Origin of the sequence: Ectopseudomonas chengduensis, assembly GCF_900102635.1 — a bacterium.
In the GTDB taxonomy this organism is placed as follows: Bacteria; Pseudomonadota; Gammaproteobacteria; order Pseudomonadales; family Pseudomonadaceae; genus Aquipseudomonas; species Aquipseudomonas chengduensis.
Window position 1 is genome coordinate 1 of the sequence record NZ_FMZQ01000010.1, and the last position, 209,329, is coordinate 209,329.

Consider the following 209,329-nt stretch of genomic DNA (forward strand, 5'->3'; position numbering starts at 1 on the left):
GGATGAAGTGCAGGTCGCTTTCGTCGTACTGCACGCAGTAGTCGCGTTCGGGATAGATATAACCGAGCTGGAATTGATAGGCGTCGCTCTGGATGCCATGGTCTTCGAGGACCTGGCTTATGATCTGTGGCACCGTCAGGTGCTGGAAGATGCGCTGGTTGTAGCGGTGAGCCAGGTAGGCGAGTTGCGGCCGCAGGCTGATGCGGTAGCGGGTCAGGCGTTTGCCGGAGTCGCCTTGCGTGATGGCGTAGACCACGCCATGCACGCCTTTACCGGAGGGGCCGAAGGCCAGGTAGGCGGTCTGATTGATCAGCGCGTCGAGGTCGAGACTGGCGTTCTGGCTGATCAGTTCGATATCGAAGCGGTAGGGCTTGTTAAGCGTTTCGCGCCCCTCGAAGCTCAAAACCTGCAGGTCATTTTCGACCGCGGCAATGGTGAGGGTGATATGCGCCTGGTTGGCATCCAGCATGCCGTGGCCTCCATCCGTGAGTTGGGCGAGGCCTGAAGGGTGCCGGACAGCGCGCGTCGGTTCAATGATGGCATTCCCATACCATGCGCCGGTTCAAGAAAATACCGGTTACGATCCCTTCGGTCTCCAGCGATTGAGCAGCAGTGCGTTGCTCACCACGCTGACGCTGGATAGCGCCATGGCGGCGCCGGCGAACATCGGGTTGAGCAGGCCAGCGGCGGCAAGCGGGATGCCGATCAGGTTGTAGATGAAGGCCCAGAACAGGTTCTGGCGGATCTTGGCGTAGGTGCGCCGGCTGATCTCCAGCGCGGCCGGCACCAGACGCGGGTCGCCGCGCATCAGGGTTATGCCGGCCGCGTGCATGGCGGCATCGGTGCCGCCGCCCATGGCGATGCCGACGTCCGCAGCGGCCAGCGCCGGTGCGTCATTGATGCCGTCGCCGACCATGGCGACGGTGCCGTGCTGGCGCAGTTCACCGATCAGTCGCGCCTTGTCCGCCGGCAATACCTGGGCGTGGGGTTCGTCGATGCCCAGAACGCTGGCCACCGCCGCCACGCTGCCCTGGTTGTCGCCGCTGATCAGGTGACTGGTGATGCCTTGTGCACGCAGTTCGGCGATGGCGTCGGTGGCGCCGTCCTTGAGCTGATCACCGAACGCCAGCAGGCCAAGCAGGCGAGGGGCGTTGCCGGTTTCGATCAGCCAGGACAGGGTACGGCCCTCGGCCTCCCAGGTGCGGGCGGATTCGGCCAGCTCCCCCGCCTGTAATTGGTTTTCCTCCAGCAGGCGGCTGCTGCCCAGTTGCAGGCTGCGGCCCTCGACATCGCCAGCGATGCCACGACCGGCCAGCGCGCGGCTGTCGCTCAGCGCCGGCAGCGTGATGTGCTGTTCGGCGCAGCGCTGCAGCACGGCCTTGGCCAGCGGGTGCTCGCTGCCCTGTTGCAGACCGCCAGCCAGGCGCAGCAGTTCGTCCTCGCCGGCTTCGCTCAGGCCGATATGGACGATGCGCGGCTTGCCTTCGGTGAGGGTGCCGGTCTTGTCGAAGGCGATGTGCTGCACGGCGTGCGCCACTTCCAGCGCTTCGGCGTCCTTGATCAGGATGCCATGACGCGCGGCGACTCCAGTGCCGGCCATGATCGCGGTCGGCGTGGCCAGGCCCAGCGCGCAGGGGCAGGCGATCACCAGTACGGCGACGGCGTTGAGCAGGGCGTTTTCCAGTGATGCGCCGAACGCCAGCCAGCCCAGCAGAGTGGTGAGGGCGATCAGTAGCACCGCCGGGACGAATACCTGGCTGACCTTGTCTACCAGCTTCTGGATCGGCGCCTTGGCAGCCTGGGCGTCTTCGACCAGGCGGATGATCCGTGACAGCACGGTTTCGGCGCCAAGGGCCGTGGTTTCCACCAGCAGACGGCCTTCGCCGTTGATGGCGCCGGCCGTGACCTTGTCGCCCGGCTGCTTGGCCACCGGCAGGCTTTCACCGCTGATTAGCGCCTCGTCCGCATGGCTGTGGCCTTCCAGCACCTGGCCGTCGACCGGGAAGCGTTCGCCGGGCTTGACCAGAATCCGGTCACCCAGTGCCAGCGCGTCGATGCCGACACGTTCCTCACGTCCATCGATCAGGCGCACCGCATGATCCGGGCGCAATGCCTGCAAGGCGCGAATGGCACTGGCGGTCTGGCGCTTGGCGCGGCTTTCCAGATATTTGCCGAGCAGGATCAGGCTGATGATCACCGCCGAGGCCTCGAAGTACAGATGCGGCATCTGCCCGGCTGGCGTCACGGCCCACTGGTACAGGCTCAGGCCGTAACCGGCGCTGGTGCCGATGGCCACCAGTTGATCCATGTTGCCGGCACGAGCCTTCAGAGCTTGCCAGGCAGCGCGATAAAAGCGTGCGCCGAAGATGAACTGCACCGGTGTGGCGAGCAGGAATTGCGCCCAGGCCGGCAGCATCCAGTGCAGGCCGAAGGGCTCGACCAGCATCGGCAGCACCAGCGGCAGGGTCAGGGCGATGGCCGCCAGCAAAGTCAGGCGTTCCCGCTGCAAACGGCGTTGCGCCTGATCCGCGGCCGGGCGGTCGTCCAGCAGGCTGGCCTTGTAACCGGCGGCGGCCACCGCCTTCAGCGCCTGTTGCGGGTCGAAACCGGCGAGTACCTGCAGGCGCGCCTTCTCATCGGCGAGATTGACGGCGACCTGGCTGATGCCTGGCAGTTTGCTCAGGGCGCGTTCGATACGACCGACGCAGCTGGCGCAGGTCATGCCTTCGATGCCCAACTCCAGCGGCTGGCTGGGCACTGCATAACCTGCGTCGATGATGGTGGTGATCAGCTGCGGCAGGCTATCGGCAGGTGCTTCGATGCGCGCCTGCTCGCTGGCCAGGTTGACGCTGACACTGCTTACTTGCGGCAGCTTGCGCAGCGCGCGCTCGACACGACCGGCGCAACTGGCGCAGGTCATGCCCTGGATAGGCAGGTCGAAGGTGGTCATGGTTCGGCTCCCTGTAGCTTGATGGCTACAGGATCAACCTTGACCCCATGGCAAGGTCAAGCCTTCAGTTCAGTGTGGGCGCGGCATGCAGTCGCAGGCCATCGCTGCCCATGGCGATGCGGTAGCGGCGCACTTCGCCGGCCTGTAGTTCCAGTGACTGACCGGCGAGCTGGTTGATACCGTCCTGACAGGGACCGGTGCCGGTCAGGCCAAGGCGCAGTGAGACGCGGCCAGGTGGCAGGTTGAAGGACACCGACTGGCCCTGGTGCAGGCGGGCGGCCATCTGGTCATGCAGATACAGCGCGACCTCGCAGGTGGTGGCCACTTCAAGGCGTTCGCGCGAGACGATCAGCACTGCGTAGCCTTCGCCCTGACTTGTCGAGGGCAGCGGTGCCAGTGGTTCGGCCTGAGCCAGAGGTGCCAGCAGCAGGGCAAGGGCGGAGCAGAGCAGGCGCATGGCAAGGGTCCTCATGCAGAAAACGGCGCGGGTGACATGAAGCAAGTGCTTGACCTTGCCATCGTGGCAAGGTCGAGACTACACCCATCGACCACTGATTCAAGGAGTCAGCAATGAAGCAATTCAAGGTTGGCGGAATGTCCTGCGGTCATTGCGTGCGGGCTGTCACCCAGGCGATCCAGGCGCTGGAGCAGACGGCCAGAGTCGAGGTCGATCTGGCTGCGGGCCTGGTGCGGGTCGAGGGTAGCCTGGATGCCTCACAGATACAGGCCGCCATTCGCGAAGAGGGCTACGAGGTTGCCCCCGCTTAGAGCTCGGGCCTGCTAAGGCCACTGCCGCAGCAGGCCGCGAAAGCAGCTGTCGATCATCGCCGGGGTATCGGTCTGGGCGTCAAACAGATTGGGATCGCGCAGCCAGTCACTGAACAGGCCGACGAGTAGCGCGTGCAGCGTGCGCGAGGCCAGGCGTGGGGTGATGCCTGGCTGCAGGTATGGTTGCACGGTCGACAGGGCGAACTGCTGTTCGCACAGGTCGATGAACTGATTGACGAAGGTCTCGTGACGCTCCTCGGCCTCGCGCAGCTCTTCGGTGAACTCGCAGCGCCGCAGCAGCACGGTGAGGATGCGCCGGCGTTGCTCGTCGAGCACCAGATTGGCCATGGCCTCTATGCACAGATCGCGCAGCAGCTGCAGCGATGACAGGCCATCGACCGCCGCCAGTTGCTGGGCCAGCGGCTCCAGCGGCAGGCGTACCTGGTTGAGCATTTCGTGGAACAGGTGGGCCTTGTTCTGGAAGTGCCAATAAACCGCACCGCGCGTGACTCCAGCATGCCGGGCGATCTGCTCGAGGCTGGTATGGGCGACCCCACGCTCGAGGAACAACTGTTCCGCAGCAGCGAGGATGGCGCAGCGGGTTTTCTCCGCATCTTCTTTGGTTCTACGCATGGCGATCCGGTTAATTGGAACTAGGCTCAGATTGTGCCGAGTTTACCGATTTTGCCCCGCCTGCTGGTGGCGGGCTTGGTTGTCCTGCTTCTGCCCCGTGTCTAGCCAAGGAGAGGAATGCCTCATGCCCTTCGTTCGTCTGGTCGGTGTCTGCCTGCCCTTCAGCCTGGTCCTGCTGGTCGCGAGCGTCGAGGCCGCCGATGCGCCACCGACAGCGGTGACGGTCGAGCAGATCAAGGCCGGCGAACTGCCCATCGTGCTGGAATATCCAGCGCGAACTGCCGGTTACCGCGAGGTGCAGGTTCGCGCCCAGGTCGGCGGCATCCTGCAGGAGCGCACCTATCAGGAGGGTAGTCGGGTGCAGAAGGATCAGGTGCTGTTTCGCATCGATCCACGCCCTTATGAGGCCGCCCTGGCCCGTGCCAAAGGTGCCCTGGCGCAGGAACAGGCGCGTTTTCGCCAGACCGATCGCGACCTCAAACGCATCCGTGAACTGCAGAAGAAGGGCTTCGCCAGCGAGAGTGAGCTGGACAACGCCATCTCCAACTTCGAACAGAGCAAGGCCAATATCGAGGCGGCCCAGGCCGAGGTGCAGTCGCGCCAGATCGACCTCGACTACACCACGGTCAAGGCGCCGATCACTGGCATCACCAGCAAGGAAAGCGTCTCCGAAGGCAGCCTGATCGTCGCCGGCGATCCCAGTGCCAGCCTGCTGACGCAGATCACCCAGCTCGACCCGATCTTCGTCAACTTCGCCTACCCGGACGCCGAGGCCGAGCGCCTGCGCCGCGAATTGTCCGAAGGCAGCCTGGTGCCACCGAGCAGCGGCAAACTCAGTGTGGAAGTGTATTTCGGTGACGGCTCGGCCTATCCAACAGCGGGCGAAGTGGATTTCACCGACAGCCTGATCGACCGCGGTACCGGTACCGTCAGCGCCCGTGGCGTGGTGCCGAACCCCGAGCAGAAGCTGCTGCCCGGGCAGTTCGTGCGCGTGCAGGTCAAGGGCCTGACCCGTCCCAACGCCATCACCGTACCGGAGCGCTCCGTGGCTCAGGGGCCGCGTGGCACCTTCGTCTATGTGGTAGACGAGCAGAGCGTCGCGCGCATGCGCCAGGTCACCACGGGCGATACGGCCGGTGGGCGCTGGGTGATTCTGGCCGGCGTCAGCGATGGTGAGCGGGTGATAGTCGACGGTCTGGCCAAGGTGCGACCGGACAGCCCGGTGCAGGTCGAGGAGGCGAAGGCAGCCACGCCAGCCAGCCCGGCGCAGGAGTAACGGCCATGATCTCGCGCTTCTTCATCGACCGTCCGGTATTCGCCACCGTCATCTCCATCGTCATCGTGCTCGCCGGTCTGGCTGCGATGCGCGCGTTGCCCATCGCCCAGTACCCGGAAATCCTGCCGCCGCAGGTGTCGGTGAGCGCCGCATACCCTGGCGCCAGTTCGCAGGTCATCGCTGAAACCGTGGCGGCGCCGCTGGAGCAGGCGATCAACGGCGTCGAGAACATGATCTACCAGCTCTCCAACTCCTCCAGCAGCGGGGCGATGAGTCTGACGGTGTACTTCGCGGTCGGCACCGACCCGGACCAGGCCACCATCAACGTCAACAACAAGGTGCAGGCGGCATTGGCCAAGCTGCCCGAGGAAGTGCGCCGCCAGGGCGTGAAGGTGGAGAAGAAGTCGTCCGACATTCTTCAGGTGATCACGCTCTATTCGCCGGATGATTCGCGCGACCCGATCTTCATCAGCAACTATGCGCTGATCAACGTCATCGACGAACTCAAGCGCCTCAAGGGCGTGGGTGATGCCAGTCAGTTCGGGTCTAAGGACTATTCCATGCGCATCTGGCTGCGCCCGGACAAGCTGGCGCAGTACAACCTGACACCGACCGATGTGGTCAATGCCATTCGCGAGCAGAATTCGCAGTTCGCCGCCGGCAGCTTCGGCCAGCAGCCGCTGAAGGAGCCGCAGGACTTCACTTATACAGTCACCACGCAAGGACGTTTCACCGACCCCAAGGAGTTCGAGAGCGTCATCCTGCGCACCGACGATACCGGGGCCAGCCTGCTGCTCAAGGATGTGGCGCGGGTCGAGCTGGGCGCGCAGGACTACTCGCTGGTCACCACCCTCAATGGCCAGCAGAACGCCGCTTTCGGTATCTACCTGCAGCCCGGCGCCAACGCCCTGGATACCGCCGAGGCGGTCGAGCGCACCATGCAGCGCCTGGCCAAACGCTTCCCCGAGGGCATCGCCTACAAGATCCCCTACGACACCACCAAGTTCGTTCAGGTCTCGATCACTGAGGTGATCCACACCTTCTTCGAGGCGCTGGTGCTGGTGGTGCTGGTGGTGTTCATCTTCCTGCAGAACTGGCGCGCCACGTTGATTCCTGTGCTGGCCATTCCGGTGTCGCTGGTTGGCACTTTCGCCGGCATGTACATGCTGGGTTTTTCCATCAATCTGCTGACCCTGTTCGGCATGGTGCTGGCCATCGGCATCGTGGTGGACGACGCCATCGTGGTGATCGAAAACGTCGAACGGGTGATGCGCACTCAGGGGCTGAACGCGCGAGAGGCCTCGATAAAGGCGATGGAGGAGGTCACCGGGCCGATCATCGCCATCGTCCTGGTGCTCTGCGCGGTATTCGTGCCGGTGGGTTTTCTCGGCGGCCTGGCGGGGCAGATGTACAAGCAGTTCGCGATCACCATCGCGGTGTCTGTGGTGATTTCCGGCATCGTCGCCCTGACGCTTTCCCCCGCGCTTTGCGCGCTGCTGCTCAAGCCCGGCCATCATGAGCCGGCGGCGCCATTTCGCGCCTTCAACCGTTTCTTCGACAAGGCCACCGAGGGCTATGGCGCCGGGGTGCGTTTCTTCCTCAAGCGTTCGCTGGTCGGCCTGCTGCTGTTCGGCGGCATGATCGCGCTGATCATGCTGCTGTTCTCACGGGTGCCCGGCTCGCTGGTGCCCGATGAGGATCAGGGCTATGTGATCAACGCCTACTACCTGCCGCCAGCCGCTTCGCTCAATCGCACCGAGGCGCTGAGTGGGGCGGTGAGTCAGCAGCTGATGGAGCATCCGGCAGTCGAAGACGTAGTGACCTTCGCCGGTTTCGACGTGCTCACCTTCGGCGTGCGCAGCAACGCCGGGGTGTCTTTCGTGCCGCTCAAGGACTGGAGCGAGCGCACCACGCCCGAGCTCGATGCGCGCAATCTGACGCGCGAGTTCATGGGCATGGGCGCTGCGCAGAAGGATGGTCTGGTGTTGTCGTTCAACCCGCCGCCGATCACTGGCATGAGCACCACCGGCGGCTTCGAGTCCTTCATTCAGGATCGTTCCGGTGGCAGCGTCGAGCAACTCGGCGAGAAGGTCCAGGCCTTCGTCGAGGCCGCCAGCAAACGGCCGGAGCTGGCCGGCATTCAGAGCACCTTCAGCGCCAACGTACCGCAGTATTACATCGATCTGGACCGGACCAAGACGCGGGCACTGGGCGTCAGCGTCAGTGACGTGTTCACCGCGATGCAGGCGACCTTCGGCAGTTACTACGTCAACGATTTCACCCTTTACGGGCGCACCTGGCAGGTCAGCCTGCAGTCGGAATCGGAGTTCCGCCGCAAGCCGGAAGATCTTGGCCAGGTCTACGTACGCTCCAGCAGTGGTGATCTGGTGCCGCTGTCGACCCTGTTGCGTGTGCGGCGCATCCTCGGGCCGGACTCCTATGACCGTTTCAACGTCTATCCCTCGGCCAAGGTCCTCGGTGGCCCGGCGCCGGGCTACAGCTCCGGGCAGGCACTGGCGGCGATGCAGGAAGTGGCCGATGAGGTGCTGGGCGAGGACTACAGCCTGGGCTGGATCGGCTCGGCCTACCAGGAACTGGCGACTCAGGGTTCGGGCACCCAGGCCTTCGTCTTCGGCCTGATTCTGGTCTTCCTGATTCTCGCCGCGCAGTACGAGCGCTGGACGCTGCCACTGGCGGTGGTCACCGCCGTGCCGTTCGCAGTGTTCGGGGCGATACTCGCGGTGTGGCTGCGCGGCATTCAGAACGACGTGTACTTCCAGGTCGGCCTGGTCACCCTGATCGGTCTGGCGGCGAAGAACGCCATCCTTATCGTCGAGTTCGCCGTGTTGCTACGCGCCGAAGGCAAGGGCATCTTCGACTCGGCGCTGGAGGCGGCCAAGCTGCGTTTCCGCCCCATCGTGATGACTTCGCTGGCTTTCATTCTCGGTTGCGTGCCGCTGGCCATCAGCTCCGGTGCGGGCTCGGCCAGTCGCCACTCCATCGGCACCGGGGTGATCGGCGGCATGCTCGCGGCCACGCTGTTGGCCACTTTCCTCATCCCGATGTTCTACCTGCTGGTGGAATCGGCGGCGCAGCGGGTGAGCCAGCGCGGCAAGGCCAGGGAAGAACAGCCGCCGCATTGATAAGCGCGAACCGTCGTTCGGCGATCCGCGCTTTCATCTGCGGCCTGGTCGGTGAGATGATTAGCCGGCTAACAATTTTGCGGATTATTCATGAACCTGCGAACCCTGCTGATCCTGGGCGCGCTGTGCGCCTTTGGCCCTTTGGCCATCGATTTCTACCTGCCAAGTTTCCCCACGCTGGCCCAGCAGTTCGGCACCGACGTCGAACATATTCAACTGTCGCTGGCGGCCTATTTCGTCGGCATCGCCATTGGCCAGCTTTTCTACGGGCCGTTGGCGGATCGTTTCGGTCGCCGCGTGCCGCTGCTGGTTGGGGTGGCATTGTTCACCGTGGCATCGCTGGCTTGTGCCCTGGCACCAAACCTGGAATGGCTGGTTACGGCACGCTTCATCCAGGCCCTCGGCGGCTGCGCCGGGATGGTGATCACCCGTGCGGTGGTGCGCGACCTGTGCGATCCATTGGCTTCGGCCAAGGTGTTCTCGCAGCTGGTGCTGGTGATGGGCCTGGCGCCGATTCTCGCGCCCCTGGGGGGCGGGCTGCTGCTGGGCACCCTGGGCTGGCCGTGGATCTTCCATAGCCTGGCGATTTTCTCCGGCCTGTGCCTGCTGGCCGTGCTGTTGTGGTTGCCGGAGACCCGTCCACAGCATCTGCAGCCGGCGCCGCTGAGTGGCGCCTTCGGCCAGTACCGCGCTTTGCTGGGCAATGCGCCGTTCATGGGCTACAGCCTGGCCGGCGGTGTGGCGATGGCCGGCATGTTCGCCTATATCGCCGGCTCGCCCTTCGTGTTTATCGAGTTGTACGGTGTGCCGGCCGAGCACTATGGCTGGCTGTTCGGCAGCAACGCGGCAGGCTTCGTGATCATGGCGCAGGTCAATGCGCGTCTGGTGCTGCGCGGCGGCCCGGCGCTGTGGCTGCGGCGCATGGTGCTGGTCTACCTGGCCAGCGGCCTGTGCCTGCTGGCGTTGGCGCTGTGGCAACCGGTGCAGCTGTGGCCGCTGCTGATTCCGTTGTTCATCTGCGTCGCCAGCCTCGGTTGCGTGCTGCCCAATGCAACGGCTTGCGCCATGGCCGGGCAGGGCCGGCATGCCGGCAGCGCTTCCGGGCTGCTGGGTAGCATGCAGTTCAGCGTGGCGGCCAGCGCTTCGGCGCTGGTGGCCTTCCTGCACGATGGCTCGGCCATGCCCATGGCGCTGGTGATCGCCCTGTGCGGCGCTGCCGCCTGCGGCTTCGCCTGGTGGAGCAAGCGTTTCGTGGTGTGAGCCGGCGGGTTACAGTCGCGCGACCTTGAAGGTGTCGCAACGCCCCGGCTGACCACTCTCGAAACCGGTGCTGAACCAGCGTACGCGCTGCTGCGAGGTGCCATGGGTGAAGGCGTCCGGCACCACCTGACCGCGCGACTGCTTCTGCAGGCGGTCATCACCGATGGCGCTGGCGGCGTTGAGGGCTTCTTCCAGGTCGCCGGCCTCCAGCCAGTCATGCCGGCGTTGCGCGTGATGGGCCCAGACCCCGGCCAGGCAGTCGGCCTGCAGTTCCTGGCGTACCAGCAGGCCGCCGTCGCCCTCGACGCGTTCACCGCGCTGGCGCGCCGCGTTGACCTTGGCCGATACGCCCAGCAGGGTCTGTACGTGATGGCCGACTTCATGGGCGATCACATAGGCCTGGGCGAAGTCGCCGGCAGCGGAGAAGCGTTGCTCCATCTCACGGAAAAACGCCATGTCCAGATACACGCGCTGATCACCGGGGCAGTAGAAGGGGCCAACTGCCGAGCTGGCGAAACCGCAGGCGGAATTGACGCCGCCGGAGAACAGCACCAGTTGCGGATCGCGATACTGCTGGCCAGCCTGCTGGAACAGCTCGCGCCAGGTGTCTTCGGTATCGCCGAGGATGGCGCGGACGAACTCGCTCTGCTCGTCGTTCGCCGCTGGCGCACTCTGCGTCTGGGTAACCTGCGGCTGGGTGGCCTGGCCGGCGATCTGACCGAGAATCTGCAGCGGGTCCTGGCCCATCAGCAGGCCGACGATGACGATCACCGCCACCCCGCCGAGGCTCAGGCCGCCGCCGAGGCGCCTGCCGGAACGGCCGCGCGCATCCACCACGTTGTCACTGCGTCTACCGCGTTGCCAGCGCATGGCGGCACTCCCTGGTTGCTGATCGCTGCAGTGTAGCTGCGCCCGTGCCCGACTCAGTTGGCCGGGTAGTCACTGAGCAACTGATCCTTGCGCTCGCGATCCAGGCCGATGACCTGATAGGCATCGACACGGTCGCCATACTCCATACCAGGCGAGCCCACGGGCATGCCGGGTACGGCAGCGCCGATCAGGTCCACGCGCTCACGCAGTTTGAGAATGTCGGCGGCCGGTACATGGCCCTCGACGAACTTGCCGTCGATCACGCCGGTGTGACAGGAAGCCAGGCGCGGCGGCACGCCGAGTCGCTGCTTGACCGCACTCATGTCGGCCTCGACATGGTCGTTGACGGTGAAGCCGTTGTCCTGCAGATGGTCGATCCAGGCCTTGCAGCAACCGCAGTTGGCATCGCGATGTACATCGATGGTCAGTGGCTCGCTGGCGTGGGCCAGGCTGGTGAAGAGGCAGAGGGCGAGCAGGGAACGACGCATGACTGGACTCCGGATGAACGAGAGCGCCCAGCATAGCGCCGCGGCGGACGCTGCCCAAGCCATTGCGGCTATGCGTCGCGACCAGTGGCGGCCTATGCTGGCTGCAGCCACTCATTGTCTGGAACCCGCCCATGCTGTTCGCCCGAATCGTCCTGTCGATCCAGATCGCTGCCCTGCTCGTGTTGGGGCTGGCCTATTTCATCCGCCCCGAAGAAATGACCAGCCTCAGCGGCGCGTTGCTGATGGGTAATGCGGCGGTGACCGAAGTGCGTGCCTATTACGGCGGGCTGCAACTGGGCCTGGCGGCTTATCTGGCGATGGCGCTGCTGCGTATGGATTTGCTGCGCCCGGCGCTACTTTTGCTGGTGCTGCTATACAGCTCGCTGGCGTTGGCACGCATTGCCGGGCTGTGGCTGGACGGCGGCGCACAGCAGACCTTCAACCTCTACGCGCTGCTGCTCGAAGTGGTGTCGGCCGGGCTGGCCTGGTGGGCGTTGCGCGGCCTGTCACGCTGAGCCGTTCAGCAGGCAAACCCGGATTGCATCCGGGCTACGAGGGGCGGTTCAGCGCCGCTCCAGCAACACACCCGCTTCCATATGGTGGGTGTAGGGGAACTGGTCGAATAGCGCGCTGCGCGTCACCTTGTGGGTGTCGTTGAGCTGGGCGATGTTGGCGGCCAGGGTCTCCGGGTTGCAGGAGATATAGAGGATGCGCTCGAAGCGCCGGGTCAGCTCGCACGTGTCCGGGTCCATGCCGGCGCGCGGTGGGTCGACGAAGACGCTGCCGAACTCATAGCTCTTCAGGTCAATGCCGGCCAGGCGGCGGAACGGGCGCACCTCATTCAGCGCCTGGGTCAGCTCTTCGGCGGATAGGCGTACCAGCTCGACGTTGTCCACACCGTTGTCAGCCAGGTTGGCCAGGGCGGCGTTCACTGAGGTCTTGCTGATTTCGGTGGCCAGCACGCGGCGCACGCGGGTGGCCAGCGGCAGGGTGAAGTTGCCATTGCCGCAGTACAGTTCCAGCAGGTCGTCGTCGCGCTCGCCGAGTACGTCATAGGCCCAACCCAGCATCTTCTCGCAGACTCGGCCGTTGGGCTGAGTGAAGGCGCCTTCCGGCTGGCGATAGCGGAAGCTGCGTCCGGCCACGTTCAGTTCTTCTTCCACGTAATCGCGGCCGATCACCAGGCGCTGGCCACGGGAGCGGCCGACCAGGCTGACGTTCAGCTCGGTCGCCAGGCGTTCGGCCTCCGCCTGCCAGGCCTCGTCGAGCGGGCGGTGGTAGGCCAGGGTGATCAGCGCATCGCCGGCCAGGGTGGTGAGAAATTCCACCTGGAACAGTTTGAACGACAGCGCTTCGCTGGCCTGCCAGGCGGCACGCAGACGCGGCATCAGCTCGTTGATGCGCAGGCTGGCGATGGGGAAGTCGTCGAGCAGGATCGGCGTGTGTTTGTCGCCCGGCGCGAACATCGCGTAGTGGCGCTGGCCGTCTTCACGCCACAGGCGGAACTCGGCGCGCATGCGGTAGTGCTCGCGCGGCGAGTCGAACACCACAGGCTCCGGCGCGCCGAAGGGCGCCAGCAGTTCGACCAGGCGGGCCTTCTTCTCGGCGAGTTGGGCGTCGTAGGTGGCGGGGTCGAATGCGGGGCGGCTCATCGGTCACTCATGGGGGCAGGAAAACGGGGCGCCATTGTAGCGATTCCGTTGCTGGCGTGCCGTTGTCGTCGATCATTGGTGGCGCTGGACGCAGAGCGTCCCGGGGAGACGTTCCCACGCGGAGCGTGGGAACGATCATGATGAGCGCCGACGGTGGGCTGAAGCGGAACGCCGCCCGGCCCACCCTACTCAGAGTATCCAGGGCGCGGCGTAGGACGTACTTGCGAAGCAGCCGCGTAGGGTGGGCTTCAGCCCACCGATAACACTTCAGAACAGAGCCAGCGCAGCGTAGGGCGTACTCGCGAAGCAGTACGCCGGGTTGATCAGGCGAAGTAGGCCAGCTTGACCACGAACAAGGCCGAGAGCACCCACATCGCCGGGTTCAGTTCGCGCCAGCGCCCGGCCAGTACCTTGACCGCGGTCCAGGCGATGAAGCCGAACGCGATGCCGTTGGCGATGGAGAAAGTCAGCGGCATGGCCAGTGCGGCGACCACCACCGGGGCGGCGACGGTCAGGTCGTCCCAGTCGATCTGCGCCAGGCTGCTCATCATCAGCACGGCGACGAACAGCAGCGCAGGCGCGGTGGCATAGGCCGGTACGGCGCCAGCCAGGGGAGCGAAGAACAGGGCCAGGAGGAACAGCGCGGCGACCACGCAGGCAGTCAGGCCGGTACGCCCGCCGGTACTGATGCCGGCAGCGGATTCGATGTAGCTGGTGGTGGTGCTGGTGCCCAGCGCGGCGCCGGCCATGGTCGCGGTGCTGTCAGCCATCAGCGCGCGGCCCAGGCGCGGCATCTTGCCGTCCTTGTCCAGCAGGTTGGCCTTCTGCGCGACGCCGACCAGGGTGCCGGAGGTGTCGAACAGGTCGACGAAGAGAAAGGCGAAGATCACGCTGATCAGGCCGATATCCAGCGCGCCGGCAATGTCCAGCTGCAGCAGGGTCGGCATCAGCGACGGTGGCATCGACACCACGCCCTGCAGCTCGGACAGGCCGAAGACAATGGACAGGCCGGTGACCAGCAGAATGCCGATCATCACCGCGCCGGTGACCTTGCGATAGGCCAGCGCGGCGATGACGAAGAAGCCCAGGCAGGCCAGCAGCGCGCCGCCCTTGCTCATGTCGCCGAGGCCGACCAGGGTGGCCTGATGATCGACCACGATGCCGGCGTTCTTCAGTGCGATGATCGCCAGGAACAGGCCGATGCCGGCGGCGATACCGGCGCGCAGGGCCAGCGGGATGCTGTTGATGATCCACTCGCGGATCTTGAAGATCGACAGCAGGAAGAAGATCGCGCCGGAGAGGAATACTGCGCCCAGAGCGGTTTGCCAGCTGTAGCCCATGGTCATCACCACGGTGTAGGTGAAGAAGGCGTTGAGGCCCATGCCGGGCGCCAGAGCGATCGGGTAGTTGGCCAGCAGGCCCATGATCAACGAGCCGATGGCGCCAGCCAGGCAGGTGGCGACGAACACCGCGCCGTGGTCCATGCCAGTCTTGGCCAGCATTTCCGGGTTGACGAAGAGGATGTAGGCCATGGTCAGGAAGGTGGTGATCCCGGCCAGTACCTCGGTGCGCACCGTGGTGTTGTGGGCTTTGAGTTGGAACAGTCTTTCCAGCATGGTGGCTCCCCGAGGCGCGAGCGCGCCGAAATTGATCTGCACAAAGCAAAGCATATCCGTCCATGCAGGCTGGAAAATTGCTCGATCTGGCAAAAGCCGCGCATCATACCAGCAAGGTTTTGCCGGGTGAATTTACGGTCTGTCGTGTCTTTTTATGACCAGGTGGACAGTTTCATTTTCTGTCTGAAGGAGTGGTGAGATGAGCAAGCGAGCACTGATTGCAGTCGCCGATGGTGTCGAAGATCTCGAATGCGTGACGCTGATCGATGTGCTGCGCCGCGCCGATATCGAGGTACTGGTAGCGAGTATCGAAGAGCGCAGGATGATCACCTGCGCCCGTGGTACGCGTCTGACTGCAGACGCCATGCTGGTGGACGTGCTGGCACAGGACTTCGACCTGATCGTCCTGCCCGGAGGCATGCCGGGTGCACAGCATCTGGCTGACTTCGAGCCGCTGGCCGAGCGCGTACGCAAGCAGGCCAAGGCGGGCGAGCTGTTCGCCGCGATCTGCGCTGCGCCCGCGTTGGCCTTGCAGAGCTACGGGGTGCTCAGGCAGCGGCGCATGACCTGCTATCCGGCGTTCAGTGATCGACTGAGCGGTTGCACCTTCGTCGATGAGGCGGTGGTGGTCGATGGCAACTGCATTACCAGTCAGGGTCCGGGAACGGCGTTGGCGTTTGCCCTGACGCTGGTGGAGCAGTTGGTCGGACGCGGCACGCGCACCGAGGTGGCCAAGGCGATGCTGGTGTAGAGGGCGCAGCCTGACTCTGTAGCCCGGATGAAATCCGGGGCGCTGGCGATCATGTTCCCCGGATTGCATCCGGGCTACGCAAAGCGCCGGCCAAGACTCGTGGGCTAAAGCGGATCGCCGCCCGACCCACCCCACGAGCTGAAGCGCCCGCACGGGCTACGTCTCCCGGCTTTCCTGCTCCAGCAACCGCCGTTTGCGCTGCAGTCCCCAGCGGTAGCCGCTGAGGCTACCATCGCTGGCCACCACCCGATGACAGGGCAGCAGCAGGCCGATGGCATTGTTGGCGCAGGCACGGGCAATCGCCCTTGGGTGACTGTGCAGTTGTCCGGCCAGATAGGCGTAGCTGCGGGTCTCGCCGCTGGGAATGTTCTGCAGCGCCTGCCAGACCCGTTGCTGAAAGGCCGTGCCGCGAATGTCCAGGGGCAGATGGGCGGCTCGCTCGGGTTCTTCGAGTTGCTCCAGCACCTGCTGCAGCCAGCTGCGCAGACCCTGTTCATCTTCTTCGAGCTGGGCGGCGGCGAAGCGCTGTTGCAGCTCGCTACGTAGTGCTGCCGGCTCATCGCCAAACAGCAGAGCGCAAACGCCCTTGTCGCTGGTGGCCAGCAGCACCTGGCCGAGCGGGCAGGGGGCGATGCTGTAACGCAGGCGCTCGCCGGCGCCACGTTGACGGCGCTGAGCGGGGCTCATGGCCTGGGGCTTTTCATACAGCGCGCGGGTGCCGGAATAGCCAGCAGCCAGGGCGGCCTCGAGCACGTTGTCTGCCTCTGGCAATTGAGCATCCAGGCGTTGGCGGCGCTGCGCAGCGGCCCAGGCATTGGGCGTCATCCCGGTGCGCGCCTTGAACGCCCGGGCCAGATGCGATGGCGACAGGCCGATGCGTGCCGCCAGCTGTGGCAGCGTCAGGCGTTGCTCGCCACTTAGAAGTGCACAGGCGGCCGCGACCAGCGCGTCGAGTTGCTGCGCTGGGCTTTGCCCCTGCGGTGAGCAGCGCTTGCACGGGCGAAAGCCGGCAGCCTCGGCACTGGCTGCATCGGCATGGAAGCTGACGTTGTCGCGCCGTGGCCGCCGCGCAGGGCAGTTCGGCCGGCAGTAAATGCCGGTGCTGCGTACGGTGAAAACGAAGCGCCCGTCGAACGCCTCATCACGTTCGCAGACGGCCTGCCAACAGCGTTCCTGGTCAAGCATGGAGCAGCCCTTCTGCTGACGATCTTGCTGACGATTGTCGACTGCGTTCACCGCTCTGCCAATCCGCATTGCACTTTCAAAGCCCTGTCGAGGTCATTTGTACGACGGCCTGAGCGCAAATGCGGCCCAGCGCCTTTAATGATGGATAGGCAAGTGCCAACGGAGATCGCCATGCGCGGGATGCTCGATAGGCCGGAGCAGGAACTGATTCTGGTTGTGGAGGATGCAGTCGACGCGCGCCAGCGCCTCGGCGCGCTGTTGGCCGACCGCTACCAGGTAAGGCTGGTTGGCAGCGAGGAGGCGCTGCACGCTGCCAGGTCGCGACCGCAGCCAGACCTGATTCTGCTGGGCTGGCAGGACGACTACGCGCTCTGTCGCGGGCTCAGGACCGATCCGCAGACCCGCCATATCCCGCTGATCCTGGTCACCGGCCGCAGCGATGCCGCCGACGAGCAGTTGGGCTTCGACCTCGGCGCTGCCGACTACATCACCAAACCGGTCAGTGCGCCCATCGTGCTCGCGCGTGTTCGAGCGCAGCTGCAGCTCAAGGCGGCCACCGATTACCTGCGTGACAAGAGCGAGTATCTGGAACTCGAGGTCAAGCGCCGTACGCGCGATATCCAGAATCTGCAGGATGTCACCATCGAGGCCATGGCCAGCGTTGCCGTCATGCGTGACAACCCGAGCAGTCGTCGCCTGGAGCGTATCGAACGCTACATGACCTGTCTGACCGCTGCGTTAGCGCGGCAGCAGCCGGCCTTGTCGGAGTCTCTGAACGAGGAGCGCATCGCCCAGTTGGGCAAGTCGGCCATGCTGCATGTGATCGACCGACTGACCCTGCCGGATCGCGTGCTGCTCAACCATGGCGAGCCGGATGAAAATGACCTGCGCCTGCTGAGCGAGGGGGTGATCGCCGGCCGGGATGCATTGGAGCGAGCCGAGCGCAAGCTGGGCAGCGTCACCAACTTTCTCTCCGATGCCAAGGATATCGTCTACGGCCAGCATGAGCGCTGGGACGGCAAAGGCTATCCACAGGGGCTGCTCGGCGAGCAGATTCCGCTTTCGGCGCGGCTGATGGCGCTGGTGGGGCACTTCGAAGAGCTGAGCTGCCGGCATCCCTACCTGCCGCCCATCAGCCCGGCGCAGGCGGTGGCGCAGATCAGCGCGGCCAGCGGTACACGCTTCGACCCCATGGTGGTGCTAGCCTTCGTCGAAGCCACGACGGAGTTCCTGCATATCGCCGAAACCCTGGCCGACGACGCCGCCGCGGTCGGCGTGGAGTTGCAGCGGCTGGAGGACTCGCTGGCCGAAAGCATCGAGTTGACGCTGCCGCCGACCTCCTGACGCACCGCTGCACCACGTCTGCCGTGCACGACCGATTCGACCCACGGCACCCTAGTGTCGCGACACGGATGATCTGTCGCTGCCTTGAACCGTGGGAGGGGCTTCAGCCGCGACGCTTTTGGCGCATTCAAAGTCGCTCGCGGCTAAAGCCCCTCCCACGAAAGCCGGACGCTGAACCGATACTCCATGGTTGACGAGACACTAGCGACCTGCGTGGCCCTTGCAGGGGTCAATCGATGATCCGCTCCACATGATGACAGGCCACCTGCCGCGCATCGATCAGGCGCAGCTCAGGGCGTTCGCCGCGGCAGCGTTCGTCGGCATGCGGGCAGCGCTTGTGGAAGGCGCAGCCGGATGGCGGGTTCAGCGGATTGGGCAACTCGCCGCTGATCTTCATCCGAGGCTTGTCCGGATCGGGATGAATCGCCGGCGTCGCCGACAGCAGGGCACGGGTGTAGGGGTGCAGCGGGCGGGCGTAGAGCGCCTCGGCCGCGCCCATCTCCACCGGGCGGCCGAGGTACATCACCAGCACGTCGTCGGCGACATGACGCACCACGGCGAGGTTGTGCGAGATGAACACGTAGCCGGTCTGGTACTGCTCCTGCAGGTCCATGAACAGGTTGAGCACCTGCGCCTGGATCGACACGTCCAGCGCCGAGGTCGGTTCGTCCGCCACCAGCACCTTGGGCTGCAGCATCATGGCGCGGGCCAGGGCGATGCGCTGGCGCTGACCGCCGGAGAACATGTGCGGGTAGCGCTGGTAGTGCTCGGGGCGCAGCCCCACCTGCTGCATCATCGCCTGCACCTTCTCACGGCGTTCGGCACGCGACAGGTTGGTGTTGATCAGCAGCGGTTCGGCCAGTTGGTCACCGATCTTCTGCCTCGGGTTGAGCGAGGCGTAGGGGTTCTGGAACACCATCTGCACGTCGCGGCGCAGTTGTTTGCGCTCGGCATGGCTGGCGCCGGCCACTTCCCGTCCGGCGATCTGCAGGCTACCGGCGCTGGGCTCTTCGATCAGGGTCAGGGCGCGGGCCAGGGTGGACTTGCCGCAGCCGGACTCGCCAACCACCGCCAGGGTCCTGCCTGACTCCAGCGTGAACGACACGCCGTTGAGCGCCTGCACCAAGGCTGCCGGTTTGAACAGGCCGCGCGAGACGCTGTAGTGGCGGGTCAGCTCACGGGCTTGAAGTACGGTGCTCATCAGGCCACCTCCGCCGCGGGTACAAGAGGAAAGAAGCAGCGCGCGGCGCCTCGCTCGTGTGCGTCCAGGGTTGGGCGCTCGTCGCGGCAACGCGGCTGCACGTACGGGCAGCGTGGCGACAGCAGGCAGCCCTGTGGGCGGTCATAACGGCCGGGCACGATACCGGGCAGGGTCGCCAGGCGGTGGGCGCCGGCGCTGTGTTCGGGGATCGCCTTGAGCAAGGCTTCGGTATAGGGATGACTGGGGGCGTCGAACAGAGCCGGCACCTGGCCCAGCTCCACCGCTTGCCCGGCGTACATCACGCAGACGCGCTGAGCGGTTTCAGCCACCACGGCCAGGTCGTGGGTGATCAGCACCAGGGCCATGCCCTGGTCGCGCTGCAGATCCAGCAGCAGCTCCATGATCTGCGCCTGGATGGTCACGTCCAGCGCGGTGGTGGGTTCGTCGGCGATCAGCAGCTTGGGCTCGGCGGCAATCGCCATGGCGATTGCCACGCGCTGGCTCATGCCACCGGAGAGCTGATGCGGGTAGGCATCGAGGCGACTGGCGGCGCCGGGTATCTCGACCCTTTCGAGCAGCTCCAGGGCGCGAGCGCGCGCCGCTTTGCCTTTCAGGCCGAGGTGCTGATGCAACACTTCCTCGATCTGGAAGCCTACGGTGTAGCTGGGGTTGAGCGCGGTCATCGGGTCCTGGAAGACCATGGACAGGTCCTTGCCGACGATACGCCGACGCTGCCGACCTTTCAGACGCAGCATGTCGGTGCTGTCGAACTGCATGCAATCGGCCTGGACGATGCCGGGTGCGTCGATCAGGCCCATCAGCGCCATCATGGTCACCGACTTGCCAGAGCCGGACTCGCCGACGATGGCCAGCACTTCACCTTTTTCCACACTCAGATCGAGCCCGTCGACCACCGGCACGGCGTCGGCCGCGCCGAAACGTACGGAGAGGTTGCGGATATCCAGCAGACTCATCGGGTGCCCTCCGTGCGTAGGATGGACGATGCTTCTCCCGTCCACGCTGCGCAGCTGTGGTGCGCCATGCGCACCGAGATCATCTTGTGCATATGGGCCTCCTCAGATGGCGTTCTTCAGTTTCGGATCGAGGGCATCGCGCAGGCCGTCACCCATCAGGTTGATCGCCAGCACGCTGAGCAGAATCGCCAGGCCAGGCAGGGTCACCACCCACCAAGCGCGTTCGATGTAGTCGCGCGCCGAGGCCAGCATGGTGCCCCACTCGGGTGTCGGCGGTTGTACGCCGAGGCCGAGAAAGCCTAGCGCGGCGGCGTCGAGAATCGCCGAGGAAAAGCTCAGGGTGGCCTGCACGATCAGCGGCGCCATGCAGTTGGGCAGCACGGTGAAGAACATCAGCCGGGGCAGGCTGGCGCCGGCCAGCTGCGCAGCGGTGACGTAGTCGCGGTTCAGCTCGCCCATCACGGCCGCGCGGGTCAGGCGTACGTAGGAGGGCAGCGAGACGATGGCGATGGCGAAAATGGTGTTGATCAGCCCTGGGCCGAGGATGGCGACGATGGCCACCGCCAGCAGCAGCGATGGCAGCGCCAGCATGATGTCCATCAGACGCATGATGCCGGGGCCGAGCAGACGCGGGAAAAACCCGGCGACCAGGCCCAGCAGGATGCCGGGAATCAGCGACAGCACCACCGAAGCCAGGCCGATCAGCAGCGACAGGCGTGCACCGTGGATCAGCCGCGAGAGCAGGTCACGGCCCAGCTCGTCGGTGCCGAGCAGGAAGCGCCACTGACCACCATCCAGCCAGACCGGCGGGGTGAGCAGGAAGTCGCGGTACTGCTCGCTGGGATGGTGCGGCGCGACCCAGGGGGCGAACAGCGCGCAGAACACCATCAGCAGCATGAAGCCGAGGCCACAGACGGCGCCCTTGTTATGGCTGAAGGCTTGCCAGAATTCTTTCAGCGGCGATGGGTAGAGCAGGCTCTGGTCGAGGCTGGTGGCTGCAGTCATGGGCATACCCCCTGGGTAGGGTGCGCTGTGCGCACCGATGGTTGGTCGCCGCTATTGGGGCGCACGGCCTGGGCGGCTCCGCGACACCCTAGGGTCTGTCGATTCATCACGCCTTCCTTACTTCTGATGGCGAATACGTGGATTGGCCAGGCCATAGAGGATGTCCACGGTGAAGTTGACCAGGATCACCAGGCAGGCGATCAGCAGGATGCCGTTCTGCACCACCGGGTAGTCGCGGGCGCCGATGGCTTCGATCAGCCACTTGCCGATGCCCGGCCAGGAGAAGATGGTTTCGGTCAGCACTGCGCCTGCCAGCAGGGCGCCGACCTGCAGGCCGAACACGGTCAGCACCGGGATCAAGGCATTGCGCAGGCCATGCACGAAGACCACGCGCGTCGGCGACAGGCCCTTGGCGCGTGCGGTGCGGATGTAGTCCTCGCGCAGCACTTCGAGCATGGCCGAGCGGGTCATCCGCGCGATCACCGCCAGCGGAATGGTGCCGAGCACGATGGCCGGCAGGATCAGATGGCGCAGGGCATCGACGAAGGCACCTTGCTCTTCGGAAAGCAGGGTGTCGATCAGCATGAAGCCGGTGACCGGTGGAATGTCGTAGAGCAGGTCGATGCGCCCGGATACTGGCGTCCAGCCCAGGCCCACCGAGAAGAACATGATCAGCAGCAGGCCCCACCAGAAGATCGGCATCGAATAGCCGGTCAGCGAGATGCCCATCACCCCGTGGTCGAACAGCGAGCCGCGCTTGAGTGCAGCGATTACCCCGGCGATCACGCCGAGGGTGCCGGCGAACAGCAAGGCAGCCAGTGCCAGTTCGACGGTGGCGGGAAACAGGGTGAGAAACTCTTTCCACACGCTTTCACGCGAGCGCAGCGATTCGCCCAGGTTGCCGCTGGCGAGCTGGCCGATGTAGTCGAAATACTGCGCATACAGGGGCTTGTTCAGCCCCAGGCGCTCCATGGCCTGAGCGTGCATTTCCGGATCGACGCGACGCTCGCCCATCATTACCTCGACCGGGTCACCGGGGATCAGGCGGATCAGCGCGAAGGTCAGCAGGGTGACGCCGAAGAAGGTGGGGATCAGCAAGCCCAGGCGGCGTGCAATGAAGCTCAGCATGGCGGTGGGTAACTCCTCATCAGAACGGTATCGAGCAGCCTGGAAATCTGGCGATTCCTTCGAGCATGTTGCAGGTTAGCTGTTCGATCACGACATGCCCCGGGCGTTTGCCCGGGGCGTCGTTCAACGGCGGTCGCGCAGCGGCGGTCGCGCAACGGGCTATCAGTTGTTGCTGACACCGATGAAGCTGTTGCGCCCGAAGGGACTGATCTGGAAGCCTTCGACGCTGGTGCGCATCGGTTGGTAGACCGTGGAGTGAGCGATCGGCGTGATCGGCACTTCGCGCTTGAGAACGACCTGGGCCTGACGATACAGCTCGCTGCGTTGCTCCTGGTCGGTGACGCGCTTGGCGGCGACCACCAGCTTGTCGTATTCGCTGTCGCACCACTTGGAGAAGTTGTTGCCGTCTACCGAGGCGCAGCCGTACAGGGTGCCGAGCCAGTTGTCCGGGTCACCGTTGTCGCCGGTCCAGCCGATCAGCATGGCGTCGTGTTCACCGGCATGGGCGCGCTTGATGTACTCGCCCCATTCGTAGCTGACGATGCGCGCCTTGATGCCGACCTTGGCCCAGTCGTTCTGCAGCATCTCGGCCATCAGCCGCGCATTGGGGTTGTAGGGCCGCTGCACAGGCATGGCCCACAGGGTGATTTCGGTACCTTCCTTCACGCCGGCGGCCTTGAGCAGCTCCTTGGCTTTCTCCGGGTCGTAGGCGGCATCCTTGATCGACTCGTCGTAGGACCACTGGGTCGGTGGCATGCCGTTCACGGCCAGTTGGCCGGCACCCTGGTACACGGCGTCGATGATCGCCGCCTTGTTCACGGCCATGTCCAGCGCCTGGCGCACTTCGCGTTTGTCGAACGGCGCGCGGGTGACGTTGTAGGCGATGTAGCCGACGTTGTAGCCAGGCTCGGTCGGTACATTGAGATTCTTGTCGGCCTGCAGACTCTGCAGGTCGGCAGGGCGCGGGTTGAGGGTGACGTGGCATTCACCGGCGCGCAGCTTCTGGGCGCGCACCGAGGCGTCGGTATTGATGGAGAAGATCAGGTTGTCGATCTTCACCTGCTCCGGGGCCCAGTACTGGGTGTTGCCCTTGAAGCGGATCACCGCGTCCTTCTGATAGCGGCTGAACACGAACGGGCCGGTGCCGATGGGCTTCTGGTTGATCTCGGCGGCCTTGCCGGCCTTGAGCAACTGGTCGGCGTATTCGGCCGAATGTATCGCGGCAAAGTTCATCGCCAGGTTCTGCACGAAGGCGGCGTCGACGGCATTGAGGGTGAAGACCACGGTCATGTCGTCGGTCTTCTCGATCTTGGCGATGTTCTTGTCCAGGCCCATGTCGGTGAAGTAGGGAAACTCGCTGGGATAGGCCTGGCGGAACGGGTGGTTGCGATCGAGCATGCGCTGATAGGTGAACAGCACATCGTCGGCGTTGAAGTCGCGAGTCGGCTTGAAGTAGTCGGTGGTGTGGAACTTGACCCCTTCGCGCAAGTGGAAGGTATAGGTCAGGCCGTCTTCGCTGATGTCCCAGGAGGTAGCCAGCGATGGTTGTGCCTTGGTGCCGCCGCGCTCGAATTCGGCGAGGCGGTTGAAGATGGTTTCCGAGGCCGCATCGAAGTCGGTACCGGTGGTGTACTGGCCGGGGTCGAAACCGCCCGGGCTGCCCTCGGAGCAATACACCAGGTTGCTGGCGTGGGCGAACGAAGCACTGGTGAGCAGTCCTGCGGTAAGCAGGGCCTTGCACAGGGGAGACATACGCATGCGAACCTCTTTTTTCTTTTTGTTCGCGCCTCGGTGCAGCGCGAGCTCGGTATGCGGTGAAGGCGGGTAGCCCACCGGGTCGGGCTCGAAATTAAGTCATGCTGAAATTGCGGTCAACAAAAATTAAGCAGCACTAACATTGCGCATATTCGCCCTGAATTGGGGCAAAAAATCACTCGCTGGCGGGGTGATCGCCGAAAAGCGCCATGGTGGTCATGGTCAGCACTTCGGCCGGGGCATCGGCGGTATTGGCCAGGCGATGCAGCTTGCCGGCATCGAAATGCACCGAGTCGCCGGGGCCGAGGGGGTAGTCGCGACCCTCGATGGTGTAGACGATCTGCCCGCTGAGCACGTAGGAGAATTCCACGCCTTCATGCGCGATCAGTTCAGACTGATAGCCCACCGGAATGTTCATCTTCACCGCATTGATCGAGTTACCGGGAAATGAACTGGACAGGCGCTCGTAGGCCAGCAGCTGGCCGCCTACGGTGTAGCGCACCCGCTCGTTGACGTGAGAATCCGGCTGCGCCTGGGTGGGCTGATCGAACAACACGTTGAGCGGTACATCGAGCGACTTGGCGATGCTCGCCAGCGACGATAGCGATACGCCGGTCAGGTTGCGTTCTGCCTGGGACAGGAAGCTGGCGGTCAGGCCGGCGTCTGCGGCTACCTGATTGAGGGTCTTGCCGGCGGCCCGCCGGTAGCGGCGCAAGCGTTCGCCAATGCGATCTGCGGTCATGGAGGTGGCTCGCTGTTCGGGTCAGCGCAGTATACCCATGAGGTGCCAGGACTTCAGCCCGATGCGGGCGGGGCTTTTTAAGTCCAGCTGAAAAAAGCTTTGACCGAAATTTAAGTTGCACTTAAATTTTGCCGCAACGAATTGCCCGGTGACGATGTTCGTCGTGGGCGCCAGACGAGGATGCGCAGATGACATTGGGAGTGGGCGGCAGCACGCCGGAGCAGGCCTTGGCGCGCCTGCAGAACATGATGGCCGGCGCGCAGCCGATCACTGAGTCTGAATTCCAGACGCGCATCGCCCGCGCTCAGGCGTTGATGCGCGAGCAGGATATCGCCGCGCTGTTTCTGGCTGCCGGCAGCAACCTGCAGTACTTCACCGGTGTGCAGTGGCATCCCAGCGAACGTATGGTCGGTGCGATTCTGCCGGCCAGCGGCGCACTGGAGTATCTGGCTCCGGCGTTCGAGGAAGGCACGGTACGCGACTTTCAGGTGGTGCCCGGCGTGATCAATACCTGGCAAGAGCACGAAAACCCCTATGCGCTGCTTCTGGAGTGCCTGAAACGCCTGGGAATATTGCCCAATGATGGTGCGCAGCCGAAGGTAGGTCTCTGTTCTTCTTTGCCTTTTTTCATGTTTGAAGGCATTCGCCAACTGACCAGCGGTTATCGCTTCGTCGATGCCGGCGGCATCACCACGGCCTGTCGCCAATGCAAATCGCCAGCCGAAATCGCCCTGATGCAGCGCGCCAAGGACATGACTTTGGAAGTGCACAAGGCGGTGGCGAGCATCCTCCATGAAGGTATCAGCACCACCGAAGTTGCCGAGTTCATCCACCAGGCGCACCGCCGTGTCGGTGCGCCTGGCTCGATTTTCTGCATCGTGCTGTTCGGCGCAGCCAGTGCCTTTCCGCATGGGGTCAAGCATGCGCAGCGGCTCAAGGACGGCGACATGGTGCTGATCGACACCGGCTGCAAGGTGCACAGTTACCTGTCGGATATCACCCGTAGCTACGTTTTCGGTACGCCCAGCGCGCGCCAGCGCGACTTCTGGAACAAGGAAAAAGCCGCGCAGCAGGCGGCGTTCGAGGCAGCCACCCTGGGGGCGCCCTGTTCGTCGGTGGACGCGGCGGCGCGGCGTAGCCTGGAGGCGGCAGGGCTTGGGCCTGGTTACAGCTTGCCTGGCCTGCCGCATCGTACGGGGCACGGCATCGGCCTGGACATTCACGAGGGGCCCTATCTGGTCGGCGGCGATGACACCCCGCTGGCCGAGGGCATGTGCTTCAGCAATGAGCCGATGATATGTGTGCCGGGCGAGTTTGGTATCCGTCTCGAGGATCACTTCTACATGACCGCCGACGGCCCGCGCTGGTTTACCCAGCCCAGTCATTCGGTGGACGACCCCTTCGGTCTGGGTGCCTAACCGCGCCCAAGTCTGACTCGGACGCGCTGTCCATCAGGGATCGAACCGTGGTCGTTCATGGCACGTTCACCCTGGAATAGTTGTTCGAGCCCATCGGGCTGAGCACGAAGCCTTCGACACCCTTGCGCAGCGCTGCGAACTGCTTGGGGTGGGCGAGGGCAATCCACGGCGCCTGCTCATGGAAGATCGCCAGGGCCTGGCGATACAGCGCGGCGCGTTTGCTCTGCTCGGGCTCGCGGCGGGCCTGGGTGATCAGAGCATCGAAGGCCTTGTCGCACCAGCCCGCCTGGTTCTCGCCGCTTTCGGCCGCGGCGCAGGACAGGTTGGGGGTGAGGAAGTTGTCCGGGTCGCCGTTGTCGCCGGCCCAGCCCATGAACACCAGGTCGTGCTCGCCGTTCTTGGCACGCTTGATCAACTCACCCCACTCGAACACGCGAATGTCGCTGCGAATGCCGATGGCGGCGAGATCGGCCTGCAGCATCTGCGCGCCGATACCGGGGTTGGGGTTGGTCGGCCCGCCACCGGGGCGGGTCCAGATCGACAGGGCGAAGCCATCGGCGTGACCGGCCTCGGTCAGCAGTTGGCGGGCCCGCTCGGGATCGTGTGGCCAGTCCTGCAGCGTTTCGTCTTGGCCCCACAGGGTGGCCGGGTAGGGCGCCACCGCCGGCGTGGCATTGCCTTCGCCATATTGCGCACGGATGTAGGCGGCCTTGTCGAACGCCAGGTTCAACGCCTGGCGCACGCGTACGTCGTCCAGCGGTGGGTGGCGGGTGTTGATGCCGATATAGGCGGTCAGCAGCGAATCCAGCTCCAGCACCTGCAGTTGCGGGTCGGCCTTGAGCGCCGGGATGTCCACTGGACGCGGGTAGAGGGCGATCTGACAGTCGCCGGCCTTGAGCCGTTGCTGGCGCACGTTGGGCTCGGGGGTGATGGCCAGTATCAGGCGCTCGACCTTCGGCGCGCCGCCCCAGTAATCCGGGTTGCCGCGAAAGCGTACCTGGGCGTCCTTGGCGTAACGCTCGAAGATGAAAGGGCCGGTGCCGATGGGCACGTTGTTCAGCCGCTCCGGGGTACCTGCCGCGAGCAGATGGTCGGCGTATTCGGCCGAATAGATGGAGGCGAAGCCCATGGCCAGGTTGGCCAGGAAGGGTGCCTCCGGGTGTTTGAGGACGAAGCGCACGCGGTGTTCGTCGAGCTTTTCCACGCGCTCGATCAACTGCGCCAGGCCCATGGCCTCGGCATAGGGGAAACCGCGCAGCGACAGCTTGTGCCAGGGGTGAGCCGGATCGAGCTGGCGCTGGAAGCTCCACAGCACGTCGTCGGCGTTGAATGTGCGGCTTGGCGTGAAATCCCTGTTAGCGTGGAATTTCACCCCCTTGCGCAAGGTGAAGGTGTAGCTCAGGCCGTCATCGGCTATTTCCCAGCTTTCTGCCAATGCCGGGACGATTTCGGTGCTGCCAGGGGCGAAGGCCACCAGGCGTTCGAACAGGGTTTCCGCCGTGGCATCGGCGGTGGTGGCTGCGGTGTATTGAACGATGTCGAACCCTTCCGGGCTGGCTTCGCTGCAGACCACCAGGTTGGCCGACTGGGCCTGAGCAGCGAGCAGCGCGGCAAACAGCAGACCGCCGCGCAGTAGGGGCAAGGTAGGCATGGTGACTCCTGGTTGAACGTCCTGCAATCGGCGCCCCTTTCAGGGCGCCGATGCAGCTTGTTACTTGCCGATACCTACACCATAGAACGAGTTGATGCCGAACGGGCTGATGCGGAAGTCCTGCACTTCCTTGCGCATCGGCTGGTACACGGTGGAGTGGGCCAGCGGGGTGATCGGCACCTCACGCTTGAGGATCACCTGCGCCTGCTTGTACAGCTCGGTGCGTTCGGTCACGTCGGTGGTGCGCTTGGCGGCCTTGACCAGTTTGTCGTAGTCCTCGAAGCACCATTTGGAGAAGTTGTTGCCGTCGACCGCGTCGCAGCCGTAGAGGGTACCGAGCCAGTTGTCCGGGTCACCGTTGTCGCCGCTCCAGCCGATCAGCATGGCGTCGTGTTCGCCAGCCTTGGCGCGCTTGAGGTACTCGCCCCATTCGTAGGTGACGATGCGTGCCTTGATGCCGATCTTGGCCCAGTCGGCCTGCAGCATTTCGGCGATCTGCCTGGCGTTGGGGTTGTACGGGCGCTGTACCGGCATGGCCCACAAGGTGATCTCGGTACCTTCCTTGACGCCGGCGGCCTTGAGCAGCTCCTTGGCCTTTTCCGGGTCGAAGGCCGGGTCCTTGATGTCTTCGTTATACGACCACTGGGTCGGCGGCATGCCGTTGACCGCGAGCTGCCCGGCATTCTGGTAAACGGCGTCGAGAATCGCCTGCTTGTTCACCGCCATGTCCAGCGCCTGGCGCACTTCCAGTTTGTCGAACGGCGGGTGGGTGACGTTGTAGGCGATGTAACCAACGTTGAAGCCGGCCTGCTCGGGCATCTGCAACTTGGCGTCCTGTTGCAGCGAGGCGATATCGGCCGGGCGCGGGAACAGGGTGACGTGGCATTCGCCGGCACGCAGTTTCTGCATGCGCACGGATGAGTCGGTATTGATGGCGAAGATCAGGTTGTCGATCTTCACGTCATCGGGCTTCCAGTAGTCCTGGTTGCCCTTGTAACGGATCACCGCGTCCTTCTGGTAGCGGCTGAATACGAAGGGGCCGGTACCGACAGGCTTCTGGTTGATGTCGGCGGCCTTGCCAGCCTTGAGCAACTGGTCGGCGTACTCGGCGGACTGGATCGAGGCGAAGCTCATCGCCAGGTTCTGCACGAAGGCTGCGTCCACTTCGTTGAGGGTGAAGCGCACGATCAGGTCATCGAGCTTCTCCAGCTTGGCAATATTGCTGTCCATGCCCATGTCGGTGAAGTAGGGAAACTCGGTGGGGTACGCCTTGCGGAACGGGTGGTCCTTGTCGAGCATGCGGCCGAAGGTGAACAGCACGTCGTCGGCGTTGAATTCGCGGCTGGGCTTGAAGTATTCGGTGGTGTGGAATTTCACCCCGGGGCGCAGCTTGAAGGTGTAGACCAGGCCATCCTCGGACACCTCCCAGCTTTGTGCCAGACCAGGCTCGACCTTGGTGCCGCCGCGTTCGAACTGGGTCAGGCGGTTGAAAATGGTTTCCGCGGCGGCGTCGAAATCGGTGCCGGTGGTGTACAGGCCGGGGTCGAAGCCGGCGGGGCTGCCTTCTGAGCAGAACACCAGGTTGGCGGCGCTGGCGAGGGGAGCGCTGGCGATCAGCCCAGCGGTAAGTAAAGCCTGGAGAATGGCGTTCTTGCGCATCTTGACCTCATCGTTGTTGTGGTTGTGGTCCTTGAGGAGCCTCTTGTGGAGACCACCGCCGAAACTATGCAGGCCTTGTGCCCGAGGCAAGAGGGGCGTTGTGCGGAAAATGGTTAGCGCTACAGCGCTGTAATTTGCTGTCGCATTTATGAAAATGTTGCAGAGAAAAGATGGCGAAACGCCGTTATCTGTCGATAACGGCGTTGCTTTGTTGCGGAGCGTGATTCAGGGCATCTGCACTTCGATGACGCCGTCGGCGCTGACCGTGACCTGGCTGGTGCCGGCTTCGATTTGCGGCGTGGGGGCTGAGTCCATCATCGCCATGCCCTTGGCTTCGAAGTTGCGCATGGCCACTGGTGGCTGGAAACCACCGGTGTTGAGGTTCAGGCTGACCAGCTTGTAGCCCCTGCCGCCAAGCGCTTCGGTGGCCAGCTGTGCGCGTGCCTTGAAGGCGTTGACGGCGTCCTTGAGCATGGCATCTTCGCGGGTCTTGCGGGTGTCGGTGGCGATGCTGAAATCCATGCCGGCCATCTTCATCGATTGCAGCAATTCACCAGTCAGGGCGGAAAGCCGGGCGAAGTCGGCGCTTTCCAGGCGCACCTCGGCGCGCTCGCGCCAGGCGGTGATCTTCTGGCCCTTGTCGTCATACACCGGGTAGCTGTGGCGGCTGCCGAGCTTGACCGAAACACCACGGACCTGGCGCACTTGTTCCAATGTCTTGTTCAGGGTGGTGGTGATCTCGGCGGCCAGCTTGGCCGGGTCGGCGTGCTGCGCTTCGGTATAGAGGGTGACGTGCATCAGATCGTGTGCCACTTCCTGGTTGACCTCGGCGCGCAGGGCGATCTGGTTGTAGCGCGCCTCGGCGGCCAGCAGGCCGGTGCTGGCCAGGCTGGCGGCGGTGAGGGCGAGGGCGGTGGCGATACGGGTCATGGTGCGCATGGTGCGGTTCCTTTTTCGATGGCCTTTTGGCCGTTTCCCGAGGTTAGACGAAGGCGAGTCGCGATCCGGGTTAACGCCGCTACAACTTTTTTCATCCAGGGCGTTGGTGAGATGTGCGTCCGGTTGCCGCAGCGACGGAAGGCCACGCCAGGCTTGGTTATACTCGGCGCAACCAATGGAGTCGCCATGCTCGAACCCGTGCAGTTACTCTCCGCCAGTCGCCAGAATCTCTGGCGTCTGACCCTTATCCGTATTCTGGTGCTGGCCGCTCAGGCTGGCTCGGTCGGTCTCGCCTACAAGTCGGGCATGCTACCGCTACCCTGGTTGCAATTGTCGGTCACCCTCGGCGTTTCTCTGCTGCTGTGCCTGGGCACTGCCATGCGCTTGCGTGGCCCCTGGCCGGTGACAGAAGTCGAGTACGCCGTGCAGCTGGGCTGCGACCTGATCATCCACAGCGTGCTGCTGTATTACTCGGGCGGTTCGACCAACCCCTTCGTTTCCTATTATCTGGTGCCGCTGACCATCGCCGCGGCAACGCTGCCGTGGATGTTCACCATCGTCCTGGCAGGCCTGGCGTTGGCCGGTTACACCCTGCTGCTGGTGTGGACCCATCCGCTCGAGCTGCCCGCGGCACGTGAGAGCCTGCTGGTTTATGGCATGTGGCTGAGCTTTGCCCTGTCTGCGGCGCTGATCACGTTCTTCGTTGCCAAGATGGCCGAGGAGCTGCGCCGCCAGGACGAGCTGCGCGCCGAACGCCGCGAAGAAAGTCTGCGTGACCAGCAACTGCTGGCCGTGGCCACTCAGGCCGCTGGCGCCGCCCATGAACTGGGTACGCCGCTGGGCACCATGAGCGTGCTGCTCAAGGAGCTGCGCCAGGAGTATCGCGACAAGCCGGCGCTGCAGGATGATCTGGCCCTGCTGCAGGAGCAGGTCAAGCTGTGCAAGTACACCCTGCAGCAACTGGTGCGCGCCGCCGAGAACGATCGGCGTCAGGCGGTGGTGGAACAATCCTGTGTCGAATGGCTGGAAACCACTCTCAATCGCTGGCACCTGATGCGTCCCGAGGCCAGCTACCGCTATCAATGCCTGGGCCGCGGCACGCCACCGCGGATCATGCCACCGGCCGATCTCACCCAGGCGCTGCTCAATCTGCTCAACAACGCCGCCGACGCCTGTCCGGACAAACTCGACATTCGCCTGGACTGGGACCACCAGTGGCTGCGCCTGAGCATCCGCGACCACGGCGCCGGCGTGCCGCTGGCCATCGCCGAGCAGCTTGGGCGGCCCTTCTTCACCACCAAGGGCAAGGGTTTCGGCCTGGGGCTGTTCCTCAGCCAGGCCAGCGTGACCCGTGCTGGTGGCACGGTTAAGTTGTATAACCATGAAGAAGGCGGCACCCTCACCGAATTGAAGTTGCCGCGAGCCTATGGCGTGGCCTGACAAGGAAAACCCAGCATGAGCGACGAATCCCTGTTCGAAGGCGAAGAGCAGCCCCATCTGCTGCTGGTCGATGACGACCCCACCTTTACCCGCGTGATGGCGCGCGCCATGAGCCGCCGCGGTCTGCGCGTGTCTACCGCCTCCAGCGCCGAAGAAGGCCTGGCCCTGGCCAAGGACGACCTGCCGGATTACGCCGTGGTCGACCTGAAGATGGAAGGCGACTCCGGTCTGGTGCTGCTGCCCAAGCTGCTGGAACTGGACGCCGAGATGCGTGTGGTGATCCTCACCGGCTATTCCAGCATCGCCACCGCGGTGGAGGCGATCAAGCGCGGCGCGGCCAACTACCTGTGCAAGCCGGCCGATGCCGACGACGTACTCACCGCGCTGCTTTCCGAGCATGCCGACCTCGACAGCCTGGTGCCGGAAAACCCGATGTCGGTGGACCGCCTGCAGTGGGAGCACATCCAGCGTGTGCTGGCCGAACACGAGGGCAACATTTCCGCCACTGCCCGCGCCCTGGGCATGCACCGCCGCACCCTGCAGCGCAAGTTGCAGAAGCGCCCGGTTCGCCGCTGAGCCTTCGCACACCCAGACCCGTAGGGCGTAGGGTGGGCTTTAGCCCACCAGCAGGCTTAGGCCGCAAGATGGGCTTGAGCTCATCAACGCGGGTTCGCGTGGGCTAAAGCGGATCGCCGCCCGGCCCACCCTACAACTGCGCGACTTTTGCCCGTGGCAGATAAATGCTTAGCCAGCTAACATAGGTCGTCAGACAACCTGCTGGTGTCGCCATGCTCGCCGTCGCTGCACAAACCCTTGCCATTACCGCGCCCGTGTTCGCCATGCTGTTTCTCGGCGTGGCACTCAAACGTCTGCGCTGGATCGATACGCCCTTCATCGATACCGCTTCGAGCCTGGTGTTTCGCGGCACCATGCCGACCCTGCTGTTTCTCGGTGTGGTCAAGGCGGACCTGGATGCGGCCATGCAGCCGCAACTGCTGTCCTACTTCTTCCTGGCCACCGTGGCGTCGTTCTTCGTCGCCTGGGCCTGGGCGATCTGGCGGGTGCCGTTCGAGGATCGTGGCATCTACACCCAGGGCGCCTTCCGCGGTAACAACGGTATCGTCGGCCTGGCACTGGCCACCAGCATGTACGGTGACTACGGCCTGTCGGTCGGCTCGTTGCTCGCCGCACTGGTGATCCTCTGCTACAACGCGCTCTCGGCGGTGGTTCTGGCGATCTACAGCCCGGGCGTGAAACCCGGTGCCAAGGCCATCGCGCGCAGCATCGTGAGCAACCCGATGATCATTGGCGTGCTGCTGGCGGTACCGATTGCCTACTGGAAAATCCCGCTGCCGCAGTGGTTCCTGACCTCAGCCGAGTATTTCGCGCAGATGACCCTGCCGCTGGCGCTGATCTGCATTGGCGGCACCCTGAGCCTGGCGTCGTTGCGCCGCAGCAGCGGCACGGCCATCGGCTCGGGCATGATGAAGATGGTCTGGTTGCCGCTGCTGAGCACCTTCGGCGCCTGGCTGTTCGGCTTTCGCGGGGCGGATCTGGCGATCCTGTTTCTCTATTTCGCCAGCCCGACGGCGGCGGCCAGCTTCGTCATGGCCCGCGCGGTGGGCGCCAACCATGAGCTGGCGGCAGCCATCATCGTCATCACCACCCTGGCGGCGGTGGTCACCACCAATATTGGCCTGCTATTGCTGCAGTGGGGCGGCTGGATCTAGCAGGCTGTTGAAAAACTACCTGCGTTGCCATTGCTGCGTTAAAAACAGGCTCGTGCGCGAGTCCGATCAAAATGCTCATTTACAACACGTAAAGTCGGACGCGACCCCGGTCGTTTTTCGGCTGTTTTTGCGGGGCCGCCATCGGTATTGCACTGGCTGCCTCGCCTACGTTTTTCAACGGCCTGCTAGCTGGGTTCGGCTTGCCGGCGATTAACGGATCGCCGGCAAGCCAGCTCCTACGAGGCGTTGTTCTGGTACTCGTCGATCACTTCCTGTGCCGCGCGGAAGGCGTCGATGCTGGCCGGCACGCCGGCATACACCGCACAGTGCAGCAGGGTTTCGCGGATTTCTTCGACCGTGCAGCCGTTGTTCAGCGCGCCGCGCACGTGGCCCTTGAGTTCCTGCGGGCATTTCAGCGCGGTCAACGCGGCCAGGGTGATCAGGCTGCGGGTCGCGCGCGGCAGGCCGCTGCGCGTCCACACACCGCCCCAGGCATGCTCGTTGACGAAGTCCTGCAGTGGCTGGGTGAACTCGCTGGCGTTGCCCAGAGCGCGGTCGACGAACGCGTCGCCCATCACCTCACGGCGCACCTGCATGCCACGATCATGGTTGTCGCTCATGCTCACACCTGTTCGCCGCGTTGTCTGTGCCAGGCACGCCCGGCGATGATCACCAGGGTGATGGCGGTAAGCGGCAGTGCGTAGCCGATCATCGCGTCACCGAAGGTCTGAGCCAGCGGTCGGCCCGTGCTGAACATCACCAGATACAGGGTGTAGGCCACGTAGTAGCCCAGGAACAGCAAGCCTTCCCAACGGTTGATGCGGTAGCCGCTGAAGAAGATCGGCAGACAGGCGATGGCTACAGCGATCATCACCGGGAAATCGAAGGCCAGGGCGTTGGGCGATACTGCGATGGCGGCTGGCGCAACCATCGAGGCCAGGCCCAGCACGCAGAGCAGGTTGAAGATGTTGCTGCCGACGATATTGCCCACGGCGATATCGCGTTCGCCTTTGATGGCAGCCAGGATCGAAGTGGCCAATTCCGGCAGCGACGTGCCGACAGCGACAACCGTCAAGCCGATGACCAGTTCCGAAATCCCCAGCGCTCGTGCAAGTGTCACGGCGCCTTCGACCAGGAAGTTGGAGCCCACCACCAGCAGCACCAGACCGGCGATGATCAGGCCGAGGTTGATCGCCCAGGCATAGGGCTTGGGCGCCTCGTCGAGACCGAATTCCTTGGCGAATTCGTCATCGTCGCTGCCCTTGTCCTTGCGCGCGCTGTAGATCAGGAAACCGGTGTATGCCAGCACGCCGGCGAACAGCAAGGCACCATCGAAACGGCTCAGTTCACCATCCCAGGCCAGGCCGAAGGTGACCAGGCTGGCGCCGATCATGATGGGCACATCGAGGCGAATGAGCTGGCGCGAGACGACCAGTGGTGCGACCAGGGCGGTCACGCCCAGAATCAACAGCACGTTGGCGATGTTGCTGCCGACCACGTTACCGATGGCCAGATCGCCGCTGCCATTGAGCGCCGACTGCACGCTGACTGCGGTTTCCGGCGCGCTGGTGCCGAAGGCCACCACGGTCAGGCCGATTACCAGTGGCGGAATGCCGAACTGTGCGGCCAGCTTGGCGGCGCCACGTACCAATACCTCGGCGCCGGCAACCAGCAGCACCAGGCCGGCGATCAGGTAGACATAGGTCATCAGGGTCATTGCAGGGTAGCTCCGAAAAAAGTGCGGCTAGTGTAGCGACGGCATTATTGGCCGCCAGGGGCGGCAGAAAGATTTTGTTGCCAATTGTTCCTCAGTCCAGCGTCTCGACCCTGACCGGCACCACGCCTGCGCGCAGCATGTCGAGGCGCACGGCAGCGGCGCGGGAAACGTCGATGACGCGACCGCGCACGAAGGGGCCGCGATCGTTGATGCGCAGCACCACGCTGCGCTCGTTGTTGAGGTTGGTGACCCGTACCCGCGTGCCGAACGGCAGGGTGCGATGAGCAGCGGTCAGCGCGTTCTGATCGAAGCGTTCACCGCTGGCGGTGCGCTGGCCGTGGTGGCGGTCGCCGTAATAGGAGGCCTTGCCGGTTTCGCTGCTGCCTGAGCCGCCGCCGAAGGTAGAGCAGCCGCCGAGCAGGGCGAGTGCACCTAGCAGTGCCCATGTCTGTAGCCCGGATGCAATCCAGGGCAGTGAAGGTTCCCGGATTGCATCCGGGCTACGCATCGTCATATTCGCGGTCTCCATGAAAAACGCCGGGCGAGCCCGGCGTCATTGCAGCTAGCGTAAGCGAGCCGGTCTGGCTCAGCCTTCGAGCTTCTTCTTCAGCAGTTCGTTCACTTGCCCCGGGTTGGCCTTGCCTTTGGAGGCTTTCATGGCCTGACCGACGAAGAAACCGAACATCTTGCCGCGCTTGGCTTCGTCGCTGGCGCGGTATTGCTCGACCTGCTCGGCGTTGGCGGCCAGTACTTCATCGAGCATGGCTTCGATGGCGCCGGAATCGGTGACCTGCTTGAGGCCCTTGTTCTCGATGATCTCATCGGCGCTGGCGCCTTCACCGGCAGCGAGGGCTTCGAAGACCATCTTGGCGATCTTGCCGCTGATGGTGTTGTCCTTGATACGCAGGATCATGCCGCCCAACTGCTCGGCGGATACCGGCGACTGCTCGATCTCCAGGCCTTCTTTATTGAGCAGACTGGACAGCTCGCCCATCACCCAGTTGGCCGACAGCTTGGCATCGCCGCAGGTCTTCTCGACTGCTTCGAAGTAGTCGGCCAGCTCGCGGCTGGCACTCAGCACGCTGGCGTCATAGGTGGACAGGCCGAACTGGCTTTCGAAGCGCTCGCGCTTCTGCGGCGGCAGCTCGGGCAGGCCGGCGCGCAGTTCGTCGAGGAAGCTGCGCTCGATCACCACCGGCAGCAGGTCCGGGCAGGGGAAGTAGCGATAGTCGTTGGCTTCTTCCTTGCTGCGCATGGAGCGGGTCTGATCCTTGTTCGGATCGTACAGGCGGGTTTCCTGCACCACCTTGCCGCCGTCCTCGATCAGCTCGATCTGGCGCTGTACCTCGTGGTTGATCGCCTTCTCGATAAAGCGGAACGAGTTGACGTTCTTGATCTCGGCGCGGGTGCCGAACTCGGCCTGGCCTTTCGGGCGTACCGAGACGTTGCAGTCGCAGCGCAGCGAGCCTTCGGCCATGTTGCCGTCGCAGATGCCCAGATAACGCACCAGTGCGTGGATGGCCTTCACGTAGGCCACGGCTTCCTTGGCCGAACGGATGTCCGGCTCGGAAACGATTTCCAGCAGCGGTGTGCCGGCGCGGTTCAAGTCGATGCCACTCATGCCGTGGAAGTCTTCGTGCAGGCTCTTGCCAGCGTCCTCTTCCAGGTGCGCACGGGTGATGCCGATGCGCTTGACGGTGCCGTCTTCCAGGGTGATGTCGAGGAAGCCCTTGCCGACGATGGGGTGATCCATCTGGCTGGTCTGATAGCCCTTGGGCAGGTCCGGGTAGAAGTAGTTCTTGCGCGCGAAGACGTTACGTTCGGCGATCTCGGCGTCGATCGCCAGGCCGAACTGGCAGGCCATGCGCACGGCTTCGGCGTTAAGTACCGGCAGGGTGCCGGGCATGCCGAGGTCGACCAGACTGGCCTGGGTGTTGGGCTCGGCGCCAAAGGTAGTGGCGCTGGCCGAGAAAATCTTCGATTGGGTGCTGAGCTGAGCGTGGATCTCAAGCCCGATCACGGTTTCCCATTGCATCTTTAGTGTTCCTCGAATGCGTTGCAAACGGCTGCCGCCTCTTGATCCGTAGGAGCCCGCTTGCGGGCTCCTACAGGGGGCTGGCCTTTGCCTTAGAAGCCTTTGGGTGCTTGTTTATGCCAGTCGCTGACCTGTTGGTACTGGTGCGCGACATTGAGCAGGCGACCCTCCTGGAAATAGTTGCCGAGCAACTGCACGCCCACCGGCAGACCATCGACGAAGCCGGCTGGCATCGACAGGCCGGGGATGCCGGCCAGGTTGGCGGTGATGGTGTAGATGTCTTCCAGGTAGGCGGACACCGGGTCGGCGTTCTTCTCGCCGAGCTTCCAGGCCAGGTTCGGCGTGGTCGGGCCGAGGATCACGTCGACGTCCTTGAAGGCGGCGACGAAGTCGTTCTTGATCAGCCGGCGAATCTGCTGGGCCTTGATGTAGTAGGCGTCGTAGTAGCCGGCGGACAGCGCGTAGGTGCCGACCATGATGCGCCGTTTGACCTCGGCACCGAAGCCTTCGCCGCGCGAGCGCTTGTACAGGTCCTGCAGGTCTTTCGGGTTCTCGCAGCGATAGCCGAAACGCACACCGTCGAAACGCGACAGGTTGGAGCTGGCCTCGGCCGGTGCGATCACGTAGTAGGCGGGGATCGCGTGCTGCATGTTCGGTAGGCTGATGTCCTTGACGGTGGCGCCGAGCTTTTTCAGCTCTTCGACCACGGCCATCACCTTCTCACCGATGCGTGCATCGAGGCCGGCGCCGAAGTATTCCTTCGGCAGGCCGATGCGCAGGCCGGCCAACGGCTGGGCCAGCGCCGCGAGGTAGTCATCCACTGGCTGGTCGACGCTGGTGGAATCCTTGCTATCGAAACCGGCCATGGCGCCAAGCAACAGGGCGCAGTCCTCGGCAGTACGGGCCAGCGGGCCGCCCTGATCGAGGCTGGAGGCGTAGGCAATCATGCCCCAGCGCGAGACGCGGCCGTAGGTCGGCTTGATGCCGGTGAGGTTGGTCAGCGCAGCCGGCTGACGGATCGAGCCGCCGGTGTCGGTGCCGGTGGCGGCCGGCAGCAGTCGTGCAGCGACCGCTGCGGCCGAACCACCCGAGGAGCCGCCCGGTACGCGGCTGGTGTCCCAAGGGTTCTTCACCGGGCCGTAGTGGCTGGATTCGTTGGCCGAGCCCATGGCGAATTCGTCCATGTTCAGCTTGCCCAGCGTGACGGCGCCGGCGGACTTGAGTTTTTCCACCACGGTGGCGTCGTAGGGCGCCTTGAAACCGGTGAGGATCTTCGAGCCACAGGACGTCAGCACGCCGTTGGTGCAGAACAGATCCTTGTGCGCGATCGGTGCGCCGAGCAGCGGGCTGTTTTCGCCGGCAGCGCGACGGGCGTCCGCGCCCTTGGCCTGTTCGATGGCCAGATCTTCGGTGACGGTGATGAAGCTGTTGAGCTGCGGGTCGAGCTGCGCGATACGCGCCAGCAGGCTGCGGCTCAGCTCTTCTGCGGAGAATTGCTTGTCGGCGAGGCCACGGGCGATCTCGGCCAGGGTCAGTTGATGCATGTCGAGCCCTTTCCTTTATTCGATGACTTTCGGCACGAGGTACAGGCCGCTTTCCACGGCCGGGGCGATGGCCTGGTAGGCGTCGCGCTGGTTGCTCTCGGTGACCACGTCGGCACGCAGGCGCTGGGTCGCTTCCAGCGGGTGGGCCAGGGGTTCGATGCCCTGGGTGTCGACGGCCTGCATCTGGTCGATCAGGCCGAGAATGCTGTTCAGGGTCTCGGTGGTTTGCGGAATATCGCCTTCATTCAGACCCAGGCGGGCCAGGTGGGCGATTTTTTCCACCTCGGAGCGTTCAAGCGCCATCGGGGGTTCTCCAGTGGAAGTGTGACAGAGGGGGCATCGGTAAGCGGCTGCAGGGAACGGATGTCGCGAGCCAGCGGTCAAAGGCCGCGATGTGCAGCTGCAAGGCCCGGAAAAACAGGCAATCTACCATATTGCCGCCTTGCTCAAAATCCCTGCCGTTGTTAGAGTTTGCCGCACTTTTTACCTGCGCGTTTTCCGCGCTTGGCCTTCACCCACGCGTTGCCTAGGGTCCCTTCCTAATGTTCAAGAAACTGCGTGGCATGTTTTCCAGCGATCTGTCGATCGACCTGGGCACTGCCAATACCCTTATTTATGTGCGCGAGCGCGGTATCGTCCTGAATGAGCCGTCCGTGGTCGCTATCCGTACCCACGGCAACCAGAAGAGCGTCGTGGCCGTCGGCACCGAGGCCAAGCGCATGCTCGGCCGTACGCCTGGCAACATCTCTGCGATTCGCCCGATGAAGGACGGCGTGATCGCCGACTTCAGCGTCTGCGAGAAGATGCTGCAGTACTTCATCAACAAGGTTCACGAGAACAGCTTCCTGCAGCCGTCGCCGCGCGTGCTGATCTGCGTGCCGTGTAAATCGACCCAGGTCGAGCGCCGCGCCATTCGTGAATCGGCCCTCGGCGCCGGTGCCCGTGAAGTGTTCCTGATCGAAGAACCGATGGCCGCTGCCATCGGTGCCGGCCTGCCGGTCGAAGAGGCGCGCGGTTCGATGGTCGTCGACATCGGCGGTGGTACCACCGAGATCGCCCTGATTTCCCTGAACGGCGTGGTCTATGCCGAATCCGTCCGTGTCGGTGGCGACCGTTTCGACGAAGCCATCATCACCTACGTACGCCGCAACTACGGTTCGCTGATCGGTGAAGGCACCGCTGAGCGCATCAAGCAGGAAATCGGTACTGCTTACCCGGGCGGCGAGATCCGTGAAGTCGACGTACGCGGCCGCAACCTGGCTGAAGGCGTACCGCGCAGCTTCACCCTCAACTCCAACGAAGTGCTCGAAGCGCTGCAGGAATCCCTGGCGACCATCGTCCAGGCGGTCAAGAGCGCGCTGGAGCAATCGCCGCCCGAGCTGGCCTCGGACATCGCCGAGCGCGGCCTGGTGCTGACCGGTGGTGGCGCGCTGCTGCGTGACCTGGACAAGCTGCTCTCCCAGGAAACCGGTCTGCCGGTGATCGTCGCCGAAGACCCGCTGACCTGCGTCGCCCGTGGCGGCGGCAAGGCCCTGGAAATGATGGATCGCCACGCCATGGACCTGCTCTCCACCGAGTAAGGGGTTCGCTAGTGGCTCGCTGTCGTGCCGCCTTCGGGCGGCACGCGCATATTCGAGCATTGCAGTACACTCGGCCCAACCTTCGCCTGACCGGTTTGCCTTTCGCATGAATTCGCGCGCTTTTCGCCCCTGTGGCGCACGAGGAGCAGGTCATTAAGCCGCTCTTCGCCAAAGGTCCCTCGCTGGGCATTCGTCTGCTGGTATTTGCCGTACTGTCGGCGGTGCTGATGGTGGTCGATGCCCGCTTCGAGACGCTCAAGCCGCTGCGCAGCCAGATGGGGCTGGTGCTCACGCCGTTCTATTGGCTGGCCGACGTGCCCGTACGCGTCTGGGATGGGGCAACTCAGCAGATTTCCTCGCGCAGCGAACTGATGGCCGAGAACGAGAAGCTCAAGGCCGAGGCTCTGCTGCTGCAGCGTCGCCTGCAGAAGCTGGCAGCGCTGACCGAGCAGAACGTGCGTCTGCGCGAACTGCTCAACTCCGCCGCGCTGGTGGACGAAGAAGTGCTGGTCGGTGAGCTGATCGGCGTCGATCCCAATCCCTATACCCACCGCATCCTGATCGACAAGGGCGAGAAGGATGGCGTGTTCCTCGGGCAGCCAGTGCTCGATGCGCGCGGGCTGATGGGCCAGGTGGTCGAGATCATGCCCTACACCTCGCGCGTGCTGTTGCTCACCGACAACACCCACAGCATCCCGGTACAGGTCAACCGCAACGGTCTGCGTGCCATCGCCGTCGGCACCGGCAACCCGGAGCGCCTGGAGCTGCGTCACGTCGCCGATACCGCCGATATCAAGGAGGGCGATCTGCTGGTCAGCTCCGGCATGGGCCAGCGCTTCCCGGCCGGCTACCCGGTGGCCACGGTCAAGGAAGTGATTCATGACTCCGGCCAGCCGTTCGCCATCGTCCGTGCCGTACCGACCGCTGCGCTCAATCGCAGCCGTTATCTGCTGCTGGTGTTCTCCGACCGGCGCACGCCAGAGGAGCGCGCCAACGATTCCGCCGAGGCTCAGGAAGCCGCCGACCGCGAAGCCGAGCAGGCGCGCAATGGCGAGCCCGCAACTGATGCACCGGCCGCTGACGCCCCCGCACAGGAGAGCAACTGATGGCTGGCGTACAGCCCCGTAACGGCTGGGTGATCTGGCTGAGCCTGGCGCTCGGTTTGTTGCTCAGTGTTTCGCCGTTGCCCGAGTTCATGCAGATCGGTCGCCCGCTGTGGGTCGCCTTGATTCTCACCTATTGGGTACTGGCTCTGCCGCATCGTGTCGGCATGACCACCGCCTGGATTCTTGGCCTGGCGCAGGACGTGCTGTTCGGCACCCTGCTCGGGCAGAACGCCTTGATTCTCACCCTGATCACCTTTCTGGTGCTGAGCCTGCACCAGCGCCTGCGCATGTTCCCCATGTGGCAGCAGAGCATGGTGCTGATGGTGGTGTTCGGTCTCGCCCAGCTGGTTCAGCTGTGGCTCAACGCCCTGACCGGTAGTCGTCCGCCAACCCTGGCCTTCGTCCTGCCGGCACTGGTCAGCGCTCTGCTGTGGCCCTGGATCTGCGCCATCCTGCGCGGTCTGCACCTGCGCCTCAACGTCAACTGAACGCGGCCTGCCGCACGGCTGGCCGCGGTTCGCAAGGGAGATACCCGTATGGCCGAGCTGTTTCTGGCCTCCGCCTCGCCCCGTCGCCGTGAATTGCTGGCTCAGATCGCTGTGCCTTGCGTCACGCAAATCGCCTCGATAGATGAAAATCCATTGCCAGCCGAACCGGCGGCAGCCTATGTAGAACGCCTGGCGCGTGAAAAAGCGCGCGCCGGTCTGCTCGCCTTGGGCGGGCGTGACGATGCCGTGGTGTTGGGCGCCGATACCGCTGTGGTGCTCGATGGACGTATTCTTGGCAAACCGGCGGACTTCGCCGAGTCACGCGTGATGCTTCAGGCCCTGTCGGGGCGCAGTCATCAGGTGCTGACGGCTGTGGCGTTGGTCGGTGATGGCCGCGAGGCGGCGCGAGTGGTCAGCAGCGAAGTGAGCTTTCGTACTATCGGCGATGCGGAAATCGAAGCGTACTGGGCCAGCGGCGAACCCTGCGACAAGGCGGGCAGTTATGGTATCCAGGGGTTGGCAGCCGTGTTCGTCAGCCAATTGCGGGGCAGCTATTCGGCAGTGGTCGGTCTGCCGCTTTGCGAAACTGCCGAGTTGCTTGGCGAGTTCGGTATCGCCTGCTGGCAGTTGCCGGCGAAAGGGCCGCGCTAAGAGCCCTGGCGGTGGCAGCATAGGTAGTTTTTTGGCGTGCCCGAAAGCTTGAGTCCGCGGGGCGGTGCAGTAGCCCGGCCGGCATGATCACCAGGATGGATGCATGAGCGAAGAGATTCTGATCAATATCACGCCGATGGAGTCGCGCGTGGCGGTGGTGGAAAACGGCGTGCTGCAGGAAGTGCACGTCGAGCGCACGCAGAAGCGCGGCATCGTCGGCAACATCTACAAGGGCAAGGTGGTGCGCGTGCTGCCTGGCATGCAGGCGGCTTTCGTCGATATCGGCCTGGAGCGTGCGGCCTTCATTCATGCTTCCGAGATTTCCACCCGCGAGGGAACTGCGGTAGAGCCGATCAGCGCCCTGGTGCACGAAGGGCAGAGCCTGGTGGTGCAAGTCACCAAGGACCCCATCGGCAGCAAGGGGGCGCGTCTGACCACTCAGTTGTCGATCCCTTCGCGTTATCTGGTGTACATGCCACGCACCAGTCATGTCGGTATTTCCCTGAAGATCGAAGACGAAGCAGAGCGCGAGCGCCTCAAACAGGTGGTCGCCGATTGCGTCGCCGCCGAGGGCATCGAGGAAGCCGGTGGCTTCATCCTGCGCACCGCCGCCGAGGGTGCAGGTGCTGATGAAATTCTGATCGACATCCGTTATCTGCGCCGCCTCTGGGACCAGATCGGTGCGCAGATCCAGAACTGCAAGGCGCCCACGGTGATCTACGAGGATCTGTCCCTGGCGCTGCGTACCCTGCGAGACCTGGTCAGCCCGCGGACCGAGAAGATTCGCGTGGACTCGCGGGAAACCTTCCAGAAAATCACGCAGTTCGTCGCCGAATTGATGCCGGAGATCGCTGATCGTCTCGAGCATTATCCTGGCGAGCGACCGATCTTCGACCTGTACGGTGTCGAGGACGAAATCCAGCGCGCACTGGAACGCAAGGTGCCGCTGAAGTCCGGTGGTTACCTGGTGGTCGACCCCGCCGAAGCGATGAGCACTATCGACGTCAATACTGGCGCCTTCGTTGGCCATCGCACCCTCGAAGAAACCATCTTCAAGACCAATCTCGAGGCGGCCACGGCCATTGCCCGTCAGCTGCGTCTGCGCAACCTGGGCGGCATCATCATCATCGACTTCATCGACATGGAGGACGAGGAGCATCAGCGCCAGGTGCTGCGTACCCTGGAGAAGCAGCTCGAGCGTGATCACGCCAAGACCAACATCATCGGCATCACCGAACTCGGCCTGGTGCAGATGACCCGCAAGCGTACCCGCGAAAGCCTCGAGCAGATTCTCTGCGAGCCCTGCACTGCCTGTCAGGGGCGCGGCAAGCTGAAGACGCCGGAGACCATCTGCTACGAGATCTTCCGCGAGATTCTGCGCGAAGCCCGCGCCTACCAGGCGGAAAGCTATCGGGTGCTGGCCAATCAGAAGGTGGTCGATCGCCTGCTCGATGAAGAGTCGGGCAACGTCGCCGATCTGGAAGCCTTCATCGGACGTACCATCAAGTTCCAGGTGGAAACCATGTATTCCCAGGAACAGTACGACGTGGTGCTGCTCTGAGCACGCCAGCTGTGGAGGTGAGCGCCCTGGCGCGCCTGTTTTCGGCGCTGCTGCGCTGGGGGCTGGGTCTTTGCGCCGCCATGCTGGTGCTGGCTGCGCTGTACGTCAGCCTGGGCCGTGAGCTGGTGCCGCTGGTGGCCGAATACCGGCTCGAACTGGAAGATCGTGCCACGGCGCAGCTGGGAGTACCGGTACGAATCGGTCGCCTCGAAGGTCATTGGCAGGGTTTTGCCCCGGTGCTGGTGGCGCATGACGTGCACCTGGGTGACGAAGAGCAAGGCCTGAGCCTGGAGCGTGTGCAATTGGTGCCGGATGTGGGCGCTAGCCTGCTGGCACGCCAGCCGCGCATCGCCCACCTGCAATTCGACGGCCTGCAATTGAACGTGCAGCAGAACGCTGAAGGTGGCTGGCAGTTGCAAGGATTGCCACAGCGCAGCGGCCCCGAGCTGAATGTCGAGCAGTTACTGGAGCAGTTGCAGATCGTGCACCGCATCAGTCTGCTCGACAGTCGTGTGGTGCTGCAGCCGCTCGATCAGGAGCCGCTGCTGCTCAGCTACGTCAACCTGAGCCTGCGTTACGGCAGCAACAGTCAGCGCCTTGACGGCCGCCTGCTGCTGCCCGATGGCCAGCCTGTGGCGCTGCGGCTGCGTACGCGCATGCAGCCCAAGACCTGGCGCGAGGCACAGTCCGAGCTCTATCTGAGCCTGCCGCAGAGCGACTGGGCCACCTGGCTGCCCAAATCGCTGCTTGGCGACTGGCAGGTGCAGCGCTTGCAGGCCGGCGGTGAGCTTTGGTTGGAGGGCCATGGTCTGGCCCTGGACAAGGGCGCCTTGCGTCTGCATGCACCCGAGCTGGCCGGCGGCCAGGCCAAACACAAGGCCGTGACTCTCAAGGACCTGGCCTTCAACGCCTTCTTCACGCAAGACAAGCAGGGCGTGCGGGCGCAGATCGACTCCCTGGCCTTGACCCATGGTGAGCAGCGCATCGGCGAGCTGCACCTTAACCTGAAGCAGCAGGATACGGGCGAAGCCGACGAGCGCTGGGCGCTGACGGCTGATCGGCTTGATCTCGCTGCCTGGTCTCCGTTGGTTCACGCGCTGGTGCCGATGCCCGATGCAGCGCGCGATGTGCTGGTCGCGCTGGCTCCGGTGGGTGCGGTCAACAACCTGTTGCTCGACTATTACCCGCAGCGTGAAGGTGCCGAGCGCCTGCAGTTCGCCGCGAACCTGGACAAGGTAGGCATTCAGGCCTATCGCGGTGCGCCGGCGGCCGAGAACGTCAGTGGCAGTGCCTCGGGCAATATGTTCCGGGGCGAACTGCGCCTGAATAGCGAGAATTTCGCCCTGCATCTGGATCAACTGTTCCCCGAACCCTGGCGATATCGCCATGCCCAGGCGCGGTTGAGCTGGGACTGGAGTGAAACCGGCCTGACCCTGTATAGCCCCTATATGCGCGTGGATGGCGAGGAAGGGCAGGTCGCCGGTGACATGCTCATCCGCCTGTTGCGCGATCCCGAGGCTGAAGACTACATGGACCTGCGTGTCGGCATGCGCGACGGCGATGCGGCCTACACCGAGAAGTACCTGCCGAGCCGCGCGCCGGGCATGAGCGCTGAGCTCGATCATTGGTTGAAGACGGCGATCCGCGCGGGGCACGTCGAAGAGGGTTACTTCCAGTATCAGGGTTCGCTGAACAAGGGCGCACCATTGGGCGCGCGCAGCCTCAGCCTGTTCTTCAAGGTCAAGGATGCCGAGCTAGCATTCCAGCCCGGCTGGCCGTCGCTGCGTGAGGGTGTGGGCGAGGTGCTGATCGAGGATGATGCAGTGCGCGTGCGCCTGCAGAGCGGGCGTTTGCTGGAGAGTCAGGTCAATGACGTCACAGCCAATATCCCCTTGCGGCATGATGGCAAGCCACCGCGCCTGGAGCTCGATGGCGAGGTGCAGAGCAGCCTGAGTGACGCCATCAAACTGCTGCAGGAAGCGCCTCTGGGCACAGCGGGGATCTTTGCCGGTTGGCAAGGTGAAGGGCCTCTGGCCGGGCGTCTGAAGCTGGATATTCCGTTGCAGAAGGGGCAGCCGCCCGGTGTGGTGGTGGACTTCGCCACCGAGGGCGCGAGCCTCAAGCTGGCCAATCCCGCCTTGCAACTGAGCAAGGTGCAGGGTGCGTTTCGCTTCGATAGCGCAGCCGGGTTGAGCGCGCCGGACGTTCGCGCCGAGGTCCTCGGGCGCCAGGTGCGCGGCACTATCCGCGCCGAGGGCGCGCGTGGGCAGGCGCGTACGTTGTTCGATCTGCGTGGACAGGTCCAGGTCGATACCCTCAGCCAGTGGCTGGGCGGGCCGCAGAAGTTGCCGGCCAGCGGACTGCTGCCTTATCGACTGCGCCTGACCCTGGATGGCGATGACAGCAAGCTGCGCGTCGATTCCAATCTGCGCGGTGTGGCGATCAATCTGCCTGCGCCCTTCGGCAAGACGGCGCAGCAGGAGCGTGATGCCGACTGGCGCATGACTCTTTCCGGGCGCGAGCGTCGTTACTGGGCGAACTATGGCGAGCTGGCCAGCCTGAGTCTGGCCGCGCCCCCGGGGGCGCTGGCTGACGGACGCGGTGAGGTGGTGCTCGGTGGCGGTGCGGCCGGCCTGCCTCCCGGTCAGGGTTTACGTGTGCGTGGGCGTCTGGATGAGCTTGACCTGGATGCCTGGAAGCAGCTCGGCAGCCAACATCCGGTGAAGGTGGACGCTGACAGCCAGCGTCTGCTGCGTAGTGCGCGGCTGGATATCGGGCGTTTCCGCGGCTTTGGTCAGGAGGTCGAGCAACTGACGCTTGGCCTGGAGCGAGAAGCTCAGGGCTGGGCCTTGCAGCTCGACAGCGAGCTGGCGGCGGGGCGTGTACTGCTGGCTGATGCCGAGGGCGTGCCTATTCGCATCGATCTGCAGCACGTGCGGCTGCCGGCGCCGGATCCTGAGGCGGCCAAGACCAGCGATGCTCCTGATCCCCTGGCCGATATCGACCCTCGGCAGATGCCCGCGCTGGATATCGCCATCGCGCGTGTGCAGCGCGGTGACAAGGTGCTGGGCGCCTGGTCGCTCAAGGTCAGGCCTGAAGCTCAGGGTGTGCGCTTCGAGGAGCTCGACCTCGACCTGCAGGGGCTGAAGATTGGGGGCAGCGCCGGTTGGCGTGGTACGCCGGGCAACACCAGCAGTTGGTACAAGGGGCGCCTGCAGGGCGAAGAGCTGAGCAAGGTGTTGCTGGCCTGGAACTTCGCCCCGAGCGTCACCAGTGAGAGTTTTCGTGTGGACGCCGACGGCAGCTGGCCCGGTTCACCGGCCTGGTTCTCGCTCAAGCGCTTCTCCGGCAATCTCGACGCCTCGCTGCGCAAAGGTCAGTTCGTCGAAGTGCAGGGCTCGGCCCAGGCGCTGCGCGTGTTCGGCCTGCTCAACTTCAACTCCATTGGTCGCCGCCTGCGTCTGGACTTCTCCGACCTGCTGGGCAAGGGGCTGAGTTACGACCGGGTCAAGGGCAACCTGCAGGCGACCAATGGCCTGTTCGTGACGCATGAACCGATCACCCTGAGCGGACCTTCGAGCAATCTGGAACTCAATGGCAATCTCGACATGAACAACGAGCGTATCGACGCCAAGTTGTTAGTGACCCTGCCGGTGACCAACAACCTGCCGCTGGCGGCGCTGATCGTCGGCGCCCCGGCGATTGGCGGGGCGCTGTTTGTCGTGGACAAATTGCTCGGCGACAAGGTCGCCCGCTTCGCCAGTGTGCAGTACGACGTCAAGGGCCCGATGCAGGACCCGCAGATCAGCTTCGACAAGCCCTTCGAAAAACCGCAATGACGTGGTCTCTTGGCGTACGCTGTTACACCAAGCCGCAAAGAGTGTCGCCATGAATCTCGCTGTAATCCAGATGGTTAGCCAGGACGACGTGCAAACCAACCTGCGTCTGGCTCGCCGTATGCTGGAGCGTGCCGCGCAGGGCGGTGCGCGCCTCGCCGTGCTGCCCGAAAACTTCGCTGCCATGGGTCGCCGCGACCTGGCTGCCATCGGCCGCGCCGAAGCATTGGGCGAGGGGCCGATCCTGCCCTGGTTGAAACGCGCTGCTCGTGACCTCAGTTTATGGATAGTGGCTGGCACTTTGCCGCTGCCTCCGGACGATGATGCCGACGGCAAACCGCATGCCTGCTCACTGCTGATCGATGATCAGGGTGAGCGTGTGGCCCGTTACGACAAGCTGCACCTGTTCGATGTCGATGTCGCCGACAACCGTGGTCGTTATCGCGAGTCCGACGATTTCGCCCATGGCCAGCGCGTCGTGGTGGCCGACACCCCCGTGGGGCGTCTGGGGCTGACGGTGTGTTACGACCTGCGCTTCCCTGAGCTGTTCGGTGCGCTGCGTGAAGCTGGCGCCGAGCTGATCAGCGTGCCGGCAGCGTTCACTGCGGTGACCGGTGCCGCGCATTGGCAGGTCTTGACCCGCGCCCGCGCCATCGAAACTCAATGCTATGTACTGGCGGCCGGGCAGGGTGGCGAGCACCCCGGTCAGCGTCTGACGTTCGGCCACTCGGCGATCATCGACCCATGGGGTCAGGTGCTGGCCGAGCAGGATCAGGGTGAAGGGGCCTTGCTGGCTCCCCGCGATGCCGCCGAGCAGGCGAACATTCGCCAACGCATGCCGGTGCAGCAGCACCGCCGAATCTTTTCATCGGACGTACCCCGTCCGATCGTTGTGGAGTGACCATGAACACGATGTTGCAATCCGTCAGCGAGCATCTGCTTGCCCCCGGTAACCTGACGCTCGATAGCCTCGGCAGCGTGCTGGGCGAAGTCGCTGGGCCGGGGATCGATGCCGCCGATCTGTACTTTCAAAGCCAGGTTTCGGAAACCTGGGTGCTGGAGGACGGCATCGTCAAGGAGGGCAGCTTCAATCTCGATCAGGGCGTTGGTGTGCGCGCCCAGTCGGGCGAGAAGACCGGTTTTGCCTACAGCAACGCGATCAGCCTCGATGCGCTTACGCAGGCCGCACAGGCCGCGCGTTCGATCTCGCGTGCTGGCCAGCAGGGCCGTGTGCAGGCTTTCGTCAGCCCGCAGGTGACCCAGCTGTATGCCGAAGGCAACCCACTGGACGTCATGGGGCGCGCCGAGAAGGTTGAATTGCTGCAGCGTATCGACCGCGCAACGCGCGCGCTCGATCCACGTATCAAACAGGTCACCGTGAGCCTGGCCGGCGTCTGGGATCGTATCCTGGTCGCCGCCCACGACGGCAGCCTCAGCGCCGATATCCGCCCGCTGGTGCGCTTCAATGTCAGCGTCATCGTCGAGCAGAACGGGCGCCGCGAGCGCGGTGGCCATGGCGGTGGCGGACGTACCGACTACCGCTATTTTCTCGATGAAGACCGCGCCATGGGCTACGCCCGCGAGGCGCTGCGCCAGGCGCTGGTCAATCTGGAGGCCATCGCTGCCCCCGCTGGCAGCATGCCAGTGGTGATGGGTGCCGGCTGGTCCGGCGTGCTGCTGCACGAAGCGGTCGGCCACGGCCTGGAAGGCGACTTCAACCGCAAGGGCAGTTCGGCCTACAGCGGCCAGGTCGGCCAGAAGGTCGCTTCCAGCCTCTGCACCATCGTCGACGACGGCACTCTGGCCGGACGACGCGGCTCGCTGAGTGTCGACGACGAAGGCACGCCGACCCAATGCACCACGCTGATCGAGAACGGCGTGCTCAAGGGTTACATGCAGGACAAGCTCAATGCCCGCCTGATGGGCGTGGCCGCCACCGGCAACGGGCGTCGCGAGTCCTACGCGCACCTGCCGATGCCGCGCATGACCAATACCTACATGCTGGCTGGCGAGAGCGATCCGGAGGAAATCATACGTTCGGTGAAGAAGGGCATCTACTGCGCCAACCTTGGCGGCGGCCAGGTGGACATCACCAGTGGCAAGTTCGTGTTCTCTACCAGTGAGGCCTACCTGATCGAGGACGGCAAGATCACGGCGCCGGTCAAAGGCGCCACCTTGATTGGCAACGGCCCGGAGGCCATGAGCCGGGTGTCCATGGTCGGCAATGACCTGGCCCTGGATAGTGGCGTCGGCACCTGCGGCAAAGACGGTCAGTCGGTGCCGGTCGGTGTCGGTCAGCCGACGCTGAAGATCGACGCGATCACTGTCGGCGGCACTGGTGCGTAGGGCCGACAACAGTAGGGTGCGCCGTGCGCACCAGCGGCTGGCGAAGAGTCGGTGCGCATGGCGCACCCTAGGGTCAGCGCAATCCGCGGTGGATTTCGTCGAGCTCGCGGATGTACTTGAACACCTTGCGCGCCGCAGCCGGCGGCTTGTTGCGCGCGGCTTCGTGCTGAGCATGACGAACCAGGCCGCGCAGGTGCTGGACGTCAGCGTCGGGGTAGAGCTCGACGAAGCTTTCCAGCGCGCTGTCGCCTTCGGCGATCAGGCGGTCACGCCAGCGTTCGAGGGCATGGAAGCGTTCGTTGTACTCGCGGGTGGAGCTGTCCACCTGGTCGAGCATGGCGACGATCGCGTCGACATCCTGTTCGCGCATCAGCTTGCCGATGAACTGGATGTGGCGTTTGCGCGCGGCATTGGCGGTATGTTTCGGCGCTTCGGCGAGCGCGCGGCGTAGGGCATCGGTCAGTGGCATCTTGGCCAGCAGATCCGCCTTGAGCGTGGTCAGTCGTTCGCCAAGGTCCTGCAGGGCATGCAGTTCGCGTTTGACCTGGGATTTGCTCTTCTCCAGGGAGAAGTCGTCGTAGGAATCAGACATGGGGTGGGTCCAGAGGGAAACGCCGCCATGATAGCAGTAACCGTGACTGCCGGCCCGCGGGCGGGCAGTCGAGAGCAGGCCTTGGGTTTCGTTCAAAGAGTGCCTGCGCCAAGAGAATCGGGAGTGGTTATGAGTGAAGTAGAACGCATCGGGCCGCAGGCCTTGCCTGTGCTGCAAGAGCAGGTCGAGGCCATTCTTGCCGAAGCCAGGCGCCAGGGTGCCAGTGCCTGCGAGGTGGCGGTATCGGCTGGTCAGGGGCTGTCCACCACGGTGCGCCAAGGCGAAGTGGAGACCGTCGAATTCAATCGCGACCAGGGTTTCGGCATCACCCTGTATGTGGGCCAGCGCAAGGGCTCGGCCAGCACCTCGGCCACCGGTAGCGAGGCCATTCGTGAGACCGTGGCGGCGGCCCTGGCGATTGCCAAACACACCAGCGAGGACGAGTGCGCCGGCCTGGCCGATGCTGCGCTGATGGCGCGCGAGCTGCCTGAGCTCGATCTCTATCACCCCTGGTCGATCACCCCGGAGCAGGCGGTGGAGCAGGCGCTGGCCTGCGAAGCCGCGGCTTTCGCGGCTGACAAGCGGATCAAGAACGCCGATGGCACCAGCCTCAACACCCATCAAGGTTGCCGCGTATACGGCAACAGCCACGGCTTCGTCGGCGGTTACGCCAGCACCCGCCATAGCCTGAGCTGCGTGGTGATTGCCGAGGGTGAAGGGCAGATGCAGCGCGACTACTGGTATGACGTCAATCGTCAAGGCGAACTGCTGGCTGATGCCAAGGGTATCGGCCAGCGCGCCGCTGAGCGTGCGGTCAGCCGTCTTGGTGCGCGCCCGGTGCCGACTTGCGAGGTGCCGGTGCTGTTCGCCGCCGAGCTGGCCGGTGGGCTGTTCAGCCACCTGCTGGCGGCGATTTCGGGTGGCAACCTGTATCGCCAGTCCTCCTTCCTCGAAGGTGCCCTCGGCCAGCGCTTGTTCCCCGAATGGCTGACCCTCGACGAACGTCCGCACCTGCCGCGCGCACTGGGTAGCGCGACCTTCGATGGCGATGGCCTGGCCACCTACGCCAAGCCGTTCGTGGAAAATGGCGAGCTGGTGTCCTACGTGCTCGGCACCTATTCCGGGCGCAAGCTGGGTTTGCCGAGCACCGCCAACTCCGGCGGTGTGCACAACCTGTTCGTCACCCATGGCGATGAAGATCAGCAGGCGCTGATCCGTCGCATGGGTCGTGGCCTATTGGTCACCGAACTGATGGGGCAGGGCTTGAACCTGGTTACCGGTGACTATTCCCGTGGCGCGGCGGGCTTCTGGGTCGAGAACGGCGAGATCCAGTTCCCGGTGCAGGAGGTAACCATCGCCGGCAATCTGCGCGACATGTTCCGTCAGGTCGTTGCAGTCGGTCGTGACCTCGAGCGTCGCGGCAATATCTGCACCGGCTCGGTGCTGATCGAGAAGATGACCGTCGCCGGTAGCTGAGTGCCGCCATGCTCTGACAGTAAGTAACGCGCGGCCTTGCGGGCCGCGCGTATCCCGCAAGCTGCGGCCTGCCTCAGGCGAGGGCGGAGCAGTTTCTGTCTGAAAGTCCACATACTCTGTGTATTGATTATTTTTCTCAAAAGAGAATAAATATCATTTCATTGATAGGTGGACGCCCATGTTCTATCCCTTCTTCACACCTTGCTTGAACTGCTGGCATTGGCAGGGCTTTCTCGTGCGCTGCGCTCTACGGCCCGATGAACCCCGCCTGCTCGATTTCCACGAATGGCACGGGCGGCAACTGGTGGAGCGCGGCCGGCTGGACGCCTGGCGGGTCTCGCGCATCACGTTGGAACTGCTACTCGACACCGCCTGTGACCCGGCATTGCCCTGGCATTGGCGTGCCCTCTGCCTGGATCGTGCCTACCGGCCCCTGCGGGTCATGCAGCAACAGGCCAACGATCTTCCTCGTCAGCGCAGCCTGAACCTCCTGCTCAATCGTCTGGCGACCCTGCGCCTGCAACCCTCCCTCTCATTCCATGAATCGGCACAAGGACATTCCTATGAGTGACACCCGCGGTGACTTCCGTATCGAGCGCGACAGCATGGGCGAACTGCAGGTGCCGAGCACGGCGCTCTATGGTGCGCAGACCCAGCGCGCGGTCAACAACTTCCCGGTGTCCGGGCAGCGCATGCCGGCGCCCTTCATCCGTGCGCTGATTTTGGCCAAGGCCGCTGCCGCGCGGGCCAACGTCGAGTTGCAGCAACTCGACCCAGCCATGGGCGATGCCATCGTTGCGGCCTGCCAGCAGTTGCTCGAAGGCGACTTCATGGCGCATTTCCCGGTGGATGTGTTCCAGACCGGCTCCGGTACCAGTTCCAACATGAACGCCAACGAGGTGATCGCCACCCTGGCCAGCCGCATCCTTGGCGACCAGGTCAGCGCCAACGATCACGTCAATTGCGGCCAGAGCAGCAATGACATCATTCCCACCACCATTCACGTCAGTGCCGCCATCGAGTTGCATGAACGCCTGCTGCCGGCGCTCGGTCATCTGCTCAAGGTGCTGTGCGACAAGTCGCTGGAGGTTCAGCCCTACATCAAGACCGGCCGCACGCACCTGATGGATGCCATGCCGGTGCGCATGAGCCAGGTGCTGGACGGTTGGGGGCAGCAGATTCAGGCCAATATCGAGCACCTGCGCGCACTGCAGCCGAGCCTCCAGGCGTTGGCCCAGGGCGGCACCGCGGTGGGTACCGGAATCAACGCCCATCCTCGCTTCGCTGAGCAGTTCTGCCGTGAACTGGGCGGCCTGACCGGCGTGAACTTCACCACCGCGGGCAACTTCTTCGCGCTGATCGGCTCGCAGGACACCGCTGTGGCCGTCTCTGGGCAGCTCAAGACCACGGCTGTTTCGCTGATGAAGATCGCCAACGACCTGCGCTGGATGAACTCGGGGCCGCTAGCGGGGCTGGCGGAGATCGAACTGGAGGCCCTCCAGCCTGGCTCCTCGATCATGCCGGGCAAGGTCAATCCGGTGATCCCCGAGGCGGCGGCCATGGTCGCGGCGCAGGTGATCGGCAACGACGCGGCCATCGCCATCGCCGGACAGTCCGGCAACTTCGAACTGAACGTGATGCTGCCGCTGATCGCCGACAACCTGCTCTACAGCATGCAACTGCTGAGCAATGTCTGTCACCTGTTGGCCGACCGCGCCATCGCCAGCTTCAAGGTCAACCAGCCCAAGCTCAGGGAGGCGCTGGAGCGCAATCCGATCCTGGTCACGGCGCTGAATCCGCTGATCGGCTATCTCAAGGCCGCCGACATCGCCAAGCAGGCCTACAGCGAGGGCCGGCCGATCATCGAGGTGGCGCTGGAGCACACCGATCTGTCGCGAGCGCAGCTCGAGCAACTGCTCAACCCGGAAAAACTCACCGAAGGCGGCCTCTGAGCCGCTTTCTTTCGGCGTCTGTTCACGAGCCAGGTTCGGCCATGCAGCCAGCGCGCGTTATTGGCACGCGCAGGTCGAGGCGGCAGAGCGTGGAAAGGCTCTCATCAGGAGGTCTGTCATGGAGCACTGGAAAACCACCATCGAAGCCGGTAACCGCTGTTTCTCCGAGGGCGACTGGGTACGGGCTCGCGAGCTCTACCTGCAGGCGCTGGCAGAGGCTCAGGTGATGTTCGGGCGCTGGCCTGATCACAACATGGCGGTGGCGGCCTTTGTGATTTCTCATCACAACCTGGCCGATCTGCACCTGGCGCTGGGGCAACCGGAGGAAGCCGCGGAAAACCTCTGCGCCAGCCACGAGCGCCTGCTCCAGACCCTGGCCGACAGCCAGCGGCCGCAGGCGCTGCGCGAGATCGCCCTGCACCACAGCCGCCGTACCTACGTGGAGCTGTTGCAGTTCATCAGCGAGCACGGTGCTTTCCCGCGCACCGACCGCTTGCTTGGCGCTTCGCAGCGCCATGCCTGGCAACGACCCACCGTCAATCCAGCCGGTCATGGCCGCTACTATCACTGAAGGAGAACGCTCATGCCTCATCGCCTGCCGCCACTGCCTTACGCCTACGATGCCCTGGAACCGCATATCGATGCGCAGACCATGGAAATCCACTACAGCAAGCACCATCAGACCTACATAAACAATCTGAACACGGCACTGGAGGGAACGTCCTATGCAGAAGTACCGGTGGAAGACCTGCTGATCCGCCTGGACGAGATGCCGCCAAGCCTGCACGCGGCATTGATCAACCAGGGCGGGGGACACGCCAACCACACACTGTTCTGGACGGTCATGTCGCCTTCCGGAGGGGGCGAGCCCGCTGGCGAACTGGCAGTGGCGATCGATGCCGAACTGGGTGGTTTTGCGGCGTTCAAGGAGGCCTTTACCAAAGCCGCGCTGAGCCGTTTCGGCAGCGGCTGGGCATGGCTCAGCGTGACGCCGCAGAGGACATTGGTAGTGGAAAGCAGCGCCAACCAGGACAGCCCATTGATGCATGGCAACACACCGATCCTGGGGCTGGACGTCTGGGAGCATGCCTACTACCTGCGCTACCAGAACCGCCGGCCGGAATACATCGGCGCCTTCTACAACGTCATCGACTGGGACGAAGTGGCGCGCCGATACCGACAGGCCCTGAGCTGAACAGGCGGATAGCGAACACGATGCGAACCTTGCTCACTTCCTTGCCCGGCCTCAATGGCCGGGCTTTGCGCTATCTGCTCGGCGGCGTGATTGTGCTGTGTGGCAGTCTGCTGCTGTTCATCCAGGTTGCCGTGCTGATCGACCAGACGGTTCAGCCACAATTGCTACGGGCATTGCAGGGCGGCTTGCTGTGCGCCACCGGTACAGCGGTCGGCGCCTTGCCGGTGCTGTTCATGGGCGAACTGTCCGGGCGCTGGCGCGATAGGCTGCTGGGCTTCGGTGGCGGTGTGATGCTGGCAGCGACGGTGTTCTCCCTGCTGGTACCGGCGCTCGAGGTGGCCGGTGAGCAGGGTTTCACGGCCTGGGGCGCCGGGGCTCTGGCCAGCATTGGCCTGCTGCTGGGCGTCGCCGCCCTGCTGGGGTTGGGCCGCGTGCTGGCGCAACGGCAGAGCGTCGGCGCGGCCGAACTGCAACGGGGCGCTCTGGCGCCTGGCACACTGCTGTTCGTCATCGCCATCATGTTGCACAACGTACCCGAGGGCATGGCGGTTGGCGTGGCAGCGGGAGCGGGCTTGAGTGGCGCCGATGGCCTGGCGATCGGCATCGCCCTGCAGGATGTACCGGAAGGCCTGATCGTCGCCCTGGTGCTGGCCAGTGCCGGGATGGGACGCGGCAAGGCGGTACTGATCGGTGCGGCGTCAGGCCTGGTCGAACCGCTGTTCGCGGTGCTCTGCGCCTGGCTGGTCGGGGTTTCGCACATGCTGTTGCCCTGGGGGCTGGCGCTGGCTGCGGGGGCGATGCTGTTCGCGGTGATCCACGAAATCATTCCCGAAGCACATGGCAGTGGTCATGCCGGCGATGCCAGTCTGGCGCTGGTGCTGGGCTTCTGTCTGATGATGGTGCTGGATACGGCCTTGGCGTAGCGGGAGACGTGCACACCGCCCTCCAAGACTTTCTACTCACCTTCGTCGAAGTAATTCTCGATCAGGCCGACCAGTGCAGCGAGCGCCTCGTGATCCTGCTCGCCTTCGGTCAGCAGGTGCACATTGGTGCCCTTGCCGGCAGCCAGCATCATCACCGCCATGATGCTCTTGCCGTCTACCAGGCTTTCGGCACTGCGGCCGATGCGCACCTGGCAAGGGTAGGTGCTCGCTACACCGACGAACTTGGCTGCAGCACGGGCATGCAGACCAAGTTTGTTGATGATGGTGATTTCACGTGCTGGCATCGCGGCAGGATTCCTTAGCTGAGGTCGCGGTGACGCACCTGGACGTTCTTCAGCGAGTCTTTGAGTGCCTGGCTCAGGCGGTTGGCCAGGTACACCGAGCGGTGGTGACCACCGGTGCAGCCAATGGCGATGGTCACATAGGCGCGGTTGCTGGCGGCGAAGCGTGGCAGCCATTTTTCCAGGTAGGCGAGGATGTCCTGATACATCTCCTCGACCTCCGGTTGCGCGGCCAGGTAGTCGATCACTGGTTGATCCAGCCCGGAGTGGTCGCGCAGTTCCGGCTTCCAGTAGGGATTGGGCAGGCAGCGGGCATCGAACACCAGGTCGGCGTCCACCGGCATGCCACGTTTGAAGCCGAAGGATTCGACGAGAAAGGCGGTGCCGGTCTGCGTCTGGCCCAGCAGGCGTAGCTTGAGCGTGTCGCGCAACTGGTAGAGATTCAGGCGGGTGGTGTCGATCTTCAGATCGGCCCGGTCGGTGATCGGTGCCAGCAGCTGGCTTTCGTAAGCAATGGCCTCGGCCAGCGAGCGGTTGTCGTTGGTCAGCGGGTGACGTCTGCGGGTTTCGGAAAAGCGCTTGAGCAGGGTTTCGTCTTCGGCATCGAGATACAGCACGTCGCAGCGGATGTTGCGCTTGCGCACTTCGTCGAGCAGTTCCGGGAAGCGTTTGAGCTGGCTCAGCAGGTTGCGCGCATCGATGGAGACCGCCACCTGTGGCAGCAGCATGTCGCTATGCGGCAGGAAACGCTCGGCAAGATCCGGCAGCAGGCCGGCCGGCAGGTTGTCGATGCAGTAGAAACCGTTGTCCTCAAGTACATCGAGGGCGGTGCTCTTACCCGAGCCCGAGCGACCGCTGACGATGATCAGGCGCATGTTTATTGACCGTTCTGAATGTCCACGACGACCTGATAGAGATCTTCGCCGCTGTTGGCCTGGCGCAGACGTTCACGTACATCCTGGCGATCGAGCATGCTGGCGATCTGGCGCAGCAGTTCGAGGTGGGCATCGGTGGCCGCCTCCGGCACCAGAAGCACGAACAGCAGATCGACCGGCACGCCGTCGATGGCGTCGAAGTCGACTGCCGTCTCCAGGTGCAGGACCGCACTGATCGGGGCACTGCAGCCAGCCAGGCGGCAGTGGGGAATGGCAATGCCGTTGCCGAAGCCGGTAGAGCCGAGCTTCTCGCGGGCGATGAGGCTTTCGAATATGTCCTGGGCATCCAGGTCGGGTAGATCGCGCGCAACCAGGTTGGCGATCTGTTCGAGCACGCGTTTCTTGCTGCCGCCCGGCACGTTCACCAGGGAACGGCCGGGGGTCAGGATATTTTCAAGTCGGATCATGGATAGGGAATGTTAGCGGGCCGTAGCGCCTTGCAGGCGTTCGAGCTGCTTTTCCTTGTGCTTGATGAGTTGACGGTCGAGTTTATCGGCCAACAGGTCGATGGCAGCGTACATATCCTGGTGTTCGGCGTTGGCGACCACTTCGCCGCCGGCGATGTGCAGGGTGGCTTCGATCTTCTGCTTGAGTTTTTCGACCTCCATGGTCACCTGTACGTTGGTGATCTTGTCGAAGTGGCGTTCCAGTCGGCCCAGTTTCTCGCCGATATAGTCACGCAGGGCGTCGGTCACATCCAGCTGATGTCCACTGATGTTGACTTGCATACCGCTTTCTCCTTGTTGCCTTGTGTAAGAGACGGGTCTGGTTCGACCCGCCGCCGGAACACGTTGGCCTGAAGGCCTGAGGCCTTCAGTCGATCTGGCCTACATCAGTCGCTTGCGCTCACTCGAGGGCGCTATGCCGAGGGACTCGCGATACTTGGCGACCGTCCGACGGGCGACTTGGATGCCTTGTGCCTCCAGTAAACCAGCGATCTTGCTGTCGCTCAACGGCTTTTTCGCGTTTTCTGCTGCAACCAGTTTTTTGATGATCGCGCGGATCGCGGTGGACGAGCATTCGCCGCCTTCGGAGGTGCTGACGTGGCTGGAGAAGAAATATTTCAGCTCGTAAATGCCACGTGGGGTGTGCATGAATTTCTGCGTGGTAACGCGTGAAATCGTCGACTCGTGCATACCCACCGCTTCGGCGATGTCGTGCAGCACCAGAGGCTTCATCGCCTCGTCGCCGTAGTCGAGGAAGCCACGCTGGTGTTCGACGATCTGCGTGGCCACCTTCATCAGCGTTTCGTTGCGGCTCTGCAGGCTCTTGATGAACCAGCGGGCCTCCTGCAACTGGTTGCGCATGAAGGTGTTGTCGGCGCTGGAATCGGCGCGTTTGACGAAGCCGGCATACTGCGGGTTGACGCGCAGGCGCGGCATCGCCTCCTGATTCAGTTCCACCAGCCAGCGTTCGTTGTGCTTGCGCACGATCACGTCGGGCACGACGTATTCCGGCTCACTGGATTCGATCTGCGAACCCGGACGCGGATTGAGGCGCTGGATCAGGTCGATGACCTGGCGCAGTTCGTCTTCCTTGAGCTTGGTGCGGCGCATCAGCTGGGCGTAATCGCGGCTGCCGAGCAGTTCTAGGTAGTCGCCGACCACGCGCTGGGTTTCGTTCAGCCAGGGGGTGTTGGCGGGCAGCTGGCGCAGTTGCAGCAGCAGGCACTCGCGCAGGTCGCGGGCGCCGATACCGGCGGGTTCGAACTGCTGGATGCGGTGCAGCACCACTTCCACTTCATCCAGTTCGACATCCAGCTCGGGGTCGAAGGATTCGGTCACTTCCTCGAGGGTTTCTTCGAGGTAGCCGTCATTGTTGATGCAGTCGATCAGGGTCGCTGCGATCAGGCGATCCTTGTCCGACATGGGCGCCAGGTTCAGTTGCCAGAGCAGGTGGCTGTGCAGGCTCTCGCCGCTGGAGGTGCGAGTGGTGAAATCCCACTCGTCATCATCGTTGCTGGGCAGGCTGCTGGCGCTGGTCTGGTAGATGTCTTCCCAGGCGGTGTCGACTGGCAACTCGTTGGGAATGCGCTCGCCCCACTCGCCTTCTTCCAGGTTATCCACAGTCGGGGTGGTTTCCTGGTAGCTGTCTTCCTTGCTCGGGGCAGGGGCGGCGCTTTCGGCGCCATCAGCCATAGGATCGCTGTTGTCGAAGTCGTCGCCTTCTTCCTGGCGCTCGAGCATGGGATTGGACTCCAGCGCCTCCTGGATTTCCTGTTGCAGGTCCAGGGTAGACAGTTGGAGGAGGCGGATAGCCTGTTGCAGCTGCGGGGTCATCGTCAGCTGCTGGCCCATCTTGAGGACTAGCGATGGTTTCATTGCAGACCTTAATTTACTGGCGAGTTACGCCTTCCACATCAGGGCGCCGAAGCGCCGCCAGGAAGCAAATTATATGCCTGAATTTCTCGTTTTTGCCTAGGGGTTGCAATATTTCTGTAGCGAAATAGCGGGCGACCTACAGGCGGAACTCGTGGCCCAGGTATACCTCTTTCACCGTCTGGTTGGCGAGGATGGTCTCGGCGTCACCTTCGGCGATCAGTTGTCCATCGTTGACGATGTAGGCGGTCTCGCAGATGTCCAGGGTTTCGCGCACGTTGTGATCAGTGATCAGGATGCCGATGCCCTTGGTCTTGAGGTGATGGATGATCTGCTTGATATCTCCGACGGAGATCGGGTCGACCCCGGCAAAGGGTTCGTCGAGCAGGATGAACTTGGGGTTGGTGGCCAGCGCGCGAGCAATCTCCACGCGGCGTCGCTCACCGCCGGACAGGCTCATGCCGAGGCTGTCGGCGATATGGTGGATATGGAATTCCTGCAGCAGGCTTTCCAGTTCCGCCTGGCGCCCGGCGCGGTCCAAGTCCTTGCGCGTTTCGAGGATGGCCATGATGTTGTCGGTCACCGACAGCTTGCGGAAGATCGAGGCTTCCTGCGGCAGGTAGCCGATGCCGGCGCGCGCGCGGCCATGCATGGGCTGATGACTGACGTCGAGGTCGTCGATCAGTACGCGGCCCTGGTCGGCGCGTACCAGGCCGACGATCATGTAGAAGCAGGTGGTCTTGCCGGCGCCGTTGGGGCCGAGCAGACCGACGATCTGACCGCTTTCGATGCTCAGGCTGACGTCACGCACGACCTGACGGCTCTTGTAGCTTTTCGCCAGGTGTTGGGCTTTGAGAATGGCCATTACTGCTGCTGATCCGCGGGTTTGTTCTTCGGTTGGATGACCATGTCGATACGCGGGCGCGGCGTGCTGACGTTGCCGCCTGTTGCGCGGCCGGCGTTGACGATCTGGCGGCGGGTGTCATAGACGATCTTCTCGCCTTCGAAGGTATTGCCTTCCTGAATCACCTTGGCCTGGTCGATCAGTACGATGCGCTCATTGCTGGCGAAGTACTGGATGGTCTTGCCGTAGGCCTTGACGATGTCCTTGTCCACGGCTGGCTTCTGCTCGTAGTACGCCAGGTTGCCCACCGAGGTGAAGACGTCGATATCGCCGCTGGCGGTCTGGGTGATGGTGACGGTGTCGCCCGTGATCTTCAGGGTGCCCTGAGTGATGATCACATCGCCGCGGTAGACGGCTACACCTTGCCGATCATCCAGTTCGGCGCTGTCGGCCTGGATGCGGATCGGTTGATCGCGATCCGATGGCAGTGCCCAGGCAGCCGCGCTTCCCAATGCGGCGCCGAGGCTGAGAATCAGGGGGAGGGTATTAACGAACCTCATGCTGGCCTCTTACGTTGGACTGCAGGAGCATCCTGCCGTCATTCAAGTACGCTTTCATTCCTTGTGCCGTGGTCACCCCGTTGGCCGCGACGATTCTAACGGCTTGCTCGGTCTGCGCATATTCCTTGTCAGGAATAACCGTCATGCGGCTGCTGGTGATAACGGTGGGGCGGTTCTTGGCGTCGGTGCGGGCGATGCGCACGTCGTCGATCAGTTCTACCTCGACGCCGCCAGGCGAGACTTCGGCACGCTGGCTGGTGACCTCCCAGGGCAGTTCGGTGCCGCGATAGAGCTCCAGCTTGGGGGCTTCGATCAGGGTGATGTCGGTGCTTTTGATGTGCTCGAGCTTGTCCGCGGTCATGCGGTAGTGCAGTTTGCCTTCATCCTGGAACTGCACGGTGCGCGCGCCCACTGCATAGAAGTCAACGACGTTGTCGTCGTTGGTCCGCTGGGCTTGGCGTGCGCTGTCCGGGGCAAGGTTCCAGTAACCGAGTGCGGCCACGACGACTGCAATCAGAGCAAAGATCAGGGTGTTGAGGATTTTACGCGGCATGCTGTTCTCTACAGGTAGGCGGCCTGGGCCGCATCCAGTGTGCCCTGGGCACGCATGATCAGTTCGCAGAATTCCCGTGCCGCACCGTCGCCGCCGCGTGCCTGGGTTACGCCATGGGCGTGCTGGCGGACGAAGCTGTCGGCGCTGGCCACGGCCATGCCCAATCCGACACGGCGAATGACTGGAAGGTCCGGCAAGTCGTCGCCAAGATAAGCGACCTGTTCATAGCTTAGGCCGAGTTCGGCGAGCAGGCCGTCGAGTACCACCAGTTTGTCCTCGCGGCCCTGGAACAGGTGCTGGATACCAAGGTTGTTGGCGCGGCGCTCGACCACGGGTGTCTTGCGTCCGCTGATGATGGCGGTGCGCACGCCCGAATTGATCAGCATCTTGATGCCGTGGCCGTCGAGCGTGTTGAACGTCTTGAATTCGCTGCCGTCTTCGAGGAAGTACAGGCGGCCGTCGGTAAGCACGCCGTCGACGTCGAAGATCGCCAGTTTGATGGCGCGGGCGCGTTGCAGCAGGTCGTTCATCACATTACTCCGGCGCGCAGCAGGTCGTGCATGTTCAGTGCACCGACCGGCTTGTCTTGGTCATCGACCACCACCAGAGCGCTGATCTTGTGGTCTTCCATGATCTTCAGGGCCTCGGCTGCGAGCATTTCGGCGCGAGCGGTCTTGCCGTGCGGGGTCATCACCTCGTCGATCAGCGCCTGGCGCACGTCGATGCCCTTGTCCAGGGTGCGGCGCAGATCGCCGTCGGTGAAGATGCCGGCCAGGCGGCCATCGTCTTCCATCACCACGGTCATGCCCAGGCCTTTTTGGGTCATTTCCAGCAGCGCGTCACGCAGGCTGGTGCCGCGCTTGACCTGAGGCAGGCTTTCGCCGCTGTGCATCACATTCTCTACCTTGAGCAGCAGGCGTCGGCCAAGGGCGCCGCCCGGATGGGAGAAGGCGAAGTCTTCGGCGGTGAAGCCGCGCGCTTCCAGCAGGGCGATGGCCAGTGCGTCGCCCAGTACCAGGCTGGCGGTGGTCGAGGAGGTCGGCGCCAGGTTCAGTGGGCAGGCTTCCTGCGAGACGCGTGCATCGAGATTGACCTCGGCGGCCTTGGCCAATGGAGAATCCGGGTTGCCGGTCATGCTGATCAGGCGGATGCCGAGGCGTTTGATCAGCGGCAGCAGGGTGACGATCTCGGCGGTCGAGCCCGAGTTCGAGAGCGCCAGGACGATGTCGTCCTTGGTGATCATGCCCATGTCGCCATGGCTGGCTTCTGCCGGGTGGACGAAGAAAGAGGTGGTGCCAGTGCTGGCCAGGGTCGCAGCAATCTTGTTGCCGATATGCCCGGACTTGCCCATGCCGACCACGACCACACGTCCCTTGCAGCTGAGAATCAGCTCGCAGGCCTTGATGAAATCGGCATCGATGCGGGGCAATAGCTCCTGTACCGCTTCAAGTTCGAGGCGGATGGTACGCTGCGCGGAATCAATCAGGTCGCGGGTCTGGTTCATGCTGGGCAAGGCTGTCGGGCGAAAAAAGACGAGGATTATAACGGGAAAAGCTTGTCGTGCTCACCTTTGCCGTATGCAGGGCAGTGCCGAAGCTGTCGCAAGTCTGAACGCTGCGCCGTGGTGCTATTGGGCGAGATGTTCGGCAAATGCTATAGTTCGCGGCCATTTTGGCCCCTCTGGCTGGCGCGTGTCCTCGCTTCTGGAGGCGGCGTCTGCCAGGAAGGCCTGATTTTCAAGGAGTTCAGATGAGCGCCGAGCACGAGTACGCGATCGAGTTGCAGGGCGTGAGCTTTCAGCGCGGCGCGCGGTCGATTTTCGACAAGGTCGATATCCGCATACCGCGTGGCAAGGTGACCGGTATCATGGGGCCCTCCGGCTGCGGCAAGACCACGCTGCTACGCCTGATTGCCGCTGAGCTGCGTCCTTCGGCCGGTGATGTTCGTGTGGCGGGCGTCAGCCTGCCCAAGCTGTCGCGCGACGAGCTGTTTGACATGCGCAAGCAGATGGGCGTGCTGTTTCAGAGCGGTGCACTGTTCACCGACCTCGATGTGTTCGAGAACGTGGCCTTTCCGCTGCGTGTGCATACCCAACTGCCGGAAGAAATGATCCGCGACATCGTCCTGATGAAGTTGCAGGCCGTTGGCCTGCGCGGAGCTCTGGAGCTGATGCCGGACGAGTTGTCTGGGGGCATGAAGCGTCGTGTCGCGCTGGCCCGAGCCATTGCACTCGATCCGCAGATTCTGCTGTATGACGAGCCTTTCGTTGGTCAGGACCCCATCGCCATGGGGGTTCTGGTGCGCCTGATCCGCCTGCTCAACGATGCGCTGGGGATCACCAGTGTGGTGGTTTCTCACGATCTTGCAGAAACCGCCAGCATCGCCGACTACATCTATGTCGTCGGTGATGCACAGGTGCTGGGGCAGGGCACGCCGGCCGAGTTGATGGAGTCGGATAACCCGCGCATTCGCCAGTTCATGAAGGGCATCCCGGATGGTCCGGTGCCGTTTCATTTTCCAGCGCCGGACTACCGCGAAGATCTGTTGGGGAGAGGTTGATGCGCAGAATTTCACCGCTCGAACGGCTGCGCCTGTTCGGTCGTGCGGGTATCGATGTGGTCGCGACCCTGGGGCGCTCTGTCCTGTTTCTGGTCAGCGCTCTGTTCGGGCGCAGCCGCGCCGGCAAGCCTTTGCAACTGTTGATCAAGCAACTGTTCGCGGTTGGCGTGATGTCGCTGGCGATCATCATCGTGTCCGGCATTTTCATCGGCATGGTGCTGGCCCTGCAGGGCTACAACATTCTGGTCAGCTATGGCTCCGAGCAGGCTGTGGGGCAGATGGTCGCCCTGACCCTGCTGCGTGAACTGGGCCCGGTAGTCACCGCGCTGCTGTTCGCCGGTCGCGCCGGTTCCGCGTTGACCGCCGAAATCGGCAACATGAAGTCCACCGAGCAGCTTTCCAGTCTGGAGATGATCGGCGTCGACCCGCTGAAGTACATCGTCGCGCCGCGGCTGTGGGCCGGCTTCATCTCCATGCCGCTGCTGGCGATGATCTTCTGCGTGGTCGGCATCTGGGGGGCGGCGATGGTCGCCGTGGATTGGCTGGGGGTCTACGAAGGCTCGTTCTGGTCGAACATGCAGAACAGTGTTTCCTTTTATGACGACGTACTCAATGGCGTGATCAAGAGCATCGTCTTCGCCTTCGTGGTGACTTGGATCGCCGTGTTCCAGGGCTACGACTGCGAGCCCACTTCCGAAGGCATCAGCCGTGCGACCACGCGCACCGTGGTGTACGCCTCGCTGGCCGTACTTGGCCTGGATTTCATTCTGACCGCTTTGATGTTTGGAGATTTCTGATGCAAAACCGCACGCTGGAGATTGGTGTCGGCCTGTTCCTCATGGCCGGTGTGCTGGCCCTGCTGCTGCTGGCCCTGCGCGTCAGCGGCCTGAGCGTCGGTAGCGCTGGCGATACCTACAAGGTCTACGCCTACTTCGACAACATCGCCGGGCTGACCGTGCGCGCCAAGGTCACCATGGCCGGCGTGAGCATCGGCAAGGTCACTGCGATCGATCTGGACCGTGACAGTTACATGGGCCGGGTGACCCTGGAGCTCGATGGCGGCGTCAATAACCTGCCTGAGGATTCCACCGCGTCGATCCTGACCGCGGGGCTGCTCGGTGAGAAATACATCGGCATCAGCGTTGGTGGTGACGAGGAGGTGCTCAAGGACGGCAGCACCATCCACGACACGCAGTCCTCGCTGGTGCTGGAAGACCTGATTGGCAAATTCCTGCTCAATTCGGTCAATAAAGATGAAGCCAATTGATGAGGGCTCCTGACATGTTCAAAACCGTGCGTAATTCCCTGCTGGCGTTGCTGGCTGCCATGCCGCTGCTGGCCGTCGCTGCACCAAGCGCCCATGACGTGGTGCAGCAGACCACCGAAACCCTGCTGGCTGATCTGAAGGCCAACAAGGAGCAGTACCGCAACAATCCCAATGCCTTCTACGACTCGCTCAACGAGATTCTCGGCCCAGTTGTGGATGTCGATGGCATCGCCCGTGGCGTGATGACCGTGCGCTATTCGCGTCAGGCTTCGCCTGAGCAGATGAGTCGCTTTCAGGAGAACTTCAAGCGTAGCCTGATGCAGTTCTATGGCAATGCCCTGCTCGAGTACAACAATCAGGACATTCGCGTGCTGCCAGCCAGCGGCAGGGCCGAGGGCGAGCGCACCTCGGTCGGCATGGAAATTCGCGATGGCAAGGGCGTGGTCTACCCGCTGTCCTACACCATGGTGTCGATCGATGGTGGCTGGAAGTTGCGTAACGTGGTGATCAACGGCATCAACGTCGGCAAGCTGTTCCGTGATCAGTTCGCCCAGTCCATGCAGAACAACCGCAATGACCTCGACAAGGTCATCGACACCTGGGCTGACACAGTCGCCAGGGCGCGTCAGGCTCGAGGCGAATCGTGAGTCAGGCGAGCATCAGCGAGCGCGCTGCTGGGCAATTGCAGCTCAGCGGTGTGCTCGATTACAGCACCGGGCCGCTGCTGCGTGAGCAGGGCGCGCGCCTGATCGCCGCCAGCAGCGCGACGCGTCTGGCGCTCGACTGCAGCGCAGTGGAAAAGTCCAGCAGCGTCGGCCTGGCGCTGCTGCTGGCGTTCATGCGCGATGCGCGCAAGGCCGGGCGTGAGCTGACGATTAGCGCGCTGCCCGACGACATGCGCGAGATCGCCCAGGTCAGCGGCTTGCTGGAGTTGCTGCCGCTGCAAGCGTGAACCGTTTCCCGTCGTTCCGTCAGTGCCGGTGCTGGCGGGGTTCGCAGGCGGGAGGCTTTTTTGTATGATGGCCGACCCGCGGGCTCAGGTGCCCGAATGCGTCAGTCGAGGTCGAGCATGCAGGCTGCAGAAGTAAAAAGCCTCCTAGAGGAAAAACTCCCGAATACCCAGGTGGAAGTCGAAGGCGAAGGCTGCAACTTCCAGCTCAACCTGATCAGCGACGAACTGGCCGCCCTCAGCCCGGTCAAGCGTCAGCAGCAGATCTATGCCCACCTCAATGCCTGGATCGCTGATGGCAGCATCCACGCCGTGACCATGAAATTCTTCAGCCAGGCCGATTGGGCTGCGCGTTCCTGAGCCTGCGGGCGACGAGATTCCTATGGATAAACTGATCATTACCGGCGGCGCTCGCCTCGATGGCGAAATCCGCATTTCCGGTGCGAAGAACTCTGCTTTGCCGATTCTGGCAGCCACCCTGTTGGGCGACGCCCCCGTCACCATCTGCAACCTGCCGCACCTGCATGACATCACCACCATGATCGAACTGTTCGGTCGCATGGGCATCGAGCCGGTGATCGACGAGAAGCTGGCGGTGGAAGTTGACGCCCGCGCCATTAAGACCCTGGTCGCGCCTTACGAACTGGTAAAAACCATGCGCGCCTCGATTCTGGTGCTCGGCCCCATGGTCGCGCGTTTCGGTGAGGCCGAAGTGGCGCTGCCGGGCGGCTGCGCCATCGGTTCGCGTCCGGTCGATCTGCACATACGTGGCCTGGAGGCCATGGGCGCGATCATCGATGTCGAAGGCGGCTACATCAAGGCCAAGGCGCCGGAAGGTGGCCTGCGTGGTGCGCACTTCTTCTTCGATGTGGTCAGCGTGACCGGCACCGAGAACATCATGATGGCCGCGACCCTGGCCAAGGGCCGCAGCGTGCTGGAAAACGCCGCGCGTGAGCCTGAGGTGGTCGATCTGGCCAATTGCCTGATCGCCATGGGCGCGAAGATCCAGGGTGCCGGTACCGACACCATCATCATCGACGGCGTCGAGCGTCTGCATGGCGCGCGTTTCAACGTCATGCCCGACCGTATCGAGACCGGTACCTACCTGGTGGCCGCTGCCGTTACCGGTGGTCGAGTCAAGGTCAAGGACGCCGATCCTTCGACTTTGGAGGCCGTGCTGGCCAAGCTGCAGGAAGCAGGCGCCGAAATCACCACCGGTCCGGACTGGATCGAGCTGGACATGAAGGGCAAGCGCCCCAAGGCCGTCAACCTGCGTACCGCTCCATACCCGGCGTTCCCCACCGATATGCAGGCGCAGTTCATCGCCCTGAATGCGGTAGCCGAAGGCACCGGCACCATCATCGAAACCGTGTTCGAAAACCGCTTCATGCACGTCTACGAGATGCTGCGCATGGGCGCCAGCATCCTGGTCGAAGGCAATACGGCCGTGGTTACCGGTGTCGACAAGCTCAAGGGCGCGCCGGTGATGGCCACCGACCTGCGTGCATCGGCGAGCCTGGTGCTGGCCGCGCTGGTGGCCGAGGGCGATACGCTGATCGACCGCATCTACCACATCGACCGTGGTTACGAGTGCATCGAAGAGAAGCTGCAACTGCTCGGCGCCAAGATCCGCCGCGTACCGGGCTAAGCCGCCGTTGTCGTAGGGCCGCTCCCTGTCGGAGCGGCCGCTTCCGTTCAAGGAAACCGTTTCATGCTGACCATCGCCCTGTCCAAAGGCCGCATTCTTGATGACACCCTGCCGTTGCTGGCCGCGGCGGGCATCGAGCCGACCGAGAACCCGGACAAGAGCCGCAAGCTGATCATCCCGACCACTCAGGATGACGTGCGCCTGCTGATCGTGCGTGCTACCGACGTGCCGACCTATGTCGAGCATGGCGCGGCCGACCTGGGTGTCGCCGGCAAGGACGTACTGATGGAATACGGCGGCCAGGGCATCTACGAGCCGCTGGATCTGCAGATCGCCAAGTGCAAGCTGATGACGGCTGGCAAGGTCGGCGCGCCGGAGCCGAAAGGGCGCCTGCGCGTGGCCACCAAGTTCGTCAACGTCGCCAAGCGCTACTACGCCGAGCAGGGCCGTCAGGTCGACATCATCAAGCTGTACGGCTCGATGGAACTGGCGCCGCTGGTGGGCCTGGCGGACAAGATCATCGATGTGGTCGACACCGGCAACACCCTGCGTGCCAACGGCCTGGAACCGCAGGAGCTGATCGCCACCATCAGCTCGCGCCTGATCGTCAACAAGGCCTCGATGAAGATGCAGCACGCGCGCATCCAGTCCTTGATCGATACCCTGCGTGGCGCCATTGAGGCGCGACACCAAGGCTGATTCCTCACCGCGACGTCTGGTCGCGGCAGCCTATCCGTGTCATAGCCATTTTTCTTGGGTGCCCGCACGGTGGGCTTGCTACATTAGGGCACCTCTAAAAACGCCATTTAATGAGGTTTCGCTATGACCGCACCCGTTGCCATCCGCCGACTCAACGCTGCCGACACGGACTTCGCGCGTCATCTGGATCATCTGCTGTCCTGGGAAAGCGTCTCCGACGATGGCGTCAACCAGCGCGTGCTGGAAATCATCCAGGCCGTGCGCGAGCGTGGTGATGCCGCCCTGGTCGAGTACACCCAGCGTTTCGATGGCCTGGAAGTCGCCTCCATGGCCGACCTGATCCTGCCGCGCGAGCGTCTGGAACTGGCCCTGACCCGTATCAGCGCCGAGCAGCGTCAGGCTCTCGAAGTGGCCGCCGAGCGCGTGCGCAGCTACCACGAGAAGCAGAAGCAGGATTCCTGGCGCTACACCGAAGCAGACGGCACCGTGCTGGGGCAGAAGGTCACTCCGCTGGACCGTGCTGGACTCTACGTGCCGGGCGGCAAGGCCTCCTATCCGTCCTCGGTATTGATGAACGCGATTCCTGCCAAGGTCGCCGGCGTACCCGAGGTAGTGATGGTGGTGCCGACCCCGCGCGGTGAGATCAACGAACTGGTGCTGGCCGCTGCCGCCATCGCTGGTGTCGACCGCGTGTTCACCATCGGCGGCGCCCAGGCCGTCGCTGCGCTGGCCTATGGCACCGAGAGCGTGCCGCCGGTGGACAAGATCGTCGGCCCCGGCAACATCTACGTGGCCACCGCCAAGCGCCATGTGTTCGGCAAGGTGGGTATCGACATGATCGCCGGCCCCTCGGAGATCCTCGTGGTCTGTGATGGTCAGACCGATCCGGACTGGATCGCCATGGACCTGTTCTCCCAGGCCGAGCACGACGAAGACGCCCAGTCGATCCTGGTCAGCCCGGATGCTGACTTCCTCGATCGCGTCGCCGAGAGCATCGCCAAGTTGCTACCGACCATGGAGCGTGCCGAGATCATCCGCACCTCGCTGGAAGGCCGTGGCGCCTTGATCCAGGTAGCGGACATGGCGCAGGCCATCATCGTTGCCAACCGCATCGCGCCGGAGCACCTGGAGCTGTCGGTGGCCGACCCGGAGGCCTGGTTGCCCGAGATTCGCCACGCCGGCGCGATCTTCATGGGCCGTTACACCGCAGAAGCCTTGGGCGATTACGTGGCCGGCCCGAATCACGTGTTGCCGACCTCCGGTACCGCGCGTTTTTCTTCGCCGCTGGGGGTGTACGACTTCCAGAAGCGCTCGTCGATCATCTTCTGCTCGCCGGATGGCGCGTCGGAGCTGGGCAAGAGCGCCTCGGTGCTGGCCCGTGGCGAGTCGCTGACCGCGCATGCGCGCAGCGCCGAGTACCGCATCAAGCCATAGGCCAGTCCGAACCTGTAGGAGCCAGTTCGCTGGCGAGCCGCGCCTGAAAGCATCGCCGGCAAGCCGGCTCCTACATCAAGCAGATCGAACCATTTCGAGGAGAGAAGGGCAGATGAGCAAATTCTGGAGCCCCTTCGTCAAGGACCTGGTGCCTTACGTACCGGGCGAGCAGCCCAAGCTGAGCAAGCTGGTCAAGCTCAATACCAACGAGAACCCCTACGGCCCCTCGCCCAAGGCCATCGCCGCCATGCAGGCCGAGGTCAACGATGACCTGCGCCTGTACCCCGACCCCAATGGTGACCGGCTGAAGCAGGCGGTGGCCGACTACTACGGTGTACAGACCAGCCAGGTGTTCGTCGGCAATGGCTCCGACGAGGTGTTGGCACATGCGTTCCATGGCCTGTTCCAGCACGACGCGCCGCTGCTGTTCCCGGACATCAGCTACAGCTTCTATCCGGTTTATTGCGGCCTGTACGGTATAGAGCAGCAGCAGGTGCCGCTGGACGAGCAGTTTCAGATCCGCGTGGAGGATTATGCTCGGCCCAATGGCGGCATCATCTTCCCCAACCCCAATGCGCCGACCGGCTGTCTGCTGCCGCTCGAGGCCATCGAGCGCCTGCTGCAAGGCAGCCCGGATTCGGTAGTGCTGGTAGACGAGGCCTATATCGACTTCGGCGGTCAGACCGCCATCGCCTTGGTCGACAAATACCCCAACCTGCTGGTCACCCAGACCCTGTCCAAGTCGCGCTCCCTGGCGGGCTTACGCGTAGGCATCGCGGTTGGTCATCCAGACCTGATCGAGGCGCTGGAGCGGATCAAGAACAGCTTCAACTCCTATCCGCTCGATCGCATGGCCATCGCGGGTGCTGCGGCGGCGTTCGAGGATCGCGCTTATTTCGAGAAAACCTGCCAGCAGGTGATCGAGAGCCGTGAGGTAGTTGTCGCCGGTCTACAGGGGCTGGGCTTCGAGGTGCTGCCTTCGGCGGCGAACTTCGTCTTCGCCCGTCATCCGGACAAGGATGCTGCGACTCTGGCAGCCGGGCTGCGCGAGCAGGGGGTGATCGTGCGTCACTTCAAGCAACAGCGCATCGCCCAGTTCCTGCGTATCACCATCGGCACCCCGGAGCAGAACCAGGCCCTGCTGGACGCCCTGCAAGGCCTTTGATCCAGGCGGCTCTGAAGAGAGCCGGTGGCGCGTCAGCGTCACCGGCTTTTTTCATGGCACAGAGGGGGATTACTCGTGGTGCGGCTGGCCAAGGAAGGTCAGCGAGGTGAACAGGCCGCGGCTCTCGATATTCGGGTCGTTCTCCACCGGTACATAGACCGAGGCGCTGATGATGTTCAGTGCCTCGTTGCGCACCGTTACCTGGGCGCGGCCCTCGGCATCGGTTACCGCGCTGACCTGATGCGGTGCGCCGCGATAGTCGCCGACCAGCTCGACGCCTGCCATCGGCTTGCCGTCCACCAGCACGCGCACCGGCAGCGGCTTGCCGGGGCCGACCTTGAGCGGATCGACTTGCGGAACGATGACCAGTTTCAGCGGCTCGAGGTCGGGCAGCTTGGCGCCCTCGCTGTAGATCGCCAGGCTGTACTTGTAGGTGTGCAGCGACTGGGTCGAGTTCGTCACCTGGCTGCGGCCCTGGTTGATCCATTGGCCTTCCGGGGTCTTCGACCAGGCGCCATTGTCCAGGGCCACGCCGAGCACCGCGGGTTTCTTCAAGGGGTGCAGGCGGGCATGGTCAGACAGGCGTTCGACCGTCACCGGAATCATTCGACCTGCCGCGTCATAGGCCCAGGCGCCACTGATCTTCTCCGCCTTGAAGGCATCGTCCTCGGCGCCGTGGCCGTAGACGACTTCGATATTGCCGCGGCGCTCTTCGGTCCAGAGGCCGTGGGCGAGAGCGCTGCTGCTGGCGAACAGGCCGGCGAGAAGCAGGTAGGCAGGAATACGCATGTGAATCTCCGATTCAAAGGTTGAGGGTCAGGCTGACGCTGAGATTGCGAGGGTCGCCGGGCATTACCCAGACGTTGTTGAACGAGCGCTCGTAGTACTTGCGGTTGAACAGGTTGTTGAGGTTCAGGCCCAGGTTCAGGTCCTTGGTGGCTTGCCAGCGCGCCAGCAGATCGACCGTGGTATAGGCCGGCAGCTCGAAATCGCTGCCGGTCTGCCCGGAGCGATCGCCGACGTAGTTGACTGCGGCGCCGAGTTCCGAGCCCTGCAGCGAGCCACCCTGGAACTGGTAGACGCTCATCAAACTGGCGCTGTTGCGGGCGATGCCGAGTAGATCGCTGCCCTCGGGGATGCTGTTGTCCTTGGTCACCTCAGCGTCGATGTAGGCGTAGGCGCCAATCACCCGTAGGGCATCGGTTAGCTGGCCGCTCACCTGCAGGTCCAGGCCCTGGCTGCGGGCCTTGCCGGCGGCGATGCTGTCGCCCGGATTGTTAGGGTCGGCGGTCAGCACGTTTTCCTTATCGATATGGAACAGCGCCACGGTGGCGCCGAGGCGGCTGTCGAGCAGGTCGAGCTTGAGGCCTGTTTCGTAGCCGAGGCCTTTCTCCGGTTTGAACACCTGCCCCTGGGCGCCGATGGTATTGGGCTTGAACGACATCGAGGCATTGGCGAACACGCCGACCTCTGGCGTCAGCTGATAGAGCACGCCCGCTCGCGGGGTGGCGACATCCTTGCTCTGCTCGTTGCTGACGCGGGTACTGCGGTTCAGTGCAGTCTGCTCGAAACGCTCCAGGCGCACACCGAGCAGGCCGCTCCAGCGCTCGTTGAAGCTGATCTGATCCTGCAGGTTGAGGGCGTAGCTTTCGGTGTGCTCGTGGAAGTCGTTGGGATTGACGATGGGGGGCTTGGGCTGACCATAGATCGGGTTATAGATGTCCTGGCCATAGCCCAGCCCGGTGACGCTTTGCGGATACTTCTGGCTGTTGCGGTAGTTCTCGTACTCCAGGCCCAGCAGCGTCTGGTGCTGCCAGCCGGCCAGCTCGAACTGCCCATGCAGCTCGGCCTGGGTGATGCTGTCATTCCATTCGAAGCTGCGCTCGCGATAGAAGCGCGTGACCTGGTCGCCAATCAGGCGCGACGGTTCGGAGCTGTTGCCGTCCAGCGTGCCCTGGCTGTAATGGCTGGCCAGGCGCAGCTTCCAGGCATCGTTCAGATAATGCTCGAGGCTGACCTGCAGCAACTGGTTGTCGTTGCGGATCTTGCCGTCGTTGGGCTCGCCGAGAAAGGTCGAGCGCTTGACTGCGCCCATCTTGCCGTCGACGGCGGGAATGCCACGGTCGAACACCGAGTCGGTGCGGGAAAATTCGCTGTCGATCATCAGCAGGGTGTCTGGCGACAGCTGCCAGCTGAAGGTCGGGTTGACGATCTGCCGCTGGTTGCCGACGTGATCGCGAAAACTGCCGTTGTCTTCCACTGCCAGGTTGACCCGCGAAAGCAGGGTGCCGTCCTCGTTCAGCGGCGTGTTGACGTCGAGGCTGCTGCGGTAGCGATCCCAGCGTCCGGCGCTGGCCTTGAACTGGGTGAATGGCTCCAGTTGTGGGCGCTTGGTGACGATATTGACCAGCCCGCCGGGGTCGCCACGGCCGTAGAGGGCCGCCGCCGGCCCTTTGAGCACCTCCAGGCGCTCGATGGCCGATGCGTCCGGCGAGCTGTAGCTGCCGCGGTTGATGGCAAAACCATTGCGGTACAGCTCGCCGGTGGTGAACCCGCGCACGCTGTAGTTGAGGAAGGTCAGGCCGCCGAAGTTGTTCTGCCGCGAGACGCCGCCCGCGAAATCCAGGGCGCGGTCGATACGGCTACTGCCGAGATCGTCCAGCACCTGGGCGGGGACCACGCTGATGGCCTGGGGAATTTCGCTGATCGGCGTGTCGGTGCGGGTGGCGCTGGATGAGCGTTTGGCACGGTAGCCCTGCACCGGACCATCGGCTTGTTCGCTGGGGGCGCTGATGATGCTGTCAGCCAGTTGGGCCGGAGATTCGGCGGCAAGAGCGCAGGGTGTTAACAGGCTGCCGGCAAGCAAGGCGGTAGTGACGCGCAAGGGGGAAGTCTCCGGATGATTGTGGTTAATGTAATAACATTACAATAACCTCAATCGAGAAAAGTTCCCACTTGAAATTGCTCGCCGATCAGTTGCCGTTAACGGGAGGGCGAATACCTATCTCGGCGGTCAGCTGCAGCGGTTTGCCGTTGCGCAACACGTCGATGCGGATCTTGTCGCCTGGCTTGGTACGCGCAACCTGATTCATCGAACGGCGACCGTCGCTGGCCGGCTCACCATCGATACTGAGAATCAGGTCGCCAGGCTGCAGGCCGGCTTTCTGCGCCGGGCCGTCGCGATAGACACCGGCGACAACGATGCCGGGGCGGCCATCGAGGCCGAAGGACTCGGCCAGCTCTGGCGTCAGTGGTTGCACCTCGACACCGAGGTAGCCGCGAATCACCTGGCCGTGCTCGATGATCGCCTGCATCACTTCCATGGCCAGTTTCACCGGGATGGCGAAGCCGATGCCCTGCGAGCCGCCGGACTTGGAAAAGATCGCCGTGTTGATGCCCACCAGGTTGCCGTGCGCATCGACCAGCGCGCCGCCGGAGTTGCCCGGGTTGATCGCCGCATCGGTCTGGATGAAGTCTTCGTAGGTGTTGAGGCCCAGCTGGTTGCGCCCGGTGGCGCTGATGATACCCATGGTCACGGTCTGGCCGACGCCGAAAGGGTTGCCGATGGCCAGGGTCACATCGCCGATGCGAATGCTGTCGGAGCGCCCCAGGGTGATCGCCGGGAGATTGGGCAGGTCGATCTTCAATACGGCCAGGTCGGTTTCCGGGTCGCTGCCGATCACCCGTGCCAGGGTTTCGCGGCCGTCCTTGAGGGCGACGACGATCTGGTCGGCGCCGCTGACCACGTGATTGTTGGTCAGCAGATAGCCTTCACGGCTCAACAGTACTGCCGAGCCGAGGCTCGACTCCATGCGCTGCTGGCGTGGCAGGTTGTCGCCGAAGAAACGGCGGAAGGTCGGATCTTCGAACAGCGGATGAGCCGGTTTGCTCACCAGTTTGGTGGTGTACAGGTTGGCCACTGCTGGCGATGCGGTATCGACTGCCTCGGAGTAGGACACCGGGCCTTCCTGCAGGCGGCTGTAGAGCGGTGCCTGTACCAGCTGCACTTCCTGGCGGGGCAAGCCGACCCACTCCGGGTAGCGCTGGATCAGCAGCAGTGCGAACAACACACCGACCAGCAGGGGCCAACCGAGAAAACGCAGTGCCTGGGGCATCGAGACAATCCTGAGGGTTGCGGGGGCCAAATCCGGCCCTTAAGGTGGCGCATTATAGTGAGGCGCTCGCCAATTAGGCAGCGGCCCGCAACAGCTTGTGAGGAATCTTCATGGCCATTGCCCTGTCCACGCTAGTGGAAGAAGCTGACGCTTTTCTTAACGCGTCGCGTATCAATGATTACTGCCCCAATGGCCTGCAGGTCGAGGGTCGTCCGCAGGTCAGCCGCATCGTCAGCGGCGTCACCGCGAGTCAGGCGCTGATCGAAGCGGCCATCGACGCCGAGGCTGATGTGCTGCTGGTGCATCATGGCTATTTTTGGAAGGGCGAGAACCCCTGTGTCACCGGCATGAAACAGCGTCGCCTGAAAGCGCTGCTGACCAACGACATCAGCCTGCTGGCCTATCACCTGCCACTGGATGTGCACCCCGAGGTGGGCAACAACGTGCAGCTCGCACGGCAGTTAGGCATCGTCGTCGAGGGCCCGCTGGAGCCGGAGAATCCGCGCACCGTTGGTCTCGTTGGCTCGCTGCAAGAGCCAATGAGCGCGGCCGACTTCGCCCGGCACGTGCAGCAGACGTTGGGGCGTGAGCCGCTGCTGGTCGAGGGCGACGGGCTGATCCGGCGCGTCGGCTGGTGCACGGGTGGCGGGCAGGGCTATATCGACCAGGCGATTGCTGCCGGTGTCGACCTTTACCTGACCGGCGAAGCCACCGAGCAGACTTTCCACAGCGCACGTGAGAATGGCGTGAGCTTCATCGCTGCCGGCCATCATGCCACCGAGCGCTACGGCGTGCAGGCGCTGGGGGATTATCTGGCGCGGCGTTTCGCCCTCGAACACCTGTTCATCGACTGCCCCAACCCGGTCTGAATCGCCCGTACGGACAGGCATAAAGCTAGAACGTTTCGATCTAACTGGCGCCCTGAGTATAAGCAGGTGCTGTGGTAGAGTGCGCGCTCGTCCACGGCCCGCCGGCCCGATAACAGCAATCCGTGAGTAGCCATGCTCGACAAATTGACCCATCTGAAGCAGCTGGAGGCGGAAAGCATCCACATCATTCGTGAAGTGGCCGCCGAATTCGACAACCCGGTGATGCTCTATTCCATCGGCAAGGATTCAGCCGTGATGCTGCACCTGGCCCGCAAGGCATTCTTCCCTGGCAAGTTGCCGTTCCCGGTGCTGCACGTCGATACCCGCTGGAAGTTCCAGGAGATGTATCGCTTTCGCGAGAAGATGGTCAGTGAATATGGCCTGGAACTGCTGACCCACATCAACCCCGATGGTGTGGCGCAGGACATGAACCCCTTCACCTACGGTAGTGCCAAGCACACCGACGTGATGAAGACCGAAGGCCTCAAGCAGGCACTGGACAAGTACGGCTTCGACGCCGCCTTCGGTGGCGCGCGCCGCGACGAAGAGAAGTCGCGCGCCAAGGAGCGCGTGTATTCCTTCCGCGACAGCAAGCACCGCTGGGACCCGAAGAACCAGCGCCCGGAGCTGTGGAACGTGTACAACGGCAAGGTCAAGAAGGGCGAGTCGATCCGCGTCTTCCCGCTGTCGAACTGGACCGAGCTGGACATCTGGCAATACATCTACCTGGAGCAGATCCCAATCGTGCCGCTGTACTTCGCTGCCGAGCGCGAAGTGATCGAGAAGAATGGCACGCTGATCATGATCGACGACGAGCGCATCCTCGAGCACCTGTCCGATGAAGAGAAGGCGCGCATCACCAAGAAGATGGTGCGTTTCCGTACCCTCGGCTGCTACCCGCTGACCGGCGCGGTGGAGTCCACGGCGCTGACCCTGCCTGAAATCATCCAGGAGATGCTCCTGACCCGTACTTCCGAGCGCCAAGGCCGCGTGATCGATCACGATGCCGCCGGGTCGATGGAAGAAAAGAAACGTCAGGGCTATTTCTGAGGATCGCGCACCATGAGTCACCAATCCGATTTGATCGGCCAGGACATTCTCGCTTACCTGGCCCAGCACGAGCGCAAGGAACTGCTGCGCTTTCTTACCTGCGGCAACGTCGACGACGGCAAGAGCACGCTGATCGGCCGTCTGCTGCACGATTCCAAGATGATCTACGAGGATCACCTGGAAGCCATCACCAAGGACTCGAAGAAAGTCGGCACCACTGGCGATGACATCGACCTGGCACTGCTGGTCGACGGCCTGCAGGCCGAGCGCGAGCAGGGCATCACCATCGATGTGGCCTACCGCTATTTCTCCACCGCCAAGCGCAAGTTCATCATCGCCGACACCCCCGGCCATGAGCAGTACACGCGCAACATGGCCACCGGCGCTTCGACCTGCGACTTGGCGATCATCCTGATCGATGCCCGCTACGGCGTGCAGACCCAGACCAAGCGCCACAGCTTCATCGCCTCCCTGTTGGGCATCAAGCACATCGTCGTCGCCGTCAACAAGATGGATCTGAAGGACTTCGATCAGGGCGTGTTCGAGCAGATCAAGGCCGACTACCTGGCCTTCGCCGAGAAGATCAACCTGCGTCCGACCACCCTCGAGTTCGTGCCGATGTCGGCGCTCAAGGGCGACAACGTGGTCAACAGGTCCGAGCGCTCGCCCTGGTACACCGGGCAGTCGCTGATGGAGATTCTCGAGACTGTCGAAGTCGCTGGCGACCGCAACTTCGACGACCTGCGCTTCCCGGTGCAATACGTCAACCGTCCGAACCTGAACTTCCGCGGTTTCGCCGGCACCCTGGCCAGCGGCGTCGTGCGCAAGGGTGACGAGGTCATGGCGCTGCCTTCGGGCAAGACCAGCAAGGTCAAGTCCATCGTCACCTTCGAGGGCGAGCTGGAGCACGCCGGCCCGGGCCAGGCGATCACCCTGACCCTGGAAGACGAGATCGACGTGTCGCGCGGCGACATGCTGGTGCATGCCGACAACCGTCCGCAGGTCACCGACAGCTTCGAGGCCATGCTGGTATGGATGGGCGAAGAGCCGATGCTGCCGGGCAAGAAGTACGACATCAAACGTGCCACCAGCTACGTGCCGGGCTCGATCCCGAGCATCGTGCATCGTGTCGACGTGAATACCCTGGAGCAGGGTGCGGCCAGCGAGTTGAGGCTCAACGAAATCGGCCGGGTCAAGGTGGCGCTGGATGCACCGATCGCCCTGGATGGTTACGAGTACAACCGCACCACCGGCGCCTTCATCATCATTGATCGCCTGACCAACGGCACCGTCGGTGCCGGCATGATCATCGCCGACCCGGTCGCCCATGGCGGCGGTCAGCATGGCCGCCTGGCCCATGTGTCGACCGAGGAGCGTGCTTCGCGCTTCGGTCAGCAGCCGGCCACCGTGCTGTTCAGTGGACTGTCTGGCGCGGGCAAGAGCACCCTGGCCTACGCCGTGGAGCGCAAGCTGTTCGACATGGGCCGTGCCGTGTACGTGCTTGATGGCCAGAACCTGCGCCATGACCTGAACAAGGGCCTGCCGCAGGATCGCGCCGGCCGCGCCGAGAACTGGCGCCGTGCCGCCCATGTGGCGCGTCAGTTCAACGAGGCCGGCATGATCGCCCTGGCTGCCTTTGTCGCTCCGGATGCCGAAGGTCGCGAGCAGGCCAAGGCGCTGATCGGTGCCGAACGCCTGGTTACCGTCTATGTTCAGGCCTCGCCGCAGATCTGCCGCGAGCGTGACCCGCAGGGGCTGTACGCCGCCGGCGGTGACAATATCCCGGGCGAAGGCTTCCCCTACGACCTGCCGCTGGATGCCGATCTGGTGATCGACACCCAGGCGCAGTCGGTCGAGGAGGGCGTCAAGGCGGTGCTGGATCTGCTGCGCAGCCGCGGCGCGATCTAATACTGGCGATGCAGCATGATGAGCCCCGCTTATTAGCGGGGCTTTTTCATTCCCGGCCACGCAAGGCGCTGACCGCTCGCTCCTGCAATGTTTGCCCAATAAAAAGCCCCGCAATCGCGGGGCTCGGTATTTCTGGCTGGCGGGTTACTTCTTCAGCCCGTAGCTCTCGTCGAGCATGCCGGGGCCGTCGCTTTTCGGCGCGTAGTCCTTGGGCATCTCGTGGTTCTTCGGCGGAGTCAGGCGCTCGCGCTTTTCGCCGGCTTCTGTGCTGTTCAGGGTGGCTAGCAGGCGCTGACGGGTCAGCTCATCCAGGGCCAGGCGGTTGGCACCGTCGGACAGGTGCTCCTGCACGTCCTGGTAGCTCTGGGTGAGTTTCTTCACCAGGCTGGCGGTGGTGTTGAAGTGGGTCACCACTTCGTTCTGGTAGGCCTCGAAGCGTGCCTGCATTTCATCCATCTGCCGCTGCGTACGGCCCGGTGCAGCATTGGGGGCCAGGCGGGCGAGCAGAAAGCCCACGGCGATGCCGACCACCAGGGTCAGGGCGGGTATCAACCAGGCTGTAACGGTCTGTTCCACGAGTCCTTCCTCTCAAAACGGCTTTGCTTTACGTTAGCGGCTCGAACCTGCGCTGTATACGTTTACCTCGCAGGCAGTTTGCTAGACGAGTCGACCCGTTGCGGGGTCACGGAGTTCAGTGTTGCTCAGTCGCGAAACCCCTCTTTTCATTCAAGGCCCGGTGGGTCAACTCGAAGCCCTTCTGCTGGAAGTAGCGGACGCCCGAGGCGTGGCGCTGGTCTGTCATCCCAACCCGGTACAGGGTGGCACCATGCTCAACAAGGTGGTGAGCACCTTGCAGCGCACCGCGCGTGACTGTGGATATCACACATTGCGTTTCAATTATCGCGGTGTCGGCGCCAGTGCCGGCAGCCACGATATGGGTACCGGCGAGGTGGACGACGCCGAAGCGGTGGCCGCTTGGCTTAAGGAGGAGTACCCGAATCTGCCCATCACCTTGCTGGGCTTTTCCTTCGGCGGTTTCGTCGCCGCGGCGCTGGGTGCCCGCTTGGAAGCGCAGGGCCAGGTGCCGAGCAAGTTGTTCATGGTGGCGCCGGCGGTGCATCGCCTGACCGCCGAGACGCCGCCGGCCAGCCAGTGCCCGCTGGTGGTGATCCAGCCTGATGCCGACGAAGTGGTCGAGCCACAGGCCGTATATGACTGGTCGGCCAATCTCGGGCGTGCCCATGAGCTGCTGAAAGTGGCAGAATGCGGTCACTTTTTTCACGGCAAGCTGACGGATCTGAAGGATCTGCTGTTGCCTCGCCTGTAAGCCTTTCAGCCATTTCTAAGCGAACGTCATGACCACCCGTATCCTTACCGGTATCACCACCACCGGCACACCGCACCTGGGCAACTACGCTGGCGCCATCCGCCCGGCCATCGTTGCCAGTCGCGACCCGCAGATGGACTCCTTCTACTTCCTCGCCGACTACCACGCGCTGATCAAGTGCGATGATCCGGCGCGCATTCAGCGCTCGCGCCTGGAAATCGCAGCCACCTGGCTGGCGCTGGGCCTGGATACCGACAAGGCGACCTTCTACCGCCAGTCCGACATTCCCGAGATTCCCGAGCTGTGCTGGTTGCTCACCTGCGTCGCCGGCAAGGGCCTGCTCAACCGTGCCCACGCCTACAAGGCTTCGGTGGACAAGAACGTCGAACAGGGCGAAGACCCGGATGCCGGCGTGACCATGGGCCTGTTCAGTTACCCGGTGCTGATGGCAGCGGACATCCTGATGTTCAACGCGCAGAAGGTGCCGGTCGGTCGTGACCAGATTCAGCACGTGGAAATGGCCCGTGATATCGGTCAGCGCTTCAACCATCTGTTCGGCAAGGGCAAGGATCTGTTCGTGCTGCCCGAGGTGGTGATCGAGGAAGAAGTGGCCACGCTGCCCGGCCTCGACGGACGCAAGATGAGCAAGAGCTACGACAACACCATCCCGCTGTTCGGCAGCGCCAAGCAGCTCAAGGAGGCCGTGGCGCGCATCGTTACCGACTCCAGGCTGCCGGGTGAGCCCAAGGATGCCGAGGGTTCGCACCTGTTCACCCTGTACCAGGCCTTCGCCAGCCACGCGCAGCAGGCCGAGTTCCGCGTCGAGCTGGAAGGTGGCCTGGCCTGGGGCGAGGCGAAGAATCGACTGTACCAGTTGCTCGAAGACACCCTGGGCGAGGCGCGCGAGCGTTACAACGCGTTGATCGCTCGGCCGGCCGACCTGGAAGACATTCTCCTTGCTGGTGCAGCCAAGGCACGCAAGATCGCCACGCCGTTCCTCGGCGAGTTGCGCGAGGCCGTGGGCCTGCGCTCGTTCCGTGAACAGGTGCAAGTCGCTACTGGCGAGAAGAAGAAAGCCGCCAAGAGCGCGCGCTTCGTCAGCTTCCGTGACGACGACGGCAGCTTCCGCTTCCGTCTGCTGGATGCCGATGGCGAGCAACTGCTGCTGTCGAAATCCTTCGCCGATGGCAAGTCGGCCGGCATGATCAACAAGCGCTTGCAATCCGGCGAGCCGCTGGATGTGCGCGCCGAAGGCCAGGTGTTCTCGGTCTGGGTCGACGGTGAAAGCGTGGCGAGCAGCCCAGAGTTCGCCGATGGCCAGGCGCTGGAAGATGCCATCGCCCGTCTGCGTGAGGCGCTGGCGCCGCAGGAATGAAGTAGCCCGGATGCAATCCGGGGCGAGTATCGCCAGTATCCCCCGGATTGCATCCGGGCTACGGCCATGATTGCCAATCAACGGGGGCGTCGCTAAAGTGACGCCCCCGTTTTTACTTGCCGGCCGAGAGCCTGTTGAAAGGCTCGCGAGCTAGAGGCATGCAAGGCAGAGACAGGCGAGGAAGCAGAGTGTACTGGTGTACATGAGCATTCCGAGCCTGTTTCTAACGCAGCAGGCCCGACGCGCAGCAGACTTTGAACAGGCTCTAACGAATCATGACTCCTCTCGAGCGTTATCAGGCCGATCTCAAGCGGCCCGACTTCTTCCATGATGCGGCCCAGGAAAATGCCGTCCGCCATCTGCAGCGTCTGTACGACGATCTGATCGCGCGTGACCAGGGCAAATCCGGGCTGATGGGCAAGCTGTTCGGCAAGAAGCCGCAGGGGCCGGTCAAGGGCCTGTATTTCTGGGGTGGTGTCGGGCGCGGCAAGACCTACCTGGTCGACACCTTCTTCGATGCGCTGCCGTTCGAGCAGAAGATGCGCACCCACTTCCACCGCTTCATGAAGCGCGTGCACGAGGAAATGAAGACCCTCAAGGGTGAGAAGAACCCGCTGACCATCATCGGCAAGCGCTTCGCCGACGAGGCGCGGGTGATCTGCTTCGATGAGTTCTTCGTCAGCGATATCACCGATGCCATGATTCTCGCCACGCTGATGGAAGAGCTGTTCAAGAACGGCGTTTCCCTGGTGGCCACTTCCAACATCGTGCCGGACGGCCTGTACAAGGATGGTCTGCAGCGTGCGCGCTTCCTGCCGGCCATCGCCCTGCTCAAGGAGCACACCGATATCGTCAACGTCGACAGCGGCGTCGACTATCGCCTGCGCGCGCTGGAGCAGGCCGAGCTGTTCCACTTCCCGCTCGGCCAGGCAGCTGAAGACAGCCTGCGCAAGAGCTTCCAGAGCCTGCTGCCGGACTGCACCCATATGGTGGAGAACGAGGCGCTGATGATCGAGAACCGCGCGATTCACGCCGTGCGGGTATGCGAGGACGTGGCCTGGTTCGAGTTCCGCGAGCTCTGCGACGGTCCGCGCAGCCAGAACGACTACATCGAGCTGGGCAAGATCTTCCATGCGGTGATCCTGGCCAATGTCGAGCAGATGAGCGTGGCCAAGGACGACATGGCACGCCGCTTCATCAACCTGGTGGACGAGTTCTACGACCGCAACGTCAAGCTGATCATCTCTGCCGAGGTGGAGCTCAAGGACCTCTATACCGGCGGCCGCCTGAGCTTCGAGTTCCAGCGCACGCTGAGCCGTCTGCTGGAAATGCAGTCGCACGAGTTCCTTTCGCGCCCACACCGGCCCTGAAAACCAGCGCCCGCCCTGTCCGGGGCGGGTGCTGTGCGATCACTGTGGCAGCCAGCTACGCCACAGCTCCAGCGTCTGCGCACCGTGCTCGACGATCAGTTCACCGCCATAGGTGACGATCAGCAGCGCCACGATCATCACCGTCATCGGCAGGATCCAGCGCTCATAGCGGTAGTAGAAACCCTTGTCGCGCACCTCCTCGTTGGCGGCGGCGATTTCCGCCTCGCCCACCACCTGTCTGGCCAGCAGGTGGTTGAGCGCCACGGGCGGGGACAGGTAGGCCAGTTCCATGGCGGTCAGGGCGATCATCCAGAAATGCACCGGGTGAATGCCGTTGGCATAGGCGATCGGCGCAATGGTGGCCGATACCAGGATCACCACGCCAAAGGCGTCCATCACCATGCCGATCAGGAACAGCACCACCATCAAGGCGGTCAGTGCCAGCCAGATGCTCTGGAAGTCCTGCGGGATCAGCTCCATGAGACCGGAGCGTTCGATCACTCCGCCTGTGGATACCGACAAGGCCATCAGCAGGGTCAGTGCGCCGATATGGCCGACGGTGTCGTAAGTGGCGGCGCCCACGGCCTGGGTGAAGTTGCGCTGGCTGTTGCCTTGATCGTTCTCGATGGTGCGGGCGCTCGGAGCTTCCACCAGTGACTCGCCGCGCAGCTTGTCGAAGATCAACACCACCAGCAGGATGACCGGCAGCATCACCGGTGCGGTGAACTCGTTCAGGCGGGTGTCGAGCAGGTAGCTGTAGACCCAGACCACCCCGATGGCGATGAGAATGTAGGGTGCCACCGGCACCACAGCGCGGGCCATGGCGGGTATGGCGTCACGTGGGTGGGCGATGTTGATTGGTTGCTGGCGCAGCACCTGCGAGGCGATGAAGAACAGCGACGAGGTCAGGACGAAAACGGCGATCCCCCAGTTGTACAGTTCGGCCGTGGTCACCTGCTTGTTCAGTGCTGCGACCACCACGATCAGCAGGCAGGGGCGCAGTACCACGCCGAGCGAGCCGGACATCGCCGAGACGGCCAGGGCGAATTGACGGCGGCCCCCGGAGAGCAGCACTTCGCGGTAGATGATGGCCCCGGCGGCGATGACAAAGATGCCCGAGGCGCCCGTGTAGGCGGTCGGCACGGCGGCGCCGATCAGCAGGATCCAGGTCAGCAGCTCCGGCGACAGACGCCAGGGGCGGACCAGATCGAGGAAGCGGTCGACCACATTGGTCTGCTTGAGCAGCATGCCGGCCCAGATGAACAGGGCCAGGTTGAGGAAGATGCCCGACAGCTCGACGAGCTGGCCCAGGTAGATGGCGATGCCGCCATAGTGACCCTGCAGCGAGAACGAGGTGAAGGAGCTGATCGCCATGATGGCGTAGAGCGGTGTGGCGAGCAGTGCCAGCCCCAGGTTGCCGCCAGGTTTGGCGTCTGCCGGTGGTTTCAGCAGGTGGTAGGCGCTGATCAGGCACAGACAGCTGAATAGCGCGATCCACAAGCCGTTGAGATAGGGCCTGCTCAGTGGCAGGTCGGCGTTGAGCAGGGTATGCAGGTAATGGCTGCAGGAATACACCAGCAAGGCGTTGGCGATGACCATACCGGCAGCCGAGACGCGATGATCGAGCCGGGTCTTGGCGGGGCGCAGCGAGATGTGATGACGGCGCAGGGTGGTGGTGACGCCGGCGATGCTTATGAGCAGCAACAGGAGCAGGGCGCGGTTGTCGGTGCCGAAGCGGAAGATGCCGAAGAACGAGGTCTCCAGGCTGCGGAACAGTTTCAGTTCAGGCGTCATGTGCGCGACGACGGCCGCGTGCAGCGTATGCCGCTGCGCGCAGAGTTGAGCGGCACGCTCCAGGGCGCTGCGCTGCGCTTGCGGATCGACCTCGGCAGCATCGAACAGGTCGTCGATATCGCTGCTGGCCTGGGCCGGTTGCCTGGCCAGCAGCGCATCGATGTCGGGGGCGGGGTCGCAGGTCGGGGTCACCGGGTCGGCGCGCAGCATGAAGTACTGCACGCCGGCAGCCGGGTCACCGAACAGACGCTCGCCCATGCGCAGAAGTTGGCCATGCAGCATTTCCCCGGTGCCGATGACCAGAGTGAGGGTCAGCAGGAGGAAGACCGGCAGGGTTGCAAGCCATTGGCCAAACAGAGGGCGTTTGAACGTCTGGGCTGGTGCGGGCTGATCATCGCTGGTCATGGTCGAGGCAATAGGCATGGCAGGCTCTACGGTCAGGGCGGAGGCCGGGGGGGCGTGCACGCTCCCCGTTTCGTTATTGTTATTCGAGGCTCTGGGCGCACTCGGCATCGGCTGAGTCGATCTGGCAGCGCACGCGTTTCATCACCGCCATCATGCGTTTGTCATAGATGCCTTCCTCGGTCAGCGAAATGCGCGCCTCACGCAGCATCACGCTGTACTTCTCCATGTCCCCGGGCGGAATGTCGATCCAGTAGTGACCGTCGATCTCTCTTTCCGATTGCGTGATGATGTCCATGGCGCGGCTGTACTGGCTGAGGGCGAACTCGCGTGATTGCTGCCCGAAACCTTCGGGGAATCGCTCAGGGCGGATGACCAGTTGATAGGTCAGTTGCAGCACCGGGAAGCGCGCCACACCGCCGCGTTCACCCATGCCCTTCTGCAGTTCCAGCGGTTTGTAGGCCGCCGCCGGCGCACCGACCACATCCACCGAGCCGTTATTGAATTTGCCGGCGAAGTTGGTGACATCGGAGGCGACTGGCTGGGCGCCGATGCGTTGCACCATCTTCGCCTGTGCATTGTCGTAGTCCATGATCGCGAACTTCTTGCCCGACAGTTTGCTGATGTTGTCGATGGTGCGGTCGTTGACGAACAGGTAGGCCGCGCCCATGGGCACGATGCCCGCCACTTCGTAGGGGCCGCTGGTCATGAACTTGCTGGCCTTCGGCGAGCTCAGGGTGGTGATCACCGTTTCCAGCGCCTGGTAGCTGGGCAGGGCGCCCAGTGCTTCCAGACTACCGGTGAAGCCGTTGAACTGACGGGCGCGCAAGCCCATGATCATCACGCCATCGCATTGCCCGGCCTTGAAGTCTTCTGCGGCGATTTTCTCGTCGGTGTAGGGCTTGAGCTCAAGGTTGGCGCCGAAATTGTTGGCAGCCAGTTGGTAGTCCTTCATCAGGCTGTAGATGTCGCCCTGGGCGCCAAGGATATCGAACACGCAGATCCTCTGGGCGAAGGCCTGGGGGGCGGCGCCCAGTGCCAGGCAGAGCAGAGCGGGGGCGGCTAGGTTGGAACACTTCATGGCAGATACTCCGGGTCATGCCGCTGAGGCGGGAAGGCTTGTGACGAGCTGACTAGAGCAGGTCGTCGATCTCGATGCCGGTATCGACCGGCTGCTGCTTCTCGTCCCAGAAACGCAGCAGGCCACCGATTGGCGTGCGTGTGCCGGCATTAGTCGTCCAGTAGCGATCGGCATTGTTCATGACGGTGCTGCTGCTGATGGCATCGACCTGGGCATACGACTCGTTGAGGGTGAAGCTGCTGTTCCCCGCCTGGGTCGAGCCGAAGGCCCTCAGCGCGTTGCGCAGGTGCTGCTCATCGTTCTTCGCCGTGGCGGAGATCACGTAGAGGGCGTGGGCCAGGCGTACGCCGCGACGCTCACCGATCTGTCGCGACTGCTCGAGCACCTGCCAGGGATTCTGCCCCTCACCGCTGCCCGGCAGCATGTTCCAGACCAGGGCGCGCGCCGCCATCGGGGCACCCCACCACTTCTCGTTGTCCAGGCAGGTCATGGCGCGCTCGGTCTTGGCCGCGATGTCCTTGGGCACGCCGACGGCGTTCTGCGAGTTGATGTCGTTCTGAATGGCTTGCAGGCCCTGGATCAGGCCCAGCAGGTAGATCAGTTCGTCGATGTCCTGGTCGAAAGTCGGGCAGTTGTCGCCGATGCGGATGTCGAAGCGCTGCTCGTAGTAGTTGGCGAAGTTCCGGTACGACTGGTATTGGCGGCGTGCTGCCAGCTCGGCATAGCGCTTCTGGGTGATGCGTGCATCCTGTGCCTCTTCGACCTGCTTGCTGCGTGAGGCGCGCAGGTAGCGCAGCTCCTGCTCGAAGGCGGTCTGCTCGGCACAGGTAGCGGCGGTGAGGTAGAGCAGGGTCAGCAACTGCTGGTTGTCGGCACCCATGCCGCTGGTGGACTGGATAAGGGGGGCGACGGACGCGCCGGAATAACAGGCCATGTCGGCGTCATGGCTTTCGAGCATGGGGCCGACCAGGTTGTTTTCCATGAAACGCAGCGATTGGTTGGCGCCGAAGCGTTTGATCGGGGTGCAGGCTGTCAGTAGCACCAGCGATGCAATGGCGCACAGGCGCAGCGCACGAGAGATTCTCATGGCGTTCTCCATCGTTATTGTTGTTGTAGAGGCGCATCCAGCGCACGGTCTTGCGTGTCTGCCACGCGTAGGCGGGCCGACCACGTAAGCACTCTACTGGCAGCGGGTTGGGCTGATACCCAATCTTCTGGTGGGTGTGGCGGGTTGGTAGACAGATCGTCTAGTGCAAGGCGTTACCGAATCGCCGCTGGCGCGGCGAACGGCGCCTGCGCGATTTCACTGGGGCTGCTGCTGGAACTGGCGGCGGTAGTGGTTGGGGGACAGCCCCGTGTGCTGGCGGAACAGGCGTGCGAAGAAGCTGGCATCGTCGTAGCCGATCTCGTAGCTGACGGTCTTGATGCTCTTGCGGGTGGAGGACAGCAGGCTCTTGGCGGTTTCGATGCGCAGGCGCTGCAGGTAGTGCAGAGGCTTGTCACCGGTGGCGCTCTGGAAGCGACGCATGAAATTGCGGATGCTCATGCCGTGCTCGCGGGCCACGTCCTCGAAGCGGAACTTGTCGGCATAGTGCTCCTCCAGCCAATGCTGGATCTGCAGCACGGTGACGTCCTGGTGCAGTTTCTGCCCGCCGAAGCCGATGCGCCCCGGCGTATAGCTGCGCTGTACTTCGTAGAGAATGTCGCGTGCCACGCCCTGGGCCACGCCGGCGCCGCAATAACGCTCGATCAGATAGATATAGAGGTCGCAGGCCGAGGTGACGCCGCCTGCGCAGTACAGGTTGTCGGCATCGGACAGGTGCTTGTCCTGATTGAGCAACACCTTGGGGAAGCGCTCGGCAAACTCGCGGAAGAAGCGCCAGTAAGTGGTCGCCTCCTTGCCGTCGAGCAGGCCCGCTTCGGCCATCCAGAACACCCCGCTGGCTTCGCCGCAGATCGCCGTACCGCTGGCATGTTGGCGTTTGAGCCAGTCCAGTACCTGTGGGTAACGACGACTGAGGGCGTCGAAATCGTCCCAGAAGGCGGGCAGGATGATCACGTCGCAGCTGTCCAGACCGCCGTCTACCGGCACCTTGACCTTGCTGAAGCTGTTTACGGGCAGTCCATCCGGGCTGACCAGGTGGATGTCGAACGGTGGCTCAAAGCCCAGGCCCTGCTGCTTGGCATAGCGAATGCCAGCCATGTGGAAGAAGTCCTTGGCTTGCATCAGGGTGGAGGCGAAGACGCCGTCGGTGGCGAGAATGCTGACACGGCGCAACGCCGTGCGCGGCTCTGGAATAACCATAAGTATTTATTCTTGTTCAAGGCTAAGTGGTCATGTAGCGGCTGGATCGTCTTATTTTTTGGCGCTTGTGTCCAGTGCGACCAAGCGTTTGCTTGGCTAAAGTCGAGGCCATGCTTTTCCTCCCGCCCCAGACACAGGTAGCGCCATGATTCCCAGAACTCTATTCAGCTCCGACCATGAACTGTTTCGCGACAGCGTGCGCAAGTTTCTCGAGCAGGAAGCCGTGCCTTATCACCATCAGTGGGAAAAGGACGGGCATATCGACCGCGCGCTATGGAACAAGGCAGGCGAGGCGGGAATGTTGTGTTCGCATATCCCCGAAGAATACGGCGGCATGGCGGCCAACTTTCTCTACAGCACCGTGGTGATCGAAGAGATCGGGCGCCTGGGGCTGACCGGTATCGGTTTCTCGCTGCATTCGGACATCGTCGCGCCCTACATCCTGCATTACGGCAGCGAGGCGCAGAAGCAGCACTACCTGCCTAAGCTGGTCAGCGGTGAAATGGTCACGGCCATCGCCATGACCGAACCGGGCGCCGGCTCCGACCTGCAGGGCGTGAAAACCACCGCCGTGCTCGATGGCGACGAATACGTCATCAATGGCTCGAAGACCTTCATCACCAATGGTTGGCTGGCCGATCTGGTGATCGTGGTGGCCAAGACCGACCCCAAGGCGGGGGCCAAGGGCACCAGCCTGTTTCTGGTAGAAGCCAGCACGCCGGGTTTCTCCAAGGGCAAGCGCCTGGAGAAGGTCGGCATGAAGGCGCAGGACACCTCCGAGCTGTTCTTCCAGGACGTGCGCGTGCCCAAGGAGAATCTGCTGGGTCAGCCGGGCATGGGCTTCGCCTACCTCATGCAGGAGCTGCCGCAGGAGCGGCTGACCGTCGGCATCGGTGCCCTGGCTTCGGCGGAGGCCGCGCTGCAGTGGACGCTGGATTACACCCGTGAGCGCAAGGCTTTCGGCAAGGCCGTGGCGGACTTCCAGAACACCCGCTTCAAGCTCGCCGAGATGGCGACGGAGATTCAGGTCGGTCGGGTGTTCATCGATCGCTGTCTGGAGCTGCACCTGCAAGGCAAGCTCGATGTGCCGACGGCGGCGATGCTCAAGTACTGGACCACCGATTTGCAGTGCAAGGTGCTCGACGAGTGCGTGCAGCTGCACGGCGGCTACGGCTACATGTGGGAATATCCGGTGGCGCGCGCCTGGGCCGATGCGCGGGTGCAGCGCATCTACGCCGGTACCAACGAGATCATGAAGGAGATCATTTCCCGCTCGCTGGTGTAATTCGCGGGGCGAACTCAGGCGTCGCCCTGCGGCTCCAAGGCAGAAATGTCTGGAGAGCTTCATGACCCGATTGAGCGATCTGGCTGCATCCCCGTTCGCGGACTGGGATGGCAGCCCGGCGGCTGCCCGTGAGTTGCAGACGCAACTGGCCCGGCAAGTGCGACTGGAAGACGATTATCCGCCGCTACGTCACCTGGCGGGCGTGGATGTCGGCTTCGAGGAGGGCGGCGCCATCACTCGCGCTGCCGCGCTGCTATTGGGCGCCGATACTCTGGAACCGATGGCCGAATGCGTGGCGCGCATCCCCACCAGCATGCCCTACGTGCCAGGGCTGCTGTCCTTTCGCGAACTGCCGGCCTTGCTTCGAGCATTGGCTGGCCTGCCAGACGAACCTGATCTGATCTTCGTCGACGGCCATGGCATCGCCCACCCGCGCGGCCTGGGCATCGCCGCGCATTTGGGTGTGGTCAGCGGCTTGCCGACCATTGGTGTGGCCAAGAAGATTCTCACGGGGCATCACGCCGAGCTGGCCGAGGCGCGCGGGGCTCGTGTCGAGCTGCTGAACAGGATGGGCGAACAAATTGGCTGGGTGCTGCGCAGCAAGGACCGCGTGCGGCCGCTGATCATCTCGCCGGGCAACCGGGTCAGCCTCGAGCGTGCCCCGGAGCTGGTCATGGCCTGTGTCAGGCGCCACCGCCTGCCCGAACCGACTCGCCTGGCTGATCGCCTGGCTTCGCGACGCGATGCCAGGCGCGATCAGCCTTCTCTCTTTTAAGGTGCGGGGTTGGGTTGCGCCTTGTGGATCGCTTCGATAGCCGCGAGCACTTCTTCGGAGAGCTTCAGCTCGGCACTGGCCAGGTTGCTATCCAGTTGCGTCAGGCTGGTGGCGCCGATGATGTTGCTGGTCACGAAGGGCTGCGCGGTGACGAAGGCCAGGGCCATCTGCGCAGGGTCCAGGCCGTGCTCGCGGGCCAGAGCCACGTAACGTGAGCAGGCCGCTTCCGACTGCGGGTTGGTGTAGCGGGCGAAGCGGCTGAACAGGCTGATGCGTGCGCCAGCCGGACGGGCACCACCTTCGTATTTGCCGCTGAGCATGCCGAAGGCCAGCGGTGAGTAGGCCAGCAGGCCGCACTGCTCGCGAATCGCCACTTCCGCCAGACCCACTTCGAAGCTGCGGTTGAGCAGGTTGTAAGGGTTCTGGATCGACACTGCGCGCGGCCAGCCACGGCTTTCGGCCAACTGCAGGAATTTCATGGTGCCCCACGGGGTTTCGTTGGACAGGCCGATATGGCGGATCTTGCCGGCCTTGACCTGCTCGTCGAGCACTTCCAGGGTTTCTTCCAGCGGCGTGAACTCAACGTCCTTGTGCTTGTAGTCGAGCTGGCCGAAGAAGTTGGTCGGGCGCTCGGGCCAGTGCAGTTGGTACAGGTCGATCCAGTCGGTTTGCAGGCGCTTGAGGCTGGCATCCAGGGCGGCGACGATGTGCTGGCGATTGAATTTCAGCTGGCCGTCGCGGATATGGCTGATGCCGTTGCCGGGGCCGGCGATCTTGCTGGCCAGAATCCAGTCAGCGCGGTCGCCGCGCTGCTTGAAATAGCTGCCGATGATCTGCTCGGTCTTGCTGTAGGTTTCGGCGCGCGGAGGCACCGGGTACATCTCGGCGGTATCGATGAAGTTGATGCCGCTGGCCTTGGCTCGTTCGATCTGAGCATGGCCTTCGCTCTCGCTGTTCTGCTCGCCCCAGGTCATGGTGCCCAGGCACAGTGCGCTGACATCGAGATCGGTTCGGCCCAGCTTGCGGTATTCCATGGAGTACTCCCTTGGCAAAAGAGTCATACAAGCAGGTTGAAATTTTTTTCGCAATCAGGATAATCCGGCACCTCTTTCTGCGGTGGAAGTGATGCGCCGCCTGCCGAAGAATCTTGCCGTATTGTGGACGCGCTGACCCGAGCCCCCGATAGCGTCCGTATGCGGCTGCCTTTGACTTGTCAAAGTACGCACTATCCAGTAAGATCCGCCGTCTATTTTTGCTGGGCGGCCCCTGAGGCTATAAAGAATGAAAACTTTTACTGCTAAACCGGAAACAGTAAAACGCGACTGGTTCGTCGTTGATGCTGCTGGCAAGACCCTGGGTCGTCTGGCCACCGAAATCGCGAGCCGTCTGCGTGGCAAGCACAAGCCTGAGTACACCCCGCACGTTGATACCGGCGACTACATCGTCGTGATCAATGCCGAGCAGGTGCGTGTAACTGGTGCCAAAGCCAGCGACAAGAAGTACTACTCCCACTCCGGTTTCCCGGGCGGCATCAAAGAGATCAACTTCGAGAAGCTGATCGCTCGTGCTCCTGAGCGCGTGATCGAGACTGCGGTCAAAGGCATGCTGCCGAAGAACCCGCTGGGTCGCGACATGTACCGTAAGCTGAAGGTGTACAAGGGTGCAGTTCACCCGCACACTGCTCAGCAGCCCCAAGAACTGAAGATTTAACGGAATAGTTCATTATGTCGGCGACTCAAAACTACGGCACTGGCCGTCGCAAGACCGCAACCGCGCGCGTTTTCCTGCGTCCGGGTACTGGTAACATCTCGATCAACAATCGCACCCTGGATACCTTCTTTGGTCGCGAAACTGCTCGCATGGTCGTGCGTCAGCCGCTGGAGCTGACCGAGACCGTCGAGAAGTTCGACATCTTCGTCACCGTTGCTGGTGGTGGTGTCAGTGGTCAAGCTGGTGCCATCCGTCATGGCATCACCCGCGCTCTGATCGAGTACGACGAAACCCTGCGCAGCCCGCTGCGTAAAGCTGGTTACGTCACTCGCGACGCCCGTGAAGTCGAGCGTAAGAAAGTCGGTCTGCGTAAAGCGCGTAAGCGTCCGCAGTACTCGAAGCGTTAATCGCGACTACGCTTCCAAAAGCGCCCAGTTTCCTTACGGAGCTGGGCGTTTTTTATGGGCGTGGCAAAGTGCTGCGACAACGTGCCGCAGACGCGCAAGCCGCACGCGTCAAGGCTTTCGCCAGTCTCTTCGGGGGTAATTACCTTGTCAGAAAAGGGGCTTTTCTTTACCATTTGGCGAATTTTTTGCGCGGCCCGATTTTTACTTAGTAGAGGCCTGAACAACAGGCCACAAAGCTGATGGGAGACGACTGAATGAGCAATGACGGCGTGAATGCAGGCCGGCGTCGCTTCCTGGTTGCAGCCACCTCCGTGGTGGGTGCAGCAGGAGCGGTAGGTGCTGCGACTCCGTTCGTGGGGTCATGGTTCCCCAGTGCCAAGGCCAAGGCGGCCGGTGCACCGGTGAAGGTGAACGTCAGCAAGATCGAGGCAGGTCAGCAGATGGTTGCTGAGTGGCGCGGTCAGCCGGTGTTCATCGTGCGCCGTACCGAGGAGATCCTGGCCAATCTGACCAAGATCGAAGGCAGCGTCGCCGATCCCGAGTCCGCTGCCTCCGTGCAGCCGGAGTACGTGGACAAGAAAACCCGCTCGATCAAGCCAGAGCTGCTGATTCTGGTAGGCCTGTGCACCCACCTGGGTTGTGCGCCGTCCTTCCGCCCGGAAGTAGCCCCGGCAGACTTGGGCCCGGACTGGGTGGGTGGTTATTTCTGCCCTTGCCACGGTTCGCGTTACGACCTCGCCGGTCGCGTGTACAAGGCGCAGCCTGCACCGCTGAACCTGCCAGTGCCGCCGCACACCTACGAAACGGATGATGTGATCATCATCGGTGTGGACCAGGAGAACGCGTGATGAGCAAATTCATGGAATGGGTGGATGCGCGCTTCCCCGCCACCAAGATGTGGGAAGACCATCTCTCCAAGTATTACGCCCCGAAGAACTTCAACTTCTTCTATTTCTTCGGCTCGCTGGCTCTGCTGGTGCTGGTCAACCAGATCGTTACCGGTATCTGGCTGACCATGAGCTTCGAACCTTCGGCTGAAGGCGCGTTCGCCTCCGTCGAATACATCATGCGTGACGTCGAGTACGGCTGGATCCTGCGCTACCTGCACTCCACCGGCGCCTCGGCGTTCTTCGTGGTGGTCTACCTGCACATGTTCCGCGGTCTGCTCTACGGCTCCTACCAGAAGCCGCGCGAGCTGGTGTGGATCTTCGGCATGCTGATCTACCTGGTGCTGATGGCCGAGGCCTTCATGGGCTACCTGCTGCCCTGGGGTCAGATGTCCTACTGGGGCGCCCAGGTGATCATCTCGCTGTTCGGTGCCATTCCGGTCATCGGCGACGACCTGACCCAGTGGATCCGTGGTGACTACCTGATCTCCGGCATCACCCTGAACCGCTTCTTCGCCCTGCACGTGATCGCACTGCCGATCGTTCTGCTTGGCCTGGTCGTACTGCACATCCTGGCGTTGCACGAAGTCGGTTCGAACAACCCGGATGGCGTCGACATCAAGAAGCTCAAGGACGAGAACGGTGTGCCGCTCGATGGCATCGCCTTCCATCCTTACTACACCGTGAAAGATATCGTCGGCGTAGTGGTGTTCCTGTTCGTGTTCTGCTTCGTGGTGTTCTTCTTCCCGGAAATGGGCGGTTACTTCCTCGAGAAGCCGAACTTCGAAGCGGCCAACCCGTTCAAGACCCCTGAGCACATCGCCCCGGTTTGGTACTTCACGCCGTTCTACGCGATTCTGCGTGCGGTGCCGGACAAGCTGCTCGGCGTCATCGCCATGGGTGCAGCCATCGCCGTTCTGTTCGTGCTGCCCTGGCTCGACCGTAGCCCGGTCAAATCCATGCGCTACAAGGGTTGGATGAGCAAGATCTGGCTGCTGGTGTTCTGCATCTCCTTCGTCATCCTCGGCGTGCTGGGCGTGCTGGCTCCGACTCCGGGTCGTACCCTGCTGTCGCAGGTGTGCACCTTCCTGTACTTCGCGTACTTCATCCTGATGCCGTTCTACACCAGGATGGAGAAGACCAAACCGGTTCCGGAAAGGGTGACTGGCTGATGAAAAAGCTCTTCGCTGCATTTGTTTTCGCTGCGCTGCCGGCTCTGGCCATGGGCGCTGCCAGTAACTATCCGCTGGACAAGGTGGACATCGATCTACGCGACCAGGCTGCTCTGCAGGACGGCGCGCGTACGTTCGCCAACTACTGCATGGGCTGCCATGCCGCCCAGTACCAGCGTTACGAGCGTGTTGCCGATGACCTCGGCATCCCGCACGAAATCATGCTCGACAATCTGGTGTTCAACGACGCCAAGATCGGTGACCACATGAAGATCGGCATGAAGCCGGACGACGCCAAAGCCTGGTTCGGTGCGGCGCCGCCTGATCTGACTCTGGTCGCTCGCGTGCGTGGCAACGACTGGCTGTACACCTACCTGCGTACCTTCTACGACGACCCATCCCGTCCGCTGGGCGCCAACAACAAGGTGTTCCCGAACGTCGGTATGCCGAACGTGCTGGTCAGTCTGCAGGGCAATCAGGTGATCGGTTGCAAGCAGGTTCAGGTCGTCACTGATGGCAAGAAGCAGTTCGACCCGCTGACTGGCGCACCGATCACTCACGAAGCCTGCGATCAGCTGACCGTAGAGCCGAATACCGGCAAGCTGAGCGAGGCCGAGTTCGATGAGAAGATCAAGAACCTGGTGACCTTCCTGGCTTACTCGGCCAACCCGGTCAAGCTGAAGTCCCAGCGCATCGGCACCTATGTGCTGCTGTACCTGGCGTTCTTCTTCGTGTTCGCCTACCTGCTCAAGCGTGAGTACTGGAAGGACGTGCATTAAGTCGTTGCAGTTCTCTGCATACACCTGCGCGCCCTTATGGGCGCGCAGGTTTTTGTGCTCTGCCATTCCAGGTGGCCACCTTGCGGTGCCGTCACTTGCAACTTCAAGAATTGCCTTGGGCAATTCTTCGTGTTTCTGCAAAATCAAAAAAAGCGAGGAGGATCGCCATGGCGGTGACCAATAGGTTGACCTGCTACTCCGACCCCGCCGACCACTATTCCCATCGCGTGCGTCTGGTGCTCGCCGAGAAAGGTGTCAGCGTCGAGATCATCGATGTCGAGCAGGGCCGTTGTCCGCCCAAGCTTGCCGAGGTCAATCCCTACGGCAGTGTGCCAACGCTGGTCGATCGTGACCTGGCGCTGTACGAATCGTCCGTGGTGATGGAGTATCTGGACGAGCGCTACCCGCATCCACCGCTGCTGCCGGTCTATCCGGTTGCTCGCGCCAACAGTCGTCTGCTGATGCACCGTATCCAGCGTGACTGGTGCGTGCTGGTCGATCGTATTCTCGACAAGCGCAGCAAGGAGGCCGAGCGCCAACTGGCGCGCAAGGAGCTGCGCGAGAGCCTGACCGGTGTATCGCCGCTGTTCGCGGACAAGGCATTCTTCCTCAGTGACGAGCTGAGTCTGGTGGATTGCTGCCTGCTGCCCATTCTCTGGCGTTTGCCGGTTCTGGGTATCGAGTTGCCGCGTCCGGCCAAGCCGCTGCTCGACTATATGGAGCGTCAGTTCGTCCGTGAGGCCTTTCAGGCCAGTCTTTCTGCTGCCGAGCGCGCGATGCGCTGAGAAGGAGGAAACCATGAATTCCAGTCGCCCCTATCTGGTTCGCGCCCTCTACGAATGGATCGTCGATAACGATTGCACGCCACATTTGCTGGTCAGTGCCGAGTATCCGGGCGTGCAGGTGCCACCAGGCTTCGCCAGCGATGGCCAGATCGTGCTCAATGCTTCGCCCAGCGCCGTGCGACACCTGCATATGGACAATCAGGCGGTGAGCTTCGAAGGGCGCTTCGGTGGTGTTGCGCACAGCCTGTACATTCCGGCCGCGGCGATCCTGGCGATCTACGCGCGGGAGAACGGTCAAGGTATGGTCTTCGATATGGAACCGTCGGTTGCGGGTGGTCCGGAAGAGCCAGAGCCGGATGATGATGGGCCTTCCGGCGGCGAGCCGTCGCGTCCCAGCGGCCGGCCAAGTCTGAAAGTGGTCAAGTGAGCAATGAAAAGGGCGCCCATGGGCGCCCTTGTCGTTTCTGCATTCGAATCAGTTGGTGTATTCGAACAGGCGCACAACCCGCTGCACACCCGATACGCTCTGTACCACGCGGGTAGCGGCGTTGGCTTCTTCGCGCGTGACCAGGCCGAGCATGTAGACGATGCCGTTCTCGGTCACGACCTTGACCCGCGCGCTCGGTACGCTGCTGTCGGCCAGCATCTGCGTCTTGATCTTGGTGGTCAGCAGCGAATCGTTGCTGCGTGCCAGCAGGGATGCAGGTTGCTGCACCTGCAGCTCGTTGTAGACCTTCTTCACGCCCTGTACGCCACGGGCGGTCTGAGCGGCGCGATCCTTGAGCTCGCTGCGCGGGGTTTGTCCGGCGAGCAGCACCACGCCGTTATAGCTGGTGACCACGATGCGCGAGGTCGGGCTGGACAGGTCGGCGTGTGCATTGCTGATGCGCGACGCGACCTCCGGGCCCAGGAACTGGTCATCGATCTTGTTGCCGATGCTGCGGCTGCCACAGCCTGCCAGGGTCAGGGTAACGGCCAGGGCGGCCAGAATCAGGGCGGAACGCTTCATTCTTCACTCCCAAACAATTGACTGTCGATCAGGTCGCAGAGGCAGTGGATAGTCAGCAGATGGACTTCCTGAATGCGTGCGGTGACTTTGGCTGGAACGCGGATTTCGACGTCTTCCGGCAGCAGCAGCGAGGCCATGCCGCCGCCGTCGCGGCCGGTGAGGGCGACGACGGTCATCTCACGATCATGTGCAGCTTGAATGGCCTGGATGACATTCGCGGAATTGCCGCTGGTGGAAATCGCCAACAGTACATCGCCCGGTTGGCCGAGTGCGCGGATCTGCTTGGAGAAGATCTCGTTGTAGCTGTAGTCGTTGGCGATGGAGGTGATGGTCGAGCTGTCGGTGGTCAGGGCGATGGCCGGCAGGCTGGGGCGCTCGCGCTCGAAACGGTTGAGCAGCTCGGAGGAGAAATGCTGGGCATCGCCGGCGGAGCCGCCGTTGCCGCAGGAAAGAATCTTGCCCTCGTTGAGCAGGGCCTGGACCATCACCAGGCTGGCGTGCTCGATGTATGGAGTCAGAACCTCCACGGCCTGCTGCTTGGTGTCGATGCTGGCTTGGAAGAGCTGGCGGATTCGGGATTGCATGTCCATCGGTTAAACCTTGAATTTACGGCCGTCAGGCATCGAAGGCGTTCTTGATCCAGTCGAGGCGAGTGGCACCGTCGGTACTGATGGCGACCACGTCGAAGCGGCAGGGGTAGCGGGCCCAGCGTGAATGTTGCTGAAGGAAGAGTTCGGCGGCGATGACCAACTTGCCACGCTTGCGCGCATCGATGCTCTCCAGGGCGCCGCCCCAGGCGCTGTGGCGACGGGCGCGGACCTCGACGAATACTACTGTATCGCCGTCGAGCATGACCAGATCGAGCTCGCCACGCCGACAGCTCCAGTTCTGTTCGATCAGGCGCAGGCCGTTACGTTCCAGATGCTGGCGAGCCGCCTGTTCGGCGGCTCGCCCCAGATCGTTGTGTGCGCTCAATTGATGCTGTCAGGAAGGCGCTGAACCTGGCCGCCACGGAACTCGGCCCAGGGCAGCTGGCGCTCGATCCGCTGCGTGGCATTGAGGCTGAGGCTGCCCGACAGGCCGTCGATGCGCGAGTCAGGCAGGGCCTTGAGCTGGCCCAGGCGTGGCGCCAGGCGGTAGGCGTCGACTCCCATGGCATACAGGCGGCCGAGGCTGCCGCCGGCCTGCGGCCACTGATTGCTGACTTCCTGGCGCAATGGCGCGTGGGCGTCGAGCAGCCAGGGCGTTTCGCAGAAGCGGATGCCTTCCAGGTCTTGGTACTGGGCCTGGCTATGGGCGCCGGTGAACAGGTGCGAGGTGGCGTAGACCGGCACGTCGCCGGCGTACTGGAAGGCCAGGGTCGGCTTGATCTGCTGGGCCTGTTGCGGGGTGGCCGCAAGGAAGATGAAGTCGATGTCCTGACGGCGCGCCGGTTGGGCATCCAGGCTGGTGCCCAGGGTGTTCTGCAGGCGGCGCGCACGCGCTTCGCTTTCGCGCAGTTGGAACAGGTCGGCGATCTGCCGTGCCAGTTCCACCGGCTGGTCGACATGTTCGGCGGCGATCAGGGTGCCGCCCTGGGCCTGCCAGCTCTGACGGAAGGCATCCAGTACGCGGTCGCCCCAGTCGCCACGCGGCACCAGGGCCACGGCGCGGCGCATGCCGTCATTCCAGGCGCGGCGAGCCACTTCGCGGGCTTCATCCTCGGCGGCCAGGCCGAACTGGAACAGTTGCGCCGGGCCTTCCTGGCCTGCGTCGCTGTAATTCAGGGCGAGGGTGGTGATTGGCAGTTGTTCGCGGTCGCTTAGCTGCTTGACCAGCGGTTTTTCCAGTGGACCGACCACCAGTTGTACGCCATCGGCTTGTGCCTGTTGGTAGAAGGCATCCAGCGAGCCAATCCGGGAGCTGTCGTAGAGCTTGATTTCCGGTGGGTTCTGCCCGGCCTGCTGAGCTTCGTAATGGGCGGCGAGGAAGCCGTCACGCAGGGCGCGGGCGACACTGGCCAGCTGGCCTTCCTGGGGGAGCAGCAGAGCGACGCGGGTCAGCGGCTGGCTGGCCAGTTCGCGCAGTTTTTCCAGTGCTTCGGGCAACTGCTCGGCGGCCGGGTGTTGCGGATTCTGTGCGACCCACTGGTCGATGGCTGCTTGCTGCTGTTCGAGGGTGGCACCGCTTTTGGTCGCTCGAGCCAATTCCAGCCAGCCGGCCAGGTCGCTGTCGGCGCCGGCAGAGGTTTGTGGCGGCAGGCTGGAGACCAGCTCCCAGATGTTCTCGTGGTTGTCGGCGGCGGCCTGGCCGCTCAGCAGCGGTGCGATGAACACGCGTTCGCGGGCGGCGGCCAGGGTCTGGCCATCGGCCTCCAGGGCGCGCGCGCGGACCAGTTGGGTGCGGATCTGCTGCTCGATCGGCAGCTCTGCCAGGCGTTCGAGACTGGGGTGTTGCAACGCTTTCAGGGCGCTCTTGGGTTGCTTGCGGGCCATTGCCAGCTCGGCCTTCAGGGTGCTGGCGAAGATCTGTTGGGCGGGTTGCAGGCTGGCAATGTCGATCTGCTCGAGAATGCGGGTGGCGCGGGCCACATCGTTCTGCTGATAGCTCTGGTCGGCAGCGGACAGGCGCAGCAGGGCAGCCTGCTCCGGCTTGCTCTCGTCAGCTTGCTGGAGCATCTGCTCGATGCTGGCTTGTGGCGTGCGCGGCAGCTGGCCCAGGTTGTTGGAGGGCGAGCTGGCGCAGGCGGCAAGCAGGCCGGCCAGGAAAAGAGCAGAAAGAGGGCGCAGGCTAGCGATCATCGGGTCATCCTGATACTTGAGCAAAACGAGCGGCGATTGTACCCAAGGGGCGACATCCGTGCGATGCCGCTGGGGCGGAACCGGCTAGAATGAGCGCTCTTTCAATTAACGAGGTGTTTCCAGTGAGTCAGCCCGCCGTCTCAAGCGTCCAGCCAGGCAGCCTGTATGTGGTCGCCACGCCCATTGGCAACCTGGATGACATCAGCGCGCGGGCGTTGCGGATCTTGCGCGAGGTGGCGCTGATCGCTGCTGAAGACACCAGGCATTCGGTGCGCCTGCTGCAGCATTTTGGAATCGAGACGCCGCTGGCTGCCTGTCACGAACACAATGAGCGCGATCAGGGCGGGCGCTTTCTGGCGCGCCTTCAGGCCGGTGAGGATGTTGCGCTGATTTCCGATGCGGGCACGCCGCTGATTTCCGACCCGGGTTACCACCTGGTGCGCCAGGCACGCGCCGCGGGGATTGCGGTGGTGCCGGTGCCGGGCGCCTGCGCGCTGATCGCCGCGCTGTCGGCTGCCGGTCTGCCCTCGGATCGTTTCATCTTCGAAGGTTTTCTGCCGGCCAAGGCGGCGGGACGCCGTGCGCGTCTGGAGCAGGTGCGAGAAGAGCCACGCACGCTGATCTTCTATGAGGCGCCACACCGTATTCTCGAGTGCTTGCAGGACATGCGAGATGTGTTTGGCGGGGATCGCCCGGCATTGCTGGCGCGTGAGCTGACCAAGACCTTCGAGACTCTGCAGGGGCTGCCGCTGGCCGAACTGTGCGAGTGGGTGGGCGCAGACAGCAATCAGCAGCGCGGCGAGTGCGTGGTGCTGGTGGCAGGCTGGCAGGCGCCGGAAGGCGAGGACGCAGTCAGTGCCGAAGCCCTGCGCGTGCTCGATCTATTGATGGCGGAAATGCCGCTCAAGCGCGCAGCGGCGCTGGCGGCGGAGATTACTGGGGTGCGCAAGAATCTGCTTTACCAAGTCGCCCTGGAGCGCAAGGCCTAGGGCATTCTCTGTCGGTCTGGCTTGCAGCTTGCCATCACGCCCGGTACCCTTGCCGGCGGAGAGTCGATCGGACAGTCGCTGCCTTCGCAAGAAGGGGGAGGAAAGTCCGGGCTCCATAGGGCGGAGTGCCAGGTAACGCCTGGGAGGCGTGAGCCTACGGAAAGTGCCACAGAAAATAACCGCCTAAGCGTCTCGGCGCCGGTAAGGGTGAAAAGGTGCGGTAAGAGCGCACCGCACGGCTGGCAACAGTCCGTGGCTAGGTAAACCCCACTCGGAGCAAGACCAAATAGGGTTCCATCGGCGTGGCCCGCGCTGGAACCGGGTAGGTTGCTAAAGGCGTGCAGTGATGTACGTCGTAGAGGAATGACTGTCCTCGACAGAACCCGGCTTACAGATCGACTCTCCTCCTTCCTTTCTCGCGTTGTGCTTCTATCTCCCTCCCGTCTGATACCGAAAAATTCTTACTCTTAACAAATTACTTTAAGTTCGAATTTCAGCTGGCTGGAATGGTTGAGATTTATCTGTCCAAAGCCGGTTCCGGCATCCCTTTTCCCCTCGCTTTTGTTCGCTAAATCTCCGTCCTGTAAGGATTTTTCCCTTCTGGAGCGCCTTGACGGTGGGGCGTGCGCGTTCCTATAGTGTGCGCAAGTGGTAAGAAGTGGCACGAAGTGGGTTTTTTGGGCATGGAAAGCTAATTACAGGGGAAGCGCAGCCGTGTTTCGCGGAGCTAACGCCATCAGTCTCGACGCCAAAGGGCGCCTCGCGATGCCGAGTCGGTATCGTGACGAGCTCGTTGCGCGTTGCAGTGGCCAGCTCATCGTGACCATCGACGCCGTCGACCCCTGTCTTTGCGTTTATCCCCTGGCCGAGTGGGAGCTGATCGAGAACAAGCTGCGCGAGCTGGCCTCCTTCCGTGAAGAGAACCGCCGCCTGCAGCGTTTGCTGATCGGTAATGCCGTCGATCTCGAGTTGGACGCCAGCGGCCGCTTCCTGGTGCCGCCGCGCTTGCGCGAATACGCCAAGCTGGACAAGCGAGCGATGCTCGTCGGTCAGCTGAACAAGTTTCAACTCTGGGATGAAGATTCCTGGAATGCCGTAGCCGAAGCCGACCTTGCTGCCATCAAGCAGCCCGGTGCCCTTTCCGATGACCTGCGTGACCTGATCCTGTGACCATGACCGATAACAAGTTGCGCCATATCACCGTGCTGCTCGACGAAGCCGTCGAGGGGCTGGCTGTGCGCGGTGATGGTCGTTATATAGATGGCACCTTCGGGCGCGGCGGACACAGTCGGCTGATCCTGCAGAAGCTCGGGCCAGATGGGCGGCTCTTGGGGTTCGACAAGGATCCCCTGGCGATAGCCACCGGGGAAGCATTGGCGGCCGAAGACGGCCGCTTTGTCGTTGTACAGCGCAGTTTTGCGGAACTTGGCGAAGAAGCTGTTGTCCGCGGCATTTCCGGACAGGTTGCCGGCATTCTGCTGGACCTTGGTGTGTCCTCGCCGCAGCTGGACGATCCCGAGCGTGGTTTCAGCTTCCTCAATGACGGCCCGCTGGACATGCGTATGAATCCGGATGTCGGCGTCAGTGCCGCTGACTGGATTGCCACGGCGGATGAAGACGAAATTGCCCGCGTGCTCAAGGATTACGGCGAAGAGCGTTTCGCCAAGCGCATGGCGCGCGCCGTGGTGCAGCGCCGCGCCGAGCAGCCGTTCACCCGCACTGCCGATCTGGCCCAAGTGCTGACCGTGGCCAATCCGGCCTGGGAAAAGGGCAAGAACCCGGCGACGCGTGCCTTCCAGGGCATCCGTATCCACGTCAACAACGAGCTCGGTGATCTCGAGCGCGGCCTCGAAGCGGCGCTGGAAACGCTGGAAGTCGGTGGTCGCCTGGTAGTGATCAGCTTCCACTCGCTGGAAGACCGCATCGTCAAACAGTTCATGAAGCGTCAGGCCAAGGGCGAGGCGGACAAGCTGCCGCGCGACCTGCCGATCATTCCGAAAGCCTTCGAACCGCGTCTGAAACTGATCGGCAAGCCGGTCTACGCCGCTGAGGCCGAACTCAAGGCCAATCCGCGCTCGCGCAGCGCGGTGATGCGCATCGCGGAGAAATTGCGGTGAGCCGCCGGCTGATCAAGTCCATGCCCAGCGGCAGCTTCCTGATGCTGCTGCTGTTCATCGCCATCCTGATTTCCGCTGTGGCGGTGTCTTACAGTGCGCACTGGAATCGTCTGCTGCTCAATGAGCTGTACGGCGAGCTGAGCGTGCGTGACAAGGCGCAGGCCGAGTGGGGCCGACTGATTCTCGAGCAAAGTACCTGGACCGCACACAACCGCATCGAAGCGCTGGCCACTGAACAGCTGAAAATGCACATCCCCGACCCTGCCGCCGTGCGCATGGTGCGTCCATGATCGGGCTCGAAGGCGCACTCTATCCCTGGCGCTTCCGCCTGGTGCTGGTGCTGCTGGCGCTGATGGTGGGCGCCATTGCCTGGCGCATGCTCGACCTGCAGGTGCTCGACCATGACTTCCTCAAGGCGCATGGCGATGCTCGCAGCGTGCGGCATATCCCGATCCCGGCGCATCGTGGTCTGATCACCGACCGCAATGGCGAGCCGCTGGCTGTCAGTACCCCTGTTACCACGCTGTGGGCCAATGGCAAGGAGCTGCAGGCCGGCCGTGAGCAGTGGCCGGCGCTGGCTGCCGCACTCGGCCAGGATCCCGCCAACTTCGCCGCGCGTCTTGAGCAGAACAAGGAGCGCGAGTTCATGTATCTGGTGCGTGGCCTGACCCCGGAGAACGGTCAGCGTGTGCTGGACCTGAAAGTCCCGGGCGTTTATGCCATCGAAGAATTCCGCCGCTTCTATCCGGCTGGCGAAGTGGCGGCTCATGTCGTCGGCTTCACCGATATCGACGACCGGGGTCGTGAGGGCATGGAGCTGGCCTACGAAGACTGGCTGGCCGGTGTGCCGGGCAGGCGCCAGGTGCTCAAGGACCGGCGTGGCAAGTTGATCAAGGACGTTCAGGTCGCGCAGAACGCCAAGGCTGGCAAGGCCTTGGCGTTGTCGATTGATCTGCGCCTGCAGTACCTGGCCCATCGCGAGCTGCGCAATGCGTTGCTGGAGAACGATGCCAAGGCCGGCAGCCTGGTGATGGTCGACGTGAAGAGCGGTGAAGTGCTGGCGATGGTCAACCATCCCACCTACAACCCGAACAACCGTCGCAACCTGACCCCGGCAGCCATGCGCAACCGCGCCATGATCGACGTGTTCGAGCCTGGTTCGACCATCAAGCCGCTGTCGATGTCCGCTGCGCTGGAGACCGGTCGCTGGAAACCCAGCGACATCGTTCAGGTCGGCAACGGCACTCTGCAGATCGGCCGCTACAGCATTCGCGACGTTTCCCGCACGCAAGGTCCGGCGCTGGATCTGACCGGTATCCTGATCAATTCCAGCAACGTCGGCATGAGCAAGATCGCCTTCGACGTGGGTGGAGAGAATATCTATCAGGTGCTGAGCAACCTGGGTTTCGGTCGCGATACCGGCCTCGGGTTCCCGGGGGAGCGGGTTGGCAATCTGCCCAATCACCGCCAGTGGCGCCAGGCGGAAACCGCCACGCTGTCCTACGGCTATGGCCTCTCGGTGACTGCGGTGCAACTGGCGCATGCCTATGCCGCACTGGCCAACGGCGGCGGCATGACGCCGCTGTCGATGATTCGCGTGGACAGCAAGCCAGGCGCCATGCAGGTCATGTCGCCCGACGTGGCCAAGACCCTGCAGGGCATGTTGCAGCAGGTGGTCGAGGCGCCGCGAGGCGTGTTCCGCGCCCAGGTTCCGGGTTACCACGTCGCCGGCAAGAGTGGCACCGCGCGCAAGACCAATGCTGGCGCCAAGGGCTACCAGACCAACTCCTACCGGTCTCTGTTTGCCGGTTTCGCCCCGGCGCAGGACCCGCGAATTGCGCTGGTCGTGGTGATCGACGAGCCAGGCAAGGGTGCCTACTACGGCGGCCTGATTTCCGCACCGGTGTTCAGCCGGGTGATGGCAGGTTCGCTGCGCTTGATGAACATTGCGCCAGACAATCTGCCGCCGCCCGAGCAGAAGATGGCCGCCGTTGGCCAGGGAGGGCGTAACTGATGCCCATGCCACTCAATCAACTGTTGCCAGCTGCCGAGAGCAGCGTGCTGATTCGGGAACTGACTCTGGACAGCCGCAAGGTGCGTCCGGGGGATCTGTTCCTGGCCGTGCCGGGTACCCAGCAGGATGGCCGCGTGCATATCGCCGATGCAATTGCGCGCGGCGCTGCGGCAGTGGCCTTCGAGGCCGAAGGCGCTGCACCCATGCATGCTGAAAGTGCTGTGCTGGTGCCGGTCAGGGGGCTGGCCGGCCAGCTTTCGGCTATTGCCGGGCGCTTCTACGGTGAACCGAGCCGCGCTTTGCACCTGATCGGTGTTACGGGTACCAACGGCAAGACCAGCGTCAGCCAGTTGCTGGCTCAGGCACTGGATCTGCTCGGTCAGCGTTGTGGCATCGTCGGTACCCTGGGCACCGGTTTCCATGGCGCGCTGGAGCAGGGCAAGCACACCACCCCCGATCCGGTCGGGGTGCAGGCCACCCTGGCCTCGCTCAAGCAGGCCGGTGCCCGCGCCGTGGCGATGGAGGTTTCCTCCCATGGTCTGGATCAGGGCCGCGTCGCGGCGCTGGAGTTCGACGTGGCGGTGTTCACCAACCTGTCGCGCGATCACCTCGATTACCACGGCAGCATGGAGGCCTATGGTGCAGCCAAGGCCAAGCTGTTCGCCTGGCCGAACCTGCGTTGCCGAGTGATCAACCTCGATGACGCCTTTGGTTGTGAGCTCGCCGCGCAAACGCACGAGTCACGCCTGATCGGCTATAGCCTCAGCGATGCCAGCGCCTTCCTTTATTGCAGCGAAGCGCACTTCGACGATCACGGCGTGCGTGCGCGCCTGGTGACACCGCGCGGCGAAGGCATGCTGCGCAGCAATCTGCTCGGTCGTTTCAACCTGAGCAACCTGCTGGCGGTGGTCGGTGCGCTGCTGGGCATGGACTACGGCCTCGACGAGATTCTCAAGGTCCTGCCGCAACTGCAGGGGCCAGCGGGCCGCATGCAGCGTCTCGGTGGCGGCGACAAGCCGCTGGTGGTGGTCGACTACGCGCACACCCCGGATGCGCTGGAGAAAGTTCTCGAAGCCATGCGTCCACACGTCGAAGGGCGTCTGGTCTGCCTGTTCGGTTGCGGCGGCGATCGTGACCGCGGCAAGCGCCCGCTGATGGCCGCGGTTGCCGAGCGGCTGGCCGATGCGGTGTGGGTGACCGATGACAATCCGCGTACGGAAGAGCCGGCACAGATCGTTGCCGATATCCGCGCAGGCTTCAAAGCGCCGGAGCAGGTGCAGTTCATTCATGGCCGTGGCGATGCCATCGCGCGGCTGATTGCCCAGGCTGAAGCCGCCGATGTGCTGGTACTGGCTGGCAAGGGCCACGAGGATTACCAGGAAATCATGGGCGTGCGTCAGCCGTTCTCCGATCTGATCGAAGCGAACAAGGCCCTGGCGGCCTGGGAGGTAGCGCATGCTTAAGCCCTGGTTGCTCAGCGACGTCGCCGCCGATCTGAACGCTCGCGTGATTGGCGCCGATGTGGCGTTCTCCGCCGTTGGCACCGACAGCCGCACCATCGCTGCGGGTCAGCTTTTCGTGGCGCTGACCGGCCCACGCTTCGACGGTCATGATTATCTGGTCGACGTCGCCGCCAAGGGGGCAGTCGCCGCGTTGGTCGAGCGTGAGGTGGCGAATGCGCCGTTGCCGCAATTGCTGGTGGCCGACACGCGTCTGGCACTCGGTCAACTGGGTGCGCTGAACCGCCAGGCCTTTACCGGCCCGCTGGCTGCCGTGACCGGTTCCAGTGGCAAGACCAGCGTCAAGGAAATGCTCGCGTCCATTCTGCGTGCCGGCCTCGGCGGCGCGGTACTGGCCACTCGTGGCAATCTCAATAACGACCTCGGTGCGCCACTGACCCTGCTGGAGCTGGCGCCTGAGCATCGCGCCGGGGTGATCGAACTGGGCGCCAACCATGTCGGCGAGATCGCCTACACCGTCAGCCTCACCCAGCCGCAGGTGGCGATCATCACCAATGCCGGCAATGCCCATGTGGGTGAGTTTGGCGGTCCGGAAAAGATTGTCGAGGCCAAGGGCGAGATTCTCGAAGGCCTGCCGAACGATGGTGTGGCCCTGCTCAATCTGGATGACAAGGCGTTCATCACCTGGCAGCGCCGCGCTGCCGGACGCAAGGTGCTGAGCTTTGCCTTGCGCGACACCCGCGCCGACTTCCACGGCAGCGATCTGGCCCGCGACGAGCGTGGCTGCCAGGGCTTTACCCTGCGCAGCCCGGTCGGTAGCGCGCGCATTCAGCTCAACCTGCTCGGTGAGCACAACGTGGCCAATGCACTGGCGGCCTGTGCTGCCGCTCATGCGCTGGGCATGCCGTTGGTCGCCATGGTCGAAGGGCTGGAAAGCCTGCAACCGGTCAAGGGCCGCGCCGTAGCGCAGCTGGCGCCGAACGGCGTGCGAGTCATCGATGACAGTTATAACGCCAACCCGGTGTCCATGTGTGCGGCGGTGGATATACTCGCCGCCTTCTCCGGTCGCACCGTCCTGGTGCTGGGAGACATGGGCGAGCTGGGCGAGTGGGCTGAACAGGGCCATCGCGACGTCGGCCGCCATGCCGCGGGCAAGGTCGATGTGCTGTATGCCGTTGGCCCGCTGATGCGTTTTGCGGTCGAGGAGTTTGGCTCAAAAGGCCGTCACTTCGTCGATCAAGCCGAACTGATCGAAGCGCTTCGCGCCGAACAGGCCGGCAGCACACTACTAATCAAGGGTTCACGCAGCGCAGCCATGGACAAGGTCGTGGCGGCGCTGTGTGGCGTATCTGGGGAGATTCACTAAATGCTGCTGCTGCTGGCGGAGTACCTGCAACAGTTCCACAAGGGCTTCGCGGTCTTTCAGTACCTGACCCTGCGCGGCATCCTCGGCGTGCTCACCGCCCTGGCGCTGTCGCTGTGGCTCGGCCCGTGGATGATCCGTACCCTGCAGGTGCGGCAGATCGGCCAGGCGGTGCGCCACGATGGCCCGCAATCGCACCTGTCGAAGAAAGGCACGCCGACCATGGGCGGTGCGCTGATCCTCAGCGCCATCACCGTGAGCACCTTGCTCTGGGCCGACCTGTCCAACCGCTACGTCTGGGTGGTGCTGGCCGTGACGCTGCTGTTCGGCGCCATCGGTTGGGTCGATGACTACCGCAAGGTGATCGAGAAGAACTCGCGAGGTCTGCCGAGCCGCTGGAAGTATTTCTGGCAGTCGGTGTTCGGCCTCGCTGCCGCCGTCTTCCTTTATATGACTGCGCAGAGCCCGGTGGAGACCACCCTGATCCTGCCGTTGCTGAAGGACGTCGCCATTCCTCTGGGTGCCGGCTTCGTGGTGCTGACCTACTTCGTCATCGTCGGCACTAGCAATGCGGTGAACCTCACCGACGGTCTCGACGGCCTGGCCATCCTACCAACCGTGATGGTGGCCGGTGCGCTGGCGATCTTCTGCTACCTGTCGGGCAACGTGAACTTCGCCGAGTACCTGCTGATTCCCTACGTGCCGGGCGCCGGTGAGCTGATCGTGTTCTGCGCCGCGCTGGTGGGCGCCGGCCTGGGCTTTCTGTGGTTCAACACTTACCCGGCGCAGGTGTTCATGGGTGACGTCGGCGCGCTGGCGCTCGGCGCCGCACTGGGCACCATCGCCGTGATCGTTCGCCAGGAAGTCGTGCTGTTCATCATGGGCGGGGTGTTCGTGATGGAAACCCTGTCGGTGATCATCCAGGTCGCCAGCTTCAAGCTGACCGGCAAGCGCGTGTTCCGCATGGCGCCGATTCACCACCATTTCGAACTCAAGGGCTGGCCTGAGCCGCGCGTGATCGTCCGTTTCTGGATCATCACCGTGATTCTCGTGCTGATCGGCCTGGCCACCCTGAAACTGAGGTAATAGAGCGTGTCATTGATCGCTTCCGACCAGTTCCGCATCGTTGTCGGCCTCGGCAAGAGCGGCATGTCCCTGGTGCGCTTCCTGGCGCAGCAGGGCGTGCGCTTTGCCGTGGCCGATACGCGCGCGAACCCGCCGGAGCTGGAGACGCTCAAGCGTGACTACCCGCAGGTGGAAGTACGTTGCGGCGAGCTGGACGTGGACTTCCTCTGCCGCGCCTCGGAACTGTACGTGAGCCCGGGCCTGGCGGTGGCGACTCCAGCGTTGGCCGCAGCGGCTGCGCGCGGGGTGAAACTGTCTGGCGATATCGACCTGTTCGCCCGCCACGCCAAGGCGCCGATCGTCGCCATCACCGGCTCCAACGCCAAGAGCACCGTCACCACTTTGGTCGGCGAGATGGCGGCTGCGGCTGGCAAGCGCGTCGCCGTCGGCGGCAACCTGGGTACGCCGGCGCTGGATCTGTTGGCCGACGATGTCGAGCTGTACGTGCTGGAGCTGTCCAGCTTCCAGCTGGAGACCACCGATCAGCTCAACGCCGAAGTGGCCACCTGCCTGAACATCAGCGAAGACCACATGGACCGTTACAGCGGTCTGCCGGCCTATCACCTGGCCAAGCATCGGATCTTCCGTGGTGCCCGTCAGGTGGTGATCAACCGCGACGATGCCCTGTCGCGCCCGCTGATCGCCGACCAGGTGAGCTGCTGGGAATTCGGTCTGGGCAAGCCGGACTTCAAGCGCTTTGGCCTGCTCGAAGAGAATGGCGAGAAATCCCTGGCGTTTCGCTTCGAAGCGCTGCTGCCGGTGAGTGAGCTGAAGATTCGTGGCGCGCATAACCAGTCCAACGCCCTGGCGGCGCTGGCGCTCGGTCATGCCGTGGGCCTGCCGATGGACGCCATGCTCGCCACCCTGCGCCAGTTCGCCGGTTTGCCGCATCGCTGCCAGTGGGTTGGCGAGCGTGCCGGGGTGAGTTATTACGACGACTCCAAGGCCACCAACGTCGGTGCCGCGCTGGCGGCCATCGAAGGCCTGGGTGCGGACATCGCCGGCAAGCTGGTGCTGATCGCCGGTGGCGATGGCAAGGGCGCAGACTTCACCGCGCTGAAGGCTCCGGTCGCACGCTTCTGCCGTGCCGTGGTGCTGCTCGGTCGTGATGCTCAGCGTCTGGCCGACACCCTGGGCGACGCCGTACCGCAGGTGCGAGTAGCGAGCCTGGAAGAAGCCGTGCAGCGCTGCAGCGAATTGGCCGAGGCCGGTGATGCCGTGCTGCTGTCGCCGGCCTGCGCCAGCCTGGACATGTTCAAGAACTTCGAAGAACGCGGGCGCCTGTTCGCCCAGGCTGTGGAGGGGCTCGTCTGATGTTGTCCTTCCTGCAGATTCGCCCCTCGCCGCTACTGGGTCGTGGCCTCGATCTGGACTTCCCGCTGCTGGCCGGTTGCCTGGGCCTGCTCGGCCTCGGCCTGGTGATGATCGCTTCGGCGTCTTCGGAAGTGGCCGCGGCGCAGACCGGTAGCCCGCTCTATCACATGATTCGCCATCTGATCTACCTGGTGATCGGTCTCGGTGCCGCTGGCGTGGTGCTGATGGTGCCGATGAACATCTGGCAGCGTTACGGCTGGATCATGCTGCTGGCGGCTTTCGCCCTGTTGGTGCTGGTGCTGGTGCCGGGCATCGGCCGCGAGGTCAACGGTGCGCGGCGCTGGATCGGCTTCGGCGCCTTCAACGTGCAGCCGTCGGAGATCGCCAAGGTGTTCGTGGTGATCTACCTGGCCGGTTACCTGGTGCGCCGTCAGGAAGAGGTGCGCGAGAGCTGGGCCGGTTTCTTCAAGCCTTTCGTCGTGCTGCTGCCAATGGCAGGCCTGTTGCTGCTGGAGCCTGACTTCGGTGCCACCGTGGTGATGATGGGGTCGGCCATGGCGATGCTGTTCCTCGGCGGCGTCGGCATGCTGCGCTTTGGCTTGATGGTGGCGCTGGCGGTTGGCGCGGTGTTCGTCCTGGTGCAGACCCAGGAGTACCGCCTGCAGCGTTTGATCACCTTTACCGATCCCTGGGCCGACCAGTATGGCTCCGGTTATCAGCTGACCCAGGCGCTGATCGCCTTCGGCCGCGGCGAGTGGTTCGGTGTCGGTCTGGGTAACAGCATTCAGAAGCAGTTCTACCTGCCGGAAGCGCACACCGACTTCGTCTTTTCGGTACTGGCAGAGGAACTGGGCTTCGTCGGCGCGCTGGCGACCCTGGCGCTGTTCGTCTTCGTCAGCGTACGTGCGCTGTACGTCGGTCTGTGGGCCGAGAGGGCCAAGCAGTTCTTCTCCGCCTATGTCGCCTATGGTCTGGCTTTCCTGTGGATCGGTCAGTTCCTGATCAATATCGGCGTGAACACCGGTCTGTTGCCGACCAAGGGGCTGACCCTGCCGTTCCTCAGCTACGGCGGCTCGTCGCTGGTGATCTGCTGTGTGAGTCTGGCGCTGCTGCTGCGTATCGAGTGGGAGCGGCGCAACATCCTGGGTAACGAGGACGTGGATTTCACCGAAGCGGATTTTGCCGAGGAGGTCAGCCATGCGCGGTAATGTGCTGATCATGGCCGGCGGCACCGGTGGTCACGTATTCCCGGCGCTGGCCTGCGCGCGCGAGTTCCAGGCCCGTGGTTACGCCGTGCACTGGCTGGGCACGCCGCGTGGTATCGAGAACGAACTCGTCCCACAGGCGGGCCTGCCGCTGCACCTGATCAATGTCAGCGGCCTGCGTGGCAAGGGCAAGCTGTCCTTGCTCAAGGCGCCGTTCCAGCTGCTGCGTTCTCTGCTGCAGGCGCGTCGTATCGTGCGTGAATTGCAGCCGGTGTGCGTGCTTGGCATGGGCGGTTATGTCACCGGTCCCGGCGGTCTGGCCGCGCGTATGGCCGGCGTGCCGCTGGTGATTCACGAGCAGAACGCCGTCGCCGGTACCGCCAATCGCCTGTTGTCGCGTATCGCCAATCGTATCTGCGAGGCCTTCCCGAACACCTTCGGTGCTTCCGACAAGCGCCGCACCACCGGTAACCCGGTGCGTGAAGAGCTGTTCCTGGAAACGCCGCGCGAGCCGCTGGCCGGGCGCAAACCGAAATTGCTGGTGCTGGGCGGCAGCCTGGGCGCCGAGCCGCTGAACAAATTGCTGCCGGCCGCGCTGGAGAAAATCCCTGCCGATGTACGTCCGCAGGTGTTCCACCAGGCCGGTAAACAACATGCCGACATCACTGCGGAGCGTTATCGCGATGCCGCGGTCGAAGCCGAGGTCGCGCCTTTCATCAAGGACATGGCTCGTGCTTATGGCTGGGCCGATCTGGTGGTTTGCCGCGCCGGCGCGCTGACCGTCAGCGAGCTGGCCGCAGCGGGGCTGCCGTCGTTTCTCGTGCCACTGCCGCACGCCATCGACGACCACCAGAGCCGCAATGCCGAATATCTGGCGAAGGAGGGCGCCGCCGTCCTTCTCCCGCAACATGCCACTGACGCGGACACGCTTGCCGCGCAGCTCACCGAGGTTCTGATGCACCTGGAAAAACTCAATGTCATGGGCGCCACCGCGCGTCGCCTGGCCAAGCCCGATGCCACCCGCGCGGTGGTCGATATCTGCCAGGAGGTGATGCGTGGCTAAGTCTCCCGCTGCGGTCAAGGCCGAAGTGCGGCGCATGCGCCGTATCCGCCGCATCCATTTCGTCGGGATTGGTGGTGTGGGCATGTGCGGCATCGCCGAGGTGCTGCTGAACCTGGGTTATGAAGTATCCGGCTCCGATCTCAAGGCCTCGGCGGTGACCGAGCGCCTGGAAAGCTTCGGTGCGAAGATCTTCATTGGTCATGCTGCCGAGAACGCCGAGCAGGCCGACGTACTGGTGGTGTCCAGCGCCGTCAACACCAGCAACCCGGAAGTCGCCACCGCCCTGGAGCGCCGCATTCCGGTGGTGCCGCGTGCCGAGATGCTCGCCGAGCTGATGCGCTACCGCCACGGCATCGCCGTGGCCGGCACCCACGGCAAGACCACCACCACCAGCCTGCTGGCCTCGGTGTTCGCTGCTGGTGGCCTGGACCCGACTTTCGTCATCGGTGGCCGCCTGAACGCTGCTGGCACCAATGCTCAGCTGGGCTCCAGCCGTTTTCTGATCGCCGAAGCGGACGAGAGCGACGCCAGCTTCCTGCATCTGCAGCCGATGGTTTCGGTGGTCACCAACATCGACGCCGACCATATGAGCACCTATGGCGGTGACTTCAACCGGCTGAAGAAGACCTTCATCGAGTTTCTGCACAACCTGCCGTTCTACGGCCTCGCCGTGCTCTGCGTGGACGATCCGGTGGTGCGCGAGCTGCTGCCGCAGGTTGGCCGTCCGACTGTCACCTACGGCTTTGCCGAAGACGCCGATGTGCGCGCGATCAACGTGCGCCAGGAAGGCATGCGTACCTACTTCACCGTGCTGCGCCCGGACTGCGAGCCGCTCGACGTGTCGGTGAACATGCCGGGCAACCACAACGTCCTCAATGCTTTGGCCACCATCGCCATCGCCACCGACGAAGGCATCGACGATGCCGCCATCGTCGCCGGGCTGTCGGGCTTTCAGGGTGTAGGCCGGCGCTTCCAGGTCTACGGCGAACTGCCGGTCGACGGTGGCAGCGTGATGCTGGTGGACGACTATGGTCATCACCCGCGTGAAGTGGCCGCAGTGGTCAAGGCCGTGCGTGGCGGCTGGCCGGAGCGCCGTTTGGTGATGGTCTACCAGCCGCACCGCTACAGCCGTACCCGTGATCTGTACGACGACTTCGTACAGGTGCTCGGCGAAGCCAATGTGCTGCTGTTGGTGGAGGTCTACCCGGCTGGCGAAGAGCCGATTCCCGGTGCCGACAGCCGCCAGCTGTGTCACAGCATCCGTCAGCGTGGCCAGCTCGACCCGATCTACGTCGAGCGTGGCGCCGACCTGGCGCCGCTGCTCAAACCGCTGCTGCGTGCCGGCGACATCCTGCTGTGCCAGGGCGCGGGCGATATCGGCGCGGTGGCACCGCAACTGATCAAACACCCGCTGTTCGTGGGGGAGTCGAAATGAGTTTGCACAGTACCCTCGATCCCAAGGGCTTCGGCCGCGTCGCCGTGCTGTTCGGCGGCAAGAGCGCCGAGCGCGAGGTGTCGCTGAAATCCGGCAATGCCGTGCTCAGCGCCCTGCAGGCCGCAGGCGTGGACGCTTTCGGCATCGATGTGGGCGATGATTTCCTGGCTCGTTTGAACAGCGAGAAGATCGACCGCGCCTTTATCGTGCTGCACGGTCGTGGTGGCGAAGATGGCTCCATGCAGGGGCTGCTCGAGTGCGCCGGCATCCCCTACACCGGCAGCGGCATCCTCGCTTCGGCGCTGGCGATGGACAAGCTGCGCACCAAACAGGTCTGGCACAGCCTTGGCCTGCCGACGCCGCGCCACGCCGTGCTCACTTCGCAGGCCGACTGCGAAGCGGCAGCTGCCGAACTGGGCTTCCCGCTGATCGTCAAACCGGCCCATGAAGGTTCCAGCATCGGCATGGCCAAGGTCGACAGCGTCGAGACGCTGACCGCTGCCTGGCAGGATGCTGCCCGCTACGACAGCCAGGTGCTGGTCGAGCAGTGGATCGCCGGTCCCGAATACACCATCGCCGTGCTGCGTGGCGAAGTGCTGCCGCCCATTGGCCTGGGCACGCCGCACACCTTCTACGACTACGACGCCAAGTACCTGGCCGATGACACCCAGTACCGCATTCCCTGCGGCCTCTCGGCCGAGAAAGAGGCGGAACTGAAAGAGCTGACCGCGCGTGCCTGCGAGGCCGTGGGGACTCAGGGCTGGGCGCGTGCCGACGTGATGCAGGATGCCAGCGGCCAGTTCTGGCTGCTGGAAGTGAACACCGTGCCGGGCATGACCGACCACAGCCTGGTGCCAATGGCCGCGCGTGCTGCCGGTCTGGATTTCCAGCAACTGGTGCTGGCGATACTGGCTGACAGCGTCGAGGCGAGGGGTTAAGCGATGAGCATCGCTCTGCGTCATCAGGACTCGCTGAGGGCTCCGCAACGCGGCAAGCCCGCGCCGCGTGGCGCCAGCCGTCTGGTGGCCAAGGAGCCGATGCGCCTGCGCATGCCCAAGGCGGATTTCTCCTGGGTTGGGCGACTGCTCTGGCCGCTGCTGCTGGTTGGTCTGGGCTTTGGCGCCTACGAGGGTGCGTTGCGTCTGCTGCCCTACGCCGACCGCCCGATCGCCCGCATCAGCGTGCAGGGTGATCTGGCTTATGTCAGTCAGCAGGCGGTGCAGCGGCGGATCGCGCCGTATATCGAGGCGAGCTTCTTCAGCGCCGACCTGCGCGGCATGCGCGAGGAACTCGAGCGCATGCCCTGGATCGCCCATGCCGAAGTGCGTCGTGTCTGGCCGGATCAGATCGACGTGCGTCTGGAGGAACAACTGCCCATCGCCCGTTGGGGTGACGAGGCGCTGCTCAACAACCAGGGTCAGGCCTTCGCGCCACAGGAGCTGGACAACTACCAGCATCTGCCGCAGCTGTCCGGCCCGAAGCGGGCGCAGCCGAAGGTGATGCAGCAGTACCAGATGCTCAGCCAACTGCTGCGGCCGATGGGCTTCACCGTGGTCGGGCTGCAGTTGCGCGAACGCGGCAGCTGGTTTCTCTCGGCCACCGAGAACGCCAGCGGCCAGCGCATCGACATCCTGCTGGGACGTGATCACGTGGTGGAAAAAATGCGTCGTTTCGCCGCCATCTATGAGCGGGAACTGAAAGAACAGAGCGCGAACATCGCGCGCATCGACCTGCGTTATGCCAACGGCTTGGCCGTGGCCTGGCGTGAGCCGGTGGAGCCGGCCGCGGCCGAGCAGAAAGTGAATTGAGGAGAGGCTGGACTAATGAATAGCGCGCAGAGCGGCAAGATGATCGTTGGCCTGGACATCGGCACCTCCAAGGTGGTGGCGCTGGTGGGCGAGGTGACGGCCGACGGCCAGCTGGAAATCGTCGGTATCGGCACCCATCCGTCGCGCGGGCTGAAGAAGGGCGTGGTGGTCAATATCGAGTCCACCGTGGCCTCGATCCAGCGCGCGGTGGAAGAGGCGCAGCTAATGGCCGGCTGCCGCATTCACTCGGCGTTCGTCGGTGTGGCCGGCAATCACATCCGCAGCCTCAACAGCCACGGTATCGTCGCCATCCGTGATCGTGAAGTGAGCCCGGCCGACATCGAGCGCGTGCTCGACGCCGCGCAGGCTGTGGCGATTCCCGCGGATCAGCGCGTGCTGCACACCCTGGCCCAGGATTACGTGATCGATAACCAGGAAGGCGTGCGCGAGCCGCTGGGCATGTCCGGCGTGCGCCTGGAGGCCAAGGTGCACGTCGTCACCTGCGCCGTGAATGCCGCACAGAACATCGAGAAGTGTGTGCGCCGCTGCGGCCTGGAAGTCGACGACATCATCCTCGAGCAGCTGGCATCCGCTTATTCGGTACTGACCGAGGACGAGAAGGAGCTGGGCGTGTGCCTGGTGGACATCGGCGGTGGCACCACCGATATCGCCATCTTCACCGAAGGCGCGATTCGTCATACCGCGGTGATCCCGATTGCCGGTGACCAGGTCACCAACGACATCGCCATGGCCCTGCGTACGCCGACCCAGTACGCCGAGGAAATCAAGATCCGCTATGCCTGCGCCCTGGCCAAGCTGGCCGGTGCCGGCGAAACCATCAAGGTGCCGAGCGTCGGTGATCGCCCGCCGCGTGATCTCTCGCGCCAGTCTCTGGCCGAAGTGGTCGAGCCGCGTTACGACGAGCTGTTCACCCTGGTTCAGGCCGAGCTGCGCCGCAGCGGTTACGAAGACCTGATCCCGGCCGGCATCGTCATGACCGGCGGCACGGCGAAGATGGAAGGCGCGGTCGAACTGGCCGAAGAAATTTTCCACATGCCGGTTCGACTGGGCGTACCGCACAGCGTCAAGGGCATGGGCGACGTGGTGCGCAACCCGATTTATTCCACCGGTGTGGGTTTGCTGTTGTACGGGCTGCAGAAGCAGAACGACGGCATTTCCATGTCGGTGGGCAGTCCTTACCAGGACGAAAACAAAACCCCGGTACTCGAACGCATCAAGCGTTGGGTGCAAGGCAATTTCTAAATTTGCAGTAGGCGTTACAACTAGAAAGGAAGGAGAGGGATCATGTTCGAACTAGTAGATAACATTCCGCAAAGCGCGGTAATCAAAGTAATCGGTGTCGGTGGTGGCGGCGGCAACGCAGTCAATCACATGGCCGTCAGCAACATCGAGGGCGTCGAGTTCATCTGCGCCAACACCGATGCGCAGGCGCTGAAGAACATCGGCGCACGTACCGTGCTGCAGCTCGGCCCGGGCGTGACCAAGGGCCTGGGTGCCGGTGCCAATCCGGAAGTCGGTCGTCAGGCCGCGCTGGAAGATCGCGAGCGCATCGCCGAAGTGCTGCAAGGCACTGACATGGTGTTCATCACCACCGGCATGGGTGGCGGTACCGGCACCGGCGCTGCGCCGGTGATTGCTGAGGTGGCCAAGGAACTGGGCATTCTCACCGTGGCAGTGGTGACCCGTCCGTTCCCGTTCGAGGGCAAGAAGCGCATGGTCATCGCCGACGAGGGCATCCGCGCGCTGTCCGAGAGCGTCGACTCGCTGATCACCATTCCCAACGAAAAGCTGCTGACCATCCTCGGCAAGGACGCCAGCCTGCTGTCCGCCTTCGCCAAGGCTGACGACGTGCTGGCCGGCGCCGTGCGCGGTATCTCCGACATCATCAAGCGTCCGGGGATGATCAACGTCGACTTCGCCGACGTGAAAACCGTGATGAGCGAAATGGGCATGGCCATGATGGGCACCGGCTGCGCCAGCGGTCCGAACCGTGCGCGCGAAGCCACCGAAGCGGCGATCCGCAACCCGCTGCTGGAAGACGTCAACCTGCAGGGTGCGCGCGGTATTCTGGTGAACATCACCGCCGGTCCGGACCTGTCGCTGGGTGAGTACTCCGACGTGGGTAACATCATCGAGCAGTTCGCTTCCGAGCACGCCACCGTCAAGGTCGGCACCGTGATCGACGCCGACATGCGCGACGAGCTGCACGTTACCGTGGTCGCTACCGGCCTCGGCGCGCGCATGGAGAAGCCGGTGAAGGTGGTCGACAACACCGTTCAGGTCGCCGTCAGCCAGCCGGTTGCCCAGCAGCCTGCCGCGCAGCCGCGCAGCGAGCAGTCGGTCAACTACAAGGACTACGAGCGTCCCACCGTGCAGCGCCAGAGCCATGGCGGTGCGGCCACTGCAGCCAAGCTCAATACCCAGGACGACCTCGATTACCTGGATATTCCGGCTTTCCTGCGTCGCCAGGCTGATTGATGGAATTTATCAGGAGTATATGGGTGATTGGTGTTCAGCAAAGGTCGGTTCTGCTATCATTCCCGACCATTGTTGAAAACAGTTCGCAACTAGCGATATAGCGGCCAAGCCATGATCAGACAACGCACCCTGAAGAACATCATCCGTGCCACCGGCGTTGGCCTGCATTCGGGGGAGAAGGTTTACCTGACCCTGAAGCCGGCACCGGTGGACAGCGGTATCGTGTTTCGTCGTACCGACCTCGATCCCGTCGTGGAAATCCGCGCGCTGGCCGGGAATGTCGGTGAAACCACCATGTCGACTACGTTGATCAATGGTGATGTCAAGGTGGATACGGTAGAGCACCTGCTTTCGGCCATGGCAGGCCTGGGCATCGATAACGCCTACGTCGAGCTCTCCGCGTCCGAAGTACCGATCATGGATGGCAGTGCTGGTCCCTTTGTATTCCTGATTCAATCCGCTGGCCTGCAGGAGCAGGAAGCGCCGAAGAAGTTCATCCGCATCCTGCGTGAGGTAACGGTGGAGGAGGGCGACAAGCGCGCCACCTTCATACCTTTCGACGGCTTCAAGGTGAGTTTCGAGATCGACTTCGATCACCCCGTGTTCCGCAATCGTACGCAGAGCGCCAGTGTGGATTTCTCCAGCACGTCTTTCGTCAAGGAAGTCAGCCGGGCCCGCACCTTTGGCTTCATGCGTGACATCGAGTTCCTGCGTTCGCAGAACCTGGCACTCGGTGGCAGTGTGGAAAACGCCATCGTGGTCGACGAATATCGTGTGCTCAACGAAGACGGCCTGCGTTACGAGGACGAATTCGTCAAACACAAGATTCTCGATGCCATCGGCGATCTGTACCTGCTGGGTAACAGCCTGATCGGCGAGTTCAAAGGCTTCAAGTCGGGTCACGCGCTGAACAATCGTTTGCTGCGTACGTTGATCGAACAGACCGATGCCTGGGAAATGGTGACCTTCGAGGACGCCAAACTCGCACCGATCTCTTACATGCGTCCTGTCGCGGCGGTGTAAAACCTACTCTCTTTCCAGCTTTATTTGAGGCCACCTTCGGGTGGCCTTTTTTATGGCCGGTCACTCAGTGGAGTGGGATTTTGGGCGAGGGTCTCTGGCGCCATTTGTCTGGCGCCTGCGTCGAAACGAGTTTTACCGACGAGCGGAGCGGGGGCTTATTGGTCTTTCTGCGTGTGGCTGGCCAGGCGCTCGAGTGCCGCGCGTAGCCTGGAGTCGCTGATACCTTCGGCCGTTGCCTGGATGCTTTGTGCGGCGCTATTCGACAAGTGCAAGGTGCGACCGGTTCCACGATTCTGGCCGCCTTGAGGTTGCACCTTGAACATGATTTTCGTTAAGGTCGCGAATTCTTCGAGTGCCTGTAGTTGTCGTTGCAGTCTTCTTTGCTGATAACGCAGGCGTGTTGCCCAGTGGCCATCGGTCACGATCAATAACAAGCAGCCGTCGCGCCAGGACGCTACATGACAGTGTTCCCGGGCAGCAGGCTGTAGCTGGCTATCGACAAGACGCTGCAGGTGGGTAAGGCGTTGCGCCTGACTGAACAGCGCTTTCAGGGGCTTGGCTTCGCGTAACAGCTTAGCGGGTGCCTGGGCCGGCAAGGGACGAAACGTCATGGCAGGAAGCCTTAAGTTGCAGAGCCGTCATGGTAGCAGAGCGTGCTGCCGGCCTGTGTTCTGCGAAAAGGGGAAGCCATGCATATCATCTTGCTCAATAGCCGTCACGGTTCGGCGCGAACGATCAATCTGGACCTGCGCTGGTTGCTGCTCTCGGTTGTCCTGCTGCTGGTCCTGAGCCTTGCTGCCGGTGCTGCGATGGGCGCCAAGTGGTTGACCGCCGAACCGGTGGTCGACACCTCGCTGGTCGAAGCCCTCGACCAGCAGCGCGAGCAGGTCGGCGCCGTGCGCCAGGACGCGCAACGTCAGCTCGACGCCTTCGCTGTGCATGTTGCCGAATTGCAGGCGCGTCTCACCCGGCTCGATGCCCTGGGTGAGCGCCTCACCGAACTGGCAGAACTGGACGCCGGTGAGTTCGACTTCTCCCTCAGTGTCGGTCAGGGCGGGGCGGAAGATCCGCTGGGGGCTTCGGCCTATGCGCCGCCGCCTTTCATGAACGCCCTGGATGAGCTGGCACTGCGCGTGGAGAGTCGCGAGCAGCAGTTGGAAGTGCTGGAGCAACTGCTTGGCGAGCGCCGCCTGAGTGAAGCGGAAACACTGTCCGGTCGTCCGGTCTTGCAAGGTTATGTGTCGTCACCTTTCGGCCGTCGTGTGCATCCGCTGACCGGCCGCGCCAGTGTCCACAAGGGCATCGATTTCGCGGCCAAGCCTGGCAGTGACGTGGTTTCGGTGGCGGCGGGTGTGGTGACCTTTTCCGGCAGGAAGAATGGTTACGGCAATACCGTGGAAATCAGTCACACGGATGGCTACGTCACGCTCTATGCCCACAACCAGAGCAATACCGTGCAGATCGGCGATCTGGTGCAGCGCGGCCAGACCATCGCCAAGGTCGGTCGCAGTGGTCGCTCCACCGGTTATCACGTGCACTTCGAAGTCAGCAAGGATGGCCGACAGGTCAATCCCGCCCTCTATATCGCGCGTGCCAACGGCGTCGAGTGAGTCAGGGGCGATGGCTGGCCTTGAATTGCCAGCATTCATCCCCATATAAAGTTTCACGCCGCGCCCCTGGCTGACCGGGGATGCGTGGCCTGCGCCATCACACGGCAGCAACGGGCTGACAACGTCACTTTCCTCCCTGAGTTTTCCGGGTAGAATGCCCCCTTCGCCCGCAGCCATGCTGGCTGCCAGGTCGCGATTTGCGCCGACCTCCATCCATTCGCCGGAAGATCCTGTCGATATGTTTGCGCCTCTGTTTAAAAAACTTTTCGGAAGCAAGAATGAGCGTGAAGTCAAACGCTTGCTCAAGGCGGTGCAGTCCGTCAACGTCCTCGAAGAGCAGATGATCGCCCTCTCGGACGAGCAACTGCGTGGCAAGACCGAAGAGTTCAAGGGCCGTCTGGCTCAGGGCGAAACCCTCGACAAGCTGCTTCCCGAAGCCTTCGCTGTGGCCCGTGAGGCCGGCAAGCGAGTGATGGGCATGCGCCACTTCGATGTGCAGCTGATCGGCGGCATGACCCTGCATGAGGGCAAGATCGCCGAGATGCGTACCGGTGAGGGCAAGACCCTGGTAGGTACCCTGGCGGTCTACCTCAACGCACTGTCCGGCAAGGGCGTGCACGTGGTCACGGTCAACGAATACCTGGCCCGTCGTGACGCCAACTGGATGCGTCCGCTGTATGAGTTCCTCGGCCTGACCGTGGGGATCGTCACCCCCTTCCAGCCGCCGGAAGAGAAGCGCGCCGCCTACGCCGCCGACATCACCTACGGCACAAACAACGAATTCGGTTTCGACTACCTGCGCGACAACATGGCCTTCAGCCTGGAAGACAAGTTCCAGCGCGAGCTGAATTTCGCCGTGATCGACGAAGTCGACTCCATCCTCATCGACGAGGCGCGTACGCCGCTGATCATCTCCGGTCAGGCCGAGGACAGCTCCAAGCTGTACATCGAGATCAACAAGCTGATCCCGCGCCTCAAGCAGCACATCGAGGAAGAGGAAGGCGTGGTGACTCAGGAAGGTCACTACAAGGTCGACGAGAAATCGCGCCAGGTCGAACTCAACGAAGCCGGCCACCAGTACGTCGAGGAAATGCTCACCGCTGCCGGTCTGCTGGCCGAAGGTGAAAGCCTCTATTCCGCGCACAACCTCGGTCTGCTGACTCACGTTTACGCCGGCCTGCGTGCGCACAAGCTGTTCAATCGCAATGTCGAATACATCGTGCAGAACGGCCAGGTGATCCTGATCGACGAGCACACCGGCCGTACCATGCCGGGTCGCCGCCTCTCCGAGGGCCTGCATCAGGCCATCGAAGCGAAGGAAGGGGTGAACATTCAGGCTGAGAGCCAGACCCTGGCCTCGACCACCTTCCAGAACTACTTCCGTCTCTACAACAAGCTGTCCGGCATGACCGGTACCGCCGACACCGAGGCCTTCGAGTTCCGCCAGATCTACGGTCTGGACGTGATGGTGATCCCGACCAACAAGCCGGTCGCGCGCAAGGACTTCAACGACCTGGTCTACCTGACCCAGGAAGAGAAGTACCAGGCGATCATCGCCGATATCAAGGACTGCCAGGCCCAGGGCCGGCCGATCCTGGTGGGTACCGCCACCATCGAGACCTCCGAGTACGTCAGCCAGTTGCTGAATCAGGAAGGTATCGAGCACAAGGTGCTCAACGCCAAGTTCCACGACAAGGAAGCCGAGATCATCGCCCAGGCCGGTCGTCCGGGTGCGCTGACCATCGCCACCAACATGGCCGGTCGTGGTACCGACATCCTTCTCGGTGGCAACTGGGAAGTGGAAGTCGCGGCGCTGGAAAACCCCACCGACGAGCAGATCGCGCAGATCAAGAGCGAGTGGCAGAAGCGTCACCAGCAGGTGATCGAAGCCGGCGGCCTGCATGTGATTGCCTCCGAGCGCCACGAATCGCGGCGTATCGACAATCAGCTGCGCGGTCGTGCCGGCCGTCAGGGTGACCCGGGTTCCAGCCGCTTCTACCTGTCGCTGGAAGACAACCTGATGCGTATCTTCGCCTCGGATCGGGTGAAGAACTTCATGAAGGCTCTGGGCATGCAGTCCGGCGAGGCCATCGAGCACCGCATGGTCACCAACGCCATCGAGAAGGCCCAGCGCAAGGTCGAGGGCCGCAACTTCGACATGCGTAAGCAACTGCTCGAATTCGACGACGTGGCCAACGAGCAGCGCAAGGTGATCTACCACATGCGCAACAGCCTGCTGGCTGCCGAGAGCGTTGGCGACACCATCGCCGAGTTCCGCGAGGAAGTGCTGACCACCGCAGTCAACAACCATATTCCGCCGCAGTCGATGCCGGAGCAGTGGGATGTCGCCGGTCTGGAGTCCACCCTGCAGAGCGATTTTGGCATCAAGCTGCCGATCCAGCAGTGGCTGGATGAAGACGACAAGCTGTACGAAGAAACCCTGCGTGAGCGCATCCTTGCCGAGCTGCTGGCTGCCTACAACGAGAAGGAAACCCAGGCCAGCGCCGAGGCTCTGCGTACCTTCGAGAAGCAGATTCTGCTGCGTGTGCTGGACGATCTGTGGAAAGACCACCTGTCGACCATGGATCACCTGCGTCACGGGATTCACCTGCGTGGCTACGCGCAGAAGAACCCCAAGCAGGAATACAAGCGCGAGTCCTTCGCCCTGTTCCAGGAACTGTTGGAGTCGATCAAACGCGATGCCATCCGCGTGCTCAGCCACGTTCAGGTGCGTCGCGAAGATCCGGCCGAAGAAGAAGCTCGTCTGCGCCGCGAAGCCGAAGCCATGGCCGAGCGTATGCAGTTCCAGCACGCAGACGCCTCGGCACTGGCGGCTGAAGAGAGCGATGGCGCAGAAGGAGACGTTGCCATGGCCGCCGCTCCGGTACGTGCCGAGCAGAAGGTTGGCCGTAACGAGCCGTGCCCTTGCGGTTCGGGTAAGAAGTACAAGCACTGCCACGGTCAGATCGGCTGATCGGATCGCTTGCAGTAGCGGGCGCTTCGGCTATGCTGCCAGCGCCCTGACAACGCCGCGAACGGCCCAGCCGCTCGCGGCGTTTTACCATCTCATTCGGTCGCCGAAGCGATCACCGTATATCTGAAGGAGCGCATCTCATGGCTGTTGGTCTTGGCCCGCTGTCTACCCTGCACCCGGTTCCTGGTTTCGAGCTGGGTATCGCCTCGGCCGGCATCAAGCGTCCAGGGCGCAAGGATGTGGTGGTGATGCGCTGTGCCGAAGGCTCGCGTATCGCCGGGGTGACCACCACCAACGCCTTCTGCGCGGCCCCTGTACTGATCACGCGCGAGCGTCTGGGCGGCGAAGTGCGTTACCTGCTGACCAATACCGGCAATGCCAACGCGGGTACCGGCGCTGATGGCCTGGCCCGTGCGCGTCGCTCCTGTGCGCGCCTGGCTGAACTGACCGGTGTTACCGAAAGCGCCGTGCTGCCGTTTTCCACCGGTGTGATCGGCGAGCCGCTGCCGGTCGAGAAGATCGAGTCCGCGTTGCAGGCCGCGCTGGATGACCTCAAGGCTGACAACTGGGAAGCTGCCGCCACCGGCATCATGACCACCGACACCCTGCCCAAGGGCGCCAGCCGTCAGTTTCAGCACGATGGCGTGACCATCACCGTGACCGGCATCTCCAAGGGCGCCGGCATGATCCGGCCGAACATGGCGACCATGCTCGGCTACATTGCCACTGACGCCAAGGTCGCTCAGGGCGTGCTGCAGGATCTGGTGCGCGACGCGGCGAACAAGTCGTTCAACCGCATCACTATCGACGGCGATACTTCCACCAACGACTGCTGCATGCTGATCGCCACCGGCCAGGCGGCCCTGGCGGAAATCACCGAGGCTTCTGGCGAGCTGTTCGCCAAGCTCAAACAGGCGGTTTTCGAGGTATTCATGGAGGTGGCGCAGGCCATCGTCCGTGACGGTGAGGGCGCGACCAAGTTCGTCACCGTGCAGGTCAACGGTGGCGGCACTCATCAGGAGTGTCTGGACGTGGCTTATGCTGTGGCTCATTCGCCGCTGATCAAGACCGCGCTGTTCGCCTCCGACCCGAACTGGGGGCGGATCCTCGCTGCTGTCGGCTATGCCGGCGTACCGCAGCTCGACGTGAGCAAGATCGACGTGTTCCTCGGTGAAGTCTGCATCGCCAGCAAGGGTTGCCGTGCGACCACCTACACCGAAGAGCAGGGAGCGGCGGTGATGGCCCGTGAGGAAATCACCATCCGTATCGAGCTGGGACGCGGCACCTGCAGCGAGACCATCTGGACCACCGACCTGTCCCACGAGTACGTCAAGATCAACGCCGAATACCGCACCTGATCGCGTCCTGCTCGTCCGTATTCCCGCGCCTCATGACCTCATGACGCGCGGGAATTTGCTATTCGGGAGGCAGGCTTTTAACGTCGAGTGACTTCATTCCCGAGGACGCGCGAGATGGCACTGAAACTGGTGATTGGCGACAAGAACTATTCCTCCTGGTCGTTGCGCGCCGCTCTGGCGGTCGAGCTGGCCGGTGTGGAATGTGAAGAAGTGCTGGTGCGCCTGTATCAGCCCGACAGCCGCGCGCAATTGCTGCGGCACTCGCCCACCGGCAAGGTGCCTGTGCTGCTCACCGAACAGGGACCGGTGTGGGATTCCCTGGCGATAGCCGAATATCTGGCCGAGTGCTACCCCGAGGCGCAGCTGTGGCCGCAGGATCGCCAGGCCCGTGCCTTGGCACGTAGTGTCTGTGCGGAGATGCACAGTGGCTTCAGCGCTCTGCGCAGCCACCTGCCGATGGATCTGGCGCGTGACAAGGCGCTGACCGAGCTGCCGGACGCGGCGCAGGCCGATATCGATCGTATTTGCGCGATCTGGGCCGATTGCCGCGAGCGCTTCGCCACTTCAGGCAACTATCTGTTTGGTCAGGCCAGCATTGCCGATGCCTTCTATGCGCCGGTCGCCGCGCGTCTGCGCAGTTATCATGTGGTGCTACCGACAACGGCAGCGGCCTATGTCGAAACCATCTACCGTTGGCCGGCGTTCCGGCGCTGGTATCAGGCAGCATTGCAGGAGGTAAAGGGGTGAAGCGCGTTCATGTCGCAGCAGCGGTGATTCGGGGGGTCGATGGACGCATCCTGATCGCCAGGCGAGCCGATGACAAACACCAGGGCGGTCTGTGGGAGTTTCCCGGCGGCAAGGTGGAGGACGGTGAGGCGGTGCGGATCGCCCTCGATCGTGAACTGCAGGAGGAACTGGGGATTCGTCCGCAGGCTGCGCGCCCGCTGATCCAGATTCGCCACGACTACCCGGACAAGCAGGTGTTGCTGGACGTCTGGGAAGTCTTGGCCTTCAGTGGCGAGCCGCATGGTGCCGAGGGCCAGCCATTGGCCTGGGTCAGCGAACGGCAGTTGCTGGAATACGAATTTCCCGCGGCCAACAAACCCATAGTCGCTGCCGCGCGCCTGCCCGAGCGCTACCTGATCACCCCGGATGGCCTGCAGTCGAGTGAGCTGCTTGCTGGCATCCGCAGTGCGCTGGCGCAGGGGGTAAGGCTGATTCAGCTGCGCGCGCCGAACATGTTCGACCCGCAATACCGCGACCTGGCTGTCGACGTGCAGGGCCTGTGTGCCGGCAAGGCGCAACTGATGCTCAAGGGACCGCTGGAGTGGCTGGGGGATTTTCCCGCGGCTGGCTGGCACCTGACGGCCGAACAGCTGCGCAAGTATGCCGCTGGCGGCCGCCCTTTCCCTGAGGATCGCTGGCTGGCGGCGTCTTGCCATAATGCCGATGAGCTGGCGCTGGCCACGCAGATGGGCGTGGACTTCGTCACCCTGTCCCCCGTGCAGGCGACCGCGACTCATCCCGAGGCGCAGCCGCTGGGCTGGGACGCTGCAAGCGAGATGCTGACCCATTTCAACCTGCCGGCTTATCTGCTGGGCGGCGTCGGCCCGGCCGATATCGAACGCGCCTGGCAGGTTGGCGCCCAGGGCGTGGCCGGTATCCGCGCGTTCTGGCCGGACAGCGCCTTGTAGGAGCGAGCTCTGCTCGCGAACATCGGCGAGTCTAAGAAGCTTCGCGAGCAGAGCTCGCTCCTACAGTCTATACCTGAGGTTGCATGCAGGCAGGAGGCAAGGAATGCCCATTACCATACGTCTCATCTGCGCAGCGGTCGCTTTTCTGAATCTGGCCGCATTTATTCGATTACAGCCGTTACCCACTGTAGACAACCTTGATTTCACGACTTTTTTGTGGGACGGCTGCTGATCGACGAATTACGTCTTGCTGAGGAGCAAGACCTCGCCACCTCATTGTGCTGGGTTGTGATGCCGGATCACTTTCACTGGTTGCTTCAACTGGGGCAGTGCGACTTGGAGAAGCTGTTGCAGCAGGTTAAGTCGCGCAGCGCCAAGGCAATCAATCAGCGCTTGCAACGCAGCGGTAAGGTCTGGCAGTCCGGCTACCATGACCGGGCTTTACGCCGGGAGGATGATGTACGTGACATCGCTCGTTATATCATCGCCAACCCGCTGCGGAGCGGCCTGGTAACGCAACTGGCCAATTATCCCTTGTGGGACGCCGTATTTCTGTAGGAGCGAGCTCTGCTCGCGAACATCGGCGAGTCTAAGAAGCTTTGCGAGCAGAGAACTAGGCGTCCCCCTCGCTCCTACCCTCCGTCTACATGTGAGGTCGCGAGCTACGGTTTGTCTGCCGCCTTCCACAGCACCTCGGCAATGCCCTGGCGCTTGGCGATCAGGCGGGCCGCGACGAACAGTAGGTCGGAGAGGCGGTTGACGTAGGCCAGGCCCTCACCGCGTAGCGGTTCCACGGCGTTGAGGTGCTGGCAGCGGCGCTCGCTGCTGCGCGCGAGGCTGCGGCACACGTGGGCTTGGGCGATCAGCCTGGAGCCGCCAGGCAGGATGAAGTTTTCCAGTGGCCCGACCTCTTCGTTCCAGTTGTCGATGGCCGTCTCCAGGCGCTGCACTTCTACCTGCTGCAAGGCCTGGTACTCGGGCATTGCCAGTTCGCCCCCGAGATCGAACAGACGGTGCTGGCAGGGGCTCAGCACCTCGCTGATCTCCTTGAGTGCCGGCCAGGTCGTGGCGGCATCATCCAGTTCGGCAAGCAGCAGGCCGAGCTGGCTGTTGAGCGTGTCCAACTCGCCTATGGCTTCGATGCGTGGGTGGTCTTTGCCGACCCGGCGGCCGTCGGCCAACCCGGTTTCGCCTTTGTCGCCAGTGCGGGTGTAGATCTTCGAGAGGCGAAAGCCCATGTCTCAGAGTCCTGTGTGATCGGGCAGCGAGGCCAGCGGCAGGCGCAGGGTGAAACAGGTGCCCTGGCCGGGCGTCGAGTGCACTTCCATCTGCCCTTTATGATTGTTGGTGATGATGAAGTAGGAGACCGCCAGGCCGAGTCCGGTGCCCTGACCCACCTCCTTGGTGGTGAAGAAGGGTTCGAAGATGCGTTTGCGCACCGCCTCGCTCATGCCGGTGCCGTTGTCTTCCACCTGGACCTCCGCCCAACTACCGGCCTGTCGAGTGCGCAGGATGATGCGGCCGGGCTCGGTATCCTCGTCGCGCTGGTGAATGGCCTGGGCAGCGTTCTTCAGCAGGTTGAGCAGCACCTGCTCCAGTTCGTTGGCGGTGCCGGCTACCGGGCCCAGTAGCGGATCGAACTGGTGCACGATCTCCAGGGTCTTGAAGTCGAAGCTGTCGGTCAGATCGAAGTCATTGCCGGCGATCTCCAGTGCCTGATCGATCAGTGCCGGCAGATCGCAAGGCGAAAGCTGGCGGTCGCTGCGGCGGCTGAAGCTGAGCATGTGGCTGACGATCTTGGCGGCGCGCTGGCCGGCCTGCTGGATGCCGTCGAGCAGGCGCGGTACCTCACGGGCCTCCATATAGTGCTCAATGGCAGGCAGGCTGACGCCGGCCTGCTCGGCCTGTTCGACATTCTTTTCCAGACCCGGCGACAGGCGCCGGCGGATGTTCTGCACGTTATGCAGAATGGCGCCGAGCGGGTTGTTGATTTCGTGTGCCATGCCCGCCGCCAGGCCGCCGACGGAGAGCATCTTCTCCGACTGCACCATCATTTCCTCCAGGGCCAGGCGCTGGGTGATGTCGTCGATACGGATCACCACGCCCCGTCCGGCGCTGCCCATCAGCGGGTAGAAGGTCAGGGCGTAGTGGTGGGGCTCTTCATCCTTGTGCCAGGTGACACGCTCGATCTTCTCCACACGATGTTGCTCGGCGGTGCGTTTGAGCTGCGCAAGAAAGGGTTTGAGTGGCGGGAAGGCGAGAAACACCGGCTGGTTCAGCGCTTCTTCCAGGCGCGTACCGGACAGGGCGCTGGCTTCCTGATTCCACTGCGTCACGTAGAGCTGTTCGTCGAGGGCGATCAGCGCCGAAGGCATGGAGTCGATGATGCTGTTGAGGTAGTTCTGAAAGCCGGTGAGTTTCTTCTCGATCTTGCTGCGCACCTGCACCTCCAATTCCAGCTTGCGGTTGGAGTGGCGGGTTTCCTCGGCCAGGCTCTGCGCCTGATCGAAGGCCTGCTGGGCGTCGTCGCGGGCACGCTTGAGCTGCTGCTCGCGGGCCTCCATGCGCATCAGCATGGTATTGAACGCATCGGCCAGGCTGCCGATCTCGTCCTGATTGCCGCGATTGGCGCGCAGCGCATAGTTCTCTTCGCGGGTGACCTGGCGTGATAGTTCTTCCAGGCGGCGAATGGGTTTGGTCACCAGGCGTTTGATCTGCCTGGCCACCAGCATCCACAGCAGCACGCTGAACGCCAGAATCACCAGGCTCGCGGTCAGGGTGCCGGTATAGAAGGCACCAGGCAATTCGCTGGAAGCCACCAGCAGCAGGGCGCCGGGGCGACCGCTGGGGTGCGGCAGGTCGACCAGCAGGTTGGTGCGAAAGGCCGTTTCGCGCCAGTTCTGCAGATGGCTCAGTTGCTGCGGTAGCTGCAGTTTTTCGCCGCGTTGCAGTTGTGCCAGGCTGTTGCCATTGCTGTCGTAGATAACCGCTGCACGCAGGGGCGCGTAATCGTCCAGGCGTTTGAGCAGGGCTTCGGCCGAGGCGGACGAGTGCAAGGCTTCCTTGCTCAGCGTCGGGCTGGCGATAAGCCGGCCGAGGGTGTGCAGGGCCTGTGGCGCCATGCTCTCCTGGGTGATCCAGTAGGCTGCACTGATGAAAGCCAGATTGGCCACCAGCATCACGGCGGCGAGCAACACCAGCAGTGCGGCGAGCAGTTTGCGGCCCACTGGCAGGTTTTCGAGGCGCTGACGCAGTCTCATGAGGGTATCGTTGTGACGAGTGAGGACGGCAGGTTAGCGCGGCTGTCAGGCCATTGCCTACTGCCAGTGTAGGGCGGGTGCAACCCGCCAAGCTGCGAGTGATGGGTTGCACCCGCCCTGCGTACTCAAGCGAGAGGCAAACCCCGTTCACGCAGGTGGCTCAGCAGGCGCTGCTGCAGATGCTGCAGGTGCGGCACATGCAGCTGATGACGCTGCGCCGCTGCGCAGGCGTAGCCAAGCAGATAGCTGATCTCGGTGCGACGTCCCTGTGCAACGTCCTGGTGCATGGAGGAGTAGTTCGCCGCAGTGGCGCTGATCACGCGCTGTACCTCTTGATGCAGATTCTCTGCGGCTGCGGGCTGGCCGCAGCGTTGCAGCAGCTCGTCGAGTTCGGCGCACAGGGTGGCGACTTCGGCAGGGTGCTCGGTCAGGCCACCATTGCGACAGTCGTGCAGTACGGTGAGCGGGTTGATCGCGCAGTTCAGCGCCAGCTTGCGCCACAGGCGCGTGAGGATATCCGGGCTCCACTGGTGAGCGATGCCCGCGCACTGCAGCTCGTCCAGCCAGGTTGGTGGCTGGGGATCGCTCGGGTCACCCAGCCAGTTGTGGCCATTGCCGGCGAACACCACCTGAAAATCGGCGGGACGAAAAGCCCCTTCGGTGCTGGAGACGAACAGGCAACGTTGCTTGGGTAGGCGTTGGGCAACTTCATCCTGGCTGCCCAGGCCATTTTGTAACAGCAGCAGCTCGGCGCCTGGGGCAAGACGTCCGGCGATGGTCGCTACCGCGCTTTGCGCGTCATAGGCCTTGCAGGCCAGCAGCAGGCGATGGATGGGCGTGTCCGCTTGTGGCAATTCTGCAGGAATGGCGTACTGCATGGGCTGGCCCGCTTCGACCAACGTCAGGCCGCCGGCCTGGCGATAGGCTTCGAGGCGTTGCCGGTTGCGCAGGATCAGCCTGACTGGCAGGCCGGCACGGGCCAGGCGTGCTGCCCAGAGGCTGCCGAGACTGCCAGCGCCGAGGATGTGCCAGGTCACGGCAGAGGCAGGCGCATGGCTGCCACCCGGCCGCTGGCGTAAGACTCTGGCAGCAGATTTTGCGCATGCTGAATCAGTTGTTCGGTATCGGTGGGTAGCGCCTTGGCATCCAGACCGACCAGGCTGATGCCGGCTTTCAGCGTAATGAACCCTTCGCTGGTCTTGAACGCTTTGTAGTTGAGGCCTTCGTGCAGGCGCTTGAAGCTGCTCGGCGAGCACTCGTGCAGGTCGTCGAGCAGGGTGATAAGGCCGAAGTGGTTGTCATCCAGGCGCGTCAACACGTCCAGTGGCCTGACAAGCTGCTGCAGGCGCCTTGCGACGCCATGCAGCAGTTCGTTGAAGAAGCGGTCACCGTACTGGTTGCGCAGCTGACCGGCGTCCTGCAGGCCGATCAGCAGGTAGCACACGGCGCCGCCGCGCGATTCGATCTGGCGCAGGCTGTCGGTGAGCTTCTGGCGCAGATAGCGCGGGTTGCCCAGGCCGGTGAGTGGATCGACCAGATTGCGTCGCTCCAGGCTGGCGATGTTCTGCGTCAGCATGCGGTTTTCGTGCAGCAGGCGTTGCAGGGTGTTGCACAGGCGATCGGCGGCGTACACACGTGGCACCAGCTGTTCGTTCATCGCCGCCTTGCTGATGAAGTCATCGACGCCGCGGTCGAAGGCTTCGCCCAGGACGTTTTCGCCTTCCTTGCCGGTCAGCAGGATGATGTAGGTGTAATGGTCGGCGGTCTCGTCCAGCTGACGCACCCGCGCGGTCAGCTCCAGGCCGTCGATCTCGGGCATCAGCCAGTCGGCCAGCAATACGCTGGCCGGGCGCTGCTCCAGCTGCTGCAGGGCTTCGCTGGCGCTGCTGGCAAAGCGCACGTCCTGGTAGCCAGCCTGGCTCAGTGCACGGCCAATCATGGCGCTGGAGAACTTGGCGTCGTCCACCACCAGGATGCTGAGATGGGGGTTGGGCATGGTACTGGCTCGCAGGCAGGAGGGAAGGACGCCAAACGGCGTTTATCAGACTGGTTATAATGGGCCCGCCATAGTTATCGTCAAGTCAGGCGCGTTCACTCCGTGAAGAGGATCGCGCCGTCCATCAGGAGCCCACTCATGCCTTCGTTCGACATCGTGTCTGAACTGGACAAACACGAACTGACCAATGCGGTCGACAATGCCATCAAGGAGCTCGACCGCCGTTTCGACCTGCGTGGCAAATGCAGCATCGAGAGTAAGGACAAGGCGCTGACCTTGACCGCCGAAGCCGAGTTCATGCTCGAGCAGATGCTCGACATCGTGCGCAGCAGCCTGATCAAGCGCAAGATCGACTGCCAGTGCATGGAAACCAAGGAACCCTACGCTTCGGGCAAGGTGATGAAGCAGGAAGTCACCTTCCGCGAAGGTATCGACAAGGAGCTGGCGAAGAAGATCGTCGCTCACATCAAGGACGCCAAGCTCAAGGTGCAGGCCGCCATCCAGGGCGAGCAGGTGCGTGTCACCGGCAAGAAGCGCGATGACCTGCAGGAAGCCATCGCCCTGCTGCGTGGTCATGAGTTCGGCATGCCGCTGCAGTACAACAACTTCCGCGATTGAACCTTTGTGATGCTGAGGCGTCGCAGGCTAGGTTGATAGCATTCTGACCGCCATGGCGGTTTCGTTTCATGCACAGGAAAACGGGAGTACCCCTATGGAGATGAACGTCGACGAACTGGTCAAGCTGTCCGAGGCCTGGCTGCCTGTGGTGCTTGAGTACAGCGGCAAGCTGACCCTGGCACTGATCACGCTGCTGATCGGCTGGTGGCTGATCAGCCGGCTGATGTCGAGCATCGAGAGCATGCTCGCAGCGCGTAAGGTGGACCGCGCGTTGAGCAGCTTCATCAGCAGCCTGGTCAGCATCGTGCTGCGCATTCTGCTGCTGATCAGCGTGGCGTCGATGATCGGTGTGGAGACCACTTCGTTCATCGCCATGATCGGTGCGGCGGGTCTGGCCATCGGCCTGGCTTTGCAGGGCAGCCTGGCCAACTTCGCCGGCGGGGTGCTGATCATGCTGTTCCGCCCCTTCCGCGCGGGTGACTGGATCGAGGCGCAGGGCGTTTCGGGCAGCGTCGACAGCATCCAGATCTTCCATACCACGCTGAAAACCGGCGATAACAAGGTCGTCATCGTGCCCAATGGCAGCCTGTCCAACGGCCACATCACCAACTACTCGCGTGAGCCGCGTCGGCGCGCCGACATCAATATCGGCATCGACTACTCCAGCGATATCAAAAAAGCGCGCGAGGTGCTGCTGGAAATCGCCCAGGACCCGCGTGTACATGTCGATCCTGCGCCGGTTGTGTTCGTGACCGGGCTGGGTGACAGTGCGGTGAACATCTCGCTGCGCGTATGGGTGGCGACTGGTGATTTCTGGCCGGTGACCTTCGAGTTCACCGAACTGGCCAAGGAGCGTCTGACCGAGGCGGGTATTGGTATTCCGTTCCCGCAGCGGGTGGTGCATCTGGCCAAGGCTGATTGACACTCACCACAAAAAAGCCCCGGTCGATCCGGGGCTTTTTTCTGCCTGGTGTCAGGCTTGCTCGACAGCAGACGGTGTCGTCTCAGGCCGCGCTTGGCGTTTGTCGCGGCGCCACTGAATGATGATAAGCAGCAGTGTCGGTATCCCCATCAGCGCCGTGGCGAGGAAGAAGTGGGCGTAGCCGAGGCTTTCCACCATCACGCCGGAATAACCACCGATCAGGCGCGGCAGCAGCAGCATGATGGAGCTGAGCAGGGCGTACTGGGTGGCCGAGAATTTCAGGTTGGTCAGGCTCGACAGGTAGGCGACGAACGCCGAGGTGGCCAGGCCGGCGCTGAAGTTGTCGCAACTGATGGTGACGATCAGCATGTTCAGGTGTGGGCCCATGCCCACCAGCAGCATGAACATCAGGTTGGTGGCCGCCGATGCGGTGGCACCGATCAGCAGAATCGGCATGATGCCGAAACGCACGATCAGCAGCCCGCCGACCCCGGCGCCGAGCAGGGTCATCACCAGGCCGAAAATCTTGCTGACACTGGCGATCTGCTCCTTGGTGAAGCCCTGGTCGATATAGAAGACGTTGGCCATCACCCCCATTACGGTGTCGGACAGGCGATAGGTGGCAATCAGGCTCAGCAAGAGCAGCGCCTGCCAGCGATAGCGCACGATGAAGTCGTTGATCGGCGTCAGCACCGGGGCCATGCCGCCCCAGAACAGGCTGGAGATGGACAGGCCGGTGAGCAGGGTATAGAGCAGTGCACGCAGGAAGGCGCGGTCGTAGTAGAGCAGCTCCTGCAGGCTTATCTGGCCCTGGAACACCAGCATCAGGTCACTTTCGTAGAACTGGGTGACCATGGCCGGGATGGCGATCAGCAGGATGATCAGCAGCAGCACGGACAGCAGCTGATGGAAGAATCCATACCTTGCCGCTGCCGTTTTCAGCACCGGCGCCAGCCCACCCCAGAACAGCCCGGAGGCGCACACGCAGGCCAGGGTGCTGTAGAGCAGCGCACGCAGGAAGGCGCGGTCGTTGTAGAGCAGCTCCTGCATGCTGACGTCGCCGAGCAGCATTGGCATCAGATCGCTCTGATAGAACTGGATGAACATGGTCGGCACGGCGATGATCAGCACGATCACCGCGCTGATCGCCAGCAGTTGGTGGAAAAAGCCATGCTTGGGTGGCGCGACATTGATGTGCGGAGGTGCTGGCGGCTCGCGCATCCAGATGGAGGTGAGCAAGCCAGGCAGCATCAGCAGGGCGAAGACCATGTAGGTGCCGGTCCAGGCGCTGAACTGGTAGTCCTTGGCGGTCGAGCCGAAGCCTTCGGCGAAATACAGCGCGCCGGCGGTGGCCAGCAGCGCGGCGACGCGGTAGCCGGTCATGTAGGCGGCGGCCAGCGCAGCCTGATGCTCATCGCCGAGGATTTCCAGACGGTAGGCATCGACGGCGATGTCCTGGGTGGCCGAAGCGAAGGCGACCAGCACGGCCAGGGCGATCAGCGTCGAGAGGTGCGTTTGCGGGTCGTAATGCGCCATGCCGATCAGGCCGATGGCAACCAGGCCCTGTGACAGCACCAGCCAGGAGCGGCGCCGGCCAAGCTTGCCCAACACTGGCAGGCGCCACTGGTCGAGCATCGGGGCCCAGACCCATTTGAAGGCATACGCCAGGCCGATGAGGCTGGCAAAACCGATGGTCTCGCGTGCTACGCCGGCTTCGCGCAGCCAGACCGACAGGGTCGAGAACACCAGCATGTAGGGCAGGCCGGCGGCGAAGCCCAGAAGCAGCAGCGCCAGTGTGGCGGGGTTGGCGTAGGTGGCGAGGGCTTCTCGCCAGGATTTGCGTGGCATCAGGCTCGAATTTGGGCTGGAGGGGTGGTTCGTAGGGCGCACTCTAACTGCTGTGCTCCATCGGGCGCCAGCCGTGACGACGCATATCCACACGTTCGTTCAGGATGCTGATGCCCTCCGCCCGCAGGCGCGCCCGTTGTTCGGCGCCCGCCGGGCTGCCAGCGCTCAGGCTGAGACGGCCGCCTGCGGCAATGACGCGATGCCAGGGCAGGGTGGTGCCATCGGGGAGTTGGCCCAGGGTACGACCGACCCAGCGTGCGGCGCGGCCCAGGCCGGCCAACTGCGCCAGCTCGCCGTAATTGACGACCTTACCGGCCGGCACCTGTGCCAATACCAGGTACAGCGCTTCGCGGCGTGCCTCTGCGCTTGCCGGTGGCGAGGCCGGCCATGCAGACTCTGCGGGTTTAATCCTGCCCATGGGGTGCGTCCTTATCATGCGTGTACTGATTGCCTGGTGTCTTTCAATCCTGGCTGCACCGCTTTGGGCCGATACCGTCTGGTTGAACAACGGCGATCGTCTGAGCGGTGAGATCATCCTGCTCGATGGCGGCAAGCTGGCGCTCAAGACCCGATATGCCGGCCAGGTGCTGATCGACTGGAAGGATATCGATACCCTCAGCTCCGACAAGCCCCTGCTGGTGCGGCGCAGCGGTTTCGACAACGAGCGCAGCGAAAGGTTGGCCGCCGCCGGCGCGGGCATGGTTCGCGTGCAGGGTGAGCGCGAGTACACCTTGCCGCTGGCGCAGATCAAGCGCCTGGTGCCGCCACGGCCGTTGCTGGAGGATCGTCTCTGGGAGGGCAACCTTGATGCCAAACTGGACATGAAGCGCAACGAGAACGATGTCGACGAGTGGAAGCTCAAGGGCAATACCCGCGTCGAGCATGGTCGTTGGCGCCATCTGCTCAGCGGCGAACTGGAGCGTGAAATTAAGAATGATCGCAAGGTCGAAGACAACTGGGAGCTGGAATACGACCTCGACCGCTTTCTGACCGAGCATTGGTTCTGGCGTGCGGGCGTGCAGCAGGGCGAGGATGAATTCGAGATCGTCGACCGTCAGCGTATCGTCGGCACCGGCCCCGGTTATCGCTTCTGGGATGACGAACTGGGTCGCTTCGACCTGATCGGGCAGTTCAATCGCGTGCGTCTGGAGTCGGATGTTGCTGATCTGGCGTTCAATACCACTTCGCTGGAGCTGGATTACAAGCGCCTGCTGTGGGGTACGCGGCTGGAGTTCTATGCCAATGCCCAGTTGCAGATCCCGCATATCGAAGAAATCGACTACGTGCTCGATAGCGAATTCGGCCTGCGCTACCGCCTCAACCAGTGGCGCGGCTGTTGCTGCTGTATGAGCTCAATCAGCTGGCGGCCCAGGGTCAGAGGGTTTCTGACCGACATTACCTGATCGGTGTCGGCATCGGTTGGTGAGCCTGCAAGGCCAATCATGCAGCAGGCAGCAGCGTCCTGCGCAGGGTTGGCCGACCAAATACGCTGAACTCTACGGCAGGCTGTCGGTCAGCTCTTGCTCAAGTGTCGGGCTTGCGGATAATGCCCGGCTTTTTCGCCCATCAGAGCCTTACTGACCTGCCATGTCGCGTCCATCATCCTTCTCGCTGCTTGGTCTGAGCCTTGCCCTGCTCAGCTCCGCCACTTTTGCCGACACCGTCTGGCTGACCAACGGTGACCGCCTGACCGGCACCATTCGTTTCTTCGACGGCAGCAAACTGCTGCTGGAAACCGACTACGGCGGCTCCATCCCGCTGAGCTGGAAGAAAATCGCCACCCTGCAAAGCGACCATGAGCTGCTGGTCAAACTTGGCCCTGTGGATGGCGAGCGTGCCAAATCGCTGCTGGCCGCCGAGCCGGGCAAGGTGACACTGGCCAATGGTGACTCGCCGAAAACCATCGAGCTGGCGCAGATCGAACAGATCATGAAGCCCAAGCCGCTGGTCGAGGACTTCACCTGGAAGGGCAATGTCGACCTCGGTCTGGACTACAAGCGCGGTGAGCGCGACTCCGACGACTACGATGTCGGCATCAAGACCCAGGCCCGTCATGGCCTGTGGCGGCATAACGCGCTGGCCGATTACAACCGCGAGCTGAAAAACGACGTCGTCAGCACCGACAACTGGAACGCCGAATATGCCCTTGACCGTTTCCTCACGGAGAAATGGTTCTGGCAGGGGCGCTTCGAGTACAAGCGCGACCGTATCGAAGAAGTCGAGCGTCAGCGCACCCTGGGTACCGGTCCGGGTTACCAGTTCTGGGATGACGAGCTGGGGGCGTTCTCCCTCGCCACCCTGGCCAACCGCAGTGACTACCTGTATAGCAACGGTGAACAGGACCGTTTCTATGCCATGAGCGTGAAGTGGGACTACAACCGCTATCTGATCGGCAAGACCGTCGAGCTGTTCAGCGTCGGTGAAGTGGTGCGCCCGCTCAGCAGCGCCGCCGACTATAGCCTGGATGCCGAGATCGGCCTGCGCTACAAGGTCACCGACTGGGCGTCGTTGAACATGAAGGCCGAGAAGGACATGGTCAGCGGTGCCGAAGGGGATCTGGATGAAACCCGCTACACCCTTGGCTTTGGTGTCGGCTGGTAACGTTCGCCAGCGTCAAGAAAAAGCCCGCGAATCAATCGCGGGCTTTTTCTTGGGCGAGAGAATCAGGCCTCTTGCCCAATGCCGATCAGATAAGCTTGCCAAAGCGGTCTTTCGTAGGAGCCCCGCCCCGGGGCGAAGCTTTTCAATCGCGTATCGCCCTGGTTCGCGGCGGGGCGCCGCTCCTACCCATTGGCAGCGTCGACGCTTAACTGACAGACATTAGGCCTCTTGCCCGTCCTTTTTCTTCCAGCCGGCGCCGCCTGGCAGTACCAGGTTGAGCAGCAGGGCGCTGATGGCGCACAGGGAAATACCCGACAGGGCAAATTCCTTGCCGCCAATCACCATGCCGCCGATGCCGAATACCAGGGTCACCGAGACGATGATCAGGTTGCGCGCTTCGGACAGGTCGACCTGGTGACGAATCAGTGTGTTGAGGCCGACCACGGCGATCGAGCCGAACAGCAGGCACAGAATACCGCCCATTACCGGTACCGGAATGCTCTGCAGGGCCACGCCGAACTTGCCGATGAAGGCCAGGGCGATGGCGAAAACTGCAGCCCAGGTCATGATCTTCGGGTTGTAGCTCTTGGTCAGCATCACTGCGCCGGTGACTTCGGCGTAGGTGGTGTTGGGCGGGCCACCGAACAGGCCGGCTGCCGAGGTGGCGAGGCCGTCACCGAGCAGGGTGCGGTGCAGGCCTGGCTTCTTGACGAAGTTCTTGCCGGTGACGTTGCCGATCGCCACCACGCCGCCGATATGCTCGATGGCCGGAGCCAGGGCCACGGGTACCATGTACAGGATGGCGCCCCAATGCAGTTCCGGTGCGATGAAGTTGGGCACGGCGAGCCAGGAGGCCTGGCTCACGGCGCTGGTGTCGATCACCCCGAGCACGGCGGCGATGGCGCAGCCAACGGCGATGCCGGCGAGGATCGGCACCAGACGGAAGATGCCACGGCCCAGCACGGCCACCAGCAGGGTGGTGATCAGCGCCGGCATCGAGATCATCATCGCGGTGCCGTAGGGCACCAGCTCGACGCTGCCGTCACCGGCCTTGCCCATGGCCATGTTCACTGCGACCGGCGACAGCGCCAGGCCGATGGAAATGATCACCGGCGCGATCACCACCGGCGGCAGCAGGCGGTCGATGAAGTTGGGGCCGCGCAGTTTGACCAGTAGCGAAAGCAGGATGTAGACCAGGCCGGCCGCGATCACGCCACCCATCACCGCGGGCAGGCCGAATTCGCCCTTGGCGGCCAGGATCGGCGCGATGAAGGCGAAGCTGGAGGCCAGGAACACCGGAACCTGGCGCTTGGTCACCAGTTGGAACAGCAGGGTACCGATACCGGCGGTGAACAGCGCGACGTTGGGATCCATGCCGGTGATCAGCGGCATCAGCACCAGGGCGCCGAAGGCCACGAACAGCATCTGCGCGCCGGAAATGCCCTGGCGCCAGAGCGGATCGTTGAATTCCGTCTGCGACATGTCAGGCGTCCTTCTGCTTGGTGCCGAAGATCTTGTCACCGGCATCGCCCAGGCCCGGGATAATGTAGCCGTGCTCGTTCAGGCGCTGATCGATGGAGGCGGTGAAGATGGTCACGTCCGGGTGCGCCTTCTCGACCGCCTTGATGCCTTCTGGAGCGGCGACCAGAACCATGGCGCGAATGTCCTTGCAGCCGGCTTTCTTCAGCAGGTCGATGGTGGCGACCATCGAGCCGCCGGTGGCCAGCATCGGGTCGATGATCAGCGCCAGGCGCGAGTCGATTTCCGGCGCGAGCTTTTCCAGGTAGGTGTGCGCTTCCAGGGTTTCCTCATTGCGTGCCACGCCCACGGCGCTGACCTTCGCGCCGGGAATCAGGCTGAGCACGCCGTCGAGCATGCCGATGCCGGCGCGTAGGATCGGAACCACGGTGATCTTCTTGCCGGCGATCTTTTCGACCTGCACGGTGCCCGCCCAGCCTTCGATGTCGTAGGCTTCCAATGGCAGGTCGTTGGTGGCTTCATAAGTCAGCAGGGCGCCCACTTCCTGGGCCAGCTCACGGAAATTCTTGGTGCTGATATCGGCGCGGCGCATCAGGCCGATCTTGTGACGGATCAGCGGGTGGCGGATCTCGCGAGTGGGCATGGGCTGGGATCTCCAACGGGGCTCTGGGAAAAATCGCGTTAGATTAAAGCATTGCTCATGCCAAGTGGTGGGTGACTGATGAGTCACGCCACCCCGCGCCGTGCATCGGCTACGCTGGTCAGTCGATACTTGGCAAGCGTTGCCAGGGTCTGTACCTTTGCCCGCTTTTATTTGACGGTTCGATCAGCTTTCAGGCTGTTCGCCGCCATTCATCAGTCCGATCAAGAGAGAGTCCCATCATGTCCGCCGATCTCGCGCACATTCGCCAAATCATGGCGGAAGCCGACTGCCTGTTCACCGAAGCTGAGGTGGAAGCGGCCATCGACAAGGTCGCCAGCCAGATCAACGCCGAGCTGGCTGAGCGCAACCCGGTGGTGTTCTGCGTGATGAATGGCGGCCTGATCTTCTCCGGCAAGCTGCTGACCAAACTGAATTTCCCGTTGGAAGCGTCTTACCTGCACGCCACCCGTTATCGCAACGAAACCAGCGGTGGCGAGCTGTTCTGGAAGGCCAAGCCGGAAGTGTCGTTCATCGACCGCGACGTGCTGATCATCGACGACATCCTCGACGAAGGGCATACCCTCGGCGCGATCATCGATTTCTGCCGCCATGCCGGCGCGCGTGCCGTGCACACGGCGGTGCTGATCGACAAGGAGCACGAGCGCAAGGCTCGCCCGGACCTGAAGGCCAATTACGTGGGCCTGCAGTGCATCGACCGCTACATCTTCGGCTACGGCATGGACTACAAGGGCTACTGGCGCAACGCCGCCGGCATCTACGCGGTCAAGGGGCTGTAAGCCTGATACCAGGTTCACACACCTGCTTTCCGTAGGAGCCCCGCCCCGGGGCGAAGCTGTTGATGTCAGTGTCGCCCAGCTTCGCGGCGGGGCGCCGCTCCTACAGATCGCCGTCGGGCGCGAAGGCCGGATGAAATCCGGTCACAGCTTCGGGGTCTCTCCCAACCAGCGCAATGCCTTTTCCCGCGCGTGCGGCAGATCCCGCGCATAAGCCAGTTCGCCCTCGCGGCTGCGCACGCCGGCGCGCCGTAGTTGCAGGCGTACCTGCGCGGTGGGGCCGCTGAGGATCAGCGCCACACCCTGCTGGCGATAGTCGCGCAGCACATTGTCCAGCGCGGCGATGGCGGTCATGTCCAGCAGCGGCACGGCGCTGATATCGACGATCACCACGCGCACCCCTGGGGTGAAGCGGCGCAGCACGCTCAGCGCCTTTTCCGCCGCGCCGAAGAACAGCGGGCCGCGAATGGCGTAAGCCAGCACGTGCTCGGGCAGGTCTTGCAGGGCCTGACGTTGCTGCCGGCTCAGCGCTGCGGTATCGGTCAGCTCGCTCATGCGCTTGATGAACAGTCCGGCTGCCAGCAGCAGGCCGACGCCCACGGCCAGCACCATGTCGAACAGCACCGTCAGCAACAGGCAGGTCAGCAGCACCAGCACATCGCCACGTGGGGCGATGCGCAGGGTGTGGGCGACGTGATGAGGTTCGCTCATGTTCCACGCCACCATCAGCAGTAGCGCCGCCAGCGCCGCCATCGGCAGGTAGCTGAACAGCGGCGCGAGCAGCAGAATCGCTGCCAGCACCACGCCGGCGTGAACCAGTGCCGCCATCGGCGAAAAGGCCCCGGCACGCACGTTGGCTGCCGTGCGGGCGATGGCGGCGGTGGCGGTGATGCCGCCAAAGAACGGCGCGGCCAGATTGCCCAGGCCCTGGCCGATCAATTCGGCGTTGGGATCGTGCTTGCTGCCGGTCATGCCGTCGGCCACCACGGCGCACAGCAGTGACTCGATGGCGCCCAGCATGGCGATGGCGAATGCCGGGGCCAGCAGTTGGCGGATCAGTTCGAACGACAGCACCAGCGGCTGGCCGTCAGCACCTGGCAGGTTCCAGGGCAGGGCCAGGTCCGGCAGGAAGGGTGGGATGCCGGGATGCTCGATGCCGTCGAGTGAGTAGCTGAAGCGCTCGCCCAGTGTCGCCACGGGTAGCCCCATGCGTTCCAGTGCGAGGGCGAGCAGTGCGCCAACCGCCAGGGCGACCAGGTGGGCGGGGACTTTCGGTGCCAGGCGCGGCCAGATCAGCAGTGTTGCCAGGCACGCCGCGCCCACCAGGCTGTCGCCAGGCTGCAGGCTGGGGAGGGCGCGCAGCAGAAGATTCACCTGTTCCAGCAGATGTTGAGGCGCGCCCGCCAGGTGCAGGCCGAACAGGTCCTTGATCTGCAGGACGGCGATGACGATACCGATGCCGGCGGTAAAGCCCAATGTCACCGGGTAGGGTACGAATTCGATCAGACGCCCGGCGCGCAGCAGCCCCAGGATGATCAGGATCACGCCAGCCATCAGTGTGCACAGCAGCAAGCCGCCGAGGCCGTACTGCTGGGTGATCGGCAGCAGAATCACCACGAAGGCGGCGGTGGGGCCGGAAATATTGAAGCGCGAGCCGCCGCACAGGGCGATCAGCGGTGCGGCGATCAGCACGGTGTAGAGCCCATGCTGCGGCGCCACACCCACGGCGATGGCCAGCGCCATGGCCAGCGGAATGGCGATGATGCCCACCGTCAGGCCGGCGCTCAGGTCGCCGCGCAGGGCCTTCCAGGAGTAGCCGGCGCGCAGCGTCTGGCGCCAGGCGGCGAACAGCGGTAACGATGGACGTGACATGCTGGCTTCCTAATGGCTTGGCGCATTATAGGAGCCAGTTCACTGGGCGCGGCATGACCTAGGTCGGCTGTCGTGTCGATTGTTCGCGTGTTAGCCTGCCCGGCTACGCGTTGAGCCGCGCGCGGCGCGGCGGTACACTGCCGGCCCTCTGTAATGCTGGCGGGAGCGGGCGATGCGTAAAGACAAGAAGCAGGTGATTGGCGAAGAAATCAGCGATGACTCGATCAAGCTGTTCCTTGCGGTGGAACCAGCGGACGCCACACCGCCTTCGCTGCACAAGCTGGTCAAGGCTTATCGCGGTCTGCGTATCGATGATTTCGAGCGCTTTGTGGGTTTCTTCGTTGCTGCAGGCTACGACCTCTCGGCGACCGATGCGCAGGGCAATGATTTCATCGCGCTGATTCAGGATCAGCGCAATGCCGGGCCCTACATCGAAGTGATCAAGGCTGCTCGCGGCTGATCTTCGCTGTTTTCGAGAAATGCCCGCACTTCGCAAGGAGGCGGGCATTTTTTATGGGTGCACGGCTGCGGACTTGAATTTAGGGCAATAAAAAAGGCTATGTCTGCGCTAAGTGTTGGGAGTGGGTGCAAAGGCCCGTAGGGTGGGCTTTAGCCCACCAACGGTGGTTGGCGTGGGCTAAAGCCCACCCTACAAGGCTCCCGGCCTTCCTTGGAACCCTAGCAACAGTTAACAGGGACATAGCCATAAAAAACCGGCCTCCAGGGCCGGTTTTTCAAGAACCTGTCGCGATTAGGCGGCAGCAGCTTCGCCCAGCGCCTTGATGTGCGCGTTCAGGCGGCTCTTGTGACGAGCGGCTTTGTTCTTGTGGATGATGCCTTTGTCAGCCATGCGGTCGATGACCGGAACGGCTGCAGTGTAAGCGGTTTTGGCAAGCTCGAGATCTTTGGCAGCAATAGCCTTGACTACGTTCTTGATGTAGGTACGAACCATCGAGCGCAGGCTGGCGTTATGGCTACGGCGCTTCTCAGCCTGTTTGGCGCGTTTTTTGGCAGAAGGTGAGTTGGCCACCGTCAAGCTCCTCGAAAACTGGGGGGTTACGACAAATAAGGCCGCGAATCATGCCGATCCATCTGCCTGCTGTCAAGTCTGATGACGCTTTCCTGTGCTGGCCTGACCAGTGGTGGCTCGCTACACTCGACGCCTTCGTTGGGCGGCGGATTGTCCGCTACTGCACCTTTTTATGGAAGTCGAAATACCCCATGAATCTGCTCAAGTCCCTGGCTGCCGTCAGTTCACTGACCATGGTGTCACGCGTGCTGGGGTTCGTGCGCGACACCATCATTGCCCGTACCTTCGGGGCCGGGGTGGCGTCGGATGCCTTCGTGGTGGCCTTCAAACTGCCCAACCTGCTGCGCCGTATTTTTGCCGAAGGGGCGTTCTCGCAGGCCTTCGTGCCGATCCTGGCCGAGTACAAGATGCAGCAGGGCGAGGAGGCCACACGTACTTTCGTTGCCTACGTCTCAGGTTTGCTGACCCTGGTGCTGGCGCTGGTCACGGCCATCGGCGTGCTCGCAGCGCCCTGGATCGTCTGGGCTACGGCACCGGGTTTTGCCGATGAGGCCGAGCGTTTCGAGCTGACCGTCGATCTGCTGCGGGTGACCTTTCCTTATATATTGCTGATCTCCCTGTCATCGCTGGCCGGGGCCGTGCTCAATACCTGGAACCGTTTTTCGGTGCCTGCGTTCGTGCCGACGCTGCTCAACGTCAGCATGATCGTTTTCGCGCTGTTTCTGACGCCCTATTTCGACCCGCCAATCATGGCGCTGGGCTGGGCGGTGCTGGTCGGCGGGCTGGCACAGTTGCTCTGGCAACTGCCGCACCTTAAAAAGATCGGCATGCTGGTGCTGCCGCGCCTGAGTTTCGGTGATCTGGGCGTCTGGCGCGTGCTCAAGCAGATGGGGCCGGCGATCTTCGGCGTCTCGGTGAGTCAGATTTCGCTGATCATCAACACCATCTTCGCCTCCTTCCTGGTGGCCGGCTCGGTGTCCTGGATGTATTACGCCGACCGCCTGATGGAGCTGCCCTCGGGCGTGCTGGGCGTGGCACTGGGGACCATCCTGCTGCCGGCGCTATCGAAAACCTATGCGAGCAAGAATCGCGACGAGTACCGCCGCCTGCTCGATTGGGGGCTGCGTTTGTGCTTTCTGCTGGTGCTGCCCTGCACCCTGGCGCTGGCGATTCTCGCCGAGCCGCTGGTGGTGTCGCTGTTCCAGTACGGCAAGTTCGGTGCAGAGGACGCGCTGATGACCCAGCGGGCACTGGTGGCTTATTCGGTCGGCCTGCTGGCGTTGATTCTGATCAAGATCCTCGCGCCCGGCTTCTATGCCCAGCAGAACATCAAGACACCGGTACGCATTGCCATCGTCAGCCTGCTGGCGACCCAGGCGATGAACGCGCTGTTCGTGTTCGGCCTGGATATGGCGCACGTCGGCCTGGCGCTGGCGATCAGCCTGGCGGCCTGCCTGAATGCCGGCTTGCTGTACTGGCAGCTGCGTCGTGCCGATATCTTCCAGCCGCTGCCGGGCTGGGGGCTGTTTCTGCTCAAGCTGGTGGTCGCGGTGGCGGTGATGGTCGCTGTGTTACTGGGGCTGCTGCAGGTCATGCCAGCCTGGGCGGAAGGGGAAATGCTCGTGCGCCTGTTGCGTCTCGGCGCGCTGGTGGCCGCTGGGCTGGTTGCTTACTTCGGCATGCTGCTCATATTGGGCTTCCGTCCGCGCGATTTTGCCCGGCGGGCCTTGTAGCGGTTTCACGTATCGCGATGCCTGTTGTGCATGGCCTGCTGTGCGTATAATCGGCCACTTTGTGAACAAGAAGCGTGCTATGCAGCTGGTTCGAGGTCTTCATAACCTGCAGCCCCAGGCGCGGGGCTGTGTGGTCACCATCGGTAATTTCGACGGCGTTCATCGTGGGCACCAGGCCATCCTGGCGCGCTTGCGCGAGCGTGCCGCGGAATTGGCCGTGCCCAGTTGCGTGGTGATTTTCGAGCCGCAGCCGCGTGAGTTCTTCGGTCCGGACACTGCTCCGGCGCGCCTCACCCGCCTGCGCGACAAGCTCGCCCTGCTGGCCGCCGAAGGCGTCGACATGGTGCTGTGCCTGGCCTTCAACCGCCGCTTGCGCGAGTTGTCGGCCGCCGAGTTCGTCCAGCGTGTGCTGGTCGACGGCCTGGGGGTGAAGGATCTGGAGATCGGCGACGATTTCCGCTTCGGCTGCGACCGTGCCGGGGATTTCGAATTTCTCAAGGCCGCCGGCCAGCGTTACGGCTTCAGCGTCGACGCCTCGACCACCGTCGAAGTGCTCGGCGGCCGGGTCAGCAGCACACGCGTGCGCCAGGCGCTGGCCGATGGCGATTTCGAACTGGCTGAAGCCTTGCTCGGCCGGCCGTTTCGCATCGCCGGGCGCGTCCTGCACGGGCAGAAGCTCGGCCGCCAGCTCGATGCGCCGACAGCCAATATCCAGCTCAAGCGGCGCAAGGTGCCGCTGACCGGGGTCTATCTGGTGAGCTGTGACATCGATGGCGTGATTCAACCGGGCGTCGCCAATATCGGCGTGCGCCCCAGTGTTGCCGGTGACGGCAGCGCCCATCTGGAAGTGCATCTTCTGGATTTTGCCGGCGATCTGTATGGCCGGCGTCTCTCGGTGGCTTTCCACCACAAGCTGCGTGATGAGCAGCGTTTCGCCTCGCTGGAGGCCTTGAAGGCGGCGATTGCCGCCGATATCGCCGCTGCCCGTGATTATTGGCAGAGCCACCCGCTGATGAAGAGCCCGAAATGACCGACTACAAAGCTACGCTGAACCTGCCCGATACCCAGTTCCCGATGAAGGCCGGCCTGCCGCAACGCGAGCCGCAGACCCTGCAGCGCTGGAACGAGATTGGCCTGTATAGCAAGCTGCGCAAGATTGGCGAAAATCGGCCGAAGTTCGTCCTGCACGACGGCCCGCCCTATGCCAACGGCAGCATCCACATCGGTCATGCGGTGAACAAGATCCTCAAGGACATCATCACCCGCTCCAAGACCCTGGCCGGTTTCGACGCGCCTTATGTGCCGGGTTGGGACTGCCACGGCCTGCCGATCGAGCACAAGGTCGAAACCACCTTCGGTAAGAACCAGCCGGCCGACCTGACCCGCGAGCGCTGCCGCACCTATGCCGGCGAGCAGATCGAAGGGCAGAAGGCCGACTTCATCCGCCTCGGTGTGCTCGGCGACTGGGACAATCCGTACAAGACCATGGACTTTGCCAACGAGGCCGGCGAGATCCGCGCCCTGGCCGAGATGGTCAGGCAGGGCTTCGTGTTCAAGGGGCTGAAACCGGTGAACTGGTGCTTCGACTGCGGCTCGGCCCTGGCCGAGGCCGAGGTGGAATACCAAGACAAGAAGTCCGATGCCATCGACGTTGCCTTCCCCATCGAAGACGCGGGCAAATTAGCCGCCGCCTTCGGCCTCAGCGAGCTGAGCAAGCCGACCGCCATCGTCATCTGGACCACCACGCCCTGGACCATCCCGGCCAACCAGGCGCTCAACGTCCACCCGGAATTCACCTACGCGCTGGTCGATACCGGCGAGCGCGTCCTGCTGCTGGCCGAGGAGCTGGTCGAGTCCTGCCTGCAGCGCTACGGCCTGCAAGGTCAGGTGATCGCTACCGCCCCCGGCGCGGCGCTGGAGCTGATCCGTTTCCGTCATCCGTTCTACGAGCGTTTCTCGCCGGTGTACCTGGCCGAATACGTCGAGCTGGGCGCCGGTACCGGTATCGTCCACTCGGCGCCGGCTTATGGTGAGGACGACTTCCGCACCTGCAAAGCCTACGGCATGAGCAACGACGACATTCTCAGCCCGGTGCAGAGCAATGGCGTCTACACCCCGGACCTGCCGTTCTTCGGTGGCCAGTTCATCTGGAAGGCCAACCCGGCCATCGTCGAGAAGCTGGCCGAAGTCGGCGCGCTGCTCAAGCACCAGCCGATCCAGCACAGCTACATGCATTGCTGGCGCCACAAGACGCCGCTGATCTACCGCGCTACCGCGCAGTGGTTCGTCGGTATGGACACTCAGCCCAAGCAGGGCGCTCCCCTGCGTGAGCGCGCGCTGGCCGCCATCGAGCAGACCCAGTTCGTCCCGGCCTGGGGTCAGGCGCGCCTGCACAGCATGATCGCCGGTCGTCCCGACTGGTGCATCTCGCGTCAGCGCAACTGGGGTGTACCGATCCCATTCTTCCTGCACAAGGCCACCGGCGAGTTGCACCCGCGCACCGTCGAGCTGATGGAAGAAGTCGCCAAGCGCGTCGAGCAAGAGGGCATCGAAGCTTGGTTCAAGCTCGACGCTGCCGAGCTGCTCGGCGCTGAAGCGGCTGACTACGACAAGATCAACGACACCCTCGATGTGTGGTTCGACTCCGGCACCACTCACTGGCATGTGCTGCGCGGCTCGCATGACATGGGCCACACCACCGGCCCGCGCGCCGACCTGTACCTGGAAGGCTCGGACCAGCACCGCGGCTGGTTCCATTCGTCCCTGCTGACCGGCAGTGCTATCGATGGTCACGCGCCGTACAAGGCGCTGCTGACCCACGGCTTCGTGGTCGACGAGAACGGCCGCAAGATGTCCAAGTCGCTGGGTAACGTGGTTGCGCCGCAGGAGGTCAACGACAGCCTGGGCGCCGACATCATGCGCCTGTGGGTCGCGTCCACCGACTATTCCGGCGAGATGGCCGTGTCCAAGGTGATCCTGCAGCGCAGCGCCGATGCCTACCGCCGCATCCGCAACACCGCGCGCTTCATGCTGGCCAACCTCAATGGCTTCGATCCGGCCAAGGACCTGCTGCAGCCCGAGCAGATGCTCGACCTCGATCGCTGGGCCGTCGACGCCGCCCTGCGCCTGCAGGAAGAGATCATCGAGGCCTACGCCGATTACCGCTTCTGGAACGTCTACTCCAAGGTGCATAACTTCTGCGTGCAGGAGCTGGGCGGCTTCTACCTGGACATCATCAAGGACCGCCAGTACACCACCGCCGCCGACAGCGTGGCGCGTCGCTCCTGCCAGAGCGCGCTGTTCCACATCAGCGAGGCGCTGGTGCGCTGGATCGCGCCGATCCTGGCCTTCACCGCCGAGGAAATCTGGCAGTTCCTGCCGGGCGAACGCAACGAGTCCGTCATGCTCAATACTTGGTACGCCGGCCTGCAGCGCCTGCCGGAAGGCTTCGAGCTGGATCGCGCTTATTGGGATCGCGTCATGGAGGTCAAGGCCGCGGTCAACAAGGAGCTGGAGAACCTGCGCACGGCCAAGGCCATCGGTGCCAGCCTGCAGGCTGAAGTGACCCTGTTCTGTGACGACGCCAAGCAGGCCGATCTGGCTAAGCTCGGCGACGAGCTGCGCTTTGCCCTGATCACCTCGGCGGCGCAGACCGCGCCGCTGGCCGATGCGCCGGCCGATGCGGTGGTGACCGAGGTCGAGGGCCTGAAGCTGAAGATCCTCAAATCCGCCCACGCCAAGTGCGGCCGTTGCTGGCACTTCCGCGCTGATGTCGGCAGTCATGCCGCGCATCCGGAGCTGTGCGGTCGTTGCGTGAGCAACATCGAAGGCGAGGGGGAGGTGCGCAAGCATGCCTGAGTCTTCGCGTTTCGGGCATCTGCCCTGGCTGCTGCTTAGCGTGCTGATTCTGGTCGCCGACCGCGTGACCAAGGACATCTTCGAGGGCACGCTGAGCATGTATCAGCGCATCGAAGTGATTCCTGGCTACTTCGACTGGACCCTGGCCTACAACACTGGCGCGGCCTTCAGCTTCCTGGCTGATGCCGCCGGCTGGCAGCGCTGGTTCTTTGCCGCTATCGCCATCGTCGTCAGCGTCGTGCTGGTAGTCTGGCTCAAGCGCCTCAAGCGTCACGAAACCCTGCTGGCCGTGGCGCTGGCCATGGTGCTGGGCGGCGCGTTGGGTAACCTGTATGACCGCGTGGTGCTCGGCCATGTGGTCGACTTCATTCTGGTGCACTGGCAGAGCCGATGGTTCTTCCCGGCGTTCAATCTGGCCGACACCTTCATCACCATCGGCGCCATCCTGCTGGCGCTGGATATGTTCAAGAGCGACAAGTCCGCGAAGGAGGATGCGCAATGACAGACGTACGCATCGGTCCGGACAGGGAAGTGACCCTGCATTTCGCCCTCAAGCTGGAAAACGGCGATGTGGTCGACAGTACCTTCGACAAGCAACCGGCAACCTTCAAGGTCGGCGACGGCAACCTGCTGCCTGGTTTCGAGCAGGCGCTGTACGGCTTCAAGGCCGGCGACAAGCGCTGCGTGCAGGTACAGCCGGAGCAGGGCTTCGGCCAGCCCAACCCGCAGAACGTGCAGATCATGCCGCGCAGCCAGTTCGACGGCATGGAGCTTTCCGAAGGCCTGCTGGTGATCTTCAACGATGCCGCCAATACCGAGCTGCCAGGCGTGGTCAAGGCGTTCGATGACAAGCAGGTGACCATCGACTTCAACCACCCGCTGGCCGGCAAGGTGCTGCAATTCGATGTGGAAATCATCGAGGTCAAGGCGCTGGATGCGGTGTAGACTGAACCTCTAACACGGAGGCCGCCCTTATGAGTGTGCAACTTTCCCCCATCGTGTCGGAGTTCGAGACGCAGGAGCAGGCGGATAGTCATGATCGCTGGTTTCGCCGCAAGGTAAAGGAGTCTTTGGATGACTCGCGTCCTGGTGTTCCGCATGACCAAGTGATGGCAGAAATGGAAGCCATCATTGTTCAGGCTGAAGCTCGGCAGCGAGGCCGTGGCTGATGTTGCCAATCATCTGGCGCGATAGCGCCAGAGCCGACTTGGCGGAAATCATCCGTTATATCGCTGATGAAGCCCCACAGGCTGCCAGGCAGCTTAAGAATTACCTTGAATCTGCCGTCTTGCCGTTGGCTGAACACCCCTATCTGTATCGTTCCGGTCGGGTTCCCGGCACTCGCGAGCTGGTCGCCCATCCCAACTATGTCTTGGTCTACAGGGTGGCGGCCGAGTGCATAGAAGTGGTCAGCGTCCTTCATTCTCGCCAAGAATATCCTTGAGCCTTTGAATCACTCTGCATTCAATGCGCGGTGTAAATCGAGACAATCAACATGCATATCAAACTCGCCAATCCCCGTGGCTTCTGCGCCGGCGTCGACCGTGCCATCGAAATCGTCAACCGCGCCCTGGAAGTCTTCGGCCCGCCGATCTACGTGCGCCATGAAGTGGTGCACAACAAGTTCGTGGTCGAGGACCTGCGTGCCCGCGGCGCGGTATTTGTCGAAGAGCTGGACCAGGTGCCGGACGACGTCATCGTCATCTTCAGTGCCCACGGCGTCTCCAAGGCCGTGCGCGACGAGGCGGCCCGGCGTGGCCTCAGGGTGTTCGACGCCACCTGCCCGCTGGTGACCAAGGTGCATATGGAAGTGGTGCGCTACAGCCGGGAAGGCCGTGAGTGCATCCTTATCGGCCACGAAGGCCACCCGGAAGTCGAAGGCACCATGGGCCAGTATGACGCCAGCAACGGCGGCGCCATCTACCTGGTGGAAGACGAGGCCGACGTCGCCGAGCTGCAGGTGCGCAACCCCGAGAACCTGGCGTTCGTCACCCAGACCACCCTGTCGATGGACGACACCAGCAAGGTGATCGACGCCCTGCGCAGCAAGTTCCCCGCGATTGGCGGCCCGCGCAAGGACGATATCTGCTACGCCACGCAGAACCGTCAGGATGCAGTCAAGCAACTGGCCAGCGAGTGCGACGTGCTGCTGGTCGTCGGCAGCCCCAACAGCTCCAACTCCAACCGCCTGCGCGAACTGGCCGAGCGCATGGGCACGCCGGCCTACCTGATCGACGGTGCCGAAGACCTCAAGCGTGAGTGGTTCGATGGGGTAAGCGGGATAGGCATCACTGCAGGCGCTTCCGCGCCAGAAGTGCTGGTGCGTGGCGTGGTTGATCAACTGCGCGCTTGGGGGGCGGAAGGGGAGACGGAACTTGATGGGCGGCCGGAGAACATTACGTTCTCGATGCCGAAGGAGTTGAGGGTCAAAGCCTTGTGACCGAGCCTATAGCAGGGGCGAAGTTCACTTTTACAGCAAGCCTATGTCTTAGCCCCCTATAAGGCACACGCTCAGAGCGCGTTACCGCCAGCACTCTTCGACACCATTGGCACCTGTGACGGTGCGTGTGCCCTGCTGGTTCAGGGCAAGAGTACCGCATCCGGTGTCTCTGGTTTGCGAGTTGATAGGTGTTGCGGTCATGGTGAATTGCACGGGGTTAGCATTGGCGGTGATGGCTAACTGGTAAAGTGCATTCTGCGAGTTTGCAGAGGCGAAGCCTAGTTCCGCGATGGTTGTGGCGTAGCGACTGTTCTGAGTGAAGAAGCGCTCTTGTCGAGCAGCCGCTTCCGCCAGTAATGCCTGCCCTTCCGTCCTATTGGAGCGCAGAACATAGTTCTGGTAGCTGGGTATTGCGATGCTGGCCAGTACGCCAATGATAATGACCGTTATCATCAGCTCGATCAGGGTGAAACCCGACTGTTTATTCATTATCCATCTCACTTTGCATCTGTATTTGCTCTTCAGGGCTAGGTTGTCTGAGGATGGCCACTGAGTCGAGTTTCGGGAACGGCGTCGCGTGACTGCCGGATGCTGCGATGACACTTCCCGGGCGTAGCTGATATATAACCGGCCCGCCGGTCGGCACCAGGCTTTCCGGGACGCGGTTGGGCAGTTGGTAACGCTTTCCGTCGATAGTGATAAGGGATTTCTCCAGTTCGATCCTCTGTACCGCGCCGGAAATCTCAAAAGTTTCGGCGTTTGCAGTGAAGGCTACGAGCAGGAAAAGGACGCTGCTGATCAAGGATTTCATACTCACTCTCCCAGGATCCGCCAGTTCTGGCGCCCGCGAGATGCAGGGCCGAAATCGAGGCGTTCACGCTGAATGCTGTCAGGAGTGTTGAAGAATGCGTCTTTGCCGACAATGGCGGGGCTGCCGAAACCGGGGACCCTGACACTGGAGACGGTGCGGCCCTGATAAGAGTCCTGCGCGGTAACGTAATTGTTCCCGCTCAGGTCCAGGACGTTGAACTGGGTGGCGCCTCCCGTGTAGGCATCGATTGCCATGAACCAGCGATCAATACCGGAGCTGCACGGGTCAGCATTGGGCGTGGTCGTTGCCGCGAACAGCACGTTGGATCGAGCGCTCATGTCGGTTACGACCATTTCACCTTTCAAGGTAGAGCCTTCTTTCAGATCCAGGAACCAGCCATATTTGCTCACTCCTTCGGCTGGATTGCCGTTGACGTACCATTCCACCGGGTTCTGGCTTAGCAGGCGGATCTCCCGGCTGGTCGAGGTGCTGCTGTCAGTATCCTCGAAGGTGGCCGTGATTGCTGTCTCCATGTTCTGCTGAACCAGCTGGTTGCGAGTGACGCTGGGCGTGGTTGTCGCATTCTGGCCAGCGGTTTGCCTATCCCAGATGCCATAGATAGTCATCGCCTGGCTGGTGTTGGCCTGGGCGTCGGTGGTTTCTATGTATTTACCGGTACCCACAGATACGATGTGGCCGAGACCGGTTGGGTGGCGAACGATGGTGGGTGCTGCAGTGATTGGTTGGCGGTTGGTATTCGTAGCGCTGAAGAGTGGCCTTGCGCCAAAGGCTGCGCGGAAGGTGTTGGCCGAAACCGGGGCGTCTGGGTTCACCACGAATGGCTCGCTCCTCGAGGCATCGAACAAGTCGAAGCGCCACAGATTGCCTTGCAAATCCCCCGCATACACGTAATCGGTAACTAGGTCGCCATTAATGTCGACAGCGCGTGGGGTTGAAAGGCCATTGATGACGTTATCTGCGCCAACGGTGATCTTTTTGGAAACACTACCATCGGCGGCATCGAGAATGAACAGTGCTGCTCTGTCGTTGGTACTGTTGTAACCGTTGCTTAGGATCACGCTCCATTTACCGTTGTGCAGCTTGGTGATGATCGGCTCGGGGAAGCTGAAGCCCAGATCGGTATCATCGGTGGAGCTGAACTCCCACAGCAGGCGTACGTCGGTCGGGTCAGTGATATCCAATGCGAACACCGAGCGACCACCACCACGCAGTGTGCCGACCAGGATGGTGCGCCAGACACCGTTGATGACCACATCCCCGACGACGGGGGTTCCGTCTACATAGAACTCATGAGTGGTGCCATAGCTCTTGTCGGTCAGCTTATTTAGCTTGGGAATGACAGCAGTGGGGATATAGGCAAAAACTTCATCGCCGGACTCATCAAACCCATGCAGCATGCCGTCATTGGCACCGACATAAATACGCTTGGGGCGTCCGGCTTTGTCGCTGCGGAACTTGGCGTAAGCCTCGTTACCGGGACCTGCGGCCTGATCCATCAGATAAGCCAGGCGATCAGGTGCACCGACAACAACCGGGCTAGAGTGAATGATGTCGCCCAGTAGATAGGTGCGCTCGCGAAAGGTCGTGTTCTCTCGGGAGCGATCACCGCGAAGGAAGTCGACGCGCTGAGAGCCCAGGCTATCGACGACGCCGTTGACGTTGCGGTTCAATACATCCTGTTGGGCAGCGCTGAGATTCTTCCAGGTGAAATCGGCAAGGGACGAGTTCCTGTTGATCTTGATGTTGCGGCTCCCTGGACTCTGTGCCTGCAGTCTGCTGCGGGCATTCCAGCCGAGTGTCAGCGCTCCGTTGGAGTCCACGTCGTACTTGATCAACTCACCGCTCCAGTTATCGCTGGAGAAGCGTGCATAGTAGGCCTCGTTGCCGGCGCTGGTAACGGCTGACTCCAGGGAGACAGCCGATGCCGATGTGTCTCGATCCGCGATGCGACTGAGAATGGTCTTGAACGCAGTAACCATGTCTTCAGGTGAGTCCACGCTGAAAAACTCGCCACGAGAGTTGACTGCTGCGTGCCAAAGGTCATAGACATTGTTGGCACTGTCAGAGCCGGCGTTTGGCCAGGCGGTGGTGCCGGCGGCAAGATTTTCATAACCACCTGCGAAGGTGCTGCCAGCCCATGCTGGATTGCTCAGGCTGCGGGTCAGGCCAAGCCCGAGTGTGTAGGTGACCAGATGCTGCCAGGTTGCCGGGTTGTTGCGTGCATCCCAGTATTCGGTCGTAGCGTTGGCATTCTTGTAGGGAATGTAGGGTTTCAGTTCGTTGGCAATGTTGGGCTGTGCATCCTCGGCCCAGTACTTGAAGGCCACGTCTGCCACGGTGTTCGAGACAGAGTCTCGGAAAGGTGCTCGAGGGGTGTAAGCAGTACCGTCTGGCAGGGCCGCTATCGAAGTATTGTCGACGTTGCCGACGTTGAAGCCGCTGTCACCGTTCCATATGCCATCGGTCATCAGAATATGGTAGGACGGTCGGCAGGCATACTGGGGATTGCTTGTGCTTCCAGGCTCTGCGGCAAAGGGGCCGTTGACGCCGGTGTTCTTGAGAAATTCACCCGCACGTTGCGCGGCGCCGCGCAACGGCGTGCCGCCGCTACCGCGAATATCGGACAGCCAGGAGAAGAATTCTTGTCTATGGCTGTTGGCAAAATTACGCAGAGAGTTGCTGTAATTTGTGCCTGACGCGCCTCTGCATGTTCCGCTCAAGTTGCCGAGATTGGTACAGGAGTTGAGCATCTGCCAGGTAACGCGGACATTTTCGGGCAGGGTATAGAAAGCAAGGTTGGCGGCGCTGGCGGTGGCAAGCGAGCGGGTACGGTAGAAGGAGTACCAGTTAGCGAAGTTCTGCTGCTCTTCCGCGCCGACATCGACACGTCGATAGCAATCATTATTGCTAATGGCGCCGTTGTTACAGAGGCTACCGTCATAGACGTAGTAATAGGCAAGCCTGCCGGTGGAGTTGCTTCCGCTTACCTTAAATGGGTGGTTGGCCAGCGTCTGGCTGGTGGCGTTCGGGGTGTAGGATTTGGTAGCCCTGAAGTTGGTGCTCAGGTTGACAGTGCCACGATTGGGCTTGAAGCCGTCCAGAGGGGCGCTGGTAAATGACGGCGTATCGTAGGTGCCGACGGTGGTCAGGCCGGTCGCTGCGTTAAAGGTGATTCGCTTGGGAATCTCATAGACGGCCGATGGGTTGTAATACATAGGGTTGTAGGTCGATGAGAAGAACCGCGCTTGGGAGTCGTTATCGCCGGTTTGGGCGTCGTTAGCAATGCCGTCGGGCGCATAGGCCCAGGCCATGGAACCCGAGTCGTCGAGCGTAACCAGCAGATTAGGGGCTACGCCTTCGGTCAGGAACAAAGGCTCCTGGCTGATGGTCAGGCCCGCGGCGCTAACACTCTGCGCTGCGCTGCAGATTGCCATCGTCAGAGCGGCACTGAAACCTGATTTGCTGAAAGCTTTGATATTCATGATTGATTGTCTCGGTCAGTATCGCTGGACAACTACAGATTGCAGGGTTTCGGTCATGCGCTGGGAGCGTCCAGGTGAGCGTGCATTGACCTGGTAGTAGTAGGGGCCGACTCCACGGCTGCGTTCCTCCGGGTCGGTGACCTCGACGCGACCAGTCGAGTCGGCTGGGTCGAAGCCGATCAGGGCGCTAAACCAGCGGGGGTCGTCAGCAACACTATAAAGATCGGTCTGTTGTGCGGTGGAGCCCTTGTAGGCCATGACCGAGCCGCTCTCGAACACACTGTCGACATCGCTTGGTATCGTTGCCAGTACGCAGTTTTCTGCGCTCGTCGAGCAAGCGGCGCTAGTGTCGGCAGGCCCAATCGAGTTGGCGAGACGGATCTCTCCTTCACGCAGCGCGGATTCGGCAGCGTTGAATGCAGTCTGCTTGTCGCGCAGGTTGCCGACGATGCGTTCTTCGAGCGTCACTTCGCGCATGCTGGATATGGCCAGTAAAGTGATGATCAGCAGCAGAACCAAGCTGATGATCAGCGTTGCACCTCGTTGCGAATGTCTAGTCTGCAGACTCATGGAGCGATGTTCCTCAAGGTGGTTGTGCCTTGAACCGACTTGTAGAGTTTCTTGTCGGTGGCTGTCGTTGCCGTAGCGTTAGCCAGAGGGTAGTTGTAGTTGGTCGTATTCAACGCGACGTTGGCAGATTCGCTCTCATGCAGCGACGCGTATCGGACCGCAACAATGTTATTGGCCGATGCTGCATCGCTTGCTGACAGGTAGGTATCTGCCTGCCTGTTTGCATTAAGGTCCACACCATATTCGAAGGTGATCTGGTTCAGCCCGGAAAGCATGGTTTGTCCTCGGCCGTTCACGTAGCAGTTGAGATCGCTGCCAACCCGCTCTATGCGGATAGTGATTGGGTCATCATTCGCGATGAGATCTCCATGACAGTCCCGCTCGCCGACGTCTGCGCGTTGATAGCGGAAACAGACGCCCAGGCCATTGGTGGTTGGCCGGATGATCTGGCCCGCCGAGAAGGTCGGGCAGGCGGCGTCGGTGCTGGAGCTTTTGAAAACGAAGTCACGGCTATCCTGGGCAAGCTGCCGGTAGCCGGCCTTGTAGAGTTCCTTCTCGAGTAGCAATAGCGCGAAACGGCTGTTTTCCAAGTTGGCGGACTGATTTTGCTGGTAGATGTAGTTGCGCTTGTTATCGATGTAGATCTGTGTGATTCCCAAAATCAGAAAGCTGCTGATGAGTAGGGTGATCATCAGCTCGACCATGGACAGGCCGGTTTGCCGTGTTGCGTTCATAATACTGGCCTCAGGGTTCGAAGCTGATTCGGTAGAATTCGCGGCTGTTCGCGTTGTCCACTTCGCCGGCGTTGGTACAGGGGGTGTTCGGGGCGCACTCCGAATTGCGGCTCAGCCAGGCAATCTGGATCTTGATAGCCGAACCGAGGTTGTCGCAGGCTGCTGAACCGGGAGTGCTATCCCGACAAATTACGAACTCGGCCAAGGTTGAGTTATCCACCGGTAAGCTGTTGCGTACCTGTTGGGCCCAGAGATTCAGATGATCCGTCGCCATATCATCTGGTGTACAGCCGCTGGCTGTGCGGCAGTCAGCAACACCGCTGGCAGGAAAGCTCGCAGACGCCGCTTTGTAGTAATTGGATGTCCCCCTCAACAGACCATTGGATGCGACGACACCGTCTCTGTTGCTGCGAATAAGCTCGATTAGATCGTCGGCCAGCATCGCTGCCGTGTTGCGTTGCGCGGAATCTTGCGTGTACTGGATAGTTCGACCCTGCATAGCAACCAGGCCGAGAATGCCGATACTGATGATGACGATGGCGACCAGCACTTCGATCAGGCTGAAGCCCTCTGACCGGTTGGATTTAAACATGGAGGTCCTCATGGCGTGCAGTCTGTCGGAGTCGTGGCTGGCTGAGTGATGCGGCCACTCGGTTGCAGGGCGATTGAGCGAGCATTGCCGGTGTTGCCGTCCTGGCATAGCACTATGACGGGATTACCAGTTACATCTAGGGTGCCGTTTGGGCGAAACGACAGCCATTTCTGAACGCCCGCACTGCCGGAAGCAGTGAGGTTGGCCTGATTGAAACCTGTGTGTTCACGCAGTTCTTCGTCGACAGAGGCGTTGAAGGCCCGATTGGTGCCTTGATCGCCGCTGACGTAGATGCGGATCTGCTGATCCCAGCGACCGTCACTACCGGAGATATTCTCCAGCGTAACTACGCGGTTCCGCATCACTGCCTCGTTCTTCGCGTACTGCATCAGGCCATAGAGCTCGTCGCTTGCACTTTGCACTCTGTTGGACTGGATGAGATTGGTGAAGCTGGGCATTGCGACACTAGCCATAATGGACAGCAGGATCAGAACGATCAGCAGTTCAATGAGCGAGAAACCGGCCGCACCGTTTGAGCGATTCATGACGCCTCCTTTGTATGCGACATGATTCTGGAGGCTGCGGTATCCATCTGTCCTAGTTGGCGGGATGAGTGGAGTGAAGCTCCGGATAACTGGTTAGCAGCCCTGGATGTCTTGTCCCGAATTGCTCTCTGCTTTGATTCGTCCTGGCTTATTGAGGACAATTTCCCAGCGTTTGGGGCTGGCTGGGTGGCATAGATGGAAACGTCCGTTTGCTGCTGGTGCGGTACCGTTGGGGTAGAAAATTATTGATTTGTTGAAGCCTTTCCATTGCAGCGCGAGAGGTGGCGGTAGGGTATGGTTGGTCAGCACCTCCGAGGTAGACTTGTTCCTGGTCAACCATCCGGCTTGCCAGTCTCCACTACAATCGCGTCCATTCGCTGAACCGCAGAGTTCGATCTGCATGGCGTGCTGTATTGCTTGCGCACGCGCAGCATTCATATGACCGATGAGTAGGTTGGCCTGAGTATCGCCCTGGAGTCGGGCGCTAAGTATTGAAAAGTTGGGAATGCCCAGGCTGCCGATAATGGTAATCAGGGCGAGTACCACGAGCAGTTCGTGCAGCGAGAATGCGGCTTGTTTGGTATGCATGGATGGTCCCTTTCATCTGTAGCGTCTTCCTGACGTTGTTTAGTTAAGTACCCTTTCGATAGAAGGCAAGCAAAGCGTGATAAAAGCGGCTGTGGTGGGTGCGGGGGCGCTAGGTTTGCTCAGTGCTTATCAGTTGGCGTTGGCGGGGTGCCAGGTCTGTGTGTTGGAGCGTTGTCGCGTCGGCCGCGAATCCTCCTGGGCCGGCGGTGGCATCGTTTCGCCGCTCTATCCCTGGCGTTACAGCGCGGCGGTGACGGCGTTGGCACATTGGTCGCAGGATTTCTATCCGGGGTTGGCTCGGCAGTTGCTGGAAGACACCGGCGTCGATCCCGAGGTCCATGTCACCGGGTTGTACTGGCTGGATCTCGATGATGAGGCCGAGGCGCTGGCTTGGGCTCGGCGTCAGGGGCGCGAGTTGTTTGCGGTGGATATCGCTGAGGCTTATCAGCAGGTGCCTGTTCTGGGTGGCGGTTTCCAGCGCGCCATTCATATGCCGGGCGTGGCCAATGTGCGTAATCCCCGATTGGTCAAAGCGCTGCGGGCGGCTTTGGCGGCCATGCCGAACGTGGAGCTGCGTGAGCATTGTCCGGTTACCGGCTTTATTAAGGAGGGCGAGCGGATCTGCGGTGTGACCACGGCTGCTGGCGAGATTCGTGCTGAGCGTGTGGTGTTGGCGGCCGGCGCCTGGAGTGGTGAGTTGCTCGGGACGCTGGGGTTGGCGTTGCCGGTGCAGCCGGTCAAGGGGCAGATGATTCTCTACAAGTGCGCCGAGGATTTTTTGCCGAGCATGGTATTGGCCAAGGGGCGTTATGCGATCCCGCGGCGTGATGGGCATATCCTGATTGGCAGCACGCTGGAATACGCCGGCTTCGACAAGACGCCGACCGATGATGCGCTGGAAAGCCTGAAAGCCTCGGCCGAAGAATTGTTGCCTGCACTCAAGGATGCCGAGGTGGTCGGGCATTGGGCCGGCTTGCGGCCTGGCTCGCCGGAAGGTATTCCCTTTATTGGAGAAGTGTCTACGCATCCGGGGCTGTGGCTGAACTGCGGGCATTTCCGCAACGGGCTGGTGCTGGCGCCGGCATCCTGCCAGTTGCTGGCTGATCTGATGCTCGGGCGCGAGCCGATCATCGATCCGGCGCCTTATGCGCCGGCGGGGCGGTTGCAGTAGTGGCTCGTCAACTGTGACGCAGGCTGTCTTGATCGCCGGCAAGCCGGCTCCTACACAAGCGTGATCTCGGGGTTCAGTCGATACCCAGCTTCTTCAGGCGATAGCGCATCGAGCGGAAGGTCAGGCCCAGGCGTTGCGCCGCCGCCGTGCGGTTCCAGCGGGTTTCTTCCAGTGCCTGCATGATCAGTTTGCGTTCGATGTCCTCGAGGTAGTCCTCGAGGTTGTCGATCTGCGCCAGGCTGGTTTCGCCGCCTTCGTTGCCAGGGCTGCTGGCATCGGCCAGGCGCAGGTCGCTTGGCGTGATCTGATCGTCTTCGCAGAGGGTGTAGGCGCGTTCGAGCATGTTCTCCAGCTCGCGCACGTTGCCGGGAAAACGGTAGTTCTTGAGCTTTTCCAGGGCATCGGGGTGCAGTTTGGCAGCGGCTAGGCCGGTGCCATCGGCCAGGCGCGCGAGCATCACGTCAGCCAATTGTGCGATGTCTTCGCGGCGCTCGCGCAGCGGCGGTACGCGCAGCTCGATGACGTTGAGGCGGTAGTAGAGGTCCTGACGGAAGCGGCCGGCCGCGACTTCGGCGGCGAGATCCTTGTGGGTGGCGCAGAGGATGCGTACATCGACCACCACTTCCTGCTGGCCACCGACGGCGCGCACGGCCTTCTCCTGAATCGCGCGCAGCAGTTTGACCTGCATCGGCAGCGGCAGGTCGGCGACTTCGTCGAGGAACAGGGTGCCGCCATTGGCCGCCTGGAACAGCCCCTGCTTGTCTTCGATGGCGCCGGTGAAGCTGCCTTTCTTGTGGCCGAAGAACTCGCTCTCCATCAGCTCCGAGGGAATAGCGCCGCAGTTGACCGGTACGAACGGCTGTTCGGCGCGCGGCCCCTGCTCGTGAATCAGGCGCGCTACCAGTTCCTTGCCGCTGCCCGACTCGCCGCTGATATAGACCGGCGCCTGGCTGCGTGAAAGTTTCAGGATCTGCTTGCGCAGCGCTTTCATCGGTGGCGAGTCGCCGAGCAGGCGGCTGTCGACCGGGGTTTCCTCGCCCTCGGGGGAGCGAATGCGCAGGGCGGTGGCGACCAGTTCGCGCAGGCGACCGAGGTCCACCGGTTTGGTGAGAAAGTCGAAGGCGCCGGCCTTGAGCGAATTGATCGCGGTGTCCAGGCTGCCGTAGGCGGTGATCATCGCCACGGGAACCTGCGGGTGGCGCTGCTGGATGTGTTGCACCAGATCCAGGCCGGTGCCATCGGGCAGGCGCATATCGGTCAGGCACAGGTCGAACGGCTCGCGCGCCAGCCACTCGCGCGCTTCCTTGACGTTGCGCGCGCTGCGGGTGTCCAGCTTCATGCGTCCGAGGGTGATTTCCAGCAGCTCACGGATATCGGGTTCGTCGTCGACGATCAGGGCTCTCTGACGGTTCATGTTCAGCTCAGTTTGCGCGGATGGGCGAAGGTGATGCGAAAGCAACTGCCGCCACCTTCACGAGGTTTATAGTCGAGGCGAGCCTGGTTGCTCTCGCACAGCTCGCGCGAGATGTACAAGCCAAGGCCGGTGCCCTTGTTTTCCGTGGTGTAGAAGGGCTCGAAGATGTGCGGTTCCTGCTCGGGCGGCACGCCGGGGCCGTCGTCGAGAATCTGCAGTACCGGCAGGTCGCTTTCCGCATCGCGGAACAGGCGCAGCCAGACCTGGCCGAGCCGGTGCTTCTGGGCGCTGTAGCGCAGGCCGTTCTGGACCAGATTGGTCAGCACCTGGGTCAACTGGTGTGGATCCATGCGCGTCTGCAGGCTGCCGCCCTGGGTTTCCAGGTGGATCTGCCGGTCAGCCGGTGCCGAGCTGCGAAATTCGCTGGCGAAGCGGTGTAGCCAGTACTTCAGGTCGAGCAGTTGTGGTTCGGCCTGGCGCCTGCGTGACAGTTGCAGAACGTTCTCGATCACCAGGTTCATGCGTTTGGAGTGATCCTGAATGATCTGCGCCAGGCGCTGATCCGGGCCTTGCAGGTCTTCCGATTCCTGCAACAACTGCGCGGCGTGGCTGATGGCGCCGAGCGGGTTGCGAATTTCGTGGGCGATGCCGGCGGTCAGGCGGCCGAGCGAGGCCAGCTTGAGCTGTTGCGCCTGCTGGGCGATCTGCGAGATGTCGTCGAGAAACACCAGGGTGTGCTGCTGGTCGCCGCGTTGCAGGGAGATGAAGCTTGGCTGCAGTACCGGGCCATCGACCTGCGCCTGCAGGCTGTCAGGGCGCAGGGTCGGGTTGTGCAGCCACTGTTGCAGGCGTTTGACCAGCTCGGGGCAATGCGGGTCGATGATCTTGCCAGTCAGCTCACCGCGCCCGAGCAACTGCGTTGCGCCCTGGTTGGCCAGCAGCACTCGGTGTTGGGTGTCGAGCACCAGGATGCCTGTGCGCATGCGCTGCAGGATCTGTTCGTTGAGCTCTTCCAGATTGGCGACGTCGGCTGCGCGTTGTTCGGCCAGGTTCTCGCTGACCTGCAGGCGGCGGGTGATGCCCTGGATGAACAGCGCCCCGGCGAAGCACAGCGCGCCGAGGGCGCCAGCCTGCACGTACTGGGCGGCGGCAGCCGGGCGGCTGAGGCTGAGGTAGAAGGTCAGGTAGATCAGCGCCATCGCGGCAACGGCGGCGATCAGCAGACCAACGCGTCCGCGCAGGAGGATATTGGCGATGGCCACCGCTACCACCAGCAGGTTGCCGATGCCGCTGGGCGTGCCGCCGGCGGCGTAGAACAGGGCCGAGAGAAAGATCACGTCGACCAGCGCCAGGCTGAACAGCTGCATCAGGTGCTTGGGTTTCTGCACCAGTACGGCGATGAAAATGTTGAGGATCAGGTAAACCCAGCTGCCGGTGCGAAACAGCTCGATATGCACGACATCCAGCAACTGCTCGTCGAGGTTGCTGGAGATCATCAGGATCAGCGCCAGGCCGATGGTCAGGCGATAGAAGTGATAAAGCCTGAGGATGCGTCGCCCCTGGGTGTTGCCGGGTGCGCTGATATCAGCGGTCACCGGTGTGCGGGCCTTGTTCGAGGTGGGCCTGGCTGCAGTACCACTGCTGATCCTGGCTCAGCGCCTGGGTCTTGGGAGTGTGCACGCCGCAGTGTGCACAGCGCACCATGGGCGCAGGTTCATCTTCGCGCTGCGCTTGGCTGGGGCGCTTGGGGGCGCTTATATAGCGGCGCCAAACCCAGATCGCGGCGAAAATGATGGCGATCCAGAACAGCAAGCGAAACAGACCCATGGTGCACTCTTTTGTTTGGTTGAGGGTGGCAGTTTAGCCAAGGTGAAGTCCGCGGCACAGGGGGCGGTGGCAAGCTGTGCGCTGTTTCCGGGGCAATAAAAAGGGAGGCCGAAGCCTAATGCCAGTCAGTTAAGGCTGTACGCGTTTGGCTCCCCTCTCCCGTTTACGGGAGAGGGGCTGGGGGAGAGGGCCGAAATACCGCGAAACGGCCATTTACCCCTCTCCGAACATGGCTCGCCAGAGGGGCGAGGAGACTCATCGTAGGCAGTCAGCGCTTAACTGATCAGCATTAGGCCGAAGCCTCTCTTGTTCAATCACGCATCGCTCAGTCGAACAGACCGAAGGTCAGGTAGCTCCAGATCGAACGCTTCTTGGCGGTTTCGCCGGTTTTGGCGTCCTGCTGCAGTTCGCGCGGTATCTGCTGCTCGGCTTCCTCGTACTGACGAACCACGTCCTGGCTGGCGCGGGTTTCGCCCGGCGGCAGCGGCGTGTCGGTTTCGATCAGGCCCAGGGTGGCCTTGGCCAGCCAGGAGCGGTTGTCGGCTTCCTCTTCGAGCGGTACGAACTGGCCGCTTTCCAGGCTCGGGTGGTCAGGGTAGTTGAGCTTGAGGGTTTCCAGGCTGGTGGCAGCCAGGTCGTCCAGGGACAGACGCTGATAAGCCTCGGTCATGATCGCCAGGCCATCGCCGACCGACGGGGTTTCCTGGAAGTTCTCCACCACGTAGCGACCACGGTTGGCGGCGGCGACGTAGGCCTGGCGGGTCAGGTAATAGTGGCCAACGTGCACTTCGTAGGCGGCCAGCAGGTTGCGCAGGTAGATCATGCGCTGCTTGGCGTCCGGGGCGTAGCGGCTGGTCGGGTAGCGGCTGGTGAGCTGGGCGAACTCGTTGTAGGAGTCGCGCGCGGCGCCGGGGTCGCGCTTGGTCATGTCCAGCGGCAGGAAGCGCGCCAGCAGGCCACGGTCCTGGTCGAAGGAGGCCAGGCCCTTGAGGTAGTAGGCGTAGTCGACGTTGGCGTGCTGCGGGTGCAGGCGAATGAAGCGCTCGGCGGATGACTTGGCGGCCTCCGGCTCGGCATTCTTGTAGTAGGCGTAGATCAGCTCCAGCTGCGCCTGCTCGGCGTAGCGTCCGAACGGATAGCGCGACTCCAGCGCCTTCAGTTTGGCGATGGCCTGGGTGTAGCTGCGGTTGTCCAGGTCGGCCTGGGCCTGCTGGTACAGCTCCACCTCGCTGAGGTTTTCATCGACCTCCGGCTGCTTGGAGGAGCAGGCGGCGGTAAGGGCGAGGATGGCGATCAGCAGCAGGTGTTTCACTTGCATGGCGGCTTGCGTCCCTGTGACGGCCGCGCGGCCGTCCTGTTATGATGAGCGCCCCCGGAAAACCCTGGGGCAAAGACGCCGTATTTAACCACAAGCCTGTCGCCGAAACCAAAGGCCAGGCTCCCGCCGTTGCCTAAGAGCCTGTTCAATGTTTCGCGAGCTAGAGCAATGCAAGGCAAAAACAGGCGAGGACGCGGAGTTTACGAGCTGTAAATGAGCATCCGAGCCTGTTTTTAACGCAGCAGGGCCAACGCGCAGCAAACTTTGAACTGGTTCTGAAGATGACTTCTATAAACAAACAATTGATCCAACTCCAGGCCATCGTCCCCTTTGAACAGGGCGGTCAACGCCTCGACCAGGTGGCTGCGCAGCTGTTTGGCGAGTTCTCCCGTTCGCGCCTTTCCACCTGGATCAAGGAAGGTCGCCTGACCGTCGATGGCGCCGTGGCGCGTCCGCGCGACACCGTGCATGCTGGCTCGACGCTGGTACTGGATGCCGAGCAGGAAGCTCAGGGCGAGTGGATCGCGCAGGACATCGAACTGAACATCGTCTATGAAGACGAACACCTGCTGGTGATCGACAAACCAGCCGGTCTGGTCGTGCACCCGGCCGCCGGGCATGCCGACGGCACCCTGCTCAATGCCCTGCTGCACCACGTCCCGGATATTATCAATGTGCCGCGTGCCGGCATCGTCCATCGTCTGGACAAGGACACCACCGGCCTGATGGTGGTGGCCAAGACCCTGCAGGCGCAGACCAATCTGGTCGAGCAACTGCAGAAGCGCAGCGTCAGCCGTATCTATGAATGCATCTGCATTGGCGTGATCACCGCCGGCGGCACCATCGATGCGCCCATTGGCCGCAGCTCTAGCCAGCGTCAGCGTATGGCAGTGACCGATGGCGGCAAGCCGGCGGTCAGTCACTATCGCGTACTCGAGCGCTACCGCTCGCACACCCATGTACGGGTCAAGCTGGAAACCGGGCGTACCCACCAGATTCGTGTGCACATGACCCACGTTGGCTACCCGCTGGTGGGCGATTCGGTCTACGCCGGTCGTTTCCGCATTCCGCCGGCGGCCAGTCCGACCCTGGTGCAGAGCCTCAAGGAGTTCCCGCGTCAGGCGTTGCATGCGCGTTTCCTCGAGCTGGATCACCCGGCCACTGGCAAACGCATGAAGTGGGAGTCGGCGCTGCCGGATGATCTGGTCTGGCTGCTGACCCTGCTGCGTCAGGATCGCGAGGCCTTCGTCGGGTGAGTGCCCACGACTGGCTCATTCCCGATTGGCCTGCGCCGGCCAACGTGCGCGCCTGCGTTACCACCCGTAGCGGCGGCGTCAGCGCCGCGCCGTTCGATAGCTTCAACCTGGGCGATCATGTCGAGGACGACCCAGCGGCGGTGGCGAGCAATCGTCAGCATCTGGTCGAGGCCCTGGGTTGCCAGCCAGCCTGGTTGCGCCAGGTGCACGGCATAGTGGTGGCCGAAGCCAATCCGGCTGTGGTCATCGAAGCCGATGGCAACTGGACGACCACCCCTGGTATCGCCTGCACGGCGATGACGGCCGACTGCTTGCCGGCTCTGTTCTGCGACCGCGCCGGCACCCGTGTGGCGGCGGCCCATGCCGGTTGGCGCGGGTTGGCCGGTGGCGTGCTGGAGGCGACCGTGCAGGCGCTCGGCGTCGCACAGCATGAGTTGCTGGTCTGGCTCGGTCCGGCCATCGGCCCGGCGGCGTTCGAGGTGGGAGCAGAAGTGCGCGAGGCCTTCGTGCGACAGCATGCCGAGGCTGTCAGCGCATTCGTTCCCAGCACCAATGCCGGCAAGTTCATGGCCGATATCTACCTGCTGGCGCGCATTCGCCTGGCTGCCATCGGCGTGACCGCGGTCAGCGGCGGTGGGCTGTGCACCTACAACGACCCGCGTTTCTACTCCTATCGCCGCAGTGCCCGCACCGGGCGTTTCGCTTCGCTGATCTGGCTGCAGCCCTGAGCGTGAAGTAGGGCGGGTGAAACCCGCCAGACTGGCTAGCGGCGGGTTGCACCCGCCCTACGTTTTCTAATCCTTAATCACCAATATCAATAGTGCTGTCGCGAGCGAGACGACCGGTCATATGCTCTGCGCCATGAACAGCATTCGACTCGACAAGCGCGACCTGATCCTGAGCAAAGGCTCGGCGGTGATGACGCGCCGTGGTTACCACGGCACCGGCGTGCTGGAGATCGTCCAGGCGGCCGGGATTCCCAAGGGCAGCTTCTATCACTACTTCGCCAGCAAGGAAGACTTCGCCCTGCAGGCGCTGGCTTTCATCTATCGGCCGCGCCTGGCGCGATATGCCCAGGCGCTGAATGACCCGGCGCTGAGCCCGCGTGCGCGCATCCTCGCTTACTACCGTGATCTGCTGGCGCACTTCGCCCGACAGGACACGCCGCAGTACCACTGTTTCATCGGCAGCCTGAGTTTCGAAATGAGCGAGATGCTGCCGGCGATCGGCGCCGAGGTCGCGGCGATTCAGCAGGCGTCTGTGGACATTCTGCGCGACTGCCTGGAGCAGGCGCAGGCCGCCGGTGAACTGCCCGCTGACGAGGACTGTAGCAACCTCGCCACCTTCATCAGTGACGCCTGGCAGGGCGTGCTCGCCCGCCTCAAGGTGGGCCGCAACCTGCAGCCGCTGGAAGCTTTTATCACCCGCCTGGAGCGTTTGCTGCAGGCCTGATTACCCTTCAACCCCAGAGGAAAGATGATGAGCGCACCCGTTCAAGCCCTGTTCGCCCCGTTCCGCCTCGGTAACCTGGAGTTGCCGACCCGTGTGGTCATGGCGCCGATGACCCGCTCCTTCTCGCCCGGTGGCGTGCCCAACGCCAAGGTCATCGAGTATTACCGTCGCCGCGCGGCTGCGGGCGTTGGCCTGATCGTCACCGAAGGCACCACCGTCGGCCACAAGGCCGCCAACGGCTACCCGAACGTGCCGCGTTTCTACGGCGAAGACGCCCTGGCCGGCTGGAAGCAGGTGGTCGACGCGGTGCATGCCGAAGGCGGCAAGATCGTCCCGCAGCTCTGGCACGTGGGTAACGTGCGCAAGCTGGGCACCGAGCCGGATGCCAGCGTGCCCGGCTATGGCCCGATGGAGAAGGTCAAGGACGGCCAGGTGGTCGTACACGGTATGACCCAGGCCGATATCGATGAGGTGATCGCTGCCTTCGCCCAGGCTGCGCGCGATGCCAAGGCCATCGGCATGGATGGCGTGGAGATTCACGGCGCCCACGGTTACCTGATCGACCAGTTCTTCTGGGACGGCAGCAACCAGCGCACTGACCAGTACGGTGGTGATCTGGCGGCGCGTTCGCGCTTCGCCATCGAGCTGATCCAGGCCGTGCGTGCTGCGGTCGGCCCGGACTTCCCGATCATCCTGCGTTACTCGCAGTGGAAGCAGCAGGACTACACCGCGCGCCTGGTGCAGACCCCGGAGCAGCTGGAGGCCTTCCTCAAGCCGCTGTCCGATGCCGGCGTGGACATCTTCCATTGCTCGACCCGCCGTTTCTGGGAGCCGGAGTTCGAAGGCAGCGACCTCAACCTGGCCGGCTGGACGCGCAAGCTCACTGGCAAGCCGACCATCACTGTCGGCAGCGTCGGCCTGGATGGCGAGTTCCTGCAGTTCATGGTCAAGACCGACAAGGTGGCCGAACCGGCCAGCCTGGAAAATCTGCTCGAGCGCCTGAACAAGGAGGAGTTCGACCTGGTCGCCGTGGGCCGCGCGCTGCTGGTCGACCCGGATTGGGCGCTGAAGGTGCGCGAAGGCCGCGAACAGGACATCCTGCCGTTCAGCCGCGATGCGCTGACCACGCTGGTCTGAGTCCGTTTCTATCGGGCGTCGCGATCCGGCGCCCCGTTTTCAGCCCCGGCACATCGGGGCTTTTTTACATCTGCATGTTTTGAGTGGATGTGATCACGTAGGGCGGGTGCAACCCGCCAGATTGTCTCAGTGGCGGGTTTCACCCGCCCTACGGGCAAGCTCCGTGCTGACGCAGAGGTGCGCTGGCTGCATGGCGCTGCGCAGGTGCTGTTCGAACAGCGCGACGATGCCATCCCAACTCAGGTGGCTGGCATGTCGGCGGGCATTGAGGCGGATGCGCCGCAACACTTCCGCCTCTTCCAGCAGCTCACAGGCGGCTTCGCAGAAGCCTGCCTCGTCACCGGGACGGGCGAGCATGCCGTTGTGCCCGTGATGGATATGCTGGGCGGCCGCAGCCTGGTCGAATGCCACCACGCCGAGGCTTGAGGCCAGGGCTTCCAGTACCACATTGCCGAAGGTTTCCGAGAGGCTGGGAAACAGGAACAGATCGCCCGAAGCGTAGTGCGTGGCCAACGCTTCTCCGCGCTGCAGGCCGCAGAACTGCGCCTCCGGCAATTGCGTCTGCAGGTTGGCGCGCAGCGGCCCGTCGCCGACCAAAATCAACCGCATGCGGCGCTGCGGATGAGCTGTCTGCAGGGCGTGGATGGCTTTTACCAGCAGGCCAAGGTTCTTCTCTGCCGCCAGGCGACCTACATGCAGCACGGCCAGGTCATCCGGCCCCAGGCCCCAGCTTTCGCGCAGGGCGTCGCAGCGTCGGCGTGGTTGGAACAGCTGGTTGTCGACACCCCGCGCGAGCAGGGCCAGGCGTTCGAAGTCACGGCGTTCGAGGTCGACCTTCTGGCCGATGCTCGGCACCAGCGTCAGCTGCGTGCGGTTGTGAAACCAGCGCAGGTAGTTGGTCATCGCCCGGGTCAGCAGGCCGATGCCGTAGTGCCCGGTGTACTGCTGGAAGTTGGTGTGAAAACCGCTGACCACCGGGATCGCCAGGCGCCTGGCCGCGCGCAAGGCGGACAGGCCAAGCGGGCCTTCGGTGGCGATATAGAGCACATCCGGGCGTTGTCTTTTCCAGCGCCTGAGCAGCTTGTGCAGGGATGACTGACCCCATTGCAGGCCGGGGTAGCCGGGCAGCGGCCAGCCGCGAGTGAGCAGCAGGTCATTGCCGGCGTCCTGCTCCTGATCGACCTCCTGGCGTGGCCGTATCAGTTGTACGCGATGGCCACGGCCACGCAGGCCGTCGACCAGGCGGCCGAGGGTATTGGCCACGCCGTTGATTTCCGGCGGGAAGGTTTCGCTGATCAGCGCGATGTGCAGAGAAGGTGCGTTCATGTAAGCAGTCTCTGCCCAGGTCATGTAGTGAACATGACGTTTCGATTGCGCTTATATGTCAGGCGAGCAGGCCGTGAAGTTGTTCACGCAGCCAGGTATGTGCCGGGTCATGGTGCTGCTGGCGGTGCCAGATCAGGCTGATCTGCACGGCCGGCATGTCGAAGGGTAGCGGCGCCACCTGCAGGGCGAGCAGCGGCGCGAAGGCGTCGGCCAGGCGCGCGGGTATGGTGCCGAGCAGGTCGGTGTGAGCGACGATGGCCGGAATCGGCAGGTAATTGGGCAGGTGCAGCGCTGCCTGGCGTCTGACCTTGGCCGAGCCCAGGACGATTTCCAGCGGCGAACCGCGCCCGGCGCGCGGCGTCACGATCACGTGGCGAGACTGTTGGTAATCCCTGAGGCTGAGGCCGCCGACGAAGGCCGGATGATCCTGGCGGCCGATCACCACCAGGGCTTCTTCGCGCAGGGGTGCGTAATGCAGGTCGGGCGAATCGACGTGCAGGTAGTCGATGGCCAGGTCCAGGGCACCGCTTTCCAGGCGTGGCAGCAGGTTGTCGGCGTCGTCGCTGTGCGCTACCAGCTCTACCAGCGGCGCGACGCGGGCCAGATGTGCCTGCAGCATCGGCAGCAGCGCGGCCTGGGCGTAGTCGTTGAGCGACAGGCTGAACACGTGCGGCGTCCGTGCATCGAAGGGTTCTGCCGGGCCGAGGCCAGCCTGCAGCAATTGCAGCGCCTGGCGCACGGGCGGGTAAAGGGCCAGGGCGCGAGCGGTCGGGGTCATGCCGCGGGCGGTGCGCTGGAACAGCTCCTCGCCCAGTTGCTGGCGTAGGCGGGCGAGGGCGTTGCTGACCGTCGACTGGCTCAGGTGCAGGCGCTGGGCGGCGCGGGTCAGATTGCCTTCCTGCATCAGGGCGTCGAAGACCAGCAGCAGGTTGAGGTCGAGCTGACGTAAATTCGTTATCACGGATAATGCTCTTTTCAAATATCCATTATTCGAATGATTTGGCCGGGCCTAGACTGCTGTCAATCCACAGGAGAGCGCCATGGCCTACAACAATGACAATGCCCAGGCTTTTCGCAGCGATTACCGGGCTGCCATCCACCGGCTGTACAACCCCTGGTTGCATGCCGCATTCGTACTGGCCTACGGGCTGCTCTGCATCGGGTGGCTCGGGAGCACGCTGGAGGCTGTGGCGCCCTGGCAGTGGCTGCTGGTGCCGGCGACGCTGGTGTTCTTCAGCTGGGGCGAATACCAGGTGCACAAGCGCCTCGGCCACAACAAGACGCGCTTCGGCAAACTCTTCTACAAACGCCACACCGGCGATCACCACAGCTTCTTCGTCGAGACGCTGATGCCTTACGAGACGGCGCGCGACTGGCGCGTGATCCTCTTTCCGGCCTGGCTGATCGTGCTCTACAGCCTGCCGTTATTCGCCGCCTGGTGGCTGTTGTCCCATCTCGACGGCAACCTCGCCGCGTTGTTCGCCGGCAGCATGCTACTGGGCTACATGAGTTACGAAGTGGTGCATGCCTGCGAGCATCTACCTGATAGGCACCCGGTGTCGCGCCTGCCGTGGATTCGCCAGATGCGCCGCCTGCATGCGCTGCATCATCGCCGTGAGCTGATGCATTCGTGCAACTTCGGCATCGTCCATCCGCTGATGGACTGGCTGCACGGCACCCTGCACTGGGAGCCTGAGGCTATCCATCAGCAGAACCGCCAGCAGCACCGCATTCGCATCGCCCGGCCTGCTGCGTGCGTGCTGGAATACGCCGCGGCGCCGAGTCACTGGCCGCAGTGGCACCCGTCGTCACTGCACATCTATGGGCGCGAAGGGGCCTTGCTCGCGGGTGAGCGCTTCGAGGAAGACATTCATGCCGGCGGCCGCGCCGGGCATCTGCGCTGGGACGTGCTCGACTATCAGCCGGCCCAGCGCTGGCAGGCCAGTGCGCAGGGCGACCATGGACTGCACCTGCTGCTGAGCTACGAGTGCGTGGCGGTCGAGGGAGGCTGCGAGTTCGTGCGCACCCTCGAATACGGTTTCGCCGGCTGGCCGATGCGCCTGGCCAATGGCCTGTTCATGCGCCGCCGCATCGAGCGCGAGTCGCAGGCGTCGATGCAGGCGTTACACGATGTCCTTGCGCGAACCTAGCGCCTGCTCGCCGCGCTCGCGTACCCAGAACAGCGTGGCGCCGGCCACCGCGGCCGGCATCATCAGGATGTTCAGCCCCGGCACCAGCAGCGCGGCGTAGGTGATGCCGCCGAAGCTCAGGCTTTGCCAGCGTTTCTCGCGCAGCCAGGCGAGCATGTCCTGCCAGCTCATCTTGTTGTTGTCCGCCGGGTAGTCGATGTACTGCACGGCCATCATCCACACGCCGAACAGCAGCCACAGCGGCGCGGCGACCAGATTGACCACCGGGATGAAGCTGAGGATCAGCAGGCCGATGGCGCGTGGCAGGAAGTAGGCCAGCTTGCGCATCTCGCGGCCCATGGTGCGCGGCACCATGGCGGCCAGTTCGGCCCAGCTGAACGGCGGGAAGTGATCCTCGCCACGCGCAACCACCTCGACCTTTTCCGCGAGAAAGCCATTGAAGGGCGCGGCGATGATGTTGGCCAGCAGGGTGAAGGTAAAGAACACCATCAGCAGTACCAGCACCACGAATAGCGGCCAGAGGATGTACTGGAGAAAGCTCAGCCAGCTCGGCAGAGTGGGCATGAAGGTGTCGACCCAACCGCTGAACTGCTGCACGGCAAAGCTGATCATGGTGACGAACAGAATCAGATTGACCGCTAGCGGCAGCAGCACGAACAGGCGCAGGCCGGGGCTGAGTACCAGCCTCAGGCCTTCTCGCAGGTATTGCGGGCCGGACAGGACGGGAGCGGCGGGCATGGCGGTCTCCTGAGTGGTTGATGCGCGCGACCATACCGACTTCGCCGCCGAGGCGAAAGTTCAGATGGGCGCCTGGCAGCCATAGTCGGATTCTATTCGCGGAATTGGTAATGGATATTTCCGCTGGCCCGGCGGCCTGGATAGCCTTGCGCACAGTTTCGCTTTTGCGGGGCTCTCATTCTTCCAAGCCTTCCCCTAGTGCTTCGAGAGTCCCTTTTTATTCTGGCCTGCCGGCCCTGTGGGCCTGCGAGGAGTTAGCGATGTCCGCCGTTCGTCATGCCCGCGTCATCATCCTGGGTTCAGGCCCTGCCGGTTACAGCGCGGCGGTGTATGCCGCGCGCGCCAACCTGAAACCGCTGCTGATCACCGGTATCCAGGCCGGTGGCCAACTGACCACCACCACCGAAGTGGACAACTGGCCGGGCGATCCCCATGGCCTGACCGGGCCGGCGTTGATGCAGCGCATGCAGGAGCATGCCGAGCGTTTCGAAACCGAGATCGTCTTCGACCATATCAACGCCGTGGATCTGGCCGGCAAGCCGTTCACCCTGGTTGGCGACAGCGGTACCTATAGCTGCGACGCGCTGATCATCGCTACCGGTGCCAGCGCGCGTTATCTGGGGCTGCCCAGTGAAGAGGCGTTCATGGGGCGCGGCGTTTCGGCGTGCGCGACCTGCGACGGCTTCTTCTATCGCGGTCGCGAGGTCGCGGTGGTCGGCGGCGGCAATACGGCTGTGGAAGAGGCGCTGTACCTGGCCAATATCGCCAGCAAGGTCACGCTGATCCATCGCCTTGAGACCTTCCGTGCCGAGAAGATCCTGCAGGACAAGCTGCGTGCGCGTATTGCCGAGGGCAAGATCGAGCTGCAGCTCAATGCGGAGGTGGACGAGGTGCAGGGCGATGCCAGCGGCGTTACCGGCGTGCGCCTGAAGCAATACGGCGGCGCCTACCGCGAGCTGAGTGTCGAAGGGCTGTTCGTCGCCATCGGTCATACCCCCAATACCAGCCTGTTCGAAGGCCAGCTGGCGCTGAAGGATGGTTACCTGGTGGTCAATGGCGGGCGCGAGGGCAATGCCACCGCGACCAGCATTCCTGGCGTGTTCGCTGCCGGTGACGTGGCCGACTCGGTCTATCGCCAGGCGATCACTTCGGCCGGTGCAGGCTGCATGGCGGCGCTGGATGTTGAGCGCTATCTCGACGGGCTGTGAGAACACGTAGGGTGCGCTGTGCGCACCGCGCTTTGCTGGACCGTAGCTGATAGCGATCAGAAGCCGGTGCGCGCGGTGCACCCTACGGACGTCTTAATCCGGCCAATGCCAGGGCGGCTCGTCGAGCATGCCCTGGCCGCGGATGCAGGTCTGACCGAGCTGTTTGTCCAGCTCCAGGGTGTTGCAGTCGGGGCTTTCCTTGAGCGTGGCGATCAGGCGGCTGGCGTGGGAGACGACCCATACCTGGGTCTGCTTCGAGGCAGCGATGATCAGGCGACCGAGTGCCGGCAAAAGATCCGGGTGCAGGCTGGTTTCCGGCTCGTTGAGCACCATCAATGAGGGCGGTCGCGGCGTGAGCAGGGCGGCGACCAGCAGCAGGTAGCGCAACGTACCGTCGGACAGCTCGGCAGCGCTCAAGGGGCGCAGCAAACCTTCCTGGCGCAGCTCTACGGCGAAGCGCCCGCCGGCCTGAAAATCGATATGCAGGCGGCTGCCGGGGAAAGCGTCGTCGATAGCTGCGTCCAGCGCCGCGCGGTCGCCGATCTCGCGGATGGTCTGCAGGGCGGCGGCCAGGTCGCGGCCATCGTGATGCAGCACCGGTGTGCGCGTGCCCAGTTGCGGCTGGCGCGCCGGCGCCTCGGCATCACTGCGAAAGTGATCGTAGAAGCGCCAGCGGCGAATGGTTTCGCGTAGCTGGAAAACTTCCGGGCAATTCGGATCGTTGCCGATCTGGTCGAACAGGCTGTCGTAGTTCGGCACGTGCTGGGCCAGTACCTGCCAACTGCGCCCTTCGCGCATGCGCACCATGGGCCCGCTTCGGTCCACCAGTAGCGAGGCCGGGCGATAGGCGGCGCCGGCCCAGATGCACTCGCGCTTGATCTCCGGGTCGAGGGAAAAGGCCGAGTTGCTCGGCTCGGGCAGACCGAGTGCGATGGCATAGCCGAAATCCTCACCGGCAAAACCGAGGCGCAGACGCATGACGTTCTGCCGCGGGCTGCCTTGTACAGGGACTTCACCCTTGAGCATGCGCCGGGAAATCTTCTCTGGCCCGGCCCAGAAACTCGATTCCAGCCCACCTTCACGGGCCAGCGCGTTGACCACGCCGCCCTGGGCGGTTTCCGCCAGCAGGCGCAGGGCGCGGTAGAGATTGGACTTGCCGCTGCCGTTGGCGCCAGTGATCAGGTTGAGCCGGCCTAGGGGCAGGATCAGGCTGTTGATCGAGCGGTAGTTGGCGACGGCGAGGGTATGCAGCACGGCGAAGTCATCCTGACGAAAAGATCAGCGGCCATGGCGTGGCGACAATGCCAGCCAGGCCAGCACGGGGTAGCACAGGTAATGCAGGCTGAAGAGAAACAGGCCCATGGGGCTGGGCGTGTCCTGCAGATACATCATGCCCAGCAAGCCCAGATAGAGCAGACCGAGTACGCCGCCATAGAGCAGGGTGAAGCGCCAGCGCTCGGCGTTGCTCGGCGCGCGCCCGGTTCGCCAGTGAAACACCAGTGCCAGGCCGGCGGCGATGGCGGCGGCGATCAGCAGGGTGGTGAACACGCCGCCCAGACGTACGAAGGTGCGCAGCAGCAGGTTCAGTACGATGGCCGCGATCACCCCGGCAGCCGCGTAGTAGCGCAGTTGCAGGCCCTGGTTCACAGGTTTTGCACCAGACCGAAGCGTTTGCGCAGCACACGCTCGAGCAGCGCCTTTGGCAGCAGCGTGGCGAGCAATGGCAGGGCGCGGCTGCCATTGCCCAGGCGCAGCAGGCGTGGGCGTTTGTCGCGCTGCACGGCGGCCAGCAGTTGCGCGGCGAAGTCGCTGGCCGGCGTCGGGTTGTCCTGCGAGGCATTGGCGCGGGCGCGGATGCCGTCGCGCAGCGGCCACCAGGGCGAGTCCTGGCGGATCAGTGCTTCGGCCTGCTGGCTGGCGTTGGCGCCGAAACTGGAGGCGATGGCGCCGGGCTGTACCTCCATCACTTCGATGGAGAAGGGCGCCAGCTCCATGCGCAGCGCATCGCTCAGGGCGTGCACTGCGGCCTTGGACGCGCAATAGGCACCGGCGAAAGGCGTGACCAGCAGCGCGGAGACGCTGCCGATATTGACCACCAGGCCGCGGCTGCGGCGCAGCAGCGGGAAGAAGGCGCGGGTCACGCCGACGATGGAGAACACATTGGTTTCGAACTGCTTGCGCATGGCCTCCACGCCGCCATCGAGCAGCGGGCCCATGGCGCCGTAACCAGCGTTGTTGACCAGCACATCGAGACCGCCGATTTCTTCGTTCAGTCGTGCAGCCAGTCGCTCCAGAGCCGCGCTGTCGTTGACGTCGAGTTGCACCGCATGGAACCCGGCCTGCTCGAGCGCGGCCAGGTCACTGTCCTGGCGCGCCGTAGCCCACACCGCGTAGCCGTCAGCCTTGAAGGCATCGGCCAGGGCGCGGCCGATGCCGCTGGAGCAACCGGTGATCAGGACGCTGGGTTGTGGCATGCGCGGGACTCCCTGAGACGCGAATGGGCTGCAGCTTAGCAGCCTTGGCTTGAAGTGATGGCGGACTGTTCGCCTTGATCCCGTAGCCCGGATGCAATCCGGGAACAGTCACAGGCAACTTCCCCGGATTGCATCCGGGCTACGAAGCGGGCAACGGATGTTGAGTATTGTAGGAGCGAGCTCTGCTCGCGAACGCAGGTGACGCCATAAGCTTCGCTCGCGACGCTCGCTCCTACGGTCGGCGTTTTCAGCGAATGAACTTGCCCTGCAGGCGTTCGGCACGAAACTCCAGCGTCGCCGGGCGATAGCCGCTGCGCAGGTCGGGCAGGGGCATGCAGTCGCTCCAGCTGGCGTCCGGCAGCAGTTCACCGGGGCCGCTGTAGCGTGGCGATTCGTAGAGACGCTGGGCCAGATTGGTGGCGTTGCCGGGACGGTAGGCGGCGACTTCCCAACGCAGCTCCAGCAGGGCAGCGTCGCTGCCGTTCTTCAGGTCGATGGCCAGCGGGCGGTCGGCGGGGCAGCGCTGCGGGTCGTAGCTCAGACGCAGTTCGAGATGGGCGAGGTAGCGCTCGTCCTGGCTTTCCTGCCAGATCACCCAGCTAGCCACCAGGCCGAGACCGACCAGCGCGGCCATGGACACCGGTAGCGCTTTGGTCGGGTAGCGGATCAGCAGAATCAGCCAGGTGATGACGAGTACGACACCGAACAGCATGAGGGCAGTCCTTTTGGAGGTCTGTGCTCATCCTACACAAGGTGTCAGTTGAGGGTAACCGCGTGCGCTGTCGCAGGGTGTGACAGCTTCCTTCGCCTGGCGGGAAGGGAGGCGGGGGAAAACAGAGCCTTCAATGCCGTGGGCGTATTCTGCCCTCTCCTGTAAATGGAAGAGGGGGGCTCACTGCGTATGCCTCGGATGAACAAGGACGTAGCCCGGAAGCAATCCGGGGTCTAGATGACCCGGATTGCATCCGGGCTACGAACAGCTCAGTGTGCGGCGCCGGCGGCTACTGCATCGCTACGGCCGTACACATCCTCCAGACGCTCGATGTCGTCCTCACCCAGATAGGTGCCGGACTGCACTTCGATGATTTCCAGCGGGATCTTGCCGGGGTTGGCCAGGCGGTGCACGGAGGTCATCGGGATGTAGCAGGACTGGTTTTCGGTGAGCAGGAACTCTTTGTCGTCACAGGTCACCTTGGCCGTGCCGGAGACCACGATCCAGTGCTCGGCGCGGTGGTGATGCATCTGCAAGGAGAGCTGCGCACCCGGCTTGACGGTGATGTGCTTGACCTGGAAACGGCCGCCCATGTCCACCGAGTCGTACGAGCCCCACGGGCGGTACACCTCGCAGTGGTTCTGGGTCTCGCTGCGGCCCTGCTGGTCGAGCTTGCTGACCAGCTTCTTGACGTCCTGCACGCGGTCCTTGTGCGCCACCATCATGGCGTCCTTGGTTTCCACCACGACTATGTCTTCCAGCCCGAGTACCGAGACCAGCTTGCCGTTGCCGTGGATCAGGCAGTTGCGGCTGTCCTCGACCACCACGTCGCCCTTGGTGACGTTGCCGGCTTCGTCCTTGTCGTGCACTTCCCAGATCGACGACCAGCTGCCGACGTCGTTCCAGCCGGCGGCCAGCGGTACCACGCAGGCGCGGCTGGTCTTCTCCATCACCGCGTAATCGATGGAGTTGTCCGGGCAGCAGGCGAAGGTGGCCGGGTCGATGGCGACCTGTGTGCCGTCGCGCTGGCTGCGCTCCAGGGCGAGCAGGCAGGTGTCGTAGATGTCCACGTCATGATGCTTGAGTTCTTCGAGGAAGCGGCTGGCGCGGAACAGGAACATGCCGCTGTTCCAGTAATAATCGCCGCTCTTCACGTACTCGGTGGCACGCTGGGCGTCGGGCTTCTCGACGAAGCTGGCGACGCGCGCCACACCATCGGGCAGGGTGCCGTCGACCTGGCTGCGGATATAGCCGTAGCCGGTTTCCGGACGATCGGCCGGGACACCGAACAGCACCATCTCGCCTTTCTCGGCAGCCACGGTAGCCAGTGCCAGGGCCTGGCGGAACGCCTGCTGGTCATCCAGGACGTGATCGGCCGGCAGCACCAGCATCAGCTCGTCACGGCCTTCGGCGACCAGCTGCAGGGCGGCCATGGCCACTGCCGGTGCGGTATTGCGGCCAAAGGGTTCGAGCAGCAGCATCTGCGCCTGCTGGCCGATCTGTTCCAGCTGCTCGAGCACGATGAAGCGGTGCTCCTGGTTGGCTACCAGCACCGGCGGCTGCATGCCTTCGAAGGACAGGCGCTGCAGGGTCTGCTGGAACAGGGTTTGTTCGCCGGTCAGGGCGAGGAACTGCTTGGGATACAGCTTGCGCGAAAGAGGCCAGAGTCGGGAGCCGCTGCCACCGGAAAGGATGATGGGGGTCATGATGTGTCTCTCCTTAACGTTCATTACGAGATGGATGCCCGTGTCGTGTCGGTGCGGCGTGTGCCCGCCGTTTTCCTTGTTCTTGAGAATCTCTTCACTGCATCAACCGTCGATGGGGCGCTTGACCCACACCGGCGAATACTTGCCCTGACCGCCGGTGACGAACAGGCTGACCACTTCGCCGCGCTCCAGGGTGACCGGCTTCAGATCGGCGACCTTGCGCTCACCGTCGAACAGCGCCAGGCCGACCTTGACCGGGTTGATCTCGCGGTCACCACGACCGTCCGGCTTCACGTCAGCGACCACATCGGTCTTGCCGTCGGCGGTCTTCACGCTCAGGGTGCTGTCGGTCAGGTTCTGTACGCGCAGCAGGGCCTTCTGGCGGCTGGTGAAGGGCGGTTCCTCGACCAGGCGCGGCTCGGCGCCGGTCTGGCTGACCAGGGTGTAATAACGCGCGGCTTCGAGATCCACCGACATCTGCGCGTTGCCGACCTGAGCCTGGTAGCTGCCGGCCGGGAGGAACTTGAAGTCACTCGAACCCAGCGGCGAGATCTGCTTGAGCTGGGTCTGGCCAACGCTGACATCGAGTTCGGCACTGCTGGCGTTGTAGGCGCGAACGAAGGCCGAGCCTTTCGGTGCCTTGGGGCCGTAAAGGGCGCCGTCATCGGCCTGTGCCTGGAACATGCCGAGGCCCAGGGCCAGGGCGCAGGCGCCCAGGGTGAAGCGGCGTAGGGTAGTTTGAGTTGTCATCGGATAGTCCTCCTTGGGGGATTAATCAGTGACTGGCAGCAGCCAGCCCCTGGCGCTCGCCGCCGTCTTTGAGTGCGGCGAGCCATTGCGGGTCGAAATCGGTGAAGTCGCTGGCCATCGGCAAATAACGCTCGGGGAATTCCCAGATCACCAGCTGTGGCGGGTGGTCCTCGAGCTCGTCGCTTTGCAGGTACTTGAGCATCGGGACCAGCGGGCCGCCGCCTTCCTCGGCGTGGTTGGCCAGGTCGCGTTGCAGGTGCTCACGCAGGGCGCCTGCGAAGTTCCAGGCCGGGTTGGCGCTGTAGCTGGTGCCGACCAGCGTCACCGGCAGGTCGCTGTCGCCGAACAGGTCGTCGCTACTGCTTTCGGCGGCTTGGGTCTCACGCTGCTGCAAGCGGTCGGCCTGCGGCATCAGGTTTTCGAACAGCGGTGCCAGCGGCAGAAAGCGAGTCAGGTCGCCTTCGTGCGTGCGGGTTTCCACGGTCTCGGTGACGAACTGTTGTGGCTCGCCACGCAGTTGCATGGCGCTGCGCACCACTTCGCTCAGCGCCTTGGCAGTGACGTCGGCGCCCTCCGGGGTCCAGTGGGTGTCAGTACGCAGGAACATCGGCGCCTGGTTCTTGGCCGCTTGCAGCGGTACGAGCAGGTCCGGCGCGGCGATCCCGGCATTGCGCACCGCGCGGTGAAAGCGCGGGTAGAGGCTGCGCTGCAGGGCACTGGGACGATGGTTGCCGATGTGCTCCGGGTACAGGCGGGTCTTGGCCGGGACGATGGCCAGCAGCAGCTGGATATCGCGCTCTTCCAGTTGGCGCTGCACGCCGCGGATCAGTGCCAGGTTGTCGCGCATCTGGCGCTGGCCGTCGGCTACCGGGTCGAACTCCTCGTCCGAATACAGCCAGCCGTCCTCGCCGATCACCAGGCCACTGCGTCCTTCTCCGAAGAGCAGGTATTCCACGGCCGCCCAGAGGTTGATGCCCGCCTGCTTGAGCGGAAAGTTCTCGTCGTAGTGACGTTCGATGCTTTTTGCCAGGCCGCCGTCGAGCACGCTTGGCTGCGCCGGCATGTGGTAGTCGGCGAGCCTGGTCAGGGCGAGCAGGCTGGCCGGCAACAGCAGCAGGGCGAACAGCACGACGTATAGGGTCTTGAAGGAGCGATTCATTCTCGGCCTCCGCTCAGAACTGGAAGTAGAGGAAGGGGGAGTAGCTCTGCGCGGAGAGCTTGAGCAGCGACACGCAGAACAGCACCAGCAGGGCGCCACGCAGGGCCACCATGCGCAGGTCGATGGTCTGCAGGGCGACGCCGGCGCTGGCCAGGGTCAGGCCCGGTTCATGGCCGCGGCTGGCGAGGAACTGGCGGGCACCATTGACGGCGATCACCACCCAGGCCAGCACCAGGGTGACCATCTGCAGCCCGGTGATGTGCGCCAGGGTCAGCTCGCTCAACTGCCAGTCACCGAAGGGCAGCAGCGCGGCGTACATGCGCCCGGCCACATCCAGGTTCTCGGCGCGGAAGATCACCCAGCCGAGCATCACCAGCAGCAAGGTGAAGGCCCATTTCAACGGGTTGAACACAATCGGTGCGGCTTTCACGCCGAGCGCTCGTTCGATGGCCAGCCAGGCGCCGTGCCAGGCGCCCCAGATCAGGAAGGTCCAGTTGGCGCCGTGCCAGAAACCGCCCAGCAGCATGGTCAGGAACAGGTTGCGGTAGGTGTTGAAGGTGCCGTGACGATTGCCGCCCAGCGGTACGTAGAGGTAGTCACGCAGCCAGGTGGACAGGCTGATGTGCCAGCGCCGCCAGAACTCGGTGATCGACTGGCTGATATAGGGCTGGTTGAAGTTCTCCATGAAGCGAAAGCCCATCATCAGGCCGAGGCCGATGGCCATGTCGCTATAGCCGGAGAAGTCGAAATACAGCTGCGCGGTGTAGGCGATCATGCCCAGCCAGGCGTCGCCGGTGCTGGGGTTTTCCAGGGCGAAGCAGTGGTCCACCAGCGGCGCCAGGCTGTCGGCGATGAACACCTTCTTGACGAAGCCCTGCATGAAGCGTGTGGCGCCTTCGCTGAACTTGTCGAGGCTGTGGGTACGGTCGGTGAACTGGTCGGCCAGGTCCTTGTAACGCAGCACCGGGCCGGCGATCAGCTGCGGGAACAGGGCGATGAAGGCGGCGAAGTTGATCAGGTTGCGCGTCGGCTCGGTATCGCGGCGGTACACGTCGATCAGGTAGCTGATCGACTGGAAGATGTAGAAGGAGATACCGATCGGCAGGATCACCGCAGTGAGGACGAAGGGTTCCATCCCCATCGATTCGAGCACGGCGTTGATATTGGCCACACCGAAGTTGGCGTACTTGAAGTAGCCCAGCGTGGCCAGATTGCCGACCACCCCCGCGACCACCCAGCGCCGCGCCGCCTCTGTGCCGGCGTGCGCCTGGATACGCAGGCCGAAGACGTAGTTCCACAGCGTCACGGCAGCGAACAGCAGGAGGAAATCCACCCGCCACCACGCATAGAAGGCGTAGCTGCCAATCAGGATCAGCAGGTTGCGCCCGCGATTCGGGCACAGGTAGTACAGGCCGAGAAAGATCGGCAGAAACAGGAACAAAAAGACGTTGGATGAAAAGACCATCCGTGCTTCTCCGTGAACAGCCGGGGCAGCGCCCCCCTTTCCCCCCGCGAGCGGAGGGTTTGTTTTGTTACATCCCGTAGGGGCCGATTCATCCGCGAAAATCGCGGCTAAAGCGGAATGCCACCCAGCCGCTCCTACGGTTTATCGAACACCTGGGTCACTTCGCCACCGAGGCGGAAGCTGTTGAACGGCCCCATCTCCTGGTTCAGTTCTCGGGTCTCTTCACTGCAGTCGTAGAGGCTGCAGTAGGGCGCCAGCCAGGCGTACTTGAAGTCCTTGCGCAGCTCGCTCATGTCCTGTTTGGAACCGGTGCGCTGGGCGAACGCAGCCGGGTCGCGCGCCCCTTGCAGCACGCGTTCGGCCAGGCGCTGCAGGGCGCCATGGTTCTCACCGCGCAGGTCGACCTCATTGGCCTCGGCGAACGCGGCGATCATCGCCAGCGGCGGCAGGGCATAGTTGTGGTAGGCGAGGGCGCGTTGGCTGCGGCGCATTTCGTTGACCAGGTAGCCTTCGTCGTCGACCTGATTGGCAGCGATGCGGAACTGGCCCACGGACCAGTCGAACAGGTCGCGGCGATCACTGATCACCGCGACCGCCATCACCGACCAGGCCGCCCAGTAGCTGTGGTTGTTGATCTTGCGCAGCGGCAGGTCGCTCCACTCGCGCACCGTGTATTCGGCCAGGCGGGTGAACCAGGCTTCGATGCGTGCGCTCTGCTGCGGGTAGGCAGTCAGCGGCTGCGACTCGGAGAACTTCAGGCGCAGCCAGGCGCCGGCCAGGCTGCCCAGCGCCCATTTGCGCATCGACTTGCCGGTGTGGTTGAACTGCTCGGACTCCAGCGCATCGGCGCTGGCCCATTTATCCAGCCATTCGATGGCGCATTCCAGGCGCTCCGGCTGACCGGTGCGCATGTAACCGGTGATCATCCGCCCGGCTTCCTTCTCCAGGCGGGTGATGTGCGAGGTCTGCTCGCGGAAGTTCTTCTCGGCCTTGCGGTTGAGCGTGGCGCGGGCACTGTCGGAGCCTTCGTACTTGCTGGTGAACTGCAGCTCACCGGTGTACGGCTGCGGAACCGCAGGGCAGACGGGCGCCTTGCCCTCGCGCTGGCCCACGGCGGCGTAGTAACCCGCTGGCGGCTGCAGCGCGGCGAAGGCCGGGCCGCTGAGCAGCAGCGCCATGAGAGTGAGTGGAACGAGTCGTTTGGGCATGGTGGCCTCCTCAGTCGTGCTGCGCGACTTGCTGGCTGGGCCCGCTAGGGCGCTGGCACAGGCTGGCCTGGACTTTCAGGTCGTCGGCGCTGTCCTCGGGCTTCTGGATTTCCAGGGCGAAGAAGTTCTGATCACCCCAGCCCGGCTCGTCGCGCAGTTCCACGGCGAAGCGCCCGTCGGTATCGACGGTGTTGGGTTTCTCCAGCTTGAGCTGTTCGCGACGACCGTTGAGGTACCAGATGGTGGCGTCGACGCGCTTGACCGACGGATCGCTGAAACGCAGGTCGAGCTGGTGGCGATTGCCGGCCAGGGTCAGCAGCTTGTTCTCGCCATTGACCAGTACCTCGTTGCTGCCCGGATGCAGGCGTTTCTCGCTGGCGAGCAGCTCGGTCTGGCCGCTGCAGCCGTTGTTCAGGCTGGCCATCAACTGGCGGTGGATCTTGTCCGAGGCCAGGTCGTAGAGCGGCGAGAACTCCCAGATCAGCACCTTCGGCGGGTCGTTCTGGAAGGCATCGCTGGCCAGGTACTCGAGCATCGCGCCCTCCAGGCCGCCACCAGGGAAGGCCGCGTTGAGCACGTCGGTGCCCAGGTATTGTTCGAGGAAGCCGCCGAAGTTGTAGTTCTTGCCGCTGTGGCTGGTGCCGACCAGAGTGATCTTCGGGCTGCTGTCGTCGCCGAACAGCGCGTCGCCATCACTGGCGTCCTTGGGCTCGGTGACGAACTGGTCGACGTATTGCACCGCATAGCCGGTGCCGCACAGCTGGCTGGCGACGTTCTGCATGGTGCCGGTCTTGCCCATCAGGCCGATGCGTTCGGTGACGAATTCCTTCTGCGGAATATCTTCGAAACCGGGGATGCGCTTGACCGTCTCGGCCACCAGCCGTGCGGTGCGCTCGGCACCGTAGGGTGTCCAGTGCTGGTCGCGGCGGAAATAGAACTCCTTGTCGCTGTTCTCGTCGGTCAGCGGGGTCAGGTCCGGGACCCAGATACCCAGCTGTTCGAAGCGGCTCAGCGCCTGGCGGTAGTTGCGCAGCGCCTTGTCGTAGTCGAAGCGCTGGTAGTCGGCGGGCGACAGCTTGTTGCGATTGACCAGGCCGCGGGTCGGTTGGTAGACCACCACCAGCTCCACGCCGCGTTGCTTGAGGCCGTCACGCAGCTCCTTGAGGCGTTGGTAGCCGACTTCACTGGTGCCGAACTCGGTGCGCAGGTCTTCGACGCTGCGAAACAGCCAGCCTTCCTCGGCATCGAGCAGAGTGACGAAGTTCTTCATGTAGTTGGTGGTGTAGCGGCTGGCGTCGTGCGCAGCCGGGCACAGCGAGCAGCAGTCTTCGACCTGATACTGCGGCGCCTGGCGCTCTTGCGCCTGCAGGGCGGTGCTGGCCAGGGCACAGGCCACGGCCAGGGAAAGGGACTTGAAGGGTGATGGGATCATCGTTGGCCTCATCAATTGGTCAGTTTCTCGGGCTCGATCGGATCGATCAGCACGGGTAGGCGCTGGCGCACCATGAGGTCGAGGATTTCGTCCTGTTTTTCGCCGAGGATGCCGGCGAGCTGGATGCCGCTGCTCTTGCGCGGGGCAAGCATTTTCACGCGGTACAGCTCGACCGATAGCGGCGAGTCGATGTTGATCGGGCTGGAGCCGTTACCGGCCAGGGTGCCGCCGACGATGATCATCGAGATCTTGGTATCGAACGGGTCGAGGTCCAGGTCGCGGTCGGTGTCGGACAGGTCCTTGATGTGGCCGTACACACCGGTGAGCTGGTTCATCGCCGAGACGTTGTCGTAGAGGCGAATGTTCTCGCTGTTGCGGATGCGAATGCCGTGGCGCTGGTTGCCCAGTACATGGTTGCCCCACAGCAGGTTGTCGCCGCTCTCGTACAGGGTGATGCCGTCGGAGTGATTGCCGTGCACGCGGTTGTAGGCGATCAGGTTGCGTTCGCTGTTACGGTCGATGACCACGCCGGAGAGCTTGTTGTCGTAGCTCTCGTTGTTGATGATCCAGCTGTCGTTGACCTCGCGCGAGATGATGATGCCGTGCTTCTTCTTGGTGCCGAACACGGTGTTCTCGGCGATGATCAGGCCGTGGGAACGGTCGTGCGGGTCGATGCCGTAGACGATGTTGTCGCGGTAGGTGTTGCCCTTGATCACCACGTTCTGCGCTTCGTAGCAGTAGAAGCCGTACCAGTGGTCGACGAACTCGGAGTCGATTAGCCAGCCGGTCGGCTCGTCGCGCTTGAGGCGCTCGTGCATGTTCGGCGTGTACTGGGTGATCGACACCCCGTAGGACTTGGAGTTGTCGTAGCCCAGGCTTGTGATCACGCTGCTGGCGATGTACAGCTCGCTGCCGCCCCAGGACACCAGGAACGGGCGGAACTCCTTGCCGTTGTCACGCATGCTCGCCGGGCCGTTGTCGGCCTCGCGCCAGGCGGTGACGCGGGTGTCGGTGAGGAACATCAGGCCATCGTTGACCAGAAACGAGCCGCGCTCCTGCGACAAGCGCAGTTCGCGGGTTTCCTTGCCGACGTGTAGCGCCGCGCCTTCTGCCACGACGATGGGCAGACGGGCCAGGTACACGCCCGGCTCCTGCTCGGCGAACTGGCTGTCGGGCAGCGCCTTGGCGATGTCCTGGGCGGTGACCAGGCCACCTTCGATGAAGATCGCCTGGGGCATGCCTTGCTGGCGCTTGATCCATTCGCGCAGGCGCTCGTTGCCGCCGGTGAAGTCCTTCAGCGCGTCCTGGCGCAGCATGCGCCGCACCACCACCTGGCCGCGTTTTTCACGCGGAATCTTGGCCAGCACGGCCTCCTTGGTGTAGCCGGACAGGTCCGGCAGCGTGGGTGCTTCCATATGCAGTTCGTCCGCCGGTGCGCTACGCACGCGGTAGTCGAACTGGTGCTGCGTCGGGTTGGCCTGGGCCAGTGGCACCGTGAGGCACAGCGCGCCGAGCAGCAGGGGTAGGGCTAAGCCGTTGGGTTGCATGATCCGATCCCTCAGAAGCGCCAGATGAAGTCGACGAAGGCGCGGTGCATCACCGAGTCGGTGCCGCTGCCGTAGGCGTCGCCCGGCAGGAACACGCCGGCGCGCAGGCGTACCAGGGCCGAACGGTCTTCCAGTTGTTCGGCGACGGTGGCCGGCAGCAGGCCCTGCTTGAAGTAGCGGGTCAGCACCAGGTCGACTTCCTGGCCGATATCTTTCTCGCCAGCCACCAGTGGCGCGGTGATACCGCTGTCGCCGACGTCCTGGTCGCCATCGACGCGCCAGAAGCGGTGATAGACGACGCTGGCGTCGTAGTCCTGACCCAGTTGCCAGGAGCTGAAGGCACTGGCCACCTGCAGGTTGGAGAGCTCGCCGCGGAAGGCTTCGCCATAGCGATGCAGGCGCGATTCGACGCCGGTGAAATTGGCGCGGTTGCTGTGCAGGCCGGTCTGCATGAACTGGCGCGACTTGTCGTCGTCGCCACCGCCGCTGCCACGGGCATAGGCGGCGCCGATCTTCCAGTTGTCATCGAGGCTGTAGCGCAGGCCCAGGTCCATGGCCCAGGCGTCGACGTCCTGGCTGCGCGAACCGGTGGCGATGCGGTCGCTGCCGACCACTTGCTGCTGCAGCTGGTCGGTGTCGCCCTTGAGCCAGGTCATCTGCGCCCAGTAGTTGAGGCGATTGCGCGAGTTGCGCTCGAAGAAGCCGCCGTCGGCGTGCAGGCCGAACCAGGTCAGGTCGCCGGTGTAGCGTTTGCTCAGCTCGTCGACGCGTTCGCCGGGATTAGCCAGGCGGCCGTCATCGCGGCTGTGATGCAGCTTGGTGCCGATGCGGTGGCCGGGCGTCCACTGGTAGTCGAGGCCGGCGAAGAAGTGCTGGCGGTCTTCGTCTTCGGGCGCCAGGTCGTCGAGGTCGGTACGGTAGTCGGAGAAACGCTCGGCAATGCCGACGTTGGCTTGCAGCAGGGTGGTATCGAAGCGCCAGTTGACCGCCTCGATGTTGGTGTCCCACCAGGTGCCTTCGTCACTGCGCAGACGCTGACGGCCGACGCGCAGGTGCTCGCCAGGGTAGGCGGTGAGGCCGGCGTAGTCGACCCAGAATTCGCGCATGGCCAGGTAGCTCTTGTCCGGTTGGCGCGCGTCGCTGCGCTGCGTGCTGTTTTCACCGTCGTCCTGCAGCGGGTCGGTTTCGATGGTGTCGGTGGCGGTAACTGCCTGGCCCATGGCGAAGGCGCTCCAGTTGCCGCGTTCGCCGTAGGCCCAGGGGCGCAGGTCGAGACCGATACCGCTGACGTCGCCACCTTCGCGGGTGCCGAGGTCGCGGTCGTCTTCCGATTGCGCGGTGATCTTCACATCCAGGCCGAAATTCTTCGGTGCATCCGCCGCCCAGGCGGCGCTGGCTGCCAGCAGGCTGGCGCTCAGGCCCAACTGGCTGACGATACGGTTTAGCTGCATGCGTGCATCCTTGTTCATGGCTGGCTGACCTGCAGGGCGGCCTGCTGCTGCAGGACGATGCCGCGGGCATCGCGCTCCTCGCGCAGCAGGCGTTGGCCTTCGGCCAGTTGTGCCGGGGTCAGGCTCTGCGCCACTGCATGGGCCAGCTCGAAGGTCGGCGGCGTGTTGCGCGGCAGGGCCAGTTGGCTGAATACGTAGGCGTTGACCGGGTTGGGCTTGACCCCGCGACCCTGGCTGAACATCTGCGCCAGGGCGAAGTCGGCGCTGAGCTGGCCGGCGCGCGCAGCGCTGAGCAGGTGGTCGAGCGCCTGCTGGGCGTAGACCTCGCCGAGGTAGCCACGCAGGTAGATCTGCCCCAGGTAGTAACTGGCGCTGGGCTCGCTGGGCGCGGCCTTGCGCAGGTGCTCTTCGGCCTTCTTCGGCTGTTGCGGCAGCAGCTTGCCTTCGTAGTACAGGCGTCCGAGCAACAGCTCGGCACGCGGCAGGGCGGCCTCGCGGCCCTTCTCCAGGTAGCCGAGCAGGGTGTCGATATCGCCCTGGCCCGGATAGTCGTAGAGCAGGCGCGCCAGGCTGACCCAGGCGGCCGGGTAGTTCGGCGCGATGGCCTCGAGCAGGTCCTGCGCCTGCTGCGGTTGCGGCTGGCCCAGCTCGGGGTCGCTGAGGACTTGAGCCACGGACTCGACCTGGTTGGGCGAAACATTGCCGGCGCGGTAGCCCGCCAACAGTTGGTCGATCAGCGTCTGGCGGTCGTCTTCGCGGTTCTGCTTCTGGTACACGGTGGCCAGTTCGGCGTAGCACGCGTCGTTGCTGGCCAGACGTGCCTGGCAGATGCGCTCGATCTCGCCCAGGTGCTGGTCGTAGGTGCCATCGGTGCGATACAGAAGAATCTGCGCCAGCTCTGCCTGCGGCAGGCCCTGCTGGCGCCAGTCTTGGATACGTTGCGCGAGGTTCATGGCGGGAAAGTCCTGTGGGTAGAACAGGTAGAGTTCGGTCAGCGGCAGCAGCGCACTGGGCTCGCGGGCCTGGGCTGCGCTTTCCAGCAGTTCGGCGGCCTCGCGGCGCTCGGCCAGGGTGCTACCGGGCTTGCGCGCCAGCAGCTTGCCGAGGCGCGCCTTGGCCCGTGGCGAACCGTCCAGGGCCTGGCGGTAGATGCGCTCGGCCTCATCCAAATCCTGGGTCTGGCCGCCCGCTGCGTAGATGTCGGCCAGGCCGATCTGCGCGTCGCTGTAGCCCATCTCGGCGAGCTGGCGGAAATGCCATTCGGCAGTTTGCTGGTCGCCGCTCTGCAGGGCTTCGCGGGCCAGACGCTCATCCGGCAGGCCGGCGCAGCCGGCCAGCGTGGCGCTGACGGCGAGGCCGAGCAGAGCAGGGCGAAGAAGGGGCATGCTCACGGCGTGATCTCCTTAGCGACCTGCCGCGACGGCGCGGTCGACCAGCCAGCCCAGCGACGGGCCACGATCGATGACCACATCCACCGGCTGGCCGGCGAGGCTGGCCGGCAGGGTGTCTTGCGGCTTGATCACCACGCGGATATCCGAGCTCAGACCGCCATCATGCAGCGCGCTGCTGACGATCTCGCCGTGACGCGCCTGGTCTTCGCCGGCCACCTTGAAGGTCACTGGCGTGCCGGGGCGCGCCTGCTCCAGATGGCGGTAGGGGAAGCTGGCGCTGACGGTGGCGATGCCGTCCTGCGGCACCAGTTCGAAGATCACGTCGCCCTTGCTGGCGAACTGACCGTCGGCCACCAGTTGGCGAGAGATCTTGCAGTTGCACGGACTGGTCAGGGTGCCCTGCATCTCGCGGGCGAACAGCGCTTCGATCTGGCTCGGTTCGAGCTGGTCTTCACCCAGGTGACCCTTGAGCATTTCCAGCATGCTGGTGGTGAAGGTGGCGATCGGCGCGCCTTTCTCGACGATGCCATCGGGCTGCGCCAGGCTCTGCACGCTGCCTTCACGTGGCATGGTCACCTGCAGCGCCGGCAGGCTGATCTGCGCCGACTGTGCGTGGGTGACGAAGTACAGGCCGTAGATCGACTTGCCGATGTAGCCGAACGCAGCCAGACCGATGAGGAAGATCGCGCCGCTGAAGGTCACGGCGCGCAGGCGGCCGAACATGCCCATGCCACCGCCTGCGCCGTTCTTGCGCGCCTTGGTGAAGTTGTCGCGTTGGAGGATATGCAGCACCTCGCCGACATTGACCAGTTCACCAGCCAGGTGCGCGCTGATCAGGTGGCGCAGGGCGGCGGCTTCTCGTGCGCCAAGTCCGTGGAACTGGCAGCCGACGCGGTTGTGCTCCGGCTGTACCGAGTTGACCTGAAACTCCACGTCCAGGCCCAGCACCAGGCTGTCGAGCTGGAACTGCAACTGGCCGCGATGGAAATCGCCGACCTTGTGCGTGGTCTTTTCGTTGGTGAAGCTGAAACCGCCAGCAGAGACATCCTGCAGGCGCGCGTCGATGCGTTCGCCCTTGGCATTGGTGAATCGCAAGCGCCCTGGCAGCTTGACACGGGCATGCTGGCGCTGGGCCTCGGACTCATGGACGACGTTGTGATTGGCGACGGAGTTCATGGTGGCTAATTCCTATTCGAGTACGGTCACACCAGCGCCAGCAGCGCGGCGATGAAGACACAGGAGGCAGAGAAGGTCATGGCACGCGACGACCAGCTGTTGAACCAGTTGGCGAAGCTGGACAGGCCGCGGTTGAGCTTGGTGTTCTGGCGCGTCCAGGATTGCTGGTCGAGGCGGAAGAACACGTAGATCTTCACCATCGCGCCAACGATCTGGTTGTAATAGAGCAGCGCCGGGTAGGCCGGACCGATGCGGTGGCCGGAGAGCATCAGCAGCAGCGTCAGGATCAGCCGCGTGCTACCGATCCACAGCAGGTAGATCAGCAGGTACATCAGGCTGTACTTGATGCTGGCGATGATCGCCACGCACAGGCCCAGCAGGCAGGTCCACATCGACACGCGCTGGTCGAACAGCACCAGGCTGGTGAAGGCGCCGAGGCGACCCATGCCCAGACGCAGGGCGCGCGAGTTCTGCCGCAGGTTGTTGCCGTACCAGCGGAACATCAGCTTGCGGCTGGCCTTGATGAAGCTCTTCTCCGGCGGGTGCTCGACCGTATTGATCGCCGCATCCGGCACGTAGAAGGTGTCGTAGCCCAGGCGCATCAGGCTGTACCAGCTGGACTTGTCGTCACCGGTGAGGAACTGGAAGCGACCCAGGCGCCAGTGCTCCAAGTGATCGCTTTCCACGTCGCGGATGAACTCGGGGTCGGTCACCACGCTGGCGCGGAACACCGACATGCGTCCGGTCATAGTCAGCACGCGCTTGGAAAGGGCCATCGAGCACATGTTGAGGTGGCGCTGGGCGAAGCGCAGCTTGTGCCATTCGCTCATCAGGTAGCTGCCGCGTACCTCGCAGAACTCGTTGGTGGTCAGCCCGCCGACGTTGGGGAAGAGCTTGAACCAGGGCACGCATTTACGTACCACTTCAGGCTCGAGCACAGTGTCGCCGTCGATCACCGCCACCACCGCATCGCGGTCCGGCATCTGCCGGGAGATGGCGCGAAAACCATAGGCCAGGCCATCACGCTTGCCGGTGCCGGGGATGCGCACGATGTCCAGGGTGACATGCGCCGGCGGCTCGGCCTGAGCCCAGAGGTTCTTGATCAGCAACTCGTCGGAGAGCTCGACGATCGAACACACCACGGTGCACGGATAGCCGCAGTCGATGGCTTCGCGAATCACCGAGCGGTAGACCATGGCGGTGGTCAGCGCCTCGATGCGGAAGCTGGTGACCAGCAGGAACACATGAGAGGGGTCGGCGTCCTTGCCGAGTTTTGTAACCTTGCGGCGATACCAGGGGTAGACCAGGTAAAGGAACAGGCAGCCGCGCACGAAGTGCATGGCGCCCATGGAATAGCGCCAGATGCCGACGATGCCGATGAGCAGGATGAAATCCCGCGCTTCGGGGTCGAACACCGTGCGTGGCAGGGCCAGTGCCAGCAGCATCAGCAGGCTGAGATAGAGCATCCAGCCGCTGGCTTGGTTGAGGCCGTTCTTGAGCTTGTCCATATGCGTCTCCGAGTACCTGCACGCGCTGGGCGCGCAGGTACGTTCGGGTCCTTACCAGCAGATGCCTTCGGCCACGCCATTGCTGGCGTGGGGCATGAAACCGACCAGGTCGATCACCCGCTTGCCGCTCGGCGCCTGCTCGGCCAGCTTGGCGAAACGCTCGTCGCTGTTGCCCAGGACGATGATGTCGGCCTTGGCCACCACGTCGTCCAGGTCGCTGTTGAGCAGCGAGGAGACGTGCGGGATCTTCGACTCGATGTAGTCCTTGTTGGCGCCGTGGACGCGCGCGTACTCGACGTTGCGGTCGTAGATGCTCAGGTCGAAACCCTTGCCGATGAGCATTTCCGCCAGCTCCACCTGCGGGCTTTCGCGCAGGTCATCGGTGCCGGCCTTGAAGCTCAGGCCGAGCAGGGCGACCTTGCGCGAGTCGTGGCTGGCGATGATGTCGAAGGCCTTCTGCACCTGGGCGGCGTTGCTGCGCATCAGCGAACCAATCAGTGGCGCCTCCACGTCCAGGCTGCCGGCGCGGTAGTTCAGCGCGCGCACGTCCTTGGGCAGGCAGGAGCCGCCGAAGGCGAAGCCGGGCTTCATGTAGTACTTGGACAGGTTGAGCTTGTGGTCCTGGCAAACCACGTCCATCACCTCGCGGCCGTCGACGCCGACGGCCTTGGCGATGTTGCCGATCTCGTTGGCGAAGGTGACCTTGGCCGCATGCCAGACGTTGCAGGTGTACTTGATCATCTCGGCGACCTCGATGTCCTTGCGGATGATCGGTGCGTCGAGCTCTTCGTAGATGCTGGCCAACAGATCGCCGGAAGCCTTGTCCAGCTCACCAATGACGGTCATCGGCGGGAAGTCGTAGTCCTTGATTGCGGTGCTTTCACGGAGGAACTCGGGGTTCACCGCCAGGCCGAAATCGACGCCAGCCTTCTTGCCCGAGCAGTCTTCGAGAATCGGCAGTACCACGTTCTTGGCGGTGCCTGGCAGCACGGTGCTGCGGACCACCACGGTGTGGCGCTCGTTCTTGTCGCGCATGGCCATGCCGATCTCGCGGCACACGCCTTCGATGTAGTTCAGCTCCAGATCGCCGTTCTTCTTGCTCGGCGTGCCGACGCAGATGAACGACACATCACTTTCCAGAACGGCAGCGGCGACGTCGGTGGTACCGCGCAGGCGACCCTGACGCAGACCCTGTTGCAGCAGTTCTTCCAGACCCGGTTCAACGATGGGCGATTTGCCGTTGTTGATCAGGTCGATCTTGTTCGCGGAGATATCCACGCCAATCACGTCGTGACCGCGTGCCGACAAACAGCCGGCACAAACGGCACCTACATAACCCAAACCGAAGATACTGATTCGCATGGTATTCACCTCGTCCGTTTGATGCAGTTTCAAATACTGGCCTTATGGCCAAAACTAGTCCGTGAACTTGCTGATTTAATACGAGCAAGTTCATTCAGGCATAAATAGAGTGGGGCGCCGGAAGTGGCACCAAATGTGGGCCTTTATATTGAAAGGTGGCCCTTTGATGTTGTCGCTGCCGCCTCGCTTGAGGCCTCTATCTCGGTACTGTGACGGGTTGCTATATCTCCCTTTGAAATACACGAACTTTTCTTTGGGTGAAGCTGTCCGGCGAAAGCTAATTCGCTATCTGGCAGTTTCAAGTGATCAGAAAGTTATGTATTGAAATGTGTTACGGGCTGTATGAGTAGCGGCCCTTTCGGATAGTTCCTACCGTTCGTCCTGAAGCTGAACCAAAGCTGAACGGCTAAGTTGATTGCAATATAATGGCAAGTTGCAAAATGCATGATGGCAATATGTCCATTAATGTGCTCGGAACTATCGGATAACTTAACGGGGCAATAAGTTCTGTGGAAAGTGGGCTCGCGCTGAAACTGTGATGCCAAACAGGTTTTGAGAATCAAACGCAACGGCGAGGGAATTTTTGTCAGGCGCAGCGCTCAGGTCGCAACGAAGCGGCAGGGCGGGGAAGGAGGGGATCGGCAAGCGTAGCGGCCGAACCCATGCAGCAGCCGATGAGCGGTGCATGGGGTTGGCCGGTGTAGGGGTCAGTCTTGCGGCTGGTCGCGCAGGAAAACCAGGCTGTCGGCCTTGGAATGCTCGGCCGAATAACGATAGCCCTGATAGTTGAAGTCCTTCAGGCCTTCGGGGTTGGTCAGACGCTCCTTGATCACGTAGCGCGCCATCAGGCCACGGGCCTTCTTGGCGTAGAAGCTGATGATCTTGTACTGGCCGTTCTTCAGGTCCTTGAACTCGGTATCGATGAGGCGTGCGTTCAGCGCCTTGCGCTTGACCGCGCCGAAGTACTCGTTGGAGGCCAGGTTGAGCAGCACGTCGTCGCCCTGGGCGGCCAGCGCTTCGTTCAGCCAGGCGCTGATGCGCTCGCCCCAGAAGGCATACAGATCCTTGCCGCGCACGTTGGCCAGCTTGGTGCCCATTTCCAGGCGATAGGCTTGCATCAGGTCCAGCGGGCGCAGTACGCCGTAGAGACCGGAGAGCATGCGCAGGTGAGTCTGGGCGAAGTCGAAATCTTCTTCGGAGAAATCCTCGGCGTTCAGCCCGGTGTACACGTCGCCCTTGAATGCCAGCAGCGCCTGCTTGGCGTTGGACGGATTGAACGGTCGTTCCCAACTGCCGAAACGCGCGGCGTTGAGGCCGGCGAGTTTGTCCGACAGATGCATCAGCTCGGCGATCTGCGCCGGGCTGAAATCGCGCAGCTGCTCGATCAGCTCCTGGGCGTGGTCGAGGTGTTCGGGTTGGGTGAAGCGCGGGGTGACGGGTGGGGTTTCGTAATCGAGGGTCTTGGCCGGTGAGATCACCATCAGCATGTGCAAGGTCTCCAGAAAGCGTGATGGCGATTCTAGAGGCCGGGGGGCGGCAAGACCACCTATCGCGGCGATTGAGAAGCGTCGATCGCTGCTGTTGTAGGAGCGAGCTCTGCTCGCGAAGCGGTTGCCAGCAATGAGCAGGGGGCGAAGCGTTACCTGCACCTGAATGGCGCGACGTGCTGCAAGTCAGGGCGGTAAGCGAAGCGGGTTGAAGCAGGTAGGACTTCGGACTTTAACGGCCAGCTGGCGGTACGCCAAGCGTTATCTGTCGCCCGTGCAAATAAACCTGCATGCCGAGAAAAAAACGTTTTTCTGTCATGTGAATTGGAGTAATAAAAAAGCAAGACCGCCGAAACCTGCAGACAGGTGGCGGCCATTGGCCCTCACCTTGCTTGCCACCTTTCGGCCCCGATCTGAAAAATCGGCGGTCTCTGTCCGGCGCAGCACCGCCCTGGTATTGCGTCGCCTGGCTACTACAAGAAGGTGACCGAGTATGGATGACCACGGACGCTCCAAGCCCACCGCTCCAACCCTCTACGCCCTCGACACCAATGTTCTGATTCACGATCCCAACGCCTTGCTCAACTTCGAAGAACACCACGTCGCCATTCCGATGACGGTGTTGGAGGAACTCGACAAACTGAAATCCGGCAAGCACGGCGTCGCCGCCGAATGTCGCCAGGCCATTCGCCTGATCGATCAGATTCTCGCCGGCGCAGAACCCGAGGACGTCGAGTACGGGGTCCCTATCCAGCGCGGCAAGAGCGGCCCCTGCGGGCGTCTTTCCATCCTCATGAGCAAGAGCGCCGCGCCAGTCACCTGGCTGCCGGAAACCCTCAACGACAACAAGATCATCAACCAGCTGGTGGAGCTGAAAACCCGCAACCCGGGCCTTTCCGTGGTGCTGGTGACCAAGGACATCAACATGCGCCTGAAGGCGCGCGCCTGCGGTATCGACGCCGAGGACTACCACACCGACCAGCTGGTCGATGACGTCTCGCTGTTGTCGAAGGGCTACCACGACATGCCCGGTTCGTTCTGGGACCGCGTGAGCAAGGTCGATACCCGTCAGGACCATGGCCGCACCTGGCATCGCGTGCAGCTGATCGACAACCTGCCGGCGGTGCACGTCAACGAGTTCATCCTCGATGAGCAGGGCTTCGTCGGCTGGATCAAGGCCATCAAGGGCGATGAGCTGGTGATTCTCGACATGCATCAGGAGCCGCTGCTGCATCAGGAAGCCTGGGGCTTGAAACCGCGCGACATCCACCAGGCGCTGGCGCTGTTCGCACTGCTCGACCCGGACATCCACCTGGTCAACCTGTCCGGCGCTGCTGGCTCCGGCAAGACCATCCTGGCGCTGGCCGCGGCCATCGAGCAGACCATGGTCAGCAAGCGCTACCGGCGCATCATCGCCACCCGCAGCGTGCAGGGGCTGGATCAGGAAATCGGCTTTCTGCCCGGCACCGAGGCCGAGAAGATGGAGCCCTGGCTTGGCGCCATCACCGACAACCTCGAGGCGCTGCATATGGAGGACGAGAGCACTCACGGCAGCGTCGATTACATCCTGCAGAAGGTGCCGCTGCAGTTCAAATCCCTCAACTACATCCGCGGGCGCAGTTTCCAGCAGAGCCTGATCCTCATCGACGAGTGTCAGAACCTCACCCCGCACCAGATGAAGACTATCATCACCCGTGCCGGCAGCGGCTCGAAGGTGGTCTGTCTGGGCAACCTGGCACAGATCGACACCCCCTACCTGTCGGCACCCAGCTCGGGCCTGACCTACCTCACCGAACGCTTCAAGGACTTCCCGCACGGCGTTCATATCACCCTGCAAGGCGTACCGCGCTCGATCCTCGCGGAGTACGCGGAAACCCATATGTAACCCTCGGGCTGTTAAACACTCGCGCCCCTGCTCGCAAGAGCAGGGGCGTTTTAGTCTGCATTAATGAATCTGCACAAGTCCCGTGGGAGCGGCTTCAGCCGCGATGATCGCGGATAAATCCGCTCCTACAGTCGTGTAGCCGGATACAGTCAGTAGCCCGGATGAAATCCGGGGATTTTTGCCACTCTGGCCCCGGATTTCATCCGGGCTACAAGATGACTGCAAATCCTGACCTGCAGGTTTACAATCGGTCGATTCCCGTCTGGAGCTTTCCCGTGCTGACTCACCTCGATTCCCAAGGCCGCGCGCACATGGTCGATGTCACCGACAAGGCGACCACCTTCCGCGAAGCCACCGCCGAAGCGCGCGTGCGCATGCTGCCCGCCACCCTGCAGATGATCGTCGCCGGCGAGCATCCCAAGGGCGATGTGTTTGCCGTGGCGCGTATCGCCGGCATCCAGGCCGCGAAGAAAACCAGCGATCTGATCCCCCTGTGCCACCCGCTGATGCTCACCGGCGTCAAGGTCGAACTCAGCGCCGAAGGTGACGACACGGTGCATATCACCGCGCGTTGCAAACTGTCCGGGCAAACCGGTGTCGAGATGGAAGCACTGACTGCCGCCAGCGTCGCCGCGCTGACCATCTATGACATGTGCAAGGCCGTGGATCGCGGCATGGTCATCGAGCAGGTACGCCTGCTGGAAAAACTCGGCGGCAAGAGCGGTCACTACAAGCTGGAGGAACAAGCATGATCCGCGTGCAATATTTCGCCCGCTACCGTGAAGCCCTGGGCCGTGACGACGAACAACTCAGCGGCGACTTCGCCACCCTCGACGACTTGCGCCTGCACCTGGTCGCCCGTGGCGGCGAATGGGAAGTGCTGGGTGAGCAGAACCTGATGTGCGCGCGCAACCAGGAACTGTGCAGCCTCGACGAACCGCTGGCCGAGGGCGATGAAGTCGCCTTCTTCCCCACCGTTACCGGTGGTTGACGCAGGTACCGTAGGGTGGGCCGGGCGGCGTTCCGTTTCAGCCCACCATCAACCCACCAACTGCCTCTGAAAACTCCCCATCGAACGAGCCCCCATGACCATCCGCGTCCAAGCCCAACCCTTCGACCCCGGCACCGAGCTCAACGCCCTGCATGCCGCCAACCTCGGCATCGGCGCGGTGGTTACCTTCGTCGGCTACGTGCGCGACTTCAATGAGGGGCGCGAAGTCGGCGGCATGTTCCTTGAACACTTCCCCGGCATGACCGAAAAGGCTCTGGGCAAGATCGCCGATGAGGCGCGTGAGCGCTGGCCGCTGCTGGGCATCGAGATCATCCACCGCATTGGCCGCCTGGAGCCGGGCGAGCCCATCGTCTTCGTCGGCACCAACAGCGCCCATCGCCAGGCCGCGTTCGATGCCTGCAATTTCATCATGGATTACCTGAAGACCCGCGCGCCGTTCTGGAAGAAGGAAGACACCAGCGAAGGCCCGCGCTGGGTTGAAGGCCGCTGCAGCGACCAGAGCGCCGCCGAGCGCTGGAAGTAGTAGGGAGTCTTGGGGCTGTTACCTGGACCCACCTTCGGCGGGGCGCCATCAACCGCTTGTTGGATTACGCGGCGCACGGCCTGAAGGCCGGTATTCTGCGTTGCCAGCTTTAGTGGCCGCGAAAGCCTCATCACGTGTAGGAGCTGGCTTGCCAGCGATGCTTCAAGCGGATCGCCAGCAAGCTGGCTCCTACAAGAGCGGTTTCACGCCAACGCCAGATGCACCCGCAACGCAATCGGCACCAGCATCAGCAGTACGCCCAAACCCAGCACGCGTACGCCCCATTCGTGTTCGCGAAAGTTGAAGCCGACTCCCAGCAGCAGAAAGCCACCGATCAGCAGTATCAACATCAGGTGATAGTGGTCCATGGCGCTTCTCCACTTCGCAGTCCTGATTACAGCTTAGTCCCGCCGTCTGGGTTGGGGCTGATCTGGGGCAATGAAAGTCTGACTCGATTGGCGACAACGTGCGTCTCGATCGGTCGCTGCCTGGCGTCATGGCCTGCTCCATACTGTGTGCAGTCATCGTCAAGGATCGTCCATGCGCCTGTTCCTCTCTCTCCTGCTCGCCGGCCTGCTGAGTGCGACGCCGCTGGTCGCCGCCGAGCGCCATTTCACCATCCTGCACAGCAACGACTGGCAGTCGCGCCTGCTCGGCTTCGGCCCCAACAATGAATACAGCCCGGCGACGGTGAACGATGACGACACCGTCGGCGGCGTCGCCCGGCTTGCCACATTATTGAATGAACGCCGCGCAGCAGCCGGTGAAGAACCTCTGCTGTTGCTAGATGGCGGCGACTTCACCATGGGCACGCTGTTTCACACCATTGCCCGCGAGATGGGCAGCGAGCTGCGTCTGATGAGTGAGCTGGGCTATGACGCCGCGGTGATCGGCAACCACGAATTCGACTTCCGCCCGGCCGGCTTGGCCGCGATGATCAGCGCCGCGCACAAGGCCAAGGGCGACACGCTGGTGCCGCTACTGTCGAGCAACATGCGTTTCGATGCCGCGAGCAAGGCCGATGACAGCCTGCAGGAGCACGTCGAAGCCGGGCGCATCCTGCCGTACAAGTTGATCGAGCGCGGCGGCATCCGTTTCGGCCTGTTCGGCCTGCTCGGCAACAACGCCGTGGCCGTCAGTCCGATGATCAAGCCGGTGACCTTCGCCGACCCGGTCGCCACCGCCAGGGAAACCGTGGCCAAGCTGCGCGAGGAGGGCGCCGAGGTGGTCATCCTGCTCTCGCACATGGGCGTCACCCAGCAGGCCGATGGCAGCTGGCGCGGCGAGGAAGTGGAACTGGTCGAGCAGGTGCCCGGCGTCGATATCGTCGTCGGCGGCCATTCGCATGTGGCGCTGCCGCAGCCGGTGCTGGTGGGTGGGCGTACCCCGGTGGTGCAGGCTGGTTCCGAGATCCAGTACCTCGGCGAACTGCGCATGAGCCTGGGCGACGACGGCGTGCCGCGTGTGCGCGACTATCGCCTGCACGCCGTCAACGACAGTATCGTCGGCGACGCGACCATCACCGCCAAGGTCGAAGACTTCAAGCAGGTGGTCAGCGAGCGCATGCTGACGCCCAAGGGCTATCGCTTCGACCAGCCGCTGGCCAAGGTCGACCAGAGCCTGGGCCGTGATTTCACCGACCAGACCCTGGCCAACCTGGTCACCGATGCGCTGCGTCATGCCGTCGATGCCGACCTGGCCTTCACCGGCAACGGCACCATCCGCGATGACCTGCTCAAGGGCCGCAATGGCGTGCAGGACGTCTCCGACCTGTTTCGCATCGCCCCGCTGGGCATCGGCCAGTTCGACGACGAACCGGGCTACCCGATGATCAAGGCCTACATCAGCGCGCGCGAAATCAAGTCACTGCTGGAAGTGCTGCTGCTCGCCTATCAACTGCGTGACAGCCAGAGCTATTACCCGCGGGTTTCCGGCGTGCGCTTCACCTACAACCCGTGGCGCGTGCCTTTCGACCGCGTCAGCCGCATCGAAATCGGCGATCCGCACGGCGGCTACCGTGACCTGGATCTGAACGACACGCGCCTCTACAGCATCGGCGCCACCAGCTACGTCGGCAGCTTCACCTGGCTGGTGCCGGACCTGACCAAGGGCCTGCTCAACGTCATCCCCAAGGATGCCGAGGGCCGCCCGCTGCCGCGTATCGAAGATGCCATCATCGACCAGGACCCGGATAAGGAAGGCGTGCAGGAACTCAAGGAATGGCAGGTGCTGCTCGACCATATCCGCAGCCTGCCGGATCTCGATGGCGACGGCCTGGCCGATATTCCCACCAGCGGTGCGGCTGCCGAAGCGCGCATGATCCGCGCGCCCAGCCTGCACCCGGCCGAGCTGTTCCGCCTGGCCGGGCCGATGCAGTGGGGCGCAAGTGCGGTGATCCTGGCCGGCGTGCTGCTGATTCTCTGGCTACTGAGCCGCCCGCTGCGCCGCCGCAGTCAGCGTTAACGTCCGTAGGGTGCGCCGCGCGCACCGAATACGCCGAGATACTGCAACGCTCGCCGCTGAAGCGCCTCCCGCGGTTTGGCTCGAGGGGCTTTAGCCATGATGCTGTCACTGCAGAGTTGGTGCGCACGGCGCACCCTACGGTCCGCCACCTTGCCAAGCCTGTAATGCCTCCGTATGGTGCAAAGCCGCCTGATTCGGAAGCTACGCAATGATCGCTCAGCACTGCTCGCTCGGTGACCGCGCACAGCCGGCCAACCTCCACTCAGATAAATGTCGCGTCACCTCATGAACGCACTCAATCATTCGCGCCCGCTGGCGCTGTTCGGCTTGCTGCTGGCCAACCTTTGCTGGTCCGGCAACGCCCTGGTGGCGCGCGCCTTCGCTGGCGAGATCGCCCCGTTCACCCTGTCGTTCTGGCGCTGGTGCCTGGCCCTGGCGCTGCTGCTGCCCTTCGTTGCCATGCCGTTGTGGCGCCATCGCGTGGCCGTGCGCACTGCCGGCTGGCGCCTGCTGGTGCTCGGCGGCCTGGGCATCGCCGGCTACAACTCGCTGCTCTACAGCGCGGCGCAGACCACGGCAGCCATCAACATCTCGCTGGTCAATACCTGCCTGCCGCTGGTGACCTTCATCGGTGCCGGGCTGCTGCTCAACGAGTGGCCGGCACGCCGCGCCTGGTGGGGCATGCTGGTGGCGGTAATGGGCCTGGCGGTGCTGATCAGCCAGGGGCAATGGAGCCGCCTGGCCAGCCTGTCGTTCAACCAGGGCGACCTGATCATGCTACTGGCGGTGGTCGATTGGGCGCTGTATTCGCTGCTGCTGCGGCGCTGGTCGGCGTACCTGCAGCCGATCCCGCCGCTGGCATTGCTGGGCGTATTCATCCTGCTTGGCGTACCGCTGATCCTGCCGTTTTATCTATATGAACTGAGCCAGGGCGCGCATCTGGCAATCAACGCTGCCAACCTCTCGGCCGTCGCCTACACCGCCGTGTTCGCCTCGCTGCTCGCCTACCTGGCCTGGAACCACGGCATCCGCGTGATCGGCGCGGCCAAGGCGGCGCTGACCAACTACCTGATGCCGGTATTCACCGCGTTGCTGGGGTGGGTACTGCTGAACGAGAGCCTGCAGCTCTATCACTGGCTGGGTGCCGCGATGATCTTCGGCGGCCTGCTGCTGGCCACGCGCCCCGGTAAAACACTGTAGCGCGGCGGGGCTACACAGACGCAGCGGGCACTGCATCACCCCGTAGGAGCCGCGCCTCGCGGCGAATCGTATGAACACCGCGAAAGCAAAAGCTTCGCCCCGGGGCGGGGCTCCTACGCAGGGCTGTACCGCTTGTTGGCCGCGGGTGGACCACGCCTCGATCCACCTTTCGGCGGCGGATGAACAAGGCATCATCCGCCCTACGGCGATCCCCTCACTCCGGCTTCAGCATCACCAAGGCTTCACCGCCTTCACGATCATGCATGAGGATGAACGGCTGCCCGGCGATCATCATCCTCACCGGCACCTTGCGCGGCACCGTGGTGCCGGCGTTGATCGCCGCTGCGCTGAGCAACTGACGAGTCAGGTTGTCATCCTCCTGCGCCTCGCTGGTTACCACGCATTCGTGGCTGACCTTGACCTGAATGCTCAGGCTCTTGTCCGCATTGAAGCCGACGGTGGCAAAGCCCATATCGGTCATCTCGGTGACGCCATGCTGGCGCGCCACGCGATGCGCCTCGGCAAAACTCGGCGCAGTCTGCAGGCAGATATCGCGAAACGCCTGCACCACGGGAGAGGTAATCGGCACCGGTGGCTGCGAGCCGAAGTTGGCGCAGGCGCCAAGAAGACTGCAACTGACCAGCAGGGCGAACTTTTTCATCACATCTTCCTTAATGTTCGGTTGGTTCAGGGTTGCTGGCAAAGATCATGCCCCAGCACCTTTGAAGCCAGTCCCTTGGCCAGATAGGTTTCCACCACGCGGCCATCGCCGCACTCGGTCTTGTGGCCGATGGCGACACCGATGGAAAGCAGGACGAATAGCGCCAGGCCGATATTCTGGATGGGCGTCATGAGAGGGCTCTTTTGCGAAAACAATGGAGCAGGATGAAGAGGCGGGTAGGGGATGGCAAGTGCCAACCCCATCGCCATCACGTCGCTGATGCAGAGATGTGAACGTTACGGCAACGTGATCGACAGACCGCCCAGCATGAAGCGCGCAATGATCATCCAGGCAACTGCACTGATGATGCCCAGCACGCTGTAGCCGACGATGATGCCAATCGCGATCTGCTTCCACAGCCCGGCATGGCGGTTGGGTTCGTTGCGGTAGTGCGTCGGCATATCACGCTCCGCGCGCAGATCGTCGAAGTCGTCTCTCGCTCTCAAGGTGTTCTCCTGGTTAGTTGTCCAGCACACGGCGGCGCTGCAGCCTGCTGGGGGCGGATTTTCCGGCATCGCCCGACAGCCCCGCAAGCACCGTCCGAGCGGTTGAGAGGTCAGCCGCAGGCTCAGAAACGAGCGATTCAGGGAGTCGCCACCCGCGAAGCCTAACCGCTTGATAAAACGTAAATTTATCGATGATCTGGGGTTGACAGCGGTAGGCGAGACGCGGACAATGCGCGCCGTTGGCTACATAGCTCAGTTGGTTAGAGCGCAGCATTCATAATGCTGATGTCCCAGGTTCAAGTCCCGGTGTAGCCACCATAAATTTCAAGGGGTTAGCGCAAGCTAACCCCTTTTTATTTGCCCAAGCAAAAGGCGCCAGAGCGGCGCCTTTTTCGCTTAGCTGCCGACCGCTCCTACACATGAGGTGTAGCGCTTGGCGATGGCGATCACCTCGGACTTGCTGGCAAAGCTCTGAGGGGACTGGCCGAAGATGCGGTTCTCGCACATTTCCCGATAGTTCTCGTAACGCGCCATGCAGTTGGCCGGTGTCGAGCCGCCTGTAACCTGATAGCTGGGATCACTGCATATGAAGGCTGCAAGGTTGTTGGCGCCGACCTTCACCTCGTCGAGGCTTACGCTTGTGGCTTCGGCCTTCTTCAGCAAAGCCTGGTAGCTATCGACCGTGATGGCGGTAACGGAGAAGTGCTCGTTGTAGACGTAATAGCCACCGGCGGCGATGGCGATCAGTAGTAGCAGTGTTTTCACGTGGTTCATCCTTGATGGCGAAAGGCCGGCAGATTAATTGCTCGCACTGAGGCTGTCCATGGCGTTCTGGGTGCGAGCGTCAGGGCAGGAACAATCCGCCTCTTTGTTTTTTTCAGGCGTCCCTAGACCGAAGTTTGTTCAATACCGCTTCGCGTGAAGGTAATGGGCGTTCCGCATCGGCAGGAGTGACCTGAAAACCCGCCAAGCGCAGGCTGGCGATGTAGTTGGAACGACGCACCTTGGCAAAGTAGGCCTTTTTGATCTGCAAAGATGGGTGCGACATGACGGCTACCTCTATCGACGGTGACAATCGTTTCAGCGATCAGGCGAACGCCCGTTAGGCAACCTGCTTCAGGTCTACGTGTGTCGGATTGGTCAGCTTAGGAAAAGGGGACGAATTAATTTTCTGCTGCCTGTCACGGATAGATGCTCTGGAAATTCGCGACGGTAAATCCATTCAGTCGCTTGTTTCCTACCAGTATGACCGGCACGCCATTGCCGCCAATTGCGTCATAGGCTCTGCGGGCGTTCTGGTTTTTCTCGATATCGTATTCGACGAAGCTGATACCGCTGCGCCGGAAATACTGGCGGGCTTGCTTGCAGTAGCCGCACCAGGCTGCGGAGTACATGATGACGCGCTGCGATGTCGCGCTCTGGGCTGGCGTGAAAGATTCGTAGCTGACGCTTTCGTAGGAGTTGATCTTCAGCGAGAGCTGCTCGGCTTGGTCCTTGTCCTTCGGCTTGTCACCAAAATGAACGCGGCCACTCTCATCAGTCCACTTGTAGATTTCTGCAAAGCAGATCAGCGGCAGGATGGCGATCAGGGCAAGGATGAGTCGGATCACGCGGGCAGCTTCCATGCAGGGGAGGGCGTGCTGGTAGTCCCAGGAGCGCCATGTCTCAGGCCAAGGGGGCAGGACCCAACACATGCAATGGATACTAGCCAATGACCCTCATGTACGGAAGCCCCGTTTTTACAGGCATCCGGCCGGGTTTCTTACAAGCGGCTGGCGGCGCTGCCATAGACTTTGCTGCGTTCTCGCTTACCTACGGCGATCACGGTAACTACCAAGCGGCTGTCGATCACTTCATAGACCAAGCGATAACCGATGGAGCGCAGCTTGATCTTGTAGCAGTTGGGCATATCCCGGAGTTTGTCGGCCTCGATCCGAGGATTCTCAAGGCGCTCCTTGAGCTTCTTGGCGAACTGCAACTGTATGGTTTTGCCCAGCTTGCCCCACTCCTTGAGTGCTTGGGCGTTGAACTCCAGGGCGTACTTAGTCGGCTCCGCCGGCTTGCGCGATGAGGTCATCGATATCTACTCGTACAGTAGGTTCACCAGCCCGAGCGCGTACGATTTCAGCCAGTTGTAGATCGTCAATCAGCTCCAGCATGGCTTGATAGCGTGCGGGGGGCACAGCATAGAATGCAGGCTCGTTTCGATTGAGGATCACGACGGTTTCACCGCCGCCTTCGCGGATGGTACCCATAGGATCTTTTTTGAGTTCTGTAACTGACGCGGCAACGTCAGCCAAAACCGCATAAGTCATCGCCATATCCACCTGTTCTCTGCTATCTGCAATTCATCGTGCCTGAGCTCTATCTTTAAGGGCCGAACCTTCAAGCTTCACTGAGCTGATCTTGGTTCTCTCGCTATGGGCCGAGCTATCTCTAATCAGGTCTTTTCTTCATAAGGTCATTTGTGCGAACACGGGGTAAGCGTTCGTAGACTAGCACCCATAAAGACACCTTTAAAGGTGTTTTTAGGTGTCTTTATGCGGGGTGTCGTCCACACAAGGGGGGGATTGGTTGGTCAGTCGAAAAGGCTTTATTTCCCTTTCAATCTCATCGCCGCACTCAGCGTACGCCTTGGCCAGAGAGTGCACGCTCTGCAGATTCATCCAGAGCTGGGCCGAGGTCCCGAAGTAGCGGCCAAGCCGTATGGCCATGACAGCAGTGATGTTCCGTCGCTCCCGCACTATGTCTCTGATGGTCGAGGCTGACACATTCAGCGCACGAGCAAGTGCGGGGACCGTCATCCCGAGCTCCTTCAGGAATGCTTCACGCAACAGTTCGCCGGGGTGGATAGCGCAAGGGGGATTGAGCGAACAATGCTGCCTTGCGCAAGTTACCTGCGCGCCGTGCGGGGTAGTGCTTAAGAGCGCATCCCGCAAGATCTGCCGCACTTCCTCTGCCATCGAGCGCCCATTACGGGTTGCCTGAGCGCGCAAGCGTTGCTTGAGATCGTTGTCCATGCGAATGGTAAGGCTAGCCATCAACGCCACCAGCGATTGAGCAGAGCACGCAACGAGCACTCGCCGGTTGCCGGCGGTGGGGCGAAGCGCGGCATGTCGCGCAGGGCGATCCACAGATCGCCTTGCCATTCCAGCAGGCTGATGCGCTGGCGATCTCAGGCCATCAGCGTGCGTTTGGGTTCCTGCGCGCGATGCTCCCAGGCGTCGCGCAGGGCGGGCAGGGCTTCGTGAGTGAGCCAGCGGCGCAGGCTGCGATTTTCGGGATGGCTGAAACGGCACAGGGCGCGGTAAAGCGCGGACTCGCTGAGCACCTGCACAGGCCCCGCATCGCCCTGACGCGTGCAGAAAATCACCGTGCGAACCTGGTCGTCATCCATCAGCCGGCAGATTCGCTCCGGGTGGCGGTGCCCCATCAACAGGCCGAACTCCTTGGCACAGACCCAGGGCTGGCGGTCGATCATCACGCCACGCAGCGGGCGGTTGTGGCGCATCAGCAACAAGGGGACATAGCTTTCTTCCATAAAGGCCTCCGTGGATTCAGGCAGGCGTGCTGATGCCTAGTGAGCAGGGCAAGTTGATGACGCGGTGACGGTCAGTCGGCAGAGCGTGGCTTTCGATCCAGCTGCTCCATGCCCAGGAACTGAGCCAGCACGTATTTCATGCAAAACGGTGCGTCGCGGAAATCCATTACGCGGCGGGCGTTTCCCGAAATCGAAAGCCCCACTACACCGGACTGTTCCATAGCTGTACCTTATGTTTCATCAATAACGGCAAATCATATGAATTTGCCATATGTGCAAACCATAAGGGCAGTTTGTCATTTTGTACATATGACATGCCATGAGTATTTGTAATGAAGGAAAGGTTGTCTGATAGAGCCCTTCAACTGATTAACGCAGCGAGCTTGGTCGAGCTCTCAAAGGCTGGTGAGACCGACTACCCGCGTTGGGTGAACATCAAGCGGGGGAGGGCGCGTGTCGGTGCGGATGAAATCGAGATACTAGGGAAGCTGTACCCTAGCTATAGATGGTGGCTGCTTACTGGTGAAGTGATACCAGAAAACGGCCAAACGAGTCCTGACTACGACGAAGCTAACCGAAACTTGGCAAATCCAAACGCGAGATAGCAATCACACAGGACGTAGCTAGGCACTGGTATGCCCGCAAGTAGAAGAGGTTCAGGGATGAGTTTTAAAGGATTTTATGAGCCAAACCTTCATCTGAAAGGTTTACAGAAGTTCACAAGATGCTATGAAGCGAGAAAGCTCCATTAGGCATGGGAATAACAGGTAAGTTCTAAATAAGTAATGCCGCTAGGGAAAGGGTGTAAATGTTATGAAGTTCAAAGCTCCTGCAGTAGAAGAGTTGAAGAATGAAAGCGATGTTGAGCAAAAACTAATGTATCCATTGTTAACGGCAGAGTTGCCATATGGGTTGGGTTTTGCTCAATGTCATCAACCTAAGCTGCAGCCCTGCCCAAGGCAAGCCCCCCGAAGCAGCCAGCCGCCATGGCCGTCGGGCGATGACCAGGCCTCTGCCGCTCAATCAGGCGGTCTAGCTGGGCTGGCGGTGATGTGATCATCGTCTGTTCCGGCTGTCTAGGCGAGATTTCTCGTTCTCCGGACGAGCCTATGCCGACCGCTTGTGGCCAGCTTTTTTGCACGGAGGTTGGGCGGTGGTGTTTCTTCAGCGCGTCGGTTTGTAGCCCTCACAACCTCGGCTGGCTGCGCGTTTGCGTTGGCGCGCAAA

General features: G+C 63.0%; 200 protein-coding genes, 1 tRNA gene, 1 other RNA gene and 3 pseudogenes. 102 read left to right on the forward strand and 103 right to left on the reverse strand.

The genetic code is table 11. The features are described 5' to 3' along the window. The 3 genes from BLS08_RS15910 to BLS08_RS15920 form a co-directional block, all read right to left on the reverse strand. The coding region (locus BLS08_RS15910; RefSeq protein ID WP_279615830.1) for a contractile injection system protein, VgrG/Pvc8 family at positions 1-469 on the reverse strand (469 nt) is incomplete at its 3' end. A 108-nt stretch (positions 470-577) separates the two neighbouring features. Continuing rightward, positions 578-2,950, reverse strand: coding sequence for a heavy metal translocating P-type ATPase (locus tag BLS08_RS15915; RefSeq protein ID WP_017678878.1), 2,373 nt, complete (start codon positions 2,948-2,950; stop codon positions 578-580). Between the two features lie 64 nt (positions 2,951-3,014). Continuing rightward, complete coding sequence (locus BLS08_RS15920; protein WP_017678879.1) at positions 3,015-3,407, reverse strand: hypothetical protein; 393 nt, start codon at positions 3,405-3,407, stop codon at positions 3,015-3,017. Between the two features lie 113 nt (positions 3,408-3,520). On the opposite strand from BLS08_RS15920, the gene BLS08_RS15925 reads away from it, so the two are divergent. Then, positions 3,521-3,718, forward strand: a complete 198-nt coding sequence (locus BLS08_RS15925; protein WP_017678880.1) for a heavy-metal-associated domain-containing protein — start codon at positions 3,521-3,523, stop codon at positions 3,716-3,718. A 12-nt stretch (positions 3,719-3,730) separates the two neighbouring features. Here the strand turns inward: BLS08_RS15925 and BLS08_RS15930 are convergent, their stop codons facing one another. Continuing rightward, a complete protein-coding gene (locus BLS08_RS15930; RefSeq protein WP_017678881.1) occupies positions 3,731-4,351 on the reverse strand; it encodes a TetR family transcriptional regulator in 621 nt (206 codons plus the stop codon). Positions 4,352-4,475: 124 nt separating this feature from the next. On the opposite strand from BLS08_RS15930, the gene BLS08_RS15935 reads away from it, so the two are divergent. The 3 genes from BLS08_RS15935 (at position 4,476) to BLS08_RS15945 (ending at position 10,030) form a co-directional block, all read left to right on the forward strand. After that, positions 4,476-5,627, forward strand: coding sequence for an efflux RND transporter periplasmic adaptor subunit (locus BLS08_RS15935; RefSeq protein ID WP_017678882.1), 1,152 nt, complete (start codon positions 4,476-4,478; stop codon positions 5,625-5,627). A gap of 5 nt (positions 5,628-5,632) precedes the next feature. Beyond that, positions 5,633-8,770: an efflux RND transporter permease subunit gene (locus BLS08_RS15940; RefSeq protein WP_017678883.1), complete on the forward strand. Its 3,138-nt coding sequence runs from the start codon at positions 5,633-5,635 to the stop codon at positions 8,768-8,770. A gap of 90 nt (positions 8,771-8,860) precedes the next feature. Then, complete coding sequence (locus BLS08_RS15945; protein WP_017678884.1) at positions 8,861-10,030, forward strand: multidrug effflux MFS transporter; 1,170 nt, start codon at positions 8,861-8,863, stop codon at positions 10,028-10,030. A 9-nt stretch (positions 10,031-10,039) separates the two neighbouring features. Here the strand turns inward: BLS08_RS15945 and ypfJ are convergent, their stop codons facing one another. Further along, the gene (gene ypfJ / locus BLS08_RS15950; RefSeq protein WP_017678885.1) at positions 10,040-10,900 is read right to left on the reverse strand and encodes a KPN_02809 family neutral zinc metallopeptidase; all 861 of its coding nucleotides are present in this window, start codon (positions 10,898-10,900) and stop codon (positions 10,040-10,042) included. A 53-nt stretch (positions 10,901-10,953) separates the two neighbouring features. Further along, positions 10,954-11,388, reverse strand: a complete 435-nt coding sequence (locus BLS08_RS15955; RefSeq protein WP_017678886.1) for a DUF411 domain-containing protein — start codon at positions 11,386-11,388, stop codon at positions 10,954-10,956. 131 nt (positions 11,389-11,519) lie between these two features. Between BLS08_RS15955 and BLS08_RS15960 the strand changes: the two genes are divergently transcribed. After that, complete coding sequence (locus tag BLS08_RS15960; protein WP_017678887.1) at positions 11,520-11,903, forward strand: DUF4345 family protein; 384 nt, start codon at positions 11,520-11,522, stop codon at positions 11,901-11,903. 48 nt (positions 11,904-11,951) lie between these two features. Here BLS08_RS15960 and trmA read toward each other — a convergent pair whose 3' ends face one another. Both trmA and BLS08_RS15970 read right to left on the reverse strand, forming a co-directional pair. After that, positions 11,952-13,040 (reverse strand): tRNA (uridine(54)-C5)-methyltransferase TrmA, encoded by a 1,089-nt coding sequence (trmA, locus tag BLS08_RS15965; RefSeq protein WP_017678888.1) that lies wholly within the window; start codon positions 13,038-13,040, stop codon positions 11,952-11,954. Positions 13,041-13,363: 323 nt separating this feature from the next. Next, entirely contained in the window at positions 13,364-14,656 is a 1,293-nt protein-coding gene (locus BLS08_RS15970) for an NCS2 family permease (RefSeq protein WP_017678889.1), read from the reverse strand. Positions 14,657-14,855: 199 nt separating this feature from the next. Between BLS08_RS15970 and BLS08_RS15975 the strand changes: the two genes are divergently transcribed. Next, positions 14,856-15,407 (forward strand): DJ-1 family glyoxalase III, encoded by a 552-nt coding sequence (locus tag BLS08_RS15975; protein WP_017678890.1) that lies wholly within the window; start codon positions 14,856-14,858, stop codon positions 15,405-15,407. Positions 15,408-15,563: 156 nt separating this feature from the next. Here the strand turns inward: BLS08_RS15975 and ada are convergent, their stop codons facing one another. Continuing rightward, entirely contained in the window at positions 15,564-16,592 is a 1,029-nt protein-coding gene (gene ada, locus BLS08_RS15980) for a bifunctional DNA-binding transcriptional regulator/O6-methylguanine-DNA methyltransferase Ada (RefSeq protein WP_026088766.1), read from the reverse strand. A 171-nt stretch (positions 16,593-16,763) separates the two neighbouring features. Here ada and BLS08_RS15985 point away from each other — a divergent pair, with 171 nt between their 5' ends. After that, positions 16,764-17,936: an HD domain-containing phosphohydrolase gene (locus tag BLS08_RS15985; RefSeq protein ID WP_017678892.1), complete on the forward strand. Its 1,173-nt coding sequence runs from the start codon at positions 16,764-16,766 to the stop codon at positions 17,934-17,936. Positions 17,937-18,165: 229 nt separating this feature from the next. Here BLS08_RS15985 and BLS08_RS15990 read toward each other — a convergent pair whose 3' ends face one another. The 6 genes from BLS08_RS15990 to BLS08_RS16015 form a co-directional block, all read right to left on the reverse strand. After that, entirely contained in the window at positions 18,166-19,137 is a 972-nt protein-coding gene (locus BLS08_RS15990) for a peptide ABC transporter ATP-binding protein (RefSeq protein WP_017678893.1), read from the reverse strand. Beyond that, on the reverse strand, positions 19,137-20,111 hold the full coding sequence (locus BLS08_RS15995) for an ABC transporter ATP-binding protein (RefSeq protein WP_017678894.1): 975 nt from the start codon (positions 20,109-20,111) through the stop codon (positions 19,137-19,139). Before BLS08_RS15995 ends, BLS08_RS15990 begins: the two co-directional genes overlap by 1 nt. Positions 20,112-20,213: 102 nt before the next feature. Beyond that, positions 20,214-21,116, reverse strand: coding sequence for an ABC transporter permease subunit (locus BLS08_RS16000; RefSeq protein ID WP_004424851.1), 903 nt, complete (start codon positions 21,114-21,116; stop codon positions 20,214-20,216). A 117-nt stretch (positions 21,117-21,233) separates the two neighbouring features. Beyond that, entirely contained in the window at positions 21,234-22,244 is a 1,011-nt protein-coding gene (locus BLS08_RS16005) for an ABC transporter permease subunit (protein ID WP_055984019.1), read from the reverse strand. 162 nt (positions 22,245-22,406) lie between these two features. Then, positions 22,407-24,002 (reverse strand): ABC transporter substrate-binding protein, encoded by a 1,596-nt coding sequence (locus tag BLS08_RS16010; protein WP_055984016.1) that lies wholly within the window; start codon positions 24,000-24,002, stop codon positions 22,407-22,409. Between the two features lie 172 nt (positions 24,003-24,174). Next, positions 24,175-24,741 carry a cupin domain-containing protein gene (locus BLS08_RS16015; RefSeq protein ID WP_021488045.1) on the reverse strand — a complete coding sequence of 189 codons (567 nt, stop codon included), beginning with the start codon at positions 24,739-24,741 and terminating at the stop codon, positions 24,175-24,177. Between the two features lie 188 nt (positions 24,742-24,929). Here BLS08_RS16015 and BLS08_RS16020 point away from each other — a divergent pair, with 188 nt between their 5' ends. Continuing rightward, positions 24,930-26,159, forward strand: a complete 1,230-nt coding sequence (locus BLS08_RS16020) for a M24 family metallopeptidase (protein WP_055984014.1) — start codon at positions 24,930-24,932, stop codon at positions 26,157-26,159. Between the two features lie 55 nt (positions 26,160-26,214). Here the strand turns inward: BLS08_RS16020 and BLS08_RS16025 are convergent, their stop codons facing one another. The 3 genes from BLS08_RS16025 to BLS08_RS16035 all read right to left on the reverse strand — a co-directional run bounded on the left by BLS08_RS16025 (position 26,215) and on the right by BLS08_RS16035 (position 30,408). After that, a complete protein-coding gene (locus BLS08_RS16025; RefSeq protein ID WP_055984011.1) occupies positions 26,215-27,810 on the reverse strand; it encodes an ABC transporter substrate-binding protein in 1,596 nt (531 codons plus the stop codon). 60 nt (positions 27,811-27,870) lie between these two features. Next, positions 27,871-29,469 (reverse strand): ABC transporter substrate-binding protein, encoded by a 1,599-nt coding sequence (locus BLS08_RS16030; protein ID WP_055984008.1) that lies wholly within the window; start codon positions 29,467-29,469, stop codon positions 27,871-27,873. A gap of 225 nt (positions 29,470-29,694) precedes the next feature. Further along, positions 29,695-30,408 carry an SIMPL domain-containing protein gene (locus BLS08_RS16035; RefSeq protein ID WP_017678901.1) on the reverse strand — a complete coding sequence of 238 codons (714 nt, stop codon included), beginning with the start codon at positions 30,406-30,408 and terminating at the stop codon, positions 29,695-29,697. A gap of 186 nt (positions 30,409-30,594) precedes the next feature. On the opposite strand from BLS08_RS16035, the gene BLS08_RS16040 reads away from it, so the two are divergent. The 3 genes from BLS08_RS16040 to BLS08_RS16050 all read left to right on the forward strand — a co-directional run bounded on the left by BLS08_RS16040 (position 30,595) and on the right by BLS08_RS16050 (position 33,578). After that, positions 30,595-31,848, forward strand: a complete 1,254-nt coding sequence (locus BLS08_RS16040) for an ATP-binding protein (protein ID WP_017678902.1) — start codon at positions 30,595-30,597, stop codon at positions 31,846-31,848. A gap of 15 nt (positions 31,849-31,863) precedes the next feature. Beyond that, positions 31,864-32,424: a response regulator transcription factor gene (locus BLS08_RS16045; protein ID WP_004424835.1), complete on the forward strand. Its 561-nt coding sequence runs from the start codon at positions 31,864-31,866 to the stop codon at positions 32,422-32,424. Between the two features lie 212 nt (positions 32,425-32,636). Further along, positions 32,637-33,578, forward strand: coding sequence for an AEC family transporter (locus BLS08_RS16050; RefSeq protein WP_017678903.1), 942 nt, complete (start codon positions 32,637-32,639; stop codon positions 33,576-33,578). 236 nt (positions 33,579-33,814) lie between these two features. Here the strand turns inward: BLS08_RS16050 and BLS08_RS16055 are convergent, their stop codons facing one another. From BLS08_RS16055 to gatC, 6 genes are all read right to left on the reverse strand, one after another. After that, positions 33,815-34,198, reverse strand: coding sequence for a carboxymuconolactone decarboxylase family protein (locus BLS08_RS16055; protein WP_017678904.1), 384 nt, complete (start codon positions 34,196-34,198; stop codon positions 33,815-33,817). A gap of 2 nt (positions 34,199-34,200) precedes the next feature. Then, entirely contained in the window at positions 34,201-35,295 is a 1,095-nt protein-coding gene (locus BLS08_RS16060) for a calcium/sodium antiporter (protein WP_017678905.1), read from the reverse strand. A 91-nt stretch (positions 35,296-35,386) separates the two neighbouring features. Next, positions 35,387-35,809, reverse strand: a complete 423-nt coding sequence (locus BLS08_RS16065; RefSeq protein WP_055984006.1) for a septal ring lytic transglycosylase RlpA family protein — start codon at positions 35,807-35,809, stop codon at positions 35,387-35,389. A gap of 72 nt (positions 35,810-35,881) precedes the next feature. Next, a complete protein-coding gene (gene gatB / locus BLS08_RS16070; RefSeq protein ID WP_021488052.1) occupies positions 35,882-37,330 on the reverse strand; it encodes an Asp-tRNA(Asn)/Glu-tRNA(Gln) amidotransferase subunit GatB in 1,449 nt (482 codons plus the stop codon). A 92-nt stretch (positions 37,331-37,422) separates the two neighbouring features. Then, a complete protein-coding gene (gene gatA / locus BLS08_RS16075; RefSeq protein WP_055984003.1) occupies positions 37,423-38,874 on the reverse strand; it encodes an Asp-tRNA(Asn)/Glu-tRNA(Gln) amidotransferase subunit GatA in 1,452 nt (483 codons plus the stop codon). Between the two features lie 15 nt (positions 38,875-38,889). Then, positions 38,890-39,177, reverse strand: coding sequence for an Asp-tRNA(Asn)/Glu-tRNA(Gln) amidotransferase subunit GatC (gene gatC / locus BLS08_RS16080; RefSeq protein ID WP_021488054.1), 288 nt, complete (start codon positions 39,175-39,177; stop codon positions 38,890-38,892). A 239-nt stretch (positions 39,178-39,416) separates the two neighbouring features. On the opposite strand from gatC, the gene mreB reads away from it, so the two are divergent. The 8 genes from mreB to tldD all read left to right on the forward strand — a co-directional run bounded on the left by mreB (position 39,417) and on the right by tldD (position 50,442). Next, positions 39,417-40,454: a rod shape-determining protein MreB gene (mreB, locus tag BLS08_RS16085; protein WP_013714086.1), complete on the forward strand. Its 1,038-nt coding sequence runs from the start codon at positions 39,417-39,419 to the stop codon at positions 40,452-40,454. A 131-nt stretch (positions 40,455-40,585) separates the two neighbouring features. Next, entirely contained in the window at positions 40,586-41,560 is a 975-nt protein-coding gene (gene mreC / locus BLS08_RS16090; protein ID WP_021488055.1) for a rod shape-determining protein MreC, read from the forward strand. Next, positions 41,560-42,048 carry a rod shape-determining protein MreD gene (mreD, locus tag BLS08_RS16095; protein ID WP_004424808.1) on the forward strand — a complete coding sequence of 163 codons (489 nt, stop codon included), beginning with the start codon at positions 41,560-41,562 and terminating at the stop codon, positions 42,046-42,048. The genes mreC and mreD overlap by 1 nt, the downstream gene beginning before the upstream one ends. 48 nt (positions 42,049-42,096) lie before the next feature. Further along, positions 42,097-42,699, forward strand: coding sequence for a Maf family protein (locus tag BLS08_RS16100; protein ID WP_090336894.1), 603 nt, complete (start codon positions 42,097-42,099; stop codon positions 42,697-42,699). Positions 42,700-42,802: 103 nt separating this feature from the next. Then, positions 42,803-44,260, forward strand: coding sequence for a ribonuclease G (rng, locus tag BLS08_RS16105; RefSeq protein WP_055983995.1), 1,458 nt, complete (start codon positions 42,803-42,805; stop codon positions 44,258-44,260). Positions 44,261-44,277: 17 nt separating this feature from the next. Beyond that, entirely contained in the window at positions 44,278-48,099 is a 3,822-nt protein-coding gene (locus tag BLS08_RS16110; RefSeq protein ID WP_055984731.1) for a YhdP family protein, read from the forward strand. A 49-nt stretch (positions 48,100-48,148) separates the two neighbouring features. Next, positions 48,149-48,997: a carbon-nitrogen hydrolase family protein gene (locus BLS08_RS16115; RefSeq protein WP_055983992.1), complete on the forward strand. Its 849-nt coding sequence runs from the start codon at positions 48,149-48,151 to the stop codon at positions 48,995-48,997. 2 nt (positions 48,998-48,999) lie between these two features. After that, positions 49,000-50,442 carry a metalloprotease TldD gene (tldD, locus tag BLS08_RS16120; protein WP_055983988.1) on the forward strand — a complete coding sequence of 481 codons (1,443 nt, stop codon included), beginning with the start codon at positions 49,000-49,002 and terminating at the stop codon, positions 50,440-50,442. Positions 50,443-50,515: 73 nt separating this feature from the next. Here the strand turns inward: tldD and yjgA are convergent, their stop codons facing one another. Further along, positions 50,516-51,034: a ribosome biogenesis factor YjgA gene (gene yjgA, locus BLS08_RS16125; RefSeq protein WP_055983985.1), complete on the reverse strand. Its 519-nt coding sequence runs from the start codon at positions 51,032-51,034 to the stop codon at positions 50,516-50,518. A gap of 129 nt (positions 51,035-51,163) precedes the next feature. Between yjgA and pmbA the strand changes: the two genes are divergently transcribed. The 6 genes from pmbA (at position 51,164) to BLS08_RS16155 (ending at position 56,580) form a co-directional block, all read left to right on the forward strand. Beyond that, positions 51,164-52,510, forward strand: a complete 1,347-nt coding sequence (pmbA, locus tag BLS08_RS16130) for a metalloprotease PmbA (protein ID WP_090336896.1) — start codon at positions 51,164-51,166, stop codon at positions 52,508-52,510. 178 nt (positions 52,511-52,688) lie between these two features. Beyond that, the gene (locus tag BLS08_RS16135; RefSeq protein ID WP_045734129.1) at positions 52,689-53,081 is read left to right on the forward strand and encodes a hypothetical protein; all 393 of its coding nucleotides are present in this window, start codon (positions 52,689-52,691) and stop codon (positions 53,079-53,081) included. Then, on the forward strand, positions 53,074-54,462 hold the full coding sequence (locus tag BLS08_RS16140; RefSeq protein ID WP_090336898.1) for a class II fumarate hydratase: 1,389 nt from the start codon (positions 53,074-53,076) through the stop codon (positions 54,460-54,462). Before BLS08_RS16135 ends, BLS08_RS16140 begins: the two co-directional genes overlap by 8 nt. 118 nt (positions 54,463-54,580) lie before the next feature. Next, complete coding sequence (locus BLS08_RS16145; RefSeq protein ID WP_045734130.1) at positions 54,581-55,033, forward strand: tetratricopeptide repeat protein; 453 nt, start codon at positions 54,581-54,583, stop codon at positions 55,031-55,033. A 12-nt stretch (positions 55,034-55,045) separates the two neighbouring features. Next, the gene (locus BLS08_RS16150) at positions 55,046-55,657 is read left to right on the forward strand and encodes a superoxide dismutase (protein ID WP_045734131.1); all 612 of its coding nucleotides are present in this window, start codon (positions 55,046-55,048) and stop codon (positions 55,655-55,657) included. 20 nt (positions 55,658-55,677) lie between these two features. Next, complete coding sequence (locus tag BLS08_RS16155; RefSeq protein ID WP_055983974.1) at positions 55,678-56,580, forward strand: ZIP family metal transporter; 903 nt, start codon at positions 55,678-55,680, stop codon at positions 56,578-56,580. Positions 56,581-56,612: 32 nt separating this feature from the next. Here the strand turns inward: BLS08_RS16155 and BLS08_RS16160 are convergent, their stop codons facing one another. The 10 genes from BLS08_RS16160 to BLS08_RS16205 all read right to left on the reverse strand — a co-directional run bounded on the left by BLS08_RS16160 (position 56,613) and on the right by BLS08_RS16205 (position 63,596). Beyond that, positions 56,613-56,885, reverse strand: coding sequence for an HPr family phosphocarrier protein (locus BLS08_RS16160; RefSeq protein WP_021488067.1), 273 nt, complete (start codon positions 56,883-56,885; stop codon positions 56,613-56,615). A gap of 14 nt (positions 56,886-56,899) precedes the next feature. Then, positions 56,900-57,757, reverse strand: coding sequence for an RNase adapter RapZ (gene rapZ, locus BLS08_RS16165; RefSeq protein ID WP_017678919.1), 858 nt, complete (start codon positions 57,755-57,757; stop codon positions 56,900-56,902). Positions 57,758-57,759: 2 nt separating this feature from the next. After that, positions 57,760-58,224, reverse strand: a complete 465-nt coding sequence (gene ptsN, locus BLS08_RS16170) for a PTS IIA-like nitrogen regulatory protein PtsN (protein WP_021488068.1) — start codon at positions 58,222-58,224, stop codon at positions 57,760-57,762. A 12-nt stretch (positions 58,225-58,236) separates the two neighbouring features. After that, positions 58,237-58,545 carry a ribosome hibernation-promoting factor, HPF/YfiA family gene (gene hpf, locus BLS08_RS16175; RefSeq protein WP_003459233.1) on the reverse strand — a complete coding sequence of 103 codons (309 nt, stop codon included), beginning with the start codon at positions 58,543-58,545 and terminating at the stop codon, positions 58,237-58,239. A 99-nt stretch (positions 58,546-58,644) separates the two neighbouring features. Then, on the reverse strand, positions 58,645-60,138 hold the full coding sequence (locus BLS08_RS16180) for an RNA polymerase factor sigma-54 (RefSeq protein WP_045734133.1): 1,494 nt from the start codon (positions 60,136-60,138) through the stop codon (positions 58,645-58,647). A gap of 136 nt (positions 60,139-60,274) precedes the next feature. Beyond that, a complete protein-coding gene (gene lptB, locus BLS08_RS16185; protein ID WP_003459236.1) occupies positions 60,275-61,000 on the reverse strand; it encodes an LPS export ABC transporter ATP-binding protein in 726 nt (241 codons plus the stop codon). Further along, entirely contained in the window at positions 61,000-61,539 is a 540-nt protein-coding gene (gene lptA / locus BLS08_RS16190) for a lipopolysaccharide transport periplasmic protein LptA (RefSeq protein ID WP_021488070.1), read from the reverse strand. The genes lptB and lptA overlap by 1 nt, the downstream gene beginning before the upstream one ends. Next, a complete protein-coding gene (gene lptC / locus BLS08_RS16195; protein WP_055983971.1) occupies positions 61,526-62,092 on the reverse strand; it encodes an LPS export ABC transporter periplasmic protein LptC in 567 nt (188 codons plus the stop codon). The genes lptA and lptC overlap by 14 nt, the downstream gene beginning before the upstream one ends. Before the next feature lie 8 nt (positions 62,093-62,100). Beyond that, entirely contained in the window at positions 62,101-62,622 is a 522-nt protein-coding gene (locus BLS08_RS16200) for a KdsC family phosphatase (RefSeq protein ID WP_021488072.1), read from the reverse strand. Continuing rightward, positions 62,622-63,596: a KpsF/GutQ family sugar-phosphate isomerase gene (locus BLS08_RS16205; protein WP_059390502.1), complete on the reverse strand. Its 975-nt coding sequence runs from the start codon at positions 63,594-63,596 to the stop codon at positions 62,622-62,624. Before BLS08_RS16205 ends, BLS08_RS16200 begins: the two co-directional genes overlap by 1 nt. A gap of 245 nt (positions 63,597-63,841) precedes the next feature. On the opposite strand from BLS08_RS16205, the gene BLS08_RS16210 reads away from it, so the two are divergent. The 10 genes from BLS08_RS16210 (at position 63,842) to hisC (ending at position 71,813) form a co-directional block, all read left to right on the forward strand. Then, positions 63,842-64,651 (forward strand): ATP-binding cassette domain-containing protein, encoded by an 810-nt coding sequence (locus BLS08_RS16210; RefSeq protein ID WP_021488074.1) that lies wholly within the window; start codon positions 63,842-63,844, stop codon positions 64,649-64,651. Then, the gene (mlaE, locus tag BLS08_RS16215) at positions 64,651-65,448 is read left to right on the forward strand and encodes a lipid asymmetry maintenance ABC transporter permease subunit MlaE (RefSeq protein ID WP_021488075.1); all 798 of its coding nucleotides are present in this window, start codon (positions 64,651-64,653) and stop codon (positions 65,446-65,448) included. The genes BLS08_RS16210 and mlaE overlap by 1 nt, the downstream gene beginning before the upstream one ends. Continuing rightward, complete coding sequence (mlaD, locus tag BLS08_RS16220; protein WP_017678927.1) at positions 65,448-65,918, forward strand: outer membrane lipid asymmetry maintenance protein MlaD; 471 nt, start codon at positions 65,448-65,450, stop codon at positions 65,916-65,918. The genes mlaE and mlaD overlap by 1 nt, the downstream gene beginning before the upstream one ends. 14 nt (positions 65,919-65,932) lie before the next feature. Next, positions 65,933-66,565, forward strand: a complete 633-nt coding sequence (locus BLS08_RS16225) for an MlaC/ttg2D family ABC transporter substrate-binding protein (protein ID WP_055983968.1) — start codon at positions 65,933-65,935, stop codon at positions 66,563-66,565. Further along, entirely contained in the window at positions 66,562-66,870 is a 309-nt protein-coding gene (locus BLS08_RS16230) for an STAS domain-containing protein (protein ID WP_021488077.1), read from the forward strand. The genes BLS08_RS16225 and BLS08_RS16230 overlap by 4 nt, the downstream gene beginning before the upstream one ends. A gap of 117 nt (positions 66,871-66,987) precedes the next feature. After that, on the forward strand, positions 66,988-67,227 hold the full coding sequence (locus tag BLS08_RS16235) for a BolA family protein (protein WP_003459267.1): 240 nt from the start codon (positions 66,988-66,990) through the stop codon (positions 67,225-67,227). A 22-nt stretch (positions 67,228-67,249) separates the two neighbouring features. After that, entirely contained in the window at positions 67,250-68,515 is a 1,266-nt protein-coding gene (gene murA / locus BLS08_RS16240) for a UDP-N-acetylglucosamine 1-carboxyvinyltransferase (protein ID WP_021488078.1), read from the forward strand. Positions 68,516-68,578: 63 nt separating this feature from the next. Next, entirely contained in the window at positions 68,579-69,214 is a 636-nt protein-coding gene (hisG, locus tag BLS08_RS16245; protein ID WP_017678932.1) for an ATP phosphoribosyltransferase, read from the forward strand. 123 nt (positions 69,215-69,337) lie between these two features. Continuing rightward, positions 69,338-70,648, forward strand: coding sequence for a histidinol dehydrogenase (gene hisD, locus BLS08_RS16250; RefSeq protein ID WP_090336900.1), 1,311 nt, complete (start codon positions 69,338-69,340; stop codon positions 70,646-70,648). Positions 70,649-70,760: 112 nt separating this feature from the next. Continuing rightward, positions 70,761-71,813: a histidinol-phosphate transaminase gene (hisC, locus tag BLS08_RS16255; protein ID WP_090336902.1), complete on the forward strand. Its 1,053-nt coding sequence runs from the start codon at positions 70,761-70,763 to the stop codon at positions 71,811-71,813. A 69-nt stretch (positions 71,814-71,882) separates the two neighbouring features. On the opposite strand, the gene BLS08_RS16260 is transcribed toward hisC, so the two are convergent. The 3 genes from BLS08_RS16260 to algW all read right to left on the reverse strand — a co-directional run bounded on the left by BLS08_RS16260 (position 71,883) and on the right by algW (position 75,928). Beyond that, the gene (locus BLS08_RS16260; RefSeq protein ID WP_064494064.1) at positions 71,883-72,602 is read right to left on the reverse strand and encodes a DUF4198 domain-containing protein; all 720 of its coding nucleotides are present in this window, start codon (positions 72,600-72,602) and stop codon (positions 71,883-71,885) included. 13 nt (positions 72,603-72,615) lie between these two features. After that, positions 72,616-74,697 (reverse strand): TonB-dependent siderophore receptor, encoded by a 2,082-nt coding sequence (locus BLS08_RS16265; RefSeq protein ID WP_090336904.1) that lies wholly within the window; start codon positions 74,695-74,697, stop codon positions 72,616-72,618. An 88-nt stretch (positions 74,698-74,785) separates the two neighbouring features. Continuing rightward, positions 74,786-75,928: a Do family serine endopeptidase AlgW gene (gene algW / locus BLS08_RS16270; protein ID WP_017678937.1), complete on the reverse strand. Its 1,143-nt coding sequence runs from the start codon at positions 75,926-75,928 to the stop codon at positions 74,786-74,788. 110 nt (positions 75,929-76,038) lie between these two features. Here algW and BLS08_RS16275 point away from each other — a divergent pair, with 110 nt between their 5' ends. The 3 genes from BLS08_RS16275 to cysN all read left to right on the forward strand — a co-directional run bounded on the left by BLS08_RS16275 (position 76,039) and on the right by cysN (position 79,755). Then, the gene (locus BLS08_RS16275; protein WP_055983947.1) at positions 76,039-76,797 is read left to right on the forward strand and encodes a Nif3-like dinuclear metal center hexameric protein; all 759 of its coding nucleotides are present in this window, start codon (positions 76,039-76,041) and stop codon (positions 76,795-76,797) included. A gap of 132 nt (positions 76,798-76,929) precedes the next feature. Further along, positions 76,930-77,847, forward strand: coding sequence for a sulfate adenylyltransferase subunit CysD (cysD, locus tag BLS08_RS16280; RefSeq protein WP_017678939.1), 918 nt, complete (start codon positions 76,930-76,932; stop codon positions 77,845-77,847). A 12-nt stretch (positions 77,848-77,859) separates the two neighbouring features. Beyond that, a complete protein-coding gene (gene cysN / locus BLS08_RS16285; protein ID WP_055983943.1) occupies positions 77,860-79,755 on the forward strand; it encodes a sulfate adenylyltransferase subunit CysN in 1,896 nt (631 codons plus the stop codon). A 144-nt stretch (positions 79,756-79,899) separates the two neighbouring features. Here the strand turns inward: cysN and BLS08_RS16290 are convergent, their stop codons facing one another. After that, positions 79,900-80,331 (reverse strand): Z-ring associated ZapG family protein, encoded by a 432-nt coding sequence (locus tag BLS08_RS16290; RefSeq protein ID WP_003459282.1) that lies wholly within the window; start codon positions 80,329-80,331, stop codon positions 79,900-79,902. Positions 80,332-80,452: 121 nt separating this feature from the next. On the opposite strand from BLS08_RS16290, the gene BLS08_RS16295 reads away from it, so the two are divergent. From BLS08_RS16295 to zapE, 3 genes are all read left to right on the forward strand, one after another. Next, on the forward strand, positions 80,453-81,082 hold the full coding sequence (locus BLS08_RS16295) for an alpha/beta hydrolase (protein ID WP_017678941.1): 630 nt from the start codon (positions 80,453-80,455) through the stop codon (positions 81,080-81,082). 28 nt (positions 81,083-81,110) lie between these two features. Beyond that, on the forward strand, positions 81,111-82,457 hold the full coding sequence (locus BLS08_RS16300) for a tryptophan--tRNA ligase (RefSeq protein ID WP_055983940.1): 1,347 nt from the start codon (positions 81,111-81,113) through the stop codon (positions 82,455-82,457). A gap of 275 nt (positions 82,458-82,732) precedes the next feature. Continuing rightward, positions 82,733-83,827, forward strand: coding sequence for a cell division protein ZapE (zapE, locus tag BLS08_RS16305; RefSeq protein ID WP_017678943.1), 1,095 nt, complete (start codon positions 82,733-82,735; stop codon positions 83,825-83,827). Positions 83,828-83,866: 39 nt separating this feature from the next. On the opposite strand, the gene BLS08_RS16310 is transcribed toward zapE, so the two are convergent. From BLS08_RS16310 to BLS08_RS16325, 4 genes are all read right to left on the reverse strand, one after another. Next, positions 83,867-86,044 (reverse strand): TRAP transporter large permease subunit, encoded by a 2,178-nt coding sequence (locus BLS08_RS16310; RefSeq protein ID WP_090336906.1) that lies wholly within the window; start codon positions 86,042-86,044, stop codon positions 83,867-83,869. 61 nt (positions 86,045-86,105) lie between these two features. Then, positions 86,106-87,104 carry a putative solute-binding protein gene (locus BLS08_RS16315; protein ID WP_090336907.1) on the reverse strand — a complete coding sequence of 333 codons (999 nt, stop codon included), beginning with the start codon at positions 87,102-87,104 and terminating at the stop codon, positions 86,106-86,108. Between the two features lie 52 nt (positions 87,105-87,156). Beyond that, positions 87,157-88,191 (reverse strand): hypothetical protein, encoded by a 1,035-nt coding sequence (locus tag BLS08_RS16320; protein WP_090336909.1) that lies wholly within the window; start codon positions 88,189-88,191, stop codon positions 87,157-87,159. A gap of 216 nt (positions 88,192-88,407) precedes the next feature. Continuing rightward, the gene (locus BLS08_RS16325) at positions 88,408-89,409 is read right to left on the reverse strand and encodes a GlxA family transcriptional regulator (protein WP_017678947.1); all 1,002 of its coding nucleotides are present in this window, start codon (positions 89,407-89,409) and stop codon (positions 88,408-88,410) included. Between the two features lie 145 nt (positions 89,410-89,554). Here BLS08_RS16325 and BLS08_RS16330 point away from each other — a divergent pair, with 145 nt between their 5' ends. After that, entirely contained in the window at positions 89,555-90,694 is a 1,140-nt protein-coding gene (locus BLS08_RS16330) for an acyl-CoA dehydrogenase family protein (RefSeq protein WP_055983935.1), read from the forward strand. A gap of 61 nt (positions 90,695-90,755) precedes the next feature. Next, positions 90,756-91,469, forward strand: a complete 714-nt coding sequence (gene nfi / locus BLS08_RS16335; RefSeq protein ID WP_055983932.1) for a deoxyribonuclease V — start codon at positions 90,756-90,758, stop codon at positions 91,467-91,469. Here the strand turns inward: nfi and BLS08_RS16340 are convergent. Next, positions 91,466-92,503 (reverse strand): NADP(H)-dependent aldo-keto reductase, encoded by a 1,038-nt coding sequence (locus BLS08_RS16340; RefSeq protein ID WP_021488092.1) that lies wholly within the window; start codon positions 92,501-92,503, stop codon positions 91,466-91,468. The two genes, nfi and BLS08_RS16340, sit on opposite strands and share 4 nt — an antisense overlap. 247 nt (positions 92,504-92,750) lie before the next feature. On the opposite strand from BLS08_RS16340, the gene rplM reads away from it, so the two are divergent. From rplM to BLS08_RS16375, 7 genes are all read left to right on the forward strand, one after another. Further along, positions 92,751-93,179: a 50S ribosomal protein L13 gene (gene rplM, locus BLS08_RS16345; protein WP_017678951.1), complete on the forward strand. Its 429-nt coding sequence runs from the start codon at positions 92,751-92,753 to the stop codon at positions 93,177-93,179. 14 nt (positions 93,180-93,193) lie between these two features. Then, positions 93,194-93,586, forward strand: coding sequence for a 30S ribosomal protein S9 (gene rpsI / locus BLS08_RS16350; RefSeq protein WP_003459292.1), 393 nt, complete (start codon positions 93,194-93,196; stop codon positions 93,584-93,586). 254 nt (positions 93,587-93,840) lie between these two features. Then, on the forward strand, positions 93,841-94,434 hold the full coding sequence (gene petA, locus BLS08_RS16355; protein WP_021488093.1) for a ubiquinol-cytochrome c reductase iron-sulfur subunit: 594 nt from the start codon (positions 93,841-93,843) through the stop codon (positions 94,432-94,434). After that, complete coding sequence (locus BLS08_RS16360; protein WP_021488094.1) at positions 94,434-95,645, forward strand: cytochrome b; 1,212 nt, start codon at positions 94,434-94,436, stop codon at positions 95,643-95,645. Before petA ends, BLS08_RS16360 begins: the two co-directional genes overlap by 1 nt. Then, positions 95,645-96,424: a cytochrome c1 gene (locus BLS08_RS16365; RefSeq protein WP_090336911.1), complete on the forward strand. Its 780-nt coding sequence runs from the start codon at positions 95,645-95,647 to the stop codon at positions 96,422-96,424. The genes BLS08_RS16360 and BLS08_RS16365 overlap by 1 nt, the downstream gene beginning before the upstream one ends. Positions 96,425-96,591: 167 nt before the next feature. Next, positions 96,592-97,209 carry a glutathione S-transferase N-terminal domain-containing protein gene (locus BLS08_RS16370; protein ID WP_021488096.1) on the forward strand — a complete coding sequence of 206 codons (618 nt, stop codon included), beginning with the start codon at positions 96,592-96,594 and terminating at the stop codon, positions 97,207-97,209. A 13-nt stretch (positions 97,210-97,222) separates the two neighbouring features. Continuing rightward, entirely contained in the window at positions 97,223-97,636 is a 414-nt protein-coding gene (locus BLS08_RS16375) for a ClpXP protease specificity-enhancing factor (protein ID WP_017678955.1), read from the forward strand. A 48-nt stretch (positions 97,637-97,684) separates the two neighbouring features. On the opposite strand, the gene BLS08_RS16380 is transcribed toward BLS08_RS16375, so the two are convergent. Genes BLS08_RS16380 through BLS08_RS16395 form a run of 4 tightly spaced genes read right to left on the reverse strand, consistent with a single transcriptional unit; the run spans position 97,685 to position 100,998 of the window. Further along, the gene (locus tag BLS08_RS16380; protein WP_021488097.1) at positions 97,685-98,218 is read right to left on the reverse strand and encodes a BON domain-containing protein; all 534 of its coding nucleotides are present in this window, start codon (positions 98,216-98,218) and stop codon (positions 97,685-97,687) included. Next, positions 98,215-98,808, reverse strand: a complete 594-nt coding sequence (locus tag BLS08_RS16385) for a phosphoheptose isomerase (RefSeq protein WP_055983924.1) — start codon at positions 98,806-98,808, stop codon at positions 98,215-98,217. Before BLS08_RS16385 ends, BLS08_RS16380 begins: the two co-directional genes overlap by 4 nt. Before the next feature lie 25 nt (positions 98,809-98,833). After that, complete coding sequence (locus BLS08_RS16390) at positions 98,834-99,193, reverse strand: YraN family protein (RefSeq protein ID WP_017678958.1); 360 nt, start codon at positions 99,191-99,193, stop codon at positions 98,834-98,836. Beyond that, positions 99,190-100,998 (reverse strand): penicillin-binding protein activator, encoded by a 1,809-nt coding sequence (locus tag BLS08_RS16395; RefSeq protein WP_055983921.1) that lies wholly within the window; start codon positions 100,996-100,998, stop codon positions 99,190-99,192. Before BLS08_RS16395 ends, BLS08_RS16390 begins: the two co-directional genes overlap by 4 nt. Positions 100,999-101,087: 89 nt before the next feature. On the opposite strand from BLS08_RS16395, the gene rsmI reads away from it, so the two are divergent. From rsmI to lpxC, 18 genes are all read left to right on the forward strand, one after another. Then, the gene (gene rsmI / locus BLS08_RS16400) at positions 101,088-101,987 is read left to right on the forward strand and encodes a 16S rRNA (cytidine(1402)-2'-O)-methyltransferase (RefSeq protein WP_090336912.1); all 900 of its coding nucleotides are present in this window, start codon (positions 101,088-101,090) and stop codon (positions 101,985-101,987) included. Between the two features lie 59 nt (positions 101,988-102,046). Further along, an RNA gene (gene rnpB / locus BLS08_RS16405) (RNase P RNA component class A) lies at positions 102,047-102,394 on the forward strand. Positions 102,395-102,701: 307 nt separating this feature from the next. After that, a complete protein-coding gene (gene mraZ / locus BLS08_RS16410) occupies positions 102,702-103,157 on the forward strand; it encodes a division/cell wall cluster transcriptional repressor MraZ (RefSeq protein WP_003459315.1) in 456 nt (151 codons plus the stop codon). Positions 103,158-103,159: 2 nt separating this feature from the next. Then, positions 103,160-104,104, forward strand: coding sequence for a 16S rRNA (cytosine(1402)-N(4))-methyltransferase RsmH (rsmH, locus tag BLS08_RS16415; RefSeq protein ID WP_031306408.1), 945 nt, complete (start codon positions 103,160-103,162; stop codon positions 104,102-104,104). Beyond that, positions 104,101-104,394 carry a cell division protein FtsL gene (gene ftsL, locus BLS08_RS16420; protein ID WP_021488101.1) on the forward strand — a complete coding sequence of 98 codons (294 nt, stop codon included), beginning with the start codon at positions 104,101-104,103 and terminating at the stop codon, positions 104,392-104,394. The genes rsmH and ftsL overlap by 4 nt, the downstream gene beginning before the upstream one ends. Next, complete coding sequence (locus BLS08_RS16425; RefSeq protein ID WP_090336914.1) at positions 104,391-106,118, forward strand: peptidoglycan D,D-transpeptidase FtsI family protein; 1,728 nt, start codon at positions 104,391-104,393, stop codon at positions 106,116-106,118. Before ftsL ends, BLS08_RS16425 begins: the two co-directional genes overlap by 4 nt. Then, positions 106,118-107,581: a UDP-N-acetylmuramoyl-L-alanyl-D-glutamate--2,6-diaminopimelate ligase gene (locus BLS08_RS16430; protein ID WP_090336915.1), complete on the forward strand. Its 1,464-nt coding sequence runs from the start codon at positions 106,118-106,120 to the stop codon at positions 107,579-107,581. The genes BLS08_RS16425 and BLS08_RS16430 overlap by 1 nt, the downstream gene beginning before the upstream one ends. Then, a complete protein-coding gene (locus BLS08_RS16435; RefSeq protein WP_090336917.1) occupies positions 107,574-108,944 on the forward strand; it encodes a UDP-N-acetylmuramoyl-tripeptide--D-alanyl-D-alanine ligase in 1,371 nt (456 codons plus the stop codon). The genes BLS08_RS16430 and BLS08_RS16435 overlap by 8 nt, the downstream gene beginning before the upstream one ends. Beyond that, positions 108,945-110,027 carry a phospho-N-acetylmuramoyl-pentapeptide-transferase gene (mraY, locus tag BLS08_RS16440; RefSeq protein ID WP_017678966.1) on the forward strand — a complete coding sequence of 361 codons (1,083 nt, stop codon included), beginning with the start codon at positions 108,945-108,947 and terminating at the stop codon, positions 110,025-110,027. Positions 110,028-110,033: 6 nt separating this feature from the next. Beyond that, the gene (gene murD / locus BLS08_RS16445) at positions 110,034-111,380 is read left to right on the forward strand and encodes a UDP-N-acetylmuramoyl-L-alanine--D-glutamate ligase (RefSeq protein WP_090336920.1); all 1,347 of its coding nucleotides are present in this window, start codon (positions 110,034-110,036) and stop codon (positions 111,378-111,380) included. Next, positions 111,380-112,588 carry a putative lipid II flippase FtsW gene (gene ftsW, locus BLS08_RS16450; protein ID WP_090336922.1) on the forward strand — a complete coding sequence of 403 codons (1,209 nt, stop codon included), beginning with the start codon at positions 111,380-111,382 and terminating at the stop codon, positions 112,586-112,588. Before murD ends, ftsW begins: the two co-directional genes overlap by 1 nt. After that, entirely contained in the window at positions 112,578-113,648 is a 1,071-nt protein-coding gene (murG, locus tag BLS08_RS16455; protein WP_090336924.1) for an undecaprenyldiphospho-muramoylpentapeptide beta-N-acetylglucosaminyltransferase, read from the forward strand. Before ftsW ends, murG begins: the two co-directional genes overlap by 11 nt. Positions 113,649-113,682: 34 nt before the next feature. Then, entirely contained in the window at positions 113,683-115,083 is a 1,401-nt protein-coding gene (murC, locus tag BLS08_RS16460; protein ID WP_178112491.1) for a UDP-N-acetylmuramate--L-alanine ligase, read from the forward strand. Next, positions 115,080-116,021: a D-alanine--D-alanine ligase gene (locus BLS08_RS16465; RefSeq protein ID WP_072423033.1), complete on the forward strand. Its 942-nt coding sequence runs from the start codon at positions 115,080-115,082 to the stop codon at positions 116,019-116,021. The genes murC and BLS08_RS16465 overlap by 4 nt, the downstream gene beginning before the upstream one ends. Positions 116,022-116,024: 3 nt before the next feature. Further along, positions 116,025-116,891 carry a cell division protein FtsQ/DivIB gene (locus BLS08_RS16470; protein WP_021488110.1) on the forward strand — a complete coding sequence of 289 codons (867 nt, stop codon included), beginning with the start codon at positions 116,025-116,027 and terminating at the stop codon, positions 116,889-116,891. 15 nt (positions 116,892-116,906) lie between these two features. Then, complete coding sequence (gene ftsA, locus BLS08_RS16475; protein ID WP_017678973.1) at positions 116,907-118,154, forward strand: cell division protein FtsA; 1,248 nt, start codon at positions 116,907-116,909, stop codon at positions 118,152-118,154. A gap of 42 nt (positions 118,155-118,196) precedes the next feature. Continuing rightward, complete coding sequence (gene ftsZ / locus BLS08_RS16480) at positions 118,197-119,390, forward strand: cell division protein FtsZ (protein WP_021488111.1); 1,194 nt, start codon at positions 118,197-118,199, stop codon at positions 119,388-119,390. Positions 119,391-119,501: 111 nt separating this feature from the next. Continuing rightward, positions 119,502-120,413, forward strand: a complete 912-nt coding sequence (lpxC, locus tag BLS08_RS16485) for a UDP-3-O-acyl-N-acetylglucosamine deacetylase (RefSeq protein ID WP_017678975.1) — start codon at positions 119,502-119,504, stop codon at positions 120,411-120,413. 155 nt (positions 120,414-120,568) lie between these two features. Here lpxC and BLS08_RS16490 read toward each other — a convergent pair whose 3' ends face one another. Further along, positions 120,569-121,024 carry a DciA family protein gene (locus BLS08_RS16490; RefSeq protein ID WP_090336926.1) on the reverse strand — a complete coding sequence of 152 codons (456 nt, stop codon included), beginning with the start codon at positions 121,022-121,024 and terminating at the stop codon, positions 120,569-120,571. 78 nt (positions 121,025-121,102) lie between these two features. Here BLS08_RS16490 and BLS08_RS16495 point away from each other — a divergent pair, with 78 nt between their 5' ends. The 6 genes and pseudogenes from BLS08_RS16495 (at position 121,103) to BLS08_RS16520 (ending at position 128,607) form a co-directional block, all read left to right on the forward strand. Continuing rightward, on the forward strand, positions 121,103-122,023 hold the full coding sequence (locus BLS08_RS16495; protein WP_045734160.1) for a M23 family metallopeptidase: 921 nt from the start codon (positions 121,103-121,105) through the stop codon (positions 122,021-122,023). Positions 122,024-122,261: 238 nt separating this feature from the next. Continuing rightward, positions 122,262-124,997 (forward strand): preprotein translocase subunit SecA, encoded by a 2,736-nt coding sequence (gene secA, locus BLS08_RS16500; protein WP_090336927.1) that lies wholly within the window; start codon positions 122,262-122,264, stop codon positions 124,995-124,997. 140 nt (positions 124,998-125,137) lie between these two features. Continuing rightward, on the forward strand, positions 125,138-126,355 hold the full coding sequence (gene argJ, locus BLS08_RS16505; protein WP_090336929.1) for a bifunctional glutamate N-acetyltransferase/amino-acid acetyltransferase ArgJ: 1,218 nt from the start codon (positions 125,138-125,140) through the stop codon (positions 126,353-126,355). A gap of 114 nt (positions 126,356-126,469) precedes the next feature. Next, complete coding sequence (locus BLS08_RS16510; protein WP_090336931.1) at positions 126,470-127,102, forward strand: glutathione S-transferase family protein; 633 nt, start codon at positions 126,470-126,472, stop codon at positions 127,100-127,102. Then, positions 127,099-128,049: a Nudix family hydrolase gene (locus tag BLS08_RS16515; RefSeq protein ID WP_090336933.1), complete on the forward strand. Its 951-nt coding sequence runs from the start codon at positions 127,099-127,101 to the stop codon at positions 128,047-128,049. The genes BLS08_RS16510 and BLS08_RS16515 overlap by 4 nt, the downstream gene beginning before the upstream one ends. 69 nt (positions 128,050-128,118) lie before the next feature. Then, a pseudogene (locus tag BLS08_RS16520) lies at positions 128,119-128,607 on the forward strand (REP-associated tyrosine transposase). 104 nt (positions 128,608-128,711) lie between these two features. Here the strand turns inward: BLS08_RS16520 and BLS08_RS16525 are convergent. The 4 genes and pseudogenes from BLS08_RS16525 to BLS08_RS16540 all read right to left on the reverse strand — a co-directional run. Next, a complete protein-coding gene (locus BLS08_RS16525) occupies positions 128,712-129,287 on the reverse strand; it encodes a cob(I)yrinic acid a,c-diamide adenosyltransferase (RefSeq protein ID WP_003459361.1) in 576 nt (191 codons plus the stop codon). 3 nt (positions 129,288-129,290) lie between these two features. Next, on the reverse strand, positions 129,291-131,309 hold the full coding sequence (locus tag BLS08_RS16530) for an ATP-binding protein (RefSeq protein ID WP_090336934.1): 2,019 nt from the start codon (positions 131,307-131,309) through the stop codon (positions 129,291-129,293). 125 nt (positions 131,310-131,434) lie between these two features. Continuing rightward, complete coding sequence (locus BLS08_RS16535; protein ID WP_090336936.1) at positions 131,435-132,346, reverse strand: putative 2-dehydropantoate 2-reductase; 912 nt, start codon at positions 132,344-132,346, stop codon at positions 131,435-131,437. Further along, positions 132,343-133,308 (reverse strand): annotated as a pseudogene (locus BLS08_RS16540) (response regulator); the annotation flags it as partial. The pseudogene BLS08_RS16540 and the gene BLS08_RS16535, both read right to left, overlap by 4 nt. Before the next feature lie 135 nt (positions 133,309-133,443). Here BLS08_RS16540 and BLS08_RS16545 point away from each other — a divergent pair. Then, positions 133,444-133,923, forward strand: coding sequence for a YajQ family cyclic di-GMP-binding protein (locus BLS08_RS16545; RefSeq protein WP_017678988.1), 480 nt, complete (start codon positions 133,444-133,446; stop codon positions 133,921-133,923). Positions 133,924-134,017: 94 nt separating this feature from the next. Beyond that, the gene (locus BLS08_RS16550) at positions 134,018-134,845 is read left to right on the forward strand and encodes a mechanosensitive ion channel family protein (protein ID WP_090336939.1); all 828 of its coding nucleotides are present in this window, start codon (positions 134,018-134,020) and stop codon (positions 134,843-134,845) included. 51 nt (positions 134,846-134,896) lie between these two features. Here the strand turns inward: BLS08_RS16550 and BLS08_RS16555 are convergent, their stop codons facing one another. Together BLS08_RS16555 and BLS08_RS16560 are read right to left on the reverse strand one after the other, a co-directional pair. Next, a complete protein-coding gene (locus BLS08_RS16555; RefSeq protein ID WP_090336941.1) occupies positions 134,897-136,693 on the reverse strand; it encodes an AmpG family muropeptide MFS transporter in 1,797 nt (598 codons plus the stop codon). A gap of 43 nt (positions 136,694-136,736) precedes the next feature. Beyond that, complete coding sequence (locus BLS08_RS16560; protein ID WP_090336942.1) at positions 136,737-137,111, reverse strand: MGMT family protein; 375 nt, start codon at positions 137,109-137,111, stop codon at positions 136,737-136,739. 16 nt (positions 137,112-137,127) lie between these two features. Here BLS08_RS16560 and BLS08_RS16565 point away from each other — a divergent pair. After that, positions 137,128-138,119, forward strand: a pseudogene (locus BLS08_RS16565) (DUF481 domain-containing protein). Positions 138,120-138,280: 161 nt separating this feature from the next. Next, positions 138,281-139,294 carry a DUF481 domain-containing protein gene (locus tag BLS08_RS16570; protein WP_090336945.1) on the forward strand — a complete coding sequence of 338 codons (1,014 nt, stop codon included), beginning with the start codon at positions 138,281-138,283 and terminating at the stop codon, positions 139,292-139,294. Positions 139,295-139,513: 219 nt separating this feature from the next. Here BLS08_RS16570 and BLS08_RS16575 read toward each other — a convergent pair whose 3' ends face one another. After that, positions 139,514-140,776, reverse strand: coding sequence for a uracil-xanthine permease family protein (locus BLS08_RS16575; protein ID WP_090336947.1), 1,263 nt, complete (start codon positions 140,774-140,776; stop codon positions 139,514-139,516). A gap of 1 nt (position 140,777) precedes the next feature. After that, the gene (gene upp / locus BLS08_RS16580) at positions 140,778-141,416 is read right to left on the reverse strand and encodes a uracil phosphoribosyltransferase (RefSeq protein ID WP_021488127.1); all 639 of its coding nucleotides are present in this window, start codon (positions 141,414-141,416) and stop codon (positions 140,778-140,780) included. A gap of 239 nt (positions 141,417-141,655) precedes the next feature. Between upp and BLS08_RS16585 the strand changes: the two genes are divergently transcribed. Next, on the forward strand, positions 141,656-142,213 hold the full coding sequence (locus BLS08_RS16585; RefSeq protein WP_045734172.1) for a hypoxanthine-guanine phosphoribosyltransferase: 558 nt from the start codon (positions 141,656-141,658) through the stop codon (positions 142,211-142,213). A gap of 141 nt (positions 142,214-142,354) precedes the next feature. Here BLS08_RS16585 and dauA read toward each other — a convergent pair whose 3' ends face one another. Further along, the gene (gene dauA / locus BLS08_RS16590) at positions 142,355-144,082 is read right to left on the reverse strand and encodes a C4-dicarboxylic acid transporter DauA (protein WP_090336949.1); all 1,728 of its coding nucleotides are present in this window, start codon (positions 144,080-144,082) and stop codon (positions 142,355-142,357) included. Positions 144,083-144,254: 172 nt separating this feature from the next. On the opposite strand from dauA, the gene BLS08_RS16595 reads away from it, so the two are divergent. Further along, the gene (locus BLS08_RS16595; RefSeq protein WP_090336950.1) at positions 144,255-144,542 is read left to right on the forward strand and encodes a PA4642 family protein; all 288 of its coding nucleotides are present in this window, start codon (positions 144,255-144,257) and stop codon (positions 144,540-144,542) included. Positions 144,543-144,833: 291 nt separating this feature from the next. Here BLS08_RS16595 and rpsT read toward each other — a convergent pair whose 3' ends face one another. Further along, positions 144,834-145,112: a 30S ribosomal protein S20 gene (gene rpsT / locus BLS08_RS16600; RefSeq protein WP_003243036.1), complete on the reverse strand. Its 279-nt coding sequence runs from the start codon at positions 145,110-145,112 to the stop codon at positions 144,834-144,836. A 191-nt stretch (positions 145,113-145,303) separates the two neighbouring features. Between rpsT and murJ the strand changes: the two genes are divergently transcribed. From murJ to ispH, 8 genes are all read left to right on the forward strand, one after another. Then, positions 145,304-146,845 carry a murein biosynthesis integral membrane protein MurJ gene (murJ, locus tag BLS08_RS16605; RefSeq protein ID WP_090336952.1) on the forward strand — a complete coding sequence of 514 codons (1,542 nt, stop codon included), beginning with the start codon at positions 145,304-145,306 and terminating at the stop codon, positions 146,843-146,845. A 79-nt stretch (positions 146,846-146,924) separates the two neighbouring features. After that, complete coding sequence (gene ribF, locus BLS08_RS16610) at positions 146,925-147,875, forward strand: bifunctional riboflavin kinase/FAD synthetase (protein WP_090336954.1); 951 nt, start codon at positions 146,925-146,927, stop codon at positions 147,873-147,875. Beyond that, positions 147,872-150,703, forward strand: coding sequence for an isoleucine--tRNA ligase (gene ileS / locus BLS08_RS16615; protein ID WP_090336956.1), 2,832 nt, complete (start codon positions 147,872-147,874; stop codon positions 150,701-150,703). The genes ribF and ileS overlap by 4 nt, the downstream gene beginning before the upstream one ends. After that, on the forward strand, positions 150,696-151,205 hold the full coding sequence (gene lspA, locus BLS08_RS16620; protein ID WP_090336958.1) for a signal peptidase II: 510 nt from the start codon (positions 150,696-150,698) through the stop codon (positions 151,203-151,205). Before ileS ends, lspA begins: the two co-directional genes overlap by 8 nt. After that, entirely contained in the window at positions 151,202-151,648 is a 447-nt protein-coding gene (locus BLS08_RS16625; protein ID WP_090336960.1) for an FKBP-type peptidyl-prolyl cis-trans isomerase, read from the forward strand. Before lspA ends, BLS08_RS16625 begins: the two co-directional genes overlap by 4 nt. A 29-nt stretch (positions 151,649-151,677) precedes the next feature. Continuing rightward, on the forward strand, positions 151,678-151,872 hold the full coding sequence (gene relB, locus BLS08_RS16630) for a type II toxin-antitoxin system RelB family antitoxin (RefSeq protein ID WP_003459395.1): 195 nt from the start codon (positions 151,678-151,680) through the stop codon (positions 151,870-151,872). Further along, positions 151,872-152,147, forward strand: coding sequence for a type II toxin-antitoxin system RelE/ParE family toxin (locus BLS08_RS16635; protein ID WP_084341184.1), 276 nt, complete (start codon positions 151,872-151,874; stop codon positions 152,145-152,147). The genes relB and BLS08_RS16635 overlap by 1 nt, the downstream gene beginning before the upstream one ends. 51 nt (positions 152,148-152,198) lie before the next feature. Then, on the forward strand, positions 152,199-153,143 hold the full coding sequence (ispH, locus tag BLS08_RS16640) for a 4-hydroxy-3-methylbut-2-enyl diphosphate reductase (protein ID WP_090336962.1): 945 nt from the start codon (positions 152,199-152,201) through the stop codon (positions 153,141-153,143). An 81-nt stretch (positions 153,144-153,224) separates the two neighbouring features. On the opposite strand, the gene BLS08_RS16645 is transcribed toward ispH, so the two are convergent. The 8 genes from BLS08_RS16645 to BLS08_RS16680 all read right to left on the reverse strand — a co-directional run bounded on the left by BLS08_RS16645 (position 153,225) and on the right by BLS08_RS16680 (position 160,486). Further along, positions 153,225-153,632: a type IV pilin protein gene (locus tag BLS08_RS16645; RefSeq protein WP_090336964.1), complete on the reverse strand. Its 408-nt coding sequence runs from the start codon at positions 153,630-153,632 to the stop codon at positions 153,225-153,227. Further along, positions 153,625-153,954 (reverse strand): PilY2 family type 4a fimbrial biogenesis protein, encoded by a 330-nt coding sequence (locus BLS08_RS16650; protein ID WP_090336966.1) that lies wholly within the window; start codon positions 153,952-153,954, stop codon positions 153,625-153,627. Before BLS08_RS16650 ends, BLS08_RS16645 begins: the two co-directional genes overlap by 8 nt. Positions 153,955-153,956: 2 nt before the next feature. After that, on the reverse strand, positions 153,957-157,457 hold the full coding sequence (locus BLS08_RS16655) for a pilus assembly protein (protein ID WP_090336969.1): 3,501 nt from the start codon (positions 157,455-157,457) through the stop codon (positions 153,957-153,959). A gap of 15 nt (positions 157,458-157,472) precedes the next feature. After that, on the reverse strand, positions 157,473-158,027 hold the full coding sequence (locus tag BLS08_RS16660) for a pilus assembly PilX family protein (protein ID WP_011912159.1): 555 nt from the start codon (positions 158,025-158,027) through the stop codon (positions 157,473-157,475). Next, positions 158,024-158,719 carry a PilW family protein gene (locus BLS08_RS16665; protein WP_158234266.1) on the reverse strand — a complete coding sequence of 232 codons (696 nt, stop codon included), beginning with the start codon at positions 158,717-158,719 and terminating at the stop codon, positions 158,024-158,026. The genes BLS08_RS16660 and BLS08_RS16665 overlap by 4 nt, the downstream gene beginning before the upstream one ends. A gap of 52 nt (positions 158,720-158,771) precedes the next feature. Further along, positions 158,772-159,353, reverse strand: a complete 582-nt coding sequence (pilV, locus tag BLS08_RS16670) for a type IV pilus modification protein PilV (RefSeq protein WP_244155380.1) — start codon at positions 159,351-159,353, stop codon at positions 158,772-158,774. 8 nt (positions 159,354-159,361) lie between these two features. Beyond that, entirely contained in the window at positions 159,362-159,898 is a 537-nt protein-coding gene (locus BLS08_RS16675) for a GspH/FimT family pseudopilin (RefSeq protein ID WP_090336972.1), read from the reverse strand. A 93-nt stretch (positions 159,899-159,991) separates the two neighbouring features. Beyond that, the gene (locus BLS08_RS16680) at positions 159,992-160,486 is read right to left on the reverse strand and encodes a GspH/FimT family pseudopilin (RefSeq protein WP_090336974.1); all 495 of its coding nucleotides are present in this window, start codon (positions 160,484-160,486) and stop codon (positions 159,992-159,994) included. Between the two features lie 76 nt (positions 160,487-160,562). On the opposite strand from BLS08_RS16680, the gene thiO reads away from it, so the two are divergent. Beyond that, the gene (thiO, locus tag BLS08_RS16685; RefSeq protein WP_394327956.1) at positions 160,563-161,657 is read left to right on the forward strand and encodes a glycine oxidase ThiO; all 1,095 of its coding nucleotides are present in this window, start codon (positions 160,563-160,565) and stop codon (positions 161,655-161,657) included. Positions 161,658-161,730: 73 nt separating this feature from the next. Here thiO and BLS08_RS16690 read toward each other — a convergent pair whose 3' ends face one another. The 4 genes from BLS08_RS16690 to BLS08_RS16705 all read right to left on the reverse strand — a co-directional run bounded on the left by BLS08_RS16690 (position 161,731) and on the right by BLS08_RS16705 (position 166,216). Continuing rightward, entirely contained in the window at positions 161,731-163,071 is a 1,341-nt protein-coding gene (locus BLS08_RS16690) for a sigma-54-dependent transcriptional regulator (protein ID WP_090336978.1), read from the reverse strand. Positions 163,072-163,073: 2 nt separating this feature from the next. Beyond that, the gene (locus tag BLS08_RS16695) at positions 163,074-164,666 is read right to left on the reverse strand and encodes a sensor histidine kinase (protein WP_090336979.1); all 1,593 of its coding nucleotides are present in this window, start codon (positions 164,664-164,666) and stop codon (positions 163,074-163,076) included. Continuing rightward, complete coding sequence (locus tag BLS08_RS16700) at positions 164,656-164,898, reverse strand: PP0621 family protein (RefSeq protein WP_017678193.1); 243 nt, start codon at positions 164,896-164,898, stop codon at positions 164,656-164,658. The genes BLS08_RS16695 and BLS08_RS16700 overlap by 11 nt, the downstream gene beginning before the upstream one ends. Positions 164,899-165,223: 325 nt before the next feature. Then, entirely contained in the window at positions 165,224-166,216 is a 993-nt protein-coding gene (locus BLS08_RS16705) for an outer membrane protein assembly factor BamD (RefSeq protein WP_003459428.1), read from the reverse strand. 281 nt (positions 166,217-166,497) lie between these two features. Between BLS08_RS16705 and rluD the strand changes: the two genes are divergently transcribed. The 4 genes from rluD (at position 166,498) to BLS08_RS16725 (ending at position 170,061) form a co-directional block, all read left to right on the forward strand. After that, entirely contained in the window at positions 166,498-167,472 is a 975-nt protein-coding gene (gene rluD, locus BLS08_RS16710) for a 23S rRNA pseudouridine(1911/1915/1917) synthase RluD (RefSeq protein ID WP_090336981.1), read from the forward strand. Further along, positions 167,469-168,200: a peptidoglycan editing factor PgeF gene (gene pgeF / locus BLS08_RS16715; RefSeq protein WP_090336982.1), complete on the forward strand. Its 732-nt coding sequence runs from the start codon at positions 167,469-167,471 to the stop codon at positions 168,198-168,200. Before rluD ends, pgeF begins: the two co-directional genes overlap by 4 nt. A gap of 133 nt (positions 168,201-168,333) precedes the next feature. Further along, a complete protein-coding gene (locus tag BLS08_RS16720) occupies positions 168,334-168,924 on the forward strand; it encodes a TetR/AcrR family transcriptional regulator (RefSeq protein ID WP_026088699.1) in 591 nt (196 codons plus the stop codon). 27 nt (positions 168,925-168,951) lie between these two features. Next, a complete protein-coding gene (locus tag BLS08_RS16725) occupies positions 168,952-170,061 on the forward strand; it encodes an NADH:flavin oxidoreductase (protein ID WP_079784506.1) in 1,110 nt (369 codons plus the stop codon). Between the two features lie 126 nt (positions 170,062-170,187). Here the strand turns inward: BLS08_RS16725 and BLS08_RS16730 are convergent, their stop codons facing one another. Further along, positions 170,188-171,387 (reverse strand): glycosyltransferase family 4 protein, encoded by a 1,200-nt coding sequence (locus BLS08_RS16730; protein ID WP_090337018.1) that lies wholly within the window; start codon positions 171,385-171,387, stop codon positions 170,188-170,190. A gap of 58 nt (positions 171,388-171,445) precedes the next feature. Further along, positions 171,446-172,348, reverse strand: coding sequence for a LysR family transcriptional regulator BsrA (gene bsrA, locus BLS08_RS16735; RefSeq protein ID WP_090336984.1), 903 nt, complete (start codon positions 172,346-172,348; stop codon positions 171,446-171,448). A gap of 79 nt (positions 172,349-172,427) precedes the next feature. On the opposite strand from bsrA, the gene BLS08_RS16740 reads away from it, so the two are divergent. Beyond that, positions 172,428-173,537 carry a sterol desaturase/SRPBCC family protein gene (locus tag BLS08_RS16740; RefSeq protein WP_017678186.1) on the forward strand — a complete coding sequence of 370 codons (1,110 nt, stop codon included), beginning with the start codon at positions 172,428-172,430 and terminating at the stop codon, positions 173,535-173,537. On the opposite strand, the gene cysZ is transcribed toward BLS08_RS16740, so the two are convergent. Further along, positions 173,511-174,275, reverse strand: coding sequence for a sulfate transporter CysZ (gene cysZ, locus BLS08_RS16745; protein ID WP_090336985.1), 765 nt, complete (start codon positions 174,273-174,275; stop codon positions 173,511-173,513). The two genes, BLS08_RS16740 and cysZ, sit on opposite strands and share 27 nt — an antisense overlap. A gap of 260 nt (positions 174,276-174,535) precedes the next feature. Here cysZ and trxB point away from each other — a divergent pair, with 260 nt between their 5' ends. After that, positions 174,536-175,483 (forward strand): thioredoxin-disulfide reductase, encoded by a 948-nt coding sequence (trxB, locus tag BLS08_RS16750; protein ID WP_090336987.1) that lies wholly within the window; start codon positions 174,536-174,538, stop codon positions 175,481-175,483. A gap of 93 nt (positions 175,484-175,576) precedes the next feature. On the opposite strand, the gene BLS08_RS16755 is transcribed toward trxB, so the two are convergent. The 17 genes from BLS08_RS16755 to yaaA all read right to left on the reverse strand — a co-directional run bounded on the left by BLS08_RS16755 (position 175,577) and on the right by yaaA (position 196,311). Next, positions 175,577-176,737, reverse strand: coding sequence for an AAA family ATPase (locus BLS08_RS16755; protein WP_090336989.1), 1,161 nt, complete (start codon positions 176,735-176,737; stop codon positions 175,577-175,579). A 24-nt stretch (positions 176,738-176,761) separates the two neighbouring features. Next, positions 176,762-177,130 (reverse strand): hypothetical protein, encoded by a 369-nt coding sequence (locus BLS08_RS16760; protein WP_024307079.1) that lies wholly within the window; start codon positions 177,128-177,130, stop codon positions 176,762-176,764. After that, a complete protein-coding gene (locus BLS08_RS16765) occupies positions 177,127-177,957 on the reverse strand; it encodes an SDR family oxidoreductase (RefSeq protein ID WP_090336991.1) in 831 nt (276 codons plus the stop codon). Before BLS08_RS16765 ends, BLS08_RS16760 begins: the two co-directional genes overlap by 4 nt. Positions 177,958-178,204: 247 nt before the next feature. Further along, a complete protein-coding gene (locus BLS08_RS16770; protein ID WP_024307081.1) occupies positions 178,205-178,669 on the reverse strand; it encodes a hypothetical protein in 465 nt (154 codons plus the stop codon). 269 nt (positions 178,670-178,938) lie between these two features. After that, complete coding sequence (locus tag BLS08_RS16775; RefSeq protein WP_090336992.1) at positions 178,939-180,375, reverse strand: mannose-1-phosphate guanylyltransferase/mannose-6-phosphate isomerase; 1,437 nt, start codon at positions 180,373-180,375, stop codon at positions 178,939-178,941. A 102-nt stretch (positions 180,376-180,477) separates the two neighbouring features. After that, positions 180,478-181,125: an alginate O-acetyltransferase AlgF gene (locus BLS08_RS16780; RefSeq protein ID WP_090336994.1), complete on the reverse strand. Its 648-nt coding sequence runs from the start codon at positions 181,123-181,125 to the stop codon at positions 180,478-180,480. Positions 181,126-181,150: 25 nt separating this feature from the next. Beyond that, entirely contained in the window at positions 181,151-182,284 is a 1,134-nt protein-coding gene (locus tag BLS08_RS16785; RefSeq protein WP_090336997.1) for an alginate O-acetyltransferase, read from the reverse strand. 13 nt (positions 182,285-182,297) lie between these two features. After that, entirely contained in the window at positions 182,298-183,749 is a 1,452-nt protein-coding gene (locus BLS08_RS16790; protein WP_090336999.1) for an MBOAT family O-acyltransferase, read from the reverse strand. Positions 183,750-183,883: 134 nt separating this feature from the next. After that, on the reverse strand, positions 183,884-184,957 hold the full coding sequence (locus BLS08_RS16795; protein ID WP_090337000.1) for a mannuronate-specific alginate lyase: 1,074 nt from the start codon (positions 184,955-184,957) through the stop codon (positions 183,884-183,886). Positions 184,958-184,967: 10 nt separating this feature from the next. Continuing rightward, positions 184,968-186,389, reverse strand: a complete 1,422-nt coding sequence (locus BLS08_RS16800) for an alginate O-acetyltransferase (RefSeq protein WP_090337001.1) — start codon at positions 186,387-186,389, stop codon at positions 184,968-184,970. An 11-nt stretch (positions 186,390-186,400) separates the two neighbouring features. Continuing rightward, the gene (gene algG, locus BLS08_RS16805) at positions 186,401-187,936 is read right to left on the reverse strand and encodes a mannuronan 5-epimerase AlgG (protein ID WP_090337003.1); all 1,536 of its coding nucleotides are present in this window, start codon (positions 187,934-187,936) and stop codon (positions 186,401-186,403) included. 11 nt (positions 187,937-187,947) lie between these two features. Next, entirely contained in the window at positions 187,948-189,387 is a 1,440-nt protein-coding gene (locus BLS08_RS16810) for an alginate export family protein (protein ID WP_017678173.1), read from the reverse strand. 14 nt (positions 189,388-189,401) lie between these two features. Continuing rightward, entirely contained in the window at positions 189,402-190,778 is a 1,377-nt protein-coding gene (algK, locus tag BLS08_RS16815; RefSeq protein WP_017678172.1) for an alginate biosynthesis TPR repeat lipoprotein AlgK, read from the reverse strand. 12 nt (positions 190,779-190,790) lie between these two features. Then, entirely contained in the window at positions 190,791-191,954 is a 1,164-nt protein-coding gene (locus BLS08_RS16820; protein WP_017678171.1) for an alginate biosynthesis protein Alg44, read from the reverse strand. A 26-nt stretch (positions 191,955-191,980) separates the two neighbouring features. Further along, positions 191,981-193,462, reverse strand: coding sequence for a glycosyltransferase family 2 protein (locus BLS08_RS16825; RefSeq protein WP_017678170.1), 1,482 nt, complete (start codon positions 193,460-193,462; stop codon positions 191,981-191,983). A 51-nt stretch (positions 193,463-193,513) separates the two neighbouring features. Further along, positions 193,514-194,824, reverse strand: coding sequence for a GDP-mannose 6-dehydrogenase (algD, locus tag BLS08_RS16830; RefSeq protein ID WP_017678169.1), 1,311 nt, complete (start codon positions 194,822-194,824; stop codon positions 193,514-193,516). A 707-nt stretch (positions 194,825-195,531) separates the two neighbouring features. Then, positions 195,532-196,311: a peroxide stress protein YaaA gene (gene yaaA / locus BLS08_RS16835; protein ID WP_090337006.1), complete on the reverse strand. Its 780-nt coding sequence runs from the start codon at positions 196,309-196,311 to the stop codon at positions 195,532-195,534. A gap of 493 nt (positions 196,312-196,804) precedes the next feature. Here yaaA and BLS08_RS16840 point away from each other — a divergent pair, with 493 nt between their 5' ends. The 4 genes from BLS08_RS16840 to moaE all read left to right on the forward strand — a co-directional run bounded on the left by BLS08_RS16840 (position 196,805) and on the right by moaE (position 199,731). Then, the gene (locus BLS08_RS16840) at positions 196,805-198,196 is read left to right on the forward strand and encodes a PhoH family protein (protein WP_090337008.1); all 1,392 of its coding nucleotides are present in this window, start codon (positions 196,805-196,807) and stop codon (positions 198,194-198,196) included. A 275-nt stretch (positions 198,197-198,471) separates the two neighbouring features. After that, a complete protein-coding gene (gene moaC, locus BLS08_RS16845) occupies positions 198,472-198,948 on the forward strand; it encodes a cyclic pyranopterin monophosphate synthase MoaC (RefSeq protein WP_013714224.1) in 477 nt (158 codons plus the stop codon). Next, positions 198,945-199,187: a MoaD/ThiS family protein gene (locus BLS08_RS16850; protein ID WP_003459467.1), complete on the forward strand. Its 243-nt coding sequence runs from the start codon at positions 198,945-198,947 to the stop codon at positions 199,185-199,187. The genes moaC and BLS08_RS16850 overlap by 4 nt, the downstream gene beginning before the upstream one ends. Positions 199,188-199,281: 94 nt before the next feature. Then, the gene (gene moaE / locus BLS08_RS16855) at positions 199,282-199,731 is read left to right on the forward strand and encodes a molybdopterin synthase catalytic subunit MoaE (RefSeq protein ID WP_017678166.1); all 450 of its coding nucleotides are present in this window, start codon (positions 199,282-199,284) and stop codon (positions 199,729-199,731) included. Between the two features lie 203 nt (positions 199,732-199,934). Here moaE and BLS08_RS26375 read toward each other — a convergent pair whose 3' ends face one another. Then, entirely contained in the window at positions 199,935-200,099 is a 165-nt protein-coding gene (locus BLS08_RS26375; RefSeq protein ID WP_017678165.1) for a hypothetical protein, read from the reverse strand. A 172-nt stretch (positions 200,100-200,271) separates the two neighbouring features. On the opposite strand from BLS08_RS26375, the gene BLS08_RS16860 reads away from it, so the two are divergent. Beyond that, positions 200,272-202,194 (forward strand): bifunctional metallophosphatase/5'-nucleotidase, encoded by a 1,923-nt coding sequence (locus BLS08_RS16860; RefSeq protein ID WP_017678164.1) that lies wholly within the window; start codon positions 200,272-200,274, stop codon positions 202,192-202,194. Positions 202,195-202,479: 285 nt separating this feature from the next. Continuing rightward, positions 202,480-203,394 carry a DMT family transporter gene (locus BLS08_RS16865; RefSeq protein WP_045734204.1) on the forward strand — a complete coding sequence of 305 codons (915 nt, stop codon included), beginning with the start codon at positions 202,480-202,482 and terminating at the stop codon, positions 203,392-203,394. A gap of 214 nt (positions 203,395-203,608) precedes the next feature. Here the strand turns inward: BLS08_RS16865 and BLS08_RS16870 are convergent, their stop codons facing one another. The 3 genes from BLS08_RS16870 to BLS08_RS16880 all read right to left on the reverse strand — a co-directional run bounded on the left by BLS08_RS16870 (position 203,609) and on the right by BLS08_RS16880 (position 204,561). After that, complete coding sequence (locus tag BLS08_RS16870; protein ID WP_090337010.1) at positions 203,609-204,055, reverse strand: hypothetical protein; 447 nt, start codon at positions 204,053-204,055, stop codon at positions 203,609-203,611. Between the two features lie 26 nt (positions 204,056-204,081). Then, positions 204,082-204,246, reverse strand: coding sequence for a hypothetical protein (locus BLS08_RS26380; protein WP_088339305.1), 165 nt, complete (start codon positions 204,244-204,246; stop codon positions 204,082-204,084). A gap of 105 nt (positions 204,247-204,351) precedes the next feature. After that, positions 204,352-204,561 (reverse strand): hypothetical protein, encoded by a 210-nt coding sequence (locus BLS08_RS16880; protein ID WP_039964341.1) that lies wholly within the window; start codon positions 204,559-204,561, stop codon positions 204,352-204,354. Positions 204,562-204,802: 241 nt separating this feature from the next. Between BLS08_RS16880 and BLS08_RS16885 the strand changes: the two genes are divergently transcribed. Then, positions 204,803-204,879 (forward strand) — tRNA-Met (locus tag BLS08_RS16885). A gap of 78 nt (positions 204,880-204,957) precedes the next feature. Here BLS08_RS16885 and BLS08_RS16890 read toward each other — a convergent pair. The 8 genes from BLS08_RS16890 to BLS08_RS26385 form a co-directional block, all read right to left on the reverse strand. Beyond that, positions 204,958-205,326 carry a hypothetical protein gene (locus tag BLS08_RS16890; protein ID WP_084331635.1) on the reverse strand — a complete coding sequence of 123 codons (369 nt, stop codon included), beginning with the start codon at positions 205,324-205,326 and terminating at the stop codon, positions 204,958-204,960. A gap of 112 nt (positions 205,327-205,438) precedes the next feature. Next, a complete protein-coding gene (locus tag BLS08_RS16895) occupies positions 205,439-205,609 on the reverse strand; it encodes a YhfG family protein (RefSeq protein ID WP_090337012.1) in 171 nt (56 codons plus the stop codon). Between the two features lie 133 nt (positions 205,610-205,742). Continuing rightward, complete coding sequence (locus BLS08_RS16900; RefSeq protein WP_083366043.1) at positions 205,743-206,171, reverse strand: glutaredoxin family protein; 429 nt, start codon at positions 206,169-206,171, stop codon at positions 205,743-205,745. A gap of 152 nt (positions 206,172-206,323) precedes the next feature. Beyond that, a complete protein-coding gene (locus BLS08_RS16905) occupies positions 206,324-206,638 on the reverse strand; it encodes a type II toxin-antitoxin system RelE family toxin (RefSeq protein ID WP_064494115.1) in 315 nt (104 codons plus the stop codon). Then, entirely contained in the window at positions 206,604-206,876 is a 273-nt protein-coding gene (locus tag BLS08_RS16910; RefSeq protein WP_169886850.1) for a type II toxin-antitoxin system Phd/YefM family antitoxin, read from the reverse strand. The genes BLS08_RS16905 and BLS08_RS16910 overlap by 35 nt, the downstream gene beginning before the upstream one ends. Before the next feature lie 213 nt (positions 206,877-207,089). Beyond that, positions 207,090-207,602, reverse strand: coding sequence for a HigA family addiction module antitoxin (locus BLS08_RS16915; RefSeq protein WP_116619771.1), 513 nt, complete (start codon positions 207,600-207,602; stop codon positions 207,090-207,092). A 134-nt stretch (positions 207,603-207,736) separates the two neighbouring features. Continuing rightward, positions 207,737-208,102 carry a BRO-N domain-containing protein gene (locus BLS08_RS16920; RefSeq protein ID WP_084341864.1) on the reverse strand — a complete coding sequence of 122 codons (366 nt, stop codon included), beginning with the start codon at positions 208,100-208,102 and terminating at the stop codon, positions 207,737-207,739. A 71-nt stretch (positions 208,103-208,173) separates the two neighbouring features. Further along, on the reverse strand, positions 208,174-208,323 hold the full coding sequence (locus BLS08_RS26385) for a hypothetical protein (RefSeq protein ID WP_157837811.1): 150 nt from the start codon (positions 208,321-208,323) through the stop codon (positions 208,174-208,176). Positions 208,324-209,329 lie beyond the last annotated feature (1,006 nt).

Bases quoted from the DNA above. Each gene is read 5' to 3' on its own strand.
- murG (WP_090336924.1), top strand. From the start codon at position 112,578: ATGCGCGGTAATGTGCTGATCATGGCCGGCGGCACCGGTGGTCACGTA.
- BLS08_RS15915 (WP_017678878.1), bottom strand. From the start codon at position 2,950: ATGACCACCTTCGACCTGCCTATCCAGGGCATGACCTGCGCCAGTTGC.
- BLS08_RS16920 (WP_084341864.1), bottom strand. From the start codon at position 208,102: ATGGAAGAAAGCTATGTCCCCTTGTTGCTGATGCGCCACAACCGCCCG.
- cysD (WP_017678939.1), top strand. From the start codon at position 76,930: ATGCTCGACAAATTGACCCATCTGAAGCAGCTGGAGGCGGAAAGCATC.
- dauA (WP_090336949.1), bottom strand. From the start codon at position 144,082: ATGTCACGTCCATCGTTACCGCTGTTCGCCGCCTGGCGCCAGACGCTG.
- BLS08_RS16045 (WP_004424835.1), top strand. From the start codon at position 31,864: ATGAGCGACGAATCCCTGTTCGAAGGCGAAGAGCAGCCCCATCTGCTG.
- BLS08_RS16675 (WP_090336972.1), bottom strand. From the start codon at position 159,898: ATGAATCGCTCAAACGGTGCGGCCGGTTTCTCGCTCATTGAACTGCTG.
- BLS08_RS16055 (WP_017678904.1), bottom strand. From the start codon at position 34,198: ATGAGCGACAACCATGATCGTGGCATGCAGGTGCGCCGTGAGGTGATG.
- BLS08_RS16385 (WP_055983924.1), bottom strand. From the start codon at position 98,808: ATGGACATGCAATCCCGAATCCGCCAGCTCTTCCAAGCCAGCATCGAC.
- nfi (WP_055983932.1), top strand. From the start codon at position 90,756: ATGACCCGATTGAGCGATCTGGCTGCATCCCCGTTCGCGGACTGGGAT.
- BLS08_RS16465 (WP_072423033.1), top strand. From the start codon at position 115,080: ATGAGTTTGCACAGTACCCTCGATCCCAAGGGCTTCGGCCGCGTCGCC.
- BLS08_RS16430 (WP_090336915.1), top strand. From the start codon at position 106,118: ATGCCCATGCCACTCAATCAACTGTTGCCAGCTGCCGAGAGCAGCGTG.
- algW (WP_017678937.1), bottom strand. From the start codon at position 75,928: ATGCCCCAGGCACTGCGTTTTCTCGGTTGGCCCCTGCTGGTCGGTGTG.
- BLS08_RS16775 (WP_090336992.1), bottom strand. From the start codon at position 180,375: ATGACCCCCATCATCCTTTCCGGTGGCAGCGGCTCCCGACTCTGGCCT.
- BLS08_RS16300 (WP_055983940.1), top strand. From the start codon at position 81,111: ATGACCACCCGTATCCTTACCGGTATCACCACCACCGGCACACCGCAC.
- hpf (WP_003459233.1), bottom strand. From the start codon at position 58,545: ATGCAAGTCAACATCAGTGGACATCAGCTGGATGTGACCGACGCCCTG.
- BLS08_RS16700 (WP_017678193.1), bottom strand. From the start codon at position 164,898: ATGGGTCTGTTTCGCTTGCTGTTCTGGATCGCCATCATTTTCGCCGCG.
- mlaD (WP_017678927.1), top strand. From the start codon at position 65,448: ATGCAAAACCGCACGCTGGAGATTGGTGTCGGCCTGTTCCTCATGGCC.
- BLS08_RS16910 (WP_169886850.1), bottom strand. From the start codon at position 206,876: ATGACTTATGCGGTTTTGGCTGACGTTGCCGCGTCAGTTACAGAACTC.
- BLS08_RS16310 (WP_090336906.1), bottom strand. From the start codon at position 86,044: ATGCCTATTGCCTCGACCATGACCAGCGATGATCAGCCCGCACCAGCC.
- hisG (WP_017678932.1), top strand. From the start codon at position 68,579: ATGCTGACCATCGCCCTGTCCAAAGGCCGCATTCTTGATGACACCCTG.
- BLS08_RS16555 (WP_090336941.1), bottom strand. From the start codon at position 136,693: ATGCCACGCAAATCCTGGCGAGAAGCCCTCGCCACCTACGCCAACCCC.
- ileS (WP_090336956.1), top strand. From the start codon at position 147,872: ATGACCGACTACAAAGCTACGCTGAACCTGCCCGATACCCAGTTCCCG.
- yjgA (WP_055983985.1), bottom strand. From the start codon at position 51,034: ATGTCTGATTCCTACGACGACTTCTCCCTGGAGAAGAGCAAATCCCAG.
- BLS08_RS16490 (WP_090336926.1), bottom strand. From the start codon at position 121,024: ATGACGTTTCGTCCCTTGCCGGCCCAGGCACCCGCTAAGCTGTTACGC.
- BLS08_RS16260 (WP_064494064.1), bottom strand. From the start codon at position 72,602: ATGCGTATTCCTGCCTACCTGCTTCTCGCCGGCCTGTTCGCCAGCAGC.
- rluD (WP_090336981.1), top strand. From the start codon at position 166,498: ATGACTTCTATAAACAAACAATTGATCCAACTCCAGGCCATCGTCCCC.
- BLS08_RS16375 (WP_017678955.1), top strand. From the start codon at position 97,223: ATGAATTCCAGTCGCCCCTATCTGGTTCGCGCCCTCTACGAATGGATC.
- BLS08_RS16705 (WP_003459428.1), bottom strand. From the start codon at position 166,216: ATGCAAGTGAAACACCTGCTGCTGATCGCCATCCTCGCCCTTACCGCC.
- lptA (WP_021488070.1), bottom strand. From the start codon at position 61,539: ATGAGGTTCGTTAATACCCTCCCCCTGATTCTCAGCCTCGGCGCCGCA.
- BLS08_RS16060 (WP_017678905.1), bottom strand. From the start codon at position 35,295: ATGACCCTGATGACCTATGTCTACCTGATCGCCGGCCTGGTGCTGCTG.
- rpsI (WP_003459292.1), top strand. From the start codon at position 93,194: ATGTCGGCGACTCAAAACTACGGCACTGGCCGTCGCAAGACCGCAACC.
- BLS08_RS16680 (WP_090336974.1), bottom strand. From the start codon at position 160,486: ATGCATACCAAACAAGCCGCATTCTCGCTGCACGAACTGCTCGTGGTA.
- ptsN (WP_021488068.1), bottom strand. From the start codon at position 58,224: ATGATCCGACTTGAAAATATCCTGACCCCCGGCCGTTCCCTGGTGAAC.
- BLS08_RS16040 (WP_017678902.1), top strand. From the start codon at position 30,595: ATGCTCGAACCCGTGCAGTTACTCTCCGCCAGTCGCCAGAATCTCTGG.
- BLS08_RS15925 (WP_017678880.1), top strand. From the start codon at position 3,521: ATGAAGCAATTCAAGGTTGGCGGAATGTCCTGCGGTCATTGCGTGCGG.
- cysN (WP_055983943.1), top strand. From the start codon at position 77,860: ATGAGTCACCAATCCGATTTGATCGGCCAGGACATTCTCGCTTACCTG.
- petA (WP_021488093.1), top strand. From the start codon at position 93,841: ATGAGCAATGACGGCGTGAATGCAGGCCGGCGTCGCTTCCTGGTTGCA.
- BLS08_RS16820 (WP_017678171.1), bottom strand. From the start codon at position 191,954: ATGAACTCCGTCGCCAATCACAACGTCGTCCATGAGTCCGAGGCCCAG.
- BLS08_RS16740 (WP_017678186.1), top strand. From the start codon at position 172,428: ATGGCCTACAACAATGACAATGCCCAGGCTTTTCGCAGCGATTACCGG.
- BLS08_RS16235 (WP_003459267.1), top strand. From the start codon at position 66,988: ATGCAGGCTGCAGAAGTAAAAAGCCTCCTAGAGGAAAAACTCCCGAAT.
- secA (WP_090336927.1), top strand. From the start codon at position 122,262: ATGTTTGCGCCTCTGTTTAAAAAACTTTTCGGAAGCAAGAATGAGCGT.
- BLS08_RS16730 (WP_090337018.1), bottom strand. From the start codon at position 171,387: ATGAACGCACCTTCTCTGCACATCGCGCTGATCAGCGAAACCTTCCCG.
- BLS08_RS16000 (WP_004424851.1), bottom strand. From the start codon at position 21,116: ATGACTGCAGCCACCAGCCTCGACCAGAGCCTGCTCTACCCATCGCCG.
- BLS08_RS16550 (WP_090336939.1), top strand. From the start codon at position 134,018: ATGGAGATGAACGTCGACGAACTGGTCAAGCTGTCCGAGGCCTGGCTG.
- BLS08_RS16435 (WP_090336917.1), top strand. From the start codon at position 107,574: ATGCTTAAGCCCTGGTTGCTCAGCGACGTCGCCGCCGATCTGAACGCT.
- BLS08_RS16510 (WP_090336931.1), top strand. From the start codon at position 126,470: ATGGCACTGAAACTGGTGATTGGCGACAAGAACTATTCCTCCTGGTCG.
- hisC (WP_090336902.1), top strand. From the start codon at position 70,761: ATGAGCAAATTCTGGAGCCCCTTCGTCAAGGACCTGGTGCCTTACGTA.
- rsmI (WP_090336912.1), top strand. From the start codon at position 101,088: ATGAGCGCTCTTTCAATTAACGAGGTGTTTCCAGTGAGTCAGCCCGCC.
- BLS08_RS16065 (WP_055984006.1), bottom strand. From the start codon at position 35,809: ATGACGATGCGTAGCCCGGATGCAATCCGGGAACCTTCACTGCCCTGG.
- ribF (WP_090336954.1), top strand. From the start codon at position 146,925: ATGCAGCTGGTTCGAGGTCTTCATAACCTGCAGCCCCAGGCGCGGGGC.
- gatA (WP_055984003.1), bottom strand. From the start codon at position 38,874: ATGCATCAACTGACCCTGGCCGAGATCGCCCGTGGCCTCGCCGACAAG.
- BLS08_RS15985 (WP_017678892.1), top strand. From the start codon at position 16,764: ATGCGCGGGATGCTCGATAGGCCGGAGCAGGAACTGATTCTGGTTGTG.
- BLS08_RS15935 (WP_017678882.1), top strand. From the start codon at position 4,476: ATGCCCTTCGTTCGTCTGGTCGGTGTCTGCCTGCCCTTCAGCCTGGTC.
- BLS08_RS16870 (WP_090337010.1), bottom strand. From the start codon at position 204,055: ATGAAAAAGTTCGCCCTGCTGGTCAGTTGCAGTCTTCTTGGCGCCTGC.
- BLS08_RS16690 (WP_090336978.1), bottom strand. From the start codon at position 163,071: ATGAACCGTCAGAGAGCCCTGATCGTCGACGACGAACCCGATATCCGT.
- BLS08_RS15970 (WP_017678889.1), bottom strand. From the start codon at position 14,656: ATGCTGGAAAGACTGTTCCAACTCAAAGCCCACAACACCACGGTGCGC.
- moaE (WP_017678166.1), top strand. From the start codon at position 199,282: ATGACCATCCGCGTCCAAGCCCAACCCTTCGACCCCGGCACCGAGCTC.
- BLS08_RS15990 (WP_017678893.1), bottom strand. From the start codon at position 19,137: ATGAGCACCGTACTTCAAGCCCGTGAGCTGACCCGCCACTACAGCGTC.
- BLS08_RS26380 (WP_088339305.1), bottom strand. From the start codon at position 204,246: ATGACGCCCATCCAGAATATCGGCCTGGCGCTATTCGTCCTGCTTTCC.
- BLS08_RS16810 (WP_017678173.1), bottom strand. From the start codon at position 189,387: ATGCAGCTAAACCGTATCGTCAGCCAGTTGGGCCTGAGCGCCAGCCTG.
- BLS08_RS16205 (WP_059390502.1), bottom strand. From the start codon at position 63,596: ATGAACCAGACCCGCGACCTGATTGATTCCGCGCAGCGTACCATCCGC.
- BLS08_RS15945 (WP_017678884.1), top strand. From the start codon at position 8,861: ATGAACCTGCGAACCCTGCTGATCCTGGGCGCGCTGTGCGCCTTTGGC.
- BLS08_RS15930 (WP_017678881.1), bottom strand. From the start codon at position 4,351: ATGCGTAGAACCAAAGAAGATGCGGAGAAAACCCGCTGCGCCATCCTC.
- BLS08_RS16020 (WP_055984014.1), top strand. From the start codon at position 24,930: ATGACATTGGGAGTGGGCGGCAGCACGCCGGAGCAGGCCTTGGCGCGC.
- ftsW (WP_090336922.1), top strand. From the start codon at position 111,380: ATGTTGTCCTTCCTGCAGATTCGCCCCTCGCCGCTACTGGGTCGTGGC.
- BLS08_RS16005 (WP_055984019.1), bottom strand. From the start codon at position 22,244: ATGCTGAGCTTCATTGCACGCCGCCTGGGCTTGCTGATCCCCACCTTC.
- ispH (WP_090336962.1), top strand. From the start codon at position 152,199: ATGCATATCAAACTCGCCAATCCCCGTGGCTTCTGCGCCGGCGTCGAC.
- BLS08_RS16365 (WP_090336911.1), top strand. From the start codon at position 95,645: ATGAAAAAGCTCTTCGCTGCATTTGTTTTCGCTGCGCTGCCGGCTCTG.
- ftsZ (WP_021488111.1), top strand. From the start codon at position 118,197: ATGTTCGAACTAGTAGATAACATTCCGCAAAGCGCGGTAATCAAAGTA.
- BLS08_RS16495 (WP_045734160.1), top strand. From the start codon at position 121,103: ATGCATATCATCTTGCTCAATAGCCGTCACGGTTCGGCGCGAACGATC.
- BLS08_RS16570 (WP_090336945.1), top strand. From the start codon at position 138,281: ATGTCGCGTCCATCATCCTTCTCGCTGCTTGGTCTGAGCCTTGCCCTG.
- BLS08_RS16765 (WP_090336991.1), bottom strand. From the start codon at position 177,957: ATGCCACAACCCAGCGTCCTGATCACCGGTTGCTCCAGCGGCATCGGC.
- BLS08_RS16825 (WP_017678170.1), bottom strand. From the start codon at position 193,462: ATGGACAAGCTCAAGAACGGCCTCAACCAAGCCAGCGGCTGGATGCTC.
- rplM (WP_017678951.1), top strand. From the start codon at position 92,751: ATGAAAACTTTTACTGCTAAACCGGAAACAGTAAAACGCGACTGGTTC.
- BLS08_RS16180 (WP_045734133.1), bottom strand. From the start codon at position 60,138: ATGAAACCATCGCTAGTCCTCAAGATGGGCCAGCAGCTGACGATGACC.
- algG (WP_090337003.1), bottom strand. From the start codon at position 187,936: ATGCAACCCAACGGCTTAGCCCTACCCCTGCTGCTCGGCGCGCTGTGC.
- rapZ (WP_017678919.1), bottom strand. From the start codon at position 57,757: ATGCGCCTGATCATCGTCAGCGGTCGCTCGGGCTCGGGTAAGAGCACC.
- BLS08_RS16800 (WP_090337001.1), bottom strand. From the start codon at position 186,389: ATGATCCCATCACCCTTCAAGTCCCTTTCCCTGGCCGTGGCCTGTGCC.
- BLS08_RS16145 (WP_045734130.1), top strand. From the start codon at position 54,581: ATGGAGCACTGGAAAACCACCATCGAAGCCGGTAACCGCTGTTTCTCC.
- lptB (WP_003459236.1), bottom strand. From the start codon at position 61,000: ATGGCCATTCTCAAAGCCCAACACCTGGCGAAAAGCTACAAGAGCCGT.
- BLS08_RS16395 (WP_055983921.1), bottom strand. From the start codon at position 100,998: ATGATCGCTAGCCTGCGCCCTCTTTCTGCTCTTTTCCTGGCCGGCCTG.
- pilV (WP_244155380.1), bottom strand. From the start codon at position 159,353: ATGTTTAAATCCAACCGGTCAGAGGGCTTCAGCCTGATCGAAGTGCTG.
- BLS08_RS16770 (WP_024307081.1), bottom strand. From the start codon at position 178,669: ATGCTGTTCGGTGTCGTACTCGTCATCACCTGGCTGATTCTGCTGATC.
- BLS08_RS16905 (WP_064494115.1), bottom strand. From the start codon at position 206,638: ATGACCTCATCGCGCAAGCCGGCGGAGCCGACTAAGTACGCCCTGGAG.
- ada (WP_026088766.1), bottom strand. From the start codon at position 16,592: ATGCTTGACCAGGAACGCTGTTGGCAGGCCGTCTGCGAACGTGATGAG.
- lpxC (WP_017678975.1), top strand. From the start codon at position 119,502: ATGATCAGACAACGCACCCTGAAGAACATCATCCGTGCCACCGGCGTT.
- BLS08_RS16380 (WP_021488097.1), bottom strand. From the start codon at position 98,218: ATGAAGCGTTCCGCCCTGATTCTGGCCGCCCTGGCCGTTACCCTGACC.
- BLS08_RS15940 (WP_017678883.1), top strand. From the start codon at position 5,633: ATGATCTCGCGCTTCTTCATCGACCGTCCGGTATTCGCCACCGTCATC.
- BLS08_RS15960 (WP_017678887.1), top strand. From the start codon at position 11,520: ATGCTGTTCGCCCGAATCGTCCTGTCGATCCAGATCGCTGCCCTGCTC.
- BLS08_RS16035 (WP_017678901.1), bottom strand. From the start codon at position 30,408: ATGCGCACCATGACCCGTATCGCCACCGCCCTCGCCCTCACCGCCGCC.
- BLS08_RS16840 (WP_090337008.1), top strand. From the start codon at position 196,805: ATGGATGACCACGGACGCTCCAAGCCCACCGCTCCAACCCTCTACGCC.
- trmA (WP_017678888.1), bottom strand. From the start codon at position 13,040: ATGAGCCGCCCCGCATTCGACCCCGCCACCTACGACGCCCAACTCGCC.
- trxB (WP_090336987.1), top strand. From the start codon at position 174,536: ATGTCCGCCGTTCGTCATGCCCGCGTCATCATCCTGGGTTCAGGCCCT.
- BLS08_RS16785 (WP_090336997.1), bottom strand. From the start codon at position 182,284: ATGAATCGCTCCTTCAAGACCCTATACGTCGTGCTGTTCGCCCTGCTG.
- BLS08_RS16560 (WP_090336942.1), bottom strand. From the start codon at position 137,111: ATGGGCAGGATTAAACCCGCAGAGTCTGCATGGCCGGCCTCGCCACCG.
- BLS08_RS16330 (WP_055983935.1), top strand. From the start codon at position 89,555: ATGATTCCCAGAACTCTATTCAGCTCCGACCATGAACTGTTTCGCGAC.
- BLS08_RS16650 (WP_090336966.1), bottom strand. From the start codon at position 153,954: ATGAAATCCTTGATCAGCAGCGTCCTTTTCCTGCTCGTAGCCTTCACT.
- BLS08_RS16895 (WP_090337012.1), bottom strand. From the start codon at position 205,609: ATGTCGCACCCATCTTTGCAGATCAAAAAGGCCTACTTTGCCAAGGTG.
- BLS08_RS16135 (WP_045734129.1), top strand. From the start codon at position 52,689: ATGTTCTATCCCTTCTTCACACCTTGCTTGAACTGCTGGCATTGGCAG.
- BLS08_RS16635 (WP_084341184.1), top strand. From the start codon at position 151,872: ATGTTGCCAATCATCTGGCGCGATAGCGCCAGAGCCGACTTGGCGGAA.
- algD (WP_017678169.1), bottom strand. From the start codon at position 194,824: ATGCGAATCAGTATCTTCGGTTTGGGTTATGTAGGTGCCGTTTGTGCC.
- BLS08_RS16660 (WP_011912159.1), bottom strand. From the start codon at position 158,027: ATGAGTCTGCAGACTAGACATTCGCAACGAGGTGCAACGCTGATCATC.
- BLS08_RS16370 (WP_021488096.1), top strand. From the start codon at position 96,592: ATGGCGGTGACCAATAGGTTGACCTGCTACTCCGACCCCGCCGACCAC.
- BLS08_RS15920 (WP_017678879.1), bottom strand. From the start codon at position 3,407: ATGCGCCTGCTCTGCTCCGCCCTTGCCCTGCTGCTGGCACCTCTGGCT.
- BLS08_RS16585 (WP_045734172.1), top strand. From the start codon at position 141,656: ATGTCCGCCGATCTCGCGCACATTCGCCAAATCATGGCGGAAGCCGAC.
- BLS08_RS16790 (WP_090336999.1), bottom strand. From the start codon at position 183,749: ATGGTCTTTTCATCCAACGTCTTTTTGTTCCTGTTTCTGCCGATCTTT.
- BLS08_RS16865 (WP_045734204.1), top strand. From the start codon at position 202,480: ATGAACGCACTCAATCATTCGCGCCCGCTGGCGCTGTTCGGCTTGCTG.
- murC (WP_178112491.1), top strand. From the start codon at position 113,683: ATGCGCCGTATCCGCCGCATCCATTTCGTCGGGATTGGTGGTGTGGGC.
- BLS08_RS16010 (WP_055984016.1), bottom strand. From the start codon at position 24,002: ATGCGTATGTCTCCCCTGTGCAAGGCCCTGCTTACCGCAGGACTGCTC.
- yaaA (WP_090337006.1), bottom strand. From the start codon at position 196,311: ATGCTGATGGTGATCTCACCGGCCAAGACCCTCGATTACGAAACCCCA.
- BLS08_RS16025 (WP_055984011.1), bottom strand. From the start codon at position 27,810: ATGCCTACCTTGCCCCTACTGCGCGGCGGTCTGCTGTTTGCCGCGCTG.
- BLS08_RS16525 (WP_003459361.1), bottom strand. From the start codon at position 129,287: ATGGGCTTTCGCCTCTCGAAGATCTACACCCGCACTGGCGACAAAGGC.
- BLS08_RS16360 (WP_021488094.1), top strand. From the start codon at position 94,434: ATGAGCAAATTCATGGAATGGGTGGATGCGCGCTTCCCCGCCACCAAG.
- BLS08_RS16545 (WP_017678988.1), top strand. From the start codon at position 133,444: ATGCCTTCGTTCGACATCGTGTCTGAACTGGACAAACACGAACTGACC.
- BLS08_RS16210 (WP_021488074.1), top strand. From the start codon at position 63,842: ATGAGCGCCGAGCACGAGTACGCGATCGAGTTGCAGGGCGTGAGCTTT.
- tldD (WP_055983988.1), top strand. From the start codon at position 49,000: ATGAACACGATGTTGCAATCCGTCAGCGAGCATCTGCTTGCCCCCGGT.
- lptC (WP_055983971.1), bottom strand. From the start codon at position 62,092: ATGCCGCGTAAAATCCTCAACACCCTGATCTTTGCTCTGATTGCAGTC.
- relB (WP_003459395.1), top strand. From the start codon at position 151,678: ATGAGTGTGCAACTTTCCCCCATCGTGTCGGAGTTCGAGACGCAGGAG.
- BLS08_RS16155 (WP_055983974.1), top strand. From the start codon at position 55,678: ATGCGAACCTTGCTCACTTCCTTGCCCGGCCTCAATGGCCGGGCTTTG.
- cysZ (WP_090336985.1), bottom strand. From the start codon at position 174,275: ATGCCCGCCGCTCCCGTCCTGTCCGGCCCGCAATACCTGCGAGAAGGC.
- BLS08_RS16150 (WP_045734131.1), top strand. From the start codon at position 55,046: ATGCCTCATCGCCTGCCGCCACTGCCTTACGCCTACGATGCCCTGGAA.
- gatC (WP_021488054.1), bottom strand. From the start codon at position 39,177: ATGGCGCTTGAACGCTCCGAGGTGGAAAAAATCGCCCACCTGGCCCGC.
- BLS08_RS16915 (WP_116619771.1), bottom strand. From the start codon at position 207,602: ATGGCTAGCCTTACCATTCGCATGGACAACGATCTCAAGCAACGCTTG.
- BLS08_RS15975 (WP_017678890.1), top strand. From the start codon at position 14,856: ATGAGCAAGCGAGCACTGATTGCAGTCGCCGATGGTGTCGAAGATCTC.
- BLS08_RS16530 (WP_090336934.1), bottom strand. From the start codon at position 131,309: ATGAGACTGCGTCAGCGCCTCGAAAACCTGCCAGTGGGCCGCAAACTG.
- BLS08_RS16340 (WP_021488092.1), bottom strand. From the start codon at position 92,503: ATGGAATACCGCAAGCTGGGCCGAACCGATCTCGATGTCAGCGCACTG.
- ypfJ (WP_017678885.1), bottom strand. From the start codon at position 10,900: ATGCGCTGGCAACGCGGTAGACGCAGTGACAACGTGGTGGATGCGCGC.
- BLS08_RS16225 (WP_055983968.1), top strand. From the start codon at position 65,933: ATGTTCAAAACCGTGCGTAATTCCCTGCTGGCGTTGCTGGCTGCCATG.
- murA (WP_021488078.1), top strand. From the start codon at position 67,250: ATGGATAAACTGATCATTACCGGCGGCGCTCGCCTCGATGGCGAAATC.
- BLS08_RS16780 (WP_090336994.1), bottom strand. From the start codon at position 181,125: ATGACAACTCAAACTACCCTACGCCGCTTCACCCTGGGCGCCTGCGCC.
- BLS08_RS16595 (WP_090336950.1), top strand. From the start codon at position 144,255: ATGCGTAAAGACAAGAAGCAGGTGATTGGCGAAGAAATCAGCGATGAC.
- BLS08_RS16275 (WP_055983947.1), top strand. From the start codon at position 76,039: ATGGCCATTGCCCTGTCCACGCTAGTGGAAGAAGCTGACGCTTTTCTT.
- BLS08_RS16015 (WP_021488045.1), bottom strand. From the start codon at position 24,741: ATGACCGCAGATCGCATTGGCGAACGCTTGCGCCGCTACCGGCGGGCC.
- lspA (WP_090336958.1), top strand. From the start codon at position 150,696: ATGCCTGAGTCTTCGCGTTTCGGGCATCTGCCCTGGCTGCTGCTTAGC.
- BLS08_RS16860 (WP_017678164.1), top strand. From the start codon at position 200,272: ATGCGCCTGTTCCTCTCTCTCCTGCTCGCCGGCCTGCTGAGTGCGACG.
- mlaE (WP_021488075.1), top strand. From the start codon at position 64,651: ATGCGCAGAATTTCACCGCTCGAACGGCTGCGCCTGTTCGGTCGTGCG.
- mreD (WP_004424808.1), top strand. From the start codon at position 41,560: ATGGCTGGCGTACAGCCCCGTAACGGCTGGGTGATCTGGCTGAGCCTG.
- rng (WP_055983995.1), top strand. From the start codon at position 42,803: ATGAGCGAAGAGATTCTGATCAATATCACGCCGATGGAGTCGCGCGTG.
- BLS08_RS16140 (WP_090336898.1), top strand. From the start codon at position 53,074: ATGAGTGACACCCGCGGTGACTTCCGTATCGAGCGCGACAGCATGGGC.
- BLS08_RS16115 (WP_055983992.1), top strand. From the start codon at position 48,149: ATGAATCTCGCTGTAATCCAGATGGTTAGCCAGGACGACGTGCAAACC.
- murJ (WP_090336952.1), top strand. From the start codon at position 145,304: ATGAATCTGCTCAAGTCCCTGGCTGCCGTCAGTTCACTGACCATGGTG.
- argJ (WP_090336929.1), top strand. From the start codon at position 125,138: ATGGCTGTTGGTCTTGGCCCGCTGTCTACCCTGCACCCGGTTCCTGGT.
- BLS08_RS16575 (WP_090336947.1), bottom strand. From the start codon at position 140,776: ATGTCGCAGACGGAATTCAACGATCCGCTCTGGCGCCAGGGCATTTCC.
- BLS08_RS16100 (WP_090336894.1), top strand. From the start codon at position 42,097: ATGGCCGAGCTGTTTCTGGCCTCCGCCTCGCCCCGTCGCCGTGAATTG.
- mraY (WP_017678966.1), top strand. From the start codon at position 108,945: ATGCTGCTGCTGCTGGCGGAGTACCTGCAACAGTTCCACAAGGGCTTC.
- BLS08_RS16725 (WP_079784506.1), top strand. From the start codon at position 168,952: ATGAGCGCACCCGTTCAAGCCCTGTTCGCCCCGTTCCGCCTCGGTAAC.
- BLS08_RS16200 (WP_021488072.1), bottom strand. From the start codon at position 62,622: ATGAACGACCTGCTGCAACGCGCCCGCGCCATCAAACTGGCGATCTTC.
- BLS08_RS16325 (WP_017678947.1), bottom strand. From the start codon at position 89,409: ATGGTTATTCCAGAGCCGCGCACGGCGTTGCGCCGTGTCAGCATTCTC.
- BLS08_RS16320 (WP_090336909.1), bottom strand. From the start codon at position 88,191: ATGAGAATCTCTCGTGCGCTGCGCCTGTGCGCCATTGCATCGCTGGTG.
- BLS08_RS15995 (WP_017678894.1), bottom strand. From the start codon at position 20,111: ATGAGTCTGCTGGATATCCGCAACCTCTCCGTACGTTTCGGCGCGGCC.
- upp (WP_021488127.1), bottom strand. From the start codon at position 141,416: ATGCCCACTCGCGAGATCCGCCACCCGCTGATCCGTCACAAGATCGGC.
- hisD (WP_090336900.1), top strand. From the start codon at position 69,338: ATGACCGCACCCGTTGCCATCCGCCGACTCAACGCTGCCGACACGGAC.
- BLS08_RS16645 (WP_090336964.1), bottom strand. From the start codon at position 153,632: ATGAATAAACAGTCGGGTTTCACCCTGATCGAGCTGATGATAACGGTC.
- BLS08_RS16470 (WP_021488110.1), top strand. From the start codon at position 116,025: ATGAGCATCGCTCTGCGTCATCAGGACTCGCTGAGGGCTCCGCAACGC.
- zapE (WP_017678943.1), top strand. From the start codon at position 82,733: ATGACTCCTCTCGAGCGTTATCAGGCCGATCTCAAGCGGCCCGACTTC.
- BLS08_RS16795 (WP_090337000.1), bottom strand. From the start codon at position 184,957: ATGCCCAAACGACTCGTTCCACTCACTCTCATGGCGCTGCTGCTCAGC.
- BLS08_RS16665 (WP_158234266.1), bottom strand. From the start codon at position 158,719: ATGATCACCCTACTCATCAGCAGCTTTCTGATTTTGGGAATCACACAG.
- mreB (WP_013714086.1), top strand. From the start codon at position 39,417: ATGTTCAAGAAACTGCGTGGCATGTTTTCCAGCGATCTGTCGATCGAC.
- BLS08_RS16160 (WP_021488067.1), bottom strand. From the start codon at position 56,885: ATGCCAGCACGTGAAATCACCATCATCAACAAACTTGGTCTGCATGCC.
- pmbA (WP_090336896.1), top strand. From the start codon at position 51,164: ATGAGTGAAGTAGAACGCATCGGGCCGCAGGCCTTGCCTGTGCTGCAA.
- BLS08_RS16850 (WP_003459467.1), top strand. From the start codon at position 198,945: ATGATCCGCGTGCAATATTTCGCCCGCTACCGTGAAGCCCTGGGCCGT.
- rsmH (WP_031306408.1), top strand. From the start codon at position 103,160: ATGACCGATAACAAGTTGCGCCATATCACCGTGCTGCTCGACGAAGCC.
- BLS08_RS16030 (WP_055984008.1), bottom strand. From the start codon at position 29,469: ATGCGCAAGAACGCCATTCTCCAGGCTTTACTTACCGCTGGGCTGATC.
- BLS08_RS16050 (WP_017678903.1), top strand. From the start codon at position 32,637: ATGCTCGCCGTCGCTGCACAAACCCTTGCCATTACCGCGCCCGTGTTC.
- BLS08_RS16625 (WP_090336960.1), top strand. From the start codon at position 151,202: ATGACAGACGTACGCATCGGTCCGGACAGGGAAGTGACCCTGCATTTC.
- gatB (WP_021488052.1), bottom strand. From the start codon at position 37,330: ATGCAATGGGAAACCGTGATCGGGCTTGAGATCCACGCTCAGCTCAGC.
- BLS08_RS26375 (WP_017678165.1), bottom strand. From the start codon at position 200,099: ATGGACCACTATCACCTGATGTTGATACTGCTGATCGGTGGCTTTCTG.
- BLS08_RS16315 (WP_090336907.1), bottom strand. From the start codon at position 87,104: ATGAAGTGTTCCAACCTAGCCGCCCCCGCTCTGCTCTGCCTGGCACTG.
- ftsA (WP_017678973.1), top strand. From the start codon at position 116,907: ATGAATAGCGCGCAGAGCGGCAAGATGATCGTTGGCCTGGACATCGGC.
- BLS08_RS15955 (WP_017678886.1), bottom strand. From the start codon at position 11,388: ATGCGTCGTTCCCTGCTCGCCCTCTGCCTCTTCACCAGCCTGGCCCAC.
- BLS08_RS16425 (WP_090336914.1), top strand. From the start codon at position 104,391: ATGATCGGGCTCGAAGGCGCACTCTATCCCTGGCGCTTCCGCCTGGTG.
- BLS08_RS26385 (WP_157837811.1), bottom strand. From the start codon at position 208,323: ATGGAACAGTCCGGTGTAGTGGGGCTTTCGATTTCGGGAAACGCCCGC.
- BLS08_RS16655 (WP_090336969.1), bottom strand. From the start codon at position 157,457: ATGAATATCAAAGCTTTCAGCAAATCAGGTTTCAGTGCCGCTCTGACG.
- BLS08_RS16720 (WP_026088699.1), top strand. From the start codon at position 168,334: ATGAACAGCATTCGACTCGACAAGCGCGACCTGATCCTGAGCAAAGGC.